The organism is Bradyrhizobium aeschynomenes, assembly GCF_013178945.1.
Classification (GTDB): Bacteria; Pseudomonadota; Alphaproteobacteria; order Rhizobiales; family Xanthobacteraceae; genus Bradyrhizobium; species Bradyrhizobium aeschynomenes.
The window spans coordinates 687,949-918,634 of sequence record NZ_JABFDM010000002.1; the positions used below are offsets into that span (position 1 = coordinate 687,949).

Annotated in this window: 201 protein-coding genes (2 of these 201 running past the window's edge); 83 read left to right on the forward strand and 118 right to left on the reverse strand. The window is 65.7% G+C overall.

The annotated features are described in order from the left end of the window. The 7 genes from HL666_RS07755 to ltnD form a co-directional block, all read right to left on the reverse strand. Positions 1-1,407, reverse strand: the 5' portion of a protein-coding gene (locus tag HL666_RS07755) for a methyl-accepting chemotaxis protein (protein WP_172180974.1). Its footprint begins 222 nt before the window's first position; only the first 1,407 of its 1,629 coding nucleotides appear in the window; it begins with the start codon at positions 1,405-1,407; its stop codon lies off the left edge, out of view. Positions 1,408-1,688: 281 nt separating this feature from the next. Continuing rightward, complete coding sequence (locus tag HL666_RS07760) at positions 1,689-3,395, reverse strand: methyl-accepting chemotaxis protein (protein WP_172112012.1); 1,707 nt, start codon at positions 3,393-3,395, stop codon at positions 1,689-1,691. Between the two features lie 233 nt (positions 3,396-3,628). Beyond that, positions 3,629-5,653 (reverse strand): methyl-accepting chemotaxis protein, encoded by a 2,025-nt coding sequence (locus HL666_RS07765; protein ID WP_172180700.1) that lies wholly within the window; start codon positions 5,651-5,653, stop codon positions 3,629-3,631. A 292-nt stretch (positions 5,654-5,945) separates the two neighbouring features. Next, on the reverse strand, positions 5,946-7,973 hold the full coding sequence (locus HL666_RS07770) for a methyl-accepting chemotaxis protein (RefSeq protein ID WP_172112010.1): 2,028 nt from the start codon (positions 7,971-7,973) through the stop codon (positions 5,946-5,948). A 271-nt stretch (positions 7,974-8,244) separates the two neighbouring features. Continuing rightward, complete coding sequence (gene otnK / locus HL666_RS07775) at positions 8,245-9,522, reverse strand: 3-oxo-tetronate kinase (protein WP_172180702.1); 1,278 nt, start codon at positions 9,520-9,522, stop codon at positions 8,245-8,247. Next, positions 9,519-10,301: a 2-oxo-tetronate isomerase gene (otnI, locus tag HL666_RS07780; protein WP_172180704.1), complete on the reverse strand. Its 783-nt coding sequence runs from the start codon at positions 10,299-10,301 to the stop codon at positions 9,519-9,521. The genes otnK and otnI overlap by 4 nt, the downstream gene beginning before the upstream one ends. Before the next feature lie 22 nt (positions 10,302-10,323). Beyond that, positions 10,324-11,238: an L-threonate dehydrogenase gene (gene ltnD, locus HL666_RS07785; protein ID WP_172180706.1), complete on the reverse strand. Its 915-nt coding sequence runs from the start codon at positions 11,236-11,238 to the stop codon at positions 10,324-10,326. Between the two features lie 128 nt (positions 11,239-11,366). Here ltnD and otnC point away from each other — a divergent pair, with 128 nt between their 5' ends. The 6 genes from otnC (at position 11,367) to HL666_RS07815 (ending at position 17,059) form a co-directional block, all read left to right on the forward strand. Next, positions 11,367-12,029, forward strand: coding sequence for a 3-oxo-tetronate 4-phosphate decarboxylase (otnC, locus tag HL666_RS07790; RefSeq protein WP_172180708.1), 663 nt, complete (start codon positions 11,367-11,369; stop codon positions 12,027-12,029). A 23-nt stretch (positions 12,030-12,052) separates the two neighbouring features. Next, positions 12,053-12,265 (forward strand): hypothetical protein, encoded by a 213-nt coding sequence (locus HL666_RS07795; protein WP_172112005.1) that lies wholly within the window; start codon positions 12,053-12,055, stop codon positions 12,263-12,265. Between the two features lie 500 nt (positions 12,266-12,765). After that, positions 12,766-13,800, forward strand: coding sequence for an ABC transporter ATP-binding protein (locus HL666_RS07800; protein ID WP_172180710.1), 1,035 nt, complete (start codon positions 12,766-12,768; stop codon positions 13,798-13,800). Between the two features lie 39 nt (positions 13,801-13,839). Beyond that, positions 13,840-15,129 carry an ABC transporter substrate-binding protein gene (locus HL666_RS07805; RefSeq protein WP_172112003.1) on the forward strand — a complete coding sequence of 430 codons (1,290 nt, stop codon included), beginning with the start codon at positions 13,840-13,842 and terminating at the stop codon, positions 15,127-15,129. A gap of 88 nt (positions 15,130-15,217) precedes the next feature. Beyond that, complete coding sequence (locus tag HL666_RS07810) at positions 15,218-16,153, forward strand: ABC transporter permease (RefSeq protein WP_172112002.1); 936 nt, start codon at positions 15,218-15,220, stop codon at positions 16,151-16,153. 3 nt (positions 16,154-16,156) lie between these two features. Further along, positions 16,157-17,059, forward strand: a complete 903-nt coding sequence (locus HL666_RS07815; protein WP_172180712.1) for an ABC transporter permease — start codon at positions 16,157-16,159, stop codon at positions 17,057-17,059. Between the two features lie 240 nt (positions 17,060-17,299). On the opposite strand, the gene HL666_RS07820 is transcribed toward HL666_RS07815, so the two are convergent. The 6 genes from HL666_RS07820 to HL666_RS07845 all read right to left on the reverse strand — a co-directional run bounded on the left by HL666_RS07820 (position 17,300) and on the right by HL666_RS07845 (position 22,928). Then, positions 17,300-18,004 (reverse strand): ABC transporter ATP-binding protein, encoded by a 705-nt coding sequence (locus HL666_RS07820; protein WP_172180714.1) that lies wholly within the window; start codon positions 18,002-18,004, stop codon positions 17,300-17,302. Then, a complete protein-coding gene (locus HL666_RS07825) occupies positions 17,988-18,719 on the reverse strand; it encodes an ABC transporter ATP-binding protein (protein ID WP_172111999.1) in 732 nt (243 codons plus the stop codon). The genes HL666_RS07820 and HL666_RS07825 overlap by 17 nt, the downstream gene beginning before the upstream one ends. Beyond that, complete coding sequence (locus tag HL666_RS07830) at positions 18,716-19,720, reverse strand: branched-chain amino acid ABC transporter permease (RefSeq protein WP_172111998.1); 1,005 nt, start codon at positions 19,718-19,720, stop codon at positions 18,716-18,718. Before HL666_RS07830 ends, HL666_RS07825 begins: the two co-directional genes overlap by 4 nt. After that, entirely contained in the window at positions 19,720-20,598 is an 879-nt protein-coding gene (locus tag HL666_RS07835) for a branched-chain amino acid ABC transporter permease (RefSeq protein ID WP_172111997.1), read from the reverse strand. Before HL666_RS07835 ends, HL666_RS07830 begins: the two co-directional genes overlap by 1 nt. Positions 20,599-20,791: 193 nt before the next feature. Beyond that, entirely contained in the window at positions 20,792-22,042 is a 1,251-nt protein-coding gene (locus tag HL666_RS07840) for an ABC transporter substrate-binding protein (protein WP_172180716.1), read from the reverse strand. Between the two features lie 67 nt (positions 22,043-22,109). Beyond that, a complete protein-coding gene (locus HL666_RS07845) occupies positions 22,110-22,928 on the reverse strand; it encodes a putative hydro-lyase (protein WP_172180718.1) in 819 nt (272 codons plus the stop codon). A 113-nt stretch (positions 22,929-23,041) separates the two neighbouring features. On the opposite strand from HL666_RS07845, the gene HL666_RS07850 reads away from it, so the two are divergent. From HL666_RS07850 to HL666_RS07860, 3 genes are all read left to right on the forward strand, one after another. Continuing rightward, entirely contained in the window at positions 23,042-24,004 is a 963-nt protein-coding gene (locus HL666_RS07850) for a LysR family transcriptional regulator (RefSeq protein ID WP_172111994.1), read from the forward strand. Next, the gene (locus HL666_RS07855; protein ID WP_172111993.1) at positions 24,001-25,251 is read left to right on the forward strand and encodes a Zn-dependent hydrolase; all 1,251 of its coding nucleotides are present in this window, start codon (positions 24,001-24,003) and stop codon (positions 25,249-25,251) included. The genes HL666_RS07850 and HL666_RS07855 overlap by 4 nt, the downstream gene beginning before the upstream one ends. 221 nt (positions 25,252-25,472) lie before the next feature. Continuing rightward, positions 25,473-26,384: an NAD(P)-dependent oxidoreductase gene (locus HL666_RS07860; protein ID WP_172180720.1), complete on the forward strand. Its 912-nt coding sequence runs from the start codon at positions 25,473-25,475 to the stop codon at positions 26,382-26,384. A 369-nt stretch (positions 26,385-26,753) separates the two neighbouring features. Here HL666_RS07860 and HL666_RS07865 read toward each other — a convergent pair whose 3' ends face one another. Together HL666_RS07865 and HL666_RS07870 are read right to left on the reverse strand one after the other, a co-directional pair. After that, positions 26,754-28,112, reverse strand: a complete 1,359-nt coding sequence (locus HL666_RS07865; RefSeq protein ID WP_172180722.1) for a HEAT repeat domain-containing protein — start codon at positions 28,110-28,112, stop codon at positions 26,754-26,756. Positions 28,113-28,202: 90 nt separating this feature from the next. After that, a complete protein-coding gene (locus HL666_RS07870) occupies positions 28,203-29,276 on the reverse strand; it encodes a tartrate dehydrogenase (protein ID WP_172180724.1) in 1,074 nt (357 codons plus the stop codon). A 172-nt stretch (positions 29,277-29,448) separates the two neighbouring features. On the opposite strand from HL666_RS07870, the gene HL666_RS07875 reads away from it, so the two are divergent. From HL666_RS07875 to HL666_RS07900, 6 genes are all read left to right on the forward strand, one after another. Then, positions 29,449-30,225 carry an SDR family oxidoreductase gene (locus tag HL666_RS07875; RefSeq protein ID WP_172180726.1) on the forward strand — a complete coding sequence of 259 codons (777 nt, stop codon included), beginning with the start codon at positions 29,449-29,451 and terminating at the stop codon, positions 30,223-30,225. A gap of 78 nt (positions 30,226-30,303) precedes the next feature. Beyond that, complete coding sequence (locus HL666_RS07880; RefSeq protein WP_172180728.1) at positions 30,304-31,728, forward strand: amidase; 1,425 nt, start codon at positions 30,304-30,306, stop codon at positions 31,726-31,728. Positions 31,729-31,914: 186 nt separating this feature from the next. Then, entirely contained in the window at positions 31,915-33,243 is a 1,329-nt protein-coding gene (locus HL666_RS07885; RefSeq protein WP_172180740.1) for an MFS transporter, read from the forward strand. 38 nt (positions 33,244-33,281) lie between these two features. Continuing rightward, entirely contained in the window at positions 33,282-33,944 is a 663-nt protein-coding gene (locus tag HL666_RS07890) for a sulfite oxidase-like oxidoreductase (protein ID WP_172180742.1), read from the forward strand. A 311-nt stretch (positions 33,945-34,255) separates the two neighbouring features. Then, a complete protein-coding gene (locus tag HL666_RS07895) occupies positions 34,256-34,621 on the forward strand; it encodes a hypothetical protein (RefSeq protein WP_172111985.1) in 366 nt (121 codons plus the stop codon). A 1,021-nt stretch (positions 34,622-35,642) separates the two neighbouring features. Then, entirely contained in the window at positions 35,643-36,860 is a 1,218-nt protein-coding gene (locus HL666_RS07900) for a bifunctional alpha/beta hydrolase/OsmC family protein (RefSeq protein ID WP_172111984.1), read from the forward strand. A gap of 88 nt (positions 36,861-36,948) precedes the next feature. Here the strand turns inward: HL666_RS07900 and HL666_RS07905 are convergent, their stop codons facing one another. Further along, positions 36,949-37,995 (reverse strand): YeeE/YedE family protein, encoded by a 1,047-nt coding sequence (locus tag HL666_RS07905; protein ID WP_172180976.1) that lies wholly within the window; start codon positions 37,993-37,995, stop codon positions 36,949-36,951. A 242-nt stretch (positions 37,996-38,237) separates the two neighbouring features. Between HL666_RS07905 and paaI the strand changes: the two genes are divergently transcribed. The 3 genes from paaI to HL666_RS34130 all read left to right on the forward strand — a co-directional run bounded on the left by paaI (position 38,238) and on the right by HL666_RS34130 (position 40,707). Next, the gene (gene paaI / locus HL666_RS07910) at positions 38,238-38,699 is read left to right on the forward strand and encodes a hydroxyphenylacetyl-CoA thioesterase PaaI (protein ID WP_172111983.1); all 462 of its coding nucleotides are present in this window, start codon (positions 38,238-38,240) and stop codon (positions 38,697-38,699) included. A 42-nt stretch (positions 38,700-38,741) separates the two neighbouring features. Next, positions 38,742-40,064: a phenylacetate--CoA ligase PaaK gene (paaK, locus tag HL666_RS07915; protein ID WP_172134168.1), complete on the forward strand. Its 1,323-nt coding sequence runs from the start codon at positions 38,742-38,744 to the stop codon at positions 40,062-40,064. A 148-nt stretch (positions 40,065-40,212) separates the two neighbouring features. Continuing rightward, positions 40,213-40,707, forward strand: a complete 495-nt coding sequence (locus tag HL666_RS34130) for a GIY-YIG nuclease family protein (RefSeq protein ID WP_246741484.1) — start codon at positions 40,213-40,215, stop codon at positions 40,705-40,707. Here the strand turns inward: HL666_RS34130 and paaE are convergent. The 8 genes from paaE to HL666_RS07960 form a co-directional block, all read right to left on the reverse strand. Beyond that, a complete protein-coding gene (gene paaE / locus HL666_RS07925; protein ID WP_172180744.1) occupies positions 40,692-41,771 on the reverse strand; it encodes a 1,2-phenylacetyl-CoA epoxidase subunit PaaE in 1,080 nt (359 codons plus the stop codon). The genes HL666_RS34130 and paaE overlap by 16 nt on opposite strands. A 102-nt stretch (positions 41,772-41,873) precedes the next feature. Beyond that, a complete protein-coding gene (paaD, locus tag HL666_RS07930; RefSeq protein ID WP_172180745.1) occupies positions 41,874-42,377 on the reverse strand; it encodes a 1,2-phenylacetyl-CoA epoxidase subunit PaaD in 504 nt (167 codons plus the stop codon). Further along, positions 42,371-43,147 (reverse strand): 1,2-phenylacetyl-CoA epoxidase subunit PaaC, encoded by a 777-nt coding sequence (gene paaC / locus HL666_RS07935; protein WP_172180747.1) that lies wholly within the window; start codon positions 43,145-43,147, stop codon positions 42,371-42,373. The genes paaD and paaC overlap by 7 nt, the downstream gene beginning before the upstream one ends. Positions 43,148-43,291: 144 nt before the next feature. After that, complete coding sequence (paaB, locus tag HL666_RS07940) at positions 43,292-43,579, reverse strand: 1,2-phenylacetyl-CoA epoxidase subunit PaaB (RefSeq protein ID WP_009025702.1); 288 nt, start codon at positions 43,577-43,579, stop codon at positions 43,292-43,294. 15 nt (positions 43,580-43,594) lie between these two features. Then, the gene (gene paaA / locus HL666_RS07945; RefSeq protein ID WP_172134163.1) at positions 43,595-44,584 is read right to left on the reverse strand and encodes a 1,2-phenylacetyl-CoA epoxidase subunit PaaA; all 990 of its coding nucleotides are present in this window, start codon (positions 44,582-44,584) and stop codon (positions 43,595-43,597) included. A 78-nt stretch (positions 44,585-44,662) separates the two neighbouring features. Beyond that, positions 44,663-45,544, reverse strand: a complete 882-nt coding sequence (paaX, locus tag HL666_RS07950; RefSeq protein WP_172180748.1) for a phenylacetic acid degradation operon negative regulatory protein PaaX — start codon at positions 45,542-45,544, stop codon at positions 44,663-44,665. A gap of 93 nt (positions 45,545-45,637) precedes the next feature. Beyond that, entirely contained in the window at positions 45,638-46,114 is a 477-nt protein-coding gene (locus HL666_RS07955) for a phasin (protein WP_172134161.1), read from the reverse strand. 148 nt (positions 46,115-46,262) lie between these two features. Continuing rightward, a complete protein-coding gene (locus HL666_RS07960; protein ID WP_172180750.1) occupies positions 46,263-47,069 on the reverse strand; it encodes a hypothetical protein in 807 nt (268 codons plus the stop codon). A gap of 146 nt (positions 47,070-47,215) precedes the next feature. Between HL666_RS07960 and HL666_RS07965 the strand changes: the two genes are divergently transcribed. Then, positions 47,216-48,136, forward strand: coding sequence for an alpha/beta fold hydrolase (locus HL666_RS07965; protein WP_172180751.1), 921 nt, complete (start codon positions 47,216-47,218; stop codon positions 48,134-48,136). 134 nt (positions 48,137-48,270) lie between these two features. Here the strand turns inward: HL666_RS07965 and HL666_RS07970 are convergent, their stop codons facing one another. Together HL666_RS07970 and HL666_RS07975 are read right to left on the reverse strand one after the other, a co-directional pair. After that, a complete protein-coding gene (locus HL666_RS07970; RefSeq protein ID WP_172180753.1) occupies positions 48,271-49,275 on the reverse strand; it encodes an alpha/beta fold hydrolase in 1,005 nt (334 codons plus the stop codon). A 134-nt stretch (positions 49,276-49,409) separates the two neighbouring features. Next, positions 49,410-49,670, reverse strand: a complete 261-nt coding sequence (locus HL666_RS07975) for a DUF6489 family protein (RefSeq protein WP_172111972.1) — start codon at positions 49,668-49,670, stop codon at positions 49,410-49,412. A 541-nt stretch (positions 49,671-50,211) separates the two neighbouring features. Here HL666_RS07975 and HL666_RS07980 point away from each other — a divergent pair. From HL666_RS07980 to HL666_RS08025, 10 genes are all read left to right on the forward strand, one after another. After that, positions 50,212-51,810, forward strand: coding sequence for an ABC transporter substrate-binding protein (locus HL666_RS07980; protein ID WP_172111971.1), 1,599 nt, complete (start codon positions 50,212-50,214; stop codon positions 51,808-51,810). A 108-nt stretch (positions 51,811-51,918) separates the two neighbouring features. Further along, positions 51,919-52,899, forward strand: coding sequence for an ABC transporter permease (locus HL666_RS07985; RefSeq protein ID WP_172111970.1), 981 nt, complete (start codon positions 51,919-51,921; stop codon positions 52,897-52,899). 2 nt (positions 52,900-52,901) lie between these two features. Beyond that, positions 52,902-53,870, forward strand: a complete 969-nt coding sequence (locus HL666_RS07990; RefSeq protein WP_172134158.1) for an ABC transporter permease — start codon at positions 52,902-52,904, stop codon at positions 53,868-53,870. Positions 53,871-53,901: 31 nt separating this feature from the next. Beyond that, positions 53,902-54,885: an ABC transporter ATP-binding protein gene (locus HL666_RS07995; protein WP_172111968.1), complete on the forward strand. Its 984-nt coding sequence runs from the start codon at positions 53,902-53,904 to the stop codon at positions 54,883-54,885. Further along, entirely contained in the window at positions 54,882-55,889 is a 1,008-nt protein-coding gene (locus HL666_RS08000; protein ID WP_172111967.1) for an ABC transporter ATP-binding protein, read from the forward strand. The genes HL666_RS07995 and HL666_RS08000 overlap by 4 nt, the downstream gene beginning before the upstream one ends. A 139-nt stretch (positions 55,890-56,028) precedes the next feature. Continuing rightward, complete coding sequence (locus HL666_RS08005) at positions 56,029-57,831, forward strand: gamma-glutamyltransferase family protein (protein ID WP_172180755.1); 1,803 nt, start codon at positions 56,029-56,031, stop codon at positions 57,829-57,831. 9 nt (positions 57,832-57,840) lie between these two features. Beyond that, positions 57,841-58,551, forward strand: coding sequence for a DUF1028 domain-containing protein (locus HL666_RS08010; RefSeq protein ID WP_172180757.1), 711 nt, complete (start codon positions 57,841-57,843; stop codon positions 58,549-58,551). A 127-nt stretch (positions 58,552-58,678) separates the two neighbouring features. Then, positions 58,679-60,151, forward strand: coding sequence for an ABC transporter substrate-binding protein (locus HL666_RS08015; RefSeq protein WP_172180759.1), 1,473 nt, complete (start codon positions 58,679-58,681; stop codon positions 60,149-60,151). Between the two features lie 223 nt (positions 60,152-60,374). Beyond that, positions 60,375-61,316, forward strand: a complete 942-nt coding sequence (locus tag HL666_RS08020; protein WP_172111963.1) for an ABC transporter permease — start codon at positions 60,375-60,377, stop codon at positions 61,314-61,316. 1 nt (position 61,317) lies between these two features. After that, positions 61,318-62,208 carry an ABC transporter permease gene (locus tag HL666_RS08025; RefSeq protein ID WP_172180760.1) on the forward strand — a complete coding sequence of 297 codons (891 nt, stop codon included), beginning with the start codon at positions 61,318-61,320 and terminating at the stop codon, positions 62,206-62,208. A gap of 231 nt (positions 62,209-62,439) precedes the next feature. Here the strand turns inward: HL666_RS08025 and HL666_RS08030 are convergent, their stop codons facing one another. From HL666_RS08030 to HL666_RS08040, 3 genes are all read right to left on the reverse strand, one after another. Then, positions 62,440-65,538: a MexW/MexI family multidrug efflux RND transporter permease subunit gene (locus HL666_RS08030; protein ID WP_172134154.1), complete on the reverse strand. Its 3,099-nt coding sequence runs from the start codon at positions 65,536-65,538 to the stop codon at positions 62,440-62,442. Positions 65,539-65,622: 84 nt separating this feature from the next. Then, positions 65,623-66,813, reverse strand: coding sequence for an efflux RND transporter periplasmic adaptor subunit (locus tag HL666_RS08035; RefSeq protein WP_172111960.1), 1,191 nt, complete (start codon positions 66,811-66,813; stop codon positions 65,623-65,625). Position 66,814: 1 nt separating this feature from the next. After that, positions 66,815-67,501 carry a TetR/AcrR family transcriptional regulator gene (locus HL666_RS08040; RefSeq protein WP_172134231.1) on the reverse strand — a complete coding sequence of 229 codons (687 nt, stop codon included), beginning with the start codon at positions 67,499-67,501 and terminating at the stop codon, positions 66,815-66,817. A 270-nt stretch (positions 67,502-67,771) separates the two neighbouring features. Between HL666_RS08040 and HL666_RS08045 the strand changes: the two genes are divergently transcribed. After that, positions 67,772-68,992, forward strand: coding sequence for a cytochrome P450 (locus HL666_RS08045; RefSeq protein ID WP_172134152.1), 1,221 nt, complete (start codon positions 67,772-67,774; stop codon positions 68,990-68,992). Positions 68,993-70,133: 1,141 nt separating this feature from the next. Here HL666_RS08045 and HL666_RS08050 read toward each other — a convergent pair. The 3 genes from HL666_RS08050 to HL666_RS08060 form a co-directional block, all read right to left on the reverse strand. Beyond that, positions 70,134-71,075: an NAD(P)H-binding protein gene (locus tag HL666_RS08050; protein ID WP_172134230.1), complete on the reverse strand. Its 942-nt coding sequence runs from the start codon at positions 71,073-71,075 to the stop codon at positions 70,134-70,136. A gap of 490 nt (positions 71,076-71,565) precedes the next feature. Further along, positions 71,566-72,414 (reverse strand): VOC family protein, encoded by an 849-nt coding sequence (locus tag HL666_RS08055; RefSeq protein WP_172180762.1) that lies wholly within the window; start codon positions 72,412-72,414, stop codon positions 71,566-71,568. After that, positions 72,411-73,670 carry a Glu/Leu/Phe/Val family dehydrogenase gene (locus tag HL666_RS08060; RefSeq protein WP_172180764.1) on the reverse strand — a complete coding sequence of 420 codons (1,260 nt, stop codon included), beginning with the start codon at positions 73,668-73,670 and terminating at the stop codon, positions 72,411-72,413. The genes HL666_RS08055 and HL666_RS08060 overlap by 4 nt, the downstream gene beginning before the upstream one ends. Before the next feature lie 203 nt (positions 73,671-73,873). Here HL666_RS08060 and HL666_RS08065 point away from each other — a divergent pair, with 203 nt between their 5' ends. Both HL666_RS08065 and HL666_RS08070 read left to right on the forward strand, forming a co-directional pair. Further along, entirely contained in the window at positions 73,874-74,767 is an 894-nt protein-coding gene (locus HL666_RS08065) for a sugar kinase (RefSeq protein WP_172134149.1), read from the forward strand. A gap of 22 nt (positions 74,768-74,789) precedes the next feature. Further along, positions 74,790-75,698, forward strand: coding sequence for a ribokinase (locus HL666_RS08070; protein ID WP_172111955.1), 909 nt, complete (start codon positions 74,790-74,792; stop codon positions 75,696-75,698). On the opposite strand, the gene HL666_RS08075 is transcribed toward HL666_RS08070, so the two are convergent. Continuing rightward, positions 75,695-76,930: an NAD(P)/FAD-dependent oxidoreductase gene (locus HL666_RS08075; protein WP_172111954.1), complete on the reverse strand. Its 1,236-nt coding sequence runs from the start codon at positions 76,928-76,930 to the stop codon at positions 75,695-75,697. The two genes, HL666_RS08070 and HL666_RS08075, sit on opposite strands and share 4 nt — an antisense overlap. Before the next feature lie 150 nt (positions 76,931-77,080). On the opposite strand from HL666_RS08075, the gene HL666_RS08080 reads away from it, so the two are divergent. Continuing rightward, positions 77,081-77,866: an enoyl-CoA hydratase/isomerase family protein gene (locus HL666_RS08080; RefSeq protein ID WP_172134147.1), complete on the forward strand. Its 786-nt coding sequence runs from the start codon at positions 77,081-77,083 to the stop codon at positions 77,864-77,866. A gap of 8 nt (positions 77,867-77,874) precedes the next feature. Here the strand turns inward: HL666_RS08080 and HL666_RS08085 are convergent, their stop codons facing one another. Both HL666_RS08085 and HL666_RS08090 read right to left on the reverse strand, forming a co-directional pair. Further along, positions 77,875-79,581 (reverse strand): IlvD/Edd family dehydratase, encoded by a 1,707-nt coding sequence (locus HL666_RS08085; protein WP_172180766.1) that lies wholly within the window; start codon positions 79,579-79,581, stop codon positions 77,875-77,877. Positions 79,582-79,662: 81 nt separating this feature from the next. Then, positions 79,663-80,481: an NAD-dependent epimerase/dehydratase family protein gene (locus HL666_RS08090; protein WP_172180768.1), complete on the reverse strand. Its 819-nt coding sequence runs from the start codon at positions 80,479-80,481 to the stop codon at positions 79,663-79,665. 89 nt (positions 80,482-80,570) lie between these two features. Here HL666_RS08090 and HL666_RS08095 point away from each other — a divergent pair, with 89 nt between their 5' ends. Further along, complete coding sequence (locus tag HL666_RS08095; protein ID WP_172180770.1) at positions 80,571-81,539, forward strand: SMP-30/gluconolactonase/LRE family protein; 969 nt, start codon at positions 80,571-80,573, stop codon at positions 81,537-81,539. A gap of 130 nt (positions 81,540-81,669) precedes the next feature. Here HL666_RS08095 and HL666_RS08100 read toward each other — a convergent pair whose 3' ends face one another. Further along, positions 81,670-83,100 (reverse strand): aldehyde dehydrogenase family protein, encoded by a 1,431-nt coding sequence (locus tag HL666_RS08100; RefSeq protein WP_172180772.1) that lies wholly within the window; start codon positions 83,098-83,100, stop codon positions 81,670-81,672. A 489-nt stretch (positions 83,101-83,589) separates the two neighbouring features. Further along, on the reverse strand, positions 83,590-85,974 hold the full coding sequence (locus HL666_RS08105) for a thiamine pyrophosphate-binding protein (RefSeq protein ID WP_172180774.1): 2,385 nt from the start codon (positions 85,972-85,974) through the stop codon (positions 83,590-83,592). 143 nt (positions 85,975-86,117) lie between these two features. Between HL666_RS08105 and HL666_RS08110 the strand changes: the two genes are divergently transcribed. The 3 genes from HL666_RS08110 to HL666_RS08120 all read left to right on the forward strand — a co-directional run bounded on the left by HL666_RS08110 (position 86,118) and on the right by HL666_RS08120 (position 90,516). Beyond that, on the forward strand, positions 86,118-86,579 hold the full coding sequence (locus HL666_RS08110) for an Lrp/AsnC family transcriptional regulator (RefSeq protein WP_172111947.1): 462 nt from the start codon (positions 86,118-86,120) through the stop codon (positions 86,577-86,579). Between the two features lie 1,519 nt (positions 86,580-88,098). Beyond that, complete coding sequence (locus HL666_RS08115; protein ID WP_172111946.1) at positions 88,099-89,202, forward strand: ferredoxin family protein; 1,104 nt, start codon at positions 88,099-88,101, stop codon at positions 89,200-89,202. A 54-nt stretch (positions 89,203-89,256) separates the two neighbouring features. After that, positions 89,257-90,516 (forward strand): 2Fe-2S iron-sulfur cluster-binding protein, encoded by a 1,260-nt coding sequence (locus HL666_RS08120; protein WP_172180776.1) that lies wholly within the window; start codon positions 89,257-89,259, stop codon positions 90,514-90,516. A 204-nt stretch (positions 90,517-90,720) separates the two neighbouring features. Here HL666_RS08120 and HL666_RS08125 read toward each other — a convergent pair whose 3' ends face one another. The 10 genes from HL666_RS08125 to HL666_RS08170 form a co-directional block, all read right to left on the reverse strand. Then, entirely contained in the window at positions 90,721-91,893 is a 1,173-nt protein-coding gene (locus HL666_RS08125; protein WP_172180778.1) for a fumarylacetoacetate hydrolase family protein, read from the reverse strand. Between the two features lie 114 nt (positions 91,894-92,007). Then, positions 92,008-92,961 carry a DMT family transporter gene (locus HL666_RS08130; protein WP_172180978.1) on the reverse strand — a complete coding sequence of 318 codons (954 nt, stop codon included), beginning with the start codon at positions 92,959-92,961 and terminating at the stop codon, positions 92,008-92,010. A 194-nt stretch (positions 92,962-93,155) separates the two neighbouring features. Next, entirely contained in the window at positions 93,156-93,995 is an 840-nt protein-coding gene (locus HL666_RS08135; protein ID WP_172180780.1) for an aldo/keto reductase, read from the reverse strand. 131 nt (positions 93,996-94,126) lie between these two features. Further along, positions 94,127-96,820, reverse strand: coding sequence for a nitrate reductase (locus HL666_RS08140; protein ID WP_172111942.1), 2,694 nt, complete (start codon positions 96,818-96,820; stop codon positions 94,127-94,129). 17 nt (positions 96,821-96,837) lie between these two features. Beyond that, positions 96,838-98,052: an NAD(P)/FAD-dependent oxidoreductase gene (locus HL666_RS08145; RefSeq protein WP_172111941.1), complete on the reverse strand. Its 1,215-nt coding sequence runs from the start codon at positions 98,050-98,052 to the stop codon at positions 96,838-96,840. Between the two features lie 5 nt (positions 98,053-98,057). Further along, positions 98,058-98,483, reverse strand: a complete 426-nt coding sequence (locus HL666_RS08150; RefSeq protein ID WP_172111940.1) for a globin family protein — start codon at positions 98,481-98,483, stop codon at positions 98,058-98,060. Positions 98,484-98,567: 84 nt separating this feature from the next. Continuing rightward, on the reverse strand, positions 98,568-99,362 hold the full coding sequence (locus HL666_RS08155; RefSeq protein ID WP_172112162.1) for an ABC transporter ATP-binding protein: 795 nt from the start codon (positions 99,360-99,362) through the stop codon (positions 98,568-98,570). Positions 99,363-99,372: 10 nt separating this feature from the next. Continuing rightward, positions 99,373-100,284 carry a nitrate ABC transporter permease gene (gene ntrB / locus HL666_RS08160; RefSeq protein ID WP_172111939.1) on the reverse strand — a complete coding sequence of 304 codons (912 nt, stop codon included), beginning with the start codon at positions 100,282-100,284 and terminating at the stop codon, positions 99,373-99,375. A 64-nt stretch (positions 100,285-100,348) separates the two neighbouring features. Then, a complete protein-coding gene (locus HL666_RS08165; RefSeq protein ID WP_172111938.1) occupies positions 100,349-101,665 on the reverse strand; it encodes a CmpA/NrtA family ABC transporter substrate-binding protein in 1,317 nt (438 codons plus the stop codon). Between the two features lie 330 nt (positions 101,666-101,995). Further along, positions 101,996-102,916: an intradiol ring-cleavage dioxygenase gene (locus HL666_RS08170; RefSeq protein WP_172111937.1), complete on the reverse strand. Its 921-nt coding sequence runs from the start codon at positions 102,914-102,916 to the stop codon at positions 101,996-101,998. A 148-nt stretch (positions 102,917-103,064) separates the two neighbouring features. On the opposite strand from HL666_RS08170, the gene HL666_RS08175 reads away from it, so the two are divergent. After that, positions 103,065-104,339 carry a serine hydrolase domain-containing protein gene (locus tag HL666_RS08175; protein ID WP_172111936.1) on the forward strand — a complete coding sequence of 425 codons (1,275 nt, stop codon included), beginning with the start codon at positions 103,065-103,067 and terminating at the stop codon, positions 104,337-104,339. A gap of 243 nt (positions 104,340-104,582) precedes the next feature. After that, positions 104,583-106,097 carry a sensor histidine kinase gene (locus HL666_RS08180; RefSeq protein WP_172111935.1) on the forward strand — a complete coding sequence of 505 codons (1,515 nt, stop codon included), beginning with the start codon at positions 104,583-104,585 and terminating at the stop codon, positions 106,095-106,097. Positions 106,098-106,101: 4 nt separating this feature from the next. Here HL666_RS08180 and HL666_RS08185 read toward each other — a convergent pair whose 3' ends face one another. After that, the gene (locus tag HL666_RS08185; RefSeq protein ID WP_172111934.1) at positions 106,102-106,836 is read right to left on the reverse strand and encodes a cytochrome c biogenesis CcdA family protein; all 735 of its coding nucleotides are present in this window, start codon (positions 106,834-106,836) and stop codon (positions 106,102-106,104) included. 346 nt (positions 106,837-107,182) lie between these two features. Beyond that, positions 107,183-107,428: a hypothetical protein gene (locus HL666_RS08190; protein ID WP_172112161.1), complete on the reverse strand. Its 246-nt coding sequence runs from the start codon at positions 107,426-107,428 to the stop codon at positions 107,183-107,185. A gap of 520 nt (positions 107,429-107,948) precedes the next feature. Here HL666_RS08190 and HL666_RS08195 point away from each other — a divergent pair. From HL666_RS08195 to HL666_RS08205, 3 genes are all read left to right on the forward strand, one after another. Next, complete coding sequence (locus HL666_RS08195) at positions 107,949-109,178, forward strand: LysR family transcriptional regulator (RefSeq protein ID WP_172111933.1); 1,230 nt, start codon at positions 107,949-107,951, stop codon at positions 109,176-109,178. Positions 109,179-109,185: 7 nt separating this feature from the next. Continuing rightward, on the forward strand, positions 109,186-109,581 hold the full coding sequence (locus HL666_RS08200; RefSeq protein ID WP_006611929.1) for a helix-turn-helix domain-containing protein: 396 nt from the start codon (positions 109,186-109,188) through the stop codon (positions 109,579-109,581). Between the two features lie 355 nt (positions 109,582-109,936). Further along, positions 109,937-110,755: an enoyl-CoA hydratase gene (locus HL666_RS08205; protein ID WP_172134125.1), complete on the forward strand. Its 819-nt coding sequence runs from the start codon at positions 109,937-109,939 to the stop codon at positions 110,753-110,755. On the opposite strand, the gene HL666_RS08210 is transcribed toward HL666_RS08205, so the two are convergent. The 3 genes from HL666_RS08210 to HL666_RS08220 all read right to left on the reverse strand — a co-directional run bounded on the left by HL666_RS08210 (position 110,752) and on the right by HL666_RS08220 (position 114,315). Continuing rightward, entirely contained in the window at positions 110,752-111,831 is a 1,080-nt protein-coding gene (locus tag HL666_RS08210; protein WP_172180782.1) for an isocitrate/isopropylmalate dehydrogenase family protein, read from the reverse strand. The two genes, HL666_RS08205 and HL666_RS08210, sit on opposite strands and share 4 nt — an antisense overlap. Positions 111,832-111,961: 130 nt before the next feature. After that, entirely contained in the window at positions 111,962-113,029 is a 1,068-nt protein-coding gene (locus HL666_RS08215) for an alcohol dehydrogenase (RefSeq protein WP_172134123.1), read from the reverse strand. Between the two features lie 218 nt (positions 113,030-113,247). Further along, on the reverse strand, positions 113,248-114,315 hold the full coding sequence (locus HL666_RS08220) for a CaiB/BaiF CoA transferase family protein (RefSeq protein ID WP_246741503.1): 1,068 nt from the start codon (positions 114,313-114,315) through the stop codon (positions 113,248-113,250). A 344-nt stretch (positions 114,316-114,659) separates the two neighbouring features. Here HL666_RS08220 and glgA point away from each other — a divergent pair, with 344 nt between their 5' ends. Continuing rightward, positions 114,660-116,075 (forward strand): glycogen synthase GlgA, encoded by a 1,416-nt coding sequence (glgA, locus tag HL666_RS08225; RefSeq protein ID WP_172111929.1) that lies wholly within the window; start codon positions 114,660-114,662, stop codon positions 116,073-116,075. A 150-nt stretch (positions 116,076-116,225) separates the two neighbouring features. On the opposite strand, the gene HL666_RS08230 is transcribed toward glgA, so the two are convergent. From HL666_RS08230 to HL666_RS08240, 3 genes are all read right to left on the reverse strand, one after another. Next, positions 116,226-118,349, reverse strand: a complete 2,124-nt coding sequence (locus tag HL666_RS08230) for a methyl-accepting chemotaxis protein (RefSeq protein ID WP_172180784.1) — start codon at positions 118,347-118,349, stop codon at positions 116,226-116,228. A 243-nt stretch (positions 118,350-118,592) separates the two neighbouring features. Next, entirely contained in the window at positions 118,593-119,747 is a 1,155-nt protein-coding gene (locus HL666_RS08235) for a patatin-like phospholipase family protein (RefSeq protein ID WP_172180786.1), read from the reverse strand. Positions 119,748-119,816: 69 nt separating this feature from the next. Further along, entirely contained in the window at positions 119,817-120,638 is an 822-nt protein-coding gene (locus tag HL666_RS08240; RefSeq protein ID WP_172180788.1) for a 3-hydroxybutyrate dehydrogenase, read from the reverse strand. A gap of 184 nt (positions 120,639-120,822) precedes the next feature. Here HL666_RS08240 and HL666_RS08245 point away from each other — a divergent pair, with 184 nt between their 5' ends. Then, positions 120,823-121,725: a LysR family transcriptional regulator gene (locus tag HL666_RS08245; protein ID WP_172180790.1), complete on the forward strand. Its 903-nt coding sequence runs from the start codon at positions 120,823-120,825 to the stop codon at positions 121,723-121,725. 18 nt (positions 121,726-121,743) lie between these two features. On the opposite strand, the gene HL666_RS08250 is transcribed toward HL666_RS08245, so the two are convergent. Together HL666_RS08250 and HL666_RS08255 are read right to left on the reverse strand one after the other, a co-directional pair. Further along, positions 121,744-122,454 (reverse strand): peroxiredoxin-like family protein, encoded by a 711-nt coding sequence (locus HL666_RS08250; RefSeq protein ID WP_172180792.1) that lies wholly within the window; start codon positions 122,452-122,454, stop codon positions 121,744-121,746. Between the two features lie 84 nt (positions 122,455-122,538). Then, complete coding sequence (locus HL666_RS08255) at positions 122,539-122,820, reverse strand: hypothetical protein (RefSeq protein ID WP_172111923.1); 282 nt, start codon at positions 122,818-122,820, stop codon at positions 122,539-122,541. A 239-nt stretch (positions 122,821-123,059) separates the two neighbouring features. Between HL666_RS08255 and HL666_RS08260 the strand changes: the two genes are divergently transcribed. Then, positions 123,060-123,551: a cupin domain-containing protein gene (locus HL666_RS08260; protein WP_246741485.1), complete on the forward strand. Its 492-nt coding sequence runs from the start codon at positions 123,060-123,062 to the stop codon at positions 123,549-123,551. A gap of 93 nt (positions 123,552-123,644) precedes the next feature. Further along, entirely contained in the window at positions 123,645-124,874 is a 1,230-nt protein-coding gene (locus HL666_RS08265) for an MFS transporter (protein ID WP_172180794.1), read from the forward strand. On the opposite strand, the gene ccoS is transcribed toward HL666_RS08265, so the two are convergent. From ccoS to HL666_RS08315, 10 genes are all read right to left on the reverse strand, one after another. Further along, positions 124,844-125,026: a cbb3-type cytochrome oxidase assembly protein CcoS gene (gene ccoS / locus HL666_RS08270; protein WP_172111921.1), complete on the reverse strand. Its 183-nt coding sequence runs from the start codon at positions 125,024-125,026 to the stop codon at positions 124,844-124,846. The genes HL666_RS08265 and ccoS overlap by 31 nt on opposite strands. Then, positions 125,017-127,218, reverse strand: coding sequence for a cation-translocating P-type ATPase (locus HL666_RS08275; protein ID WP_172180796.1), 2,202 nt, complete (start codon positions 127,216-127,218; stop codon positions 125,017-125,019). Before HL666_RS08275 ends, ccoS begins: the two co-directional genes overlap by 10 nt. Positions 127,219-127,232: 14 nt before the next feature. After that, positions 127,233-127,733: a FixH family protein gene (locus HL666_RS08280; RefSeq protein WP_172180798.1), complete on the reverse strand. Its 501-nt coding sequence runs from the start codon at positions 127,731-127,733 to the stop codon at positions 127,233-127,235. Between the two features lie 21 nt (positions 127,734-127,754). Next, a complete protein-coding gene (gene ccoG / locus HL666_RS08285) occupies positions 127,755-129,236 on the reverse strand; it encodes a cytochrome c oxidase accessory protein CcoG (protein WP_172180800.1) in 1,482 nt (493 codons plus the stop codon). 99 nt (positions 129,237-129,335) lie between these two features. Further along, positions 129,336-130,208, reverse strand: a complete 873-nt coding sequence (gene ccoP, locus HL666_RS08290; RefSeq protein WP_172111917.1) for a cytochrome-c oxidase, cbb3-type subunit III — start codon at positions 130,206-130,208, stop codon at positions 129,336-129,338. Between the two features lie 6 nt (positions 130,209-130,214). Beyond that, entirely contained in the window at positions 130,215-130,379 is a 165-nt protein-coding gene (locus tag HL666_RS08295) for a CcoQ/FixQ family Cbb3-type cytochrome c oxidase assembly chaperone (protein WP_015668233.1), read from the reverse strand. An 18-nt stretch (positions 130,380-130,397) separates the two neighbouring features. Then, on the reverse strand, positions 130,398-131,132 hold the full coding sequence (ccoO, locus tag HL666_RS08300) for a cytochrome-c oxidase, cbb3-type subunit II (protein ID WP_172134115.1): 735 nt from the start codon (positions 131,130-131,132) through the stop codon (positions 130,398-130,400). A gap of 11 nt (positions 131,133-131,143) precedes the next feature. Then, on the reverse strand, positions 131,144-132,790 hold the full coding sequence (gene ccoN, locus HL666_RS08305) for a cytochrome-c oxidase, cbb3-type subunit I (RefSeq protein ID WP_172111915.1): 1,647 nt from the start codon (positions 132,788-132,790) through the stop codon (positions 131,144-131,146). Between the two features lie 222 nt (positions 132,791-133,012). Continuing rightward, positions 133,013-133,438 carry a CBS domain-containing protein gene (locus tag HL666_RS08310; RefSeq protein WP_009027195.1) on the reverse strand — a complete coding sequence of 142 codons (426 nt, stop codon included), beginning with the start codon at positions 133,436-133,438 and terminating at the stop codon, positions 133,013-133,015. Positions 133,439-133,474: 36 nt separating this feature from the next. Further along, positions 133,475-134,308, reverse strand: coding sequence for a universal stress protein (locus tag HL666_RS08315; protein WP_172134114.1), 834 nt, complete (start codon positions 134,306-134,308; stop codon positions 133,475-133,477). A 329-nt stretch (positions 134,309-134,637) separates the two neighbouring features. Here HL666_RS08315 and fixL point away from each other — a divergent pair, with 329 nt between their 5' ends. The 4 genes from fixL (at position 134,638) to HL666_RS08335 (ending at position 138,023) form a co-directional block, all read left to right on the forward strand. After that, complete coding sequence (fixL, locus tag HL666_RS08320; RefSeq protein ID WP_311975709.1) at positions 134,638-136,113, forward strand: sensor protein FixL; 1,476 nt, start codon at positions 134,638-134,640, stop codon at positions 136,111-136,113. Next, the gene (gene fixJ / locus HL666_RS08325) at positions 136,106-136,723 is read left to right on the forward strand and encodes a response regulator FixJ (protein WP_172112158.1); all 618 of its coding nucleotides are present in this window, start codon (positions 136,106-136,108) and stop codon (positions 136,721-136,723) included. The genes fixL and fixJ overlap by 8 nt, the downstream gene beginning before the upstream one ends. A gap of 77 nt (positions 136,724-136,800) precedes the next feature. Next, positions 136,801-137,205 carry a response regulator gene (locus HL666_RS08330; protein ID WP_172111912.1) on the forward strand — a complete coding sequence of 135 codons (405 nt, stop codon included), beginning with the start codon at positions 136,801-136,803 and terminating at the stop codon, positions 137,203-137,205. Positions 137,206-137,315: 110 nt separating this feature from the next. Further along, complete coding sequence (locus tag HL666_RS08335) at positions 137,316-138,023, forward strand: helix-turn-helix domain-containing protein (RefSeq protein ID WP_172112157.1); 708 nt, start codon at positions 137,316-137,318, stop codon at positions 138,021-138,023. Between the two features lie 15 nt (positions 138,024-138,038). Here HL666_RS08335 and HL666_RS08340 read toward each other — a convergent pair whose 3' ends face one another. The 4 genes from HL666_RS08340 to HL666_RS08355 form a co-directional block, all read right to left on the reverse strand. Beyond that, on the reverse strand, positions 138,039-139,361 hold the full coding sequence (locus HL666_RS08340) for an MFS transporter (RefSeq protein ID WP_172111911.1): 1,323 nt from the start codon (positions 139,359-139,361) through the stop codon (positions 138,039-138,041). A gap of 95 nt (positions 139,362-139,456) precedes the next feature. Then, entirely contained in the window at positions 139,457-139,954 is a 498-nt protein-coding gene (locus HL666_RS08345; protein WP_172111910.1) for a PRC-barrel domain-containing protein, read from the reverse strand. Then, complete coding sequence (locus HL666_RS08350; protein ID WP_172111909.1) at positions 139,951-142,152, reverse strand: amylo-alpha-1,6-glucosidase; 2,202 nt, start codon at positions 142,150-142,152, stop codon at positions 139,951-139,953. Before HL666_RS08350 ends, HL666_RS08345 begins: the two co-directional genes overlap by 4 nt. Before the next feature lie 40 nt (positions 142,153-142,192). Next, complete coding sequence (locus HL666_RS08355; RefSeq protein ID WP_172111908.1) at positions 142,193-143,956, reverse strand: ABC transporter ATP-binding protein; 1,764 nt, start codon at positions 143,954-143,956, stop codon at positions 142,193-142,195. Positions 143,957-144,242: 286 nt separating this feature from the next. On the opposite strand from HL666_RS08355, the gene HL666_RS08360 reads away from it, so the two are divergent. Then, entirely contained in the window at positions 144,243-145,313 is a 1,071-nt protein-coding gene (locus HL666_RS08360; protein ID WP_172134111.1) for a glycosyltransferase family 4 protein, read from the forward strand. A gap of 52 nt (positions 145,314-145,365) precedes the next feature. Here HL666_RS08360 and HL666_RS08365 read toward each other — a convergent pair whose 3' ends face one another. The 5 genes from HL666_RS08365 to bioB all read right to left on the reverse strand — a co-directional run bounded on the left by HL666_RS08365 (position 145,366) and on the right by bioB (position 151,570). Continuing rightward, on the reverse strand, positions 145,366-147,309 hold the full coding sequence (locus tag HL666_RS08365) for an alkyl/aryl-sulfatase (RefSeq protein WP_172180802.1): 1,944 nt from the start codon (positions 147,307-147,309) through the stop codon (positions 145,366-145,368). 88 nt (positions 147,310-147,397) lie between these two features. Further along, the gene (locus tag HL666_RS08370) at positions 147,398-148,660 is read right to left on the reverse strand and encodes an adenosylmethionine--8-amino-7-oxononanoate transaminase (RefSeq protein WP_172111905.1); all 1,263 of its coding nucleotides are present in this window, start codon (positions 148,658-148,660) and stop codon (positions 147,398-147,400) included. Further along, complete coding sequence (gene bioD / locus HL666_RS08375; RefSeq protein WP_172111904.1) at positions 148,657-149,289, reverse strand: dethiobiotin synthase; 633 nt, start codon at positions 149,287-149,289, stop codon at positions 148,657-148,659. The genes HL666_RS08370 and bioD overlap by 4 nt, the downstream gene beginning before the upstream one ends. After that, positions 149,271-150,428, reverse strand: a complete 1,158-nt coding sequence (locus HL666_RS08380; RefSeq protein ID WP_376698583.1) for an 8-amino-7-oxononanoate synthase — start codon at positions 150,426-150,428, stop codon at positions 149,271-149,273. The genes bioD and HL666_RS08380 overlap by 19 nt, the downstream gene beginning before the upstream one ends. 92 nt (positions 150,429-150,520) lie before the next feature. Continuing rightward, positions 150,521-151,570 (reverse strand): biotin synthase BioB, encoded by a 1,050-nt coding sequence (gene bioB / locus HL666_RS08385; RefSeq protein ID WP_172111902.1) that lies wholly within the window; start codon positions 151,568-151,570, stop codon positions 150,521-150,523. Positions 151,571-151,687: 117 nt separating this feature from the next. Here bioB and HL666_RS08390 point away from each other — a divergent pair, with 117 nt between their 5' ends. Then, entirely contained in the window at positions 151,688-152,323 is a 636-nt protein-coding gene (locus tag HL666_RS08390; RefSeq protein ID WP_172180806.1) for a GntR family transcriptional regulator, read from the forward strand. A gap of 183 nt (positions 152,324-152,506) precedes the next feature. Here the strand turns inward: HL666_RS08390 and HL666_RS08395 are convergent, their stop codons facing one another. Continuing rightward, positions 152,507-153,577: an NAD-dependent epimerase/dehydratase family protein gene (locus HL666_RS08395; RefSeq protein WP_172180808.1), complete on the reverse strand. Its 1,071-nt coding sequence runs from the start codon at positions 153,575-153,577 to the stop codon at positions 152,507-152,509. A gap of 18 nt (positions 153,578-153,595) precedes the next feature. Here HL666_RS08395 and HL666_RS08400 point away from each other — a divergent pair, with 18 nt between their 5' ends. Further along, on the forward strand, positions 153,596-154,327 hold the full coding sequence (locus HL666_RS08400; protein ID WP_246740039.1) for a TetR/AcrR family transcriptional regulator: 732 nt from the start codon (positions 153,596-153,598) through the stop codon (positions 154,325-154,327). 364 nt (positions 154,328-154,691) lie between these two features. Here the strand turns inward: HL666_RS08400 and HL666_RS08405 are convergent, their stop codons facing one another. Further along, positions 154,692-155,273 (reverse strand): DUF1349 domain-containing protein, encoded by a 582-nt coding sequence (locus HL666_RS08405; RefSeq protein ID WP_172180810.1) that lies wholly within the window; start codon positions 155,271-155,273, stop codon positions 154,692-154,694. Positions 155,274-155,677: 404 nt separating this feature from the next. On the opposite strand from HL666_RS08405, the gene HL666_RS08410 reads away from it, so the two are divergent. Further along, positions 155,678-156,391, forward strand: a complete 714-nt coding sequence (locus HL666_RS08410; RefSeq protein ID WP_172180812.1) for a hypothetical protein — start codon at positions 155,678-155,680, stop codon at positions 156,389-156,391. A 199-nt stretch (positions 156,392-156,590) separates the two neighbouring features. On the opposite strand, the gene HL666_RS08415 is transcribed toward HL666_RS08410, so the two are convergent. Beyond that, entirely contained in the window at positions 156,591-157,034 is a 444-nt protein-coding gene (locus tag HL666_RS08415) for a CBS domain-containing protein (RefSeq protein ID WP_172111897.1), read from the reverse strand. Between the two features lie 494 nt (positions 157,035-157,528). On the opposite strand from HL666_RS08415, the gene HL666_RS08420 reads away from it, so the two are divergent. From HL666_RS08420 to soxA, 8 genes are all read left to right on the forward strand, one after another. Next, entirely contained in the window at positions 157,529-158,926 is a 1,398-nt protein-coding gene (locus HL666_RS08420; RefSeq protein ID WP_172180814.1) for an MFS transporter, read from the forward strand. A 140-nt stretch (positions 158,927-159,066) separates the two neighbouring features. Further along, a complete protein-coding gene (locus HL666_RS08425; RefSeq protein WP_172180816.1) occupies positions 159,067-159,516 on the forward strand; it encodes a (2Fe-2S)-binding protein in 450 nt (149 codons plus the stop codon). Between the two features lie 10 nt (positions 159,517-159,526). Next, positions 159,527-161,710 carry a xanthine dehydrogenase family protein molybdopterin-binding subunit gene (locus HL666_RS08430; RefSeq protein ID WP_172180818.1) on the forward strand — a complete coding sequence of 728 codons (2,184 nt, stop codon included), beginning with the start codon at positions 159,527-159,529 and terminating at the stop codon, positions 161,708-161,710. A 54-nt stretch (positions 161,711-161,764) separates the two neighbouring features. Beyond that, complete coding sequence (locus tag HL666_RS08435; protein ID WP_172111893.1) at positions 161,765-163,042, forward strand: NAD(P)/FAD-dependent oxidoreductase; 1,278 nt, start codon at positions 161,765-161,767, stop codon at positions 163,040-163,042. 13 nt (positions 163,043-163,055) lie between these two features. Then, positions 163,056-163,472 carry a sulfur oxidation c-type cytochrome SoxX gene (soxX, locus tag HL666_RS08440; protein WP_172112155.1) on the forward strand — a complete coding sequence of 139 codons (417 nt, stop codon included), beginning with the start codon at positions 163,056-163,058 and terminating at the stop codon, positions 163,470-163,472. A 6-nt stretch (positions 163,473-163,478) separates the two neighbouring features. Next, on the forward strand, positions 163,479-163,961 hold the full coding sequence (locus HL666_RS08445) for a SoxY-related AACIE arm protein (protein WP_172111892.1): 483 nt from the start codon (positions 163,479-163,481) through the stop codon (positions 163,959-163,961). Continuing rightward, positions 163,961-164,281 carry a thiosulfate oxidation carrier complex protein SoxZ gene (gene soxZ, locus HL666_RS08450; protein ID WP_172111891.1) on the forward strand — a complete coding sequence of 107 codons (321 nt, stop codon included), beginning with the start codon at positions 163,961-163,963 and terminating at the stop codon, positions 164,279-164,281. Before HL666_RS08445 ends, soxZ begins: the two co-directional genes overlap by 1 nt. Further along, positions 164,278-165,054 carry a sulfur oxidation c-type cytochrome SoxA gene (gene soxA / locus HL666_RS08455; protein ID WP_172111890.1) on the forward strand — a complete coding sequence of 259 codons (777 nt, stop codon included), beginning with the start codon at positions 164,278-164,280 and terminating at the stop codon, positions 165,052-165,054. Before soxZ ends, soxA begins: the two co-directional genes overlap by 4 nt. A 354-nt stretch (positions 165,055-165,408) precedes the next feature. Here the strand turns inward: soxA and HL666_RS08460 are convergent, their stop codons facing one another. Then, entirely contained in the window at positions 165,409-166,368 is a 960-nt protein-coding gene (locus tag HL666_RS08460; RefSeq protein WP_172111889.1) for a LysR family transcriptional regulator, read from the reverse strand. Between the two features lie 99 nt (positions 166,369-166,467). Between HL666_RS08460 and HL666_RS08465 the strand changes: the two genes are divergently transcribed. The 3 genes from HL666_RS08465 (at position 166,468) to HL666_RS08475 (ending at position 168,028) form a co-directional block, all read left to right on the forward strand. Beyond that, positions 166,468-166,899 carry a DoxX family protein gene (locus HL666_RS08465; protein ID WP_172111888.1) on the forward strand — a complete coding sequence of 144 codons (432 nt, stop codon included), beginning with the start codon at positions 166,468-166,470 and terminating at the stop codon, positions 166,897-166,899. A gap of 63 nt (positions 166,900-166,962) precedes the next feature. Further along, positions 166,963-167,430 (forward strand): DsrE family protein, encoded by a 468-nt coding sequence (locus HL666_RS08470; RefSeq protein WP_172180820.1) that lies wholly within the window; start codon positions 166,963-166,965, stop codon positions 167,428-167,430. Continuing rightward, on the forward strand, positions 167,423-168,028 hold the full coding sequence (locus HL666_RS08475) for a TlpA disulfide reductase family protein (protein WP_172180822.1): 606 nt from the start codon (positions 167,423-167,425) through the stop codon (positions 168,026-168,028). Before HL666_RS08470 ends, HL666_RS08475 begins: the two co-directional genes overlap by 8 nt. A gap of 54 nt (positions 168,029-168,082) precedes the next feature. On the opposite strand, the gene HL666_RS08480 is transcribed toward HL666_RS08475, so the two are convergent. The 3 genes from HL666_RS08480 to HL666_RS08490 all read right to left on the reverse strand — a co-directional run bounded on the left by HL666_RS08480 (position 168,083) and on the right by HL666_RS08490 (position 172,760). After that, a complete protein-coding gene (locus HL666_RS08480; RefSeq protein WP_172111885.1) occupies positions 168,083-169,738 on the reverse strand; it encodes a regulator in 1,656 nt (551 codons plus the stop codon). A gap of 75 nt (positions 169,739-169,813) precedes the next feature. Then, on the reverse strand, positions 169,814-170,500 hold the full coding sequence (locus HL666_RS08485; protein ID WP_172180824.1) for a cysteine hydrolase family protein: 687 nt from the start codon (positions 170,498-170,500) through the stop codon (positions 169,814-169,816). A 1,225-nt stretch (positions 170,501-171,725) separates the two neighbouring features. Next, positions 171,726-172,760, reverse strand: coding sequence for a S1C family serine protease (locus HL666_RS08490; RefSeq protein WP_172111883.1), 1,035 nt, complete (start codon positions 172,758-172,760; stop codon positions 171,726-171,728). 152 nt (positions 172,761-172,912) lie between these two features. Here HL666_RS08490 and HL666_RS08495 point away from each other — a divergent pair, with 152 nt between their 5' ends. Next, positions 172,913-173,680 carry a thermonuclease family protein gene (locus tag HL666_RS08495; RefSeq protein ID WP_246739202.1) on the forward strand — a complete coding sequence of 256 codons (768 nt, stop codon included), beginning with the start codon at positions 172,913-172,915 and terminating at the stop codon, positions 173,678-173,680. Between the two features lie 200 nt (positions 173,681-173,880). Here the strand turns inward: HL666_RS08495 and cyoD are convergent, their stop codons facing one another. The 6 genes from cyoD to HL666_RS08525 form a co-directional block, all read right to left on the reverse strand. After that, positions 173,881-174,273 carry a cytochrome o ubiquinol oxidase subunit IV gene (cyoD, locus tag HL666_RS08500; protein WP_172180826.1) on the reverse strand — a complete coding sequence of 131 codons (393 nt, stop codon included), beginning with the start codon at positions 174,271-174,273 and terminating at the stop codon, positions 173,881-173,883. Next, positions 174,270-174,911 (reverse strand): cytochrome (ubi)quinol oxidase subunit III, encoded by a 642-nt coding sequence (locus tag HL666_RS08505; protein WP_172180827.1) that lies wholly within the window; start codon positions 174,909-174,911, stop codon positions 174,270-174,272. Before HL666_RS08505 ends, cyoD begins: the two co-directional genes overlap by 4 nt. 24 nt (positions 174,912-174,935) lie before the next feature. After that, the gene (locus tag HL666_RS08510) at positions 174,936-175,769 is read right to left on the reverse strand and encodes a cytochrome ubiquinol oxidase subunit II family protein (RefSeq protein WP_172180829.1); all 834 of its coding nucleotides are present in this window, start codon (positions 175,767-175,769) and stop codon (positions 174,936-174,938) included. 66 nt (positions 175,770-175,835) lie between these two features. Next, entirely contained in the window at positions 175,836-177,155 is a 1,320-nt protein-coding gene (locus tag HL666_RS08515) for a PQQ-dependent sugar dehydrogenase (RefSeq protein WP_376698581.1), read from the reverse strand. An 84-nt stretch (positions 177,156-177,239) separates the two neighbouring features. Next, positions 177,240-179,027: a chloride channel protein gene (locus tag HL666_RS08520; protein ID WP_172180831.1), complete on the reverse strand. Its 1,788-nt coding sequence runs from the start codon at positions 179,025-179,027 to the stop codon at positions 177,240-177,242. Positions 179,028-179,289: 262 nt separating this feature from the next. Then, on the reverse strand, positions 179,290-180,522 hold the full coding sequence (locus HL666_RS08525; protein ID WP_172180833.1) for an acetyl-CoA C-acetyltransferase: 1,233 nt from the start codon (positions 180,520-180,522) through the stop codon (positions 179,290-179,292). 585 nt (positions 180,523-181,107) lie between these two features. Between HL666_RS08525 and HL666_RS08530 the strand changes: the two genes are divergently transcribed. The 3 genes from HL666_RS08530 (at position 181,108) to HL666_RS08540 (ending at position 184,601) form a co-directional block, all read left to right on the forward strand. Beyond that, the gene (locus HL666_RS08530; protein WP_172180835.1) at positions 181,108-182,076 is read left to right on the forward strand and encodes an amidohydrolase family protein; all 969 of its coding nucleotides are present in this window, start codon (positions 181,108-181,110) and stop codon (positions 182,074-182,076) included. Between the two features lie 46 nt (positions 182,077-182,122). Then, positions 182,123-183,436, forward strand: coding sequence for a C4-dicarboxylate transporter DctA (gene dctA / locus HL666_RS08535; RefSeq protein WP_172180837.1), 1,314 nt, complete (start codon positions 182,123-182,125; stop codon positions 183,434-183,436). A gap of 247 nt (positions 183,437-183,683) precedes the next feature. Further along, positions 183,684-184,601, forward strand: coding sequence for a PepSY domain-containing protein (locus tag HL666_RS08540; RefSeq protein WP_172180838.1), 918 nt, complete (start codon positions 183,684-183,686; stop codon positions 184,599-184,601). On the opposite strand, the gene HL666_RS08545 is transcribed toward HL666_RS08540, so the two are convergent. Next, on the reverse strand, positions 184,602-185,330 hold the full coding sequence (locus tag HL666_RS08545; protein WP_172180840.1) for a TetR/AcrR family transcriptional regulator: 729 nt from the start codon (positions 185,328-185,330) through the stop codon (positions 184,602-184,604). 84 nt (positions 185,331-185,414) lie between these two features. Between HL666_RS08545 and HL666_RS08550 the strand changes: the two genes are divergently transcribed. From HL666_RS08550 to HL666_RS08570, 5 genes are all read left to right on the forward strand, one after another. Then, on the forward strand, positions 185,415-186,995 hold the full coding sequence (locus HL666_RS08550) for an efflux transporter outer membrane subunit (RefSeq protein ID WP_172180842.1): 1,581 nt from the start codon (positions 185,415-185,417) through the stop codon (positions 186,993-186,995). Then, positions 186,995-188,110 (forward strand): efflux RND transporter periplasmic adaptor subunit, encoded by a 1,116-nt coding sequence (locus HL666_RS08555; RefSeq protein WP_246739201.1) that lies wholly within the window; start codon positions 186,995-186,997, stop codon positions 188,108-188,110. Before HL666_RS08550 ends, HL666_RS08555 begins: the two co-directional genes overlap by 1 nt. 26 nt (positions 188,111-188,136) lie before the next feature. Then, a complete protein-coding gene (locus HL666_RS08560) occupies positions 188,137-191,214 on the forward strand; it encodes an efflux RND transporter permease subunit (RefSeq protein WP_172180844.1) in 3,078 nt (1,025 codons plus the stop codon). A 113-nt stretch (positions 191,215-191,327) separates the two neighbouring features. Continuing rightward, positions 191,328-192,020 carry a PadR family transcriptional regulator gene (locus HL666_RS08565; RefSeq protein ID WP_172134085.1) on the forward strand — a complete coding sequence of 231 codons (693 nt, stop codon included), beginning with the start codon at positions 191,328-191,330 and terminating at the stop codon, positions 192,018-192,020. 27 nt (positions 192,021-192,047) lie between these two features. Continuing rightward, positions 192,048-192,350 carry a DUF3861 domain-containing protein gene (locus HL666_RS08570; protein ID WP_172180845.1) on the forward strand — a complete coding sequence of 101 codons (303 nt, stop codon included), beginning with the start codon at positions 192,048-192,050 and terminating at the stop codon, positions 192,348-192,350. Positions 192,351-192,703: 353 nt separating this feature from the next. On the opposite strand, the gene HL666_RS08575 is transcribed toward HL666_RS08570, so the two are convergent. Next, a complete protein-coding gene (locus HL666_RS08575; protein WP_172180847.1) occupies positions 192,704-193,540 on the reverse strand; it encodes a class III extradiol dioxygenase family protein in 837 nt (278 codons plus the stop codon). Between the two features lie 5 nt (positions 193,541-193,545). Then, positions 193,546-193,899 carry a protocatechuate 4,5-dioxygenase subunit alpha gene (locus tag HL666_RS08580; protein WP_172180848.1) on the reverse strand — a complete coding sequence of 118 codons (354 nt, stop codon included), beginning with the start codon at positions 193,897-193,899 and terminating at the stop codon, positions 193,546-193,548. Positions 193,900-194,021: 122 nt separating this feature from the next. Between HL666_RS08580 and HL666_RS08585 the strand changes: the two genes are divergently transcribed. Then, complete coding sequence (locus HL666_RS08585; RefSeq protein WP_172180850.1) at positions 194,022-194,954, forward strand: LysR family transcriptional regulator; 933 nt, start codon at positions 194,022-194,024, stop codon at positions 194,952-194,954. 15 nt (positions 194,955-194,969) lie between these two features. Here the strand turns inward: HL666_RS08585 and HL666_RS08590 are convergent, their stop codons facing one another. The 3 genes from HL666_RS08590 to HL666_RS08600 are packed head-to-tail and all read right to left on the reverse strand — an operon-like array spanning position 194,970 to position 197,415. Then, on the reverse strand, positions 194,970-195,356 hold the full coding sequence (locus tag HL666_RS08590; protein ID WP_172180852.1) for a VOC family protein: 387 nt from the start codon (positions 195,354-195,356) through the stop codon (positions 194,970-194,972). A gap of 60 nt (positions 195,357-195,416) precedes the next feature. After that, positions 195,417-196,703 carry a flavin monoamine oxidase family protein gene (locus HL666_RS08595; protein ID WP_172180854.1) on the reverse strand — a complete coding sequence of 429 codons (1,287 nt, stop codon included), beginning with the start codon at positions 196,701-196,703 and terminating at the stop codon, positions 195,417-195,419. Further along, on the reverse strand, positions 196,696-197,415 hold the full coding sequence (locus HL666_RS08600; RefSeq protein WP_172180856.1) for a dihydrofolate reductase family protein: 720 nt from the start codon (positions 197,413-197,415) through the stop codon (positions 196,696-196,698). The genes HL666_RS08595 and HL666_RS08600 overlap by 8 nt, the downstream gene beginning before the upstream one ends. Before the next feature lie 365 nt (positions 197,416-197,780). Between HL666_RS08600 and HL666_RS08605 the strand changes: the two genes are divergently transcribed. After that, a complete protein-coding gene (locus HL666_RS08605) occupies positions 197,781-199,313 on the forward strand; it encodes a serine aminopeptidase domain-containing protein (protein ID WP_172180857.1) in 1,533 nt (510 codons plus the stop codon). Positions 199,314-199,364: 51 nt separating this feature from the next. On the opposite strand, the gene HL666_RS08610 is transcribed toward HL666_RS08605, so the two are convergent. After that, on the reverse strand, positions 199,365-199,565 hold the full coding sequence (locus HL666_RS08610) for a hypothetical protein (RefSeq protein WP_172180859.1): 201 nt from the start codon (positions 199,563-199,565) through the stop codon (positions 199,365-199,367). 141 nt (positions 199,566-199,706) lie between these two features. Next, entirely contained in the window at positions 199,707-201,308 is a 1,602-nt protein-coding gene (locus HL666_RS08615; protein ID WP_246741487.1) for a GMC family oxidoreductase, read from the reverse strand. A 61-nt stretch (positions 201,309-201,369) separates the two neighbouring features. Here HL666_RS08615 and HL666_RS08620 point away from each other — a divergent pair, with 61 nt between their 5' ends. Further along, complete coding sequence (locus tag HL666_RS08620) at positions 201,370-202,689, forward strand: excisionase family DNA-binding protein (protein WP_246741488.1); 1,320 nt, start codon at positions 201,370-201,372, stop codon at positions 202,687-202,689. Positions 202,690-202,825: 136 nt separating this feature from the next. Next, positions 202,826-203,179 (forward strand): DUF2200 domain-containing protein, encoded by a 354-nt coding sequence (locus HL666_RS08625; protein ID WP_172180861.1) that lies wholly within the window; start codon positions 202,826-202,828, stop codon positions 203,177-203,179. A 19-nt stretch (positions 203,180-203,198) separates the two neighbouring features. Here the strand turns inward: HL666_RS08625 and HL666_RS08630 are convergent, their stop codons facing one another. Further along, positions 203,199-204,113, reverse strand: coding sequence for a PaaI family thioesterase (locus tag HL666_RS08630; protein WP_172180862.1), 915 nt, complete (start codon positions 204,111-204,113; stop codon positions 203,199-203,201). 321 nt (positions 204,114-204,434) lie between these two features. Between HL666_RS08630 and HL666_RS08635 the strand changes: the two genes are divergently transcribed. Next, positions 204,435-205,112, forward strand: a complete 678-nt coding sequence (locus HL666_RS08635) for a hypothetical protein (protein WP_172111834.1) — start codon at positions 204,435-204,437, stop codon at positions 205,110-205,112. A gap of 63 nt (positions 205,113-205,175) precedes the next feature. On the opposite strand, the gene HL666_RS08640 is transcribed toward HL666_RS08635, so the two are convergent. Continuing rightward, positions 205,176-206,720 (reverse strand): L,D-transpeptidase, encoded by a 1,545-nt coding sequence (locus tag HL666_RS08640; RefSeq protein ID WP_172180864.1) that lies wholly within the window; start codon positions 206,718-206,720, stop codon positions 205,176-205,178. A 359-nt stretch (positions 206,721-207,079) separates the two neighbouring features. Beyond that, complete coding sequence (locus HL666_RS08645; protein WP_172111832.1) at positions 207,080-208,522, reverse strand: pyridoxal phosphate-dependent decarboxylase family protein; 1,443 nt, start codon at positions 208,520-208,522, stop codon at positions 207,080-207,082. 74 nt (positions 208,523-208,596) lie between these two features. Here HL666_RS08645 and HL666_RS08650 point away from each other — a divergent pair, with 74 nt between their 5' ends. Together HL666_RS08650 and HL666_RS08655 are read left to right on the forward strand one after the other, a co-directional pair. After that, positions 208,597-209,277: an ArsR/SmtB family transcription factor gene (locus HL666_RS08650; RefSeq protein WP_172180866.1), complete on the forward strand. Its 681-nt coding sequence runs from the start codon at positions 208,597-208,599 to the stop codon at positions 209,275-209,277. A 131-nt stretch (positions 209,278-209,408) separates the two neighbouring features. Beyond that, positions 209,409-210,077 carry an alpha/beta hydrolase gene (locus tag HL666_RS08655; RefSeq protein WP_376698582.1) on the forward strand — a complete coding sequence of 223 codons (669 nt, stop codon included), beginning with the start codon at positions 209,409-209,411 and terminating at the stop codon, positions 210,075-210,077. On the opposite strand, the gene HL666_RS08660 is transcribed toward HL666_RS08655, so the two are convergent. The 10 genes from HL666_RS08660 to HL666_RS08705 form a co-directional block, all read right to left on the reverse strand. Next, positions 210,031-210,903 carry a bifunctional helix-turn-helix transcriptional regulator/GNAT family N-acetyltransferase gene (locus HL666_RS08660; protein WP_172180870.1) on the reverse strand — a complete coding sequence of 291 codons (873 nt, stop codon included), beginning with the start codon at positions 210,901-210,903 and terminating at the stop codon, positions 210,031-210,033. The two genes, HL666_RS08655 and HL666_RS08660, sit on opposite strands and share 47 nt — an antisense overlap. Before the next feature lie 130 nt (positions 210,904-211,033). Further along, positions 211,034-211,969 (reverse strand): sugar-binding protein, encoded by a 936-nt coding sequence (locus HL666_RS08665; protein WP_172111829.1) that lies wholly within the window; start codon positions 211,967-211,969, stop codon positions 211,034-211,036. Between the two features lie 86 nt (positions 211,970-212,055). Further along, positions 212,056-213,153, reverse strand: coding sequence for an ABC transporter permease (locus HL666_RS08670; protein ID WP_172111828.1), 1,098 nt, complete (start codon positions 213,151-213,153; stop codon positions 212,056-212,058). Beyond that, complete coding sequence (locus tag HL666_RS08675; protein WP_172111827.1) at positions 213,153-213,908, reverse strand: ATP-binding cassette domain-containing protein; 756 nt, start codon at positions 213,906-213,908, stop codon at positions 213,153-213,155. The genes HL666_RS08670 and HL666_RS08675 overlap by 1 nt, the downstream gene beginning before the upstream one ends. Positions 213,909-213,951: 43 nt before the next feature. Then, positions 213,952-215,274: a xylose isomerase gene (gene xylA, locus HL666_RS08680; protein ID WP_172111826.1), complete on the reverse strand. Its 1,323-nt coding sequence runs from the start codon at positions 215,272-215,274 to the stop codon at positions 213,952-213,954. Next, on the reverse strand, positions 215,271-216,728 hold the full coding sequence (gene xylB, locus HL666_RS08685; protein ID WP_172180872.1) for a xylulokinase: 1,458 nt from the start codon (positions 216,726-216,728) through the stop codon (positions 215,271-215,273). Before xylB ends, xylA begins: the two co-directional genes overlap by 4 nt. Before the next feature lie 115 nt (positions 216,729-216,843). Then, entirely contained in the window at positions 216,844-217,872 is a 1,029-nt protein-coding gene (locus tag HL666_RS08690) for a LacI family DNA-binding transcriptional regulator (RefSeq protein WP_172111824.1), read from the reverse strand. A 117-nt stretch (positions 217,873-217,989) separates the two neighbouring features. Continuing rightward, positions 217,990-218,322 carry a PAN domain-containing protein gene (locus tag HL666_RS08695; RefSeq protein ID WP_172180874.1) on the reverse strand — a complete coding sequence of 111 codons (333 nt, stop codon included), beginning with the start codon at positions 218,320-218,322 and terminating at the stop codon, positions 217,990-217,992. 324 nt (positions 218,323-218,646) lie between these two features. Beyond that, entirely contained in the window at positions 218,647-219,819 is a 1,173-nt protein-coding gene (gene pobA / locus HL666_RS08700) for a 4-hydroxybenzoate 3-monooxygenase (protein ID WP_172111822.1), read from the reverse strand. Positions 219,820-219,981: 162 nt separating this feature from the next. Continuing rightward, positions 219,982-220,902 (reverse strand): helix-turn-helix domain-containing protein, encoded by a 921-nt coding sequence (locus HL666_RS08705; RefSeq protein ID WP_172180876.1) that lies wholly within the window; start codon positions 220,900-220,902, stop codon positions 219,982-219,984. A 135-nt stretch (positions 220,903-221,037) separates the two neighbouring features. Between HL666_RS08705 and HL666_RS08710 the strand changes: the two genes are divergently transcribed. Continuing rightward, on the forward strand, positions 221,038-222,201 hold the full coding sequence (locus HL666_RS08710) for a cytochrome P450 (RefSeq protein WP_172180878.1): 1,164 nt from the start codon (positions 221,038-221,040) through the stop codon (positions 222,199-222,201). A 342-nt stretch (positions 222,202-222,543) separates the two neighbouring features. Here the strand turns inward: HL666_RS08710 and HL666_RS08715 are convergent, their stop codons facing one another. Further along, positions 222,544-223,662, reverse strand: a complete 1,119-nt coding sequence (locus tag HL666_RS08715) for an NADH:flavin oxidoreductase (protein ID WP_172180879.1) — start codon at positions 223,660-223,662, stop codon at positions 222,544-222,546. 103 nt (positions 223,663-223,765) lie between these two features. Here HL666_RS08715 and HL666_RS08720 point away from each other — a divergent pair, with 103 nt between their 5' ends. Continuing rightward, complete coding sequence (locus HL666_RS08720) at positions 223,766-224,167, forward strand: winged helix-turn-helix transcriptional regulator (protein ID WP_172180881.1); 402 nt, start codon at positions 223,766-223,768, stop codon at positions 224,165-224,167. An 89-nt stretch (positions 224,168-224,256) separates the two neighbouring features. Here the strand turns inward: HL666_RS08720 and HL666_RS08725 are convergent, their stop codons facing one another. The 7 genes from HL666_RS08725 to HL666_RS08755 form a co-directional block, all read right to left on the reverse strand. Further along, positions 224,257-225,234, reverse strand: coding sequence for an MBL fold metallo-hydrolase (locus HL666_RS08725; RefSeq protein WP_246741489.1), 978 nt, complete (start codon positions 225,232-225,234; stop codon positions 224,257-224,259). 56 nt (positions 225,235-225,290) lie between these two features. After that, positions 225,291-226,787, reverse strand: a complete 1,497-nt coding sequence (locus HL666_RS08730; protein WP_172111817.1) for an AMP nucleosidase — start codon at positions 226,785-226,787, stop codon at positions 225,291-225,293. Positions 226,788-226,916: 129 nt separating this feature from the next. Continuing rightward, positions 226,917-227,876: a Gfo/Idh/MocA family oxidoreductase gene (locus HL666_RS08735; RefSeq protein WP_172111816.1), complete on the reverse strand. Its 960-nt coding sequence runs from the start codon at positions 227,874-227,876 to the stop codon at positions 226,917-226,919. Beyond that, positions 227,877-228,740, reverse strand: coding sequence for a class III extradiol dioxygenase subunit beta (locus tag HL666_RS08740; protein ID WP_172111815.1), 864 nt, complete (start codon positions 228,738-228,740; stop codon positions 227,877-227,879). Beyond that, the gene (gene ligA, locus HL666_RS08745; protein ID WP_172134070.1) at positions 228,741-229,130 is read right to left on the reverse strand and encodes a protocatechuate 4,5-dioxygenase subunit alpha; all 390 of its coding nucleotides are present in this window, start codon (positions 229,128-229,130) and stop codon (positions 228,741-228,743) included. Between the two features lie 13 nt (positions 229,131-229,143). Then, a complete protein-coding gene (locus tag HL666_RS08750; protein ID WP_172180883.1) occupies positions 229,144-230,058 on the reverse strand; it encodes an amidohydrolase family protein in 915 nt (304 codons plus the stop codon). 8 nt (positions 230,059-230,066) lie between these two features. Then, positions 230,067-230,686, reverse strand: the 3' portion of a protein-coding gene (locus HL666_RS08755; RefSeq protein ID WP_172180885.1) for an NAD(P)-dependent oxidoreductase. The gene runs 304 nt beyond the window's last position; only the last 620 of its 924 coding nucleotides appear in the window; its start codon lies off the right edge, out of view — the gene reads right to left on this strand; it ends in the stop codon at positions 230,067-230,069.

A 230,686-nucleotide genomic window follows, 5' to 3' on the forward strand; every position in this document is an offset into this window, starting at 1 on the left:
GACGGCAGCGGCAATCGTCGAAGCGATCTCCGACAGCCGCTCGATGGTGCCCGAAATCTCCTTGATGGCGCCGACCGATTCCTGGGTCGCACTCTGGATGCCGGAGATCTGCTGACCGATCTCGCCGGTCGCCTTCGAGGTCTGCTCGGCCAGCGCCTTGACCTCGGTGGCGACCACCGCAAAGCCACGGCCAGCCTCACCGGCGCGCGCCGCCTCGATGGTGGCGTTGAGCGCCAGCAGATTGGTCTGGCCCGCGATGGTGTTGATGAGCTCGACCACGTCGCCGATCCGCGCGGCGGCCTTGGACAGTTCGCTCACCTGCTCATTGGTCCGGCGTGCCTGGCTGACGGCTTCGCCCGCCATGCGCGCCGATTCCTGCACCTGACGGCTGATCTCGGTCACCGACGACGACAGTTCCTCGGTCGCGGAGGCGACCGACTGCACGTTGCTCGAGGCGAGCTCCGAGGCCGAGCTCACGGTCGTGGTCAGCTCCTGCGCGCGATCGGCGGAGCGGCTCAGCATATTGGCCGAGGTCTCCAGCCGTCCCGATGCGCTGGAGACGGCATTGACGATGTCGCCGACGGTCTGCTCGAAGCGCCCGGCAAGATCCATCATGTCGCGGCGGCGATTCTCGGCCTGACGTCGCTCCGTCTCCTTCTGCTCGGCTTCGAGCGCCTGGACCCGGATCGCGTTGTCCTTGAAGATCTGCACGGCTTTCGCCATGTCGCCGACTTCGTCGCGGCGATCGGAATAGGGAATCATGACGCTGAGATCGTTGGCGGCGAGACGTCCCATCGCGGCGGTCATGCTGGTGATACCGCGCGTGACCGTGCCGTTGAGGACGAATAGCGCGATCACCGCGATCGCGGCCATGACGATGCCGCCGGTGACGATCGCCGTCCGCGACGAGGCCAGGGCCGCGTCGGCGGCATCAGCGCGCGCCTGCAGCAGGGACGCTTCGGCGTCGATGACCTCCTTCACCAGCCCGCGCAGACCGTCCATGTACTTCTTGCCGGCGCCGGAGGCCTCGAGGTTACGTGCCTCGGCCACCATCTGCGGATTGCGCATCAGCGCGATCTCTTTTTCAGCCACGTCCTGGCGCCAGGCGGCCGCCGCCTTCTCGATCTGCTCGAAGCGGCGCTGCTGAGCCGGATTGTCGGACGTCAAGCGCTTCACTTCAGCCAGCGCCTTCTTGAAGGCCGCATCCGAATTCTTGTAGGGCTCGAGGAAGTTGTCGGTTCCGCCGACCAGGAAGCCGCGCACGCCGGTCTCGGCATCGACCATCGCGGAGACGAGCGCCTTCGTCTGATCGATCACCTGATAGGTATGAACCGTCCATTGATTGTTCTGGGCCAGCGTGGACAGGTTCTGCCATGTGATCATGCTGGCGATCACGGACACGACCATCGTCATCAGGAAGGCGGCGGCAAGCTTGCGCGACGTCTTCATGTTCAGCAGAAGCGAGAGCATGCGAATCCTCTAAGGAGTTGGGGTCCCCCCGCAGCAGGCAGAAGGCGACTTGACATGGCGTGACGACAATTCCCCATGACAATTAAAGCAGGCGTTAACAATTGTGGCAGTAGATCCACGGGTATCGGCGCGACCGCTCCTCGGGAAACCATCGGCGCATAAAAAGGGCGCGTCTTTCCGGCCACGCCCTGATCTCGTCGAGAGCTTGCGCGCCGCAATCAGGCCGCGCGCACCGTATCGAGGAATCGAACGACCTCGAGCTTGAGCCGGTTGCTGTCGCCCGACAGCATCTGCGCCGCCGAGAGCACCTGGGACGACGCCGAGCCGGTCTCGCTGGCGCCGCGCTGGACCTCGGCGATATTGGACGACACCTGCTGGGTGCCGATCGACGCCTGCTGGATATTGCGCGAGATCTCCTGCGTCGCCGCGCCCTGCTCCTCGACGGCGGCGGCGATGGCCGACGAGATCTCCGACAGCTTCTCGATGGTGCCGGAAATCTCGCGGATGGCGCCGACCGATTCCTGTGTCGCCGACTGGATGCTGCCGATCTGCTGGCCGATCTCGCCGGTGGCCTTGGCGGTCTGCTCCGCCAGTGCCTTCACCTCGGAAGCGACCACGGCGAAGCCGCGGCCGGCCTCGCCGGCCCGCGCGGCCTCGATCGTGGCGTTGAGCGCCAGCAGGTTGGTCTGGCCGGCGATGGTGTTGATGAGCTCGACGACGTCGCCGATGCGCGTCGCCGCCTTCGACAGCTCACCGACGCGCTCGTTGGTCCGTCGCGCCTGATCGACCGCCTCGCTCGCCATGCGCGCGGACTCCTGGACCTGGCGGCTGATCTCGGTGACTGAGGAGGCCATCTCCTCGGTGGCCGAGGCGACCGACTGCACGTTGGTCGAGGCCTCCTCGGAGGCGGCGGCCACGGTGGTGGCGAGCGTCTGCGAGCGGCTCGCGGTCGAGGTGAGCGTCGTCGCCGACGCTTCCAGCTCGGTCGACGCCGACGATACGGTGTGGACGATCTCGCCCACGGCGGACTCGAAACCGTCGGCCATCCTGTGCATCTCGGCGCGACGCTTCTCGGCCACCAGCTTGTCCATCGCGATCTTGGCCTCGGCCTCCTGCTGCGCCTTCTCGGCCAGCATCACCTTGATGCCATTGACGGCCTGCGCCGTTTCACCGATCTCATCGCCGCGTCCTTCACCGGAGATCGCGACATCCTCGCCCTTCGCCATCCGCTGCAATGCGGCGACCAGCGCGCGCATCGGCTTGGCAATGCCGTACTGGCCGATGACGAAACCAAGCGACAGACCGAGCACGATGCCGAATGCAGCGACGATCACCAGCATGCGCGAGGTCTGCTCATATTGCTGCTCGGCCTCGACGGCGAGGTGCTCGACGCGAGCGTTGAGCCGGTCGGCGACCTGCTTGACCTTGGCCTGGAGCTTCTCGGCAGCGCCGCGGCTCTTCATCGCGGCATCGCGCATGCGCTCGGTCTGCTCGCTGAGCTGGATCTCCTTGGCGGCGCCGATGATCCGGAACGTGTCGTCGATGTCCTTTTCGTATTCCGCATAGGCGGCCCGTACGTCGGGCAGCATCGCACGCGCCTGCTCGTCATTGGTCTTCGAGACTTCGGCAAGATGTTCGGCGAACAGCTTGCGCTGCTCCTCGACGACCTTCAGTGCGGCCTCGCGGTTCTCCGCATGAGGATCGAGCGCGGCACGGAATTCAGCACGGTTCAGCGCGATCACGTTCTGGTTCGCACGCGCGGCATTCAGCGCCCGATCGGCCGCGACGGCCATCTTGCTTGCATCCTCGGCGACCAGATGCAGCGCTCCGATGGCGATCCAGCCGATGGTGGCGGCTACGGCGGCCATCAGCAGGACGATCGCGAGGATCTTGGTGAGTACGCGAAAACGCGAGAGAAACGACATCTATAACCTCGAACGACAGCCGAAATGACGGGTAGACGAGGCTGTTGCGATTCAGAGGAAGCAACAGGCAAGTCTCCCGCATCAGCATTGATGGTGGATCGAATCAGCCTCACGCGCTTCGTTCGAATGAATCCTTAATTTTACGTGCCGTAGGTTTCCGGCCGGGCAATCGCGGATGAAATGAACGCGCGGCCCGCCGGACCGCGCGTTCTGAGACCACGATGTGAACGGTGCTACGCCGCGCGCACCGTCTGCAGGAAGCGGCTGACCTCCAGCTTGAGGCGGTTGCTGTCCGTCGACAGGGTCTGAGCGGCCGACAGCAGCTGCGAGGACGCCGAGCCGGTCTCGCTGGCGCCGCGCTGAACCTCGGTGATGTTGGACGAGACCTGCTGCGTGCCCTGCGCGGCCTGCTGGACGTTGCGCGAGATCTCCTGGGTGGCAGCGCCCTGCTCCTCCACGGCGGCGGCGATCGTCGACGAGATCTCCGAGAGCCGCTCGATCGTGCCGGAGATCGCCTTGATGGCGCTGACCGACTCCTGGGTTGCCGCCTGGATGCCCGCGATCTGCTGGCCGATCTCGCCGGTCGCCTTGGAAGTCTGCTCGGCCAGCGCCTTGACCTCGGTGGCGACGACGGCAAAGCCCTTGCCGGCTTCGCCGGCGCGCGCCGCCTCGATGGTGGCGTTGAGCGCCAGCAGGTTGGTCTGGCCGGCAATGGTGTTGATCAGCTCGACGACGTCGCCGATGCGGGCAGCGGCCTTCGACAGCTCGCTGACCTTGTCATTGGTGATGCGCGCCTGATCGACGGCACCGCTCGCCATGCGTGCCGACTCCTGCACCTGGCGGCTGATTTCGGTCACCGACGACGACAGCTCCTCGGTGGCGGAGGCGACCGACTGGACGTTGGTCGTCGCCTGCTCGGAGGCCGCGGCAACGGTCACGGCCATCTGCTGCGAGCGTTCGGCGGTCGAGGTCAGCGAGCCCGCCGAGGCTTCCAATTCGGTCGAGGCCGACGAGACGGTCTCGATGATCTGTCCGACCGAGCGCTCGAACGAGTCGGCGAGCTCGCGCATGTCGCGCCTGCGCTGCTCGGCGGCGATCGCATCCGCCTGCGCCTTCTGCTCGGCCTCGGCGCGCGCCTTCGCCTCGGCGTTCTCGCGAATGATCACGACGTTCTTGGCCATGTCGCCGACCTCGTCGCCGCGGCTTGCGCCGGGCACCTTGATATCGAGATCGCCGGAGGCCATGCGGCCCAGCGCACCGTTCAGCGCAACGATCGGGCGGGAGATGCCCATGAAGCCGAACGCCACGGAGCCGGCCAGCACGAGGACGAGCACGACCGAGAGCGCGAAGTTGACCTTCGTCGCACTCGCCGTCGCGGCCTCAGCGTTGTCCTTGGCTTCCTTCGAAAGCTTGTCAGCTGCCTGGACAGCTTCGGCCATTAGCTTGCTGGCCTGATCAGCTGCGGGAAGCATGCGTTCGGTGAGCAGCTTCGTCTTGGCCTCCTCGAGGGAGGCCGCCTTGGTCGAGGACGCGATATAGGTCTTGAGGTCTCCACGCAGCTTCTCGATATCAGTCTTCGCCGCCTGCGGCACCCGCGCCATGATCTGGACGAAGCTCTGGTCAAGCTCCTTGGCCCGGGCAATCATGGTTTCCTTCGATCTCACGTCTCCGGTCGCCAGATAGCGCCACGCATGGGTGCGGATCCCGGTGCCCGCGGCGTTGAGCTCATGCAGATCGCGCTCGAGCGCGGTGGCGTCCGCCGTCTCCTTCAGCGCCGGCAGCTTGATCAGGTGATCGAACTGCTTGGTCCAGTCGGCGGCCTCCGTGTCGCGCAGCGCGTTCGTCGCCAGGAGTTCCTTCTGCATCCGGACGATCTCCTCGGCGCCGTTCTTGTAGTCGGCCGTCAGCGCGAGAATCTTGCCGAAGCGCTCCTTGCTGGCGGGACGGACCGCCGTGTTCTGCGCGTTCTCGAGGCTCGACTTCACGCGTGCCTCGATCTGATGCTCGTCGGCAAGAAGCTTGTCGACCTCGGCCACGCTTCGCGCCAGCCGCACGCCGCGATTGGCGAGTTGAAGGCTGCGCAGGTCGGCGTCCGCAGTCAGCGTCAGCCCGCGGATCACCACTTGGCGATCGGACGCCTTGGTGGCCTCGTCGACAGCGCTCTGCGACATCTGCTGGTTGACGAGAGCTGCGACCGCCAGCAGCATGCCGATCAAGCCGGCGAGGCCCAGCTTGTAGCCGATACGATTGAGTTTCATGTCTCCGCTTCCGGGTGAGGCGCTGCAAAGTCCGATCGCTGGGAAACGCCGCGCCAATTTGCAAGAATTCAGACGTGCAAATTGGAACTCGCGCGTAGGGGAACCCTTAACGGACTGCACCGGAGATCTACGGGAGTTCATCAGCGGCGCTGCGGCAGATTGACGCGAATGACGTAGAACTACGCACCTTCGGAGGCTGCGCACCCCGCAAAGGTGAAAGGCCGGAGCGTTACCGCTCCGGCCTTTTGTTTACGTCTTGGACCAGTACTCGCCCGTTGCCCCGCCTGCTTTGCTACGCCGCCCGCACCGAGCCGAGGAAGCTCGCGACCTCCTGCTTGAGACGGCTGCTGTCGCCGGACAGCGCCTGCGCCGCGGCGAGCACCTGCGCCGACGCCGAGCCGGTCGCGGCCGCGCCGCGCTCGACATCGATGATGTTGGCGGAGACCTGCTGCGTGCCATGCGCGGCTTGCTGGACGTTGCGCGAGATTTCCTGCGTCGCCGCGCCCTGCTCCTCCACTGCGGCAGCGATCGCCGACGAGATCTCCGACAGCTTCTCGATCGTGGCAGAGATCTCCTTGATGGCGCCGACGGATTCCTGGGTCGCGACCTGAATGCTGGAGATCTGCTGGCCGATTTCGCCGGTGGCCTTCGCGGTCTGCTCCGCCAGCGCCTTGACCTCGGAGGCGACCACCGCGAAGCCGCGGCCGGCGTCACCGGCGCGCGCCGCCTCGATGGTGGCGTTGAGCGCCAGCAGGTTGGTCTGACCGGCAATGGTGTTGATCAGCTCGACCACGTCGCCGATCCGCGTCGCGGCCTTGGACAGCTCGCTGACGCGGCCGGTCGTGGTGCGGGCCTGGCCCACGGCATCGTTGGCGATGCGCGCGGATTCCTGCACCTGGCGGCTGATCTCGGTGACCGACGAGGCCATCTGTTCGGTCGCGGACGCCACCGACTGAACGTTCGTGGTGGCCTCCTCGGAGGCGGAGGCAACCGCCGTGGTCAAGCCTTGCGAGCGCTCGGCCGCCTGGGTGAGCGTTGTCGCGGACTGCTCGAGCTGGCTCGATGCCGACGAGACGGTGTTGACGATCTCGCCGACCGCCGCTTCGAACTGCTCGGCGAGCCGCTGCATGTCGGCCTTGCGCTGGCGCGCGGCGGTCGCATCCTGCGCATTCTTCGTCTCCGCTTCGGCGCGCGCCTTGTCCTCGGCATTGCTCTGGATCACGGTCACGGTCTTGGCAACGTCGCCGATCTCGTCGCCGCGCGATGCGCCGGGGATGGCGATGTCGAGCCGACCCCGCGCCATCTCGCCGAGCGCGGCATTGAGACGCGTCAACGGCCGGGCGATGCCGAAGAACGAGAACACGACCGATGAGATCACCGAGGCGAGAACGGCCAGTCCGACGATCAGCGTGATGCGGCTGGCCTGCGCCGCCACCTCGTTGGCATCGTAGCGGGCGCTGGCGTTGCGCGCGCGGGCATCCTGGATCGATGCGGTCATCAGCTCGCCGGCCTCGCCGAGATATATGAGCGTGCGGTCGCGCAGCAGCGCCTCCTTGATGCCCTCGGTCTTGACCACCTCGTCGTTGGCGGCGACGAACTCGGATGCGATGCCGTTGAGCCGGGTGATCGCGGCCTGAATCTCGCGGTCGTCGGCGAGCATGCGCGCATCGGTGAGCGAGCTCTTCAGCACCGGCACGGTCTGCTTGACCAGCGTGATCGTCGAGGCGTCGCCGGTCACGCCGAAGCGCCACGCCTGCGATCGCACATAGTTCAGCTTGGCGTCGGCGGCATGAAGCTGGCGCTCGACGCGCTCGCGGAAGGCGAGGTTCGGCAGCGTCGGCGAGCTCAGCACCGCCTGCAGCCCCTTGGTCCATTCGTTGGAGACGGCGCTGCGCTTGTCGATCTGCAGCAGCAGCGTCTTCTGCGCCTGCGCCAGCTCGACCGCGCCCGAGGCATAGCTCGTCATCAGCTCCTTGAGCCGGGTCAGGCGGGTGCGGTTCTCACTGGTCGTGACATTGGCGAGCGCGCCGTCGATATCGGTGACCATGGCGGTCGAGAATTGCTGAATGTCGCCGGCCGCCTTCTCGGCGTCGGCCGGCAGCCGCGCCAGCCGCGCCGAGCGGCCCGCAAGCTGGCTTTGTTGCATGTTGATGCTCGCCGACATCACGCTTTCGACCACGCGCCGCGCGCGCTCGGCCTGCTCATTCGCCCGGTTGACCGCCGTCTCTGCGATCATCTGATTTGCGATCATGCCGATGGCCAGAGTTGCGCCGATGGCGCCAGCGAGCCCGAGTTTGTAGCCGATCCGATTCAGTTTCATTGCCCCACCCACAGATGGACGCGTCACGCGACGCTCCGTATCGGCGGTATACAGGTGAGGTCCCTAGAGACCGTTAATTTACGGGAGTCGACGTGCATTACACGCGAAAAACTTCTGCTTTATCTGTGTGCGTGACGGCGCTTATGGCGGCACGGTCATGCCTTCCGGCAGTTCGCCGGCTCACAAACTATGCAGATGATGAAATCAGGCTCCAGGCCGTGCAGGGCGTTCCAATATCCGGCACGCCCTGATGCAGTCGGCCGATGCGCTGCTACCGCATCAGCCCCAGCGCATCGGCAAAGAACTGCGGGCCGCCGAAATTGCCCGACTTAAGCGCCAGCAGCATATCCCCCGCCCCGGCGCCGATCGCGCGCAGCACCGGCACGCCGGCCGCAATCTCCGGCCCGACCAGGAAGCCGGGGATCTTCAGCCGGTCGACCACCGCGCCGGAGGTCTCACCGCCCGCGACGATCAGTCGCCTCACGCCGGCGCCGATCAGTCCTTCCGCCAGATCGGCCATCGCCTGCTCGATGGCGTGTCCCGCGGCGTCGCGGCCGTGCTTGGCCTGCAGTGCGCTGACCTGATCCGGCGTGGCGCTGGAGGCGATCAGCACCGGCCCCTTGCCGATGCGTTCACGTGCCCAGGCGAGCGCCCGCCGCGTCTCGTCGGGTCCGGCGATGAGGCCCGCCGCATCGAGATGCAGCACCGGCATGATGGTCTCGGCCTGCGCAATCTGCTGCAAGGTCGCCTGCGAGCAGCTGCCGGCGAGACACGCCGCCATGCCGCCGACCGGCGCATCCTCATGCTCGGCGAGGCCGTGCGACCGCACGTGACCGGCTTCGACCAGCGCCCGCGCCAGGCCGAGCCCGATGCCGGAGGCGCCGACGGAGACGCGGTTGTTCAGAGCGGCTGCGCCGATCGCCGTCAGATCGGCATCGAACACGGCGTCGACGATGGCAGCGCCAATGCCCTGCCCCGCCAGCTCGGCCAGCCGATGGCCGATCGCCTCGGGGCCGTGCACCACGATTGCGAGATCGACCAGCCCGACCTTCCTTTGGCTCTGCCGCGCCAGCACCCGCACCAGATTCGCATCGTGCATCGGGTTGAGCGGATGGTCCTTGAGCGGGCTTTCGTTGAGCGGCACGGCGCCGACGAAAAGGTTGCCCTGGTAGACCGTCCGCCTGGTCTCCGGGAAGGCCGGGGTCACCAGGACGATGCCGTCACCGGCATCGCCGGCGAGCGCATCCATGACCGGGCCGATATTGCCGGCGTCGGTGGAGTCGAACGTCGAGCAGATCTTGAACAGCACGTGCCGGGCGCCGCGCCCGCGCAGCCATGTATCCGCCTCGCGCGAGCGGGCCACGGCAAGAGAGGCCTCGATCGAACGGCTCTTGAGCGACACCACGACCGCATCGACCTCCGGCAGCGCGAGATCGGCGGCTGGCACGCCGATCGTCTGCACCGTGCGCAGGCCGGCGCGGGTCAGCGTGTTGGCGAGATCGGAGGCGCCGGTGTAGTCGTCGGCGATGCAGCCGAGCTTCAGGGTCACGGCTTCACTCCCTTGTAGGGCGCGAACCAGCCGAGCCCGTCCTCGGTGCGGCCGCGCGGATTGTACTCGCAGCCGACGAAGCCGCCATAGCCGAGCCGCTCAAGCTCATCGAACAGGAACGGATAGTTCAGCTCCTCGCCGTCGGGCTCGTTGCGCGAGGGAATGCTGGCGATCTGGATGTGGCCCGTGATGTCCATCATCTCGCGCAGCCGCATCGTGACGTCGCCATGGATGATCTGGCAGTGATAGATGTCGAACTGCAGCTTGAGATTTGGAATCTTCAGCTCGCGGATCAGATCGCGGGCGAAGCCGAAATCGTTGAGGAAATAGCCGGGCACGTTGCGCGGATTGATGGGCTCGATCACGACGTCGAGGCCATGGGGCGCGAAGAACTCCGCCGCCCACGCCACCGACTTGTAATAGGCCTCGACCGCCTTCGCATCGCTGCGCTCCGCGATCCCCGCCATCATGTGCAGCCGCTTCACGCCCGTCGCCTTGGCATAAGGCAGCGCGGTCTCGAGGCTCGCCTTGAGATCGTCGAAACGCTCGGGAAGCGCCGCAAAGCCCTTCTCGCCGGCATCCCAATTGCCCGGCGGCAGATTGAACAGCGCCTGGGTCAGGCCGTTGTCGCGCAGCCGCTTGCCGACCTCCTCGGCCGGGTGGTCATAGGGAAACAGGAATTCCACCGCGGTGAAGCCGGCCTTCGCGGCGGCCGCGAAGCGATCGAGGAACGGATGCTCGGTGAACATCATCGAGAGATTGGCGGCGAACTTGGGCATGGTTGGAGACTCGTCGACTTTGTTAATTGGAGGCGCCCGGCAGCTTGGTGCCGGTGACCTGCGCATACATCCGGGCGACCGACGCATCGTCGTCGCGGCCCATGCCGGCGGCCGATGTCATCAGGAACATCTGCAGCGCGGCGGCCGAGACCGGCACCGGGAAGCGGTAATTGCGCGCCATGTCCTGGATGATGCCGAGGTCCTTGACGAAGATCTCCACCGCGCTGCGCGGCGTGTAGTCGCCGTCGAGCACGTGCGGCATGCGGTTCTCGAACATCCAGGAATTGCCGGCCGAGGCGGTGATGACCTCATAGACCTTCCTGATATCCAGCCCCTGCTTCGCGGCGAAAGCGATGGCCTCGCTGGCGGCGGCGATGTGCACGCCGGCGAGCAGCTGGTTGATCATCTTGAACGCGGCGCCCTGCCCCGCGGCATCACCGAGCTCGTAGAGCTTGGCCGCCATAGCATCGAGCGCGGGCCGCGCCTTGGCGAAGGCGGCCGGGCTGCCGGAGGCCAGGATCGTCAGCTCGCCCTGCGCAGCGCGCTGCGCACCGCCGGAGATCGGCGCATCAAGATAATGCCGCCCCGTCGCTTCGAGCTGCTTGGCGAGACGCCGTGCGATGTCGGGGTCCATGGTCGCGGAGGAGACGAACACGGTCTCCTTCGGCATCGTCTCGGCGGCGCCGCCGGGGCCAAACAGGACGGCTTCCGTCTGCGCCGCATTGACGACGACGCTGACCACGATGTCGGCGCCTCGGGCCGCCTCGGCCGGACTGCTCGCCCCCTTGCCGCCATCGGCCACGAACCGCGCCACCGCCTCCGCCGAGACATCGCAACCGGTCACCGCGAAGCCGGCGCGCTTGAGCGAGGTCGCCATGCCAAATCCCATCGAGCCGAGCCCGATCACGGCGACGTTCAATTGCGATGGCGACGACATGCGGCAAATCCCTGAAGCGTTTCCTGGTGATGTCCGGTTGGCCCGGACTGGACCTTGGGTAACACGGCTTGGCCGGGTTGCCAAAGCGTGAGACAAAGCGGCACGACAGCGACGATGAGGATAGACGCGTGGCGGACACTGCGATTCGCGAGGCCATCTGCCGGTTCGGCCGCTCGCTGTTCGAGCGCGGGCTGACGCCCGGCTCCTCCGGCAATATCAGCGTGCGGCTGGAGGACGGCGGCTGGCTGGTGACGCCGACCAACGCTTCGCTCGGCTTCCTCGATCCTGCCCGGCTGTCGCGACTCGATGCCTCGGGCCGACTGGTGTCGGGCGATGCCCCGACCAAGGAGGTGCCGCTGCACACCGCGCTGTACCAGACGCGCGATGCGGCACGCGCCGTGGTGCATCTGCACTCGACCCATTCGGTCGCGATCTCGATGCTGCCGGAGATCGACCCCCGCGCCGCCTTGCCACCGCTGACACCTTATTATTTGATGCGCTGCGGGCAGACGGCGCTGGTGCCGTATCATCGCCCGGGCGATCCGGCCGTGGCCGACGCCATCAAGGGCCTCGCCGGCAAATACGCCTCGGTGCTGCTGGCCAATCACGGTCCCGTCGTCTCCGGCGATACGCTGGAGGCTGCCGTGTTCGCGATGGAAGAGCTCGAAGAGACCGCAAGGCTCTATCTGCTGCTACGCGGACTCAACCCGCGCCATCTGTCGCCGCAGCAGGTCGCCGACCTCGTCAAGGTGTTCGGCCTCAGTCTGCCCGAACACGCCGATCATCCCTGATCGCAGCGGTCCCGTGGAAGCGCATGCAGTACCCTGCACCATCGCCCGCCGAGATCGAAGCCGCCACCCGCGTGCTGTTCGACGAGGCAAGGTTCTATCGCTGGTTTCCGATCACGACCGAGTCCTATGAGATCTTCGCCGAGTCCGACCGGGTCGGCGCCGCCGAATTGCGCGGCATTGCCGAGCGCATGCTGATGGCCGCTTCCTCGGCCAAGCTGCAGGCCCGGTTGCGATAGCCGCGGCGCCTGCGCCGCCATGTCGCTCGCTGGACTGCCTTGCCTACCGATCGCTTTAATGCCTAATATTCAGGCAGAATTTGGCTGCGCAGGCCATCAGCGGCCGCTCGATCGATAGGCAAGCACAGGCAGATGCGGCTCACGCGCGCGACCGGTCCTTCTACTATCGATTGCAGCGACGCCGCCTCGACACGCCTGACGTACAGACAGGACGAGCAAAGTGCCTCCACAGCGCCGTGGTTGCAGCCGTTTTCCCTGGTCGTTGCAGCGCACGAACGTGATCGTGGCCGAAGCCGACGCCGCGCACGTGCTCGTTGCATACCCATCGCGTCCCGCGCGCGCTGTTTGTGCACGGCGCCCCGGCAACGCCGATCCTTGGCATATCCGTTGCAGACACCACGCAGGTCGGGAGCCGGGCACCCGACCGTGCGGTCCCGGACTCCTGCCCGGTTGTCGCGAATGATTCGAGAAGACTTGGTCCGGACAGGGTTGGAGGGCGGATGGCGGCGGGCGCGAGCTTGGAACTGGTGAAGGTGACGAAGATGTACGGTCACGTCACCGCCGTCGACGCAATCGACCTGCGCATTCCCGCAGGCTCCTATTGCTGCCTGCTCGGCCCATCAGGCTGCGGCAAGACCTCGACCTTGCGCATGATCGCCGGACACGAGTCCGCGACCTCGGGCGACATCATCGTCGGCGCGAAGAACGTCACCGAGCTGCCGCCTGCGGGCCGCGGCACTGCGATGATGTTCCAGTCCTACGCGCTGTTTCCGCATCTTTCCGTGATCGACAACGTCGCCTTCGCGCTGAAGATGAAAGGCGTCTCGAAACCCGAGCGCCACGCACGGGCGCGCGAGCTGCTCGAGCTGGTGGACATGCAGAGCTATGCCGGCCGCCTGCCGGCGCAGCTGTCCGGCGGCCAGCAGCAGCGCGTGGCGCTGGCGCGCGCACTGATCACCTCGCCGCAGATTCTGCTGCTCGACGAGCCCTTGTCGGCGCTCGATCCGTTCCTGCGCCTGCGGATGCGCGCCGAGCTGAAGCGGTTGCAGCGCGAACTCGGCCTGACCTTCATCCACGTCACCCATGGCCAGGACGAGGCGATGGCGCTGTCCGACCTCGTGGTGCTGATGAATGGCGGGCGCATCGAGCAGCAGGGCAGCCCGCGCGAGATCTTCAACCATCCGCGCACCGAGTTCGCCGCCCGCTTCATCGGCGGCCACAACGTCATCCCGCTGAACGGCGACACCTTCGCGGTGCGCGTCGACCGCGTCCAGCTGAAGGCGCCGAATGTTGCGATCGACGGGCCGGCAGTGCCGGGCACGATCAGCAAGATCGAATATCAGGGCACGTACGTGCTGGTGGCAGTCGCGACCGATGGCGGCCCCGAGATTTCGGCTCAGCTCAGCGACGACCAGTTCGATGCCGAGACGCACGTGATCGGCGAGCGCGTCGTCGTCACCTGGAATCCAGCCTACGCCGACACTCTGACGCCCCGCCCTGCCGCAGCCGCGCCCGCTGCGGAGCTGGTCGCCTGATTTTGTTTGCTCGTTGTTTCTTTCCTCAAGGAGATGATCATGACTGATCGATCGAAGAAGACCCCTATCAGCCGCCGCTCGCTGCTCAAGGGCGCGGCCGGCGTCGCCGGTCTCGCCGGCACGGGCACGCTGCTCAGCGCGCCCTACGTCCACGCCGCCGACCCGAAGGTGCTGCGCTATCTCGGCACTGCCGTGAACGAGGGCGACGAGATCGCCAAGAAGTGCCTCGCCGACACCGGCATCAAGATCGAATACATCACCGCGACGACTGATGACGTCACAAAGCGCGTCATCACCCAGCCGAACTCGTTCGACGTGCTCGACACCGAATATTTCTCGCTGAAGAAGCTGGTGCCGTCGGGCAACATCTTTCCGCTCGATGCGCGCAAGATCAAGGAGTTCAACAACATCACGCCCGTGTTCACCAAGGGCGAACTGCCGAACGGCAAGAAGATCGGCGGCCAGGGCACCGCGCCGTGGAAGGTGCTGTATCTCGACGGCCCGAACTCCAAGACCTTCTCGGCGACCCCGACCGAATACGTCACGCTGATTCCGACGGTCTACAACGCCGACACGCTCGGCATCCGCCCCGACCTGATCAAGCGCCCGATCTCGTCCTGGGCCGAGTTGCTCAATCCCGAATTCAAGGGCAAGGCCTCGATCCTCAACATCCCCTCGATCGGGATCATGGACGCCGCCCTCGTCGTCGAGGCGACCGGCCAGTACAAATATGCCGACAAGGGCAACATGACCAAGGCCGAGATCGACCTGACCATGAAGGTGCTGACCGAGGCCAAGAAGGCCGGTCAGTTCCGCGCGTTCTGGAAGGACTTCAACGAGTCGGTCAACCTGATGGCCTCGGGCGAGACCGTGATCCAGTCGATGTGGTCGCCGGCCGTCACCAAGGTGCGCTCGATGGGCATTCCCTGCGTGTTCCAGCCGCTGAAGGAAGGCTATCGCTCGTGGGCGTCGGGCTTCTGCGTCTCGAAGGCGGTGGGCGGCAGCCCGAAGCTCGACTGGGCCTATGAGTTCGTCAACTGGTACCTGTCCGGCTGGGCCGGCGCCTATCTCAACCGCCAGGGCTACTACTCGGCGGTGCTCTCCACCGCCAAGGCCAACATGACCGAGGACGAGTGGGGCTACTGGATGGAGGGCAAGCCGGCCAAGGCCGACATCAAGGCCCCGGACGGCACCCTGATGGAGAAGGCCGGTGCCGTGCGCGACGGCGGCTCCTACGACGACCGCATGGGCGGCGTGGTCTGCTGGAACGCGGTCATGGACGAGAACGACTACATGGTCCGCAAGTGGAACGAGTTCATCGCAGCTTGATCTGATCAGCCATGCTGCCGCGCCCATGCTGTCATGGGCGCGGCAGACATTTCCAGCGCCCAGCATCCGCATCGACAGGTTTTCGCCCGTGGCCGTGACGATCGACAATTCGCCCGACACCATAGCTCCGGCGGACAGCGGCTTGCGCAGGCTCGCCATGCGCTCGATCGCCTGGCTTCAAGCCGGCCCGATGATGCTGGTGTTCGCGCTGTTCTTCCTGCTGCCGCTGGTGCTCGTCGTCATCGTCAGCGTCTGGGATTATAACGAATATGAGATGATTCCGGCGCTCAGCTTCCGCGGCTATACGGACACGTTCGAGGGTTGCGTCGCCAATCTGCCCGAGCTGTGCACGATCCTGAAGACCTATCTGAAGACGCTGAAGCTGTGCCTGCTCACCTGGGGCCTGACGCTCCTGATCGGCTTCTGGGTCGCCTATTTCCTCGCCTTCCACGTGCGCAGCAAGACCTGGCAGATCGTTCTGTCGCTGTTGTGCACGATCCCGTTCTGGACCTCCAATGTGATCCGCATGATCGCCTGGATCCCGCTGCTCGGCCGCAACGGCCTCGTCAACCAGGGGCTCGTCGGCGCAGGATTCGTCAACAAGCCGATCGAATGGCTGCTGTTCTCGGAATTTTCCGTGGTGCTGGCGCTGGTGCACCTGTTCACCTTCTTCATGGTGGTGCCGATCTTCAATTCGATGATCCGCATCGACAAGCGCCTGATCGAGGCGGCCTATGATGCCGGCGCCTCCGGCTGGCAGACGCTGGTCAACATCGTCATCCCCCTGTCGAAGCCCGGCATCGTGATCGGCTCGATCTTCGTCATCACCATCGTGATGGGCGATTTCGTCACCATCGGCGTGATGGGCGGCCAGCAGATCGCCTCCGCCGGCAAGATCATCGAGGCGCGCCTGTCGGCGCTGCAGTTCCCGGCTGCCGCGGCGAACGCCGTGATCCTGCTCGGCATCACCATCATCATCATCTCCGCGCTGACGCGGATCGTCGACGTGCGCAAGGAGCTCTGAGAGATGGGAGACAAGCGCCCCCGCTCCTTCTACATCCTCGCGCTGTTCTTCACGGCCTATGTGCTGTTCCTGTACGGCCCGATGATCGCGATCTACATCCTGTCGTTCCAGGGCCCCGACGGCGGCCTGACGTTTCCGATGAACGGCGTATCGCTGACCTGGTTCGGCAAGGTGTTTTCCGGCGGCGGCATCGTCGACATCGGCGCCGCCTTCAAGCGCTCGCTGGCGCTCGGCCTCGTCGTGATGGTGATCACCGTGGTGCTGTCCGTCGCCGCCGGCATGGCGTTCCGCAAGCCGTTCCGCGGCGCCTCGGTGCTGTTCTACACGGCCATCGCCAGCCTGATCATGCCGTCGATCATCACCTCGCTCGGCATCGCGCTGGAGTTCCGCCTGATCGACGACTTCATCAACAAGCATGCCGCCGATTACGGCCTGGGCTGGCTGGCTGAGGGCCATACCACCGCGATGGGCCTGTTCACCTCGGGCTTAGGGGCACATCTCACCTGGACGCTGCCGTTCGGCCTTCTGATCATGTTCGCGATCTTCAACCGCTTCGACGGTCGGCTCGAAGAAGCCGCCCGCGACCTCGGCGCCACCCCCTGGCAGACCTTCCGCCACGTCGTGCTGCCGATCATCCTGCCCTCGGTGGTCGGCATCGGCCTGTTCGGCTTCACGCTGTCCTGGGACGAGCTCGCCCGCTCCAGCCAGGCCATCGGCTCGGTGAACACGCTGCCGCTGGAATTGCAGGGGCTGACGACGACGGTGACCAAGCCGGACATCTACGCGCTGGGCACACTGACCTCGGCGGTGTCGTTCGTGGTGATCTTCGCCGCGTTGTCCGTGATCCTGGTGCTGCAGGCCCGCCAGCGCCGGCAGGGATCTGATGCGGGCAAGGGGATGGTTTAGGGGGCGGCCGTAGCTCGGCGTCGCGATCGCAAGGCGCGCCACGCGAAAGTAATCTAGATTTGTTGCTTGGCTGGCATTCCTGGATTGCTTCGCTGCGCTCGCAATGACGGTTGTGGTTGGCACCGAACGTTCCTCATACTCCATCATCGCGAGCGCAGCGAAGCGATCCAGGAGCCGAAGAAAAGACCCTGGATCGCGTTGCTACGACGACGCCGAAAGCGGCAGCGCAGTCCGATCCGACTACAGCCCCAGATACGCCTTCCGCACATCCTTGTTGCCGCTGATCTCCGACGCGGTGCCCTGCATCAGCACGCGGCCGGTCTGCAGGATGTACGCCCGGTCGGCAATCTCCAGACACTCGGCCATGCGCTGCTCGACGATGAGCACGGTCATGCCGGCGTCGCGGATGCGCTTGACGGCCTGGAAGATCTCGTCGACCAGTTTCGGCATGATGCCCTGCGACGGCTCGTCGAGCATCAGCAGCCGCGGCCGGGTCATCAGCGCGCGGCCGATCGCCAGCATCTGCTGCTCGCCGCCCGACAGCGTCTCCGCGCGCTGATCCATCCGCTCGGACAGCCGCGGGAACAGCTTGAAGACGAAGTCGAGCGGCTCCTCGCGGTTGGCCTCGCCGCGATAGAGATAGCTGCCGAGGCGCAGATTGTCGCGCACCGCGAGCCGCGGGAACAGCCGCCGGTTCTCCGGCACATAAGCGATGCCCTTGGCCGTGATCAGATGCTGCGCCATGCCGTCGATGCGGTTGCCATCGAAGGTGACGCTGCCGGCGCGCGGCCGCTCGGCACCGGCGATCGACTTCAGCAATGTCGACTTGCCCGCGCCATTGGCGCCGGCGACGCAGACGATCTCGCCCTGCTCGACGTCGATCGAGACGTTCGAGATGGCAACGAGGCCCTGATAGGCGGTGGTGACGTCACGCACCGACAGCATGGCGGTCTCCCAGATAGGCGGAAATGACTTTGGGATCGCGGACGACGTCCGTGGGCTTGCCTTCGATCAGCACCTTGCCGAGATCGAGCACGATGGCGCGGTCGACCAGCGGCATCACGATCTCCATGACGTGCTCCACCATCAGCACCGTGATGCCGGTGTCGCGCACGCGTCGGACGAGCTCCACGCCCTTCTGCGATTCGACCGGCGTAAGCCCCGTCAGCACCTCGTCGAGCAGCAGGAGCTTCGGCTCGGTCGCAAGCGCCCGCGCCACTTCGAGCCGCCGCTTCTCCGACGGCACGAGATCGCTGGCCAGCACGTCGGCCCGAGCGCCGAGGCCGCAGAACTCCAGCACCTCGTGCGCCTTGCGCCTGGCGTCGCGCATGTGGGTGGTGCGCACCAGGGAGCCGACGATGACGTTCTCGATCACCGTCATGGTCTCGAAGCTCTTCACCACCTGGAAGGTGCGGCCGATGCCGCGCTGGCAGCGCTCGGCTGCCGGCAGCGCCGTGACGTCCTCGCCGTCGAAGATGATCTGGCCTTCGGTCGGCTTGAACGCGCCAGCGATCAGGTTGAACAAGGTCGACTTGCCGGCGCCGTTCGGACCGATCAGGCCGACGATCTCGCCGCGCCCGACCTTGATCGAGACATCGGAGTTGGCCGTCAGTCCCGAGAAGCGCTGGGTGATGTTGCGGGTTTCCAACAGAGCCGTCATGACGCCACCGCCTCTCTGACCTGGTTGGCCGCCGGCTTGGGCTTGCGGGAGAACAGGCTGACCAGGCCTTGCGGCCGCGCCAGCGATATTGCGATGATCAGGCCGCCATAGACGATCAGATCGACGCCGCGGCCGGAGCCGCCGATATAAGAGCGGGTCAGCTCGGTGAGCGGGATCAGGATCGCCGCGCCAAGCAGCGGTCCCCAGAGGGTGCCGATGCCGCCCAGCACGGCCGGAAGCGCCATCAGCAGCGAGAACTGAAATCCCATCACGCTTTCGGGGTCGATGTAGCTGACGAACTGCGCATAGAAGCTGCCGCCGATCGCGACCAGGAAGGCCGACACGGCTGCGGCACCCATCTTGGAGTTGAACACGTCGACGCCCAGGCTCTCGGCCGCGATCGGATTGTCCTTCACCGCGCGCCACCAGTAACCCCACTTCGAATCTTCCAGCCACCAGGTGACGAACCAGGCGACGCAGGCGAGCGCCAGCGCGAAGTAGAAGTATGGCAGCTTGGAGCGCGTGAACTGGAACGTCACCCAGGAGTCGCGTCGCACCGGGATATCGATGCCGAGCGCAGCGCCGGCCCAGTCCCAATTGTGGAACAGCAGTAGCGTGATCTCGGCGATGACGATGGTGGCGATCACGAAGTAATGGCCGCCGAGGCGGAAGCAGGGATAGCCGAGCGCCATCGCGATGATGGCGGACAGCACGCCGCCGGAGAGCATGCCGAACCACGGCAGCACACCGAACTTGGTGAACAGGATCGCGGTCGTGTAGGCCCCGAGGCCGAAATAGAGCGCATGCCCGAGCGAGATCTGGCCGCAATAGCCGGACAGGATGTTCCAGCTCTGCGACAGCGCCCCATACATCAGGGTCAGCACCATGATGTTCTGGACGTAGACGTCCTTGACGAACATCGGCACGACGGCTGCGATGGCCGTGAGGAAGGCGGCGACGACGAGGTCGCGCCGGCGACGTTGGATGAATGCCTTGTCCATCAGATCGATCCGAACAGGCCGCGCGGGCGGACGAAAACAACGAGGAGGTAGACGCCGTAGATGCCGACGGTCTTCAGCGACGGCGGCAGGATCAGCGTGGTGATGGCCTCGACGAGGCCGACCACGATGCCGCCGGCAAAGGCCCCGAACACGCTGCCGAAGCCGCCGAGCGCCACCGTTACATAGGCGATGGTCGCGAACGAGGCGCCGACGTCCGGAAACACGTAGAAGAAGATCGCCATGACGGCACCGGCAAGGCCGACCAGCGCCGCACCGAGGCCCCAGCCGAGCGCGAACACCTTGTTCTTGTCGATGCCGACCAGCGCCACCGCGCCGGCATCCTCGCGCGTCGCCTCCAGCGCCCGGCCGAAATCGGTGCGGTGGATGAAGAAATACAGCCCTGCGAAGGCAGCGATCGCGATCAGCGCGCCGATCAGTTGCGGCTGCGGCAGATAGATGCCGGCAATCGAGATCGTCTTGCCGCCCAGCCAGGAGTGCGGAATGCTGCGATAGTCCGGCGTGAAGAAGTACTGCGCGACGCCGCGCATCAGCACTGCGAGGCCGAAGGTGGAGAAGATCTGCACCATGCCGGTATTGGCCTTGGCCCTGACCGCAAATCTCACGATCAGGAGATAGACCACCGCCCCGAATATGAACAATGCGGCGGCGACCAGTGGCGCCGACAACAGCGGATCGAGCGCGAAGAACGCGAACAGGAAGAAGGTCGCGTACATCGCGATCATCAGGAACTCGCCATGCGCGAAGTTCACGACGTCCATCAGGCCGAAGATGAGCGCCAGCCCCACGGCGATGAGGCCGTAGAGCAGGCCCATCAACAGGCCGCTGGCCAGGCTTTGTATGATTGTTTCTGCTGTCACAGACTTTGCCCCCACTCTCGATGTGACACGGGATGTCGTCCTGGCGAAAGCCGGGATCCATAAACACGACTGTTCTACGTGGCAGGACGACGACCAATCGTCGTCCAACCACGGCCTCGGAGTATGGGCCCCGGATCGATGACGCCACGCGCTCGCGCGCGTCGCGGCTCGTCCGGGACGACGCCGGAGATGCTTACTTCACCGGCATCGGCCAGATGGCGTCGGCGACGGCAGCCTGGGTCGGGAAGATGGTCACGAACTTGCCGCCGACATATTGCAGCAGCACCGGATCGGCGTCGTTGTTCTGGCCGCTCTCGTCGAACTTCACGCGCTTCCACGGCATGATGGTCTGGGCGCCCGGCATGTCGGTCGCGGCCAGCGCGTCGCGGATCTTCTCGCCGTCGACGGACTTGGCGCGGTTGATGGCATCGGCCATCACGATCAGGCCCATGAACTGGCGCGATGAGAAGTCGTTGAGGTCCTTGCCCGACTTGGCCTTGAACATGTCGTTGATCTTGCCGACCATCGGCCGCTTGGCGGCGAGGTCGAGCGAGAACGAGCCGCGCGAGATCACGCCTTCGAGCTTGTCGCCGACGGCGTCATACAGCGCCTTCTCGGAGAAGCCGGCGTCCTGCGCCACGATCGCATTCGGCTTGTAGCCGAGTTCGGCCATGGTCTTGACCAGCAGGATACCGTCCGTGGTGTAGCTCGACGGCATCAGAACGTCGGCATTGGCGGCCTTGAGCTGCTGCACCTCGGCCGACAGCGACGGCGAGTTGGCGCGGTACTTGATGTCGGCGACGACCTTGTAGCCGCGCTCATTGGCGAGCTTGAGCTGGGCATTGCCGGAATCGGTGCCGAAGATGGTGTCCTCGTGGAACAGCGCCAGGGTCTCGATCTTGGTGCCCTTCTTCTTCATCGCATCGAAGAAGTCGAACATCGCCGCCGAGAACATCTCGTCATGCGGCGCGGCGCGGAAATAATACTTCAGGCCGCGGCGATGCAGGCTCGGCGAGGAGTTGTCGGCCGACAGATACGGGATCTGGTAGCGTTCGCAGGTCTGGCTGGCAGTGACGGCCACGGCGCTCTGATAGGAGCCGATGATGGCCGACACCTTCTCCTGGGTGATCAGGCGCTCGGCCTCTGCGCGGCCCTTCTGCGGGTCGGCCTGGTGGTCGGCGAACACGAGCTTGAGCTTGGCGCCGCCGAGGCCCGGCAGGCCCTCGGTACGGGCAAGCGGCAGGTCGTAGTCATATTTGCCGTTGATGATCTCGGCGGCGGTTTCGAACGCGCGCTGTGCGTCGACGCCGATCTGGGCGCTGGCGCCCGAGAACGGATAGATGATGCCGATCTTCACTTCCGAGGCCTGGGCGCGGGCGGCGATCGGGCCGAGCGCGGCGGCGGCAGTGGCTCCAAGCAGGACGTTACGGCGTGTGATGGTCATTGCGAGATCCTCTGGGGTAAACGACTGAGAGCGATAAGGCAGAAAACTCCGAGCGGTCCGGCGACGCTCAGAGGACGGCGAGGTCCTTGTTCTTGAGATCGGTGATCAGCATCAGCCCCGGCGCGTGGGTGATGGCAAAGGGCAGCCTGGCTGCGGCGATGACCGCCTGCGGCGTCACACCACAGGCCCAGAACACCGGGATTTCGTCGGCGGCGACCGGCACGGGATCGCCATAGTCGGGCTTGTTGATGTCGGCAATGCCGATCTGGTCGGGATGGCCGAGATGCACCGGCGCGCCGTGCACGGCGGGAAAGCGCGTCGTAATCTGCACCGCGCGAATGGCCTGCGCCGGCTTGAACGGGCGCATCGATACCACCATGGGACCCGCGAACGGCCCGGATGGCGTGCAGGCGATCTTGGTGCGGTACATCGGCACGCGGCAACCCTGCTCGATGTGGCGGATCGGCAGACCATCGGCCATCAGCGCCTCTTCAAACGAGAACGAGCAGCCGAGCACGAAGGTGACGAGATCGTCGCGCCAGTGCGACAGGAGATCCGTCGGCTCCTCGACCATCTCGCCGTCGCGCCAGACGCGATAGCGCGGCACATCGGTGCGGATGTCCAGATCGGCGCCGAGCGCCGGGATATGCGGATTGCCCGGATCGGACATGCCGATGATCGGGCACGGTTTGGGATTGAGCTGGCAGAAGCGGTGGAAGGCGCCGGCGTATGCCTCGGGCAGGATCGCCAGGTTGCCCTGGACGAAGCCGTTGGCGACGCCCGCCGTGCTCCAGCCTTTGCCGGATCGATAGTCCAGCCGCGCCTGATGGCTGGGGAGAAGCTCGGCCGCGGCGGCCGGTTGCTGCAGTGCCACAGAAACAGTCATGTGAGCCATTTGCCTAATATCTCGACAAACTCACTGAATATCAGCCATGCTATAAAGTCTAATCTTCATTTTTAATCAGGATCGATAAATCAAATTGATCCGAGGCGGGCACGATGTTGGATTTCCGTTCCATCGAGACGTTCCTCTGGGTGGTGAAGCTCGGCAGCTTCCGGGGCGCGGCGCAGCGCCTCAACACCACCCAGCCAGCCATCTCCCAGCGCATCGCGCAGCTCGAGCGCGAGCTCGGCGTCAAGCTGCTCAACCGCGACCATCGCGTTGCGTCGCCCACGGCGAGCGGCCGGCAGATGCTGGTCTATGCGGAAAAGCTGATCGGCCTGCGCGCGGAGATGCTGGCCGAAGTCGGCGACCGCTCGGCGATGCGTGGCGTGCTCAGGCTCGGCGTCGCCGAGACCATCGTGCACGACTGGCTGCCGCGGCTGATCAAGAGCGTCAACGAGAGCCATCCAAACCTGTCGCTGGAGATCGAGGTCGACGTCACGCCGAACCTGCACGCGCGCCTGCTCGCGCAGGAGATCGAGCTCGCCTTCGCGCTGGGATCGCCGACCGAGTCGGGCATCCGTAGCCGCGTGCTGTGCGACTATCCGATCAGCTTTCTCGCAAGCCCGGCCCTCGGCTTTGGTGACGGCGTGGTGACCGCGGAGCAGATGGCGCGGTTTCCGATCATCACCTTCCCGCGCAAGACCCAGCCCTATGACAACGTGCGCTCGCTGTTCAATCGGCCGCATCTGCCGCCGATGCGGCTGCACGCCAGCGCCTCGCTCGCGACCGTGATCCACATGGCGATCGAAGGGCTTGGTGTCGCCGTCATTCCCGCGGCGATCGTCGCCAACGAGCTTGCGACCGGCCGCCTGCAGGAGCTCAAGACGGATTTGCGGATTCCGCCGCTGACCTTCACCGCAAGCTGGCTGTCGTCGCCCGAAATGGTCGCGATCGAGCGCGTCGCCGAGCTCGCAGCCCGGACGGCGCAGACGGCCAGCCATCCCTCGGCATCGGTTGACGCCGCCGTCGCGGCGCGCGATGGACAGGATGCCGGAGTACAGGGAATTCAAGCATGAGCCGCGCCGTCACCAATCTGCAGATCGATTCCGCCCGCCTCTGGGACAGCATCCACGAGACCGCCAAATTCGGCGCCACGCCGAAGGGCGGTGTGCGGCGGCTCACCCTGAGCCAGGAGGACAAGCAGGTCCGCGACTGGTTCCGCAAGGCCTGCGAGGACGCCGGGCTCGAGGTTCACATCGATGCGCTCGGCTCGATGTTCGCGCTCCGCAAGGGCCGCGACATGTCGAAGCCCCCGGTTGGGCTCGGCTCGCATCTCGACACCCAGCCGACGGGCGGCAAGTTCGACGGCATTCTAGGGACGCTCGGCGCGCTCGAGGTGATCCGCACGTTGAATGACGCCGGCATCGAGACCGACGCGCCGCTGTGCATCGTCAACTGGACCAACGAGGAAGGCTCGCGCTTCGCCCCGGCGATGATGGCGTCCGCGGCTTACGTCGGCGACTTCACCGTCGAGGACATTCTGTCGCGCAAGGACGCGTCGGGCACCACGGTCGGCGCGGCGCTGGACGAGATCGGCTATCGCGGCGCGACCGCGGTCGGCACGCAGAAATTCTCGGGCTTCGTCGAGCTGCATATCGAGCAGGGCCCGATCCTGGAGGCCGAGAACAAGACCATCGGCGTGGTCGATCACGGCCAGGGCGTGTTCTGGTACGACGGCAAGATCACGGGCTTCGAGAGCCACGCCGGCTCGACGCCGATGCCGCTGCGCCGCGACGCGCTGCTGACGCTGTCGGAGTTCGCGCTGACCCTGGAGCAGATCGCGCTCAAGCTCGGACCGAATGCGGTGGCGACCATCGGCGAGGCCGTGATCGCCAATCCCTCGCGCAACGTCATTCCCGGCGAGATCGCTTTCACCATCGACTGCCGCAGCGCCAATGCCGACACGCTGGAGGCGCTCGATGCCAGCCTGCGTGCGGCTGCGGGCGAGATTTCGAAGAAGCGCCGCGTCGAGATCGCGATCGACCAGGTCTGGCGCAAGCCGCCGACGCATTTCGACCCCAAGCTGGTCGACGCCGTCGAGCGCGCCGCCGGCACGCTCGGCTATGCGCACCGGCGCATCACGTCAGGTGCCGGCCACGACGCCTGCAATCTCAACACGATCATGCCGGCAGCGATGGTGTTCGTGCCCTGCAAGGACGGCATCAGCCACAACGAGCTGGAGGATGCGACGCAGTCCGACTGCGCGGCCGGCACCAACGTGCTGCTGCACACGGTGCTGTCGCTGGCCGGCGTGGCGTCGTGACGGGCTGACGCTTCTGGCCGCATTCTTTGCGGCCTCATCCTTCGAGACGCCGCTGCGTGGCTCCTCAGGATGAGGGGAGAGTGTGCGGTGAAACAGTTTCCCCTCATGGTGAGGAGCGCCGAAGGCGCGTCTCGAACCATGAGGCCCGAGACGCTTCAGGCTAAACCACATTCAATCGCCCTGCCCCGCATGGTCCAATAGGGGCTCATCAGGAGGTTTCCGTGCGCGGAGTTTTCATCGACGCCAACGACTCGCTTGCCGAGATCTTCGAGCGGCAGCGCAAATCCGGGGATCCCGAGATGCGCGTGCATCTCGATCCCGACATCAAGCCGGAGGACTGGCCGGCCATCCTCGACGGCGCCGAGATCGGCGTGGTCGATCACACTGCCCTGCCGACCGAGGTCGCCAGGCAGTGCAAGGGCCTCAAGCACGTCGTCTTCCTCGGCACCGGCGCGCGCAGCTACATGAATCCGGAGGAACTCGCCGACCTCGGCATCACCGTGCATCTGATCAAGGGTTATGGCGACACCGCCGTGGCGGAAGCCGCCGTCGCGCTGATGTGGGCCTCGGCCCGCGGCATCGCGCAGATGGACCGCGAGATGCGCGCCGGCAACTGGCTGCGCGACGACGGCATGCAATTGACCGGCAAGACGCTCGGCCTGATCGGCTTCGGCGGCATCGCCGCCGAGGTCGCGCGCATCGCATCCGGCAGCGGCATGACGGTGATCGCCTGGAACCGGTCGCCGAAGAGCCATCCGGGAGTGAACTTCGTCGAACTCGACACGCTGCTCAAAGAGAGCCACGTCGTCTCGCTGCATCTCCTCCTCAACGACGAGACCCGCGGCTTCCTGTCGCGCGAGCGCATCGCGCAGATGCGCAAGGGCGTGATCTTCGTCAACACCGCCCGCGCTGCCATCGTCGACGAGGTCGCGATGATCGATGCCTTGCGCAGCGGTCAGATCCGCCACGCCGGCCTCGACGTGTTCAACACCGAGCCCCTGCCGGGAGATCACGTGCTGACGACGATCCCCAACGTCACGCTGTCGGCGCATTCGGCGTTTCGCACGCCCGAAGCGAGCGAGAATTTGATCCACGCCGCGTGGGAACACTGCCGCCGGGTGGCCAAGAAGTAGTTGTTGACGGTAGGGTGGGCAAAGCGGCCGCCACCAGGCGGCAGCGTGCCCACCATCGATCAGCACAGTCTGAAGCGAGCCGGTGGGCACTGCGCCACCGCGATCTCATGTGAGGATGCAGCGAGGCTGCCCCTTTGCCCACCCTACGGCTCCCTCCTGCGTGATCGCGAGCGAAAGGACTTGTCCGCCATAGCGCAACGGGCGACGGCGGAAGCCATCCAGAGTCCCGCGACGCCCTGGATTGCTTCGTCGCTGTTCCCCTCGCAATGACGTTGTTGCCCAACCTGCCACCACTGTCATCGCACCGAACGCGATCGCCGCGCCTGCCACGATCTCACCGCACGCTTCGATATTGAGATGGCCGCGGGATCAGCCGCGGCTGACCTTGAGACCGGAAGCCGCGAGCTGAGCGGCGACATGATCTTCAGCGGCCGCACCGATGGAAATCGCCGCCTTCGCGCCGGGATCGATCGGGAGGCCGAGCCTGGTTTCAAGTTCAACGAGGCCGTCGTGGTGCCCGACAATGACACAAGCGTTCTGGTCACCGCTGAAAAGATTGGCGAACCGCTCCGGCCGATCCGCCGCGGCCAGCGCCGTATTGAGGCCGTTCAGCACCGCCGACAGGTCTGTCCAATCACCCATGAATTGCGGAGAGAAGCGCGCGGGCTGCCGGGCGACCTGGCAAGCCACCTCACGGCACGCCTCGCCGTCCATCTGCAGCGCGATGTCCGTGATCGTCACGCGCGGCCCGCCGATACGTGCCAGCTCTTGCAACAACGCCTCATAGTCGGGCACAGGGTCCCACTCGGTGTCAAAGATGTAGATCGCGCGCAAGCGCTGCAGCAATGTCGTGACGGCCTTATATCCGTTGCCACCGTTCAAAGCCTTCTGCATCTTGTTGATGACGGCCGGCTTGATCAGCTTGCGACGGTCCTCGGCCACGACGCCGCCGGTGATCAGCCTCTCGATGAGGGCGCCAGCGTCCAACTCGGCGATCGTGACCCGGACCGTGAAGGCGGTCCATGGATCGAACCGGTCGAGGTGCCTCGCGAGGATCGGGGTCGTCGCCTGACCAAGCGAGATCAGAGCTTGCGCCGCCGCAGATGGAGCCCAGCCATTCTGACTGTCGGTCAGCGTGCGCTCCAGTGCGGCAATCACCTCGGGCGTCGCAGCGCGCCGACCGAGCCGGGCAATGGCCAAAGCGACGGCGTGTGCAACAGACGTATCGTCGATCAGTTCGAGCAGAATTCCCAGCGTTTCCGTTCCACGCAGGCCAACGAGACGATCGAGAGCGTAGCCACGGACCCATCCTTCCAGTTTCGAGCGCGCGACACGCTCGAGGAAATCGGCCTCCCAGGACGGAGCCGCCGCCCTCAGCGTGTCGAGCATGCGCCGGACGTCGTTGGCGGTGCCGTTGTCCGTCTTGTGCAGCGCTGTCGCGATCTCATCGCGCATGAGGATGGCGATGGCATCGCGCTGGGTAGCATCGGCCTCCTGCTCCGCGAACTGTTGCATTGCATAGATCGCCGATGACCGCCGCCGATCGAAGAGGCTGGTCTTGCTGCCTCTGCGGAAAGCCCTTTGCATGTCCGCCAAGGTCTTCAACCCCTGCGGCCCTGGGGAGTGCTGCCATTCGATGTAGAAGGCGTATCCCCAGAAGCCCAGCAGGGCCGCGCAGAACAGGAAAAATGAGCCCCAGACCAGGATCGCGGCCGTCCACGTCGTCATTGCCCAGTCGTCCCGATCTCGACGTGTCTCGCTTCTATGGCCATGACTCCGGCGCCAAGCTTCGACCGTTGGTCGGGACGACTTTATCGACTAATCCACCATGTCCGCAACGGCCTTGCCGCACGCCTCGGTATCCGCATTTCCGCCCAGATCCCGCGTCCGCAACGTCCGCTCGCCCAGCGTGCGCTCGATCGCGCCGACGATCGACTGCGCCGCGGTCTTCTCGCCGAGATGCTCCAGCATCATCGCGCCCGACCAGATCATGCCGATCGGGTTGGCGATCCCCTGCCCGGCGATATCGGGCGCGGAGCCGTGGACCGGCTCGAACACCGACGGGAAATTGCGCTCCGGATTGATGTTGCCCGAGGGCGCGATGCCGATGGTGCCGGTGCAGGCTGGGCCGAGATCGGACAGGATGTCGCCGAACAAGTTGGAGCCGACGACGACGTCGAACCAGTCCGGATGCAGCACGAAATTCGCGGTGAGGATGTCGATGTGGTACTTGTCCCACTTCACGCCCGGATAATTCTTCGCCATCGCCTCGACGCGCTCATCCCAATACGGCATCGTGATCGAGATGCCGTTCGACTTGGTCGCCGAGGTCAGGTGCTTCTTCGGCCGCGATTGCGCCAGCTCGAAGGCGAATTTCAAGATGCGGTCGACGCCGGTGCGCGTCATCACCGTCTGCTGGGTGACGAACTCGCGGTCGGTGTCCGGGAACATGCGGCCGCCCACCGAGGAGTACTCTCCTTCGGTGTTCTCGCGCACCACCCAGAAATCGATGTCGCCGGGCTTGCGCCCGGCCAGCGGCGACGGCACGCCCGGCATCAATCGCACGGGGCGCAGATTGACGTATTGATCGAACTCGCGGCGAAACTTGATCAGCGAGCCCCACAGCGAGACGTGGTCGGCGATCTTGGCCGGCCAGCCGACGGCGCCGAAATAGATCGCGTCATGGCTGCCGATCTGCGTCTTCCAGTCGTCCGGCATCATCTGGCCGTGCTTCTCGTAGTAGTCGTAGCTCGAGAAGTCGAAATGATCGAACTGCACGGCTACGCCGTGCTTCTTGGCGGCCGCCTCGATCACGCGCAGCCCCTCGGGCATGACCTCCTTGCCGATGCCGTCACCGGGAATGACTGCGATACGATAGGGCTTCTTGCTCATCGAGCGGATCCTTGCGGGTTGCGCCGGTTGGCCCGGCTGAATTTGTCGATCGCCTGAATGGACCAAACCAGGGGCAAGCGCAACGCTGCGGTGCGGGATTGACCGCATGGCTGACGCGCAAGACAATCGCACAAGACAATCCGGTCTCCTCCAGAATTCAGCGAGAGCCTCCATGGACCTTCATCTGCGCGGCAAGCGCGTTCTCATCACCGGCGCCTCCAAGGGCATCGGCGCCGCGGCAACCGAGGCGTTTGCCGAGGAGGGCTGCCATGTCCGGCTCGCCGCGCGCAGCGCCGACCGGCTGTCGGCGCTGGTCGAGCAGCTCCGCTCGAAGCACCAGATCGATGCGGCCGCGCATGTGGTGGACCTGCGCAAGTCCGAGGACGTGACCCGACTGGCCCAGGAGGCCAGCGACATCGACATCCTCGTCAACAATGCCGGCGACATTCCGGGCGGCCCGATCGACAAGATCGACGAGGCGACCTGGCGGCATGCCTGGGACCTGAAGGTGTTCGGCTTCATCAACCTGGCTCGGCTGGTCTACGCGCAAATGAAGGCGCGCGGCTCGGGCGTGATCATCAACGACATCGGCGCGGCCGGCGAAAAGTTCGACGCCAACTATATCTGCGGCAGCGCCGGCAACGCGGCGCTGATGGCCTTCACCCGCGCGCTCGGCTCCAAGAGCCTCGCCGACAACATCCGCGTCGTCGGCATCAATCCCGGGCCGGTCGGCACCGATCGCCATGTCACCCTGCTGAAGACCCGCGCCCAACAGCAATTCGGCGACGAGAGCCGCTACACGGAATTCCAGAAGGGCCTGCCGCTCGGCCGTCCCGCGCATCCACGGGAGATCGCGGACCTGATGGCGTTCCTGGCATCCGACCGCGCCGGCTACACGTCTGGCGTGATCTATACCGTCGATGGCGGCATCAGCGCAGGGTGGGGTTGATCGCCGCGACCTTCCCACCTCGCCGCAAACGTGATCTACAACGTCGCGCCGGACGCTTGCCATCAGGAGAACCGCACTTTGGCCGACCAGGGATTGATCCGTGAGACCGCCTGCACCGTCGTCGACAAGTTGAAGGCCGGCGAGGTCACCCCGCTCGATTGCCTCGATGCGCTGGAAACGCGCATTTCAGCCGTCGACGACAAGGTCAATGCGCTGCCGACCTTGTGCTTCGATCGCGCGCGCGACCACGCCAAGGCGCTGATGCAGAAGCCGGCCGGCGAACGCGGCGTGCTCGCCGGGTTGCCTGTCCCGATCAAGGATCTCACTGATGTCGCGGGCGTGCTGACGACGCAGGGCTCGCCGATCTTCAAGGACCGGATTCCGGAACGCTCCGATCTCATGGTCGAGCATCTCGAAAGCAATGGCGGCGTGATCTACGCCAAGTCGAACACGCCGGAGTTCGGCGCCGGCGCCAACACCTTCAACGAGGTATTCGGCGCCACGCGCAATCCCTGGGACACGTCCCGCTCCGCGGCCGGCTCCTCCGGCGGCGCAGCGGTGGCGCTCGCCACCGGCATGGCCTGGCTGGCGCACGGCTCCGACATGGGCGGCTCGCTGCGCAATCCCGCGAGTTTCTGCGGCATCGTCGGCCTGCGCCCGAGCTTCGGCCGCGTCGCGCATACGCCAGCGGTCGCCGTCGACCGCAACCTCGGCGTCCAGGGCCCGATGGCCCGCAATGTCGAGGACCTCGCGCTGCTGCTCGACGCGATGAGCGGTGAGCACGCCGCCGACCCGATCTCGCTGCCATCGCCCGCGACCTCGTTCCTGGCCGCGGCTCGCTCCGGCAAGAAGCCGGTGCGCGTCGCCTATTCGCCCGATCTCGGCATCACGCCGGTCGATCCCGAGGTGATTGCAGTGACCCGCAAGGCGGCGCAGCGCTTCGCCGAGCTGGGCGTCATCGTCGAGGAGGCGCATCCTGATTTCAGCGAGGCGCACGAATGCTTCCATGTGCTGCGCGCGCTGGACTTCGCGATGAGCAAGCAGGAGCTGCTGCGCACCAAGCGCGAGCAGTTGAAGCCGGAAGTGATCTGGAACATCGAGGAAGGACTGAAGCTCTCGGTCGCGCAGATCGCGCGCGCCGAGGCGCAGCGCGTGGCGATCACCGCGCGCGCGGTGACGTTCTTCGAGACCTATGACCTGCTGCTGGCGCCGGCGACCATCGTGCCGCCCTTCCCGATCGAGAACCGCTACGTCGCCGAATGCGCCGGGCACAAATTCGACAACTACGTGCAGTGGCTCGGCATCGTCTATGCGATCACGCTGGCCTGCTGCCCGGCCCTGTCGCTGCCCTGCGGCTTCACGGCATCGGGGCTTCCGGTGGGGCTGCAGGTGATCGCGCGGCCGCGCGCTGACGCCAAGCTGCTCGCCGGCGCCAAGGTGCTGGAGGACATCCTCGGCATAGCCAGCTCGACCCCGATCGATCCGCGCGCCCCGAAAAGCTGATCTGATCAGGGGCCTCATGGTTCGAGACGCCCGTCTTCTGGCGGGCTCCATCAGGGGCGGCAGTTCTGCTTTGATTTGCGCCGAGTTCCATGCGCTGAACATGGGACCCATGTCCGTTATCGGCTGTTGGCAATTCGGGCGGCTGCCGTAGAAGGGCCGCAAACCACGCTTGCCCGGAGACCGGATATGACAGACCAGGCGATCGAGCCTGCCGTAGAGCCCGCTACGACGTTCAGCGACGTCGAGCGGCGCATCAAGGCCATCCTGATCGGCTCCGCCGGCAATCTGGTCGAATGGTACGACTTCTACGCCTACACGGCATTCGCCTTGTACTTCGCGCCGGCGTTCTTCCCGTCGAAGGACCCCGTCGTCGAGCAGCTCAACGCGGCCGTGGTGTTCGCCGCGACCTTCCTGATGCGCCCGCTCGGCGGCTGGCTGTTCGGCTACCTTGCCGACCAATATGGCCGCAGGCTGTCGCTGACGGTCTCCGTGCTCTGCATGTGCTTCGGCTCGCTGATCATCGCGGTGACGCCGACCTACGCCACCATCGGCATCGCCGCGCCGATCATCCTGGCGCTCGCCCGCGTCATCGAAGGCCTCAGTCTCGGCGGCGAATACGGCGCCAGCGCCACCTATCTCTCGGAGGTCGCCGACGCCAAGCATCGCGGCTTCTATTCCAGCTTCCAATACGTCACCCTGATCGGCGGCCAGCTCACCGCGATCGTCGTGCTGCTGCTGCTGCTGCAGAAGGTGTTTCTGACCACCGAGGAGCTCAAGGCCTGGGGCTGGCGCATTCCCTTCTTCATCGGCGCCTGCCTTGCGATCTTCGTCGCGGTGATGCGGCGCAATCTGCACGAGACCGAGGCGTTCGTGGAAGCCAAGAAGAAGGCGGGCTCGTCGAGCTCGATGGCCGCTCTGTTCAGATATCCGCGCGAGCTGCTGCTGGTCGTCGGCCTCACGGCGGGCGGTACCGCCGCATTCTACACCTTCACGACCTACATGCAGACTTTCGTGAAGCTGTCGGTCGGCCTCACCGAGGACCAGACCACGATGGTGATCTTCGGCTCGCTGCTGTTCGCCTGCGTGCTGCAGCCGCTGTACGGCGCGATCTCCGACCGGATCGGCCGCAAGCCGCTCCTGATCTTCTTCGGCATCGCCGGCACCCTGTCGACGATCCCGATCCTGACCGCGCTCAAGGCCACCAAGGAGCCGTTCACCGCCTTCCTGCTGATCTGCGGCGCCTGGATCTTCACGGCCGGTTACACCTCGATCAACGCGGTGGTGAAGGCGGAGCTGTTCCCGACCAACATCCGCGCGCTCGGCGTCGGCCTGCCCTATGCGATCACGGTCTCGCTGTTCGGCGGCACTGCGCCCGCGATCGCGCTGTACTTCAAGAGCATCGGGCACGAAACCTGGTTCTACTATTACCTCTCCGGCGTGATCTTCCTCTCGCTGCTCATCTATGCGACCATGCGCGACACCAAGCATGCGTCCGCCATGCACAGGCATGAATGAGCGCGTGAATGAGCCGCACGAATTGACGAGGTGCCGACATGGCAGACGAGTCCGGGCTGCCGCCCGAGAGCAAGCTGACCCGCAGCAAGGAGCGCTGGGCGCGCGAAGGCAAATTCCTGACCGGCCGCATCGTCAGGCCGGAGGACCAGCGCCTGCCGCCGGGCCAGCATCTGACCCGCGACTGGCCAGTGCTCGATCTCGGCCTGACGCCGTCGATCACATCCGAGCGCTGGCGGCTCGACGTCTATGGTGCGGTCGAAAATCCACTGTTCTGGGATTTCGCGGCCTTCCGCGCCCAGGAGCAGCGCCAGTTCGTCTCCGACATTCATTGCGTCACGACATGGTCGCGCTACGACAATCAATGGGAAGGTCTCGCCACGCGCGACCTGCTCGCCGCCTGCCGGCCGCGCGGCACCGCCGACTTCGTCGTGCTGCATTCCTATGACGGCTACACCACCAACCTGACGCTCGAGGATTTCGCCGCCGAGGACGCGCTGCTCGCGCACAGCTGGTCCGGCGCGCCGATCACCGGGGAGCATGGCGGCCCGGTGCGCGTCGTGGTGCCGCATCTGTATTTCTGGAAGAGCGCGAAATGGCTGAAGGCGATCGAGTTTCTCGACGCCGACAAGCCCGGCTATTGGGAGGTCCGCGGCTATCACAACCGCGGCGATCCCTGGGCCGAGCAACGCTATTCGGAGTGATGGGCCTAACCGACTCGTAGGGTGGCACGTGTAGCTTTGCCCGCCCTACTCGCCGAATCGCTGCTAACATTCCAGAGCGGCTGCGCGATACAGCGCCCTCTCCCCTTGTGGGAGAGGGCATCTCCGGCCTATCCAATCACTCGATTGGGTGAGGGGTCTCTCTCCACGAATACCTTGCTCGCGGCATACCCCTCACCCAACCGAGCCCGCAGCACTTTCCTACATGCCCTCTCCCACAAGGGGAGAGGGCGCAGTCATGACCAGCAGGCTGACGATCTGATCGTCATATCCGAACGTGCCAGAGACGCAGCATGGAGTTCACCTCAGAGACCGGCAAGATCCCCAAGGGCTATGGGTACCTGCTCAAGCCTTCCGTCATCCTCGCCGCGCTGACCGCACAGGATCTCGGCGGCATTCGCATTCATCTCGTCCGCAGCCACGGCCGGCGCCTGTTCGATGCGCGCTACAGGCCGCCGGACGGCGACATTCCCTATGAGCGTCTCAACATCAAGGTCGGCACCGCGCACGAGCGCGACCTGCCCCCGCTTCGCCGTCAGGCGAAGGAGGAAGGCCTTCCGACGCTGGTGCAATGGATTTCCGATCTCGTCGCGCAGGATCTGCCGACGGCGATCCGGAACGGCGAACAGGTCATCGAGCTGATCCCTCAACGGGAGTGATCGTGGCGTGACTGGTGAGACCGATCGCGGGTCCGGGCTGATCGCTGTGCAATCGCCAATAAGCCAACCTCGTAACGAGCGAGATTGCCAATTAGTCACTCCGTCATGCCCGGGCTTGTCCCGGGTATCCACGTCGTTCCCAGGGTGCCGAACGACGTGGATGGCCGGGACACGCCCGGCCATGACGATGAGGAGACAGGTGAGCGCAAAACTCCGATCGTGGATAACCAGCGCCCGGGCGGTGTTGCCGCCATCGACAAACCTAGCATCCCAAAACATTCCCTCTTGACGATTTCTGAAAATCGTGATTTACTCTCCGCCATCCCGCCTCGTTGCAGAGGGACGGATCGCGATCGTCACGGACGTGGAGCGCGGGATGCGGTGGGCGCGACGGGTCGCAGCGTGGGTCTCCATGCGGACGAACGGTCCGGCGCGCACGGCGAAATCGTGTGGTCTTGACGCCGCGGCGCTGGCGTCAAATCGCGGTGCTGTTGACGCGCATCGCGGTGACGGGGGCAAGACAGCCGTTCCCCGGAGAGAGCACGTATAAGCCGTTCCAACCATTGCGCAGGGAAGGCCGGGATGTCCTTTGGCCGAACCTGTGGTACCTGCCGCCTGCATTTTTTTCCGCAGGCGGGCCATGGGGGCGGCAGGCTCCCGACCTTCCCTGCGCCCTCTCGCTTGTGAGAGGCGCGACGATCCGCACAACTCGGGCCCGTAGAGGCCGCGAGATGGCATCTTCATATCTGAAGTTGATGCAGATGCAGCACGAGATCGTTACTGAACTGACGTCCTCGCGTGATTGCCGAGCCCCTGGATCGCTTCACTGCGCTCGCGATGACGGAGCGTGTAGAGCATCCGCTGCCCGCCACGACCGTCATTGCGAGCGCAAGCGAAGCAATCCAGGGGCAGCGCGAAAGGTGCCGATCGTTTCCGGGCACCGACACATGCAGGCCCGATCTGCTATATGGCAATGTGAGGCGTCATCGCCGCAAGCGGGCAAAACGAGGGGGAACACATCATGCCAACCGAACGTTTCCAGTTTGAAGGCGCAGGCGGCGATCAATTGTCGGCGGCGCTCGACCTGCCCGACAGCGCGCCGCGGGCGTATGCGCTGTTCGCGCATTGCTTCTCCTGCGGCAAGGACACCCACGCAGCGAGGCGCATCGCGATGGCGCTCACGGCGCATGGCATCGCGGTGCTGCGGTTCGACTTCACCGGCCTCGGCTCCAGCGAGGGCGACTTCGCGAATACCACGTTCTCCTCCAACGTCGCCGACCTCATCCGTGCCGCCGATCATCTGCGTGAGACACGACAGGCGCCGGCCATCCTCATCGGCCACAGCCTCGGCGGCGCCGCGGTGCTGGCGGCGGCCGGCGACATCCCGGATGCGAAGGCCGTGGTGACGATCGCTGCCCCTTCCGATCCGGCCCATGTCACGGACATGTTCAAGGACAGCCTCGAGGCGATCCGCCGCGACGGCTCGGCCGAGGTCTCGCTGGCGGGTCGTCCGTTCCGCATCAGCAGTTCGTTCCTCGACGACGTCGCCGAGCAGCGATTGCTCGACAAGGTCAAGCATCTGCACAAGGCGCTCTTGGTGATGCATTCGCCCGTCGACGACACCGTGGGCATCGACAATGCGACCCACATCTTCGTCGCGGCCAGGCATCCGAAGAGCTTCATCTCGCTGGACCATGCCGATCATCTCATCAGCAGCAGGCTGGATGCCGCCTATATCGCCGAGGTGATCGCGAGCTGGGCCGGCCGCTACGTCGCACCCGCGGCCGTCGAGCCCGCGGCCACGGATGGTCCGCGCGATGTCGTCGTGCGCGAGACCCGCTCCAGCAAGCTGCAGCAGAGCATCGCGCTCGGACCGCATCGCTTGACGGCCGACGAGCCGCTGTCGGTCGGCGGCCAGGACACCGGCCCCGGCCCCTACGATTTGCTGCTCGCCGCGCTCGGCGCCTGCACCTCGATGACGATGCGGCTCTATGCCGACCGCAAAGCGCTGCCGCTCGATCGGCTCACCGTGACTCTGCGCCATAGCAAGATCCATGCGGAGGATTGCGCAGAGTGCGAGACCAAGGTCGGCCTGATCGATCAGCTCGAGCGCGAGATCCACATGGACGGCGCGCTCGATCAGGAGCAGCGCAAGAAGCTGATGGAGATCGCCGACAAATGCCCGGTGCACCGGACCCTGACATCGGAGATCCGCATCGTCACGCGCGCGGCGGAGTGACCTCATTCACTCCGTCCCAACCACCGTCATTCCGGGGCAACGCCGCAGGCCTTGAAGCCGGAATGACGGTCGTTGTGACACAATGAGACTAATGCGCCGGCTGTGGCTCGATCTTCAACGGCCGCACGCGCAGCGCGCCGCGCAAGCCCAACGCGGTGCCAACGAAAATTCCCGCGATCGCCACGAACGATGGCAGCGCCAGGGTCGACAGTCCCGTCAGCCCCTGCCCGACCGAGCAGCCTAGCGCCATGACGCCGCCGATCCCCATCAGCGCGGCACCGCCGGCCGAGCGCAGCATATGATGCGGCGAGTGGAAGCCTTCGAGCTTGAAGCGGCGCGTGACCACGGCGGCCACGAGGCTGCCGGCCAGCACGCCGGCCACCGTGGCGATGCCGAAGCTCACCGTCGAACCGGTCGAGAGCATCACATATTGCAAGGCATCGGCGATCGGAGCGACGAAGGTCAACGAGGCCACCGGCACCGGGTTGAAATCGTCAGCGCCAAGATACCCGGTCGCGAACCAGCCCGCAGCGATCAGCAGGCCGACAATGAGACCGGCGAGCATCTGCCCCGGCGCGCGCCGGAATGGCGCATGCGCGAAGGAAAAGACGATCAGCAGGCCGCCGAGCGCGAGCGCCGGCAGCAGCCGCGCCGGCGCACCGTGCAGCCCACCGACCGAGAGCAGCGCGGGGAGCGACGTCGCCGTTGCCGTTGTCTGGGACGTCTGCATCAGCGCGATACGCAGCGGCGCGATCAGGCCCTTCAAGGTCATCTCGGCCGCGACCGCCAGCACGATCACCACGACGAAGGAGCGCAGATTGCCGCAGCCAAGCAGCACAAGCGCGCGCGAGCCGCAGCCATTCGCCAGCACCATGCCGTAGCCGAACAGGACGCCGCCGGCGAACATCAGCGGCACCGAGAAGGCCGGCTGCAGATAGATCGACTTGCCGAGATCGACAGCGCCATTGGCTGCAAGCAACTGCGTGGCGATGACTGCCGTCCCCATCGCCAGGGCGTAGGTCCGGACCAGACGGCCGTCGCCATCGGCCCACCAGCCGCGCAGGCTGCTCATCATGCAGAAGCCGCTGAGCAGACCGACGGCGCCATACAACAGGCCAATTCCAAGACCGGCCATGATGGCCACATCAGCAGCTTCCGGCACGCGCGGGAGTCCTTCTGGTTGCGGAAAGGAGGCGGCGGCACGCGGGCTGCGCAAGCATCGCTTTCGCTTGACGCGCGCGGAATATTCGCCACGATATCGCGCTTAACTAGTTCAGAATGCTTGTTCCAACAAGCATCAGCGGGAGAGAACGCCGTGGTTTCACCAGCGCATCCTCATGCGCCGATTCTGGCCGGTGCGCGGCCGGAGGCCCGCCCATGAGCGGAGCGGCGCCACTCTCTCCCGACGCCCTCGCCCGGGCCTGCGCCGACGCGATGTGGCAGGACGATCGCGCCAGCCAGGGGCTGGGCATGCAGATCATCGAGATCGGTCCGGGCCGCGCGACCCTGCGGATGACGATTCAGCCGCACATGGTCAACGGCCATGGCATCGCCCATGGCGGCTTCATCTTCACGCTGGCCGATTCCGCCTTCGCATTCGCCTGCAACTCCCACAACGACCGCACCGTGGCGGCCCAGGGCAGCATCAGCTTCATCCGGCCGGGCAAGCTCGGCGATGTCCTGACCGCCCGTGCGCACGAAGTGTCGCGCAGCGGGCGCTCCGGCATCTACGACGTTCGCGTCACCGTGGAAGACACCGTGATCGCCGAGTTTCGCGGCCATTCCCGCAGCATCGGCGGCACACTGGTCCCGGGCGGCGCGCCCGAGGCCGCACGCTGACCCATTCCTTGCCACCGCCGCTCCGCCGGAGGACCTGACCCCATGACCAAGCTTCAATCGGCCGGCGCTTACGTGCCCGAGATGGACGACACCGAGCGCGCCTCGCGCGACCAGATCATGACGCTGCAGACCCAACGCCTCGCCTGGTCGCTGAAGCACGCCTATGACAACGTCGCCCATTACCGCCAGGCGTTCGACAAGGCCGGCGTTCATCCGTCAGACTTCCGCGAGCTCGCCGACCTCGCCAAGTTTCCGTTCACGGTGAAGACCGACCTGCGCGACAACTACCCGTTCAACATGTTCGCCGTGCCGCGCGAGCAACTGGTTCGGGTCCACGCCTCCTCGGGCACGACCGGCAAGCCGATCGTCGTCGGCTACACCAAAAACGATATCGCGACATGGTCGGCCGTGATGGCGCGCTCGATCCGTGCCGCCGGCGGCCGCGGCGGCATGATCATCCACAATGCGTATGGCTATGGCCTGTTCACCGGCGGCCTCGGCGTCCATTACGGCGCCGAGGAGCTCGGCTGTACCGTGGTGCCGATCTCCGGCGGCATGACCGAGCGGCAGGTGCAGCTGATCAACGATTTCCGCCCCGACATCATCACGGTGACGCCGAGCTACATGCTGGCGATCCTCGACGAGTTCAAGCGCCAGGGCCTCGATCCCCGGCAGAGCTCGCTGAAGATCGGCATCTTTGGCGCCGAGCCCTGGACCAATGCGATGCGCGCCGAGATCGAGGACGCGTTTGCGATGGACGCCACCGACATTTACGGCCTGTCCGAGGTGATCGGCCCCGGCGTGGCGCAGGAGTGCCTCGAAACGAAGGACGGCCTGCACATCTGGGAGGATCATTTCTACCCGGAGATCGTCGATCCCGACACCGGCCGCGTGCTGCCCGACGGCGAGATGGGCGAACTGGTGTTCACCTCGCTGACCAAGGAGGCCTTCCCCGTCATCCGCTACCGCACCCGCGATCTGACGCGGCTGCTGCCGGGCACCGCGCGGCCGGGCATGCGGCGCATGGAGAAGGTCACCGGCCGCTCCGACGACATGATCATCCTGCGCGGCGTCAACCTGTTCCCGTCGCAGATCGAGGAGATCCTGCTGACCACCGAATGGTGCGGCGGCCATTTCATGCTGGAATTGACGCGCGAAGGCCGCATGGACGAGCTGACGATCTACGCGGAGTCGCGCCCCGAGCATTGGGATGAGAGCGGGCTCGGCGAGCATGCGGAGAGGATCTCGATCCACATCAAGAACACCATCGGCGTGACAGCGAAGGTGAAGGCCGTGCCGCCCGACACGCTGGAACGTTCGGCCGGCAAGGCCAAGCGGATCAAGGATCGGAGGCCGGCGGGATGATGCATCCTAGCTTTGCCATCTCACCCCTCATGGTGAGGAGCGCCGCAGGCGCGTCTCGAACCATGAGGCCACAGTGCAGGCCTCGCCCTTCGAGACCCCCGCCTGCGGCGGGCTGCTCAGAGTGAGGGTCGACAGTACGAGAAGTCTGATGACCGAAGGAGCGTATCTCTACATCGTCCTCTGCGCCGACGGCCGCCTCTATATCGGAACGACCAGAACGTCGCTGGAACTACGGGTGGCCCAGCACAATGACGGGACCTTCGGCGGCTACACGCTGACCCGTCGTCCCGTCAGATTGGTCTACGCGCAATGGTTCGAGCGGATCACGGACGCCATCGAAAGCGAACGCCGGTTGAAAAAGTGGAGCCGCGCCAAGAAAGACGCGCTTATACGGCGATCTCGACGGCCTACGGGCTCTCTCGGCACGGAGAACGACTTTCAAGTGAAAACCTTCGCCGCGTCCAAACGGAGTTCAAAGCCCCAAGTCCGAGCAACGCCCCATCTCCTCATGGTGAGGAGCGCCGCAAGGCGCGTCTCGAACCATGAGGCCACAGCACGGGCCTCGCCCTTCGAGACGCCCGCCTGCGGCGGGCTCCTCAGGGTGAGGGTCGAGAGCGGAGCGTGCCCTCACATATGGTCGTAGTCCACCACCACCCGCTCCGTCACCGGCTTCGCCTGGCAGGTCAGCACGAAGCCGGCCTGCAATTCCCATGGCTCGAGCGAGTAGTTCAGGTCCATCTCGGCCTTGCCCTCGACCAGCTTGGCACGGCAGGTGGAGCACATGCCGCCCTTGCAGGCGAACGGCAGGTCGACACCGGCGCGGAGCGCGGCGTCGAGGATGGCTTCGCCCTCGGCGACCGGCACCTCGCGGCGCTTGCCGTCGATGATCAGGGCGGCGATCGCCTTCGGCGGAGCGGAGTCAGGAACGACCATCTTCGGCCGCGGCCTGCCGCCGGCCCCGGAGACGAAGCGCTCGATGTGGACGCGGTCGTCGGGGATGCCGAGGGCGCGGCAGGCGGACTCGATGTCCTCGCTCATCCCCATCGGGCCGCAGATGAAGACGTGATCGACACTCTCGGCCGGCACCAGCGAGCGCAGCAGCATGCGCACCTTCTCGCCGTCGAGCCGGCCGTGCAGGATCGGCAGATCCTGCTCCTCGCCGGAGATGACGTGGAACACCGAGAAGCGCTCGAGAAAGCGGTCCTTCAGCTCCTCGAGTTGCTCGCGAAACAGCATTCCGCCAGTGGTGCGGTTGCCGTAGAACAGGAAGAACCGGCTGTTCGGCTCGCGCGCCAGCACGGCCTTCACGATCGACAGGATCGGCGTGATGCCCGAGCCGGCCGCAAAGCCGACATGGGTCCGCGCCGTCGCAGGATCCAGCGCCACGCCGAAACGTCCGGTCGGTGTCATCACTTCAATCTCGTCACCGCGCTTCAACTCGTCGGTGACGAAGCTGGAGAAGGCGCCGCCATCGACGCGCTTCACGGCAATGCGGATCTCGTCGTCATCGGGACCGGAGCAGATCGAATAGGAGCGCCGGACCTCCTCGCCGCCGAGCATGGTCTTGAGCGTGAGATATTGTCCCGGTGCGAACAGATAGTCCGCCGCCAGTTCGCTCGGAATGGCAAACGTCAAGGACACCGCATCCGGCGCCTCGCGGCGCAGGTCACGGACGGCGAGACGGTGGAATCGTGGCGTTGTCGACATCGAACCTATCCCCGCATCATTGCGGGCGCAGCGAAGCAATCCAGGGCTATGGGCGGGACCCTGGATTGCTTCGCTGCGCTCGCAATGACGGATGTGGCTGCATCAGTGGCACTTGAAATAGTCGAACGGCTCGCGGCACGATTTGCAGCGCCACAACGCCTTGCACGAGGTCGAGCCGAATTCGGCAAGCTGCTCGGTGTCGGCCAAGCCGCATTGCGGGCAAGCGACCTCGGCGACGCCGAACAGCGCGCGCCGTCCGCTCGACGGCTGCGGCGGCGCGATGCCGTAGTCGCGCAGCTTGCGACGCCCTTCCTCGCTCATCCAGTCGGTGGTCCAGGCCGGCGACAACACGGTGCGAACCCTGGCCCCGCAAAACCCGGCGCGCTCCAGCGCGAGCTCGATCTCCAGCGCGATCATGTTCATGGCGGGACAGCCGGAATAGGTCGGCGTGATCGCGACCTCGACGCGGTCGCCGACCACCTCGACCTCGCGCAGCACGCCGAGATCATCGATCGTCAGCACCGGGATTTCCGGATCGGCGACCGACGCCGCCGCGTCCCAGGCACGCTGGCGCAACTCGGCCGGGCTGGTGTCGGCGACTACCACGTCGCACCGGGGAAGCTGCGCTGCATGTATTGCAGCTCGCTGAGGAGATGGCCGAGATGCTCGCTGTGCCGCCCGTCGCGGCCGCCCTGCTGCATCCAGTCGTTCTCGGGCAGCACGAGCGTTGCCTCGCGCGCGACATGCGAGACGATCGACAGCCATTCCGGCAACAGCATCGTCGGGTCGGTCGCGATGCCGGCATCGATCAGGCCACGCTCGGAGCCGTCGACGCTGAACATCTCGCCGGTATACGCCCAGAGATCGTCGACCGCGGCCTGCGCACGGCGGTGGCTCTCGTCGGTGCCGTCACCGAGCCGGATCACCCATTCGCTGGCATGGCGCAGATGATAGGCGCATTCCTTCTCCGACTTGGCCGCGATCGCCGCGAGCGTCGCATCGGTGGAGCCCATCATGCCGCGCCAATACAGATCGGCGAACGCCGCGTAGAACAGCTGCCGCACCATCGTGTGTGCGAAATCGCCGTTGGGACGCTCGACAAGAAGCAGGTTGCGGTACTGCCTGACGTCGCGGAGATAAGCGAGCTTGTCCTCGTCATGGCCGCGGCCCTCGACCTTCGCCGCGTAGCCGTAGAGCTCGCGCGCCTGGCCGATCAGGTCGAGCGCCATGTTGGACAGCGCCATGTCCTCTTCGAGCATGGGCGCGTGGCCGCACCATTCCGACAGGCGATGGCCGAGGATCAGCGCATCATCGGCACGGCGCAAGGTGTACAGCACCAGCGGCGTTTCGGAGACGGTGATCGAGGGAGCGGTCATGACGTTTCGCCTCTGAAGCCACGCATTCGACCTCATCCTGAGGAGCCCGCCGCAGGCGGGCGTCTCGAAGGATGGGCCATAAGCGATACCGGGCCTCATGGTTCGAGACGGCGCTACGCGCCTCCTCACCATGAGGAGTTGCACCTACATATGCCCGACTTCTTCCGGCACTTCATAGAACGTCGGGTGACGATAGATCTTCGATTCCGCCGGCTCGAACATCATGCCCTTGTCGGCGGGATCGGAGGCGGTAATCGCGCTCGACGGCACCACCCAGATCGACAGGCCTTCTCCGCGGCGGGTGTAGAGGTCGCGCGCGGCCTGCAGCGCCATGGTGGCGTCGGGCGCATGCAGCGAGCCGCAATGCTTGTGCGCGAGCCCGTTGCGGCTGCGGATGAAGACCTCCCACAACGGCGTGTTCGGCGTCGCCATCTCGCTCTCTCCCTGCTATTCGGCGGCTTGCGCCATCTGGCGCCGCGCGCGCTTCTCGGCGTAAGCGGCCGCCGCCTCGCGCACCCAGGCGCCGTCGGCATGCGCCTTGCGGCGCGCCGACAGCCGATCGCGATTGCACGGGCCGTTGCCGGCCAGCACCTGCTTGAACTCGTTCCAGTCGATCGGGCCGTGTCGCCAATGGCCCTGCGCGTCCTGCGTCATCTCGGGATCAGGCATCGTCAGCCCGAGATACTGCGCCTGCGGCACGGTGGCATCGATGAACTTCTGCCGCAGCTCGTCATTCGAGAAGCGCTTGATCTTCCACTTGGTCGACGCATCGCTGTGCTGGCTGGCCTGATCGGGCGGGCCGAACATCATCAGCACGGGCCACCACCAGCGGTTCAGCGCATCCTGCGCCATCGCCTTCTGCTCGGCCGTGCCGCGGCACAGCGTGAGCATGATCTCGTAGCCCTGGCGCTGATGGAACGACTCTTCCTTGCAGACGCGGATCATTGCCCGGGCATAGGGACCGTAGGAGCAGCGGCACAATGGGATCTGGTTCATGATCGCGGCGCCATCGACCAGCCAGCCGATCACGCCGATGTCCGCCCAGGTCAGGGTCGGATAGTTGAAGATCGAGGAGTACTTGGCCTTGCCGGCCAACATCGCGTCAACCAGTTCCTCGCGCGAGGCGCCGAGCGTCTCGGCAGCGGCGTAAAGATAGAGGCCATGGCCGCATTCGTCCTGAACCTTGGCGAGCAGCGCCGCCTTGCGGCGCAGGCTCGGCGCGCGCGTGATCCAGTTGCCCTCGGGCAGCATGCCGACGATTTCGGAATGGGCGTGCTGGGAAATCTGCCGGACCAGCGTCTTGCGATAGGCCGCCGGCATCCAGTCGTTCGGCTCGATGCGCTCCTCGGCATCGACGCGGGCCTGAAAGCGCGAGGCGCGCACGGCGTCCTCGGCGAGGCTGCCCTCCTCGGGCGAATTAAGCGCCTGCGTGTACATGCGGCGGCGTCCTCCCAGGACTTGGTTGCCGCCAACATATTACAAAATTCGAGCGATGCAATCAAATTCCGTAATATATCAGCCCGCCTCGTCCTCGTCGGCGAACCGCCGCATCAGCGCCGCATCGGCTGCCGGCAGCGGTCCCTCCTCGTTGGTCGCATGCGCATCGAGCCAGCGCTCGGCACCGGGCAGCAGCAATCGATAGATCTCGCCGCACAGCGTCCTCGCCTGCCGCCCCGGCCAGTTCCCGGGCAATAGCTCGGCCGGCAGCAGCGGATCGCGCAGCACGATTCGCCGGTAATGATGGATGAGCAGGATCCGGGCCGTGAAGGCTTGGCCGTCGGTCAGCGCTTCGCCGCGTTCGATGCTGGCCTTGAGCGGCGCGAAGGAGGCGGTGAACTTGCGGTAGGCCTCAGCCGTTCGCTCCAGCGCCCAGCTCTCGGCGACCAGCCGCCGCGCCATATCCGAGCCGGCGGAGGCCTGCAGGCGGATTGCTCCCTCCACCGCATCTGGCGAGGCAATGCTCGTGAGCGCCACGAACACGCCGGGCAGCGGACTGCCGAAGCCGGCATCGCGCAGCGCCGTCCGCGCCTGCTCGCGGTCATCGGTGCCGCCGATCAGCACCAGCTCGAAGCTGCCGTTCCACTCGGTGGGCAGCGACTCGTAGATGTGCCGGGTGGCGCCGGCAAAGGTCTGCTCGCCGCGCCTCGTCAGGCGATAGAAGCTGTTGCGACCGCTCCTGGTGCGCTCGAACCAGCCCTCCGCGGTCAGCCGCGACATCGCCGTGCGCACCACGCTGCCGTCGATCGCGAGGCCCTCGAAGAAGGCCAGCAAGCTCCCCAGCCAGACGCTGCCGCCGCGCGGCACGATGGCGTCGCCGAACACCGTGATGATCAGCGACCCCGTGCGCGAGGGCTCGCTCTTGAGCTGGCTGACGATGCGGGACAGCGGCTGGTGCATGATCCCCGCTTTATCCGGTTTCGCCCGATCACAAAAGAAAAGGCCCGCGTGACGCGGGCCTTGAAGATCGATCGACTGATGCTGTTGACGCGATCAGGCGGTCTTGTTGTAGGCCTTGGCCATGTTTTCCTGGGCGACCTTGGCCCCCTCGGTGACGAGCTTGCCGACATACTCGCTGGTCGACTTCGCACGGGCCACCAGGGCCTCGCCGCGGGCACGGGCCAGTTCGCCCTGGATCGCAACGGCTTCGCTGATCGACTTGGCGGACGCGAGCTTGTCCAGGCCATCGAAGAACGCCTCGGTGTCCTGATACAGCGCCTGCTGGATGTTGCGGCTGATCTTGCCAGCCTCGGTCACGCCGTCGAACACGGCGGTCTCGATCGCCGAGGTCACCTTCTCGGAGCCGGCGAGGGCCTCCGCAGCGCGCTCCTTGGCGGTGGACGCGGTCTTCTTGACGAACTCCCGCGCGGAGTCCGGCACTTCCATCGTCTGCAGGTTCTTGAGCGCGTCCGTCATCGGCGCAAAGGCATCCTTGACGGTGTCGAACACATTGTTGGTCTCGGTGGTCATGGTCGTCTCCATCCTCGTCTGAGCTATGGGCTCGCTTCTCCGTTCCTGAGAAACCGGAGTAACTCACCTATACCAGCAATCATGGTGCATCGCAATATAATTGTGCAATGCACCATTGCGGGAGGATGCGGTGAAATCGAATGGAACCTCAACCGCCCGAGGGCACGTCGTTGGCCTGCCGAGGACTGCCTTGAGCCCCGCCACCATGTTTTTTGTTCCGGGATTTTCCATGCCTGTGCGGCTCAACAGCCGGGGTAGCGGCCTGGACAGTCTGGGGCTCGGCCTGGACGGGCTGGGACGACTTGCCCAGCGAATCGAGCATCTCTCTGATTTCGCTGAGCTGTGCCTCGATCGCTGTCGCCGGCGCGGGATCCGGCGTCTGCGACGCTTTGAGAATCTGCTCGAGCAGTGCCTTGATCTCGCTCAGTTGCGGCGTGAGATCCGGCGCCGGCTTCGGCTCCGGTTGCGGACGCTTGGACGCGGCCACAAGCTCATCGAGCAAGGTCTTGATCTGATTGAGATCCGGCCTGAAGTCGACGGGCACAGGCGGCGGCAGTTTGGAACCGACGACAAGGCCGTCCAGCAAGCCCTTGATCTCGTTCAACTGCGAGGCGAGATCGGCGGAGGCCTGCGGCATCGGCTGCGAGACCTGCGTAGAGGCCAGCAGCTGCTTCAGCAGCGTCTGCGTCTCCGCAAGTTCGCCTTCGATGCAACCGAGCCGCTCGTTCAGGGCGGTGAGCTGACCACGGCTCGGCACGTTCATGCCGGCGAAGTAGTTTTCCATCAGATCGGCCATGGGCTTGTGTCCGTTTCCAGAAGCAGTTGCGGGATCGTCGGGGGATGGACGGGAGGTCACGCCCATCGGGCGGAGCCGCGTAAGCGCGCTGAAGTTCTTCTGCATCTCACTGACCATCTGCTGCCAGAATGCGATCGGATCACCGGATTTGTTCACCATCGGCACGCTCCTTCAGACCCATGCGAGACTCAAACACAACCTGTCATAGCACGCCTTCGCTGCATTGCGGCAGACCTTGCAGTCTGCTTCTCTCAGGCAACAGAACCGTGCCATAGAGGGTTCCTCGGGCTCGAGAGAGGGATCACGTGTCAGCCACCGCTCATCAGCCGCCGCAGATCGCGCGCGCCAACGGTATCGACATCTGCTACGAGACGTTCGGTGATCCCGCGGCGCCTCCGCTGCTGCTGATCATGGGCTTGGGCGGCCAGATGGTCATCTGGTACGACGAATTCTGCGAGCAGCTCGCAAACCGCGGCTTGCGCGTGATCCGCTTCGACAACCGCGACGTCGGCCAATCCAGCAAGCTGCATGGCGGACGCCGTCTTACCCCGTTCGAACTGCTCAAGCTGCGCTTCTTCAACATCCCGGTCGCCGCGCCCTACAAGCTGCTCGACATGGCCAAGGACACGGTCGGGTTGATGGACGCGCTCGACATCAAGTCGGCGCATCTGGTCGGCGCCTCCATGGGCGGCATGATCGCCCAGGAGATCGCGATCAGCTTCCCGCATCGCGTGCGCTCGCTGACCTCGATCATGTCGACCACCGGCAACCCGCGGCTTCCGCCGCCGACCCGCGAGGTCGCGATGCTGCTGATGGCGCCGCCGCCCAAGACGAAGGACGAGTACATCAGGCGCTTCCTCAGGACCTGGAAGGTGCTGCGTGCCGGCTCATTCCCGGAGGACGAGGCGCGCGACGTGGCGCTGGCCGAGCGCTGTTTCGCCCGCGGCCCCAGCCCCGCCGGCGTCGGCCGCCAGTTGCGCGCGATCCTCGCCTCCGGCAGCCGCAAGCCGCGGCTGCACAGCGTCACGGCGCCTACGCTCGTGATCCACGGCAAGGTCGATCCGCTGGTGCATCACGCGGCGGGGACCGACACCGCCGAGTCGATCCCGAACGCCAGGCTGCTGATGCTCGACAACATGGGCCATGCCATCCCGACCCCGACCTGGCCTGTGATCATCGACGCGATCGCGGAGCACGCGCATGGCGCGAATGCGCAGGCGGCGTAAAACGGCAGCTGAGATCCATTGCCGCCGCTCGGCAACGAGCTGTCATCCCGGCGAACGCCGGGATCCATAACCACCGCCTTCGTGGTTGCGATGCGTTGTGGCTCCAGCCCACTGGACCGAAAGCGCCGCGCGCCCTACCCGAACCTCCGCCGCCGCCATTCGATCAGCTTCGCGCTGACCTCCGCCGGCTGCTCCTGCTGCGTCCAATGGCCGCTGTCCCGAACGAGGTATTTCTCCAGGTCGGGAACCAGCTTCTCCATGCCGTCGGCGGCCGAGGGCGGCAGCACGGCATCGTTCTCCGCCATGATCATCAGCGACGGCACACGCACGGTATGGTCGAGCCCCTCCGAGCGCTGCCAGTTGCGGGTCATGTTGCGATACCAGTTGATGCCGCCGGTGAAACCGGTGCGCGCGAAGGTGTCGACGAACACCTGCTTCTCCGCATCCGACAGGATCCGCTGCCGAGCATCCTTGGCGGCGTCATAGGCCACGATCATCTGCGGGAACGCCAGGTTGAGCGAGGGCGACGCCGCGATCCCACCGGCCGGCGGCTCGGTCGACGGCGCATCGTTGCGCGGCAGCGGCTTGCGCATGAAGGCGTCGAAGGTCTGCTCCACCCGCGATCCGAAGATGCGATCGGGCTCACGCGCGGGGTCCTGGAACTGCACGATGTACATCGTGTCGCCGAAGCGCTTGCGCATGATGGCGATCGGATCGGCAGGCGCACGCGGCAGATGCGGCGTGTTGATGCCGACCACGCCGGCGACACGATCGAGATGACGCAGCGGCATCTGCCAGACGACGAACCCGCCCCAGTCATGGCCGACGAAGATCGCCTTGTCGATTCTGAGGTGATCCAGCAGGCCGACGAGGTCGCCGGTGAGATGCTCGAGATCATAGGCCTCGACCGGCTCCGGCCGGTCGCTGGCCCCGTAGCCGCGCTGGTCCGGCGCGATGACGCGGATGCCGGCCTCCGCAAGCGCCTTCATCTGATGCCGCCACGAGAAGGCCAGTTCCGGCCAGCCGTGGCAGAGGATCATGGGCGGCCGGTCGGTTGCGGGACCGGCCTCGTAGTACCCCATGCGAATGCCGTTGGTCATCGCAAACTGCAGCGGCGGCATCCCAGCCGGATCGGTCATGCGTCCTCCCTGAAGCTGCTGCGCCGGCCTTTGCTGGCCGGTCGCGGGGCCTCGGTCTGGAGCAGGCTCCAGGCCGGACGTGCAGGCGTCTCGCTGCTCTGTTGGTTCCGCGCAGCGAAATCGATCGGCCGTGATCAGGCCGATTTCTTGTCGCTCGAGCGGCTGCCGCCCAGGCCGGTCATGGTCAGCATCAGGTCCTGGAAGCGCTCGGCCAGGCGGGGATCGAAGGTGAACCAGCTCTGCATGATCGCTTCAGGGGTCAGCTTGTCGATATTGCTGGTCATCTGATGCTGAAGCCGGTCCATCACCGCGGCCTGCATCGGGCCGACGTCGGGAAGTCCGAAAAACTGCCGCGCCTCGAGCGGTGTGCAATCGATCTCGATGTTGACTTTCATGTCCGCTCCGCGCTGTTCGAACCATTCCCCGCCGCCTCCAGCAGGATGCCGCTCAGATGGGACACCTTCCGGGACTCTCGGCGGATAGCGGCACAGTATCACCGCTTGCCGCCCTCTCTAGCAAGCGGCGCGTTGCTGCAGGTGCGCAATTCCCGGGACATGGGCAATTCCGGCCCGGGACGGCCGAATGCGACGGTCGACTGCCGCGTGCGCTGCACATCCAGGGCTCGGGGACTAACCATATCGTTTAGGCTTAAACAAACTGCACTTGTGTGCCGCCGTCGAACTCTGGCAACATCGTCAGATCGACGTGCCGCGGGTCCTCCAGCGCACCGCCAAGCCGAAGCCTTCGAACGGCCAAGGCTTCGGGATCAGTCATTCCGGCGCGGCATCAAACTTGCAAGCACATCGCTCGGCGTCCTGTTGCTTCTTGAAGTTCGTGCAAGAGGCGCCTCTGACATCACGAACTTCGAAGCAAGGCCGGCCGGATCAAATCGCGCCTGCCGAGAAAACAAGCGTCAAACGCGGAGAATTTGAACATATGTCGGGACGCAAATCCCTGCTCATCGCGGCGGCCGTCGCATTCGTCGGCCTTGCCGGGCTGCCGGCCTCGGCCCAGACCCTGCGCTACGCCAACCAGGGCACCCTGAAGTCGCTCGATCCCTACACCTTCAAGGAATCGACCACGATTGCGCACCATGCCCACATCTATGAAGGACTGACCGCCCGCGACAAGGACCTCAAGATCATCCCCGCGCTGGCTGAAAGCTGGGAGACGCCCGAGCCGACTCGCTGGCGCTTCCATCTGCGCAAGGGCGTCAAGTTCCACAATGGCGAACCCTTCACCGCCGACGACGTGATCTTCTCCGCCGAACGCGTCCGCGCCACCGGCTCGAACTTCCTGTCGAACGTTCCACCCGACGCGAAATTCATCAAGGTCGACGACTACACCGTCGACGTGAAGCTCGATGCGCCCAATCCCATCCTGATTTCGCAGTGGGATACGTGGTTCATCATGAGCAAGAAGTGGTGCGAGGACAACAACTCGATCGCGCCGACGCCGGTCTCGGCAACCACGCCGAGCTTCGCCTCGCTGCACGAGAACGGCACCGGTCCCTTCATGATCGAGAGCCATCAGCCGGGCGTGAAGACCGTGTTCAAGGTCAATCCGAACTGGTGGGGCAAGCCGGAGCATAACCTCAAGGAGATCGTGTTCACGACCATCTCGTCCGACGCGACGCGCGTCGCTGCGCTGTTGTCCGGCGAGGTCGACATCATCGAGCCGGTTCCGGTGCAGGACATCGGCCGCGTCGATTCCAGCCCGAACGCGCAGGTGCTCAAGGGGCCCGAGCTGCGCACCATCTTCCTCGGCATGGATGAGACCCGCGACGAGCTGCTGTACTCGAACGTGAAGGGCAAGAATCCGTTCAAGGACATCCGCGTCCGCGAGGCGTTCTACAAGGCCATCGACGTCGAGCTGATCAAGACCCGCGTCATGCGTGGTCTGTCGACGCCGTCGGCGTTGATGATCGCGCCCCAGCTCTATGCACTGTCGAAGGACTTCACCCGGCCGAAATATGATCCGGACGCCGCCAAGAAGCTCTTGACCGAGGCCGGCTATCCCGACGGCTTCGAGGTCGGCATGGACTGCCCGAACGATCGCTACGTCAACGACGCCGCGATCTGCCAGGCCGTCGTCGGCATGCTCGCCCGCATCGGCGTCAAGGTGAACCTGAACGCGCAGCCGAAGGCGCAATACTTCGCCAAGGTGCTGAAGCCCGGCGGCTACAACACCTCGTTCTTCCTGCTCGGCTGGACCCCCTCCTCGATGGACGCGCACAACGTGATGCACGACATCATGGGCTGCCGCGAGGACCCCAAGGACCCGACCCGCGGTGAAGCCAATCTCGGCAACTACTGCAACAAGGAGTTCGATGCGCTGACCGACAAGGTGCTGGTCGAGACCGACACCGCCAAGCGCAATCAGCTGATCAAGCAGGCGTTCGAGATCGGCATCAAGGATTACGGCTACATTCCGCTGCACCAGCAGGCCGTGGCCTGGGGCGTGTCGAAGAAGGTCAAGATCCCGCTGCGCGCCGACAACGCCGTGCTGATGTTCTGGGCCAACAAGACCGAGTAGTTCGGCAGACGACCAGGAGTCCCGGAAAGCAGAACTGCTTTTCGGGACTTTTCATTTTCCGCGGCAGGTGCTACCCGCCGCGCGATCGAGAGGGACTGAAAGGACCAGATGCTCGCCTTCACGCTTCGCCGAGCAATTCAGGCCATCGGCGTCATGATCGCCGTCGGGATCATCGCGTTCGCCATGTTCCGCTTCGCCGGCGACCCGGTCAGCCAGCTCGTGGCGATCGACGCATCGTCTGCGGAACGCGCCCAGATCCGCCAGTCCCTCGGTCTCGACGATCCCTTCATCGTCCAGTTCGGGCGCTATCTGTTCGATGCCGCGCAGTTCAAGTTCGGCGTCTCCTACCAGTTCCGCCAGCCCGTGTCGGATCTCCTCAAGGAACGCATGCCCGCGACGCTGGAGCTCGCGGTCTGCGCCACGATCCTCGCGCTGTTCTTCGGCATCATCATGGGCGTGTTCTCGGCGCTGCGCCGCGACTCCTTGATGGCGAAACTGTTCCAGATGGTGTCGCTGATCGGCATCTCCTTGCCGACCTTCCTGATCGGCATCCTCCTGATCTATCTGTTCTCGGTGACGCTCGGCTGGCTCCCGTCGTTCGGCCGTGGCGACGTCGTGAAACTCGGCTGGTGGTCGACCGGCCTGCTGACGCTCTCCGGCTGGAAGGCGCTGATCATGCCCTCGATCACGCTCGGCCTGTTCCAGATGACGCTGATCATGCGGCTCGTCCGCGCCGAGATGCTCGAGGTGCTGCGCACCGACTACATCCGGTTCGCCCGCGCCCGCGGGCTGACCACCCGCGCGATCCATTTCGGCCACGCCCTGCGCAACACCCTGGTGCCGGTCATCACCGTGGTCGGCCTGCAGTTCGGCTCGGTCATCGCCTTCTCCATCATCACCGAGCAGGTGTTCCAATGGCCGGGCATGGGCCTCCTGTTCGTGCAGGCGGTGCAGAACGTCGACATCCCGATCATGGCGGCCTATCTGATTATGGTGTCGCTGATCTTCGTCACCATCAATCTCGTGGTTGATATCCTCTACACCGTGGTCGATCCGCGCCTGCGCGCGACCATCAGCCGTCCGGCCTGATCATGAGCGACGCAGCCCTGCCCCACCCCGCTCCCGTCGATGCGCCACGCGCAGCCCCCGATGGCTGGCTCAAGCGCGCGCTGGCCAGCGACCTGTTCTATTCGTTCCGCCGGTCGAGGCTCACGGTGGTCGCGGCCGTCATCACGCTGCTGTTCTTCCTGCTCGCGATCTTCGCGCCGCTGCTGTCGCCGCAGAACCCGTTCGATCCGGCGCAGTTGCAGCTCCTGAACTCGCGGATCTCGCCGCTGTGGACCGCCGACGGCCAGAGCCCGTTCCTGCTCGGCACCGACGAGCAGGGCCGCGACGTGCTCTCCGCGATCCTCTACGGCCTGCGCATCTCGCTGATCGTCGGCATCCTCGGCGTGCTGTTCTCCGGTGCCCTCGGCATCGCGCTCGGCCTGATCGCCGGCTATTTCGGCGGCCGCGTCGATACCGTGATCATGCGCATCGCCGACGTCCAGCTCACCTTCCCGCCGATCCTGATCGCGCTTTTGGTCAACGGCATCGCCAAGTCGGTCTCCGGCAATCGCCTGGACTGGCTGAGCATGCTGATCGTTCTGGTGCTGGCCATTGGCCTGTCGTTCTGGGTGCAATACGCCCGCACGGTTCGCAGCTCCGTGATGGTCGAGAAGAACAAGGACTACGTCGCCGCCGCCCAACTGATCGGCCTGCCCGCGCCCGTGATCATGCTGCGCCACGTGCTGCCCAACACGACCGGTCCGGTGCTGGTCATCGCCACCATCAACTTGGCGCTCGCCATCATCACCGAGGCCACCTTGTCGTTCCTCGGTTCAGGCATGCCGGAGACGATGCCGTCGCTCGGAACCCTGATCCGCATCGGCAACAACTATCTGTTCGCCGGCGAATGGTGGATCGTCGCCTTCCCCGGCATCGCACTGGCCGGGCTGATCCTCGCGATCAACCTGCTTGGCGACTGGCTGCGCGACGCGCTCAACCCGAAACTGCGATGATCCTGCTCCTGCGTATGAAGGTCTCAACCTCATGACCGCCCCCGTTCTGTCCGTGCGCAACCTGCAGGTCGAGTTCGAGACAAGGCGCGGCACCTTGCGCGCGATCGACGGCGTCTCCTACGACATCGCCAAGGGCGAGGTGCTCGGCGTGGTCGGCGAATCCGGCGCCGGCAAGTCGGTCACGGGCCTTGCCGTGATCGGCCTGATCGACCGCCCCGGCCGCATTTCCGGCGGCGAGATCCTGCTGTCTGGCCTTCGCATCGACAACCTCCCGCCGGAGGAGATGCGCAAGGTGCGCGGCAAGCGCATCGGCATGATCTTCCAGGATCCGCTGACCTCGCTCAATCCGCTGTATCGCGTCGGCGACCAGATCATCGAGACCATCAAGACCCATACCAACCTCACCGACCAACAGGCGCGCAAGCGCGCCATCGACCTGCTCGCCGAGGTCGGCATATCGGCACCCGAGAAGCGCATCGACGGCTATCCGCACGAATTCTCCGGCGGCATGCGCCAGCGCGTCGTGATCGCGCTCGCGCTGTGCGCCGAGCCCGAGCTGATCATCGCCGACGAGCCGACCACCGCGCTCGACGTCTCCGTGCAGGCGCAGATCATCTCGCTGATCAAGCGGCTCGGCCGCGACCATGGCACCGCCGTGATGCTGGTAACCCACGACATGGGCGTGATCGCCGAGACCTGCGACCGTGTCGCGGTGATGTATGCCGGCCGCGTTGCCGAGATCGGCCCGGTTCAGGAGGTGATCAAGAACCCGCTGCATCCCTACGCCAAGGGCCTGATGGGCGCGATCCCGACGCTCGCGGGCGAGGACAAGCGGCTGGTGCAGATCCCCGGCTCGATGCCGCGGCTGTCGGCGATCCCACCGGGCTGCTCGTTCAATCCGCGCTGCAGCGCCGTCTTCGACCGCTGCCGCATCGACCGGCCGGAGCCGCTGCGCCAGGGCACGCAGGCGGTCGCCTGCCATCTGTATGATCGCGCGACGGAGACCGCGGCATGAGCGATTTCGTCGAGGTCAAGGATCTCCGCCGGGTGTTCGACGTCTCGAAACCCTGGCTCAACCGCGTGATCGAACGCCAGCCTCAGGAATTCCTGAAGGCGGTCGACGGCGTCAGCTTCGGCATCCGGAAGGGCGAGACCTTCGCGCTGGTCGGCGAGTCCGGCTCCGGCAAGACGACGGTCGCGCGCATGGTGGTCGGACTGCTGGCGCCGACCTCCGGCGAGGTCATCATCGACGGCGTGTCGATGAGCGAAGCACGTCAGGCGCAGGCGCGGCGCAAGCTGCGCCGGCGCATTCAGATGGTGTTCCAGGATCCCTATGCCAGCCTCAATCCGCGCTTCCGCGTCGAGTCCATCATTGCCGAGCCGATCCGCGCCTTCAACGTGATCGAGGGCGAGCGCCAGATCAAGGACCGCGTCGGCGAGCTCCTGACGCTGGTCGGCCTGCATCCGGATGACGGCCAGAAATTCCCTCACGAATTTTCCGGCGGCCAGCGCCAGCGCATCGCGATCGCGCGCGCACTCGCCTCGGAGGCCGACTTCATCGTCTGCGACGAGCCGACCTCGGCTCTCGACGTGTCCGTGCAGGCGCAGATCCTCAACCTGATGCGCGACCTGCAGGACAAGTTCGGTCTGACCTATCTGTTCATCAGCCACAATCTCGCGGTCGTCCGCCACATGGCGAGCCGCATCGGCGTGATGTATCTCGGCCGCATCGTCGAGATTGCGGAAGGGCGTCAGCTCTTCAACGATCCGCGCATGCCCTACACCAAGATGCTGCTCGGCGCGGTGCCGGACCTGTCGATGTCCGGCCGCCAGCGCATTCCGGTGAAGGGCGAGATCCCCAACCCGATCAATCCGCCGTCGGGCTGCACCTTCAACCCGCGCTGTCCGCTGGCGTTCGATCTGTGCCGGCAACAGTCACCGGAACTAATCGGCGGCGTCGCGTGCCACGCAGTGAACCAGCCGGCCGCAACGGCCGTTCCGACGGCATCGGTGGCGTGAAGCGACACGACGGAACTCAAATGGGTCGTCATTGCGAGGAGCGAAGCGACGAAGCAATCCAGGGGCGTCATCCTGGGCCCTGGATTGCTTCGCTATCGCTCGCAATGACGGCGACTAACTGCACAGATCAAAGGGCGCCATGAGCTTCATCAATCCCGATCCCTTCACGACCCGCCCCGAGATCGACGGCACCTTCGGCGTCGTCACCTCGACGCACTGGCTCGCGACCGCTGTCGGCATGGCGATGCTGGAGCGCGGCGGCAATGCCTTCGATGCCGGCGTCGCAGCCGCCTTCACCCTGCAGGTGGTCGAGCCGCATCTCAACGGCCCCGGCGGCGACGTGCCGATCATCCTGCATGACGTGAAGCGCGGACGCACCGAGGTGATCTGCGGCCAGGGCCCTGCGCCGGCAGGCGCGACCATCGCGCACTACAAGCGCGAAGGCCTCGACATGGTGCCCGGCACCGGACTGCTCGCGGCTTGCGTCCCCGGCACCTTCGAGTCCTGGATGCTGTTGTTGCGGGACTACGGCACGATGCGGCTGCGCGACGTGCTGGAGCCGGCGATTTCCTACGCCCGCGACGGCTATCCACTGGTCGAGCGCGTCTCGGCCACGATCCAGACCGTCGAACAGCTGTTCAAGACCCATTGGCCGACCTCGGCCGCGCTCTATCTGCCGAATGGCGAGGTGCCGCGGCCGGGCACGCTGTTCACCAACCCAAAGCTGGCAGAGACCTACGCCCGCATCCTGAGCGAAGGCGAAAGCGCCGGGGCGAATCGTGACGCACAGATCGAGCGTGCGCGAAAAGCCTGGTCGCAGGGCTTCGTCGCCGAGGCGATCGACCGCTTCTGCCGGACACAGGAGGTGATGGACGTCTCCGGATCGCGCCACAAGGGCGTGCTGACCGCCGACGACATGGCGCGCTGGCAGCCGACCATCGAGGCACCGCTCACCTACGACTACGGCCGCTACACCGTGTGCAAGGCCGGCGTCTGGAGCCAGGGCCCGGTGCTGCTGCAGCAGCTCGCTTTGCTCAAGGGCTTTGCGCTCGACGGCCTCGATCCGACCGGCCCCGACTTCATCCATTGGCAGATCGAAGCCGCGAAGCTCGCTTTCGCCGATCGCGAAGCGTTCTACGGTGATCCGAACTTCGCCGACATCCCGATCGAGACGCTGCTGTCGGACGCTTATAACAACGAGCGCCGCAAGCTGATCTCGGACAAGGCCTCGCTGGAACTGCGCCCCGGCACGCTCGACGGCTACGGCGCCGAGGTGAAGCTGCGCGAGGCGAAAGGCGACCGCGAGGCCGTCGGCGCGATGGGCTCGGGCGAGCCGACCGTGGGCCGCTTCGGCGAAGTGCGTGGCGACACCGTGCATTTCGACATCATCGACACCCACGGCAACATGATCTCGGCCACGCCCTCGGGCGGCTGGCTGCAATCCTCGCCCGTGATTCCCGAGCTCGGCTTTTGCCTAGGGACTCGCGCGCAGATGTTCTGGCTCGAAGAGAATCATCCGGCGGCGCTGGTGCCGGGCAAGCGGCCGCGCACCACACTGTCGCCGACGATGGCGCTGCGCGACGGCGAACCTTACGTCGCATGGGGCTCGCCCGGCGGCGATCAGCAGGACCAGTGGAACACGCAATTCTTCCTGCGCCACGTCCATGCCGGCATGAACCTGCAGGAGTCGATCGACGCCCCCGCCTGGCACTCCGAGCACTTCCCGATCTCGTTCTGGCCGCGCACCGCACGCCCCGGCGTGCTCGTGGTCGAGAACCGCGTGCCCAAGGCGACCGTCGAAGAGCTGCGCCGCCGCGGCCATGTCGTCGAGGTTGGCCCCGACTGGTCGGAGGGCCGCCTCACGGCAGCTTCGCGCGTCGGCCGCCGCCGCCGTGCCGCCGCCAATCCCCGGGGCATGCAGGGCTACGCCGCGGGACGCTGAGGGCCGACGATGACATGGTCGATCATTGCCAAGGACGATACCACCGGCCGGATCGGCATCGCTGTCGCCACGCGTTTCTTCGCCGTCGGCGCACGCGTGCCGTTCATCGTCGCCGGTCGCGGCGGCATCGCCACGCAGGCGCTGGTCAATCCCTACTACGGCATCGACGGCGCGACGCTGCTGCGCGATGGCCGCCACCCGCGCGAGATCGTGCAGCTCCTCACAGCAGCCGATCCCGGCCGCGAAAGCCGGCAGGTTCACATCCTCGATCTCAACGGCCAGATCGCGGCGCATACCGGCCGCGACTGCATCGACTGGTGCGGCCATCTCGAAGGCCAGGGGTTTTCGATCGCCGGCAACATGCTGGCCGGCCCGCAGGTGCTGAACGAGACTGCCAACGCCTTCCTCGCCAACAGCGCCCTGCCCTTCGCGCAGCGCCTGATCGCGGCGATGAGGGCCGGCGAGGCCGCCGGCGGCGACAAGCGGGGCAAGCAGTCGGCTGCACTGCTGATCCATGGAAAGGACGAATGGTCCGAGCTCGACCTGCGCGTCGACGACCATGCCGATCCGCTGGCCGAGCTCGAACGGCTGGAGAGCGTGAGCCGCAGGCATTGGGCGGTATTCCGGCAGTTCATGCCGACACGCGACAATCCGGCTGGGATCACCGACCGCGCCGTCATTGATGACGGCCTCGCGGCGGCGCTCAAGTCCCCAACATGAGCGGCCGGAAGGACTGCATCTGACCGGGGTTGGTATGGATAGTGCAACGACGCAGGCTGCTGCATTTACGAGGGGACTTCGGATGCTGAGGAAGAACTGGTGCTTGGCCGCTCTCGCGGCTGTTCTCATGACCTCTTGCGGGACACTCGCGCAGGCACAGACCACGTTGCGCATCGGGCTCGCCGAGGATCCCGATGTTCTCGATCCCACCATGGCCCGCACCTATGTCGGCCGCATCGTGTTCGCCGCGACCTGCGACAAGCTGTTCGACATCGACGACAAGCTCAACATCGTGCCGCAACTGGCGCTGTCGCACGAGACCTCGGCGGACGGCAAGGAGGTCACGATCAAGCTGCGGCCGGGCGTGAAGTTCCACGACGGCGAACCGTTCGACGCCGAGGCCGCGAAGTTCTCGATCGACCGTCACCTGACCTTCCCCGGCTCGTTCCGCAAGCCGGAGCTCGCCTCGGTCGATCACGTCGACGTCGTCGATCCCTTGACCATCAAGCTCGTCCTGAAGGCGCCATTCTCGCCGCTGATTGCGCAGCTCACCGACCGCGCGGGCATGATGGTGTCGCCGAAAGCCGCCAAGGAGGCCGGCGACAAGTTCGGCCTGCGTCCGGTCTGCGCCGGTCCCTACAAATTCGTCGAGCGCGTCCAGCAGGACCGCATCGTATTCGAGAAGTTCGCCGACTACTGGAACAAGGACAACGTCTTCATCGACAAGATCGTCTATCAGCCGATCGTCGACGCCACGGTGCGGCTGGCAAACCTGAAGTCCGGCGGGCTCGATCTGATCGAGCGCGTGCTCGCCACCGACATCAAGGACGTGCGCGCCGACTCCAAGCTCGCGCTGTCGACGGCGATCGAGCTCGGTTATCAGGGCATCACGCTCAACATCGGCAAGGACAAGGCCAAGGGCCCGCTCAGCCAATCGGCCAAGGTGCGCCAAGCGCTGGATCTGTCGATCGACCGCGAGGCGCTCAATCAGGTGGTCTTCAACGGCGAGTTCATGCCGGGCAACCAGTGGGTCAATCCCTCGCATCCCTACTATCAGAAAGCGTTCCCGATGCGCGCGCGCGACGTCGAGAAGGCCAAGGCGTTGCTGAAGGAAGCCGGCGTCACGCCGCCGGTCGCGGTCGATTTCATGGTACCGAAGGGCGCCGAGACCGAAGCGGTCGCCCAGGTGGTGCAGTCGATGGCCGCCGAGGCCGGCTTCGACATGAAGATCCGCGTGACCGAGTTCGCGACCTCGCTGAAGCAGGCCGAGGCCGGCGACTATCAGGCCTACATGCTATCGTGGAGCGGCCGCATCGATCCGGACGGCAACTCCTACGTCTTCATGAAGAAGAACGCGCCGCAGAACTACAGCGTCTGGGAGAATGCGGAGGCCGACAAGGCGCTCGACGACGCCCGCCTCGTCACCGACATGGCGCAGCGCAAGGCGCTGTACGAGAAGCTCGCCAAGCTCGAGATCGAGGAGGAGCCGATCCTCTATCTCTACCACCGCCGCATCCTGATCGCGCACACCAAGAAGCTCGAGGGCTACAAGCAGATGCCGGACGGCCTGGTGCGTCTGATCGGGCTGAAGCTGAAGTGAGCGGTCGGTTGGCCTCTGCCTATTGGGACGCGATGCCGGCGCCCCGCCCACGCTGCGCTCCCTCCCCCCTTGTGGGGGAGGGGTGGGGAGAGGGGTGCCACACACTCCGATCTCCCGTGGGGTACCCCCCTCCCTGTCCCTCCCCCACAAGGGGGGAGGGAACGCTGGGGGCGCGACCGATTGCTCGTCGTGAGCATGCTCCTTGGCGCGCGAGGTCCTGACCATGCTGACCTTCCTCGCCCGCCGCCTGTCCCAGATCATCCCGACCTTGATCTTCGTCTCGATCCTCATCTTCTCGCTGCAGCAACTCTTGCCCGGTGACCCTGCCCTCGTCATGGCCGGCGAGGAGCGCGATCCCGCCGTGATCGAGCAGATCCGCAAGCAGTATCGCCTCGACCAGCCGCTGCCCATCCAGTACGGCTACTGGATCAAGGGCGTGCTGTCCGGCGATTTCGGCGAGTCCTTGCGCATCAAGATGCCCGTACGCGATCTCATCGTGCAGAAGCTGCCGGTGACCTTGCAGCTCGCCTCGATGGCCATCGTGATCGCGTTCCTGATCGGCATTCCCGCCGGCATCGTCTCCGCCGTGAAGCGCGGCACGGGCTGGGACTACGCCGCCAACCTGTTCGCACTGTGGGGCATCTCGACGCCGAACTTCTGGCTCGGCATCATGCTGATCTTCGTGTTCTCGATCCAGCTCGGCTGGCTGCCCGCCTCGGGCTATGTCTCGCTGGCGGAGGACTGGCGCGCCAGCCTTGCCGCCACCATCATGCCGGCTTTCGTGCTCGGCAACGCCATCGCCGCGATCCTGATGCGCCACACCCGAAGCGCCATGCTGCAGGTGCTGAGTAGCGACTATATTCGCACCGCGCGCGCCAAGGGCATTTCCGAGCGCCAGGTCATCCTGCGCCACGCGCTGCGCAACGCCCTGACGCCGGTGATCACGCTCGGCGCGCTGGAGCTCGGCACGCTGTTATCAGGTGCCGTGTTGACCGAGCAGATCTTCTCCATCCCGGGCTTCGGCAAGCTGATCGTCGACGCCGTGTTCAACCGCGACTACGCCGTCGTGCAGGGCGTCGTGCTGGTCACCGCCACCGTCTACATCATGCTCAACCTGATCGCCGATCTCGCTTATGTCCTCGTCAATCCGCGCCTGAGAAGCTGACATGGCCGAGACCACGCTGTCATCACCAGGCATCCGCACTCTTGCCCCGCTCGAGCGGCCGATCCAGCGTGCCTGGCGCAGCCTGGTGAAGCGGCGGGGCGCCATGGTCGGGCTCGGCCTGATCACGGCCTTCATCCTGCTCGCCGTGCTCGCGCCTCTCGTGGCGCCCTACGATCCCATCAAAACGAGCTGGGCTTTTGTCCGCAAAGCTCCGTCGGCGGCACATTGGTTCGGTACCGACGATCTCGGCCGCGATGTGCTCGCCCGCGTCATCTACGGCGCGCGCGCCTCGCTGCTGGCCGGCGCGATCTCGGTCGTGATCGCGCTGTCGATCGGCGTGCCCATCGGCATGATCGCGGGCTATCGCGGCGGCGTCATCGACGCCCTGATCAGCCGCATCACCGACGCGATGCTGGCCTGCCCGTTCCTGATCCTGGCGATCGCGCTCGCCGCATTCCTCGGACCGAGCCTCGGCAACGCGATGATCGCGATCGGCATCTCGGCAACGCCGATCTTCGTGCGGTTGACCCGCGGCGAGGTGCTGAGCGTCAAGGTCGAGGAATATGTCGAGGCCGCGCGCAGCGTCGGCGATACCGACCTGCAGATCGCGGTCCGGCACATCCTGCCGAACATCATGCCGGCGCTCTTGGTGCAGGCGACCTTGTCGGTCGCCGCCGCCATCATCGCCGAGGCCGCGCTGTCGTTCCTGGGGCTCGGCCAGCAGCCGCCGGCGCCGTCCTGGGGCAGCATGCTCAATGCCGCCCAGCGCTTCCTCACCAATGCCCCCTGGATGGCGATCTGGCCGGGGCTCGCGATCTTCCTGGTCGTGCTCTCGCTCAACCTGCTGGGCGACGGCCTGCGCGACGCGCTGGATCCGCAGCAGGAAGAGTAAGGCAACGCCGGCGCTTCACCCTCCGCCGTCGTCCCGGCCTCCGAGCCGGGACCCATAACCACCGGCCGCTGTTTGAGGCAGGCGCGGAGTGAACCTCTCGCGCAATAACGACCGCCGGTGGTTATGGGTCCCGGCGTTCGCCGGGACGACATTGGGGACGTTGAGAGACCCGTCAAAACAAAGCGGCGGCTGCGAAAGCAGCCGCCGTTGATGTTCAAAACACAGAGGTCGTCACGTCGCCTTGAGTGCGTGGTCCGTCTCGGCGTCGAACTGGGCGATCTCCTTGGCGCGCTGCGATTTCGCGGCGGCCTGGTGGTTGGTGGCGATGACGGTGTAGACCGCCGGCAGCACGAACAGCGTGAACAGCGTGCCGATCGACATGCCGGCGACGACGACGAGGCCGATCGAGAAGCGGCTGGCGGCGCCGGCGCCCGAGGCGGTCAGCAGCGGGATCAGGCCGGTCACCATCGCCGCCGTCGTCATCAGGATCGGCCGCAGGCGGATGCGCGCCGAGGTCTCGATCGCCCTGCGGCGATCCATCCCTTCGTTCAGCTGCAGCTCGTTGGCGAACTCCACCATCAGGATGCCGTGCTTGGTGATCAGGCCGACCAGGGTCAGGAGGCCGACCTGGGTGTAGATGTTCATCGTCGCCAGACCGAAGAACAGCGGGATCAGCGCGCCGACGATCGCCATGGGCACGCTGATCATGATGACCAGCGGGTCACGCAGGCTCTCGAACTGCGCGGCCAGCACCAGGAAGATGATGATCAGCGCGAAGCCGAAGGTGATGGCGAGCTGATTGCCTTCCTGGACGTATTGGCGCGCATCGGCGAGATAATCGTGGCTGAATCCCGACGGCAGGTTCTTGGCCTGCTTCTCCAGGAAGTCGACCGCCTGGCCGACCGTGACGCCCGGCATCGGCACCGCCGAGAAGGTCGCCGAGTTGAGCTGGTTGAAATGCGTCAGCGAGTTCGGGTCGGTGGCGGTCTCGATGTTGACCACGGTCGACAGCGGCACCTGCTGGCCGGTGGCGGACGCGACATAGTAGCCCGAGAGCGCTTCCGGCGACAGCCGCTTGTCGCGCGGTACCTGCGGGATTACCTGATAGGAGCGGCCCTCGAGGTTGAAGCGGTTGATGTAGTTGCCGCCGAGCAGCACCGCGAGCGTATTGCCGATCGACTGCATGGTGATGCCGAGATCGCTCGCCTTGCTGCGGTTGATCCAGACCTTGACCACCGGCTGGTTGAATTCGAGGTCGCTGTCGGAGACGATGAACATGCCGCTCTTGCGCGCGGAGTCCTTCAGCTTGGCCATCTGCTCATAGACGGCCTGGAAGCCGCTGGTCGAGCTGATCACCATCTGCACCGGCAGGCCGCCGGGGCCGCCCGGCAACGCCGGCAGGTTGAAGGCGAAGGCGTTGATGCCCTCGATCTTTGACAGCTCCGCCTGCACCAGCGGCTTCAGCTTGATCGAGGAGCGCGTGCGCTCGTCCCACGGCTTGAGCAGCATGCCGGCAAAGCCACCCTGCGGACCGTTGATGCCGTTCAGCACGAAGCGCAAGTCGGTCTCGGGGAACTTCGCGAACGCCTTGTCGAGCTTGTCGGTGTAGAAGTTGATATAGTCGATGTTGGCGTATTTCGGCGCCTTGGTGATCGAGAACACGATGCCCTGATCCTCCTCCGGCGCCAGCTCTTTGGCGGTGTGCATGTAGAGGAAGCCGACCAGGCCGAGGATCGTCAGCGCGAACAGCGCGGTCACCGGCCGGTAGTCGAGCGAGCGGTCGAGCTGGCGGCCGTACCAGTTCGTCATCGAACCGAACACGCGGTTGACGAGGCGCGCGAAGCGGCCCTCATCGGCGCTCTTCAGCAGCACCGAGCACATCATCGGCGACAGCGTCAGCGCGATGACGCCGGACACGATGACCGAGCCCGCAAGCGTGAAGGCGAATTCGCGGAACAGCGAGCCGGTGAGGCCGCCGAGGAAACCGATCGGCGCGTACACGGCGGCGAGCGTGATCGTCATCGAGATGACCGGGCCGACGATCTCGCGCGCGCCCTGCAGCGCCGCCTGGACCGGCGCCTTGCCCTCCTCCAGATGGCGGTGGATGTTCTCCACCACCACGATGGCGTCGTCGACGACGAGGCCGATCGCCAGCACCATGGCCAGCAGCGTCAGCAGATTGATGCTGAAGCCGAGCGCCAGCATCATCGTGCAGACGCCGATCAGCGACAGCGGGATCGTCACCACCGGAATGATGACCGAGCGCAGCGACGCCAGGAACAGGAAGATGACGACGATGACGATCAGCACCGCTTCGCCGAGCGTATGCTCGACCTCGTCGATCGACGACTGGATGAACTTGGTGGAGTCGTAGGCCACCTTCATCTTCATCGACGGCGGCAGGTTGCGCTCGAGATCGGGAAACAGCGCGCGCACGCCCTTGACGATGTTGAGCGGGTTGCCCTGCGGCGTCGCGTCGACGCCGATGAAGATCGCGCGCTCGCCGCTGAAGGCGACGCTGGCATCCGTGCTCTGCGCCGCGAGCTCGACGGTGGCGACGTCCTCCATGCGGACGAAGCCGCCGTCCTTGGCCTTGACGATCATCCGCTTGAACTGGTTGACGTCGGTCAGGCCGGTATTGGTCGTCACGTTGGAGACGATGAAATAGCCCTTGGCCTGTCCGGCCGCGGACTGGAAGTTGTTGGCGGCGATCGCCTGCGCCACGTCGGTCGGCGACACGTTGCGGCCGGCCATTTTCTCGGGATTCAGCCAGATCCGCATCGCGAAGGTCTGGCCGCCGAGGATGTTCGCCGCGGCGACGCCGTCGACGGTCGACAGCACCGGCTGCACGACGCGCGTGAGATAGTCCGAGATCGCCGAGCCCGACAGCTCCTCGCTGGAGAAGCCGAGATACATCACCGACGTCGTCTGGCCCGTCGTCTTGGTGACGATCGGATCGTTGGATTCCTTCGGGATGAGGTAACGGACCGAGTTGACCTTGGCGAGCACCTCGGTGAGCGCCTGGTTCGGATCGAAATTGAGCTTGATGAAGACCTGGATGGTGCTGGTGCCCTGCACCGAGGACGAGGTGATGTAGTCGACGCCCTCGGCGGAGGCGACCGCCTGCTCCAGCGGCGTGGTGATGAAGCCCTGGATCAGGTCCGCGGAGGCGCCGGGATAGACGGTCGTGACGTTGACGACCGTGTTCGACAGCTTCGGATATTGCCGGATCGGCAGCTCGAACGCGGCGCGCAGGCCGAGCAGCAGGATGAGCAGGCTGACGACGACCGACAGCACCGGGCGCTTGATGAAGATATCGGTGAAACGCATCGCGGCAATCTCGTCAGCAGGAGGCGGGTGAGGTGCGAACCGGCCGCCTCGTGGCGGCGGCCCGGCATTGGCTCGGAGGCTCGCTCAGTAGCGCGGCGGCTTCGCCGGCACCGGAGGCGGCGGATCGGTGGAGATCGCAACCGCAGCGCCGGACTGGATCTTGAGCTGGCCGACGGCGACGACACGGTCGCCCTCCTTCAGGCCTTTCAGGATCACCGCGCGGCCATTGATGCGATCGCCGGTCTGCACGTAGATCCGGTCGGCCGTCAGCGCGGTCTTGCCGTCGTCGGTCTTCTTCTCGTTGATCACGAACACCGAGTCGCCATAGAGCGTGTAGTCGACGGCGGTCTCCGGCACCGTCAGCACCGGCGGCTTGTCCGGCAGCACCACGGTGGCGGTGGCGAACATGCCCGGCTTCAGGATGCGCTCGGGATTGGCGATCGTCGCCTGCACGCGAATGTTGCGGGTGTCGGTCGCGATCTGCGGCTCGATTGTCGTGATCTTGCCTTCGAAGGTCCGGCCCGGATAGGCATCGACGCCGATGCGGACGGTCTGGCCGACCTTGAGCTGGCCACTATCCTTCTCGGTCACGGTGAAGTTGACCCACAGCTGCGACAGGTCGGTCAGCGACACGATCTGCGTGCCGGCCGACAAATACTGGCCGACCTCGACCTTGCGGACGCCGAGATCGCCGTCGAACGGCGCGCGCACCAGCTTCTGCGCGATCAGCGCCTCGGTCTTGGCGACGCCGGCCTGCGCCTGGTCGTAGGCGGCCTGGGCCTGGTCGACGGTCGCCTGCGGCCCGAACTGGCGCGACGCCAGCTGCTTGGCGCGGTCGAGCGAGAGTTGCGCCACGGTCACCTGAGCCTTGTAGTTGGCGAGATCGCCCTGGTCCGGCGCATCATAGAGCTGCACCAGCGGCGCACCCTGCTTCACGGTGGTACCCGGGGTGAACATGATCTCGGTGATGCGGCCGCTGACGTCCGAGGTGACGTTGACCTGGTGCACGGCGGCGAGATCGCCGACCGCCGTCAGCAGGTTCGGCACGGTCTCCGAGCCCGCGGTCGCGATCGTGACGTTGATCGGCGGCGGCTTCATGTTGGCGAAGAACTGCGCGATCATCTTGTCGCGGAACATGTTGAACCACACGAAGCCGCCCACCAGCGCCGCGAGCAGGCTGCCCACGACGATGAACCACAGCACCGGGCGGGTGCGCTTGCGCGGCTTGTCGTCGAGCGGCTTTCCAGAAAGCTTGGGTTCCGTCGCAATGTTCATGTCATGCACTTTCTGCCGTCGCCGGCCGGGCCGGAGGTTGCGACAATTCGTGGTCGAGATAGCACGCGATCGCTGCGTCGGTCAGTCCGATGCCGCGCAGGATAAACTGGCTGAGCTGGCGCTCCAGGCTTTCAGCGGTTCCATAAGCCAGACACGGGATCGAGGGAAGCCGGGTCAAGGCCGCCATCAATACGGTGTGATGCGCAAACCAGAACAGGTCGCGGGGCGCCGCCGCCGATTGCAAGGCATCACCAGCCGCGACGGCGCTTTCCAGGGAGTTAACGAATTTGGCGCCGATCAGATCATCGATCTTCACATAGAGCAGCCGCGCAAACTCGCCATCGTCGAGATGGCTCGACGCCATCAGCCGCAACCGCTGCTCTTCCTCGTCGTTGGGGCCGTCAGCGATGCTGAGAAAATGCCGGACCATCCCGGCCATCATCCTGACCAGTGTGGCGGTGGAAGGTTCCTGTCCGAGCAGCAGCTCGAAATCCGGATCGGCCTCGCATTGCTCGGTGAGGATCTCGGCATAGAGCGCGGCCTTCGACGGGAAATGCTTGAACAGCAACGCTTCCGAGATGGCCGCCGCGGCCGCGACGCTCTTGGTGGTGGTGCCCGCATAGCCATGACGCGCGAAGCAGCGCTTGGCTGCACCGAGGATCAGCTGCCTTCGGAGATCGCTTGTCATGCGCAAACTGGACATCGCCCGTGAGTAAATACTCACTTGATTGATGTCAAGAAATATGCCGCGTCGCAGCAGGGTTCGGCGGTCAAGTCCCTGAAATTGCAGGAGAGAAAACGACAGCGCCGAAGGCAATTCTATACCTCTACAACAAGGCGGATCTGCGGCACGCCCCGGTGGTGGAGATGCGGGCTCACACCGCCCGGCGGATTTTCTTCCGCGCCCGGCCGTGCGACGGTCGCAGCAACAAACCAGAATCGGCCGGGAGGACCAGGGATGACCGACGACACGGCGCTCGCCGCCAGCTTCGACCTCGAGAGCCTGACGCCGGAGTTCTACGCCGACCCCTACCCGACCTATCGCGCGCTGCGCCAGCATGCCCCGGTCAAGCGGATGCGCAGCGGCTCCTACTTTCTCACCCGTTATGACGACCTCGTCACCGCCTACAAGGTGACGAAGACGTTCTCGTCGGACAAGACGCGCGAGTTCGCGCCGAAATACGGCGACTCACTGCTGTACGAGCACCACACCACGAGCCTCGTCTTCAACGATCCGCCGGCGCATACGCGCGTGCGCCGCCTGATCATGGGTGCGCTGTCGCCGCGCGCCATCGCCGAGATGGAGCCGGCGCTGATCACGCTGGTCGACGGGCTGCTGGACCGGATCGCCGCGAAGGATCACTTCGAGCTGATCGATGATTTCGCTGCGGCGATCCCCATCGAGGTGATCGGCAATCTGCTCGGCGTGCCGCATGAGGAACGCGGACCCTTGCGCGACTGGTCGCTCGCCATCCTCGGCGCCCTGGAGCCGGTGTTGACGCCGGAGCAGTTTGCCCGCGGCAACCAGGCCGTCGGCGACATGCTGGCCTATCTGGAAACCCTGGTGGCCCGCCGGCGCGCGGCTCCCGGCAATCCCGAGCGCGACGTGCTGACGCGGCTGATCCAGGGCGAGGCCGATGGCGAGCGGCTGAGCGCGAAGGAGCTGCTGCACAACTGCATCTTCCTGCTCAATGCAGGACACGAGACCACGACCAATCTGATCGGCAACGGCCTGGTGCTGCTGTGCCAGCATCCGGCCGAGCGCAGGAAGCTGATCGAGACCCCCGTTTTGATCCGCACCGCCGTCGAGGAGATCCTGCGCTATGAAAGCTCCAACCAGCTCGGCAACCGCATGACGACCGAGCCGGTCGAACTCGGCGGCGTTGGCCTGGAAGCAGGCACGTCCATCACCCTGTGCATCGGCGCCGCCAATCGCGACCCCGCCCAGTTCGACGATCCCGAGCGCTTCGACATCACCCGCCCCGCCAACCGCCACCTCGCCTTCGCCACCGGCGCGCACCAATGCGCGGGGATGGCGTTGGCACGGCTGGAAGGCGCGGTGGCGATCGCGCGGTTTGTCAGCCGGTTTCCGAACTATCAGCTCGCGGGCGAGCCGGTGCGTGGCGGGCGAGTGCGGTTTCGGGGGTTTGCGAGCGTGCCGTGTGTCGTTGAGGGGTAAGGAAGATCGCAGTAGCTCCCCGAATGCGCTCGGTCCCGAGCCGATATCGCCAGCCATTCGGATCGGCGTCATTCCGGGGCGCGCGCAGCGCGAGCCCGGAATCCATAACCACAGGATGCCGTGTGAGGCATGCACGGAGTTGCCAGCTCGCCTGACGACATCGCTCCGTGGCTATGGATTCCGGGCTCATTCGCGCTGTTCCAAAATGGCTACGCCATTTTGCGCGCGAATGCCCCGGAATGACGAACTCTCTAAGAACTTCGCTGCGGCGAATTGCAGAACACGATCCCTCACCTGCACCGCCGTGTTGGGCCATTCGACGTGCGCCAAAACAGATTGTTCAGGAACCAGCTCAAGGACATCACCCTTCCAGTCCGTCCAGCTGCAAAAAATTACTTTCTTTTTTCCAGAAATTATGATTGTATATCCCGATCCCGTCTCACATGAGGGGCGCTTCGCGGTCGTCACGAACGTCGAGGCGGGATGCGGTGGGCGTGTCGGTGCTGCGGCGTGGGTTTCCACCCGGACGAACGGCAGCGATGCGCACGGTCAAGTCGCGTGGTCCTGACACCCCGACGCTGGTGTCCAGTGCAATGCGCGCAAGCGCATTGTCGCGATACGGTGGCCAGAAAGCCCGGAGCACCGGGGAGAACGCGAAGCAGCCGTCAAAACCATCGCGCGGGGAATGCCGGGTGTTCTCGGCTGAACCTGTGGTACCTGCCGCCTGCATTTTTTTCCGCAGGCGGGCCATGGGTGCGGCCAGCGCCCGGCATTCCCCGTGCCCTCTTCTCGAAGAGGGCAGGACCAAGAGCAAAGCTCGGACGCGAAAGCGCGCCGCGAGATAGTGACCGCATGTTCATCTCACCGTCATTGCGAGCGACGCGAAGCAATCCAGGACCGCGCCCGCGACTCTGGATTGCTTCGTCGCGGAGCCTGTCATCGGGCCGCGCGTTGCGCGGACCCATTGGCTCCTCGCAATGACGATGCACTTGATGAAGCCGCACAGAGACGAGTTGTTAAGTGACTCGTCATGCCCGGGCTTGACCCGGGCATCCATCCTCCTCGCGAAGATGGATGGATGGCCGGGTCAAGCCCGGCCATGACGACGGAGAGGATCGTGCTCAACATAGCGCCGATGACATCAAAACACCGCATGGTCGCCGCGCTCCGCCTCGGCATCGCCGCGGATCAGCTTGGCGTAGTAGTCGAACAGCGTCTCCGAGCCTGTCGACGGCGTCGCATCCGCGTCGTAGCGGCCGGTGGCGGGGTCGAGCACCAGCATCGACTCGGTCGCGTAGTAGCGGCCGATGCGGGCGAGTTCCGCCTTGTCGGCGAGCGACGGAACGATGCGCCTGGCGACATCGAGCCCGCCGATGATGACGTCGAGGAGCGCCACCGGAACGCGCCGGATGTGCGGCTTGCGTCCGAGCAGCGCGAACAGATGCTCGGCCTGTTCGATCGGGGTGATGGCGGGCCCGGGGCCGCCGATCGGCAGAACCTTGTTCCAGCGGCTCTCATCATCGAGACAGCCGGCGAGATAGTCGCCGAGATCGGCGTCACTGACCGGCTTGCACGCAGTCAGGCGGCCGTCGCCGAACACGAGATAGGGCCGGCCCTGTTTGACACGCGCGACCTGCCCCGACAGCGACTTGAAGAACGCGGTGGGGCGGACGATCGAATAGGTCAGGCCTGCCGCCATCAGCCTCGCTTCGAACGCCAGCTTGGCCTTCTGGAACGCCAGCAGCGGCTTCTGCACGCAGATCGCCGACAACAGCACGAAATGCGTGACGCCGGCCTGACGTGCCGCGTCCAGCACGTTCACATGAGCATGATAGTCGATCGCTTGGGCGTCCCGGGGAACTCCGGTCCGCGACGCCATGCAGGACACGACGGCGCCGAATTGCTCGCCGCGAAAACCATCGCGCGCGACCGAGACGGGATCGGTGACATCGCCGGTCCTGACGGTCGCGCCCGGGATCGTCATGGCGTCGCTGCGCGAGCGGACGAAGCAGACCGCGTCGTGCCCGCGCGCGAGAATGGCGCGCACCGTGGCGCGGCCGATCGTCCCCGTCGCGCCGAGCATGAAGACACGGCGCGGATGGAACACGGCGGCGGAACGGGTTGGCGAAATCATCAGCGGCAACTGCGCTTCGAGAACTGCGCCGATCTATATCACATGCCGCGAGCCGGGGATGCTGCTGGCGGGACGAACTCCATAAGCACACTACCGATGGCCAATATGCGGACCCGATCCCCGCTGTCTCCCTCTCCATGCACACGCCTCTCGGCGTGTTCATGGTCTGGGCGCAGGACCCCCCCTTGGGTGGCAGATCCTCATGGTGAGGAGCGCTGCGCCGATCAAACCAATGCCAGACAAGATCATCATACGCAGCGCGTCTCGAACCATGAGGCCGGTGGCCTCGCCCTTCGAGACGACCGCCTGCGGCGGTCTCCTCAGGGTGAGGGTTGATGGCTGCGGCGTGCGGAGTAGAGCATGGTCAATCGAACTCGATACGACAGCGCCTGAACGCGCATCAGGGCAGGCTCGCACGCTGCTGCCGCACCGAACCGCCTCACTCCGCCGCCTGCGGCGTCTTCTCCAGAATCAGCGTGTGGATGCCGCAGGAGCCGCTGTACAGGCTCATCACCCGCGTACCCGGCTTGCGGCCCGCCCTCGGCTCGGAGACCTGCAGCCCGGCGGCAAGCAGTCTGGCGCGGGTCGCTTCGATGTCGGCGACGCGCCAGCTCAGGCCCCACAGCTTGTCGTTGGCCTTGTCGTTGCCGGCGACCGGCCGCTTCACCACCTCGATGATCAGGTCGCCGCAGCGGAAGAACATCAGCTGGCCCCATTCCTGATGGCTGCGGTCGAGCGCCATGTCCAGGCCGAGCCGCGCGCCATAGAGCGCGGCGGCACGCTCGGGGTCCTCGGTCGAGACCACGATGTGGTCGAGGCCGAGCACCGCGGAGTCCGCGGTCTTCTCCGACGGCGGCCGCGGCTGGCTGAGTTCCAGGAAGAACATGCGCACGCCACGCGTCAGATCCGTCATCGCGCGGGTGCGCTTCCAGTGCAGCGTCTGGCCCAAGATGCGGTCGGTGTTGTCGACCTCGGCAACCGGATCCGGCTTCAGCGCCACGCGCTCCAGCCGCCGATGCATCTTGCCGATATCATTGGTGGCGAAGCAGATGCTGGCGAGGCCCTCGCCCCAGATCTTGATGACGTTGCGGATGCGGTCGGCGGCGGGGCTCTGTCCCGCCGGCGCCATCAGCTCGAGGCTCATATTGTCCAGCGTGAACAGCACGCGGTCGGCGCCCTCGCCCGAATTGTGCCAGGACGGCTTGCGCGCCAGCAGCGTCTCGAACGCGGCGCTGCCGGCCTTGATGTCCTCGAGCAGGATGACGACGTGGTCGAGACCGGTGATCACGGAAACAGCCCTCGCGTGTTCTTGGCGTTGCGCACCTTCTCGACGCCGATCGCCATCGCCGCAGTCCGGTGCGGGACGTCGTCGGCCTTGGCCCGGTTCACCATCTTCTCGAAGGCGCGGTCGAGGATCTGGTACTCGCGTCGCATCACCTCCTCCTCCTCCCAGAACAGCTGCTGCAGATCCTGCACCCATTCGAAGTAGCTGACGATGACGCCGCCGGAATTGCAGAGGATGTCGGGAATGAGGAAGATCTCCTTGCGGCGCTGGTCGAGCACCAGATCGGCATCCGGCGTGGTCGGGCCGTTGGCGGCCTCGGCAATGACGCGGCATTTCAGGTTCGCCGCCACCTTGGCGTCGATCACGCGCTCCACAGCCGCCGGCACCAGGATGTCGCAAGCCAGCGTCAGGATCTCCTTCGGGTCGAACGCGAGCTCGGTGGAGAAGCCGGCGATGCTGCCGTGCTTGCTCGCATGCGCCATTAGCTGGGGGATATCAAGGCCGCGCGGGTCGTGGAGCGCACCGGTATGATCGCTGACCGCAATCACCTTCATGCCCATCTGGTGGAAGCCGAGCGCGGCATAGGAGCCGACATTGCCGAACCCCTGCACCACGACGGTGGATTTGGCGGGATCGATGCCGAGCACGTCCATCACCCGGCGGGAGACGTGGGCGACACCGCGCCCCGTCGCCTCGCGGCGGCCGAGCGTACCGCCGGAGAACACCGGCTTGCCGGTGACGATCTCGGTCACGGTCTGGCCCTGATACATGGAGTACGTATCCATGAACCACGCCATGACCTGCTCGTTGGTGCCCATATCCGGGGCCATCACGTCGGTGTGCGGGCCGACGAACGGGATCATCTCCTGCATGTAGCGGCGGGACAGGGATTCGAGCTCACGCTTCGACAGCTTGGACAGGTCGACATTGACGCCGCCCTTGGCACCGCCATAGGGCAGACCGACCAGCGCGCATTTCCAGCTCATCCAGATCGCGAGTGCCGCAACCTCGCCGATGTCGACGGTCGGCGCAAAGCGGGTGCCGCCCTTGGTCGGCCCCATGGTCAGGAGATGCTGGACGCGATACCCCTCATAGACGGCAATGGTGCCGTCGTCCTTGTGGATCGGACACGAGACGGTGATCGCGCGCTTGGGAAGCAGCAGCCGGTCGCGCTCGTCGGCTGGGATGCCAAGATGGTCGGCAATCACGTTGAACTGATTGGTCGCCATCTCGAACACCGGACCCGCATAGACCGTCATCTTCCACTCCCGAATCTGCTTCTGCAGGCCGGCAACCATAGCGCGACCCGTGCGCCGGTGGCAGGGGGCCGGCGGTTGCAAGGGGCCGATCTCAACCACCATGGTGACGATTTGACGAAGAATTTCAGCGTTGATCCGCCTTAACCGCTTGCTAATCTGCGGCGCCGGGGCCGCGATCACCCCTTAGTGAGACAGAAATGCCCATGCAGGCCCTTTTCATCGGACAAACCTACATCGACGTTACGTTCATCACCGACCATATGCCGACCGGAGACGAGAAGCACGTCGCCTCCGACTACGCCGTGTCGTTCGGCGGCAATGCGGTGACTGCGGCATTTTGCTGCGCCAAGCTGGGCATCGTGCCGGACCTGATCGCCACGATTGCGAATGACTGGCTAGGGCGGATGTTCCAGGACATGACCGCGAAGTACGGCATCTCCGTACATCCACGGAAGGTCAACGCCTCCTCGCTGTCCTTCATCATGCCGAAGGACGGCAAGCGCGCCATCGTGCGCTGCCGCGACGATGCCCACATTCACCCATTCCCGCTGCTCAATCTCGGCAATTGCCGGGCGCTCCACGTCGATGGCCATCAGCCCGACGCCGCCCTGCACTATGCCAAGCTGTGCCGCGAGGCCGGCATCCTCACATCCCTCGACGGCGGCGGCCTGCGCACCAACACGCATGAGCTGCTCGAATATATCGACGTCGCGATCGTTGCCGAGCGTCTGTGCGAGCAGATGGACCTCACACCGGAGAAGATGCTCGACTACCTCAAGGGCCGCGGCTGCCGCATTGGCGGCGTCACCCAGGGCGAGAAAGGCCTGCTATGGTACGACGAGCTCGGCGCCGTGCACACGCTGCCCGCCTACCCGATCCCGCGCGAGCGCGTCATCGACACCAACGGCGCCGGCGACGTGTTCCACGGCGCCTATGTGTATTCGTATCTCGCCAACCCGGCGAAGGGCTGGAAGGAGCATTTCGAGTTCGCCCGCGCGGCCTCGACGTTCAAGATCCAGAAGCTCGGCAACGAGGCCGGCCTGCCGACGCTCGCCGACATCGAGCTTGTCAGGCAGGAATTCGAGGCCCGCGTCTAGCGGCTGATCAGGGAGAAGACCGATGGGGCGCGTGGTCGTCGCCGGCAGCATCAACATGGATGTCGTGGCGACGGCCGAGCGCCATCCCCGCATTGGCGAGACCGTTGCGGGACAGTCTGTGATGTACTTCCCCGGCGGCAAGGGTGCCAACCAGGCCGTGTCCGCGGCCAAGCTCGGTACGCCGACAGCGCTGATCGGCCGGCTCGGTCGTGACGCCTTCGGCGAGCAGCTGCGGGCGTTTCTCGCCGGCCAGGGCATCGATCTCTCGGCGGTGAAGGACAGCGCGAGCGCATCGACCGGCACGGCGATCATCACGCTGGCGAATGCCGACAACACGATCGTCGTGATTCCGGGCGCGAATGCGGAGGTCTCGGCAGACGATGTGGCTCAGGTGGCATTGGCAGCGGGCGACGTCGCGGTGAGCCAGTTCGAGATCCCGCAAGCCACGATCGCCTCGTTCTTCCAGCGTGCCAAGGCAGCGGGCGCCACCACGATCCTCAACCCTGCCCCGGCCAGCGCATTCGACGGCGCGCTTTTCGCGCTGGTCGACGTGCTCGTGCTTAATGAGACCGAGCTCGGCTTCCTGGCTGGTGTCGATCTCGGCGACGCGCCCTCACCGCAGCAGGTGACGGAAGCCGTGAAGGCCCTGATACCTCGCCGAGACCAGACGATCTGCGTCACGCTCGGCGCGCGCGGCGCGATCGCCGTGTGTCGCGGCGACGGCAGGCTGGTCGAAGGCCGCGCGGTGAAGGCGGTCGACACCACCGGCGCCGGCGACTGCTTCGTCGGCGCGCTGGCGGCGCGGCTCTCGCAGGGCGGAGCGATCGCGGATGCGATCGCCTACGCCAACGTTGCGGCGTCCATCTCCGTGCAGCGGATGGGCGCCGGCCCCTCGATGCCCACGGCGGAGGAGGTCCGCGCGCTGCTCTAGGCGAGAGCGCTCTTCAGGTCGAAGCTCGGATCGGCAGCCTTGGCCGCATCGATCGTGCCGCCCGCAGCCAGCAGCTTGCGGCCGAACATGTGGTCGCCGGCGCGGTTGACGGATTCGATGCCGACCAGCCGGCCCTCCTTGTAACAGAATGCGGAGAATGCCTTTTGCGCCGGATCCCCGCGCAGCACGACCTGATCATAGCCCGTGGTGAGCCCCGCAATCTGCAGCTTGTCGTTGGCCTGGTCGCTCCAGAACCACGGCTGGCCGTCATACGGCTTGACGTCGCCCGTCAGCCGCGCAGCGACGCAGCGGGCGTGATCGGTGGCGTTCTGCACCGACTCCAGCCGCAAGGTGCCACCGAAGCGCTGACTGGCAAACAGCGCGCAGTCGCCGATGGCAGAGATATGCGGATCGCTGGTCAGCAGATACTCGTCGACCACGATGCCCGCGGCGACCTGCAGTCCGGCGTCCGCGGCGAGCTCGACATTCGGCAGCACCCCGACGCCGACTACGATGAGATCAGCCGGGAGATGCCGGCCGTCGCTGAGGCTGACACCGGTGACCTTGCTGCCATCGGCCTCGATGCTGGTCGCCTGCACGCCGAGATGGATGCGCACGCCGGCATCGGCATGCTGCTTTTGGAAGTAGTCGGAGATCTCCGCAGTGACAGCCCTCGCCATCACGCGCGCCCCGAGCTCGAGCACATCGACCTCGAGGCCCTTGATGCGCGCAGTCGCCGCGAATTCCAGCCCGATGAAGCCGGCGCCGATCACGACGGCGCGCTTGGCATCGCCGAGCAAGCCGCGCAACGCTTCGCTGTCGTCGAGGATGCGCAGATAGCGCACAGCGGGAAGGTTGGCGTTGGGGATGTCGAGCAGCCGGTTGCGCGCACCGGTGGCGAGCACGAGGTGGCCGTAGTCGAGCGTCCTGCCGGAGGCGAGCAGCACCCTGCGCTGGTCGCGCTGAACCGAGACGACACGGTCGTAGACGAGGTCGATGGCCTGATCGGCATAGAACTTCTGCGGCCGGAACATCAACGTCTCGGGACCACCGGTGCCCTTGAGATACGCCTTCGACAGCGGCGGACGCTGGTACGGCAGATGCGGCTCGTCATTGATCAAATGGATGGGATCGGCAAAGCCTGCCTGACGCAGCGAGGTGGCGAGCTGAAAGCCCGCATGCCCCGCGCCTACGATCACCACCGGTCCCTTCGTCACTGCACCCTGCCCCATTTCGTTCGTATCCCGTGTTTGCGCGCCTTGTCTGCTGCGGGTTTACCTCCCGTCATGCCAGCGGAACCGGGTTGTCGCAGACTTCCCCGGCATTGTCACCGGGCCGCTGTGCGCCTTAAATGCGGCAGCAACGAAAGATGGGAGGACCGAATGTCGGACGCAGCCGCGGAACCCGCTCGCCTGAGCATCGATGGGCCGATCGCGACCATCACGCTCGACCGCCCGGCCGCGTTCAACGCCATCAACCTCGCCATCGCCAAGCGGCTGGAGCAGCTCGCGGCACAGGTCGAAGCCGAACCGGGCATCCGGGTGCTCGTCCTCAAGGGCGAGGGCCGCGCCTTCTGCGCCGGCGGCGACCTGCAGACGATCGGCGCCGCGGCCGAGGCCGACACCATCACGCCGATTGTGAGCGAGCTCCTGCATCACTACCACGCCTTCATCGCCAGCCTGCGCCGCATGCCGAAGATCGTGCTCGCGAGCGTCCACGGCTCGGCCGCCGGCGCCGGCATGTCGCTCGCCTTCGCAGCCGACCTCTGCATCGCCGCCGAGGAAGCGCGCTTCACGCCGGCCTATGCCAAGCTCGGCGTTTCGCCCGATGGCGGCGGAACGGTGGGCGTCGTCGCCACCGCCGGTGTCCGACGCGCGCTGCAAATCTTCCTGGCGGAAGACAGCTTTACGGCCACGCAAGCCTACGAATGGGGCTTGGTTGCCAAGGTCGTGCCAAGCGCCGAGCTGGCTGCGGCCACCGAGGCGCTGGCGCAGCGATTGGCGCAGAACATGCCGGAGGGGATCGCGGCGACCAAGGCGCTGATCCATCGGGCGCCGACCAGCTCGGTCGGGGACCAGCTCGCCGCCGAGCGCGATGCGATCATCAACTGCATGCACACCGACGAATTCCGCGCCGCCGTGAAGCGGTTTACCAGCAAAGGAAAGTAGGACTGCGCTCACCCCTTCCCCTTCCTGCGCATGAAATCGAAATCGCAGCCGTCATCGGCCTGCAGGATCGTTTCATGAAACAGATGCGCGTATCCGCGGTCAGCCCAGTCGGGTGTGGCGGCTGGCTTCATCGCAGCGCGCCGCCGCTCAAGTTCGGCGTCGTCGACCAGCAGATCGATGCTGCGCTTGGCGACATCGAGCCGGATCATATCGCCGGTCCGCACCAGCGCCAGCGGACCGCCGACGGCCGACTCCGGCGTGATGTGCAGCACGATGGTGCCGAACGCCGTGCCGCTCATCCGCGCATCGGAAATCCGCACCATGTCCTTGGTGCCGCCCCGCGCAAGCTTCTTCGGGATCGGCAGATAACCCGCCTCCGGCATGCCCGGCGCGCCTTTGGGTCCCGCGTTGCGCAGCACCAGGACGTCATCCGCCGAGACGTCGAGCTCGGGATCATCGACCCGCAAGGTCATGTCCTCGACCGACTCGAACACCACCGCGCGGCCGGTGTGCTGCAGCAGCTTCGAGCTCGCAGCGGAATGCTTGATGACCGCGCCACGCGGCGCAAGGTTGCCCCTGAGCACCGCAAGGCCACCTTCCGGCTTGATCGCATCGCCCCGCAAGCGGATCACGTCCTGACCCGGCACGTCCTCGGCGTCGGCCACGATGTCGCGCAGCGACTGGCCGGTGATCGAGCGGCAATCGAGGTCGATGAGATCGCCGAGCTGCTGCATCAGCTTCGGCACGCCGCCGGCATGATGGAAGTGCTCCATGTAGTGATCGCCGGACGGCTTGAGGTCGACCAGCACCGGCACCTCGCGGCCGATGCGGTCGAACGCATCGAGGTCGATGGTGTGCGGCGTACGGCCCGCAATCGCGGTGAGATGCACGAGGCCGTTGGTCGAACCGCCGATCGCCTGCAGCACCACCTGCGCATTCTTGAAGGCGGCGGGTGTCAGCAGCTCACTTGGCTTCGGCCCCTTCGCCTTGGCCATCTCGGCAGCCACCCGGCCACTGGCCTCGGCCGAACGGAAGCGTTCGGCATGCGGCGCCGGGATCGTGGCGCTCATCGGCAAGGACAGGCCGAGCGCCTCGGTGATGCAGGCCATCGTCGAGGCCGTGCCCATCACCATGCAGGTGCCGACCGACGGTGCGAGCCGGCCGTTGACCGCCTCGATCTCGCTGTCGTCCATCTCGCCGGCGCGATACTTGGCCCACAGCCGGCGGCAATCGGTGCAGGCGCCGAGCACCTCGCCCTTGTGATGCCCGACGACCATCGGGCCGACCGGAATGACCACCGTCGGCAGATCGGCCGACACGGCTGCCATGATCTGCGCCGGAAGTGTCTTGTCGCAGCCGCCGATGACGACCACGGCATCCATCGGCTGAGCGCGGATCATCTCCTCGGTTTCCATCGCCATCAGGTTGCGCAGATACATCGAGGTCGGATGCGCAAAACTCTCGGCGATCGAGATGGTCGGGAACACGAACGGCATCGCGCCGGACAGCATGACGCCGCGCTTCACCGCTTCCAGGATCTGCGGCACGTTGCCGTGGCAGGGATTGTAGTCGCTGTAGGTGTTGGTGATGCCGACGATCGGACGATCGAGCGCATCATCCGAATAGCCGGCGGCCTTGATGAAGGCCTTGCGCAGGAACAGCGAGAAGCCAGCATCGCCGTAAGCGGTCAGTCCCTTGCGCAGGCCATCTGTCATGTCAGTCTCTTCGTTTCTGTTTCTTGTTATCTGTCGTTCTCAATCCGAGGCGCGTTTGCGCCCCGGATTGACGATGTCTTATCAACCCCAGTCGATGATCCGGCTGGTGTCGCCGTCGAACTCCGTGGTGCAGAACGCGCCGCCCTGGAAATAGTCCCCAATCGGATCGGCGGGCAGCTTGGCCTGTTCGGCCATGGCGTGCTCGCGGAAATTCTCGGCGCGGCCGGTCGGGCGATAGCCGAGATCATAGGCGCGCTGGTTGTCCCACCAGGCGCGCTCGTTGAGCGAGGCTCCGTAGAGTACCTCGAAATGGATATCGGGATGCTCCAGGCCGATGCGGCAGAGCTGGACGAGATCCTCCGGCTTCAACCAGATCGACAGCCGGCGCTTGTCGAGCGGCTTCTCGCCGAAATTGCCGATGCGCAGACACGTTACCTTCAGCCCGTGCTTGTCGGCATAAAGCGAGCCCACCGCCTCGCCGAACACCTTGCTCACGCCATAGCGGCCATCAGGGCGCGGCTGCACGTCATTGTCGATCTTGCGATGGCGCGGATAGAAGCCGACCGCATGGTTCGACGACGCGAACACCACGCGCTTCACACCCTTGCGGCGCGCCGCCTCGAACAAATTGTAGCCGCCGATGATGTTGGCCTGCAGGATGTCGTTCCACGGCCCTTCGACCGAATAGCCGCCGAAATGGATGATGCCGTCGACGCCATCGCACAGCGCCTCGACCTGGGCGAGGTCGGCAAGATCGGCCGCCTTGAAGGTCTCCTGGCTGGAGAGATCGGCCGGCGGTTTGATGTCGCTGAGCAGAAGGTCCGGATAGATCGGCGGCAGCAGCTTCCGCAAGGAAGTGCCGATTCCACCGCTCGCGCCGGTCATCAAGATACGTGGCATTTCATCCCTCGTGTTGGGTCCGCAGGTTTGCGGTCGTGACAAGCCGATGATAGCAGAGATCGCCAGGGCACAATAACGGGACCAACCAAATGTCCGACGGAAACGCTCACACGCAGGGCTGGCGCCCTGCCACCTTCTATCCCGATCCGGCGATCCAGGCGCTCGACCCGCGCTTCGAGAAATACTGGCTCAAGCTGTCGGCCGTGGAACGCCTCGCGACGGGCCTGCGCTGGGCCGAGGGACCGGTGTGGTTCGGCGACGGGCGCTACCTTCTTTGCAGCGACATTCCCAACCAGCGCATCCTCAAATGGGAGGAGGAAACCGGCGCGGTCTCGGTGTTCCGCAAGCCGTCCAACTTCGCCAATGGCAACACCAGGGACCGCCAGGGCCGGCTCGTCACCTGCGAGCACGGCGGACGCCGGGTCACGCGGACCGAGTATGACGGGTCCATCACGGTGCTGATGGACTCCTTCGATGGCAAGCGGCTGAACTCGCCGAACGACGTCGTCGTGAAATCCGACGGCTCGATCTGGTTCACCGATCCGACCTTCGGCCTGCTCGGCAATTACGAGGGCTACAAGGCCGAGCCGGAGATCGACGCTAACGTTTATCGCATCGACGACACCACCGGCCAGGCGAGCATCGTCGCCGAGGGCGTGCTGGGGCCGAACGGGCTGTGCTTCTCGCCCGATGAATCCATCCTCTACGTCGTCGAATCCCGTGGGCAACCGACGCGCAAGATCCTCGCCTATGACGTCTCCGCCGACGGGACGAAGCTCACCAACAAGCGCGTCCACATCGATGCCGGTCCCGGCACGCCGGACGGGATGCGCTGCGACGTCGACGGCAATCTCTGGTGCGGCTGGGGCATGGGCTCGCCCGAGCTCGACGGCGTCATGGTGTTCGCACCGGACGGCGCGCCGATCGGACGCATCGCCCTGCCCGAGCGCTGCGCCAATGTCTGTTTCGGCGGCCTCAAGCGCAACCGCCTGTTCATGGCCGCCAGCCAGTCGATCTACGCGCTCTATGTGAATACGCAGGGCGCGCTGGGCGGGTAATCGGCCGTCATTGCGAGGAGCCCCCGGGTCTCGCCTCTGGCGAGCCCGAGGACAGGCTCCACGACGAAGCAATCCAGACTTCCTTCCGGGCCCTGGATTGCTTCGCTGCGCTCGCAATGACGGAGACCCATCAAGCCGCGTTGTAGCCCGCGACGGCCTTGACCTCGAGATACTCCTCGAGACCGAACCGACCCCATTCGCGGCCGTTGCCGGACTGCTTGTAGCCCCCGAACGGCGCGGTGCGGTCGTTCGGGACGCCCTGCAGGTTGACGTTGCCGGCGCGGATCTTGCGGCCGACCTCGCGGGCCTTCTCTATCGTCGGCGCGGTGACGTAGCCGGCGAGACCATAGGGCGTGTCGTTGGCGATCTTCACCGCCTCGTTCTCATCCTGAGCGCCAATGATCACCAGCACCGGCCCGAAGATCTCCTCGCGCGAGATCGTCATCTCCGGCTTGACGTCGGCGAAGATCGTCGGCCGCACGTAGAAGCCCTTGTTGACGCCCTCGGGCAGGCCCGGACCGCCGGCGACGAGGGTCGCTCCCTCCTCGATGCCCTTGTTGATGAGGGCCTGGATCTTGTCCCACTGGCCGCGATTGACCACCGGGCCGATCGTGGTGCCCTCGCCGCGGGGATCGCCGGCCTTGGTCTTGTCGGCGACGCCCTTGGCGATCGCGGCCACTTCCTTCATCCGCGCAGCCGGCACGATCATGCGGGACGGCGCGTTGCAGGACTGGCCCGAATTGTTGAACATGTGCATGACGCCGCCGATCACCGCCTTGTTCAGGTCGGAGCCCTCCAGGATCACGTTCGGCGACTTGCCGCCAAGCTCCTGGCTGACGCGCTTGACGGTCGGCGCGGCGCGCTTGGCGACGTCGATGCCGGCGCGGGTCGAGCCGGTGAACGAGATCATGTCGATGTCCGGATGCTCGCTCATCGCAGCGCCGACCTCCGGCCCCAGGCCGTTGATCAGGTTGAACACGCCCTTCGGCACGCCGGCTTCATGCAGGATCTCGGCGAAGATCAGCGCCGAGGTCGGGGTGAACTCCGACGGCTTCAGGATCATGGTGCAGCCGGCGGCGAGCGCCGGCGCGACCTTGCAGGCGATCTGGTTGAGCGGCCAATTCCACGGCGTGATCATGCCGACCACACCGACCGGCTCGCGCACCACCACCGACGACGGCAACGTCTCCTCGAACTCGTACTTCTTCAAAACGTCGAGCGTCGACATCAGATGGCCGAGGCCGGCGCCGGCCTGCAGCTTCTCCGCCATCGGCAGCGGCGCGCCCATCTCGTCGGAGACGGCGGCGCCGATCTCCTTCATGCGGCCCTTGTAGATCGTGATGATCTTCTCGAGCAGGGCGACGCGCTCCTCGCGGCTTGTCTGCGAAAAGGTCTCGAAGGCGCGCTTGGCGGCGGCGACGGCCTTGTCGACATCGGCCTTGGAGCCCAGCGCAACCTCGTACATCGCCTCTTCGGTCGCGGGATTGACGACCGGAGTGGACTTCTTGACGACCGGATCGACCCAGGCGCCGTCGATGTAGAATTGCAGGCGATTGACCATCGGAAAACCTCTTCAGGTGGAAGCATATGGGGGAGCGGCTGCGCGCGGACCGGCATCCTGGCACGCGCGATCCGCGGGATGAACCCGCCACATGCGGGGACCGGGGTTGCGTCCCGCGGATATAGGAGCAAGGCCGCGACCGGCGCAAGCCAACCGGCCTGCGTTTCGTCGCCGCTCCATTTTGCGCCGCAGCAAGCGCGGCTCCCCTGTTTCGCCTCCGGCCGGCCATCATTCCGGATGGCAGAATTTCCAGCTCGAAGATTCATTTCCGAGATGTGAACTGCTTCACATCGCCGTCCGATCGCCGTGGCTAGTCTCCTCGTCATAGACATGACGGCATCTCGAAAGGACGCCGGACACCATTTCAGAACCGATACTTTCGCCAGTTCTTATTGCGTAGTCTTTCAGCACGTAGACATTTGATCCAAGTTGCGACGCCGTCTCCTTCACCCAGGTGAGGGGGACGGCGTCCTCGTTTTCGGCCCGCCCTCACACCGCCATCTTGCGATGCCTCACCGGTGCGCCGGTGAGGCTCTCGGCGGCGTCGATGATCGCGTTCGCGTCCATGCCGTTGTGGCGATAGAGATCGTCGATCGTGCCGGTCTGGCCGAACTTCTCCACCCCCAACGCCTCGACGCGGTGGCCGCGCACCGAGCCGAGCCAGCCGAGCGTCGCCGGATGGCCGTCGATGACGGTGACGATGCCGCAATCGCGCGGCAGCGGCGCGAGCATCTGCTCGATATGGCTGAGATGCGACACGCCACGGCGATGCCGGCGCAGGCTGCGCGCCGCGGTCCAGCCGGCATGCAGGCGGTCGGCCGAGGTGATCGCGAGCAGGCCGACATCGCGGCGGGATTCGCCGATCAGCCCGGTGGCCTCGATCGCTTCCGGCGCAACCGTCCCCGTATAGGCGATGATCACCTCCGCGTTTGGTCCCGGCTTGCGCAGCCAATAGGCGCCGGCGGCGATGTCCGCTTCCATCTCCGGCGTCATGATGCGCTGCGGCTGGTCGACCGGGCGGGTCGACAGCCGCAGGTACACCGAACCGCCCTCGCCCGGCTCACGCTGCATATGGGCAAAGCCCCATTTCATGATCGCGGCAAGCTCGTCGACGAAAGCCGGCTCGAACGACGACAGCCCGTCCTGCGCCATGCCGATCAGCGGCGTCGCGATCGACTGGTGCGCGCCGCCCTCCGGCGCGAGCGTGACGCCCGACGGTGTCGCGACCACCATGAAACGGGCATCCTGATAGCAGGCGTAGTTCAGCGCATCGAGGCCGCGTTCGATGAAGGGATCGTACAGCGTGACGATCGGCAGCAGTCGCGCGCCGTTGATGGAATGCGACAGGCCGAGCGCCGAGGCCATGATGAACAGGTTCATCTCGGCAATGCCGAGCTCGATGTGCTGGCCCTTCGGCGACGCCGCCCAGTTGAAGGTCGAGGGGATCTTCTCGCTGCGGAACAGATCGGCCTTTTCGGCATGCGCGAACAGGCCGCGGCGGTTGACCCAGGCGCCGAGATTGGTCGACACGGTGACGTCCGGCGAGGACGTCACGATGCGTGAGGCCATCGCGGTCTCGCTGCGCGCGAGGTCGTTGAGGATCAGGCCAAAACCCTGCTGCGTCGACATCTGCGCCGCCGCGGTGAAAGTCAGCCGCTCCGGCACGTCGAACACGGCATCGTCGAGCCGGCGGCCGTCGCGGTTGAACGGCACGGATTTGAGGAACGCCTCCAAGGTCGCCGCGTCCTGCGTCAGGCCCTCGAATTTGTCCCACTCATGGCCCGGGCGGATGTTCTGCTGCGCGCGCCAGGTCTCCATCTGCGCGACCGTCATCAGGCCGGCGTGATTGTCCTTGTGGCCCTGGAACGGCAGGCCGACACCCTTGATGGTGTAGGCGATGAAGCAGACCGGGCGGTCGTGGTCGATGGACTCGAACGCCTCCAGCATGCTTGCCATGTCGTGGCCGCCGAGATTCGACATCAGCGCCAGCAGCTCGTCGTCGCTGCGCTTGTCGAGCAGCCGCGTCACGTCGCCCTGGTCGCCGATCTCATCCTGAATGTGCTTGCGGAAGGCCGCGCCGCCCTGGAAGCACAGCGCCGCGTACAGCGCGTTCGGGCAATTGTCGATCCAGCGGCGCAGCGCCTCGCCGCCCGGCTCGGCGAAGGCCTCGCGCATCAGCCGGCCGTATTTGACGATCACCACGTCCCAGCCGAAATTACGGAACATGGTCTCGAACTTCTCCCAAAGACCCTCGCGCACGACGGCATCCAGGCTCTGGCGGTTGTAGTCGACGATCCACCAGGTGTTGCGCAGGCCGTGCTTCCAGCCCTCCGCCAGCGCCTCGAAGATGTTGCCCTCGTCCATCTCGGCGTCGCCGACCAGCGCAATCATGCGGCCCTCGCGACGATCCTTCATCCAGCCATGCGCCTTGACGTAGTCCTGCACCAGCGAGGAGAACAGCGTCTGCGCGACGCCGAGGCCGACCGAGCCGGTGGAGAAGTCGACGTCGTCGACGTCCTTGGTGCGCGACGGATAGGACTGCGCGCCCTTGAAGCCGCGGAAATTCTCCAGCTTCTCGCGCGTCTGGCGGCCGAACAGATATTGGATGGCGTGGAACACCGGGCTCGCATGCGGCTTGACCGCGACGCGGTCCTCGGGGCGCAACACTGAGAAGTACAGCGCCGACATGATGGTGGCGAGCGAGGCCGAGGAGGCCTGATGGCCGCCGACCTTCAGGCCGTCGGTGTTCGGCCGGATGTGGTTCGCATGGTGGATGGTCCAGGACGACAGCCACAGCGCCTTGCGGGTCAGCGCGTTCAGGATGGCGAGACGGTCTGACGATGCGGATGCTGTCGATGCGGATGGCCTGGCCATGGCGCGCTGCTCCCAGGGGTGTTCGGGTGGATTCGTTGACTCTAATCCCGGCAGGCCGGCCATAATTCTCAATTTTTCGCGCACGGACGGTCAGTGTTGGGATAATTTCCCATCAGAACGATCTTTTCCGGGACGATATCCCAATGCCCGACCTCGACGCCATCGACCGCAAGATCCTCGGCCACCTCCAGTCCGACGGACGCATCACCATGCAGGAGCTCGCCGACAAGGTCGGCCTGTCGGTCTCGCCCTGCCACCGCCGCGTCAAGCTCCTGGAGGAGCGCGGCGTCATCACTCGCTATCTCGCGACCGTCGACCAGAAGGCGCTCGGGCTGCACGTCTCGGTCTTCATCTCGATCAAGCTGGCGCGGCAGAAGGAGGAGGATCTGAAGCGCTTCGAAAAGGCGATCTCGGCGTGGCCCGAGGTGCTCGAGTGCTATCTGATGACCGGTAACCGCGACTATCTGCTGCGCGTGGTCGCAGCCGATCTGTCGTCGTATGAGGCGTTCCTGAAGACCAAGCTGACGCGGCTCGACGGCATCGCGTCGATCGAAAGTAGCTTTGCGCTGAGCCAGGTGAAGTACTCGATCGCGCTGCCGGTGTGAGCCGGGTCCTATCCACGACCTCCGCTGTCGTCCCGGCGAACGCCGGGACCCATACGCCGCGGCGGGTGGGATGGAGAAAGACTGGGGCGGCATCGTGCGTAACAACGTCTCCCTGGGGCTATGGGTCCCGGATCGGCGCGTGCTGCGCACGCTTGTCCGGGACGACAGCGGAGAGCCAAGCGAGAGTTTCGGCCATCTCTAGCGCTCGGCCATGAGAGACCTCGCATGAACCCCTGTCTCTTCGCCGTCATTCCGGGGCGCGCGGAGCGCGAGCCCGGAATCCATAACCACGATCGGGAGTATGGATTCCGGGCCCGCGCCGCTGCGCGTCGCGTCCCGGAATGACGACCTTTGTCGTGTCAACGGAATTGCCACAAGCATCTGGGGGACCATACGAGGCAGGTCATTGAACACGCCTCATCACCACATGCATTCGCCGTCCCGCGACGCGTTGCGTCCGGGTGGTTGAATGATCTCGTCGCCCTCGATAACGAAGGGCGCAGGGAAGGCCGGGCGCTGGCCGCGCCCGTGGCCCGCCTGCGGAGAAAATGCAGGCGGCAGGTACCACAGGTCTGGCCGAACACGCCCGGCCCTCCCTGCGCGATGGTTTTGACGGCTGCTTCGCAGTCTCCCCGGTGCGCCGGGCTTTCTGGCCACCGTTGCCTGCGCGGCGCGTGAGCGCCGGCACAAGCGTGACACCAGCGTCGGGGTGTCAGGACCGTGCGACTTGACCGTGCGCGCCGGATCGTTCGTCCACGCGGCACCAGCCACGCTGCGATCCGACACGCCCACCGCATTCCGCTGCCGACGTCCATGACGACCGCGATACGTCCCCTCCGACGCAACGGAACGAGCGGGAGCATAATGCCGATTTTACGAAATCGCCAAGCGGTTTATTTTTCAGCGGAGGGCTGGACAGGATTTTCGCAGGCGATCTGATTTGCCCGACGAGCAGTCGCAAGGTCACATCGCGCGACGGATGCGTTTGCAACGCCGATCGGCTCCGGTTCCTTGTACCCCGGATGAGCAGCAGCCGAGCCCGAAGGGCGAAGGCGAACGCGATATCCGAGGTCTCACGAGGTGCGGGTGCGAACCCGGATGTCGCTTCGCTCATCCGGGCCACGCGCCGCGATCGCGCCTGCGATCTGTCACAGCCAAGGCCGTCATTGATCCAGATCAAACGCCTCGCCAAAACATCTCCCGCCCCCGATCAAATCCTTGATGTTCCTCGGTTTGATCCAGATCAAACGGCCGCAACCCAACCGCAGCATGGCCCAGACACGTCCATATTGGCCGTCAAAAAGCGCCACATCTCGCCGTCAGATTCTGCGGCACAGCATGCGCTGATGACGCGAACTAACAGGCACGGCGGACCAACACGTCCGGCCCGACGTCGTCACACCAGCGCGCCCGTACAGAGAAACCAGCGTCCTGGAAAGCAATGCGAAACAACAGCGCTCAACGTTCGGCTCAACACGATTATGCTTCGTACCAACGACAGACCCGGCCGCTCACCCATGTGGCCGTGAACGTGGCTCCTGCCCGATATCAGCCGGCCGCGCAGCCCGGCAGCCGCAGCACGGGGCGCGGCGAGCGGCGGTTCTGGCTGACGATGCAGACGGTGATGCTGGTCGTCGGCGTTCTGCTGGTGAATCTCCTGCTGTTCTTTCCCGCGCTCGGCATCGCCTTGATGTGGAATCTGCTGATTCCGGTCGCGCCGGCGCTGGTGACGATCTCGCCCGGGCTGTGGCGCAACATCTGTCCGATGGCGACCTTCCATCTGCTGCCGAACAAGATGGGGATCTCGCAGAACATCCGGATGCCGGAATGGGGCGCGGCGACGCTCGCGGTGATCAGCGTGACGCTTCTCTTCATCGTGGTGCCGATGCGACGCATCGGACTCAATGTCGACGGCCCGCTGACGGCGGTCATGCTGCTGTCGGCTGCGTTCATGGCGTTCGCGATGGGCTCGGTGTTCGAGATGCGCTCGGGCTGGTGCACCTCGCTGTGCCCGATCCATCCGGTCGAGCGGCTCTACGGCACCAACCCGGCGCTGACCTTCAAGAACGCCCGCTGCAACATCTGCGAGGCCTGCAGCAATCCCTGCCCCGACTCGACACCGGAGCTCACGCCGACCGCGGGCGTGCCGACGAAGGTCCAGCAGTTCCTCGGCAGCTTCCTGATCGGCAGCTTTCCGGGCTTCGTGTGGGGCTGGTTCCAGGTGCCGGACTATCCGCCGCAGCAGGTCGGCAGCGCCGAGATCATCACGGCCTATGTCTGGCCGTTCGGTGCGGCCATCATCAGCTACGTCGTGTTCAGGATCGGCGAGCATCTGCTGCGCTACAAGCCCGCGACCCGCACCCGGATGCATCGCATCTTCGCGGCGACCGCGATCAGCACCTATTATTGGTACCGCCTGCCGGGCCCGGCCTCGCTGCTGCCGGACTGGTTTCCGCTGGTCTCGCATCTCGTCACGACGCCGTTCTTCTTCTGGTTCCTGGTGCTGCGCTCGCCGAAGGTGAGCTGGCTGAAGCGGCCGGTGATGGCGTCGAACTACTGGTCGAGCCGGTTCGAGAGCACGACCAACAAGAACCTGATCCGCGTCTCACCCGGCAAGGCGTGATCGCGCGGCACAAGCCCCAACACAGTCATCGCGTATTCGATCGAGGAGTTGATCATGTCGAACTTCAGGACCGTCACCGTCAAAGGCCGCCAGTTCCGCGTCCGCGCGGGTGACGTGCTGCTCGATGGGGCGCTCGCCAACGGCGTCGAGATTCCGTTCGACTGCCGCGCCGGCACCTGCGGCACCTGCATGGTCCACGTCTCCAAGGGCCAGACGGTGTGCGGCGAGACCCATACGCAAGGCATGATCTACGCGTGCCAGGCGCGCGTGGTGTCAGATCTCGACGTCGAGATGGAGGACGTGCCCGAGATCGACATCAGCAAGGCGCGGCTCGTCGGCCTGCGCGAGGTCGCGCCCGACATCATGGAGCTGATGATCGCGCCGGAGAAAAGCATCAGCTATCTGCCGGGGCAGTACTTCAAGTTCACCTTCAACGGCTATCCGGCGCGCGCCTATAGTCCGACGGCGTCGTTCGACGGCCGCATCGGCGGCCGCGTCATCCATCTCAACATCAAGCGCGTGCGCGGCGGACGCGTGACGACGGCGCTCGGCAGCGGCATCCGTCCCGGGCATCGGCTGCGCATCCAGGGGCCGTATGGTCATGCCTTCCTGCGCCCCGGCGGGACCGGCCGGCTGATCCTCGTCGGCAGCGGCACCGGCTTTGCGCCGATCTGGGCGATCGCGGCGATGGCGCTACGCGAGCAGCGGAGCCGGCCGATGGTCATCATCGCCGGCGCCAAAAAGCTGCCGCAGCTCTACATGACGCCGATCCTGGCGCAGTTGGCGCGACTGCCGAACGTCACGATCATTCCGACCGTGGAGGAAGGCCCGATCAACCATCCCTCGATCCGCACCGGGCGCATCGAGCCGCATATGCCGACGCTGACTGCCTCCGACGTGGTCTATGCCTGCGGCTCGCCGCGCATGGTGAGCGCGCTCGCCGGCATGGTGGAGAAGGCCGGCGCGACGTTCTACGCCGATCCGTTCGACCCGGCCCCGCCGGAAGCGCCGTCAGGCCTGATCGGCCGCATCAAGACGCTGGTGGCACGGCGCGCGCCGGAGCCGGAGCCCAGCCGCGACAGCGGCAAGGGCCGCGAGCCCTCGGTCGATCCGTTCGAGCGCGCGCTGTCGCTGGTGCCCAAGGATCCGATCGAGGACGATCTCGCCCCGCGCCGCCCCGAACCGCGCCGCAGCACGGCCGCCGAACGCGACCACGCGCTGTCGCTGGTCCGCGAGCGCGCGCTCGGCGAGCAGGCCTCATTGCAGGAGCGCCCGCGGCGCGCTGCGGGGCAGATGGCGTCAGGGCATGTGTGAGGGGCGACAGCGGAAACTCCAATCTCGCCGTCACTCCGGGGCGCTCGCAAAGCGAGCGAGCCCGGAGTCCATAGCCACGAACCGAAGTTGTGACGTACGACGATAACTCAGGCTGTCCGACTCACGACCGACACGGCGTATGGATTCCGGGCTCGCGCTGTCGCGCGCCCCGGAATGACAATGGGGGTGTGGAGACCGCGTGCCTCAGATCAGCTTCCGCCGTGCCAAGCTGCGCATCAACGCCCCAACGCCGAACGTCCACGGCTCGCATTCGTCGCTGTTGCGCATGCGGTTGACGAGGCGGCCGAGCTGGGGCGCTGAAATCGTGACGATGTCGTCGCGCTTGTGGGTAAAACCCTGCCCCGGCGCATCGCGGTCCTTCACCGGTGCGAACATGGTGCCGAGGAACAGCGCGAAGCCGTCGGGATATTGATGCACGGCGCCGATGGTCTGAGAAACGAGATCGGTCGGATCGCGGCTGATCTTGCTGATGGAGGAATGGCCGTCGAGCACGAAGCCGTCGCTGCCGGTCACGTTCAGCGCGACGTCCATCTTGCGCACATCATCCAGCGTGAAGCTCTTGTCGAACAGGCGCAGCAGCGGGCCGATGGCGCAGGAGGCGTTGTTGTCCTTGGCCTTGGACAGCAGCAGCGCCGAGCGGCCCTCGAAGTCGCGCAGATTGACGTCGTTGCCGAGCGTGGCGCCGACGATGGCGCCGCGGCTCGAGACCACCAGCACGACCTCCGGCTCCGGATTGTTCCAGGTCGATTTCGGATGCAGCCCGGCATCCATGCCGGTGCCGACCGACGACAAGGTCGGCGCCTTGGTGAAGACCTCGGCGTCGGGGCCGATGCCGACCTCGAGATACTGGCTCCAGGCGTTCTGCTCGATCAGCACCTGCTTGAGGTGCATCGCCTGTTCCGAGCCCGGCTTGAGCTTGGAGAAATCGTCGCCGACCAGGCGCACCACCTCTGTCCGGATCGCCTCGGCGGAGGCCGGATTGCCGCGGGCGCGCTCCTCGATCACGCGCTCCAGCATCGAGATCGCGAAGGTGACGCCGGCGGCCTTCAGCACCTGCAGATCGACCGGCGCCAGCAGCCATGGCTTGGCGGGATCGCGGCGATCGGGCGACGTGTTGGCGAGGATGGCGGCGAGATCGCCGATGCGCTCGCCCTTCATCGCTCGCAGCGCCGCGGCCGGATCATCCTGCTCGCAGAGGGCGCTGACGGTGGGGAAAGCCGAGGTCACGTCGAACACGCCGTCGTCGCGCACGGCCACCACCGCCGGGCCATCGACGTCAGGTCGCCAGATGCGGCCGACCAGCGTTCCGCTGGCGCCGTCGTCCGGCAGGACGGATTCGGGCGTGAGATCGATCATGGCTGCATGCTCCCCTGTTGTTCTTGTTGCTCAGCGCACCCGTAGCATCGGCGGGCGCAGGCTCCAAGCCACACAGTCTCATTTCGGGGAGGAGGCCGGGCGACCGAGCGCCGCTCAGGGATTGGGCGAGCTTTCGCCGGCGACCTGCAGCAGTTGCGAGCGGCGGACGCGCTCGCGATGGGCGGTGTAGAGGCCGCTGGAGACGATGAAGGCGGCGCCGACGATGGTCCAGACGTCCGGCAGCTCGCCGAACACCAGGAAGCCGAGGATGCTGACCCACAGCAGCTGGGTGTAGGAGAACGGCGCCAGCACCGAGGCATCGGCATAGCGGAAGGCAAGCACGACGATCCACTGCCCCATGGTCGAGGCGACGCCGACCAGCACGCCGAAGGCGATGTCCTGCCAGGACGGCGTGACCCACACGAACGGCACCATCATCGAGAGCAGGCAGACGCCGGCGATCGACGAATAGGTCATGATGGTGATCGCGTGCTCGCGCCCGCTCATCATACGCGTCATGATCAACGTGCAGGCCCAGGCGAAGGCCGAGACGATGGGGAACAACGCGGCGAGATGGAATGCGCCGGTGCCGGGCCTCAGGATGATCAGCACCCCGCACAGGCCGACGGCGGTGGCGATCCAGCGGCGCAGTCCGACCTTCTCGCTGAGGAAGACGATCGACAGCGCGGTGACGAACAGCGGCGCGACGAAGCCCGTCGCCGAGGCCTCGGCGATCGGCAGATAGCGTAAACCCGTGATGAACATCAGCGACGAGCCGAGCAGCGCGATGCCGCGCAACAGCTGGAACTTGAGCTGCTCCGTTCGCATCGCAAACAGCGGCGAGCCCGGAATCATCGCCGGTACCATGATCAGCGAGAAGATGACGAAGCGGATCCAGGTGATCTCGATCGAGGGCAAGGTCTTGGAGAGATATTTCGCGGTGACGTCGGAGGTGCCGAGGAACACGGTCGACAGCAGGATCAGCGCGATGCCGCGGAATGGCCGGTCGGCGCGCGCGGGCGCGCGCTTGCGCTCCGGCTGCGGCTTGTCCTGCAACGTCGTCGGCACGTCGTCGAGCCGCGCGGCGGCAGCCGCGCTGGGTGGCGGGGTCACGGTCGAACTCGGAATTGGAATGCGAAACGAATCGGTGAGTGGCGACAAAACGCCAATCACGGCTCGCCGACAACCCGTCGAAAGCGGGCAGCACTTATGCGTTGCTCACGCGCCGGTAGCAAATATCCGTAATACTCCGTGATGCTGCGCTACAGCATCGGCAGGCCGCGCGGCTTCGGCCCGCGCGGGAAGGCGCGATCGATCGCGGCGATCTCGGCGGCGGTCAGCGCGATATCGCCGGCGGCGGCATTCTCCTCCGCATGCTCCGGCCGCGACGCCTTGGGGATCGCCAGCAGCGAGGACGCACGGGTGAGGAAGGCGAGCGCGACCTGGCGCGGCGTGGCCTTGTGCTGCTGGGCGATCCGCTGCAAGACTTCGCCGCCAGGACTGCGCGCCTCCGGGAAGTCATCGTGGCCGAACGGCGAATAGGCGACCACGGCGACGCCGTGCTGACCGCACCAGGGAATGACCGCGTGCTCGATGGCCCGCTCCTGCAGATGGTACAGCACCTGATTGCAGGCGATCTTGCCCTCGCCCGCGACGTCAAGCAGCTCGTCGAGATCGTCGACGTCGAAATTGCTGACGCCCCAGGACGCGATCTTGCCGGCGGCCTTGAGCTCCTCGAACGCGGCGACGGTCTCCTCCAGCGGATAGGAGCCCGGCCAATGCAGCAGATAACAGTCGAGCCGGTCCGTCTTGAGGCGCTTCAGCGAGCGTTCGCAGGCGGTGATCGTGCCGTTGCGCGAGGCGTTGCTGGGCAGCACCTTCGACACCAGAAACACCTCGTCGCGGCGGCCGGCAATCGCCTCGGCGATGACCAGTTCGGCGTCGCCATACATCTCGGCGGTGTCGATGTGGCTCATGCCGCGGTCCAGGCCGCGCTGCAACGTGGTGACGGCCCGTTTGCGGTCGGCATGGTCGAGATACCAGGTGCCCTGCCCGATCACGGACACACTCGCACCGCCGGTTCCGAATGTCTTGTGCTTCATGGCGGCCAGCTTAGAGGATGGCGGCGGTGGCGTCGATTGGCCACCGCCGTCATTGCGAGCGCAGCGAAGCAATCCAGGGTGGTGGGCGGGACTCTGGATTGCTTCGCTTCGCTCGCAATGACGTTGTTGAACTAGCTCGCCACTCTGACGGATGCCTCGGCCTGCGGCGGCACCTGCGCGATCAGCCGCTTCATCTCGGGGATGCACGAGCCGCAATTGGTGCCGGCCTTGAGCTGCGCGCCGATCGCGGCCGGCGTGCGCGCACCGGCCGCGATCGCCTCGCAGATGGTGTCGCGGCCGACGCCGAAGCATGCGCAGACGATCGGGCCGCCACCGGTGCCATCGGCCGCGCGGCCGGACAACAGCATGCGGCGCTGCTCCTCGTCGAGACGATCGGCGGCGAACATCGTCTTCACGACGTTCCAGTCGCCGGCATCATGACCGGGGCCGACGAACAGGCACGTCTCGATGCGATCATCGGTGAAGGACGCCGCGCGATAGACGCCGCCGCCGACATCCATGTAGTCGGCGACGTCCTCGGTGGCGTGCGCCTTCAGCCAGGCCGGCCAGCGCGAGAGGTCGCCATTGTCGGCGAACAGATAGCCGAAGCCGCCCGGCACCGTGGCGCGCACCCACCACAGATTGGACGGCAGCGGAACCTCGTGACGTGCGAGGATGAAACCGCGGAACACATACTCGTAGGGGCTGATCGCGGCCGGCGTCGCCTTGGCCTCGGGCTGGCCGGAGAACGGATCGGTGTGCGACGCGACCAGCGCGCCGACGCGGCCATGCGAGGCGTTGGTCGCATTCCAGTGGATCGGCGCGAACAGCATGCCGCGCTGCTGGCGCTCGCTGACGACGACCTTGAGGATGCACTGGCCGTGCTCGGTTGCGACCTTGGCGAAGCCGTCATGCATCAGGCCGTAGCGCAGCGCGTCGTCCGGATTCACCTCGACGAACGGCTCCGGCAGATGCGCCCCCAGACGCGGGCTGAGGCCCGTGCGCGTCATCGTGTGCCATTGGTCGCGGATGCGCCCGGTGTTGAGGCGCAAGGGACGCGCGGCGGTGGTCTCGCCGCGCAGCGCCGGCACCTCGGGCGCGACGAAGCGCGCCTTGCGGTCGTTGGTGTAGAAGGCGCCGTCGGCGAAGAAGCGCGGTGACGGCGGCCTCCCCGCAGGCGCGGGCCACTGCACCGGGGCCATCGTGTCATATTCGTCGTCCGACAGCGTCGCCAGCGCGCCGATGTCGAAGTCGCGGCTGCCGTCGTTCTCGAACGCCGACAGCGCAGCATGCTCGCGAAACACGTCGGCCGCGGAATTGTAGTTGAAGGCGGAGGCGAAGCCGAGCCGCTTGCCGACCTCGCTGAGGATCCACCAATCCGGCATGGCCTCACCGGCCGGTGGAAGAAACGCGCGCTGGCGCGAGATGCGGCGCTCGGAGTTGGTGACGGTGCCCGACTTCTCGCCCCAGGCCTGCGCCGGCAGCAGCACATGGGCGCCGACATCCACGGTGTCGTTGGAGCGGACATTCTCGGAGACGACGAACAGCTCGAGCTTCTTCAGCGCGGCACGCACCAGATCGGCATCCGGAAGCGACACCGCGGGATTGGTGCCGATCACCCACAGCGCCTTGATCCGGCCGCGCGCGATCGCCTCGAACATCTGCACCGCCTTCAGCCCTTCATGGGTAGCGATGTTGGACGCCTTCCAGAAGCGTCTGACACGATCCGTGTCCGGCGGCGTGAAACCCATGTGGGCGGCGAGCTGATTGGCGAGACCGCCGACCTCGCGCCCGCCCATCGCATTCGGCTGGCCCGTCAGCGAGAACGGCCCCATGCCGGGCTTGCCGATGCGCGCACTGGCAAGGTGGCAGTTGAGGATCGCGTTGACCTTGTCGGTGCCTTGCGCCGACTGGTTGACACCCTGCGAATACAGCGTGACGACCTTCGATGTATCGCGGAACAGCTTGAAGAAGGCCGCGACGTCGGCCTCCGACAGGCCGGTCGCGAGCGCGGTGGCGCTGGCGCTGCCGGCGAGGCTGCGGGCGCGCGCAAGCGCGTCGTCGAAGCCCAGCGTGTGGCGCGCGATGTAGTCGCGATCGAGCGCGCCGGCGTCGGCGAGATGCACCAGCAGGCCGGAGAACAGCGCCGCGTCGGTGCCCGGCTTGAGCCCCAGGAACAGGTCCGCTTCCTCAGCCGTGTCGGTGCGGCGCGGGTCGACGACGACGAATTTGGCGCCCCGTCCCTGCTTGTTGGCGAGCATGCGCTGGTACAGCACCGGGTGGCACCAGGCGGCATTGCTGCCGACGAACACCAAGAGATCGGCCTGGTCGAGGTCCTCATAGGTTCCGGGCACGGTGTCGGCGCCGAAGCCGCGGCGGTGGCCGGCGACCGAGGAGGCCATGCACAGCCGCGAATTGGTATCGACATTCGCCGAGCCGAGAAAGCCCTTCATCAGCTTGTTGGCGACGTAATAGTCCTCGGTCAGCATCTGGCCGGAGAGATAGAACGCCACCGCATCCTCGCCGTCGCGGGCGACGATGTGCTTCATGCGGCTCGCGACATGGTCGAGCGCATCGCTCCAGGCGACGCGCTCCATGCCACCCTTGCAGCGGATCATCGGATGCAGCAGGCGGTTGTCCAGCCCGAGCGTCTCGCCGAGCGCCGAGCCCTTGGAGCAGAGCCGGCCGAGATTGGCCGGATGCACGGGATCACCTGAAACGGCGGCGCCGCCGTTGCCGTCGGGCGTGGCCAGCACGCCGCAACCGACACCACAATAGGGACAGGCCGTGCGCACCGTGCGCAGCTTGGGATCGACATTGGTCATCGTCGTGCGGGCCCCCCTCACGCAGCCTTCGGCCGCGTCCCCACGCGGCCGAACATCATCGCCGTCCGGATCGACGCGATCGGCTCGCGATTGCGGATCAGGTCGCGATACCACAAGGCGTCCTGTGTCTCGCCAATCAGCACGGCGCCAGTGAGGCGCCCCTGCGCGATGACGAGCTTCTTGTAGATGCCGCGCCTCACGTCATTGAGCACGATCGACTCGCTGCCCTCGGCTCCGATGAAATCGCCGGCCGAAAACACCGAGACGCCCGACACTTTCAGGTTGGTCGACACGACGCTGCCGCCATAGGCTGCCTTGCGCCCGGCCAGATGGCGCGCCAGAGTCCGCGCCTGCTCGTAAGCCGGCTCGACCAGCCCATAGCAGGTGCCGCGATGCTCGGCGCATTCGCCGAGCGCGAAGATGCCGGGCGCCGATGTCTGCATGGCGTCGTCGACCACGATGCCGCGGTTGACGGCAAGCCCCGCCTCCTTGGCGAGCGCGACATTGGGCTTGATGCCGGCGGCGAAGATCACGGCGTCGGCGGCGATGCGCCGTCCATCGGCGAGTTCGACACCGTCGACGCAGCCATCGCCATGAATGGCCGCGGTGCTGGCATTGAGCAGCACCTCGATGCCCTTGCGCGCCACCAGCGCCTTGAGCAGCGCGGCGGCCGGCGCATCGAGCTGCCGCTCCATCAGCCGGTCCATCAGATGCAGCAACGTGACCCTGGCGCCGGCGCGCGCCAGGCCGTAGGCCGCTTCCAGCCCGAGCAGCCCGCCGCCGACGACCACGACGCGCTTCTTCCGCGCCGCGAGCGCCAGCAGCACGTCGGTGTCGCGGCTGTCGCGGAACGTGTGCACGCCGCGCAGATCGGCCCCCGGCACAGGGAGCCTCAACGGCAGCGAGCCGGTGGCCAGGACCAGGCGCGAGAACGCCACGTTCTCGTCGTTCTCGATTCGAAGCTCGCGGCGGCCGACATCGATGCCGGTGACCCGCGCACCATATTTCAAGGTCACGCCGCGCTCGCGCCACCAGGCGGCCGGCTTGAGCTCGATCTCGTGCGACGCCGCCTCGCCGGCCAGAACCGATGACAGCAGCACACGGTTATAGGCGAGCCGCGGCTCCTCGCCGATGACGGCGATGGCGTAGCGGCCGAGCGCCGTCTGCGACAGCTCCTCGACCAGCTTTGCAGCGGCCATGCCGTTGCCGACGATGACGAGCGGTTCACTCAACGCCTCTACTCCGCCGCCTGCGCCTTGCCGTAGGCTTCGGCAATCATGTAGCTCGAGAGCGTGCCGTAGGCAGCGGTCCATGCCGCGGCGACCTCGGGATTCCACGCTGCGCCCAGCCCCTTCTCGAGCGTCCACAACAGGGCGGAGCCGACCACCGGATAGTGCTCGGGCCTGGCACCATAGTCCACATGGCGCTTGGCCAGTGCGCTCGCGGCCGGCAGGATCGCAGGCAAGTCGGACAATCCATTCACGACGACGTTGAGCGTCGCCATCAGCTTCTTGCGCTGCTCGGTGAGATCGTCGGGAAACATCACGCGCACCTGCGGCGCGACCTCGAACAGGCGGTTGTAGAAGATGGTTGCGGCCTGCTCCGAGATCGGCGCGACCTTGGCGAAGCTGTCCTGAACGAGCGTGATCTGAGACGGAGTCATGACGAAATCCTTCGATGCAACAATCGGGCCTCGTTGGTCGCCTGGTGAAGGACGGCGGTTCGATCCGCCGTCCGTCGCCGCTCGTTACGCCGCCTCGACGAAACGATGCCGCTCGTAGAGGAACTCCAGCACACGCTGGCGGCATTTGACGTAGGTCGGGTTGGTCGCCAGCTCGAGCCGCTTGCGCGGACGCGGCAGCGCGACCTCGAGCACCTCGCCGATATGCGCACTCGGGCCGTTGGTCATCATCACGATGCGGTCCGACAGCAGCACGGCCTCATCGACGTCGTGGGTGATCATCAGGATGGTGTTGCCGAGCTTCTGATGCAGAGCCATCACCGAGTCCTGCAGATGCGCGCGGGTCAGCGCATCGAGCGCGCCGAACGGCTCGTCGAGCAGCAGCACCTTCGGCTCCATGGCTAGCGCCCGCGCAATGCCGACGCGCTGCTTCATGCCGCCGGAGATCTCGCTCGGGCGCTTGTCCTTGGCGTGAGCCATCTGCACCAGGTTGAGATTATGCAAGGTCCAGGCGTCGCGCTCGGCGCGGGTCTTGGACCTGCTGAACACCTTGTCGACGCCGAGACGCACGTTCTCATAGACCGTGAGCCAGGGCAGCAGGCTGTGGTTCTGGAACACCACGGCGCGGTCGGGTCCCGGCGAGTTGACCTCGCGCTCCTCCAGCAGCACGCCGCCGGTCGTGGCCGTGGTGAGGCCGGCGACGATGTTGAGCATCGTCGACTTGCCGCAGCCGGAGTGGCCGATGATCGAGACGTATTCGCCCTTTTCGATCGTCAGGTTGATGTCCTTCAACACCTCGGTGGTCGCGGCGCCGCGGGTGAAGGTCTTGTCGACGTGATCGAGCTTCAGATAGGCCATGATATTGCCCCTTTCAGTTCGGCGCGGTGCCGCGAGTGACGACCTTGCCGACCACCGCGATCAGGCGGTCGAGCACGAAGCCGATGATGCCCACATAGAGCAGCGCCAGGATGATCTCGCTGATGTGCGAGGAATTCCACGCGTCCCAGATGAAGAAGCCGATGCCGACACCGCCGATCAGCATCTCGGCCGCGACGATGGCGAGCCAGGACAGGCCGATGCCGATGCGCAGGCCGGTGAAGATGTAGGGCGCGGCCGCCGGGATCATGATCTTGGCGAAGAATTCCAGCGGATTGAGCTGCACCACCGCAGCGACGTTGCGATAGTCCTGCGGAATGTTGCGGATGCCGACCGCGGTGTTGATGATGATCGGCCAGATCGAGGTGATGAAGATCACGAAAATCGCCGACGGCTGGCCGTCGCGGAACGCCGCCAGCGACAGCGGCAGCCAGGCGAGCGGCGGGATCGTGCGCAGCACCTGAAAGATCGGATCGAGACCTCGCATCGCCCAGACCGACTGGCCAACGAGCGTGCCAAGCGCAACGCCGACGATTGCCGCGAGCGAATAGCCGAGCGCGACGCGCTGGAGGCTTGCCGAGATGTGCCAGAACAATCCCTTGTCGATACCGCCATTGTCGAAGAACGGATCGAAGATCAGATCGCGGGTGTCGTTGAACACACGCGAGGGCGGCGGCAACGCCGATCCCGACCGGCGGCACAACAGCTCCCAGATCAAGAGGAACAGCGCCAGCACGATCAGCGGCGGCACGATGCGCACCGCGGCCTCACGAGCCAACTTCACATAGCGTTCGGCGCGCGGCGGCTGCCTCGGATTCATCGACACGATGGACGCGGAGACGACCGGTGCGGACAGGGGTGATACGATCTTGGGAGCGCTATCATTGGTCAACGCTGGCATGGACATCGGAAGCCTTTTCTCCGTGCAATGAGAGGGGCCGCGCGATTGCTCGCGCGGCAACAGGTCCTGATCAGGCGTCGACACGCTTGATCGACAACGACTTCAGATAGGCGGCGGGGTCTTCCGGATCGAACACCTTGCCGTCGAAGAAGGTTTCCTTGCCACGGGAAGTCGAGGTCGGAATGTCGGAGGCGGCAACGCCGAGCTCCTTGGCGGCCTCGCGCCACATGTCCTCGCGGTTGACTTTGGCGATCAGCGACTTGGCATCGAAGCCGGCCTCGTACTTGCCCCAGCGGATGTCCTCGGTGATGAACCAGAGATCGTGGCTCTGATACGGATAGGACGCCTGGTCCTTCCAGAAGCGCATCTGCTGCGGGCTGTTCTCGACGACGCGCCCGGTACCGTAATCGAACTTGCCCTTCATGCGGTCGGCGACGTCCTCGACGGGAACGTTGATCCACTGCCGCTTGGCGCAGATCGCCGCGACCTCGTCGCGGTTCTCCATCTTTTCGCAGTACTGCTGAGCCTCCATCACCGCCATCAGCAGCGCCTTGGCCGCACGCGGGTATTTGTCGACATAGGCGGCACGGAGCGCGAAGGACTTTTCCGGATGCTTGTCCCAGAGCTCGCCAGTGGTCAGCGCCGTATAGCCGATCTGCTGGTGGATCAGCTGCAGATTCCACGGCTCACAGACGCAGAAGCAATCCATGGTGCCGACCTTCATGTTGGCGACCATCTGCGCAGGCGGCACCACGATGGTTTCGATATCCTTGTCCGGGTCGATGCCGCCGGCCGCGAGCCAATAGCGGATCCACAAATCGTGCGTGCCGCCCGGGAAGGTCATCGCGGCCTTGATCGCCTTGCCGGAGGCCTTCTTCTTTTCGAGAGCGACCTTGAACGGCGCGGTGTCGAGACCGACCTTGAGGTCCGCATATTCCTTGCCGACCGAGATGCACTGGCCATTCAGGTTGAGACGGGCCAGGATGTACATCGGAGTCGGCTGGTTATTCTGAGTGACCTTGCCGGACGAGATCAGATAGGGCATCGGCGTCAGAATGTGCGCGCCGTCGATGCCGTTGCCCTCGGAGCCGAGCACGAGATTGTCGCGCGTGGTGCCCCACGAAGCCTGCTTCTGCACCTCGACATCGGGCATGCCGTACTTGGCGAAAATGCCCTTCTCCTTCGCCACGAACAGCGGCGATGCATCGGTCAGTGCAATGAAGCCGAGCTTCGCGGCCTTCACCTCTGGACCAGCCCCCTCGGCGAAAGCGCCTGCGGGAAAATTGAGCTTTGCGGCCGCGAGCAGCGCTGCGGTACCGGCACCGGCCTTCAGGAGCTGACGACGGCTGAGGCCATTGCGGCGGGCAGGATGGGCGGTCTTCGTCATGAGTGCGGTCGTCCTTCGTGTGAAAAGCGCTCGATGGGTTGAAAGGATCATCCGGCTCGCAGCGCATCACTGCGCACGTGGAGGCGCGTTCCGAGGGGAGCCTCGGAGGGGCAGCGTCACGTTTCGGATGGGGGTTTGCGCGGACGGCATCGATGGCGTCAGAGCCATCTATTCAAGCTTCATGCCAAGGGCAGCACACCCCGGAAGCCATTGATATCAAATGAGATGACGCGGTCGGTGAGGACGATAGAGGTCCTGTTCATCGCCCGCAAAATTTGCGATTCGCCCACTTCCTGTGCGTTGCACAAGAAGTGGGCGACGCCAGCTGTCCTATTCTGCCGCAGCGTCGATGGGCTTCGCCAGCATCGGCCTCGGGGCTGTCCCCGCGCCCGGCTTCATGCGGAATTCGTAGCTCATCAGGTGCCACGGCGCCGCCGCGAGCTTGCCGTCCGGCATCACGGGATCGGTGCGCTGATCGACCTTGGCGATCAGCTCGTCCTTCACGCCGAACACCACGTCGCTGTCGAGATAGGCATCGCCGCCGATGAACACATGGGTGATCAGCGGCTCATAGCCTTCGGCATCGACCAGGAAGTGCACATGGGCCGGGCGCATCGGATGGCGCCCGGTGCTCACGATCATCTGCCCCACCGGACCGTCGGTCGGGATCGGATAGCTGCAGGGCAGAATGGTGCGGAAGAAGAAGCGGCCGTCAGCATCGGCAATGAAACGCGCGCGCGACGATGGCCCGTCCGACGCGTAAGACGGCCGCTGCGAATCGTAGAAGCCCTCGTCATCGGCGTGCCAGACGTCGACCGCAGCGCCCGGCAGCGGCGCGCCCGACAGATCCGTCACCCGCGCCTGCACGAACATCTTCTCACCCTTTAGGTCGGAGGAAATATCGGTGCCGTGGGGCGTGACCTTGTGCTCGCCGACATAGAACGGGCCGAGCACGGTGGTCTCCGTGGCCCCTGCCCTGTCACGATGGTTGATGGCATCGACCAGCATCGAGACGCCAAGCACATCGGACAACAGGATGAACTCCTGCCGGCTCGGAGTGCAGGTCTGGCCGGTGCGGGTGAGAAAGTCGATCGCCGCGGCCCATTCGTCGAAACTGAGATTCGTGCGCCGCACATAGTCGTGCAGCGACTTCACTAATTCCTGAAGCAGGAATTTCGTGCGCGCATCCGGCGTCTGCGCGAAGCTTGCGACGACGGCCTCGGTGAGCTCGGCCTCGTTGAATTGAGTCATTGGCAGTCCTCCCGGTGGCCGAGGCTACACGAGGCCGCCGGGCCCTGCCATTGGAAGCGGGGCGATTTTCCGCTATCACCCGTGTCTGCCGCCCTGCGCAGCCCTCACGCGCGAGGCCACGAAAATCCAACGACAGCGGAGATGCCCGATGCTCGCCCCGACCCCCGCCTCGCCCGACACCGTCGGCATGTCGAAAGCCGCGCTCGATCGCATCGATGCTCATCTGAAGCAGCGCTATGTCGATGCCGGCCGCTTCCCCGGCACCCAGCTGATGGTCTATCGCCGCGGCAAGATCGTGCACAACAGCTCGCTCGGCTATGCCGATGTCGAGCGCAAGGTGCCGGTCACGGACGACACGATCTACCGCATCTACTCGATGACCAAGCCGATCACATCGGTTGCCTTCATGATGCTGGTCGAGGAAGGCAAGGTCGCACTCGACGAGCCGGTCGCCAAATACATCCCCGAATGGAAGAATCTCGGCGTGTTCGTCGCCGGCACGGCGCCGGCCTTCATCAGCCGGCCGCCGGCGCGGCCGATGCTGATCGTCGACCTGCTGCGCCACACCTCCGGTCTGACCTACGGCTTCCAGCAGCGCTCGAATGTCGACGCCGCCTATCGCGACGCCAAGATCGGCGCGGTCGAGAAGGCCGGCACGCTGCAGTCGATGATCGACGATCTGGCGAAAATTCCATTGGAGTTCTCGCCGGGGGAAGCCTGGAACTACTCGGTCTCGACCGACGTGGTCGGCTATCTCGTCGGCAAGATCGCCGACAAGCCGTTCGAGCATTTCCTGAAGGAGCGCATCTTCGACCCGCTGGGGATGGCCGACACCGACTTCCACGTCCCCGCCGCCAAGGCCCATCGGCTCGCCGCATGCTACTCGGCCGATCCCGCCGGGACGCTGTCGTTCCACGCCGCCGATCGCAAGGGCGGCCTGACCCTGCAGGACGATCCGACAACCAGCTCGTTCCTCAGCCCGCCCGATTTCATCTCCGGCGGCGGCGGCCTGTGCGCGACCACGGCGGACTATCTGACCTTCTGCCGCGCCCTGATCAATGGCGGCGAGCTCGGCGGCGTCAGGCTGCTCGGGCCGAAGACGCTGAAGCTGATGGCATCGAACCATCTGCCCGGCGGCGTCGACTTGCCGGCGCTGTCGCGATCGATGTTCGCGGAAGCAGCCTATAACGGCATCGGCTTCGGCCTCGGCTTCTCGGTGACGATGGATCCGGCGAAGACGCTGATCGCGGGCAGCGCCGGCGAATATGCCTGGGGCGGCGCAGCGTCCACCGCATTCTGGATCGATCCGGCCGAGGAGCTGATCACGATCTTCATGACCCAGGTGCTGCCGTCGAGCGCCTATCCGATCCGGCGCGAGTTGCGCACGATGGTGTATGCGGCGATCACCGAGAGCAATCTGTAGCGGCATCGCTGTGGCGCGAAAGCCGCTTGCGGAACCGAGGAATCACGGCGCGTTGATCTTGGCGGGCGGAGGCCGCGCTCCTATGCTGACAGGGATGTGAACGGCCACAACCGCAAGACGATTGCGGTTATCGCCCTTGCAGCCCGATAACCGCTAGTCGCACACGATCACCGCCGTGCCCATTCACCTTGTCATCCTTCCCGACGCAGCACGACGATCGAGAACGCCATCCACGGAGCATCCGTGCCGAAGCTGACACTGCCGGTCCGGCTTGCTCTTCTGGTCGCGGGGACCACGCTGCCGCTCATCCTGTTTGCGAGCGGGATCGTGTTTCACAACTACATGCAGGACCGCAGCGATGCGCGGCAGCGCGTGCTCGAGACGGTGCGCAGCATCCGCCTGACGCTCGATGCCGAAATGCAGCGCATGACCGGCGGCATCCAGGTCCTGGCGCTCACCGACGCGCTGACCACCGGCGATTTCGAGCGTTTCCGCCCGATCGCGATGGGCTTTCTCGAACAATACGGCAAGGACGGCACGATCGTCGTTGCCGATCGCGAGGGTCACCAGCTGTTCTCATCCGCCACGACGGATACGGCTCACCTGCCGTTGCGTAGCAATCGCGAGATCACCGAGCGTGTGTTCGAGACCCGGCAGCCGCAATATTCGGACCTCTTCTACGGTGTGGTGAAGAAGAGCCTGATCGTAACGGTCGAGGTGCCGGTGTTTCGCAACGGCGAGGTCGTCTACGACATCTCCTTCAGCCCGCCGATCGCGATGTTCCAGACCATTCTGGACAAGCAGCGGCCGAACGCGGACTGGACGCTGTCGCTGCTCGACCGCAAGGCCACCGTGTTCGCACGCGTGCCCAATCTGGCCGAGACATTCGGCAAGCAGGCCACGCCCTCGGTCATGGATCGCATGATGAGCGAGCACGAGGCGACGCTGTCGAGCGTCTCGCTCGAAGGTCAGCCGCTGCTGTCGAGCTTCACCCATTCGTCCCTCACCGGCTGGATCATCGGCGCCGGCATCAGCGAGACCTCGCTGGTCGCGCCGCTGTGGCGCAACCTCGCCATCACCAGCCTGCTCGGCGGCATCATGCTGGCGATCGGGCTGGCCTTCGCGGTGCGGATGGCGACGACGATCGCACGCGCCGAGATGCTGCACGACCTGCTGATCGAGGAGCTCAACCATCGCGTCAAGAACACGCTGGCGATCCTGCAGGCCATTGCAGTTCAGACCTTCCGCAGCGCCAGCCGCCATGAGCGCGAGAAGTTCGAGGGCCGGCTCGGCGCGCTCGCCGAGGCGCACAATCTCCTGAGCAAGGAGAAATGGCAGGGCTCCGAGCTGGAGGACGTGATCGGCCGCGTGCTCAAGCCGTACCGGCTGAACACCCCCGAGCGCATCCGGATCTCCGGCCCGAAGGTCGCGCTGTCGCCGCGGCTCGCCGTCGTGCTGTCGATGATCGTGCACGAGATCGCGACCAACGCCGCCAAATATGGCGCGCTGTCGAACGACACCGGCACGGTCGATCTGTCCTGGGAATTCAATCAGCCGGACGCGGCCAAGAAGCTGCCCGGCCGCCTGCGGCTGGTGTGGCGGGAGACCGGCGGCCCCGTCGTCTCGGCACCGATCCAGCGCGGCTTCGGCTCGCGCCTGATCGAGCGCAGCGCCCGTGATCAGCTCGGCGGCGAGGCCACCGTCGACTTCCTGCCGCCGGGCGTGGTCTACACGATCAGTTGCAAGCTCGACGATTGAAGCCTCAGCCGAACCTCTGCAGCGCCGGGAAGGTCTCGAGCAGCCAGATGCTGAAGGTCGACACCGCGCCGGTGAGGAAGCCGATGCCGGTTGCGACCATCAGCACGCCCATGGCGCGCTCGACGTTGACGAGATGGCCGCGCATCCGCATGAACAGCGCCGAGAACTGCTCGATCATGAAGGCCGCGACCAGGAAGGGAATGCCGAGCCCGGCGGAGTAGACCGCCAGCAGCCCGGCGCCCTTGGCGACCGTCGTCTCCGCGGCGGCAATCGACAGGATCGCGGCCAGGATCGGACCGATGCACGGCGTCCAGCCGAAGGCGAAGGCAAGCCCCATGACATAGGCGCCCCACAGGCCGACCGGCTTCGGGATCGGCAGCCGCCCCTCGCGCATCAGGAACGCGATCCGCGTCAGGCCGAGGAAGTGCAGGCCCATCACGATGATGACGATGCCGGCGAGGATCGAGAGCTGCTCCGACCAGGCCCGGATGAGACCGCCGATCAGAGAGGCGCTGGCGCCGAGCATCACGAACACGGTGGAGAAGCCGAGCACGAACAGCGCCGCCGAGATCATCACCGCGCGACGTGACGCCGACGGCGGCTCCTCGCTCTCGATATGCTCGATCGTGGCACCGGTGAGATACACCAGGTAGGGCGGAACCAGCGGCAGCACGCAGGGCGAAAGGAAACTGACCAGGCCAGCGATGAACGCCGCCGGAATCGATACGTTCTGGATCATGCTAATCCCGCGATACGCCCCATCAGCGGCGTCCTGACGCCGGGGGCACGACGCTTCATGCCGCCGATACGGGGAATACGCAACAGAGGTGCCGAAGTTGCGACCGCAAGCGGCCGCCCCTTCCCGGGCGCCAGATATCTGTCTCTAGATTCGCGAGAGGTTCGCGAGGCTCCCGACGCCGAGATTGCCGGCCCTGAGAATCGGTTGATGGCAGCTCATCAACCCTTCCCGATGCAGCCGGTATCGGCATTCCGGGCAAGGCGCGCCGCCCGGAGCGCGCGTCTTATCGTCATCACGACATATCACAAATGCGCTAAATGCACCTTTGTGCACATAGCGAACCGTGCTATTTGACGACTCGAAGCAAGGGTTGGCGACGCTGGCCCGGCTGAAGCTTCGGGTCACGCAGCTTGTCGGGATTGTCGGACTGGACCATCTCATCGCAGAGCGACTTCAGGTCGTCCTCGCTCAGGCGGTTCAGCTTCATACGCAGGTCGAGGATGGCGACCGAAATCAACTGCGCCGATTCGCGATTGCCGGTCGCAACAAGCGTCGCACGGCACTGCTCCAGGGACGCGAGCACTGCAAGCATTTGGTCGTCTGAATTGGCCACGGGCGTCGTTCCGTTCTAGCGTGCGACGAGAGGGAGCCGAGCAAGTCCCGACTCGCGGATGGCTTTCCAATACGTCATCTGTTGCCCTCCTGCGCGCTTTCCGTGCTCCACTTGCGCCCCCGCGCCCGAAGCTATGGTCAGCCCGCCGACGTCCCGGCACGATACGTGCGAGAACGCGTGATCAAACATCGGTATTCGATGAGTCAGCGCCACCATCCGTTCATCAAGATAGCATGACCTATGGTCATCTTCGAATACCATTTCATTGCGGTCGACGCAAAAACCATCGATGTTCGTTTCGACTCGCGCTAAGCGTGTCCTTGGCATACAACGTGAGTACCTCCGCGCGCCTGCGGACGGTAAGCCCGTGCTGCGAAGGATGGAAGCCGAAGGACTCATATCGAACGTCAACGTCTCGATGTCTCAACCAATGCATGGCACGGAATGCGCCATGTCCCGTAGTTTAGCGGAATCACTCTAGCAGGCGGAGAAAGCTTGTATGCGCGTTGCGGCGGAACGGGGCGTTCCTCAGAAGGAACGCCAGGAGGTATCTGCCTCCCAGGCGACCCTGGCGCCCGCTGTGCAGGGCGAGCCCTCGGCTGCGCCGGGCGCGAGTGGTGATCCGGTCCGTGAGGGTGGTGACGACGTCGCCGTGCCTGGCTCAGCGCTCGGCAAGGCTGCCGCCCGCCCCGCCGGCCGTGCCGCTCCCGCCAAGGCAGCCGCCAGCAAATCAGCGCTGGCCAATCTCACCGACTGGGATGCGGCACGCATCTTTCTCGAGGTCGTCAGGGCCGGCAGCTTCCGCTCGGCTGCGGAGCGACTGACACTCTCGATCAATGCCGTGCGCCGGCGCATCGATGATTTCGAGCGACAGATCGGCGCGACGCTGTTCACGCGCGACGTTCACGGCGCCCGCCTGACCGATGAAGGTGCGCTGGTCGTGTCGGCAGTCGAGCGCATGGAAGCAGCCTCGTTCGAACTGTTGCGCGCCGGCGATGGCCTCGCCAGCGCAGCGTCCGGCGAGGTCCGCGTCGCCGTGACGGAAGGCCTCGGGACGTTCTGGCTGGCGCCGCGGCTCGTCGAGTTCCAGCAGAGCTTCCCCAACGTGATGGTGGATCTGTACTGCGCGATGCGATCAGCCGACGTGTCGCGCCACGAGGCGGACGTCGCCATCCATCTGTCGCGGCCGGCGGCGCTCGACGTCAAGCTGGTCCGGCTCGGCCGCATGCACCTGATGTGCTTTGCGAGCGAGAAGTATCTCGAAGCCTATGGGGTGCCCAAGTCGATCGAGGAGCTGGTGAAGCATCGCCTGGTTCTGCAGGTGGCCGACGAGGCCGCGGCCAATGCCGCCTTCGCCACGATCTTTCCCGGCTATGAGCAGCGCGACCTGATCGCGATGACCACCAATGTCTCCAGCGCCAATTATTGGGCCGTGGCCCACGGCGCCGGGATCGGCGTATTCCCAACCTATGCGAGCGCTTTGGGCGGGAAAATAATACCACTCGAGATTGATCTGAAGTGGTCCTACGACATCTGGCTGTCATACCACGCCACCACCGGACGCATCCCTAGGGTGCGCCACATGATCGACTGGCTGGTGGAGGCTTTTAACCCTGGCAAATACCCGTGGTTTAAAGACGAATTCATTCATCCCCAGCAACTTAAAACAGTATATATGGGTGAACCCCTGACCCATCTATTCGGGGGATTTCCGACGGAAGGACGGTAAAATCAGTATGAACAAATCAGCGGCAAAGAAGATGAAGCAGCGCAGCGCCGGCAAGCCCGACATCGAGCTTGGCAAGCGCATTCGCCTGCGGCGTGTGGAGCAGAAGATCTCCCAGGCGGAGCTCGGCGAAAAGCTCGGCGTGAGCTTCCAGCAGGTCCAGAAGTACGAGAAGGGCGTCAACCGTGTCGGCGCTGCGCGTCTGCAGCAGATCGCCACCGCGCTGGACGTGCCCGTGACGTTCTTCTACGACGGCGACAACAAGGCCCGGGAAGTCGAGAGCCTGCTGTTCCTGGACAGCGCTTTCAGCCTGCGGTTGCTGCGCGCCTACAGCAAGATCAAGGACCAGACGGTGCAACGTCAGCTGGTGTCCCTGATGGAGTCGATCGCTGCGAACGAGGAATAGGCCGTCTGACAGGCCTCCTCGTGATGGGTATGGGCCATCTTCGCTCGAGGGCGCAACTTGGGGGCGCCAGGCGCGTCAGCCAACTCGGGCGAGTTCACGGCTTCGGACCAGCTTCGGCCCTAGGGCCGATCGATCGGCGCGGCCGGTTGTCCGGCTGCTCTCGTCCGCCCAGCGATGGCTGCGCGGCCTGAGATCTCGTCACTCTCATCTGCCTATCCTGCCTACTCTGCCGTCATAGGAAGTGGCGGCATGCCGGGGTTTCGCCTGGCGCGGCTCTCGGCTCCGATCCTGCGTTGACGGCCGACCGGATGCGATGAACGATGCGGGCGACCTGCCCCGCCGCCTCCGGATGTCCATGCCCGCGACCTCTGACTCACCCACCCCCTTCGCCGATGGCAAGATCCTGCTGACCGTCGATGATCGCATCGGAATCGTCACCTTCAACAACCCCGACAAGCGCAACGCGATGTCGCTGGAGATGTGGGAGGGGCTCGGTCAGGCACTGGTCGCCCTGCGCGACGATCCCGACATCCGCGTCGTGGTGCTGACCGGCGCGGGCGACAGGGCGTTCGTCTCCGGCGCCGACATCAGCCAGTTCGAGCAGAGCCGTCACAACGCCGAGGCCTCCGAGGCCTATGCCCGGAAGAGCACCGCGCAGCGGGCCCTGCTCGCAGACTATCCGAAGCCGACCATCGCCTGCATCCGCGGCTTCTGCCTGGGCGGCGGGCTGCAGATTGCGATGCTGACCGATATGCGGTTTGCGTCCGAGGACAGCCAGTTCGGCATTCCCGCCGCCCGGCTCGGCATCGCCTATGGCTATGACGGCCTCCGCAACCTGGTGTCGCTGGTCGGTCCGTCCCAGGCCCGGCTGCTGCTCTATACGGGCATGCGGATCGATGCCCGGGAGGCACTGCGGATCGGCCTCGTCGACCGGATGATGGGCACCGACGAACTGCTGCCGGCCACGCTCGACATTGCCCGCACGATCGCAGGCAACGCCCCACTGGCGATCCAGGCCGCCAAGATCACCATCGCGGAAGTGCTGAAGGACGAGAGCCGCCGCGACATGGCCGCGATCAGGCGGATCGGCGACGCCTGCATGGACTCGGACGACTTCCGCGAAGGCCGCCGCGCCTTCATGGACAAGCGCAAGCCGGCCTTCAAGGGACGCTAGAGCGCCTCCAGCACCGCCCGGGTCACATCGGCCGTTCCGGCGTGGCCGCCGAACTCGAACGGCTTGAGGCCGGACGCATAGACTTCGTCGACGGCCTGCTCGATCCGCTGCGCGGCTTCGGCCGCGCCCTCGATCCCGTGGGTATCGGCCAGCCAGTCGAGCATCATCGCCGCCGACAGGATCATCGCGGTCGGGTTGGCCTTGCCCTGCCCCATGATGTCGGGCGCGGTGCCATGGCACGGCTGGAACACCGCGTAGCGGTCGCCGATGTCGGCCGACGGTGCCATGCCCATGCCGCCGACGAGACCGGCGGCGAGATCGGACAGGATGTCGCCGAACATGTTCTCGGTGACCAGCACGTCGAAATCCCAGGGACGCTTCACCAGCATGAGCGCGCAGGCATCGATGTAGAGCCGGTCGGTCTTCACGTCTGGATGAAGTTGAGCGACCTCGTCAAAGATCTTGCGGAAGTAGGCGAAGGCCTTGAAGACGTTGGCCTTGTCGACGCAGGCTAAAGTCCCGGAGCGGCCGCGCGCCTTGCGGCGGGCGGCAAGCTTGAAGGAGAAGTTGAACAGCCGCTCGGAGGTCTTGCGGGTGATCACGAGGGTCTCGCGCGCCTCTTCATGCGTCACCACACCTTTGCCCATCGAGGCGAACAGGCCTTCGGTGGACTCGCGGATCACCACGAAGTCGATGCCGCGCTCGGCGGCGCCGACGATCGGGCTCGGCACGCCCGGGATCAGCCGCGCCGGCCGCACGCCGGCATAAAGGTCGAAATGAAAGCGCAGCTCGATCTGCGGCGCGATCTCGGTGTTGTCGGGATAGCGCACCGACGGCAGCCCGCAGGCGCCGAGCAGAATGGCGTCGGCCCCCTCGCACAGCTTGATTGTGGACTCCGCGATCGAGACGCCGGTCGCAAGATAGTTGCCCGCGCCGGCCTGAGCCTCGGTGAAGCGCAACGAAAGTCCGGCCTTCGCCTCGACCTTCCGCAGCACTTCAAGCGCCGGCGCCATGACCTCCGGTCCGATGCCGTCGCCGGGGAGAACTGCGATGTGAAGTGAATTGGTGGAGGGCATGGGTTTCGTTCACGATCCGAGGGAGTTACGGCCGTCATTGCGAGCGAAGCGAAGCAATCCGGGGCCCAGGTTGAGACCCTGGATTGCCTCGTCGCTTCGCTCCTCGCAACGACGGATGTGAGAGCGACGGCTACGGCGTCAGCACCGCGCGGCCGACCAACTGACCTTTCTGCAGATCGTGCAGGGCATCGTTCGCCTTGGACAACGGCATCGGCGTGACCGGGATCGGGGCGATGTTCTTGGCGCGGACGAGGTCGAGCAGCTCCTTGGTCTCGCGGAGATTGCCGACATAGCTGCCCTGGATGGTGACCGCCTTGATCGGAATGAGCGGCAAGGCCCAGGGCGCGCCGCCGCCGAACAGGCCGACCATGACGAGCTTGCCGCCCTTGGTCAGGCAATCGAAGCCGAGCTGCGCGGTGGCGGCATTGCCGACCAGGTCGATCACGGCTCGGATCGGCTCGCCCGCTGCCTTGTTCAGCTGCTCCAGCGCGTCCGGCGCCTTGCCGTCGACCGCCGCTAGAGCGCCGGCCGCGAGCGCCGCCTCGCGCTTGCGCGCATCGATGTCGACGACGATCGCCCCCTTGCCGCCCATCGCCTTCAGCAGCGACAGCGCCATCAGGCCAAGGCCGCCGGCGCCGAAGATCACGATCGGCGTGTCGAAATCCTTCTCGACCTTCTTCAGCGCGCTATAGGTGGTGACGCCCGAGCAGGCGTAGGGCGCGGTCGTCACCGGATCGAGGCCCTTGAGATCGATCAGGTGGCGCGGATGGGGCACGGTCATGTGGTCAGCATAGCCGCCGTCGCAATAGACGCCGAGCGAAGCCGGCTTCAGGCACATGTTCTCGTCGCCGGCGAGGCATGTCGCGCATTTGCCGCAGCCGATCCAGGGATAGACCAGCGCGACGTCGCCGACCTTCAACCCGCCCTTCTCCGCTTCGGTCACGTCAGGGCCGAACGCGACGATCTCGCCGGCGCTCTCATGTCCCATCGTCCGCGGCAGCGACACGCCGCGATCCTTCAACGAGAGCGGCTTGCGGCCGTGCCCGAGATCATAGCCGCCTTCCCAGATGTGCAGATCGCTGTGGCAGACCCCGGCCGCCTTCACCTTGATCAGCACCTGCTTGCCGAACGGCTGCGGCGTCGGCTCGTCGACCTCGGTCAGCGGCGCGTTGAAATCGGTGACCTTGAAGCTCTTCATGCTCTCACTCCCGTGGTCCGGTCGGCGGCGGGACCGGACGCTGCAATGACGGGCGAGCGACGGCTGCACGCGGCAACGGCGTCGCGGCATCTCCTCCCGGCATGCGCGTCCGGCTGGTCCGGACTGTTCCTGCAATGCCATGACATTGGCCGGAAACGCGTGGAGCGGCAAGGCCGCCCGCCTCGCGCGCGATCATGGCTGCCCTGCAGCCTTTTGCCTCAGCGTTTGCCGCGGTCGCTGGCGCCCGCCTCCGCAAGGACTTCTGCGGTATGCTCGCCGAGGCTCGCAGCGCGCGGGCCTGCCGCGACCTTCGCCTCCGACATCCGGAACGGCAGGTTGACGACCCTGAAGCTGCCGGCGGCATCCGCGACATCGGCCAGCGCGCCGCGATGCGCGATCTGCGGATCGGCCAACGCCTCGGCGACGCTGCGATAGGCCGAACTCGGTACACCGCCTGCGTTCAATGCCTCCAGGCATTCCGCGACGCTGAGCCGGCCCGACCAGGCTTCAACGCCATCCATCAGTGCGCCCCAGTTTGCCCGCCGGTCGGAATATTTCGCAAACCTGGCATCATCGACCCATTCGGGATGGCCGATCACGGTCATCAGGTTCTGGAACGTCTTCTCGCTGGCGATGGCGATCATCACATAGCCGTCGCGACATGCCGCCGGACCGAAGGTCGGCCGCGACGGCTGTGCGACCGCAAATTGCGACCATTGGATCTCGTTCAAGGTCAGGCTCAGCATCGATTCCAGCATCGAGCAGTCGACATGCTGGCCGCGCCCGGTGCGCTCGCGCTGATACAACGCCGAGGCGATGGCGCCGAAGGCGTAGGTCCCGGTCACGACGTCGGCATGATAGATGCCGCAATAGTCGGGCCTCTCGCGCCCCGGCTGATAGGCGAGGTGCGCCATGTCGTATCCCGAGGCGGCATGGATCACCGGCGCATAGGCCGGGAGTTCCGCCGACGGGCCGGTCTGGCCGTAGCCCGAGATCGAGCAGTAAATCAGCCTTGGGTTGAGCGCGCTGAGCGCGGCGTAGTCCAGCCCGAGCCGCTGCATCACGCCCGGTCGAAAATTCTCGACCAGGATATCGGCGGCTGCGACCAGCCGACGCACGGCCTCGACGCCATCGCGCGACTTGAGATCGAGCACGACGCTCTTCTTGCCGACGTTGAGCTGACCGAAAGCGGTGGAGCAGCCATTCCGCATCGGCGGCCGGGTGCGCATGGTTTCACCTTCGGCTGACTCGATCTTGATCACGTCAGCCCCCATATCTGCAAGCATGCGTGCACAATGCGGGCCGGCAATGGTGGTCGAAAAATCCAGCACGCGCAGGCCGTCGAAGCATCCTGTCAAACGGCTCTCATCGTTCCCAACTAGACTCACAAGCGCAGCTCCCTGGTGGAGTTCTCTGTTTTTCCGCGTGCCGAAGCCGGCAGGGCCCGCTTCGTCTTCGCTGATTCACGAAGCGTAAGCCATCGGACGCGGCAGGCTGGGAGTCTAGATCGAACCATTCGATGTCGGAAGCGTTTGGCCTTTCGCCGCGATGCGGCGACGCTTTTCTTTAATGGCTGAATTTGGACCCTTTCTTGCATAGGACGAACATGGGGCTTGATCGAGGACATCTCTTGCGGGTTCTGTTCGTTACGACCGAAATGGACGATTTCGTCCGGGTGGGCGGACTGGCTGCCGTTTCGGCAGCACTTCCCAGAGCACTGCGCTCACATACCGACGTCAGGATCATGTTGCCCGGCTACCGGGACGTGATCGAGCAACTCACTCACATCGAGATCGTCGGCCAATGCGCGCCGCTGGCGGAGATGCCGGGCTGCGCGCTGGGACGATCATCGACGCGCGACGGCCTGCCGGTCTACGTCCTGCTCTGCGACGAGCTGTACGACCGGCCGGGCAACCCCTACGGCGACGAGAGCGGGAAGGACTGGCCGGACAACGATATCCGCTTCGGCCGGCTCGCCGCGGCGGCGGCCGAGCTCGCGGCGGGCACCCTGGACACGAACTGGGCAGCCGATCTGGTCCACGCCAACGACTGGCAGGCGGCGCTGGTGCCGGCCTATCTGGCATGGCGCGGGGTCGACGTGCCGTCGATCCTCACCATCCACAACCTCGCCTATCAGGGCCTGTTTCCGCGCGAGTCGCTGCGCCGGATCGGCGCACCGGAATCGTCGTTCCACATCGACGGGCTGGAGTTCTACGACAAGCTGTCGTTCCTGAAGGGCGGCCTGATCTATGCGTCGCACCTGACCACGGTCAGCTCGACCTACGCCCAGGAGATCACGACGTCGGAACTTGGCTGCGGCCTGGAAGGGCTGCTCCGCCAGCGCTCCAACGCGCATGAGCTCACCGGCATCCTCAACGGCATCGACGAGAGCTGGGATCCCCGCTACTGCCAGCAGCTGGCGCAGCCCTTCGCCGCCGGCGACTGGGAGGGCAAGAAGGCCAACGCGGACTACGTCCGAAAGCAGTTCGGGCTCGCGGTCTCGCGTGGCCCGATGTTCGGCATCGTCGCGCGGCTCGTGCATCAGAAGGGCATCGATCTGGTGCTGGAGGCAGCCGACGAGATCGTCGGCGCCGGCGGCCAGATCGTGGTGACCGGCACCGGCGAGCCGGCGATCGAGCGCGCGCTGATGGAGGCCCACCGCCGCCGCCCCGATGCGATCGGGGTCGCGATCGGCTTCAACGACGCCCAGGCGCGGCGTATCTTCGCCGGTAGCGACTTCACCCTGATGCCGTCGCGCTTCGAGCCGTGCGGCCTCAGCCAGATGTACGCCCAGCGCTTCGGCTCGCTGCCGATCGGGCACCAGACCGGCGGCCTCGCCGAGACCATCACCGACGGCGAGACCGGATTCCTGTTCCAGAAGCCATCCGCGGAGTCGTTCCTCGGCGGCGTCAAGCGCGCGTTCTCCGCGTTCACGAGTACGGAGAAACTGAACGCGATGCGGCTGTCGGCGATGGGACGCTCGTTCAGCTGGGACCTGTCGGCCGCCTGCTACAACGCGCTGTATCGGAAAATGCTCACGTCGTAGCGCGTGGCCCGGAACGAGTGCAGCGACAGCCGGGTTCATCTCCACATCTCGTGAGACCCCGGATATCGCTGCGCCCATCCGGGCTACGGTCAAACAACAAAAAGCCCGGACGACGTCCGGGCTTTTTCCTTTGGCGCCTGGAGGCTGAGCTCAGGCCGCGCGCACCGCTTCAAGGAAGTTTCCGACCTCGCGCTTGAGGCGATTGGAATCGCCGGCGAGCGATTTGGCCGATGACAGCACCTCGGCGGACGCCGAGCCGGTCTGCGCCGCGCCACGCTGCACGTCGGTGATGTTGGACGAGACCTGCTGGGTGCCGTGCGCGGCCTGCTGGACGTTGCGGGAGATTTCCTGCGTCGCGGCGCCCTGCTCCTCGACCGCGGCCGCAATGGCGGCGGCGATCTCGGCAAGACGCTCGATCGTCGAGCTGATCGCCTGGATCGCATTCACCGACTCCTGCGTCGCTGCCTGGACGCCGGAGATCTGCTGCGAGATCTCATCGGTGGCCTTGGCGGTCTGCTCGGCCAGCGCCTTCACCTCGGTCGCGACCACGGCGAAGCCGCGTCCGGCATCGCCGGCGCGCGCCGCCTCGATAGTGGCATTCAGCGCCAGCAGATTGGTCTGTCCGGCGATGCTGTTGATGAGCTCGACGACGTCGCCGATACGCGCCGCCGCCTGCGACAGGTCGGCGACCCGGCCGTTGGTCTGGCGCACCTGCTGCACGGCATCGCCGGCCATGCGGGCCGAGGCCTGCACCTGACGGCTGATCTCGTGCACCGAAGAGGATAGCTCCTCGGTCGCGGAGGCCACCGACTGAACGTTGGCGGAGGCTTCCTCCGAAGCAGCCGCCACCACGGTGCTCAGCTCCTTCGAGCGATTGGCCGTATCCGTCAGCGTATCGGCCGAGGTTTCGAGGCCGGAGGCTGCCGACGACACGGTGTTGACGATGTCGGCGATGGTGGCTTCGAAATTGCGCGTCAGCGTATCCAGCCGGCGGGCGCGATCGATCTGCGCCTGCGCGTCGCGTTGCGCGGCCTCGTCGGACTCCTTCTTGGCGATCAGGGCATCCTTGAAGATCTTCAGCGCGCGCGCCATCGCACCGATCTCGTCCTTGCGGGTGTCGTTCGGAATGTCGGCGCTCAGCTCGCCATTGGCGAGGCGCAGGGTCACTCCGGTCAGACCGACCAGCGGGCCGATGACGCCGCGCACGACGTTGAGGACTACGCCAACAGAGACGATGGCGACCAGAAGCAGGATGCCGAGGGCGCCGAACAGGCGCAGCCGCGCCGCCTCGATGGCCTGATCAACCGCCTGGTGCGCCGACTTCAGCGCCGCGTCGCGCAGCACGATCACGTTGTTCAGCATCGGCGTGGTCCAGCGGCCCCACTCCTCGGGGGTGACCGGCGAAGGTTGACCATCGCGCGCCGCGTTGACGATCTGACGATAGCGGCGCTCACCGTCGCCCATCAACGTCGAGCGGACATGTTCGAGCGCAGAGCTGACGTCCGGATTGTCACGCACGCTGCGCGCAGCGAGCTCCATCTGCTGCCACAGCAGGGTCACCTGCCCGCTCTGTTCGGTGACCTCGGCGAGGCGTGCCGGCGTCCAGTTCAGGTTCTGGATGAAGAAGCGAAGAACCGCAGAGCGCGCCCCGTTCACCGTCCGCATCGCCTGCGACAGTTGCGCCAACTGGCCCGACTGAAGCAGGTTCTCGACGTCGCCACCGACGCGCGACAGCTCGATTGCGGTCTCGTCGATCGAGGCATTCAGCGCTTGGGCGGCACGCCCGAGGCCATCGATCGTTGCCGCCTGGATGTTGGCCGGACGCTGCGCTGCAGGCAGCCCCACGGCGCCGCGAGCCGCGGACCGGACGCCGCGAAGGGTCTGCTCGGCAGCGTCGATGTTGCTGGTTGCCAATCCCGCCGCCTTGGCGGATGACTTGGCCTGGCTGAGCAGGTCGTCGGTGCTCGCGATGGTCTTGTCGAGCTTGGCGGCATCGTCGGCCGAGGCGGGCGCCGGAGCAGCGAGCAGATTCCAGATATTCCGTTCAAGCGGGATCTGGGCGTTCACCTTCATTACCAGCTCGAATGCGTCGAGCACGCGTCTCGCCTGCTCGCGCTTGACCAGATCTCCCCACCCGCTCCATGCGAGCACAAATGCAAAGGCCATCGCGAACAAACCGGTCAGCAAATTGCCGGCCAGGATCTTCCATTTGAGACTGACTACGCCGGCTTCCGACTGAAGTGTCTCGTTCTGCATTGTCGCGCGCTCAGACATGGCCATTCCCAATCAACACCGTTTCCGAGCGGTCACATTCGCGAGCAGGCGGCTCAGCTGCGCCAGCGCCCTCCGGCGACGTCCCACGCGGTCGGCAAATATGGATCGCGGCAATCGGCGCCGCCGCCTTAATGATTAAGAACGAACTACAACTAATCCCTTAAACCGAACGGATGCGAGCGGTATCGGGATGTAGGCCGATGGCACGATCGGATACGAATATGCGCTTGGAGCTGCGATCTGCTACTCGGCAGCCACCGCCGTCTCAAACGGCGGATCGTGCAGCACGACGCCGGACAGCGGGTCGAACTCGCCCGACCAGGGCATCCGATCCAGGACCGATTGAGTGTGCTGATAGCCCGCATCCCAACGCGCGGTGATGCCGCGCTCGGTGAAATCGATGTCCTTGGTATGACCCTCGCGCTCGAGCTGCGGTGCCAGAAGCCGGACGACGTGCATCCGTGTCTGACAGCCATAGCTGGCGAGATCGCGCACCGCCGGATCGTTGCGCGCCGACTCCGGAAGACGCGCGGCCAATTGGTTGATGACGTGGCGCAACCGGTGCGTCTGCTGCTGCCGCGCGATGTGGCTGGCAATCCGGCTCGAATACTGCACGTCCTTGTGGCGATTGAACACCTCGGCCATCGTCGTCGGCTCGGCTCCCTCGGGATTCCACAGGTGCACGGCGAAGATCAGCGAGTCCTTGCGCGGATTGTCGTCGAAGACGACCTCTGTCGGCGTGTTCGACAGAATGCCGCCGTCCCAATACAGCTCGCCATCGATGCGAACGGCGGGAAAGGCAGGAGGCAGCGCGCCGGAAGCGAGGATATGGCGCACATCGAGCGTGCCGTCGCGGCTGTCGAAATAGCGCATCCGGCTGGTCCGGACATGCGCGGCTCCGACGGTGAGGCGAAGCCCGCCTTCGTTCAACAAATCGAAGTCGACCAGCTCCTGAAGCGTCTCGCGCAGCGGCGTCGTCGAGTAGTAGCCGGCGTGCTCGGCCCCCAGCGGATAGGCCTCGCCGGCATGCGCCAGTGCGTTGGGACGGAAGAAGCCGGAAATTCCGTGCGTCACCGTGGTCCAGTAGGACAAGCGCTCGTTGAAATCCGGAAACGCCGTCCGCACCGTCCAGGCCGGCTTGCGGTGCATCCGCTTCCAGAACTCCCGCAACCGCGCCATGCGCTCCTGCACCGGACTGCCGGCGATCAGGGCGGCGTTGATGGCACCGATCGATGTCCCGATCACCCAATCCGGCTCGAGACCGGCTTCGTGCAGCGCCTGGTAGACACCGGCCTGATAAGATCCGAGCGCCCCGCCGCCCTGCAGGACGAGAACCACTTGGCCGGGCAGTCCGCTGCGATCGGTCGTCGTCCGCATGGTGTCGCTGATCTCGGTCATGTCTCGCCTCCTGCCTGCGCGATGTCTTGTTGTGCTTCGCAACGTCCGCGTGGTTGTTACGCCGCGGCGTTAATGCGCCGTCCAGCCACCGTCGACCGGCAGGGCGATACCGGTGATCGATGCTGCGGCCTCACTCGCCAAGAACACGCTGAGCGCGCCGATCTCCTCCACCGTCGCAAAGCGCTTGTTGGGCTGCTGCGCCAGCAGGACGTCGCGGATGACCTGATCGCGGGAGATGCCGTGCGCCCTCGCCTGCCCGTCGATCTGCGCCTCCACCAGCGGGGTGTAGACATAGCCCGGACAGATCGCGTTGCAGGTGATGCCGCCTTCGGCCGCCTCCAGCGCTGCGACCTTGGTCAGGCCGATGATGCCGTGCTTGGCTGCGACATAGGCCGCCTTGAACGGCGAGGCGACCAGCCCGTGCGCCGAGGCGACGTTGATGATGCGACCGAAGCCGTTCTGCCGCATCGCAGGCAGCGCCAGCCGGATCGTATGGAAGGCCGACGACAGGTTGATCGCCACAATGGCATTCCACTTGTCGACCGGAAACGCCTCGAGCGGCGCGACGTGCTGAATTCCGGCATTGTTGACCAGTACGTCGATGCGGCCGAACTCCTGCAAGACATCATCGATCATTTGCTCGATTGCCGCGGGCTGCATCATGTCGGCCGCCGCATAGAATGTCCGGACACCGAACTCGACGGCGATATCCGACCTGATCCGATCGATCTCCTCCGCCGCGCCGAACCCGTTCAGCACCACGTGTGCCCCCGCGCCGGCGAGCGCCCGCGCGATGCCGAGACCGATGCCGCTGGTGGAGCCTGTGATCACCGCCACCTTTCCCGACATCCGAAGTAACGAAGGCTCGGCTCTCATCGTATCTGCAACCATGGCTGTTCCTTCATCCGCGTCGAAGATTGCTCAATGTGGCGGTAATCTGCCGGTTCGACGCAATGAACGGAAATGCCGTTTGGCTCGCCAAACGATAGGGTCCTGCTATCGCATTCGATGATGCCAAGACGTGGTCTGTCAGGTTATGCACTCGGGACGGCGCCGGGTCGAACGGAGCACCTCAATGGAAATGCATCAAGTTCGGTATTTTCTTGCCGTTGCCAGGCTGCTGCACTTCACGCGCGCGGCCGAGGAATGCAACGTGACGCAGCCCTCGTTGACGCGGGCGATCAAGCAGCTGGAAGCGGAGCTCGGCGGAGATCTGTTCCGGCGGGAGCGGCCCGCCGCACAGCTGACAGAGCTCGGCCAGCGCATGCAACCGCTGCTCAAGCAGTGCTACGAGGCGGCTGTCGGCGCACGGACGCTGGCGTCGTCGTTCAAGAGCGGAGAGCTCGGAACGCTCAGGATCGCGCTGGCGGATTCGATCGACCTCGCCTTGCTGCTGCCGCTGCTCGATCAGTTGCAGCGCCAGTTCAACAAGCTCGAGCTCAGGCTTCTGCGCGGGAGCAGCCGGACGATCGCAGACCATCTGAAGAACGGGGAAGCAGAGCTCGGCATCGCGTCGGAGATCGACGAGACCTGGGACCGGCTCGACGTCTGGCCGCTGTTTACCGAGGACTTCGCACTCGTCACGAGCGAGCGTCACCGGCTCGCCGCTCAGGACAGGATCGGCATCGACGAACTCGGCGGCGAGGCCTTCCTGTCCCGCTGCTATTGCGAACATTCCGACAGGCTGCGCACGCTGATGCGGGACCGCGGCATCGATCTCGACCGAAGCCACGACATTCACTCCGAGCGCGACCTGATCGCGCTCGTCGAAGCCGACGTCGGCATCGGTGTCGTCCCGCAGACCACCGCGCTGCCGCCGACGCTGCATCGGGCCAGCGTCGATGGGCTCGATGCCCGCCGCACCGTGCATCTCTATGGCGTCGCCGGGCGTGAGCGCACCGCAGTGGCCTCGGCCGTCATGCGCATGCTGCGTGGCAGGAATTGGCGGGAATGGCTCGATCGTGAGGCTGATGCGTGAAATATCAACGCGGCCGGATCAGCCGGCTGCCTCGCGCAGCGCCGCAACGAGATCGTCGATCTCCATGCGCTTGCGGAAATCGGGATCGACGAAGCGCGCTGTCACGAGACCGTCGCGGCCGACAACGAAGGCCGCCGGGATCGGCAGGACCCAACTATCATTGCCGTGGAAGCTCGCCATGTCCTGGTGCGCCAGCAGATCCTGGATCTCGCGGCCGAGCCAGATTGCGAGATTCAGCGACAACGCATAGCCATTGTCGAGATCGGTCAGCACCGGAAAGGTGGCGCCCGAGTCCGTCTTGAACTGCTGCGTGAAGGCCTGCAGCTCCGGCATGATCGCGACGACGGCACCGCCGGCCGCCACGATGCGATCCTGCGCCTTGATCACGGCGCGGACGTTGAGCCGGCAATAGGGACACCAATGGCCGCGGAAGAACATCACGGCGACCGGGCCGCTGGCGATGCACGATGCCAGACTGACCAGCCGGCCGGCCTCGTCCGGCAGGACGAACGGCGGCATCGGCTGCCCCGGCCGCGGGGCATTCTCACCACCCCCATTCTCGTCGAGCCGGGCGACCAGGCGATCCACCGCCGAGGCATAGGCCGGGAAGATCTCGCGGCCCGCCGCAGCATAGGCCTCGAGCTGCTGGCGCAAGGTGCCCTGCATCTCCCTGCACTGCAGGAAGGCCTGCCTGAGCCGTTCGGCATCTGCGGGTGAAAGCGCGGTCATGAGCTGCTCCGGCACATCGGGAGATCGGCATGATAGGTTCGCGGGCAAGCCGCCCACAAGGGCGGCCTGCCGCTCCATCGACGCTCAGGGCCGGTAGAAATTTCCGGTCGGGTCGAGCGTGCCGGACGTGGAATAGAGCTGTCCGTTGCTCATGAAGAAAACGGTGTTGTTCGGCACCTTGGTGGCGTGGCGCATCATGGCGCGGTGATTGGCGTCGCCAGCAGCCATCGCCATCGTGCTGGTCTTGCCGGCGCTGTAGACATAGGCCATGCCGGGCATGAGATCAAAGCCGCCTTGCGCAATCGCCGCCGTGGCAGAGGCCGCGACCACGGCCGCAGCGATGAAGGTCCTGGACAAGCGGGTCATGGATATCTCCTCCTGATGAATGCTGTCGCCCGTGCGTCGGGCGTTCGCATTACAAGCGCGGCCTCGCCTGCTTGAGAAATGCCGTTGTCCAATCGCGAGGATAGCGCCCGCCTATCGATAGCGAGAACCTATCGCTTCCAGAGGCAGGATGCATTTCCGCAACGGGCGCTGCGCGTCGATGGTGGCGCGTCGCAAGGCCTGCTCGACGCGGGCCGCGGCTTCACCAGAGGAGACATGACATGTCCATGCAGATCGCAGCTCAACGCATCAGCCGCAGCGGCGCGGCCTTCGCCCTGACCATTGCAACGACTTTGTTGGCGGCGTCCGTCGCTCATGCCGGCGAATGTCCTGCGGACAAGATCAAGGCCGGCGCGCGCGAGATGGTGGACGTCAAGGCCGTTGGCGTCACCGACGTCACTCTCGGCGCGATCGACCTTGCCAAGCAGCCGGCGGCCATCAAGGATCGCGAGCTGCGCTTCCGCAAGCTCACCATCGCGCCCGGCGGCATCGTACCGTGGCACAGCCACGACGACCGCCCGGCCCTGATCTTCGTCCAGCAGGGCGAGATCATCGAATATGCCAGCAACTGTGCCGAGCCGATCCTGCACAAGGCCGGCGACATCAGGCCGGAGGTGTTCGGCACCTCGCATTGGTGGAAGAACGACGGCAAGGAGACCGTCATCCTCTATGTCGGCGACGTCCGCAAGGATCCGCACGATCACAACATGTAGGCACCGCGTCCGCCTGTCGCGTTCGGATCGCCGCCGGGCGAGCGCGCGATCCGGATGCGTCGGCGCTTCCCGTGACGAACTGCGAGAGATGACATGACGGACCTTTCGGCAGAGGCCGTGCCACGCACGGACGGTACCCATGCAAGGGCGGCGGCGTGGCGCTCTGCCGTGATCGGCTTCATCGCCTTCTTCAGCCTCGTCGATCTCTTCGCGGCCCAGGCGATGCTGCCGGCGCTGATCAAGCATTACCAGGTCAGTCCCGCCGCGATGGGCCTCGCGGTCAATGCCTGCACGCTCGGCATGGCGATCTCGAGCCTGGCGACCGGGCTGCTCAGCCCTCTGATCGACCGCCGAACCGGCATCGTCTGCAGCCTCGGCCTGCTCGCCATCTTCACGGCGCTGCTCGCGAGCGCGCCGGACCTCTCGATCTTCGCCGGCTTGCGCATCCTGCAGGGCCTTTGCATGGCCTCGGCCTTCGCGCTCACCTTGGCCTATCTCGGCGAGCAATGCAGCGACGGCGAGGCCGGCGGTGCCTTCGCGGCCTATATCACGGGAAACGTCGCGAGCAATCTGGTGGGCCGGCTGCTCTCGGCCAGCCTCACCAGCAAGCTCGGTCTCGAACCGACCTTCTACGTCTTCGCGGCGCTCAATCTCGTCGGCGCCGTGCTGGTCGGCGCCACGATGCGACGCGGCGAGATGATGATGGCAGGCAGGATGCCGCTGCGAAGCGCCGCAATCCTCGACCACTGGCGCAACCGCCGCCTGCGCGCGGCTTTCGGCCTCGGCTTCTGCGTCCTGTTCGCCTTCATCGGAGCCTTCACCTTCGTCAACTTCGTGCTGGTGCGGCCGCCGTTGTCGCTGGGCATGATGGAGATCGGGCTGGTCTATGTCGTGTTCCTGCCGTCGATCGGCACCACGCTGCTGGCGGGCCGGATCGCAGCGCGGACCGGCACGCGGCTCGCAATCTGGGGGTCTCTCGCCACTGCGGCGCTCGGCCTCGTCCTGATGCTGTCGTCACAGCTCGCCGCGGTGCTTGCGGGCATGGTTCTGGTCGGCGCCGGCACCTTCTTCGCGCAGGCGGTGGCCACCGGCTTCGTGGGACAAACGGCCGTGCATGATCGAGGCGTCGCCAGCGGGATCTATCTCGCCAGCTATTTCGCCGGCGGCATCGTCGGGACGGCCGTGCTCGGCCAGTTGTTCGATCGGTTCGGCTGGACGGCCTGCGTGGCGGGCATCGGCGCCGCGCTGGCATTGGCGGGATGGCTGGCGTTCCGACTGACGCCGCCGAACGTTCAGGACCGGCTCGGCGCCGCCGCAGGCTGAGCCGGCGGGGGCTCATCGTCGTCGGCGATCGCCCGCCAGGCTGCGCCTTCGAGGTCCTCATACTGACCGCTCTTCAGCGACCAGAGAAAGCCGACCAGGCCGGCAAGGCCGAGCGCAAGCGCAAGCGGAACGAGAATGATCATCACTTCCATGAGGAGGCCTCCCCGGCAACCTTGCGGGCGCGCAACGCGTTCAGCATGACGATGATCGACGAACCGGACATCGCCGCGGCGGCGATCAGGGGGGTGACGACGCCGCTGATCGCCAGGGGCACCGCGAGGACATTGTAGAGCACCGCGAGCCACAGATTCTGCCGCATCAGATGCAACGCCTTGCGCGCGTAGTCGACCGCGGCCAGTACCGGCGCCAGGGGACGGCCGAGGAAGACGAGATCGGCGGTGGCCTGGCTGAGATGCGCGGCCGAGATCGGCGACATCGAGACGTGCGCGGCGGCGAGCGACGGCGCATCGTTCATGCCGTCGCCGACCATCATCACCTTGACGCCTGCGCGCTTCAGCTCCTCGATGCGGGCGATCTTGTCGGCCGGCGTGACGCCGGCACGCCACTCGCCGATCCCGAGCGCCTTCGCCGCGGCGGCGACGGCGGCCTCGCGATCGCCGGAGAGGATCTCGACCTTGATGCCGCGGCGCTGCAGGCCGGCAACGATCTTCGCCGCGTCGGGACGCAGGCCCTGGCGCACGGAGAACAGGTATGTCTCGGTGCCGCGGCGGAAGGCGACGACGGAGGCTTCGGGATCGGCGCCGCCGCTCTGCGCGGCCAGCGCCTCGGCTGCGCAAAATGACGGACGGCCGAGCCTGATCTCAACGCCGTCCACGACAGCGCGGACGCCCTGCCCCGGCTCTTCGACTGCGCCCATCAGGGGCGACCTCGACTTCGCCGCTTGAGCGACGGCGGCCGCGACCGGATGATGGCTCGACAGCGCAAGCTGGCCGGCCACAGAGAAGACGTCGGCCGGAATGTCGGCGGCGTTGACGACCTCGAGCTCCGGCAGGGTCAAGGTGCCGGTCTTGTCGAAGATGACGTGCTCGGCCTCGGCGAGGCGCTCGATCGCATCGCCCGCATTGAGCAGCACGCCGGACTTGAACATTGCGCCCGACGCGACGGTCTGAACCGTGGGGATCGCAAGGCCGAGCGCGCATGGACAGGTAATGATCAGCACTGCGATGCCGGTGACGATCGCATCGTGCCAGCTCGCGCCCGCGAGCACCCAGCCGAGCACGGTGAGCGCAGCGGTCGCATGCACCACCGGCGCATAGAGCCGCGAGGCGCGGTCGGCGAGGCGCATGTAGCGCGAGCGGGCCTGCAGCGCGGTGTCGAGCAGGCGCGTGATCTCGGCGAGCAGGGTGCCCTCGGCTGCGGCCGACACGCGGACGCGCAAGGTGCCGGAGATGTTGAGCGAGCCGGCATAGACGGCCGTGCCCTGCTCCGCCGGCACGTACAGCGTCTCGCCGGTGATCAGGCTCTGGTCGATCTCGGAGCGGCCCTCGACCACGACGCCGTCGACGGCGCAGCGCTCGCCGGGACGCAGCAGCACCAGGTCGCCGGCACGGACGGCGGCGACCGGCACCTCGGAGATTTCATCCGCGCCGATGAACTTGGTCGCAGTCTCGGCCTTCAGCGCGGCGAGATTGCCGGCGACGGCGCGCGTCCGCCGCCGCATGTTCTGGTCGAGATAGCGGCCGACCAGCAGGAAGGTCAGCAGCATGATCGCGGCATCGAAATAAGCGTGCTCGGCGTGATGAAAGGTCTCGACGATGGACATTCCCAGCGCCAGGATCACCCCGATGCAAATCGGCACGTCCATGTTGACGTTGCCGGTCTTCAAGGCGCGCCAGGCCGAGCGGAAGAACGGCTGGCCGGCATAGGCGGCCGCCGGCAGGGCGATGAGCGCCGACAGCCAGTGGAAGAAGTCGCGCTGCTCCGGCAGCATGTCGCTGACGTTGCCGGACCACACCGGGATCGACAGCATCATCACGTTCATGGTCGCAAAGGCCGCGACACCGAGGCAACGCAGCAGGAAGCGCGACTCCTCGGCCTCGGTTGCTTCCGCGCTCGCCTTCTCGAACGGATAGGCCTTGTAGCCGAGTTCGGCGAGGCGATCGATGAACTTGGCCGGATCGAGCGTGCCCTGCTTCCATTCCAGCGCCACGCGCCTGTCAGTGAGATTGACCCGCGCCAAGGTCACGTCGGGCAGCGCCGACAGGCCGCGCTCGATCTTGGCCATGCAGCCGGCGCAGCTGACGCCCTCGACCGCGAGGTCGATGTGCTTCAAACCGGCACCGAGATCCTTGACGTAATGGGAGAAGTCACGCGTCGCATGCATGATCGGAAGCCCCTTCAGTTCAGCAGCACGCGGTTCTTCGACATGAACAGGCGGCGGCCGCTGGAATCGCCTTCCAGCACCAGATCCCACTGGCCGGGCGCGATCGCCTCCGCCGTGCCGCGATAGATGCCGATGCCGACCTCGGCGAGCGCGACCTCCTGATCGGCGCGCTTGTCGGCGGGCCGCTCCAGCCGGCCCTGGAAGGTCAGGCCCGACACGGGATTGCCGCTCGCGTCGCGCGCATTGACCTGCACGACCGCCGCGCCGCCGGCGCCGCGCTCGATATGTGCTTCGACCTGCCAACGCCGGGCATCCTGGGCGCGCGCCGCCGCGATCTCCTTTTCGTAGCCGAGGCTGGCGCTGTAGGCGCTGTCGACCTCGGTGCCCGGCAAGGTCGAGATCGCCAGCTTCATCATGACGACGTTGACGCCGATCACGATGCCGAAGAAGGCGACCAGCATTGCGAGCACCATGCGTCCGGTCAGCGGTGTGGATCTGTCGGAACGGCTGGCCATGGACGGGCTCCTCGGACTGTCTTAAGGGCTGACGAAATTGTCGGTGGCGGAGGCGACGACGCCGAGGCCGATATCGGTGATGTGGAACTTCACCGGGATCGACTTCTCCGGATTGCTCTCCTCCGGCGCGGTCACCAGGAGCCGCAGCTCCTCGGTCTGGTCGCGGCCGATCACGATCATCGGGCGATCGGGCGTGACGGAGTCGGCGCCGACGACGTGGACGGTCGAATTCACCGGGCCTTCGATGTCGATGGCGATGACGCGGTCGAAGCCGTGCTTGTTGAGGACGCGCACCGTATAGGCGTTGCGGATCGAACCATCGGACAGCTTGATCGCGATCGGGTTGCGATCGTGCAGCACGTTGACGTCGAGCAGCGAACGGGTCGCGAGCTTGTAGACCATGGCACCGCCGACCACCGCGATGATCGCGGCGTAAGCGACCGTGCGCGCGCGCACGAGCTTGTAGATCGGCGCCTTGCCTTCCTGCCGGCGGTGGATGTTGATGTCGTTGTCATAGCCGATCAGCCGCGTCGGCCGCCCGATCTTGGTCATGACCGTGTCGCAGGCGTCGATGCAGAGGCCGCACTGGATGCAGTCCATCTGCGCGCCGTCGCGGATGTCGATGCCGGTCGGGCACACCGCGACGCATTGCTTGCAGTCGATGCAATCGCCGGCCTGCTGGCCCAGCGCGCGCAGCTCGGCGGCCTTCTTGACCGACATGCGGCTCTCGCCACGGTCATAGCGATAGGTGACGTTGAGCGCCCATTCGTCGGTCAGCGCCGCCTGGATGCGCGGCCACGGGCACATGTAGACGCAGACCTGCTCGCGCATGAAGCCGGCGAGCGTGTAGGTCGTGGCAGTGAGGATCGCGATCCAGACATAGGCCAGCATCGGCCCCTGGAAGGTGACGAGCTCCCTCACCAGGGTCGGCGCATCGCTGAAATACAGCACCCATGCGCCACCGGTCCACCACGCGATCATCAGCCAGATCGAATGCTTGAGCACGAGCTCGGAGATTCGCTCCAGCCTCATCGGGTCGCTGGAGGCATCCTTCTTCATGCGCTCGCGGCGGTCGCCCTCGATCAGGCGCTCCACCGCGTAGAACAGGTCGGTCCACACCGTCTGCGGGCAGAGGTAACCGCACCAGATGCGGCCGCCGATCGCATTCATCAGGAACAGGCCGATGGCGGCGATGATCAGCAGGCCGGTAAAGTAGTAGACCTCCTGCGGCCACAGCTCGATGAAGAAGAAGTAAAATCGATGGTTCGGAAAGTCGATCAGCACCGCCTGGTCGGGCGCGCCAAGGCCGCGATTCCAGCGAACGAACGGCAGGAAGTAATAGACGCCGAGGCAGAAGCCCATCAGGCCCCATTTGATCCGGCGGAAGGTGCCCGAGACGCTCTGCGGATAGACCTTCTTGTGCGCGGCATACAGCGGACCGTAATCGTCCACCGGCTGCACCTCGTCACGCTTCAGGTCGTCGGGTTTTACCGTCTGGTTCATCGCTGGGGGGGCTTCTCGCAGTTGCGGCCGAAGGTATGCCCACCTCCGGCCGCTCAGTTGATCCAGCTCAATTGAAGGGAAAGTTCCGTTGGATTTCCGTTACTTTCCGCCGCCCAGCGAGTGGACATAGACCGCCATCGCCTTGATCGTGGTCGGGTCGAGACGGCCCTCCCAGGCCGGCATGACACCGGCGCGGCCATTGGTGATGGTCTCGATCAGGGTCGCCTCGTCCGAGCCGTAGAGCCAGATCTTGTCCGTGAGGTTCGGCGCGCCGAGCTCCGGATTGCCCTTGGCGTTGTCGCCATGGCATGCCGCACAATTCTCGGCGAAGATCTTGGCGCCGGCCTTGGCGTCATAGCCCGGCCGGGTCGAAAGCCCCGCCAGCTCGCGGACGTAGTTGGCGACCGTCACGATCTCGGCCGGCTTCAGGACACCGTCCTTGCCGAAGGCGAGCATCTGGCCCTCGCGGGTCTTCGGATGGCCCGAGCGGATGCCGTACAGCAGGGTCTGCTGGATCTGCTCCAGCGAGCCGCCCCACAGCCAGTCGTCGTCGTTCAGGTTCGGGAAGCCCTTGGCGCCCGCCGCACCCGTGCCGTGGCACGCGGCGCAGTTGTCACCGAACACCGTCTTGCCCTTGGCGCGGGCCAGACCCAGCATCGCCGGATCCTTCTCGATGTCGGCGAGCGAGGCGGTGGCGAGAGCCGCCATCTTGGCGCCGCGGATCTTCTCGAGGTTGGCGAGCTCGACCGCCACGTCCGCGCGGGACGAGTAGCCGAACAGGCCAGCCGTGTTGCTGGAGATGGTCGGCCAGGCCGGATACACGATCCAGTAGCCGATCGCCCAGACGATGGTGATGTAGAAGGTGATCACCCACCACCGCGGCAGCGGGGTGTTGAGCTCCTTGATGCCGTCCCAGGCATGGCCCGTCGTGGCGGTGCCGGAGACGCTGTCGACTTCGGTATGGTCAGCCATGTTGAATTACTCCTCGCGCAACGGCATGCTCGCCGCCTCGTCGAAAGCGGCCTTGTTGCGAGGCCAGAGGGCGTAGGTGACGATCGCGATGAAGATCGCGACGAAGATCGGGGTCCACAGCGTCGTCACGAGTGACGACGCGATGTTTTCGACTGCAATGATGGGCTTCATGATGCTCGCCTCTCGATCTCAGCGCAGATTGGCTTTTTCGTTGTAGATCTTGAAGTCCACCAGCGTGCCGAGCATCTGCAGATACGCGACCAGCGCATCCATTTCAGTCGGCGCACCCGCCTTGCCGTCGAAGTTGCGCACCACCGCCTTCGGATAGCGCTTGGTGAGCGCCTCGGCGCCGGCACCGTCCGGATCGACCTGGGCCTTGAGATCGGCGGCGGCGTTGGCGATCTGATCGTCGGTGTAGGGCACACCGACCGCGCGCAGCGTCTTCAGATGGTCCGCGACGTTGTTTGCGTCGAGCTCGTTCTCCTTCAGGAAAGGATAGCCGGGCATGATCGACTGCGGCACGATGGCGCGCGGGTTGGCCAGATGGGTGACGTGCCAATCGTCGGAATACTTGTTGCCGACGCGGGCGAGGTCGGGTCCCGTGCGCTTCGAGCCCCACTGGAACGGATGGTCGTACATGCTCTCCGCGGCGAGCGAGAAGTGGCCGTAGCGCTCCACTTCGTCACGCAGCGGACGCACCATCTGCGAGTGGCAGAGATAGCAGCCCTCGCGGACATAGATGTTGCGGCCGGCCAGCTCGAGCGGCGTGTAAGGACGCACGCCGTCGACCGCCTCGATCGTGCTCTTCAGGTAGAAGAGCGGAGTGATCTCGACGAGGCCGCCGATCGCGATCACCAGCAGGATGCCGATGACCAGGATGATCGAGTTCTTCTCGAAGACTTGGTGTCGTTGCCAGAATGACATGGTTGGATACCTCACTCCGCCGGCTGAAGAGCGACGGGCGACTGAACTTCTTCCTCACCGACACGGACCGTCATCCAGAGATTGTAGGCCATGATGAGTGAGCCGATCAGGAACAGCGCGCCACCGGCGGCACGGATGATGTAGAAGGGATGCATCGCCTCGACGGTCTCGATGAACGAGTATTCGAGGAAGCCGAGCGCCGTGTAGGACCGCCACATCAGACCCTGCAGGATGCCCGAGACCCACATCGCGGAGATGTAGAGCACGATGCCGAGCGTGGCCGTCCAGAAGTGCCAGTTCACGAGCTTGAGGCTGTAGAGACCCTTGCGGTTCCAGATCCAAGGCACCAGGCAGTACAGCGCGCCGAAGGACACGAAGCCGACCCAGCCGAGCGCACCGGAGTGCACGTGACCGATGGTCCAGTCGGTGTAGTGGCTGAGCGAGTTGACCACCTTGATCGACATCATCGGACCTTCGAAGGTCGACATGCCGTAGAAGGCGACCGACACGACCAGCATGCGCAGCACCGGGTCGGTCCGCAGCTTGTCCCACGCACCTGACAGGGTCATCAGGCCGTTGATCATGCCGCCCCAGGACGGCATCCACAGCATGATCGAGAAGGTCATGCCGAGAGTCTGCGTCCAGTCCGGCAGCGCCGTATAGTGCAGATGGTGCGGGCCGGCCCAGATGTAGAGGAAGATCAGCGCCCAGAAGTGGATGATCGACAGCCGATACGAGTAGATCGGACGCTCAGCCCGCTTCGGGATGAAGTAGTACATGATGGCCAGGAAGCCGGCGGTCAGGAAGAAGCCGACCGCGTTGTGGCCGTACCACCACTGGAACATCGCATCCTGCACGCCACCCCAGGCGATGTAGGACTTGGAGCCGAACAGCGAAACCGGCAGCGCCGGGTTGTTGCCGAGATGCAAGACGGCGATCGTAACGATGAAGGCCAGGTAGAACCAGTTCGCCACGAAGATGTGCGGCTCCTTGCGCTTGATGATCGTCACCAGGAAGACCAGCAGGTAGACCACCCAAACGATCGTCAGCCAAAGATCCGAGTACCATTCGGGCTCGGCGTATTCCTTGCCCTCGGTGACACCGAGCAGATAGCCCGTGCCCGCGATCAGGATGAAGAAGTTGTAGCCGATCACCACGAACCAGGGCGCGAGATCACCGGCGAGACGCACGCGGCAGGTCCGCTGCACGACGTAGAACGAGGTCGCCAGCAGCACGTTGCCGCCGAAGGCGAAGATCACCGCCGAGGTATGCAGCGGTCGCAGGCGGCCGAAGCTGGTCCATGGCAGGTCGAAGTTCAGCGCGGGCCAGGCCAGTTGCGAGGCGATGATGAGGCCGACCGTGAAGCCGGCGATGCCCCAGAACATCGCCATGAACGAGGCGAACTTGATCGGACCGAGATTGTAGTTCGGCCGACCATTGATCTCCTGCGGAGGCAGCTCGCGGCGCTCGAAGTAGCGATTGAGGATGAAGAAGACGGACGCCGCGCTGGCGGCAGCCGCGAGCGAGGCGTGGAACGCGAAGGCCGTATCCAGTGCCTTCGCCGCAGCGAAGACGCACAAGAAGGCGGTGACGGCGAACGTAAGCGATAAGCCACTTTCGCCGATGGTCATGGATTTTGTGGATGAGGACGCGCTCATGCGGAATCTCGCTGAAAGAACACGAGCCCAGCAACCACAATCGCTCACACGTGGAATTGATCGAAATCAACCTTGCGACCCGTTCGCCGCTAAAGAGCCGGGTGTTGCACGACGAAGCGCGGGCGCCATGCAAGCAAAGCAGATCGTCCCGCACGCAGAGGATGCGTACGGGACGATGTGATCTTAGACTTCCGTATCAGTTCCGGATCGAGGCGCCCGCCGTCAGTCCTTCGCCGCGGCCGCGAGCGCCCTCACGATGTCCTCGCGGGCGATGATGCCGACCAGACGGTTGTCGCCGTCGGTCACGGGAAGGCTGCGGATGCGGTGCTCGACCATCAGCTGCAGCACGCGCGTCAGCTTGGTGTCCGGCCTGACGTAGATGAACTCGGACGTCATCACGTCGGCGACCGTCCTGTTCATCAGGTCGCTGTAGCGCGGCAACATCTGGTTGGGCGTGAACGCAAAGCATTTCAGCACGTCGAACTTGGTGACGATGCCGATCACCTCGTCGTTCTCGACGACGGGGTAGGTGTTGAAATCGTCGCGGTCGAACATGTCGCCGAGCTCGCGAATCGTCGTCTCGCGGGTCACGGTCGTGATCGTCCGCGTCATGTAGCTGCCGGCGGTGTCCTCGAGAAATTTGTACAAGGCGGCAATCCTGTTCTCGGATGGAGCGGTTGAAATTCAGTGCGACAGCAGCACGCAGCGCTCGGTGCGCGTGACGAGATGCTCGGTGACGCCGCCGAGCACGAGCTCGCGGAATCGGGAATGGCCATAGGCGCCGGCGACGACCAGCCCGGCGGTGAGATCGGCGGCCACGGCGTCGAGCTTGGCGGCCACGTTGCGCCCCGTCCCCGGCTCCTCGACGCGGGCCGAGGCGGTGATCTTGTGATGGCCGAGCCAGGCGACCACGTCGTCGAGGCGCGCCTCGCAGGCATCATAGTCCGAGCTGTTCTCAAGGATCTCGACCACGACCACGTCGCTCGCCTTGGCGAGCAGCGGCAGCGCGTCCGTGACCGCCCGGCGCGCCTCCGGCGTCTCCTTCCAGGCCACCAGCACGGTCCCGAGATCGAGCCAGCCGACATTGTCGGGCACGACGAGCAGCGGCCGTCCGGCCTCCATCACCAGATCCTTGGGGCTGGCGATCGCAAACGCATCGGACATGCCGGGAGGCGCGCTCCCGGTGACGAGAATATCGGCCGCGCGCGCCTGGGCCAGGACATAGCGGGCGGGAAAATCCAGCCCGCTGCGCCAGCTCAGCGACGCGGCCCGCTCGCCGACGACCGAGCGAAACTGCTGCTCGAGCTCGGCCAGCCTGTTCTGAAGGGCGCCCTCACCCTGCTCGACCAGCTCCTGGGCCTGCTCGCCTGTGGTGAAATAGAGCGGGGGTGTGAATTCCGCGGCCGCAACGCCGATGATGCCGGCGTCGAACCGGGCCGCGAGATCGCCTGCGACCTGGAGACGGGCCTCATTGGGCTGGTTGAGCGCAAGGCTCACCATGACAGTCGCGAAAGTCATCCGTCTCTCCAAACAATGCTTCCATGCAGCTCTTAGAGGTGAAATCACCTACCGTGATGAGATAGATCAATGTGCTGCAGCGGAACCCGAACGGCAAGGGAGCGATGGAACCCGCCCAACATCGGAGAAAGCCTTGAATTGTCGAACCAAAGTTAAGTCGGCCGGGGTTGCAACGGCGCAATCTGGTATAGAATACCGCAGGGCTTCCTCGTCTTCCCTGGGCTGCTCACGGCAACTCTGCTCCTGACAACTCTGCTCCTGGCCATAACGGCGAATCGATCGAAAGCTTCCAAGTGCGCGGCGTCACCCAACCCTTTCCCGACGCATCCATCCGCCCCGAAGACTCCCACTCGCTGGGCTTCGGCGCATGGGATCTCGACCTCGCCTCGGGTGAATTCTACTGGTCCGTGACCACGCGGAAGCTGTTCGGAATCGCTGCCGACCAGCCGGTCACCTATGGCTCGTTCCTGTCGCTGCTGGCCGGTCAGGACCGCGCCCCTGTCGAAGCCGCGATCGAGCAGGCCCGCCACCAGGGCTCCGGGTTCGACATGTCGTTCAAGGTGCCGGGCGGCGGACACTGGATTCGCGTGCTCGCCGGCGTGGTCCCGGATGAGGATGGGCAGCCGCGGCACCTGCGCGGCATCGCCCTCGACATCGACCAGGAGAAGCGGCTGGAAGAGGCGTTGCGCCTGCGCGAGCAGCACTTCCGCTCGATCCTGGATACCGTGCCCGACGCGATGATCGTGATCGACGGCAACGGCACCATCCAGTTCTTCAGCGCCGCGGCCGAGCGGATGTTCGGCTTCACCGAGGAAGAGGCGGTCGGCCTCGACGTCAGCGAGCTGATGCCCGAGCCCGACCGCTCGCGCCACGCCGGCTACCTGCTCCGCTATCATGCCAGCCGCGAGCGACACATCATCGGCATCGGTCGGATCGTCACCGGACGCCGCCGCGACGGCTCGACATTTCCCATGCATCTGTCGATCGGCGAGATGCAGTCCGGCGGCAAGCCCTATTTCACCGGCTTCGCCCATGATCTCACCGAGCACCAGCAGACCCAGGCGCGCTTACGCGAATTGCAGTCGGAGCTGGTCCATGTCTCGCGCCTCAGCGCCATGGGCGAGATGGCATCTGCCCTGGCTCACGAGCTGAACCAGCCGCTCGCCGCCATCAGCAACTATATGAAGGGCTCGCGCCGGCTGCTCGCCGGCAGCAGCGATCCGAACACGCCCAAGATCGAGAGCGCGATGGACCGTGCCGCCGAGCAGGCGATTCGCGCCGGCCAGATCATCCGCCGGCTGCGCGATTTCGTCTCACGGGGCGAATCGGAAAAGCGGGTCGAGAGCCTGTCCAAGCTGATCGAGGAGGCTGGCGCGCTGGGCCTTGCCGGTGCCCGTGAGCAGAACGTGCAGTTACGATTCCAGCTCAATCCGGACGCCGATCTCGTGCTGGCCGACCGGGTCCAGATCCAGCAGGTGCTGGTGAACCTGTTCCGCAATGCGCTGGAGGCGATGTCACATGCGCCCCGGCGCGAGCTCGCCGCGACCAATCACAGGGTCAGCGACGACTTGATCGAGGTCGCCGTGTCCGATACCGGAACGGGATTCCACGACGACGTCATGCCCAACCTCTTCAAGACCTTCTTCACCACCAAGGATACCGGAATGGGAGTTGGGCTTTCGATCAGCCGCTCCATCATCGAGGCCCATGGCGGGCGCATGTGGGCCGAGAACAACGAGGCAGGCGGGGCGACATTCCGCTTCACCCTGCCGGCCGCCCCAACCAAGGTTGAGCATGATGGCTGAACAGGCCAAGGTCTATGTGATCGATGACGACGAGGCGATGCGGGACTCACTGAACTTCCTGCTCGATTCCTCCGGATTCAAGGTCACGCTGTTCGAGAATGCGCAAAGCTTCCTCGACCGGCTGCCGACGCTCGCCTTCGGCTGCGTCGTCTCGGACGTGCGGATGCCCGGCATCGACGGCATCGAGCTGCTCAAGCGCATGAAGGCTGCCGGCAGCAGCTTTCCGATTCTGGTGATGACCGGACATGGCGACGTGCCGCTCGCCGTCGAAGCCATGAAGCTCGGCGCGGTCGACTTCCTCGAGAAGCCGTTCGAGGACGAGCGCCTCGTCGCCATGATCGAGACGGCGATCCAGCAGGCCGGGCCGGCGGCGAAGAACGAATCGGTTACGCAGGACATTCTCGGTCGCATCGCCAGCCTGAGCCCGAGGGAGCGCCAGGTGATGGACGGCTTGATGGCCGGACTCTCCAACAAGCTGATCGCCCGCGAATACGACATCAGCCCGCGCACCATCGAGGTCTACAGGGCGAACGTGATGACCAAGATGGGAGCGAACAGCCTCTCCGAGCTGGTGCGTCTTGCGATGCGCGCGGGCGCGCTGAAGGATTGAGCTAGATCAAGCTGCCTTGACAGAATCGAGTGTTATGTTGTGCCTCGGTTCAACATCACATTCTCGCGGCACGTGCGATGTCGGCTCACATGAAACCCACGGTCTACGTAGCCGACGACGATGCCGACGTGCTCGGCTCGCTGCGCTTTCTGCTGGAAGCCGACGGCTTCGATGTCCGCACCTTTCGCAGCGGCACCGCGCTGCTGAAGGCCTCGGATCACGCCCTGGTCGACTGCTTCGTCGTCGACTACAAGATGCCCGAGCTCAACGGGGTTGAGCTCGCGGAACGGTTGCGCAAGCAGGGCGCGACGGCTCCGGTGGTGCTGATCACCGGCCATTACGACGATCGGCTGGCGGCCCGCGCCGCCGCGGTTGGGATCCAGGACTTTCTGCTCAAGCCGCTGCTGGACGACAATCTGGTGAAGCGGATTCGCAAGGCGATCGCAAACGACCACTCGGCTACCGCCCAGCGCGCCTCCTGACCACCCCGTTACGTAGATCTACGTAGGGGAACCCCCTTAAGATAACGGCCCAAATGTCCTTAACGGGAGCCGCCGTGTACCACATCGCCATCCGCCGCAAGGAGATGGTCATGCTCAATCAGTCGATTGCCAATTCGGTCGTCAGCACCAACGCCACCCACACCGTCCCCTCTCCTGCTGTCCCTTCTCCTGCCGCCAATCCGTTTGCCGAGATCACCGGCCATGCCGGGCTGATCGCCAGCGAGTTCTCCTACAAGAAGGACGAGGAGATCTATGGCGAGGACGAGCCGGCCGAGTACGTCTATCAGGTGATCTCCGGCGCCGTGCGCAGCTACAAGCTCTTGTCCGACGGCCGTCGCCAGATCGGCGCCTTCCATCTTCCCGGCGACGTGTTCGGCCTCGAATTCGGCTCGGTGCACCGTCTCGCCGCCGAGGCCATCATCGACACCACCGTGCGCCTGGTGAAGCGCCGCAGCCTCGAGCAGGCTGCCGGCACCGACGTCACCGTCGCCCGCAAGCTCTGGACCATGACGGCTCACGACCTCCGCCATGCCGAGGACCACATGCTGCTGCTGGGCCGCAAGACCGCGATGGAGCGCGTCGCGACCTTCCTGCTCGAGATGGACCGTCGCCTTGCCGTGGCCGGCATGATGGCGCTGCCGATGTGCCGCCGCGACATCGGCGACTATCTCGGCCTCACCCTGGAGACCGTCTCCCGCGCGCTGTCGCAGCTGCACAGCCAGGGCGTTCTCGGCTTCTCCGGCGCGCGCCAGATCGTGCTCCGCAACCGCCAGCGCCTGCGCAGCATGGACGCCTGAGGCGTCCCACCCGCATCAAGCCCTGATTTCGCGCTGCCCCGTCTCCGGCATCAGCAGCGCGATGAGCAAGAGACCCGCGAGCGCCACCCCCGACAACCCCATGAAGGCAGTGGCGCTGCCGAACCTGTCGCTGGCGAAGCCCGCCATGACGGTCGACAGTGAGGCGCCGATCCCGGTCGCCGTGCCGACGATCCCCTGAGCCAGATTGAAGTGGCCGCTGCCGAAGGCGACGTCGGCCACCGTCAACGGAATCATCACGGCGAAGACGGCGGCAGTGACCCCGTCGAAGATCTGCACGGCGACGAGCACGTAGGGGTCGTGAACCACCGCGAACAGCGCGCCACGAACGGTGAGCGCAGCAAACCCCAGCATCAGCAGCGGCCGCCTGCCCCATTGCTGCGCCACCGCGCCGACCGACGGCGAGGTCAGCGCCACGATGGCCTGCGGCACGACGATGCAGAAGGCGATCAGCATCGGCGCCCATTCGCTCGATTTCGTCGTCACCACGCCCGCCATCAGCGGCAGCATCGCCGCATTGGCAAGCTGCAGCAGGAACACGCCGAGCGCGAATACCAGCAGTGCACGCTGGCGCAGCAGGCCGAGCAGACCCGACAGCCGCGCCCCCTCGCTGTCCTCCTGCAGGGCATGGCCATGGGCGCGCGCAATGTCGATCTCACGCTCGCGGATGCGCGACAGCGCGATCAGCGTGGGAAAGGCGAGAATGAACGTCACGAGGAAAACCGCGCGGCTGGAGATGAGATAACCGCAGGTCCCCATGACCGCCGCCGCCACGCCACTGCCGAGCGAAGCGAAGCGCGCGTTGCGCCCCAGTCGCTCCGCCATGCCGCGCGGACCGACCAGTCCGAGGCTGATGGCGGCGATGGCCGGGCCCAGCACGCAGCTCGCCGCCGCATGCAAGGTTGCGGCGCCCGCGACCACGGGAAAAATCGGCCATACGGCGTAAGCCAGCGCACTGCAGCCGATGGCGGCGACGGCGAGACCGGCCACCCGCCGCTCCGACCTGGCCGCATCGATGATCGCGCCGCCTGGCATCTGCCCGATCAGTCCGACGATGCCGCCGATCGACAGCACCAGACCGATCTGGGCCTGCGTCCATTTCTGCGTCGTGAGGTACACTGCGATGAACGGTCCGAAGCCGGTCTGCACGTCGGCCAGGAAGAAGATGAACCAGTCGAGCCCGCGCAGGCTCTGCCGGGAGGGCACGGGTCTCGCCATCGTCCGGCCATGATCCTGCACGGCCTCACGCGCGCCAGCTTCCGCCGCGCGGTCGGGCCTAGGCTCCCGGTCAGGTGATCTGGACGGCCGTGTAATCGGCATGGTTTCACGTCTCAACTCATGAGGCTGGCGGGGCACAACGTCCCCGCCATGATCCGCTGCGCCGGCGCAGAGCGGACCTACTCACGCACATCAACTCAATGATCGAAATCCCAGGGGGACAGCTTGCCCGCTGCGCCAAGCACGACGACGGGCTTGTCCTCCTTGTATTCGGGCGCGGCCTTGACCTGCTCCTTGGTGAGGTCGAGGGTCACCCGGTCGCTCTTCTCGGCGATGTGCTTGAAATCGAGCGCGGTCCAGTCGACCACGATCTTGCGGCTGCCGACGCCGAGAAAGCCGCCGAAATCGATCACGGCGGCACGCACAGTGCCGGTGAGATCGACGATGACGTCGACGATGTGGCCCATGTCCTCGCCGTTCGAGCTGCGCACGTCGCGGCCCAGCACGCCATGCGCATCGCGGGCGCCGAGAATGGTCACCGAAGGCGGGGGTGCCGGCTCCTTGGCAGGCACAGCCGCATCCTTGGCGGGCGCCGTCGGCGCCTGTGCATGGCCATTCGTGGCGTTCCCCAGCAGCAGCCACAACACGGCGAACCCAACGGCGCGGCCGCGCCAATCCCGTTTCGGCCCCGTCATTGCGCCAGCACCAGCGAGACCTGGATCTGGCCGCGCCGCCGCAGCACCTCCATGGAGACATCCTCGCCATGGCGGCGGATGCGCAGGTCGATCGCCGAACTGCCGAGCCTGAGATCGCGCAGCACCACCCAGTCCAGGAACGCAGGCAGGCGCGGATTGCGCAGACGGATCTGGCCGCGCTCCGCGTCGAATTCGAGCCCGAGGGCTGCTTCGAGCAGGGTGAACGGCGTCGCGCTGGCCCAGGCCTGCGGCGCGCATGCCACCGGATAGAGCGTGGGACCACGGTGCTTCTCCCGCCGGAAGCCGCAGAACAGCTCCGGCAGCCGGCGCAGATCCATGTAGGACGCCGCTTCGAACAGGCCGCGGAACACCTGCTCGACGGCATGCTTGAGGCCATAGCGCGCCAGGCCGAGCGCGATCAGCGCATTGTCGTGCGGCCAGATCGAGCCGTCGTGATAGGACATCGGATTGTAGCGCGCCTCACCGCAGGCCACGGTGCGGATGCCCCAGCCGGAGAAGAAATGCGGCCGCAGCAGATCGGCGGCCAGCTTACGGGCGCGATCCTCGCGCACCATGCCGCTGAACAGCAGCTGCCCGGCATTGGAGGTGCGCACCCGGCACGGCTGCTTGGTGCCGTCGAGCGCGAGCGCATAGGTGTTGAGCTCCTCGCACCAGAAGGCATCCTCGAAGCGCTCGGCGAGCAGCGCAGCCTCGGCCTGGAGTCGGTCCGCCATGTCGGCTTTGCCGAGCCGCCGCGCGCAGCGCGCGGCCAGCTGCTTGCCGGCAAAAACGTAGCCCTGCACCTCCGCGAGCGCGATGTAGCCTTCGGCAAGGCGGCCGTCGGCGTGGAACACCGCGTCGTAGGAATCCTTCCAGCCTTGATTGGCGAGCCCCTGCTCGGACGCACGCTGATATTCGACGAAGCCGTCGCGATCGGGATCGCCCGGTCCGTCGATCCATTTCAGCGCCTGCTCGATCGCCGGCCACAGCTCCCGCAACGTGTCGATGTCGCCGGTACGCTCGATGTAGAGGCCCGCGAGCAGCACGAACAACGGCGTCGAATCGACGCTGCCGTAGTAGCAGGCGAACGGCACCTCGCGCAGCGCCGCCATCTCGCCGCCGCGCATCTCGTGCAGGATCTTGCCGGGCTCGGCGTCGGCGAGCGGGTCGGTCCGCTTCGCCTGATGGCGCGCGAGCCGCCGCAACACGCCGCGGGCGATGCGCGGATCGACCCACAGCATCTGCATCGCCGTGATCAGCCCGTCGCGCCCGAACGTCGTCGAGTACCAGGGAATGCCGGCATAGGGATATCGTCCCTCCGGCGTATCCGTCATCAGGATGTTGAGATCCGCCGCGGCCTGGCACAACACCTCGTTGAGGATGTCGTTCGACGTCTCGATGCTGGTCGCCCCCTGCGTGCAGCGGCGCATCTCGCGGCGGTGAGCGAGCAGACTGCGGAAGAAGCGGCCCGGCGGCTCACCGGTGCGGGCGTTGCATGTCACTGCAATGAACAGCGAGGTCGATTGCTGCGGGTCGAGCTCGAAGTGATAGGTTGCGACATCGATCGTGAGCCGGGACGGACGCGGGTCGAAATGCAGCGCCGTCGTGCGGATCGCGCCGTCGAGCCCGCGATAGTCGAGTATCACGTCCGACGGTCCCATTAGGCGGCCGGAGCCGCTGCCGCGCCGCGCCCGCACGGTTCCGCGCACCTCGAACAAATCGGCGAAGTCGTTGTCGAAGCTCAGCTTGAGATCGAAGCTGGCGCGGCGATCGCCGTGGTTCTGCAGGCCGATGCGCTGATAGGCCGTGCCGTGCCACAGGAAGATCGTGCGCACGATGTGCAGCATGTCCTTCGGCAGCACCAACCGGCCCTGCTCGTAGATGTCCGGGTTGGTCAGATCGATCGTCAGCGCCGAATTGTCATCGCGCAGGCTCGATCCGAGCAGCAGCGGCTGCACCTCGTCGAGCGTCAGCTCGAGCCGGGCGAGATAGCGCGTATCGGCATTGAACAGCCCGTCCGGCCCGCCCGCCGACGCGCCGATGTCGCCATGGCCGTCGAGCACGACGAAAGTATCGTCGTGCTTGAGCGAGCGCCTCGGACGCGCCGCGGGTCCCGTCATCGGAATGTAGAACGGCTGCTCCGCCGGCTCGTCCAGACCGGCCATCGATGTACGTGTGCTTGCGAGCTCGGCCGACATGTTGACCTCGTGCGATGTTGAAGCGCGGCGCCGCGAACGATCAGGCGGCGAACTTGGCGAGCCGGTCGATTTCCTGGGTGACCAGTTCCCGATACGGACCTTCGCCCTGCATGAGCCGGTCGGGCGCGCCATCCTCGATGATCGTGCCTGATTTGAGCACTACGACGCGATCAAAATTGCGCAAGGTCGCGAGGCGATGCGCGATCGCGATCACGGTACGGCCGCGCATCAGACGGCTCAGCGCTTCACGGATCGCCTCCTCGGACTCGCTGTCGAGCGCCGCAGTCGCCTCGTCGAGCAGCAGGATGGGCGCATCCTTGAGGAACGCGCGCGCGATCGCGATGCGCTGGCGCTGGCCGCCGGACAGCTTGACGCCGCGATCGCCGACCATGGTCTGCAATCCCTCGGGAAGCGTGTCGACGAAGTCGCAGCGCGCCGCGATGGCCGCCCGCAGCACCTCGTCATCAGTCGCGCTCGGCCGGCCGTAGCGGATGTTCTCCAGGATCGAGCGATGGAACAGCGAGATGTCCTGCGGCACCACCGAGATCGCCTCGCGCAGGCTCTGCTGCGTGACCTTGGCGATGTCCTGGCCGTCGATCGTGATCCGGCCGGCTTGCGGATCGTAGAACCGCTGCAACAGCGTGAACAGGCTCGACTTTCCGCCGCCGGATTGCCCGACAAGGCCGACGCGCTGGCCCGGTTGCAGGCGCAGCGAGAAGTTCTCGAACAGCTTGTGCCCACCGGGATAATGGAAGGTGATGTTGTGAAAGGCGATGGCGGCGCCGCTCTTGACCAGCGGCTCGGCCTCGGGGTGATCGCGCAGCTCGTGCGGCTGCAACAGGGTTGCGATGGCCTCGCTCATGCGCGCGACGTGCTGGGTCACGTCGACCAACGCCACGGCCAGATCGCGCGTCGCATTGAGGATGCACAGGCCGAGCGTGCAGACCAGAACGACATCGCCCGTCGTCGCTCCGCCCCTTTGCCACAACGAGATCGCCCACGCCATTAGCGCCACCGTCAGCACGATCGTCACCGTCGCGTGCAGGATCCGCAGCTTCTCAAGGTAGCGAAGGCTGCGCCCGCGCGCCTCCAGCTCCTTGTTGACGGTCGCATCGAACCGATCATGTTCGTGGCGCAGGCCGCAGAACGCGCGCACCAGCGGCATGTTCGAGATCACGTCGACCATCTCGCCATCGACCATCGCCGCCTTGTCGGCGAAATCATCATGCAGCGGCTTGCCGGCAGCGGCAAGCCGGAACATCGCCATGACCATCATGGCCGCAATGAACAGCAAGCCAACGGCCATGGGACCGCTGACGGTTCCAATCAGGCAGATCGCCGCCACCGTCGCAAGGCATGGCGGCAGCACGTTCCAGACGAACATGTTCTCCACCGTGAACACGGCATTCGACGTCGCCGTGATGCGGCTCGACAACATGCCCGGCAGGCGATCGCCGAAGTAGCTGGGAGAATGCCCCGTGAGATGACGGAATATGTCGCGACGCAGGTCGCCGGTCACGCCCACGAAGGTGAAGCTCGCGATCCAGCTCGCGACGCGCCACAGAATATTGTCCGCGGCGATCAGGGCGATCAGCAATGCAAAGGCCGACCACACGCTGCCGCTGCTGCGCACGCCTGCGGAGAGGCTATCGACAAGGAACTTGACGCCATATTGCGTGCCTACCGAACATGCAACGGCGCCGGCGACCGATGTTAGGATGATGAGGTGAGCTGCCTGACGTTTGCGCAGATAGCGTATCACGAAGGGGAAGGGCCGGTGCGCGTAGCCTGATAGATGATCCATGTCTGTCCCGTACGACTGTTGCAACACACCCGCTGCGGCGGGATGAACGGGGCTTGGTTTCTTCGGTTCCCCGGAGCACCGGCACAGCCGCCCTGCTGCATCTGCATGATGGTGTGCCGACCGGGTTCGAAGACGATGCGGGCATCAATGAGACGCACCGGAACACGTTGCGTCGAGTAAAGAGTGATCGCCGCACCGGAACTTCACCACTGCGACCACGTTCCCGCTGCGGCAGTGCCGGGCCGATTGGGGGCTTCATCCATGATCACGAACAGGAGACGGTGAGATGCGCATTGCGCAGGTTGCTCCATTGACGGAGGCCGTGCCTCCGAAGCTCTACGGCGGCACTGAGCGGGTCGTTCATTGGTTGACCGAGGAACTCGTGGCCCTCGGTCACGACGTCACGCTGTTCGCCAGCGGCGATTCGCAAACCTCGGCGAAGCTCTCTCCGACATGGCCCAAGGCACTACGCCTGGACGGATCCGTCAGAGACCCGAACGCGCTGCACATGGTGATGCTGGAAAGTGTCAGGCAGAAATGCGACGATGAAGAATTCGACATTCTGCACTTCCATCTCGACTACTACCCCTTTTCGCTGTTTCACCGGCAACCGACGCCGTTCCTGACCACGCTGCACGGCAGGCTCGATCTTCCCGAACATCAGCCGGTGTTCTCCATATTCAAGGATGTTCCCGTCATCTCGATCTCCGACGCGCAGCGCCGCCCGGTGCCGAATGCCAATTGGGTGCGCACCGTTCTGCATGGATTGCCCGAGCAACTGCTGATGCCCCAGCCGGTGACCCCGAGCTATCTCGCGGTGCTCGGCCGCATCGCGCCGGAGAAGGGCGTCGACCGCGCCATCAACATCGCGATGCGCTGTGGCATCCCGCTGAAGATCGCCGCCAAGGTGGATCGCGCCGACCAGGATTATTTCGATCAGCTGATCTCTCCGCTGATCCGGGGCAACCCGCTGGTCGAGTATATCGGCGAGATCGGCGACCACGAAAAACCGGAGTTCCTGTCTGGCGCGCTCGGGCTGTTGCTGCCGATCGCTTGGCCCGAGCCGTTCGGCCTGGTGATGATCGAATCGATGGCCTGCGGCACGCCGGTCATCGCCTACAACCGCGGCTCGGTTCCCGAGGTGATCGACGACGGCGTCACCGGCTTCGTCGTCGAGGACGAGCTCAGCGCCGTCGCCGCGGTGAGCCGCCTCCGCGATCTCAGCCGCGCCGGCGTGCGCGAGCGGTTTGAGCAGCGCTTCACCGCCCGGCGCATGGCGCTCGACTATCTCGCGGCCTATCGCCGTCTGATCGAGCGCGCCGAGCCGCGTATCCGGCTGGTCAGCAGCGCGGAATGATCGGCGTATGACGGAGGTCGGTGACCGGGCGAACCGACCTCCTTCTTCTTTCTCAAGTCACCTTCGCGCGCTTCGGCTCGACGATCTCGAACATCCGCGGAAACTCGTCCATGAGCGACATCAGTTCGGCGAGCCGCATCGGATTGCCCACGAAGCTGATCTTGCCGGCAGCGACGGCTTCCGGAAAGGTCGTCGCCTTGGCGATGATCTCGTCGAGCGTGGCGCGCGCCAGCGTGAAGCCGGCGTCAGCCGTGGAAGCCTGCACCCCCACGGCATAGGTCAGCGCACAGTTCTGCAAGGTGAGCATGAAGCGCTCGCCGGTGTCGGTGAAGGTCCAGTTCAGGACGATGTGCTTGCCCTCGGCCTTGGGTCCGTTCAGGCGCACGCCGAGCACATCCCATAATTGCTCGGTGCGCAGCGCGGCCAAGGTCTCGCGCGGCATGCCCGAGCGTGCCGGCACCTCCGGCATCCCGTGACGGAGCTCCTGCGCACCGAACAGATAGGCGTTGCGCCAGGTCGCGCTTTCAGCCGCATAGCCAAGCTGCTCCAGCGTATCGGCGAGCAGCGCACGAGCCTCGGCATTGTCGGGCTCGGCGAACACGAGATGAGAGACGACCTGCGCCACGAAGCGGAACTCGCCCTTCGCAAAGTCCTCGCGCGCCCGTGCCAGCAGAGGCTCCGCGCCGCCCATATAGGCGACGTACTTTCTGCCGGCCTCGACCGGCGGCAGCGGATCGAGATTGACCGGGTTGGCGTCGTACCAGCCGAGATATTTCTGATAGATCGCCTTCACATTGTGGCGGATGTGGCCGTAATAGCCGCGCGCGTGCCACGCGCCTTCGAGGCTTTTCGGCAGCGCGATCTGCTCGGCGATTTCATTTGCCGTGAGGCCGTGATTCATCAGCCGCAGGGTCTGGTCATGCGCGAACTTGTAGAGATCGCGCTGCTCACGGATCATGCCGTCGACGCGGCTGGCGCCCCAGACCGGCCAGTGGTGCTGGCCGCACATCACCTCGGCCTTGCCGCCCCATAATTGCAGGGCCTCGCCGAGATATTTCGACCACGCCAGCGCGTCGCGCACGTCGGCGCCACGAAACGGCAGCAGATTGTGGAAGTTGTGCGTGCAGTTCTCCGCGAGGTTCAACAGCTTGTAGCGCGGCACGAAGAAATGCATCTCCGCCGGCGCCTCGCTGTTCGGCGCCATCTGGAATTCGAAGCTGACGCCGTCGATGGTCCTGGTGTCGCCGGTCGCCATGATCAGATCATTTGGCCGCAGCAACGCCACGCCGCCTGCCGCCATGGTCTTGCCAAGCCCGCAATCCACATGCCCCTTGGGACCTTTCGCGAGCAGTGGCCCAAACTGATACTGCGCCCGGCGCAGCATCGCGGGACCTGCGATGATGTTCTCGGACACGGCGTGCTCGATGAACAGGTTGGGCGCGATCAGCGGCACGCGGCCGCTGGTCACGGCGTCCTCCTCCACCACCCCGCGGGCGCCGCCCCAATGATCGGTGTGGGTATGCGTGAACATCACGGCCATGACCGGCCTCGTGCCGCGATGCTGATAGTAGAGATTGAGCGCAGCGCGCGCCCCCTCGATCGAGGTCAGCGTGTCCACGACGATGACGCCGGTGCTGCCCTCGATCAAGGTCATGTTGGCGATGTCGAGCCCGCGCACCTGGTAGACGCCGGGGACCACCTCGAACAGGCCATGATGCATGTTCAGCTTCGCCTGCCGCCACAGACTGGGATTGACGGTCGGCGGCGCATCCTCGGCGTCGAGGAAGCCGTAGGGTTCGAGGCTCCAGACGCTGCGCCCCTGCGCCGTCGTGACCTTGGCCTGGTCGATGGTGCCGAGAAAGCCGCGCGCGGCATCGTCGAAATCGGCGGTGTCGTCGAACGGCAGCGTCTCCAGCGTCGCCTGCTGCGCCGCACTGACGGCCGGGCTGGCCTCCTTGGTCTCCTTGGCGCTGCCACCGCCGGCCGGTGCGTTCATGACTGCCTCCTCCCCGCAACGAACTTCGTTCGCACGATGCTAATGCGGGGACTCGTGAAGCGCAAATTGCGCCCGGCGGAACGACTCCTCAGAGCACGTGATCGACGGCCGCGTCGATTGCCGAATAGATCGTATCGAGATCATCCGGCGTGACGCAATATGGCGGCATCACGTAGATCGTGTGCCCGAGCGGCCGCAGCAGCACGTCGCTGTCACGGAAGAACGCCTGGAGCTTCGGCCCGACCTCGGCGAGATAGCCGGGCTCATCCGCATGCAGATCGAGCGCCGTGATGGTGCCGCACTGCCGGAGATCGGAGAAACGCTCATCGTAGCGGAAGCGCGCCAGGCAGCGCTGCTGAGCTGCCGCGACCGCGGCGACCCGGGCCGGCGTCTCAGGCTGGCGCCACAGCTCGAGATTGGCTGATGCCGCCGCGCACGCGATCGGATTGGCGGTGTAGGAGCTGGAATGGAAGAAGGTTCGTGCGCGATCGGCCGCGAGATGCGCCTCGAAGATGGCATCGTTGCAGAGCGTCACCGCGAGCGGCAGCGTGCCGCCGGTGAGACCCTTCGCGTAGCAGGCGATGTCGGGCGCGATGTCCGCCTGCGCGCAGGCGAACGGCGTCCCGGTGCGGCCCCAGCCGGTCATCACCTCGTCGGCGATGAACAGCACGCCGAACGCACGGCAGATCCGATGCATCTCGCGCAGCACGGCGGGCGGGTACATCAGCATGCCCCCGGCGCCGAGCACCAGCGGCTCGACGATGAAGGCTGCCGGACGATCCCGCGCGCAGATCGCGGCCAGCGCATCGAGCGTCGCCTGCTCGCGGCCCTGAGCCGGAAACGGCACGACCGCCACGTCGAACAGCAGTGGCTCATAGGCGGCGTTGAACACGCCGCGCGCGCCGACCGACATCGCGCCGATGGTGTCGCCGTGATAGGAATGCTGCATCACCACGATGCGCGTGCGCGGCGCGCCGATGTTCCTGAAATAGCCGAGCGCCATCTTCAGCGCGACCTCGACGCTGGTGGCCCCGGAGTCGGAGAAGAACACGTGCGCCAGGCCGGCTGGCGCAAGCTCCAGCAGGCCTGCGGCGACCCGCTCGGCCGGCTCGTGGGTATGCCCGGCGAAGATCACCTGATCCAGCCGTTCGGCCTGCGCCTGGATCGCGCGCACGATGTGCTGACAACAATGGCCATGCGTCACCACCCACCACGAGGCGATGGCGTCGATGATGCGCCGGCCGTCGGCCGCATGGAGATAGGCGCCCTCGCCGCGGACGATCGGCGTCATCTGCGGCTGCAGCGCGTGCTGTGTGAATGGATGCCAGATCGGTGAAGCCGCGCCTGTCATCGCTCGAAATCCATCCGCCGAAATTCGTCTCTGAAGGCCCGCTGCAGCGAAGAGCCGGTGAGCGGCGCGAGCCAGGGCAATCGGCCGAGACGCTTGACCGCGCCGAGACGGCAGATCGTCGCCTCGCCGTGGGGATTGGCGTCGCCGATGAAGGCCACGCCGAGCATGTCGATGCCGCGGCTGCGCAGCGCCGCCAATGACAGCAGCGAATGGTTGATGGTGCCCAGGCTGGTGCGTGCACACAGCACCACCGGGCACTGCCAGCGGGCGAAGACGTCGAGATACAGCGTGTCGTCGTCGAGCGGCACCATGACGCCGCCGGCGCCTTCGATCACGATCGGCACGTCGCCCAAGTCGGGCGGATCGAGGCGGAGCGGATCGATGCTGATCCCGTCGAGGCGCGCCGCCAGATGCGGCGAGGCCGGCGTGGCCAATCGGTAGCGTTCGGGGATCACACGGTCGTCGGCGAGCCCGGCGAGTTGCTGGACACGGCGCGAGTCCGTCGCCTCGGCAAGGCCAGCCTGTACAGGCTTCCAATAGCGGGCGCCGAGCAGCGCCGTCAGGCCGGCCGCGAACACGGTCTTGCCGATGCCGGTGTCGGTGCCCGTGACTACGATGCGCTGCGCCATCGCTGCTCTCCTTCGAGCTCGACCAGCGCGCCGAGCAGCGCCGCGATCGCGGCCTCGTCGACGTTCAAGGTCAGTGACAGCCTGAGACGCGCCGTCCCGGCGGGCACGGTGGGCGGCCGGATGCCGCGGATGTCGAAGCCGCGCTGCTGCAGGCCGCCGGCAAGAACCATCGCGCGCGCATTGTCGCCGACGATGTAGGGGATGATCTGAGAGGACGACAAGGTTCGGCCGAAGCGCGCGGCGATCTCGCGATGCGCGAACGCCACCAGTTGCGACAGCCTCTGCTGCCGCTCCGGCTCGTCCTGTAGAATCGCCAGCGCCTCCAAGACGGCCACCGCCATCAGCGGCGACGGCGCCGTGGCAAAGATGAAGGGACGGCAGCGGTTGATCAGCGTCTCGCGCAGCACGCGATGCGCCGTGACCAGCGCGCCCGCGGCGCCCAGCGCCTTGCCGCAGGTGTGCACGATGACCGTGTCGTCGCGGCCTTCGAACCGGGCGGCTAGGCCCCGCCCCTGCGGACCTAGCACGCCGGTCGCATGCGCCTCGTCGATCAACAGGAAGGCGTCGTGCCGTTCAGCCACCGCGATCAGATCGTCCAAGGGCGCGATGTCGCCATCCATGCTGTAGAGGCTTTCGACGACGATCCAGGGCCGGCCGATCCCACCGTCCCGGCGCCAGATCATGATCGCATCCTCGGCGGATTGCGGATCGTTGTGGGCGAACTGACAGATCTCGGCGCGACCTGCGCGCGCGCCCTCGTGGGTGCTGGCGTGGACGAGTGCGTCGAGCAGCAGCAGATCGTCACGTTGCGGCAGCGTCGTGAGTACGGCGAAATTGGCGACGTAACCAGAGCCGAAGAACAGTGCGCTGTCGGCGCCGAAGAACCGCGCCGCCTCCGCCTCGAGCCGTTCGTGCTCATCACAATTGCCGCGCAGCAGCCGCGAGCCACCGGCGCCGACCGGCGTCCCGGCATCCATGGCGGCCGCGATCGCGCGTCGAATGCGCGGTGCCCGGGCGAGACCGAGATAGTCGTTGGACGAGAAATCCAGACCCGACCTGGGCACGAGCCGTCGCAGCCGGTCATCGGCTGCGAGTGTCTGGAGACCGTCGGCATAGATCGCCAATCTGTTCGAAGGCATGGTCATCGCTGCACTCTCCTCGGTCGGTCGACGGCAAGGATCGGCACCACGCGGAAAGCCGCGCGCGTCGTGATGCTGATGAGATGTTCGGATCAGGCCGCGGGCGAAACGTCAGCGGCGTGGCCTTCGTCCCTGGTGCCGGCGCGCGCCGACAAGGACGATGTCATGCCGAGCAGCGCGAGCAGATCCGCGTCGCGCGCGGCCTGCGGATTGGCCGTGGTCAACAGCACGTCGCCGATGAAGATCGAGTTGGCGCCGGCCAGCAGGCACAGGGTCTGCAGCTCGTCGCTCATATACTGCCGGCCGGCGGACAGGCGCACCACGCTCCGCGGCATCATGATCCGCGCCACCGCGATCAGCCGCACCAGCGCGATTCCGTCGGGCCGCGCCGCCGTGTCGTTGACCGGCACGCCCTTGACCTCGTTCCACATGTTGATCGGCACGCTGTCCGGGTGCGCGGCGAGATTGGCGAGCAGCACCAGCATGCCGAGCCGGTCGTCCACCTCTTCGCCCATGCCGATGATGCCGCCGCAGCACGTTTTGATGCCGGCCTCGCGCACATGCGCCAGCGTGTCGATGCGGTCCTGCAGGGTGCGCGTGGTGATGATGCGGTCGTAGTACTCGGGCGAGGTATCGACGTTGTGGTTGTAGTAGTCGAGCCCGGCCTGCTTGAGCCGCTGCGCCTGCGGCGGCGTCAGCATGCCCAGGGTCACGCAGGTTTCCAGGCCGATATCCTTCACCGCGCTGACCATGTCGCAGACCTGGTCGAGATCACGGTCCTTCGGGCTGCGCCAGGCCGCGGCCATGCAGAAGCGCTCCGCGCCCGCGGCCTTCGCGCGCCGCGCGGTCGCGACGACGGCATCATGGTCCATCAGCCTGGTCGCCTTCAGCCCGGTGTCGTAATGCGCGCTCTGCGAGCAGTAGCCGCAATCCTCCGGGCAGCCGCCGGTCTTGATGCTGAGCAGGCTCGCCGTCTCCAGCCGGGTCGGATCGAAATGCCGGCGATGCGTGGACTGGGCGAGAAACATCAGGTCGGGAAACGGCAGACCGTACAGCGCCTCGGCCTCGTCCCTCGTCCAATCATGGCGGACGGTGTCGCCATGCTCGATCTGCTGCGACGACGAACGGCTCACCCCGGCCATGCCCACACTCCAAATTATAGATTTTCATAGATAATATCTATGAAATATCATCCTGTTCAGACCGTAGGATACCGCAGCTTCCCCCGCATCAGGTTTTTCAATAGATAATCTATCATCATGCAGGACGAAAACATCACCACCGCGCATCGCATCGCCGAAGCAATCACCGAACGCATCGTCAGCGGCGCCCTGCCCCCGGACGCGCCGCTGCGACAGGACCACATCGCGCGCGAATTCAACTCCAGCCACGTGCCGGTGCGCGAGGCGTTCCGGCAGCTCGAGGCGCTCTATCTCGTGGTCGCAGCGCCCCGGCGCGGCGTGCGGGTGGCGCCGCTCGATGCGAAGTCCACCAAGGAGATCGTCGAGATGCGCGTCGCGCTGGAGGTGATCGCGCTGCGTAACGCCGCACCGCGCTATACGCCGACGCATCTCGCCGCGATCGAGCTGGCGCTGATCGAGGCGGACAATGCCGAGACCATCCGGGAGTTCGAGACCGCCAACCGCGCCTTTCACCGCGCCCTGGTGATGCCTTGCGCGATGCCACGCCTGCTGGCGAGCCTCGAGGGTCTACGCCTCGCCAATTCGCGCCTCGTGCTGGCGATGGCCCGCAATGCCGGCTGGCGCCCGCGCAGCAACGGCGATCACCGCCTGATCCTGCAGGCCCTGCGCGACCGACAGATCGGCCATGCCTGCGAGCTGCTGACGCGGCACAACCAGACGATCGAACGGCTGGCAAGACCGGGCGGCGCGTAGCGCTGCACGCCGACTCGGACGGTTGGTCAGATCAGGGGCAGTTGACGCCCGGCCTGGTCAGGCTATCTGGCGGTCCTTGGTCGTAGGTGTTGATCTGTGCAAACGCGCACGTCGGCAGCGCGCTCGCGGCGCGGGCGGCAGGACGTCCGATGAGGGCGCGCCGAAAAGGGCCCGACAAGGTCGTCACGAGGCAACGCTCGTGCGGCGTTCGCCGTGTTGGGCATACGCACCAGCGAACTTCGGCTGAGTCTTCCGCATCGCGGACAGGCCTTCGTGCATCGTGATCTGCGGCGTGTAGCCCAACTCGGCTTGAGCCTTGCGGATGCTGATTGTGAACGGCTGGCCGATAAGGCGTAACATTTGCCGCGTAATCGGCGGTTCACCCTTGATTCGCAGCCTGCGCCACGCGACGCCCATGATGCCCGCCGCGATCCAGGCCATCCTGAACGAGATCGCCTTGTCCGGTGCAGTCACCTCGCGCGTTGCAAGCAGTGATGAAATGAAGCTTTTCAAAGTGCTCCGCTCGGCATCCGCGACGAAATAGGCGTGGCCGCCCCGACCCGCGTCTGCGGCGAGAAGCAGCGCATGACACAGATTGTCGACATGACAGCTCGACATGGCCTGTTCGCCGCCGGAGACCCACTGCCATCGGCCGGCACGGACCGTCTCCACCATGTGATCAAGGGTCGGCATCTCGCCGCCCCAAATGAATGGTGGCCGCAGTGCGAGTGTCTCCAGACCCGGCCTCGCGCCGTTGGCTGCAAGCAATACGCGCTCACCTTCGGCCTTCGATGATCCATAAGGCGAGAAAGCGCGCGTTTGCAGAGGAAGACTCTCGTCGACATCGAACATCGGTTCGGGATCGCCCATGACAACGGCCGCAGCACTCACTGCGACCACGCGGCGCACGCTGGTCGTCGCAGCCGCAGCGTTGACGACAGCGCGCGTCCCTTCGACGTTGACCGCATCGAAGACCGTCTGCTGCCCCCAAAGCTTGAAGTGCGCGGCCACGTGAAAAACGACCTCGCACCCGTCCATCGCCTTTCGCAGCGATTGTTCATCGTTGAGTTCGCCGGGGACGGGCCTTGCTCCGAGGCTCTTCACCTTCGCCTCGCTGTCCACGCTGCGGGCGAGTGCGCGCACCTGCCACCCCTCGCTGAGAAGACGCACGATCAGGCGAGTTCCGACGAAGCCTGATCCACCGGTGACAAGCGCGAGGCGCGGAGGGCGGGACGATGAAGCGGCAGCAGTCATGACGGACCTCTTCGGTTGATGCCCGATCCTGAGGTCCACCTGTTCAAAAGTCAACGAACATATTTCATATTTTGTTCGTTTGCCTATCTTGGGAACCGGCGTTATTGTCAAACGACCATGAAATCGAAGGCTTCCAACCCTACAACCCCTTCCCCTGATGACGAAAATTCGTTTCGGGCGCAGATCCTCGATGCGGCGCGCGACCAGGTGCGACGTCATGGCGAAGCCAAGACCAACGTTGTCGATGTCGCTCGGGCCATGGGCACGTCACACACGACGATCTATCGACACTTCCGCTCCAAGGCTGACCTCTTCGATGCCCTGGTCATCGAGGCCATGCGTGATGAGCAAGAAATGGCTACTCGCTTCGCGGAGGCTGAAGGACCTTTCGCAGAGCGGATAGAGGGCATGGTGCTGGCGCTGCACGCACGCAAGCGCGAGCGCTTCGTTGCAGATCCCGAAGTCTACGGACTGTACCGTCGCATCGTGGAGGAGAGGCCGGAGATCATCGCAGCCTATTCTCGGGCGATGACGTCGCTCATCGCCCGCATTCTTGCTGACGCGAAAAGACGCGGCGAAATCAAGGTTGACGATATTGATGCGGCAGCCGGTGTCGTACGAGATGCAGTCACTGTTTTCGTTCACCCCGCCCACGTCGCCGCTGCGGCTGCAGCCAATCTTCCGAGCGAGAGAATGGCTCGCAATGTCGTGCGAACGCTCTGTGCTGGTTTCCGCGCCGGACTTGATTGAAGGCGGTCAGGGTCGGCCGATGCCATGCGACGGATCGCATCCGCTTACGGTCTTCGACCTCTAGAGCTGGCGTCTGCTGCACAAGACACTCGTTGTTGCCCACCAGAGTCCACTGTGGGTCGTCAGCGAACGACGCGGGCCTTCGGGATCAGCATCCCCCCCCGGGGCCGCACAACCGCGATTCTGCAAAGCTGCTCGTCGTGTCTGCCGCTCATCGACCGGACATGGCGGAACACACCCGGACGTTCTCTGTCGTCGATGAACGGCCAACGTTGATGGCGTTCAACGCCGCCCATCGCTCATTCATCGGTCACGTCGTCGTCTCGCAGCTGGCTGCCTTCATAAAAGCGGACGTCCCGCCTTCTCATTCAAGATCATGAAGTTCCTTGCCAAGCGGCGGCGCCAGCCGGAAATCGGAAAAGACCACTTCGAGCCCGAATCTCTCCGGCGTGCAGGCCATAGGTCCAACGAGGTAAGAAGGGCTCTTGGCGAATGGCGCAAGCCGCATCAGGGGCCATATCTTTCCGTCATGCGATGACTGCAAACGAAGGACGCCATGCGCAACGGTGACACGCAGTCGAAAATCACTGGGGTCGTGCTCATAGGGGGCCGTCGCCCAGTCCGATTGCCCGTCCGTCAGGACGCTCGACAGCATGGCGCGACCGTCCGAAAACTCGATCCCAGCCTTTAGCCAGCGACGTTCATCTATGCGTACCATCATGCCCGCTTGATCGTAGAGCGCCTTGAAGTTGCCCCGGACGCGAAGTTCGGCCGTGAACGCATCTTCCGTCTGGAAAGCCAGGAAATGCCCGCTATCACGGATAAAGCCGTAATGAGTTTCGCGCCAAAAATCGGTGGCTCGGTCTGTTTCCAGCTCGAGGTAATTGTCCTTTTCCGACCATTTTCTCGGCTCGTTCAACCAAACGCCATCAGACTTGCCGAACATCCCTCAATTCTCCATCAGAATGCCGATACAACCTCCTGAGCCCAACTCGGTTAGACGCTCTCAGGTCCGCAACCGGTCAGAGGACTAAACCGCTCGCACCGTAGCGCACGACAGCTCGCAGCGACAGCAAGCGCATGATCATCCGAATCGAGAAGTCTCCGCGGCATATTGGTGGTGCAGCGAAAGGTTGATATCGTTGGCGAACGCGCAATCATTACGTCCGGTGAGCGATCCGCCTTGGCTCATATCGAATTCAAAGACCGGCGATCGTCGTGCGACGCGGCGCGGGCCTCTTCGGTGCTGTATTCACGGCCCATGGTCCGGCGCGCTATGCGAGGACCCGACCCGCCTGGCGGCACGCATTCCCGTTCGGGCGCTGCAACGGGTGACTTGAGAGACCACCGATGAAAGATTTTCCTCACGCTCTGCACCACGACCCCATCGCGCAAATCGGACCCGATCTGTTTTGTACGCGCGGCACGATCCCGATCAACCCGCTCGTGACCATTTCGCGCAACATGACGATCATCCGCCGCGGCAATGCGCTGACGCTCGTCAATTCCGTTCGCCTTGCTCCCGACGAACTGGCCAAGCTGGAGGCGCTCGGGCGGGTCGCGCATGTCTTGCGTCTTGGCGGCGCCCACGGACGCGACGACGCCTTTTACGTCGACCGCTACGGAGCGCGATTCTGGGCTCAACCGGGTGGGACCCGCTACACCACGCCGCAGATCGACGCGCCTTTGACCGATCTCGGCGAATTGCCGTTCGACGGCGCCCAACTGCTGATTTTCGCGCACGCGCGGATACCCGAGGCAGCTTTGCTACTTCGCGGTGGCGCCGGCGTGCTCGTGACCTGCGATGCGCTTCAGCACTACGGCGACTTTTCGAACAACAACCTGCCGGCACGGATCGCGATGCCGTTTCTCGGCTTCAAGCGCACGACCCTCATCGGCCCGCTTTGGCTCAAGGCGGCGACGCCTCATGGTGGCAGCCTCAAGACCGACTTCGAACGATTGCTCGATCATGATTTCGACGCGCTCTTTGCGGCCCACGGGACCTTCCTTCCCACCGGTGCAAAAGCCGCCGTCCGCGCCGCGATCGCGACGACATTCGGGTGATGTCCCGGCGATGCTCGGACGAGCCTTGCAGGCTGGGACCTCATTTCTTTCGTCTGCCAACCGATTGCTTAATTGATCAAGAGGCGCATTCCAGGCGGCAATAACTAACGGACGACCACTACGGAGCCTCGAGATCAAGGCTTTGATCGACTGCGATTCATAACGAGATATGCACCAGCGGCCGCACCACGTTCGTCTGTCAGCCCCCCGGGCCGTCCTTCATGATGTAGCCCATCAGGTCGTCGACATTGTGCTCCAGGTCCCGGATGATGTTCTTGACGACGTCGCCGATCGAGATCACGCCGACGACCTTGCCGGCGTTCAGCACCGGCAGATGGCGAAAGCCACGCTGCGACATCATCGCCATGCAACTGTCCAGCCGGTGGTCCGGCCTGACCGTCACCGGGTTGGCCGTCATCACCTGGCCGACCTGCGTCTGCTTCGCATCGAGCCCGGGCAGCAGCACCTTGATGGCGCAGTCGCCTTGGGTGACGATGCCGACCAGCACGTCGTCGTCGACAACAAGCACCGACCGGACCCGGCTGTCGCGCATCTTTTGCAAGGCTTCGACGACCATGTCGCGGGAGCGAACATGGACGAGGGGGCCACTTTTCTGGGCCAGAGCGTCTTTGACTGTACTCATTGATCTCCTCGTGGGCTCCCTGTTTTGTTCTGCCTTGATGGTCTGTTTGCAGCGGACGATAGTCGAAATAGATGGCCGCGTCAGCACCGTGACGATGCCGCGGGCGACGCCATGACCACGCGGACCGCGCTCTCCCCGCGTCGTTCCGGGCGCGCGGAGCTCGAGGCCGACGCAGTCGGCCGCAATCGCAGCGCGAGCCCGGAACCCGTACCCACAGGCCGTCGTATGGGGCACGCTGGCGGTGGGCGTCTCGCCACACACTGCTCCCTGTGGTTATGGATTCCGGGCTCATTCGCGCTGCTTCAAAACGGCTGCGCCGTTTTGCGCGCGAATGCCCCGGAATGACGGAGCAAGACGGGGTAGCTCCTGCAGCATCGGCCATCTCGCCTGCGCCCTCGCGCATAAGCCCATGCGCCCGTGACGGCTGGGGCCGCGGCCCGTGCCCGTGTACATGCTCATCGGAGACGCGCGCATCAAAGGCCCAAAAGGTCCCCATGTCCAACCGCCACCACGCTTCGAAGCTCGCCGGCGACGGCCCGGCCGATGGCCTGCCCGCGAGCCAGCGGCCCTGGGCGATCGCGGCGATCTTCACCGCGCTGTCGATGGCCTCGCTCGACGTCGCCATCGCCAACATCGCCCTGCCGTCGATCTCCAATGATCTCCACGTCTCGCCGGCCGAGGTGGTCTGGGTCGTCAACATCTACCAGATCGCCCTCGTCGCGACCCTGCTGCCGCTCGGCGCGCTCGGCGAGATCGTCGGCCACCAGCGGATCTATCTCGGCGGCCTGCTGCTGTTCACGCTGGCCTCGGTCGGCTGTGCGCTGGCGTGGTCGCTGCCGACATTGGTGATCGCCCGCGCGCTGCAGGGGCTCGGCGCCAGCGGCATCATGAGCGTCAACACCGCTTTGGTGCGCTACGTCTATCCCGGCAAGATGCTGGGCCGCGGGCTCGGCCACAACGCCCTGGTGGTCGGCATCTCCTTCACCTTCGGCCCGACGATCGCTTCCGCCATTCTCTCGCTCGGCTCGTGGCCCTGGCTGTTCGCGATCAACCTGCCGTTCGGCCTGATCGCGATCGCCATCGGCCTGAAGATGCTGCCATCAACGCCGCGCGCCGGTCACGACTTCGACTTTCTCGGCGCGGGCCTTGCCGCGCTCTGCCTCGGCCTGTTCATCACCGGCATCGGCAGCGCCGCGCATGGCGCGACGCCGGCGATGGTCGTGGCGGAACTCGTTGGCGCACTCGTGCTCGGCATCATCCTGACGCAACGCCAGGCCGATCATCCCGCGCCGATGCTGCCGATCGACCTGTTCCGCCGTGGCGTGTTCGCGCTGTCGGCGGCGACTGCGGTGTGCTCCTTCTCCGTCCAGGGCCTCGGCTTCGTGTCGCTGCCGTTCTATTTCGAGGACATATTGCAGCGCTCGCAGGTCGAGACCGGCTTCTTCATGACGCCGTGGCCGCTTGCGGTCACGATCATGGCCCCGATCGCCGGGCGGCTGTCGGATCGCTTTCCCGCCGGCCTGCTCGGCGGCATCGGCCTGGTGATGCTCGGAACCGGTATGGCGCTGCTCGCCACGCTGCCGGACAACCCGAGCATCCCGAACATCGTCTGGCGGATGCTGATCTGCGGCATCGGCTTCGGCTTCTTCCAGGCGCCGAATATGAAGGCCATCATGTCAAGCGCTCCGCCCCATCGCAGCGGCGGCGCCAGCGGCATCGTCGCGACCGCGCGGCTGACCGGCCAGACCACCGGCGCGGCGCTGGCTGCATTGTGTTTCAGCCTTGCGGGCCGTGAAGGCGCGACCCTTGCTCTGGCACTCGGCGCTGGCTTCGCGGCGCTCGGCAGCGTGATGAGTTTCCTGCGGCTGGCGGTGGCGCCACCGCGCGGCTGATGAGTTCGAGCAAACTACAACCCCGCCCCATCACAAATCTTCCGCGCCGCAAACGCATATTCTTGATTTGAAGGATTCCAACGTTCGCGCCACAGTGCGGTCCGCAGTTCAACTGGCGAGTTGAACGAAAGGGATCTGCGATGGCAAACCTGACGATTAACGGCAAAGTTTTCAATCTCGACGTCGAGCCGGACACGCCGCTGCTGTGGGCGATCCGCGAGAACGCCGGACTGACCGGCACCAAATATGGCTGCGGCATCGCACAATGCGGCGCCTGCACTGTGCATCTCGACGGCGCTGCCGTGCGCTCCTGCGGCGTCACCGTCTCCGAAGCGCAGGGCAAGCAGATCACGACCATCGAGGGGCTCGCCAGCGACAACGGCCTGCACAAGGTGCAGCAGGCCTGGCTCGAGAACGACGTGCCGCAATGCGGCTATTGCCAGAGCGGGATGATCATGGCCGTCGCCGCGCTGCTGAAGGATAATCCGAAGCCGAGCGACCAGGACATCAACGACGCCATCACCAACATCTGCCGCTGTGGAACCTTCGCGCAGGTGCGCGAGGCGATCCACATCGCGGCGAACGCCTGAGGGGGCCGGCATGAACCAGCATGTGACGCCGCGCCTCAACCGCCGCTCCTTCGTCATCGGCACCGCCGCGCTCGGCGGCGGCCTCGCTGTTGGCCTCGACATCCCGTTCGGCGGGCCGCAGGTGGTGCGCGCCGCCGATGGCTCGCCCGAGGTCAATGCCTGGGTCGTGATCCGGCCCGACGACACCGTGGTGATCCGCATCGCCCGCTCCGAGATGGGCCAGGGCTCGCTGACCGGCCTTGCGCAACTCGTCGCGGAAGAGCTCGCCTGCGACTGGAGCAAGGTGACGACCGAGTATCCGACACCCGGTCAGAACGTGGCGCGCAAGCGCGTCTGGGGCGATTTCTCCACCGGCGGCAGCCGCGGCATCCGATCGTCGCAGGACTATGTCCGCAAGGGCGGCGCCGCCGCGCGCATGATGCTGATTCAGGCCGCCGCCGACGAATGGAAAGTGCCGGCCGCGGAATGTACGGCGGCCAACAGCGTCATCACCCACAAGGCCTCGGGCAAGACCACGACCTACGGCAAGGTTGCGGAAGCCGCCGCGAAGCTTTCCCCGCCCGCCGACGTCAAGCTGAAGGACCCGAAGGACTGGACCCTGATCGGCAAGGGCGTGAAGCGGCTCGACACCGCCGACAAGGTGACCGGCGCGATGGTCTACGGCGCCGACATCAAGCTGCCGAACATGCTCAACGCCGCGATCAAGGATTGCCCGGTCACCGGCGGCAAGCTGAAGAGTTTCGACGAGGCCAAGATCGCCGGCATGAAGGGCGTCAAGAAGGTGGTCACCGTCGACGGCACGGCGGTCGCCGTGGTCGCCGACACCTGGTGGCACGCCAAGACGGCGCTCGATGCGCTGCCGATCGTGTGGGACGAAGGCCCGAACGCGAAGGTCTCGTCGGAGTCGATCGGCAAATGGCTGGCGGAAGGTTTGGAGTCCGGTCCGGCCTTCGTCGGCAACGAGAACGGCGACGCGAAGGCCGCGCTGGCTGGCGCGGTGAAGAAGGTCGAGGCGGTCTACAATTATCCCTATCAGAACCACGCCACGATGGAGCCGATGAACGCGACCGCGCTCTATACGGCCGATCGCTGCGAGGTGTGGTGCGGCACGCAGAACGGCGAGGCGGCGTTCGCCGCGGTGCTGGAAGCCTCAGGCCTGCCGGCCGACAAATGCGAGGTGCACAAGCTGATCCTCGGCGGCGGCTTCGGCCGGCGCGGCCAGACCGACTATGTCCGTCAGGCGGTGAAGATCGCGAAGGAAATGCCGGGCACGCCGATCAAGCTGCTGTGGTCGCGCGAGGAGGACATGACGCATGGCCGCTATCATCCGATCACGCAGTGCAAGCTGACCGGCGGCTTCGACGCCGACAACAACCTGACAGCCTTGCACATGCGCATCTCCGGCCAGTCGATCCTGTTCAGCCTGCGCCCCGATGCGCTGGTCAACGGCAAGGACCCCGCGACCTTCCAGGGGCTCGCGCCCTCGGGCGAGGCGACGATCGGCTATTCCGTGCCGAATCTGCTGATCGAGCATGCGATGCGCAACCCGCACATCAATCCGGGCTTCTGGCGCGGCGTCAACGTGAACCAGAACGCGATCTATCTCGAATGCTTCATGGACGAGCTCGCCAACGCCATCGGCCAGGACCCGCTGGAGTTCCGCCGCAAGCTGATGAGCAAGAATCCCAAGCATCTCGCCGTCCTCAACGCCGTCGCCGAGAAGATCGGCTGGGGCACGCCGGCGCCGGAGGGCGTCTATCGCGGCCTTGCGCAATTGCACGGCTATGGCAGCTATGTCGCGGGCGCAGCCGAGATCTCGGTGATCGACGGCACCAAGATCAAGGTCCACCGCATCGTCGCCTCGACCGATCCGGGCTACGTCGTCAACCCGGCGCAGGTCGAACGGCAGATCGCGGGCTCGTTCGTCTACGGCCTGTCGGCGCTCTTCTATGGCGGCTGTACGGTGAAGGACGGGCGGATCGAGCAGACCAATTTCGACAGCTACAACTCGATGCGCATCGCCGAGATGCCGAAGGTGGAATCGATCATGATCCCGAGCGGCGGCTTCTGGGGCGGTGTCGGCGAGCCGACCATCGGCGTGGCAGCTCCTGCCGTGCTGAACGCGTTCTTCGCCGCGACGGGGAAGCGCATCCGCTCGGTGCCGCTGCGCGACCAGAACATCACCTTCGCATGATCAGAAGGCGGCGGCCGTTGGGACCAATGGCTGCCGCCGTGCTATTCTGAAGACATGACATTCACCCGACCGCGCACGCGCAGAGAAGTCGGCGGCCTGATCGCGGCGAGCGTCGCGATGATCGCCGCCCCTGCCGTGCTGCGCGCGAAAATGGGCGCGTTCGTCGTCGTGATCGGCGGCGGCTTCGCCGGGACCAGTTGCGCCCGCGCGCTGAGCAAGGCCGATGAGAAATTCGACGTCGTGCTGGTCGAAGCCAACAAGACCTTCACCTCCTGCCCTCAGAGCAACGAGGTCATCGCCGGCCTGCGCGACATCGGCGCGCAGCAGTTCGGCTACGACCGGATCGTGGCCGACGGCGTGCGGGTGATGCTGCAAGCCGCGACCGCGATCGATGCGCCCGCGCACAAGGTAACGCTCGCCGATGGCACGACGCTGGACTATGACCGACTCGTACTCGCGCCGGGCATCGACATCGATTTCACGGCATTGCAAGGCTACGACGAGGCGGCCTCCGCTGTCATGCCGCACGCCTACAAGGCCGGCGAGCAGACCGTGCTGTTGCGCCAGAAGATCGAGGCGATGCCCGACGGCGGCACGGTGGCGATCGCAGTACCGGCCAATCCCTCGCGCTGCCCGCCTGCGCCGTACGAGCGCGCCAGCCTGATCGCGCATTATCTCAAGACCCACAAGCCGAAGTCGAAGGTTCTGATCCTCGACGCCAAGGACAGTTTCTCGCAACAGAAGCTGTTCGAGCAGGCGTGGCAACAGCTCTACCCGGGCATGATCGAGCGCATCGCGCTGTCGCAGGGCGGCCGCGTGACCGGCGTCGACGTCGGCACGCGCACCGTGATCACCGAATTCGGCAACTACAATCCTGACGTCGCCAACATCATCCCGCCGCAGAAGGCCGGCCGCATCGCTGTCATCGCCGGCGCTGTCGACCGCACCGGCTGGTGCCCGATCGACGCCGCGACCTTCGCCTCCAAGCTCGTCCCGGACGTCCATGTCATCGGCGATGCCTGTCTCGGCGGCGGCATTCCGAAATCGGCCGGCGCGGCGCAGGCGCAGGGCAAGGCCTGCGCGGCGGTGATCACGCGCGACCTAATCAGACGGCACGCGGAGCTGCCGCCACTGACCGGCGTGTGCTACAGCACCGTCGCGCCAGGCTACGCGTTCTCGCTGTCGGGCGTCTATCAGCCCAAGGGCGATCTGTTCGCCGAGGTGGAGGGCGGCAGGACCAGCCCGCTCGAAGCCCCGCGCAGCACGCGTGCGGCCGAAGCGGACGCTGCAACGGCCTGGTTCAAGGCGCTGACCCATGATGCGTTCGGCTAGCCGGCTCATGGCCATGCTCGTCGCCGCCCTGCCCGCATTCGTCGTCGCGCAGGATCTGAAGCCGTACACGATCAGCGGGGACGGCATCCCGGACTCCCTCACCGGTCAGCCCGGCGATGCCGCGCGCGGCCGTGCGCTGGTGCTGGCGCGCAGCTCGACCTGCATCCTCTGCCACTCCGGCCCATTTCCGGAGGCACGCTTCCAGGGCGATCTAGCGCCCAGCCTCGCCGGCGCAGGCAGCCGATCGACGATCCCGCAATTGCGGCTGCGCCTCGTCGATGCCTCCAGGCTCAATCCGGATACGATCATGCCGTCCTACTACCGCATCGACGGCCTGACCCGCGTCGGTTCCGCCTGGCGCGACAAGCCGATCCTGTCGGCCGAGCAGATCGAAGACATCGTCGCCTATCTCGCGAGCCTGCGCGAGTGAGACCATATGGACAGCATGTTCGAACCTCTCCACCTCTCGCGCCGCCACCTGCTGCAACTGGCCGGCACATTCGCGAGCGCGCTGCCGTTGATCACCGTGCGGCCGGCGCGGGCGACGCCGGCCATGCTCGCATCCGCCATCCGCAATGTCGTCGGCGAAGCGCATGTGCAGGCCGGCAAGGTCCGGCTCGACATCCCGCCGCTGGTCGAGAACGGCAACACCGTGCCGATGACGGTCAGCGTCGATCACCCGATGACGCCCGAGAGCTTCGTCAAGAGCATCCACGTCTTCAACGAGAAGAACCCGCAGCCGAACGTCGCGAACTTTTTCCTCGCGCCGAGCGCCGGCCGCGCCCAGGTCACGGCCCGCATCCGGCTCGCCGACACGCAGAAGGTGGTCGCCATCGCGAAGCTGTCCGACGGCTCGTTCTGGTCAGCGACCGTCGACGTCATCGTCACGCTCGCCGCCTGCACCGAGGAGATGCCGTGATGGCCGCTGCCCTCGTCAACGTGCCCGCCAAGGCCAGGCGCGGCGCCGTCATCGAGATCAAGACCTTGATGAGTCACGTCATGGAGCCGGGCTATCGCCATACCGCCGCGGGCGAGGTCGTGCCGCGCGACATCATCACCAGCTTCACCTGCAGGTTCAACGGCGCCGAAATCTTCCGCGCCGATCTCTATCCCGCCATCGCCGCCAATCCGTTCCTGTCGTTCTTCACCACCGCCAGCGAGAGCGGCAAGTTCGAATTCGAATGGATCGGCGACAACGGCTTCGTCGCCACCGCATCGGCGGCGATCACGGTCGAATGACGCCGCGCGCCCTCCTCGCCGTGGCTCTGCTCGGCGCAGCGCTGCCCGCGCTGGCCGGCGAGATCGCGACCGCCGACCGCCGCTCCGGTTACGACTTCATGTCGCCGGAGACCAAGGCGATGCAGGACGACGACACTGCCAATCCCGCGATGCTGTCGGTGCTCGACGGGGAGACGCTGTGGACGACAAAGGCCGGCGCCGCCAACAAATCCTGCAACGATTGCCATGGCGCGGTCGACGTCAGCATGAAGGGCGTCGCCGCGCGCTATCCCGCCTTCAATGCCGCCAGCGCCGCGCCGGTCGATCTCGGCCAGCGCGTCAATCTCTGCCGCGGGCAGCACCAGGAGGCGGAAGCCTTTGCGCCTGAGAGCCGCGAGCTGCTCGCGTTGACGGCGCTGATCGCCAGGCAGTCGCGCGGCATGCCGATCACCGCCGGCGGCGATCCGCGGCTGACGCCGTTCCTCGCGCGCGGCCGCGAGCTGTTCGTCCAGCGGCAGGGCCAGCTCAACCTCGCCTGCGCCAATTGCCACGACGACAATTGGGACAAGCATCTCGCGGGCTCGTCCATCACCCAGGGGCAACCGACCGGCTATCCGATCTATCGACTGGAGTGGCAGGGCATGGGCTCGCTGCAGCGCCGCCTGCGCGGCTGCATGACCGGCGTCCGCGCGCAGGCGTTCGACTTCGACGCGCCCGACATGATCGCGCTGGAGCTGTATCTGATGTCGCGCGCGCGGGGCATGACGATCGACGCCCCGGCGGTAAGGCCTTGAGCTAGTGCTTCTGAGCAGAAGCCGCTATCAGCGCGGGCGCTTCAACCTCTCCCCGCCCTTTGCGGGGAGAGGTCGGATTGCGCAGCAATCCGGGTGAGGGGCATGGCACATAAGTAGCTCAGAATGCGGCCCATCGGACGGGCACGTCGACTCCGCGCTGTTAGCGAAAGTACTACCTAGTATATGTTCCGTCTGGAACAGATCTCAGAATCTGCACCGCCCGTGCGGCTGCCCCTCACCCCGACCCTCTCCCCGTAAGAACGGGGAGAGGGAGCGCACCGGTTGCGCGGCGACAACTCCTATGGCAGGGGCAGTCATCAGCTCGGATCACCCGGACAAACATCCTCCCTCTCCTCACGCCCCCACGTTCCGCCTCTTCCTCCCGCCCGCCGCCGTCGCGTCGATCACCGGCGGCGGTCCCTCCGACGCCTGCTTCATCAGCGGATCGGCGGCGATGAAATCGATGAAGGTGCGGACCTTGGCGGAGAGATATTTGCGGCTGGGATAGACCGCCATCAGCGGCGCCTTGATCGTCAGCAGATCCGGCAGCACCGGTTCCAGCCGGCCGGCGGCGAGGTCGTCGGCCATCAGCCAACGGGGCAGCACCGCCATGCCCATGCCGGCGACGGCCGCGTGATGCAGCAGGGTCTCGTTGCCGCTGATCAGCACGTCCTTGAAGGTCAGCGCCACCTCGCCCTCGGGACCGGATACTGTGACCGTCCGCAGCGGATACAGCGCATATTTCAGCATCGCGTGGCCGTTGAGATCGGCCACCGATTTCGGCAGCCCTGCCGCGGCGAGATAACGCGGCGACGCCACGAGCTGCATCAGCACCGGAGCCAACGGCCGGGCGATCAGTCCATCTCCGGGTGTCGCCGAGACGCGCAGCGCGAGATCGAACCCCTCCTCGACCAGGTTCACCAGCCGGCCGCTGAGATCGAGATCGATCACGACGTCCGGGTAGCGCGCGCGGTAGGCCGCGAGCGTGCCGGCGAACAGCGCATTGGCGAACCACACCGGCGCGCTCACCTTCAAGGTGCCGCGCGGGATCACCGTCGCCTTGCTGACGACGGCCTCGGCCTCGTCGAGCTGATCCAGCATCGGACGCACCTGATCGAAATAGACCTGGCCGGCCTCGGTCAGGCCGACCCGCCGGCTGGTGCGGTTGAGCAGCCGCGTCGACAGCCGCTGCTCCAGCTGCATCACGTGCTTGGAGGCCATCGCCGGCGACAGGCTCAGGCGGTCGGCTGCGGCCGCGAAGCTCTTGAGCTCGGCGACCTGGCAGAATACCCGAATACTGACGAGCGTATCCATCATCAACCCAGAGGAAACAATGCTTCAACGGCAAGCATAATGATCAAACTGGACGAAATCATCAATGTCGGCCGCAGGATTCAATCTCGGAGACCCCTGATGTCCGCGACGACCACCAACGACCTTCCGCTACAGCCCTCGCTGGCGCTGCGCATCGGCCTGTGGATCGCACAGGCCCTGCTCTTTGCCCTGTTCGCCTTCGCCGGCGTGACAAAGCTGTTCACGCCAATTCCGGAGCTGGCGCAGATGATGCCGTGGACCGGCGATCATTCCGCGACCTTCGTCCGCATCATCGGCCTGATCGATCTGGCGGGCGGCCTCGGCATCCTGCTGCCGTCGCTGACCCGCATCATGCCGCGCCTGACCGTGCTGGCCGCCCTCGGCTGCGCCACCCTGCAGGTGTTCGCCTTCGTCTTCCATCTTTCGCGCGGTGAAGGCGCGGTGACGCCGCTGAACATCGTGCTGCTGGCGCTGTCGCTGTTCGTGCTATGGGGCCGCAACGGCAAGGCGCCGATCGCGCCGCGCGGCTGAGCCGACAACCGACGGCCCCGGCGAGGTCAGGGCCGTCCCTTGCTCGCGACACGGAGGAAGACCATGAGCGAATCTGTTGCACCAGTGTCGCGCCGCGGCTTCCTCGCTGGCGCGACGGCCCTCGGCGCTCCAGCCCCCGCCGTGCCGGCCGTCGCCCAGCCTCGCGCCGGCATCGTCATCCTGATCGACCGAAATGACCCGCATGTGATGGGCCACGCGATCAGCTATTCGGGCAATCTGTCGCGGCATTTCACCGGCAAGGGACAGGCTGTGCCGCCGATCGAGGTGGTCGCCAACGGCCTCGGCATTGACGTATTTCGCGCTGACAAATCCCCGCTCAAGGAGCCGCTCGCGGCGCTGCGCCAGATGATTCCGACCATCGTGTTCAGCATGTGCGCATCGTCGAAATCGATCGCGGAGAGCCGGGAAAACCTGACGATCCAGCTAATCGATGGCGCCCGGCTGGTGCCGTTCGGCATCGGACGGACGATCGAACTGCAAATGAAGGGCTGGGCCTACGTTCATGGCTGACGACGACGCCCTCCCAACGCGGCGCCGGTGGCTGCGGCAGAGCCTCGCGCTCGGCGCCGGCCTGCTGTTGCCGTGGTCCGTCCGCGCGCAGCAGCCGGATCCGCCGCGGCTCGATTCCGGCCGCAGCCAGTTCATTCTGGTGCGCCCGCGAAGGGCCGCGGCGCCGCTGCGGCTGCAGGACATGAGCGGCAAGGACGCCATGGTCGCGCCGAAGGAAGGGCATGTCACTCTCGTCAATTTCTGGGCCACCTGGTGCCCGGCCTGCAAGACCGATCTGCGGACCCTGGCCGCGCTCGAACGCAGCCCGCTACAGCGCCTCGACATCTGGACCATCTGCACCGACCGCCGCGACATCAGGAGCATCCGCCGCTACGCCCAGGAGATCGCGATGCCACGCGCCTCCTTTGCCGATCCGCATGCGCAGGCGACCAATCCGACCGATCCGGATGCTTCCGCCTTCGCACTGCCGGCGATGCCGATCACCTATCTGATCGGAACCGGCGGCCTGATCGAGGGCTACATCACCGGTGCGCCTGAGTGGCTGTCGCCGGCCGGGCAAGCGCTGCTGCGCTACTATCTCGACTGGCCCGCCGCCTGAGGCGCCGAGCCGGCGGTGAGCCCGCCGGCTCTGAACGCTATGACGAGTGCGCCGCTACTCCGCCGGCGCCGCATGCATGTCGGCGTGCGGCACGTAGCTCTCGGACATGCCGAGCCGCCCCAGCCAGAACAGCCCGCCCGCGACGACGACATAGGCCAGCGCCACCGCCGGCGTCACGCCGAAGCCGCCGCCGATGCCCACGGCCTCGCCATGCATGAAGCCGAAATAGGTCATGACGGCACCGGCGAGCGCAAAGGCCGCCGCCTTGGTGAAGTCGCGCTCGATGACGAACACGCCGATGGCGCCGAGCACGAGGCCTGCGAGGATCGAGCCGCCGCCCATCACCTCCAGCCCGTGATACAGCACGCCCTGCTGCGGCAGCGCCGCGATCGCCGCGGTCTTCACCGCATCGACCTTGTCCGCGGCGAGACCGCCGACCGCCTGCGCCGCCGTCACCGTGGAGGCCAGCATGGTGTCGATCTGCAGCTTGGCCCAGGCGGCGAGATGCGGCGTGAAGGCGAGCACGATCGCCGGCGCGTGCTTGACCGGCGTGGTCTGGAACGCCTGCGCGCCAATCAGCATGCCGATGTAGAGCAGGATCGGCGAGATCGCGACCACCGGCACCAGCGCCAGCAGCACCGAGATGATGCCGAGCCAGGACAGCACGATCACCATCAGGCCGGTCGCCGCCGAATAGCCGATGCGGCCGCCCATCGCCTTCCAGCCGGGATGGCCGATATAGACGGCGTTGATGAACGGGTTGCCCATCATGCAGCCGATCAGGCTGACGACGCCGTCGGCGGTCAGCACGCGCGTGGTCGGATATTCGTCGCCCGCGGCCTCCGCGCTCTCGACATTGTCCATCGCCTCGACGAGGTCGTAGATGCCGAACGGGATCGCGGTCACCAGGATGATGCCGAGATATTCGAAGCCGGAGAACACCGCGCCGAACGCCGGCAGCGGCACCGAGAAGCCGAAGCTCGCAAAGGCATCACCCACACCCTTGACGCTGAGACCGCCGAGCCCGAGGCCGAACAAATTGGAGCCCCAGGCGATGATCATGCCGACCGCGATCGCGACGAGGCCTGCCGGCAGACCCTTCGGATATTTCACGCCGCCGAACCAGCTGACGAGAATGATCGCAAAGCACACGAGGCCAATCTGCGGCGTCATGTACATCTCGAGCGCCGGCCGCATCGAGATGAAGGTGACGGAGACGCCGGCGAGCGTGCCGAGCAGCGCCGCCCGCGGCGTGATCTTGCGGATGTAGGGCGCGATGAAGCCGCCGATCATCAGGATGAAGCTCTGGAAGAACACCCAGACGAGGCCCGCCGACCAGCCCTTCAGCGGATCGCCGGTCTTGAGCGTGATCGGCAGCATGATCACGAAGGTGACGATGAACATGTGCGGCACGCTGACCCCCGAGGGCAGCGCGCAGACGTCGCTGCGTCCGGTCTTCTGTGCGAGCCGATAGGCGAGATAGGCGTAGTACAAGGTCGACAGGCACATCATCAGGCCGAGCGCCGGCAGGATGCGGCCGAACACCAGGCTGTCCGGCATCTTCAGCACGAAGCGCAGCAGCCCGGTGAGCACGAGCATGTTGACGAGGATGTTGGTGCCGAAACCGAAGAACGCGTTCCAGTCTCCGGGTGTCCAGAGCACCGGCTTGAAGTCTGCCTTGACCGAGCTTGCCGTCCCGCTTCCGCTCATCGCCTTGCTCCCCTGTTTGCCGTCAGCGACTACATGATCGAACTCGTTGGTCTCGACTCGTCTCTCAGCTCTTACTCAGCTCATGGCCTTCAGCACCGCGGCGGAGTCCGCGACCCAGCCGAAGATGCCGCCCTGCGCCTTGATCATCTTCAGGCCCATCTCATGGAATTCCGGGAAATAGGACGCGCAGCCGTCGGACATGACGACGCAGCGATAGCCGCGGTCATTGGCCTCGCGCACGGTGGTGTTGACGCAGACCTCGGTGGTGACGCCGCACACCAGCAGGTTCTCGATGCCGTGATGGTTGAGCACGTCGCCCATCTCGGTGGCGTAGAACGCGCCCTTCCCCGGCTTGTCGATCACGACCTCGCCGTCGATGGGATAGAGCGCGGGAATGATGTCGTGCCCGGCCTCGCCGCGGATGAGGATGCGTCCCATTGGTCCGGGATCGCCGATGCGCAGGGACGGCGCGCCGCGTTCGACCTTGGCCGGCGGCGCGTCGGAGAGATCCGGCTCGTGGCCTTCGCGCGTATGGATCACCAGCATGCCGGTGTTGCGCGCCGCTGCCAGCACATTGGCGATCGGCTGCACGGCGCGCGCCAGCTGCGACACGTCATTGCCCAGCGTCTCGCCGAACCCGCCGGGCTCCATGAAGTCGCGCTGCATGTCGATGATCACGAGCGCGGTCTTGGAGAGATCGAGCGTGATCGGCTCCGGTTCGGCGATGATCGTTGCGGTTGCCGATGCAGCTGGGTTCGCCATGTCGCCGCGTGCCTCCCCGCGAAAATGCGTCGCAAGAGACGAAGCAAGCGCTATGCCATTGTGTACAATTGGGCAGAGGGTGACGGCGGCCGCGAAGCAGTAACTAGTTCAATAGGTTGGTTCGATCGCCAAAGTTGCCCGCTTGCTGAGCAGGCGCATTCGACAGGAAACTCAGCCCATTTATTGGGCCGCCATCGCATGCAACGAACACCGAGATGCATCGCCGTCAGTCAAAGATGAGGCGGTGCGTTCATCCATGATTTCTGGATTGAGCCGGGTCCGGCGCCACAACAACGGTGTCATTCCGGGGCACCCGCAGGGGCGAGCCCGGAATCCATCGGGCCACTGGTCAAGCGGCGAGATGGATTCCGGGTTCGTGCTGCGCACGCCCCGGAATGACGGAGGATAGATCTTGCGATCGTCCTGCAGCGTCCTTGCGGGCAAGCAAACTCACCAGCAAGGCAGGCCCCTTCCACTGACAGTCGGCCTCTCCGTCAACCCGCATCGACTTCCGATAAAAATAATTTCCTTGCTATTTTTCTGAAATCATGATTATCTCCCCGCATCCCGCCTCAAGCAGATGGGGCGTTGCGCGCGATCGTCACGACACGCGAGGCGGGGATGCGGTGGCCGCGAGATATCGCAGCGTCCCTCGGCAGCGAGGGCGCGGACGAACGATCGCTCGCGGACGTGAAGTCGCAGCGTCCTGATACCCCGAAGCTGGTATCAACCTGGCACAATGCGAGCGCATGGGGTCGGGGATGGTGGCCAACAAGCCGGCGCACCAGGGAGACTGCGTATAAGCGTGAAACCCATCGCGCAGGGAATGCCGGTTGAGACGGCTTTGCCTGTGGTACCTGCCGCCTGCATTCTTTCCGCAGGCGGGCCATGGGTGAGGCCTTCACCCGGCATTCCCTGCGCCCTCTGCATGTTTGTGAGGGACGAACGAAGCGAACAACTCGGGCGTCATCAGCCGCGAGAACGAGATGCCATGCTCATCGCCGCTTGACCCGTATCGCCGCCAAAACCACCGCCGTCGTCCCGGACAAGCCGCGACGCGCGCCAGCGCGTCACGGCGCCGATCCGGGACCCATACTCCGCAGCAGATGTGTTGGGCAAAAAGACAATGACCAGACTGCCTCAAACCACTCTCTGGGGGTATGGGTCCCCGCTTTCGCGGGGACGACGACGGAGGTTGTGGCGACAGCTCTGGGTGCCGCAAAAACTAGGACGCCTGCCGTGCCGCCGGCTTGCGCTCCACCGGATGGATGTCGATGCCGCGCAGGCGGCCCAGCCGCAGCACGTCCATCGCCACCGTGCGGCCGATGCGGTCGCGGTCGAGCACGCGGATCAGGTCGTCGACGCCGTTGATGTCGACGCCGTCGAGCTTGATCACGACGTCGCCCGGCAGCAGGCCGGCGCGCGCCGCAGGGCCATCCGGCTCGATCTGCATCAGCAGCGCGCCCATCTTGTTGTCGACGCCGGCGAGCACGGCGTGACGCCGCGGCACCGGCGCGGTCTGGCCGGAGACGCCGATAAAGGCGCGGCGGACATAGCCGTGGCGGATGATCTCCGACAGCACGAACTGCGCGGTGTTGCTGGCGACCGCAAAGCAGATGCCCTGCGCGCCCTGGATGATGGCCGTGTTGATGCCGATCACCTCGGCGGCCGACGACACCAGCGCGCCGCCGGAATTGCCGGGGTTGAGCGCGGCATCGGTCTGGATGACGTCCTCGATCATCCGGCCCGACACCGAACGGATCGAGCGGCCCAGCGCGGAGACGACGCCTGCCGTGACGGTCGATTCGAAGCCCAGCGGATTGCCGATCGCGACCACCAGCTGGCCGCGCCGCAGGCTCTTGGAATTGCCAAGCGACGCGTAGCGCAGATCGCGCGCATGATTGGCGCGCAGCAGCGCGAGATCCGTGTCCGGATCGACGCCGAGCACCTGTGCATCGGTGACGATCCCCTCGACATCGCGCAGCCGGATGGCCTTGGAGGCGCCGACGACATGGCTGTTGGTCAGCACCAGTCCATCCGGCGAGATCACGATGCCCGAGCCGAGCCCGCCGCGCTCGGCGCGGGCGCCGGCTCTGGACCCGGTCTCGACGCGCACGACGGCAGGACCGACGCGCTCGGTGACGTCGATGACGGCGTTGGAATAGGCGTCGAGCAGCACCCGGTCATCGGCCGGGGCAACAGGAGACGTTTGCGCCGGCGACAGGGCGTCGCCGGCGACATCGGAGGTGAAATCCAGCATGATGTAATTCCTTCGTAACGTCAGATGGGTAGCTGGCCGCTCCAGTGCAAGACGGGGCACTTGTGCCGAACCCGGCGGCCCTTGGCGAGACTCATGCTCGATGTGATAGGACTTCAATCGGATATTTCATGATTGTGATTGCGGGAGGAACCATGCGGCTGCGAGACCGGCTGTTGTCGTTGTGCGGAGCCATCGTCATCGGGGCCGGCATGACCGGGGCCGCGCTGGCTGCGAGCGCCACGGTGCGCAGCGGCGATACGATCCAGCTCGGCGACATCGTGTATCGACTGGACGGCATCGATGCACCCGAGGTCGATCAGCTGTGCATCGACGACCGCGCCGATCCCTGGAGCTGCGGCGTCGAGGCGCGCGAGCAGCTCGGCAAGCTGATTGGCGGACGCTCGGTGCGCTGCGACGATCTCGGTCCGGACAAGCCGCTGAAGACCCGCAAGATCGGGCTCTGCACCATCGATGGCGACAAGGTCAGCCTGAACCAGCAGGTCGCGCGCGCGGGCTATGCCGTGAGCGCCGACCCGGGCACGAAATATCGCGCCAAGGACGATGTCACGGCGGCCAGGGAGGCATTGCGCGGCCTCTGGAAAGGCTGCTTCGTCGCGCCGGCCGAGTTCCGCACCGACAAGAAGGACGGCGCCCTGCTCGGCTCCGCCTGCCGCGCCGACCGCGACCGCGAGATCCGCGCCGTGCTGTTCCCGGATGCGCCGAGCGCGCCGCCCGGCTGCACCATCAAGGGCAAGTTCGCGGTACGCGCCCGCGTCACCGGCAATATCGGGATCTATCACTTGCAGGGTTGCCCGAGCTATCCCGCGACCACCGAGCCCGACCGCTGGTTCTGCTCCGAGGACGACGCCCGCGCCGCCGGCTTCCGCCGAGCCTTCAATTGCCGCGCGGCGAAAAAGTGATGAAGGCGCGCTGGCGCCGGGGCAATCGAAACCGTTCGTGCGGCCCCTGGATTGCTTCGCCGCGCTCGCAATGACGGCCGTGGCGGGCACCGAAAGCTCGACAAACTCCGTCATCGCGAGCGCAAGCGAAGCGATCCAGGAGCTCAGGAAAGACTTCGAGTGACCCTCCCCTCACCACGGGGCCGGAGGACAGCAGGATGTCAGTGCTGCATCTGCATCAGCTGATCCATCGGCATCATGTTGTGGTTGAGGTTCGCCATGATCCACAGCGAGCCGCCGACGACGAGCAGGACGATCAGCAGTCCGAAGGCGAGCGCCAGCACGTTGTTGGTGTTGTCCGGCCCTGTGGTGATGTGCAGGAAGAACACGAGGTGCACGCCCATCTGCGCGATCGCCAGCACGATCAGCGCCACCGGGATCGAGGGCTGCCAGACGAGGTTGGTCCCGGCGATGAAGAACGAGGTCGCCGTCAGCAGCACCGCAAGCCCGAGACCGGCGAGGTAGAACAGGATGCGCGAGCGCAGATCGCCATGCTGCTGCTCGCCGGGTGCGAGGTCGCCGCGATCGTCGAACTCCTGGGCATGGTCGCTCATGTCGCACTCCCGAGCAGATAGACCACGGAGAACACCGCGACCCAGATGATGTCGAGCGCATGCCAGAACAGCGCGAAGCACAGGATGCGGCGCTCGATGTCGGCGCGAAATCCCTTCGCCACGACCTGTGCCATCATGGTCAGCAGCCAGAGAATGCCGGCGGCCACATGCAGGCCGTGGCAGCCGACCAGGGTGAAGAACGCCGAGAGGAAGGCGCTGCGGCTCGGTCCGTCGCCCCGTCCGACCAGCTCCGCGAACTCGCGCACTTCCAGCAGCAGGAAGCCGGCGCCGAACAGTCCGGTGACGGCCATCGCGACCTGGAACCAGAGCCGGTTGTGCCGGTCGGCGGCGATGCTCGCCATGCCACAGGTGAAGCTCGACAGCAGCAGCAGGCCGGTCTCGAGCGCGACGTTCCCGATGTCGAACAGCTCGGCACCGCCTGGGCCGCCGGCCGTGGCGCCCGACAGCACTGCGAAGCTCGCGAAGAAGCACGAGAACATCACGATGTCGGACAGCAGGAAGATCCAGAAGCCGAATCCGGTCACGATCCGCTTCGGCGCCGGTCCGTCGTGCTCGGCGGCGCGCAGATGATGCGGATCGGCATAGGCAGTCGCCTGCGTGACGGTGGTCACCGACATCGGATCACTCCGGCTGCAAACAGATCAGCGGGCATGAGAGGCTGCACCTTCCGGTCGCGACTTGTTCTCGCTGAGCTGCGGTCCCGGCGCTGGCGGAATCTTCTGGCTGGCGATCTTGCCGAAAAGCTCGGGGTCGCCGAGCCGATAGACCTTCGGCATCTTCTCCACGGATTGCACTGCGAGCTGCGTGTAGCTCGCCTCGTCCAGCACCCGGTCGGTCTTGGCCGTATTGGCGGCCCAGTTGGAGAAGTCGGGCTGCGACACGACGTGAGTGTCGAACATCATGTCGGGAAAGCCGTCGCCGCTGAAATGCGAGGCGAGGCCCCTGTAGGTGCCGACATGATCGCCACGCAAGTTGAGCCGCGTCACCATGCCGTTCATGGTGTAGATCATGCCGCCGAGCTGCGGGATGAAGAACGCGGTCATGACGCTCCCCGAGGTGAGCTCGAAGCGCAGCGGCGCACCGATCGGCACCGTGAGACTGTTGACGGTCGCGATGCGCTGGTCGGGATAGATGAACAGCCACTTCCAGTCGAGCGAGACCGCCTGGATGCGGATCGGCAGCCCGGTGCCTTCGACCGGCTTGCCCGGATCGAGCTCGTGCGAGCCGATCCAGGCGACGCCGCCGAGCAGGATCACGGTGAGCGCCGGGATCGACCACACCACGAGTTCGACCGCGCCGGAATAGGCGAAGTCGGGCCGGTAGCGCGCCTTGCCGTTGGAGCTGCGGAACCAGTAGGCGAAGGCGAGGACGGCGATCGAGGTCGGGACGATGATCGCCAGCATGATGATGACGGAGTCGATCAGGATCGTCTGCTGCGCGGCGGCGACCGGTCCTTTCGGATCGAAGATGTTCATGCAGGCTTCCGGCGTTCAACCCCGCTCCTAACCGCCGTTGGATGCGGAGGTTCCTGCGCCGGAAGCTCAGCGGCTGACGCGCCAGATCGTGCCGTTGCCATCCTCGGAGATCAGCAGGCTGCCGTCGCGTGCCACGGTGACGCCGACCGGCCGGCCCCAAACCTCGCGGTCGTTGACAACGAAACCGGTGACGAAGTCCTCGTATTCGCCAGTCGGCACTCCGCCCTTCAGCCGGACGCGAATGACCTTGTAGCCGGTGCGCTTCGAGCGGTTCCAGGAGCCGTGCTCGGCCGCGAAGGCGTCGCCGCGATACTCCGGCGGGAACAGCGTGCCGTCATAGAAGGTCAGCCCGAGCGAAGCCGAATGGGGCTGCAGCAGCACGTCGGGGACCGTGATCTTGCCCTTGAGGTCCGGGCGCTCCCCGGCATGACGGGGGTCGGGGTTGTCGCCCATGTAGTACCATGGCCAGCCAAAGAAGCTGCCCTCGTTCACGCGCGTGACATAGTCCGGCACGAGATCGTCGCCGAGCCCGTCGCGCTCATTGGTCGAGCACCACGGCACGCCCGTCGCGGGCTGGATGGCGAGGCCGACGCAGTTGCGGATGCCGGTCGCGAACAGGCTCCGGTTCTTGCCGTCGGGATCGAAGGCCAGCACGCCGGAGCGGTCGCTCTCCCCGCCCCAGGCCGCGCCCAGCGGATGCGCCTTGATCCAGGCGGCCAGCCCGCCGGCCGGCTCGCCCAGATTTTCGCCGACATTGCCGGCGGAGCCGACCGAGACCAGCATGCGCTTGTCGTCCCGGGTGAACACGATATCGCGCGTGGAATGGCCGTAGCCGGCGGGCAGATCGGGGACGACCACCTGCAACGAACCGGACGCCTTCATGTCGCCGGCACGATAGGGAAAGCGCATGACGCGCTCGGTGCTGGCGACGTAGATCCATTGCGGATCGCGACTTGGATAGAAGGCGATGCCGAAGGGATGGCCGAGCCGGTCGGCGAAGATCTCGCTCGCAACCACCTTGCTGCCGTCCTCGCTCGGACGCAGCACGCGGACGCGGCCGGCCCGGGTCTCGGCGACGAAGATGTCGCCGTTCGGCGCCGTGCGGATGATGCGCGGCCCGCTCAGGCCGTCGGCGAACAGCGCAATCCTGAAGCCATCCGCAACCCTGGGAACGGCCGACGCCGGGCGCTGCACCACGCGCGAGACGTTGGCGGCCGAGGCTGTCGCACCGGGCTTGGGCAGGTCCTCGGGGCGGATCAGCCTGATGGTGCCGGGCATGTCGCTCTGCCAGCTGCCAAACGCGTCCCTGCCCTTGAGCACAGCAGGCTCGGCTGCAGCAGCGGTCGCGAGCACCGTGCCGAACATGGCCGCAATCATCCGTTTCATCATGCCGTCCTCGCGCGCCCCAAGCTGCCGGCAGCCTACCCTGGTCCCGGCCCGGAGATCACGTGTCGCGGCGATGTGACGCGATCACGACAGCGCGCCGAGCACGCCGCGCGTCGCCTGGTCGATCTCCTCGACATAGCGGCGGCGCGCGAACGACTCGGTCAGGAAGCCGATCACCTTGCGGCTGTTCTCCGACTCCAGGACCGCCAGCACCTCGGCGCCGGAATCGTCGAAGATCTTCATCGCCGTCTTGACGTTCATTTCGGGCAACAGCGCGACCTCGAAATATTTTGCGAGCTCGACCACCTGGATCTCGTCGGCGATGGAGTCCAATTCGCCGGAGAACAGATCGGGCAGCGACACCAGCCCGCAATAATCGTCGCTGTTGTTCACCACCACCACCGCCTGGCGCGTCCCCAGTGCGAACTCGCGACGGCAGGCGGCGATGCTCGTCGTGGTCGGCACCTTGGCGACGTCGGAGCGCATCAGACGCTCGACGGTGAGATTGCGCAGCCAGCCGACATCGTTGGCGCTGCGGATGGTCTCGCCGCGCAGATGCAGGCGCCAGGTCGAGAACGAGTGCCCGAACAGCACGCGGACGCACACCGAGGTCACGATGCAGGCGGCGAGCACCACGGCCGTGACGTCGACGCTGCGGGTCATCTCCAGCACCAGGAACGACATCGTCAGCGGCCCGCCGACGATGGCCACCCCCAGCGTGGCCATGCCCGTCAGCATCGCCACCATGGGATCGAGCGCGAGCCCGTGTCCTGCGAGCGCGAGCAGACCCGCGAACAGCTTGCCGAGCAGGCTGCCGATGAACAGCGATGCGAAGAACAAGCCGCCGCGGAAGCCCGAGGCCAGCGAGATCAGGCAGGCGGCGAGCTTCAGCACGATGATGGTGGCGATCATTCCGAGCGCCATCTCGCGATGCAGGTCGAGCAGCATCGCACCGTGCCCGGCCGCCAGGACCTGCGGCGTCACGATGGCCATGGCTCCGACGCATACCCCGCCGATCACCGGGCGCAGCCAGACCGGAATGCGGACGAACAGCCGCTCCACCGCGGGCGAGGCGCGCATCACCATGATGCCGATGCCGGCGACGACCAGCGCCAGCACGAACAGCGCGATGTATTGCTCGAAGCCGACGGCACCGACCTTCTGAATCTCGAGCGAGTACGGCGCGCCTGCAAGGTACTGCGAGGTCAGTGCGCCGGCCAGCGAGGCGGCCAGGATGGGAGCAGCGCTGCCGACCGAGTAGACGCCGACGATCAGCTCGCAGGCGTAGAACGCCCCGGTGATCGGCGCGCCGAACGCGGCTGCGATCGCCGCGGCCGCGCCGCAGCCGAGGATCAGACGGAGATCGTTGCGGCGAAGCGTGAGGTACTGTCCGAGCAGCGAGGCGACACCGGCGCCGATCTGGGTATAGCCGGCCTCCAGTCCCACCGAGGCGCCGGATCCGTTGGAGACCAGGGTCTGCCCGCTCACCACGATGCTGTCGCGCATCGACAGCCGTCCGCCGCGCAGCGCATTGGCTTCGACGGGGTCGACGGCAGGTGCGATCTTCCAGCGCCGCCGCAGCCACTCCATGAGGCCGAGCGCGAGGCCGCCGAGAGCCGGAGCGATCAGCGCAATCACCGGATTGACCCAGGCGTTGGCGCTGAGCCGAACGTCGATCGGGATGCCGTAGATGATCATATGGGCGAGCTGCGCGATCAGGCTCATCACCGTCACGATTCCGCCCGTCGTGACGCCGATCACCAGCGCCAGCGGTATCAGGTAGAACTCGTTGCTGCGCAGCAGTGCCCGCAGCCGCGTGACCAGCCGGTTCGAGGCCTTGCGATCGATGATATGCGACAGGGTCGAGAGCACGAGAGCCGTTTCTTCTAAGATGAGGCCTCTCGGTGGCAATAACCTGTCGCAACTAGCGGAACAAGCGCGAATTCCTTTCCAGTCGAAACGTGGTTGACCGGTCCGGAAAGTGGAACCGCCACGGCCCACCCAGGAGGAGCGAGACATCAACGGTGCCGAGCGGCGAAAGTCGCAAACTCCAGAATGTCAGCGCCCGCTGCGGAGCGGTCGCAGCGGGCGCACGGACTGCAAGATGAGATCAGGCAAGATGAGACCAGCCGGTTCACACCCGCTCGATGATGATCGCCGGGGCCATGCCGCCGGCCGCGCACATCGTGACCAGGCCGCGCTTGAGATCACGCCGCTCCAATTCGTCCAGCAAGGTGCCGATCAGGATCGAACCGGTGGCGCCGATCGGATGTCCCAGCGCGATCGAGCCGCCGTTCACATTGACCTTGGCGCGATCGAGCTTGAGATCACGGATGTACTTCTCGGCCACGACCGCGAACGCCTCGTTGATCTCGAACAGGTCGATGTCGTCCAGCGTGAGCCCGGCCTTGGCCAGCACCTTGCGGGTCGCCGGCACCGGCGCGTTCAGCATCAGCGTCGGGTCATCGCCCATATTGGCCATCGCCACGACGCGCGCGCGAGGCTTCAGGCCGTGCGCCTTGGCGTAGGATGGCGATGCCAGGAGGATCGCAGCCGAGCCGTCGACCACGCCGGAGGAATTGCCAGCGTGGTGCACGAACGCGATCTCGAGGCCGGGATAGCGCTGCAGGATCAGACCCCGATAGGTGGTGCCCTTGTCGTCGAGCGCATAATCGGCGACCGCCGGGAACGCCGGCTTCAGCCCGGCCAGCGCCTCGGCGGTGGTCTGCGGCCGCGGATACTCCTCGTGATCGAGCGCCAGGCTGCCGTCGTCGCGATGGACCGGCACCAGGCTCTTGTTGAAATGCCCGGCCTGGATCGCCGCCGCCGCACGCTTCTGGCTCTCCAGCCCGAGAGCGTCGACGTCGGCGCGGGTGATGCCTTCCATGGTGGCGATGGCATCGGCGCAGACGCCCTGATGCGACTGCGGATGCAGCGCGCGCAGATGCAGATTGCCGGCATCCATCATCAGCGGTCCCTCGCCGCGCCGGCCCTCCATCGACATCATCTCGCAGCCGCCGGCGATGACGAGATCCTCTTGGCCCGCCATGATCGAGCTTGCTGCGATGTTGACGCTGGTGATGCCGGAGCCGCAGAAGCGGTCGAGCGTGACGCCGGAGGCGCGGATGTCGTAGCCGGCATCGAGTGCCGACATGCGGCCGAGGTCGCCGCTCTGCGGCCCGCGCTGCGACGAGCAGCCCCAGATGATGTCGTCGACATCGGCGGTGTTGATGCCGGTCCGGTCGGCCAGCGCGCGCAGCACGGTGGCGCCGAGGTGCTGGGGATGCAGCCCGGCGAGCGCGCCCTTGCCCGCCTTGCCGATGCCGCGCGGGGTCCTGCAAGCGTCGATGATGAGCGCGTCGACCATGGTGTTTCCTTTGCCCGATGTTGCCGTTGGTTTGGCCGCCGCACAGCGCCGGCACGACGGCCTTTGTGATCGCATAGCATTGCGCGTGCGGTCCCCACAACGCCGCTTCAAGCTGCCGGCGCATGACCAGAACGCACACCATGGCGTTGATGCAACTTGCCTTTCCGCCGCGCGAACAATCCAGCGGCGCTGCGCGATGGAAGCCCGTTCTGGCAGATTGGTCGAAGCGCCGCCTGCGCTCGCGCGCATGCGCTGCAATGCACCTCGAGCCGCCGTGCCCGCCGCCTCGCCAATCTGGCTACAGAGCATTGTCCAACCAAGAGAACTGACCGTTCGCCCAATGCTTCTTGTCATGCTCCGAAGGCTGCCAGATCTTCGCGCCTGGAACGGATCGGATCAACGTGATCGGCCGCTGCAAACACCGACGCCATAAGGCGCCGGATCGGGAGGACGCCATGATCACGACGTCACGTTGCAAGGCTGCCTGATCTCTAAGCGGCAGCGCGAAGATAGTGAACACGAAAGCGGCCGGCAGCAGGCGACGTCTGCCCGTGACGTCGATGATTTCTGGGGAAGGACACTGCAATGTTGCGACGAGATCTGCTGGCCACCATGGCCGGACTGGGTACGGCCACCGTGCTCGGCACGGTCCCCGCGCCACTTGCTGCCGAGGAGGCCAAGATCCCCACCATTGCGGGCCCCGATCCTGCCACCAAAACCCCGAGCTTCAAGGCGCCGCCGGGCAGCGTCGACACCCACACCCACATCTTCGGGCCGGCATCGACCTACCCGTTCTCGCCGACCCGTCCCTACACCCCGCCCGACGCGTCGCTGGAGATGTTCCGAGCGCTGCATGCGAAGATTGGGGTCGAGCGCGCGGTCATCGTCAATGCTACGGTCCACGGCACCGACAATCGCGTCGTCACCGACGCGATTGCGCAGAGCAACGGCAATTACAAGGGCGTCGCCAACATCAAAGCGGCGATGTCGGACGCCGACCTTGCAGCGCTCGGCAAGGCCGGCATCTGCGCCTGTCGGTTTGCCTTCCTGCGCCGGCTCGGCGGGGTTGGTGACATGAAGGTGTTTCGCACGCTGGTCGACCGTGTCGCGGCGATCGGCTGGCATGTCGACATCTACCTCGAGGCCGGCACGATCCAGGAGTTCGTGCCGATCCTGAAGGCGCTGCCGGTGACGTATGTGATCGACCACATGGGTACGATCAGCGCCGCGAAAGGCATCGACGACGCGGAGTTCAAGGCGCTGCTCGACCTGCAGGCCGGCGACGACAGGTGCTGGGTCAAGATCACCGGTCCGGAGCGCGCTTCCGCCGGTGCGCCGTTCCACGACGCCGTGCCGTTCGCCCGGAAGCTGATCGACAACGCGCCGGATCGCGTCATCTGGGGCACCGACTGGCCGCACCCGAACGTCAAGATCATGCCCAATGACGGTGATCTGGTCGATCTGATCCCGCTGTACGCCCCGGACGCCGCCGTTCAGCGAAAGCTGCTTGTCAGCAATCCCGAACGGCTGTTCAAGTTCGAGCCCAGGAGCTGAGTCACAACCGGCTCGAGCTTCAAGCCCCTCATCGACAGGACCGATCATGACTGCCACGACCCTCGCCGCCGACAGCAAAGCAGGCAGCCGCCGCGCCTGGTGGAAGGAGCTGTGGGTCCAGGTCATGATCGCGATGGCTGCGGGCATCGTGCTCGGCGCGGTGAAGCCGGATCTCGGCGCGCAGATGCAGCCGCTCGGCGATGCCTTCATCAAGGCGATCCGGATGCTGATCGCGCCGATCATCTTCTGCACGGTGGTGAACGGCATCGCCCACATGGCGGACATGGCCAAGGTGGGCCGCGTCGCGATCAAGGCGCTGGTCTATTTCGAGGTGATCACGACGCTCGCGCTGATCATCGGACTCGCCGCAGTCAATCTCTTCCAGCCCGGCGCCGGGATGAACATCGACCCGGCCACGATCAACTCCGCGGTCATCGAGCCCTACGTCAAGCAGACCGCGGCCGTCGGCCTGGTGCCGTTCCTGCTCAACATCATCCCGCAAACCTTCGTAGGCGCGTTCGCGGAGGGCAACATCCTGCAGGTGCTGTTCATCTCGGTCATGTCAGGCTTTGCGTTGATCTGGCTCGGTGATCGCGCCAAACCGGTGACCGACGTGATCGAGGTCGCCGGACAGATGATCTTCGGCGTGGTCAGGATCGTGATGTGGGCAGCGCCGCTCGGCGCCTTCGGCGCCATTGCGTTTACCGTCGGCAAGTTCGGCATCGGCTCGCTGGCGAAGCTCGGCCTGCTGCTCGGCAGCTTCTATCTGACCTGCCTGATCTTCATCGCCGGGGTGCTCGGTCCCATCGCCGCCTTCACCGGCTTCAGCCTCTGGAAGCTGATCCGCTACCTCCGCGACGAGGTGCTGGTCTGCATCGCGACCACGTCGTCCGAGACGGTCTTGCCGCGGATGCTGGCCAAGATGGAGGCCGCAGGCTGTGAGCGCAGCATCGTCGGGCTGGTGATCCCGACCGGCTATTCGTTCAATCTGGACGGCACCTGCCTCTACCTCGCCACTGCCGCGGTCTTCCTGGCGCAGGCCACCAACACCCAGTTGGACATCGGTCATCAGATCGGGCTGCTGCTGATCCTGCTGGTGACATCCAAAGGTGCGGCGGGCATCGCCGGCGCCGCCTTCGTCGTGCTGGCCGCAACGCTCGCGGCCACCGGCACCATCCCCGTCGCCAGCGTCGCGCTGGTGCTCGGCATTCATCGCCTGATGTCGCAGGGGCTGACGCCGACCAACCTGATCGGCAACGCAGTGGCGACCATCGTGATCGCACGGTGGGAGAACGCGCTGGATACGACGCGCCTGAAGCAGGTGCTCGATGGCGACGAGACGGCAATTGTTGCAAATTGAAATCATCGGCGCGGGCACGACTCCGCTCTTGCCGCATTGACGCCGGTCAAATGGCGCATGACCTAAAATTAATAGTTCTGTTCTTCGTTCGACCGGCACGCTCAGCTAATAAGTAGCGGCGAAGCGGCGGATGCAGATTGCACCGCCGCTCGGCGAGAAACGATCGGACATGGTCAATGAGCGCACGCCCGGGGACAACAGTCCCGACGCATCACGCCGTGTGCCGGACGATCATTCGGAGACGATCATGAACAAACAGCTGCTGCTCAAACTTCACCGCTGGATCAGCCTGGCCTTCGCGCTACCGCTGCTCGTGATCATCGTCACCGGCCTGATCCTCTCCTTCGAACCGATCGCCCAGGTCGCGGCAGTGAAGCCCGGCAGTGTCGATCCGGCGCGCGTCGTCGCGCTGATCAAGCAATATGATCCGGAAGGCAAGGCACGTGGCATCTCCATCAATCCGGCGACGCAGCATCTGACCCTGCAGGGTCGGCCCGGCACCGAGCTCGACATGACCACCGGAGCGGTGGCAGACAAGCCCGTCACGGGAAGCGTGTTTCAGTGGGCCCGCATGACGCATGAGCACCTGATCGGGATCGAGGGCCTCACGACGATCTCCACCATCGGCATGATCGTCATCATGATCATCGGCATCCTGATGGGGCTGCCGCGGCTGCGCAACACGCTCTCCGGCTGGCACAAGGGCGCGGCGTGGTTCACCCTGCCGCTGATCCTGCTGAGCCCGCTGACCGGGCTCCTGCTCGATCCCAGCAACAGCTTCTTCAGCACGCCGCCGGCGGCGACCAAGCGCGTCACCTTGCCGGATGCGGTGAGCATCGTCGCGAAGGATCATGATCTCGCGACCGTCAACATGATCGGCAATCGCGGCGGGCGGATGTTGGCGCGGATCATCGAAGGTGACGAGTTGCGCGCGTACGCCGTGGCCGCGGACGGCCTCTCTGCGCTGCCGCGCAACTGGGTGCGGCTGCTGCACGAAGGCAATTGGTCACTGATCGGCAGTGCCGCCAACGTGCTGATCTCGGTCGTGCTGCTCACGCTGCTGATCACCGGCGTGCTGATCTGGACGCAGCGCCGGCTGCGGCGGCCGAAGCGGACGAGAGACACATCGGCCAAGCCGGCCGTCGCGTCATCCGCGATCTCCTGATCACGGCCGCCGGACGGGAGTCCCAAGCGGACGTCGCGCGGCGGAGGTCGAGACGGCGCCCGTCCGCCGCTTTGGTCCCGCTCCTGTCCGTCCATAGGCCGCGATGAACACCTTGATTCCGCCCTCGATCTGGGCGCGGTACACGGCCTCGCTCGGCGCCTTCATGGACAGCGCCCATGTCAGCGGCAGCCGGCCCTGGATCAAGGTGAGGAATTGCATGGCGGCGAGCCTGGCATTGGGGACATCGATCAGCCCCTGCGCCTCCGCCGCGCGCAGAAATGCCGCGACCTCCGCCTCGCAGCGGTCCGGCCCCGCTGTCATGAACGCTTCGGCAATCGCCGGATAACGCGAGGCGCAGGACATCACGAGCCGGTGCATCGCCAGCCCCCGGCCGTCGAGAAACATCGCCAGGAAGCGGCGTGCGATCTGGCGCAGGTCGCGCTCGAGGTCGATGGGCCGCCCGTCCCGGATCCACAGCTGCTCACCCATGCTTCGGCAATCCGCCTCGACCAAAGCGAGCAGCAGCGCGTCCTTGTCGGCGAAATGACCGTAGACCGTCGCCTTCGACACGCCGGCATGGCGCGCGATCGCATCCACGCTGGTGGTGTCGAAGCCGCCCGCCATGAACAGCGTCCGCGCGCTCGCGAGAATCTGCGCGTGCTTGCGCTCCGTGCGCGCAGAGCCTGCGACTGCAGGTGATGGCGCTGCATGCGAAGAAGATGTGACCATGCTTCTCCCTATCATCAACGTGACTTGACTCAAGCCTGACACGCGCCGCATGTTCCCTCAAGAAGAACGAAACGGTTTAGTTTTATGAAGAATCATGTCCGGATGTTTCAGGTCTTGCGGGGGCCTATCCTGAGACGTGGCGCAGCTTCTGCGCCGCTCGGCGTCGTCGGCTGTAGTGTGCTGCTTGCATCCTGCGCCATGGGGCCCGACTTCATGCCCCCCGATGCGCCGGCCGCGACCGGCTACGTCGCCGAGCGGCGCCTCGCAGCAACGGCGAGCGCCACCACGCCCGGCGGCAATGCGCAGAGCTTCGCTCCCGGAAGCGACCTGCCCGGCACATGGTGGGCGCTGTTTCATTCCCGGCAGATCAACGCCTTCGTCGAGGAGGCGATTCGCAACCACCCGGATGTCGAGGCCGCTCAGTTCGCGCTGCGCGCCGCACGCGAGAATGCGCTCTCGCAACAGGGCGCGCTGTTTCCGCAAGTCAGCGCGAGCGGATCGGCCGAGCGCACGCAGGCGTCCAGCACGCAGCAGGGGCAATGGCCCGGCCAGACCTCGCTCTACACGCTCTACGGTGCCTCGGTGAGCGTCAGCTATGCGCTTGATTTATGGGGCGGGACGCGACGCCAGGTCGAGGCGCTGCAGGCGCAGGCCGACTACCAGGCATTCAAGATGGAGGCGACCTATCTGGCGCTGACCGCCAATGTCGTCACGGCTGTAATCACCGACGCCTCGCTGCGCGACCAGATCGCGGCGACGGAAGAGATCATCAAGGCCGAGACCGATCAGCTCGGCCGCATCCAGCGTCAGTTCGATGTCGGCGCCATCTCCAAATCCGACGTGCTGTCCCAGGAGGCGACCCTGGCGCAGGCCAAGGCCACCTTGGCGCCGCTGCAGAAGCAGCTGGCGCAGCAGCGCAACCAGCTGATGGCCTATCTCGGCCGGCTGCCGAACCAGGACCGCGGCGAGCACGTGACGTTGGCGGAGCTGAAGCTGCCGCGCAAGCTGCCGGTGTCGCTGCCCTCCTCGCTCGTACGTCAACGTCCGGACATAAGGCAGGCCGAGGCGACCTTGCACCAGGCCACCGCAACGGTCGGCGTCGGCATTGCCAATCTGCTGCCGCAGCTGACCTTGTCGGGCAGCTACGGCGCGAGCGGATCGGAACGGCTGTTCTCGCCGACGACGATCGTGTGGGACGCAGCCTCCAGCGTCAGCCAGAAGCTGATCGACGGCGGCGCGCTCTATCACACCAAGGAGGCCAATGTCGCGACATTCGAGCAGGACCTATCGCTGTACAAGAGCACGGTCATCACTGCGTTCCAGAACGTCTCCGATTCGCTGCGCGCCATCCAGTACGACGCCGAGGCCTTGAAGGCGCAGGCGGCCGCCGAGAAGGCCACCGCCGACAGCCTCGCCATGGCGATCGAGCAGTTCAAGAGCGGAGCCGTGCCCTACGCCAACGTCATCACCGCGCAGCAATCCTATCTCAACGCGCGCGTCTCCCGCATCAAGTCGCAAGCCACGCGCTTTACCGACACCGCGGCCTTGTTCCAGGCGCTCGGCGGCGGCTGGTGGAATCGCCAGGACGAAACCCCGGCCGCGCTGCCGCGTGCCAATCCCGGCTATTTCGCCGGCCCCAATCGCACGACCCAGGAAGCAATGTAATGAAAAAGCGCATGACGATCATGCTCGCCGCGATGGCCGTTCTGTTCGGCGGTCTCTACGGCTTTCAGACCTTCAAGGGCATCATGATCGCCAAGGCCATCGGCGCCATGGCGAACCCGCCGCAGACGGTTTCGACAGTGGTCGCGCAGAGCGCACCCTGGCGCACCGGCCTCACCGCAATCGGCTCGCTGCGCGCCGTCAACGGCGCCGATCTGGCGCTGCAGGCCGCAGGCATCGTTCAGAGCATCCAGTTCAACTCCGGCGACACGGTCGAAGCGGGCCAGCAATTGCTGCAGCTCGTTGCGACCGATGACGTCGCCAAGCTGCAGTCACTGCAGGCAACGGCGGAGAACTATGCCATCGTCGTCAAGCGCGACGAGGAGCAGATCAAGTTCAATGCGGTGAGCCAGGCGACCCTCGACACCGACCGCGCCAATCTGAAGAACGCGCAGGCCCTGGTGGCGCAGCAGAAGGCGATCGTCGAGCAGAAGACGTTGAAGGCCCCCTTCGCTGGCCGGCTCGGAATCCGCGCCGTCGATCTCGGCCAGTTCCTCAGTGCTGGCACGTCAATCGTGACGTTGCAGAGTCTCGATCCGATCTTCGTCGACTTCTATCTGCCGCAGCAATCGCTCGCCGACATCCGCATCGGCCAGAACGTCGACGTCGTCGTCGATGCGTTTCCCGGCGAACGCTTCACCGGGCAGATCTCGGCGATCAACGCCAAGGTCGATTCCTCGAGCCGCAACGTTCAGGTCCGCGCCACCCTGCACAACGAGTCCGCGCGGCTGCTGCCGGGCATGTTCGCCAAGGTCGAGATCGCGATCGGCAAGCCCGAGCAGCTCGTCAACGTTCCGTTGACGGCCGTTGTCAGCAATCCCTATGGCGACCTCGTCTACGTCGTCGACGATCTCAAGGACGGTCAGGGCAAGGCGCGGCAGATGTTCGTCAAGAGCAAGCCGGCAAAGGGCGACCGGATCGCGATCACCGACGGCGTCAAGCCGGGCGAGACGGTGGTGATCGCGGGGCAGATCAAGCTGCGCAACGGCAGCCCGGTCAAGGTCGACAATTCGCACGTGCCGGTCGCCGAAGCCGCGCCTGATGTCGTCGATCAATAGACCCGTCCAGCCCTGAGCCATCATCCATGCGATTCACAGACATCTTCATCCGCCGGCCGGTGCTGGCGCTCGTGGTCAGCGCGCTGATCCTCGTGCTCGGCCTGCGCTCGATGACGACGCTCGCGATCCTGCAATACCCACGAACGCAGAACGCGATCGTCACGGTGAGCACAGCGTATGCCGGCGCCGACAGCGACATCATCGCCGGCTTCATCACGACGCCGCTGGAGAACGCGATCGCCCAGGCCAACGGCATCGACTACATGACCTCGACCAGCGTCACCGGCAGCAGCACGATCACGGTAAACCTGCGGCTCAACTACGATTCCGGCAAGGCGATGACCGAGATCAACGCCAAGGTGAACTCGGTGCTGAACCAGCTGCCGACCGGCACGCAGCAGCCGACCCTGACCTTGAAGGTCGGCCAGACCATCGATGCGATGTATATCGGCTTCGCCAGCGACGTGCTGGCGCCGAACCAGATCACCGATTATCTCACGCGCGTGGTGCAGCCGAAGCTGCAGGCCGTGTCCGGCGTGCAGACGGCAGAGCTGCTCGGCGCCAAGAAATTCGCGCTGCGCGCCTGGCTCGATCCCGACAAGCTCGCCGCCTACGGCCTGACAGCGACCGACGTCTCGACGGCGCTGTCGGGCAACGACTACATCTCCGGGCTCGGAACGACGAAGGGCCGCCTGGTGCAGGTCGACCTCGCGGCGGCCACCAATCTCCACTCGCTGGAGCAATACCGCAACCTCGTCGTCAAGCAGGTCAACGGCGCCATCATCCGCTTGCGCGATGTCGCGAACGTCACGCTCGGCAACGACGATTACGACAGCGCAACGCGCTTCAACGGCCGCACCGCGGTCTATGTCGGCATCCAGGTGGCGCCGACCGCCAATCTGCTCGACGTCATCAACGGCGTGAAAGCCGTCTATCCGGAGCTCCAACGCCAGCTTCCAAACGGCATCAGCAGCGAGATCCTGTACGACTCCACCGACTTCGTAAACTCGTCGATCGAGGAGGTGATCCATACGCTTGTCGAGGCCATCGGCATCGTGATCGTCGTCGTATTCATGTTCCTGGGGTCGTGGCGCTCGGTGCTGATCCCGGTGATCGCGATTCCACTGTCGCTCATCGGCACCTTCGGCCTGATGCTGCTGATGGGCTTCTCGATCAACCTGCTGACCCTGCTCGCGCTGGTGCTCGCGATCGGCCTCGTCGTCGACGACGCCATCATCGTCGTCGAGGCGGTCCATCGCTTGATCGACGAGGGCGTCTCGCCGGTCGAGGCCGCGATCCAGTCGGCGCGGGCACTGGCGAGCCCGATCATCGCGATGACCGTCGTGCTGATCGCGGTTTATGTGCCCGTCGGCTTCCAGGGTGGCCTGACCGGCGCGCTGTTCACCGAGTTCGCCTTCACCCTGGCCGGCGCCGTCACGGTCTCGGCGGTGATCGCACTGACGCTGTCGCCGATGAACTGCGCCTGGCTGTTGCGGCGGACCGAGCGCGAGTCGACGACGCTGGAAGCGCGGCTGGTCCGCGCCATCGACCACGTGCTCGAGCGGCTCGCACACGGCTACCGCCGCTCGCTCGAAAGCGTGTTCACGACCAAACCGGTGGTCGTCGTGTTCGCGCTCCTGCTGCTGGCCATGATCCCCTGGCTCTATGTCAGTTCGACCAGCGAGCTCGCGCCGGACGAGGACCAGGGCATCGTGCTGTCGCTGACCAACTCGGCGCCTTCGGCCACGCTCGAGCAGCGCGAGTTCTACGGCCAGCAGCTGTTCGGCCTGATCTCGCAGCGTCCGGAGACCCGCACCGTGTTCCAGATCGACACCCCGACGCAGGCGATCGGCGGCTGGGTCCTGAAGCCCTGGGATCAGCGCAAGGCGACGACCAAGACCCTGCAGCCGGAATTCCAGCAGATGCTGAACGGCATCGCCGGCGCCCGCTCGGTCGCGTTCCAGCCGGCACCGCTGCCGGGCAGCAACGGCCTGCCGATCCAGTTCGTGATCGGCACCACCGGATCGTTCTCCGAGCTCAACGAGGTGTCGCGCGAATTCATGAACAAGGCCCTGGCGAGCGGCAAGTTCATCTTCCTCGACACCGACCTGAAGATCGACAAGCCGCAGACGACCGTCGTGTTCGATCGCGACAAGGCCGGCGATCTCGGCCTCAAGATGAGCGATCTCGGCGGCGCGCTGGCGACGATGCTGGGCGGCAACTATCTGGATTATTTCAGCCTGGAGGGACGCTCCTACAAGGTGATCCCTCAGGTCCGGCAGAACGACCGGCTGACCGACAACCAGCTGCTCGACTACTCGATCCGCACCAGCGGCAATGCCATGGTGCCGCTCTCGACGGTGGCCCGGCTCGAGCACAAGACGATCCCCGAGTCGCTCAACCACTTCCAGCAGATCAACGCCGCGACGATCTCCGGCGTGGCGATGCCCGGCGTGGCGATGGGCGATGCGCTCGCCGCGTTGAAGGAGATCGCGACCTCGCTGCCATCGGGTTATTCGATCGATTATGGCGGCGCCTCGCGGCAGCTGGAGAAGGAATCCGGCGGCTTCGTCATCACCTTCGTGTTCGCGCTGATCATCATCTTCCTGGCGCTCGCCGCGCTGTTCAACAGCTTCGTCGACCCGATCATCATCCTCGTCTCGGTGCCGATGTCGCTGGCCGGCGCGCTGATCTTCATCAGCCTCGGCATCGGCGGCGCCAGCATCAACATCTACACCCAGGTCGGCCTGGTCACCCTGATGGGCCTCGTCAGCAAGCACGGCATCCTGATGGTCGAGGTCGCCAACGAGCTGCGCGAACAGGGCAAGGATCGCACCGAGGCGATCATCGAGGCCGCCACGGTCCGCCTGCGGCCGATCCTGATGACGACGGCGGCGATGGTGCTCGGCGTGATCCCGCTGATCACTGCGAGCGGCGCCGGCGCGGTGTCGCGCTTCAACATGGGGCTCGTGATCGCGACCGGGCTCGCCATCGGCACCCTGTTCACGCTGTTCGTGGTCCCCGTCGCTTATGCGCTGATCGCCCATCGCGGCGCGGGGCACGAGGCGGCGGCACATGGCGGAGAGGCGCCGGCCGTGCCTTGAAAATCTAGTAAGATCAGAGTGTTGATGGCTGAGCCAGGGAGTCACATCGATCAGCATTGACAAACGATACAGCGAAACGATATATCGTTCGTACGAAACGGAGATCATATCGTATGAGACATCATCATTGGACATTCGACCGCTCGCGCTGCGATGACGACCGCCAGGAGCGCGGCTGGGGCCATCGTGGACGTCACCATGGGCATCACGGCTTCGACGAGGCTTCCGACGAGATCCGCATGGGCGGGCGCGGCGGCGGCTTCGGTCCGCGCGGACCAGGCCTGTTCGAACGTGGTCGCCGCGGCGGCCGCGAGGAATTCGGGCGTGGCGGCGGCGGCCGTGTCTTCGGTCCCGGTGACCTGCGTAGCCTGCTGCTGTGGTTGATCGGCGAGAAGCCACGCCATGGCTATGAGCTGATCAAGGCGGTCGAAGAGCTCGTCGGCGGCGCCTATTCGCCGAGCCCCGGCTCGGTCTACCCGATCCTCAGCCTGCTCGAGGACATGGGCCAGATCGAAGCCGCTTCGGCCGAGGGCGGCAAGAAGCTGTTCGCGATCACCGAGGCTGGCCGCCAGGCTCTCAAGGATGACGCTGCGGCCATCGACGGCCTGCTCAGCCGCCTGCGCATCCTGGCTCGTTCGATGGGCGGCATGCGTCCCTCTGAACAGGTGATGCAAGCGGTTCAGACGCTGAAGATGGCGCTCAAGATGCACCGGCGCGGCTGGAGCGACGAGGAGTCGAAGCGCGTCAGCAGCATCCTCACCCGCGCCATCGCCGAGATTGAGGGCGACGACGACGCCGCGACCTGACACTCAGACACTGAAAGGAGCATCGACATGCCCCACGCCTACGCCATCGAGGTGACCGACATCGACCCGCGCCGCGACGGCGCCGTCGGTCCGAGCTACGACTTCACCTTCACCAGCCACGACGATCTCAACGAGATCGTCGCCCGCGTCCAGCGCCGCGGCTTGTTCGACCACAATGAGAGCAAGGCCTTCGTCACCGGTCTCAAACTGCTCGGCGGCGTGATGCTCAACCACCGCGGCGAGCCGCTGTTCGCCGAGTTCGGCCCGGCGTTCAAGGAGTTCATGACCAAGCTGAAGTCAGGCGCGAAGGCGCGGGAGGCGGAGGTATAAGATTCCCGATCTGTGAGCACGAAGTAAGCCGCACCGACGGTGTGCCCCCTCTCCCCGTTCTTTACGGGGAGAGGGTCGGGGTGAGGGGCAGCCACACGGGTGGTGTCCGTCGAAGCAAGGCAACTGACACCAACGTCCCTTGATAGCTTCCGCGGTATGGGTCCCGGCTCAAGGCCGGGACGACACCGGTGATGTGGGGCGCGGTTGTGCCAACCCCATCGGTGATGTGGCCCGCGATCGAGCCAACCCACCGCCGTCGTCCCGGCCTTGAGCCGGGAGCCATACCCCGTGATGTCTGTTGTCGGAACGGATGTGAGTCATCGCATCCCGACCAACGAGATTGACGACGCCCCCTACGCCGGCTCCAGCACCATCAACCCCGTCGCCGTATTCGAGATCGGGATGTGGTAGTTGGAATGCTCCTTGCGCACCTTCTCCGGCAGGGTGCCGCGCGCGACCATCCAGTTCAGCAGCTCGACGCCCTGCGTGCCCGACAGCTCGACCAGCTCGGTGGTCGAGTACTTGGTGGCCCAGGCGGGATCATCGACCATGCTGGCCATGAACTTCTCGTCGAAATCCTTGTTGATGAAGCCGGCGCGCTCGCCGTCGAGCTGATGCGACAGGCCGCCGGTGCCCATCACGACCACGCGCTCGTCCTTCGGCCAGGATTCAATCGCCCGCGCCAGCGCCTGGCCGAGCTTGTAGCAGCGCGCGGCCGACGGCAGCGGCGCCTGCACGGTGTTGACGACCACGGGCACGACCCGCACCGGCCATTTCTGATCCGGCCAGCACAGCGCCATCGGCAAAGTGAAGGCGTGGTCGACCGTCATCTCCTGGCAGGTCACGAGATCGAAATCCTCCTTCACCAGATGCTCGATCAGGTGCCAGGACAATTCGCTGTCGCCCTTGAACGGCGCGGTCTGCGGGATGCCCCAGCCCTCGTCCGCGTTGCTGTAGCTGTCGGCGGCGCCGACGGCGAAAGTCGGCATCTTGTCAAGGAAGAAGTTCAGGCCGTGGTCGTTGTACACGAGCACGACGACATCCGGCTTCACCTTGGCGAGCCATTCGCGCACATGCGGAAAGCCATCGAAGAACGGCTTCCAATACGGATCCTGCTGCAGGCCCTTGGCGATCGCGCCGCCGATGGCGGGCACATGAGAGGTGGTAATTGCGCCTACGATCTTTGCCATGATGATTACCCCCGTGCCGCCAGAAGCTTGGCCTTGAACTGGTCCTTGGTGAGCCCGGTCTGCTGCGCGCCGATGTCCTGCATGTCGAGCCCGAAGATGCCGGCGAATTTGGCGAGGTAGTAGGCGTTGCCGCCAGCCTCGATCAGCTGCAGCACGTTGCGGTTCCTGATCGCCTCGCGCTGCTGCGCATTGAGGCCGAATTTCGCGCAATAGCCGTCCTCGTCGGCGACGAACGCCTTGCGGTTGGCGGCATCGTTGAACGAGTAGCACATCTTGTTGAGCGCATAGCCCTTGCGGGCCTGCTCGCCATCGAAGATGACGGTGCCGGGCACGGGCTGCCGGGCCGATGTGGCGGACATTGTAACCTCCCTGAAAGCGTTCTGACCGGCCGCGTTTGATCTGGATCAAACGCGGCGCGTTCCATGCCCGCCAGTATCGCCCGAAGACACCGACGATAAAGGCCGCCCGCCCGATCTGATCCATGAGCCAATTCGATCATTTGGACCTCGACGGCCATCTGCTGCAGCTGCTGCTCGCCGTGACCGAGGAGGGCTCGGTGACGCGCGCCGCTCACCGGCTCGGCGTGACGCAATCGGCGGTCAGCCATCTGCTCGACAAACTGCGCGCCATCACCGGCGATCCGCTGTTCGTCAAATCCGGCCGCGGCATCGTGCCGACGGCGCATGCACAGCTGCTCGCGCTCCGCGCCCGTGCCCTGCTCGACGACCTCCGGAGCTTCTCGCACGCCGCTGCTTTCGAGCCGGCCAAGATATCCGCGCAGGTAACGATCGCCGCCAACGACCTGCAGCGCGACCTGCTGCTACCCTCCCTGCTCCGCTATGCGCGGGCGCAAGCCCCCGGCCTCAGCCTGCGCGTGATCCCTTCGGGCGCGCCGACGCCGGAGATGCTGCGCGAGGAGCACTGCCAGCTGATCATCACGCCGCGCCCGCCCGAGGGCAGCGACTTCCTGCAGAAGCGGCTGTTCGAGGACAGCTACCGCGTGTTCTACGATTCCAGCCAGCGCGAGCCGCCGCAGAGCCTGGAGGACTATCTCGCCAGCGACCACGTCACGGTGGTCTACGAGCCGCGCCGCCGGCTAGACATCGACGAGGTGCTCGCCGAGCGCGGCATCGTCAGGCGATTCGTGGCGCAGGTGCCGGGCTTCGGCGGCATCGGCCCGTTCCTGCGCGGCAGCCGCGGGATCGCGACTTTGCCGAGCCTGCTGCGCGCCTACATGCTGCGCGGGCTGAGCGTCGCGCCCGTGCCTGTCCCCTGCCCGGCGATGCCGATGTACATGGTCTGGCATCTGCGCCACCACGACGACCCGATGCATCGCTGGCTGCGCCAGCAGCTCGAGATCGTGGTCGCGCCGAGCCTTGCCGCCGCCGCCGAGCACATGCCTGTAACGGTGTAGTCCGTCCGAAGCAGATCAGTCCGGCGTGTGGCAGACCGCCTCGACATTGTTGCCGTCGGCATCGCGCACGAAGGCGCCGTAATAGTCCTTGTGATAATGCGGCCGCAACCCCGGCGCGCCATTGTCACGGCCGCCCGCCGCGATCGCCGCCCGATAGAACGCGTCCACCGTGGCGCGATCCTTGGCGTGGAAGGCGACATGGGTCGAGGTCGCGGCCGTCCCGCCGGTGCCGATCCAGAAGTCCGGCCGGCCCTCACCGAAGCCGGCGTGCTCGCCATGACCTCCGGTCTGTTCGTTGGTGATCTCCATCATGAGCACATAGCCGAGCGGCGCCAGCGCGGCGGTGTAAAACGCCTTGGCGCGCGCGAAATCGGAAACGGGAAAGCCGACGTGGTCGAGCATGACGATCCTTTCCTGTGGTGACCCGCACGATGATAAGACCGCGTCTTTGCGATCGCAACGTCATGCAGGATCATTGCGCAAGATGCGGCGCGCCGTGGCAAGCCCGCTCGCCAGCGCCGCCTCGACCGTGCCCATGTCGCGGCCGCGATACAGCGCCTCGCCCGAGATCAGCACCGGCCCACCCTCCCAGCGCGTCAGCACATCCTGCGCATCGCGCGTTGCCAGCGTCGCGTAGGAATAGGCGCCGCGCGCAAACGGGTCCTTCGCCCAGTCGAACGCATGCGCCGCGACCAGCGCGGGCCCGAGAACGGTCACGGGTTTGGCGAAGATGTCGCCGAGCGCCGCCAGTCCCGCTTCGATCAGCGTCGTCTCGTCGAGCGCGGCGAAGTCGTGCGTCGGCGGTCCGGCGAGCCAGCCAGTCAGCACCGCATGATCGTTCGGGTGCTGCGTCCACCACACCGGCACCGCGGCGTCGGACAGCATGAACAGCATGTCCGAGAGATCGGGGGCCGGCATCGCCGTCCACCAGCGGCGCTCGAACCGCAGCAGCAGCTTGATGACGTTGCCGAAGCCGATGTCCGCTGCTGCCGCGACCTGACCTTGCATGGCCGCCGGAAGCGCGATGGTCTGCAGCAAGGGCAACGGCACGGTCAGAATGACGACGTCGCCGCGATGCGTGCGGCCATCGGCGCAGCGCACGATCGCGCCCTCCGCCGCACCCTCGATCGCCGTCACGATTGACTGAAACGCAATTCTGACGCCACGCGCGCGGCACTCCGCCACAAGATGATCCAGCAGCACACCATAGCCGCCGACGATGCGCGCCTGCCCGCCGTGATCGCCGCCCATCCACTCCTCGCGCAGCGCGAACACGCTCGCCAGATCCGGATCGGCGGCATCATAGCCCTGCACCATCCCGAGCACGGACTCGCGCAAGGCGGCGAACTCCGCACCGGCGAAATGCTTCTCGAGCAGCATCGTGACGGTGATGTCCTCGTCGAGCGTTGCCAGCACCTCGTGCAGCCGGCCGATCTGCCGATCGGCAGGATCGTTGCGCGAGAGCACGCCGTTCTCGACATGCCATCGCTCGCCTTCGATCGGCTGCGCCGACAGTCCGGCCTCGGCCAGCAGCTGATAGGTGACCGGCGCCTCGCCATGGATGAACTCGGCGCCCGCATCCGCCCTGTATCCGAACACGCTCTCTGCAAGCGGATGGATACGGCCGCCGCAGCGCTCGCGCGCCTCCAGCAGAGTCACCTTGCGCCCGGCGCGTGAAAGCTCGCGCGCGGCCATCAGGCCCGCGGCCCCGGCGCCGACGATGATGATGTGATCTCGTCTCTCAACCATGACTGGCCTGGGCCGGCGCCGCCGGGCCGTTCGTGATCTTGTAGCGCAGCCACAGCGCGCCGCCCTCCAGCGCCGTCGTGTTTTCCAGCGTCATCGCCGTGATCGGCGCGCGCTGACCGGTCTCGCTCTCCGGCGAGTCGAACACGCTCGGCGCGCCCTTGGCGCCATCGATGGCAGGACAGAGCACGAGATTGAACTCGTCGACCAGGCCTGCGCGCAGGAACGCGCCGTTGGCGCCGCCACCACCTTCGAGCAGCAGGCGCTTCACCCCGAGTTCGCGCGCAACGATGTCGAGCACCAACGCGAGATCGAGCTGCCTCTCGCCGGCAAAGACGTATGATACGCCCTCGCTGCGCAGCCCCGCGAGATGCGCGTCCGAGACGGCTTCGCTGAGCACCACCACGATCGGATCGCCGCCGATGTCGGCGCGACCCCAGCAGATCTTGCCACTTGCATCGAGCACGATTCCATAGGCCTTGGCGTCGCGCCGGACGATCCAGTTCTCGCGCGGGAAACGCTCGCTCGTCGTCGCCGGATAGGCCGTGCCCTTGGCGAATTCCTGGCCAGTGACGCGGCCGATCAGCCAGGCATCGCCGTCGAGCTGGTCGTGCACCTGCTCGAACACATCGCCGGAGCTCTTCGGGCGCCAGCGGCTCGGCAGGATCCGGCCATCGAGGCTCGAAGCCATCAGGCAGATCACCTCCGGTTTCATGCATCCGTCCTTTCGTCGCTGCGCGGGCTCACCGAACAGGTCTCCCGCGGCCTTGTCAACGAAGCGACGCGCGTTTCGTTCGACCACGGCGAGCCACGTCGAAGGCGGCCGCGAAGCCCGGCGCTGTCGCCACGCCCATCCCTGCGCTGGCAGGGCTATCGCATTTGATGTCGAAGTGTTGCGCTCGCCTGCCTCCACGGCGTCATGGCCGGGCTTGTCCCGGCCATCCACGTCGTCCAGCATGCTGAGAACGACGTGGATGCCCGGGACGAAGCCCGGGCATGACGATGTGGAAACGGTTTCGCGAAAAACTCAGATTGCGATAGCCCTGCCTGCGCTAGGGTCGAGCGGAATCGGAGCGTGTCATGACAAGCGAAATTCCGCCGCGCAGACGCATCGCCATCGGGATGCGCGGGGTGGCCCTGCTGGCCGCCGCGCTCGCCGGCCTCGCCTGCTGCGTCGCCGGGATCTGGCAGCTCGAAGCCGCCCGCGCCGGCGTGACGATCACATCGCTGCAGGCCGGCACGACCCCGATGACCGTCTATCGCCGCGACGGCGCCGCGGCCGCGCCGGTGGTCGTGATCGCGCATGGCTTCGCGGGCTCGCGCCAGTTCATGGAGGCCTATGCGCTGACCCTGGCGCATGCCGGTTATCTCGCGGTCTCGTTCGATTTCGAGGGCCATGGCCGCAATCCCGTGGCGATGTCGGGCGACGTCACGCGCGTCGACGGCACCACGCGGAGGCTGATGAGCGAGATCGGCCGGGTCACCGACGCCGCGTTGTCCCTGCCCGGCGCGGATGGCCGGGTCGCCCTGCTCGGGCACTCGATGGCCTCCGACATCATCGTGCGCCAGGCGCTGGCCGATCCGCGCATTGCCGCGACGGTGGCGATCTCGATGTTCTCCGAAGCCGCCACGGCAAGCGCGCCGCGCAACCTTCTGATCATCACGGGTGAGTGGGAGACGTCCCTGCGCCAGGACGCGTTGCGCAACCTCAGGCTCGCGGATTCCGCCGCGCAAGAAGGCGATACTGTCGGCGATCCCGCCGGCAGCGGCGGCCGCCGCGCCGTGGTGGCGCCGGGGGTCGAGCATGTCAGCGTGCTGTATTCGACGACAGGACTACGCGAGGCGCGCGACTGGCTCGACCGGGTGTTCGGCCGCAGCAGCAGCGGCCCGGTGGCCGCGACCGGCGGCGCGATCGCGCTGCTGCTCGCCGGCATCGTACTGCTGGCCTGGCCGCTGGCCGAGCTGCTGCCGAAGGGCGAGGCGCCACCGCCGACAATTCCGCTGCGCAGCCTTGCGATTGCCACGCTGGTGCCCGCGGTGGTGACGCCGATCGTTCTGAGATTCGTCGAGACGCGCTTCCTGCCGGTGCTGGTCGCCGACTATCTCGCGGTGCATCTGTTCGCCTATGGCGCGCTGTCGCTCCTGCTGCTGCACCTGCGCGGTGTGCGCTTCGGCCGCCTGGCCTGGCTCGCGGCGCTGGCGCTGGCCGCCTATGGCATTGCCATCTTCGGCGGCGCGCTCGACCGCTACGTCGCCTCCTTCATGCCGATCGCGGCGCGCGTGCCGATCATCGCCGCGATCGCCATCGGCGCGGTGCCCTACATGCTCGCCGACAGCATCGCCAACCAGGGCGGCCACGCCGCGCTGTGGCGCACGGCGTGGATTCGCGCCGCATTCCTGGCCTCGCTCGGCGGCGCCGTCGCGCTCGATTTCAAGCGGCTGTTCTTCCTGCTGATCATCATCCCGGTCATCGTGCTGTTCTTCATCGTGTTCGGGCTGATCGGCGGCTCTGTCGGCCGCAGAACCTGCTCGCCGCTCGCTGAAGGCATCGGCCTCGGCCTGATCCTGGCGTGGTCGCTCGGAGTCTCGTTCCCGATGTTCCTGCCGGGCTAGCGCGCGACGAGCCCGCGGTGCTGGGCACGGACATCGAGCATCGCAATCCCCTCAGATGAGAACCAGCACCGTCCGCCTCGGCGCGCCTGAGGACAGCGGCACCGTCCCGCCATCGAGCAGGCGAACATCCTCGCGCGCGGTCACGCTGTCGCGCGCCTTGAGCTTCGCGGCGCGCCGCCGAAGATACAGCGCAACGCGCAGGTCCAGCCAGATCCGGACATGCAGGACAAGCAGGGTCAACTCGTTTGTCATCTCAAAAATCTCTTCGCAATGTCTGTCCGTGTTGGACGTGAGCGCGCTCCTGCAACCCGGCGGGACCGGGTTGCGCGGCACAAAGCGCCGGGAAAAATAGACGGCCGGCCCGTCGCGGCGTGACGGGCCGGCCGTGCGGGACTAATTCACGCCATGCGCCGACTTGATCATGTCGGCGGCGCGCTCGCCGATGACGACGCACGGCGCCATCGTGTTGCCGCTGGTGATCTCCGGCATGATCGACGCATCAGCGATGCGCAGCCTGTCGATGCCATAGACCTTCAGCCTGCCATCCACGACCGACATCACATCGTGCCCCATCTTGGCCGTACACGACTGGTGCCAATACGTGACTGCAGCGTTGCGCACGAAGCACTCCATCGCCGCCGCATCACGCTTGCCCGGAAGGGCTTCGCGCTTGACGAGTCGGTTGAAGGCCGGGTCGGCGCCCAACGCGCGACACAGCTCGATATTGGCGTGAGCCGCGGCAAGGTCATCCGGATGCGACAGCGTGTTCGCCGCGATGCGGATCGGATCGTCAGGATTTGGCCCCGACAGATGCAGCGCGCCGCGGCTCTTTGGATGCGCGAGGCCCGCGAACATGGTCCAACCATGCTCCGGAACGTCCGGCCCCATCGTCTCCGCGCTGACCACCGGAAACTCGACCTGACAATGGAACATGTCGGGACAGGCCAGGGCCGCATCGCTCTTCCAGTACAGCGTCGCTTCCGAGCCGCCGTGACCGACCTCCTGCGGCTCGCGATATTCGAAGACGCAGGCGAACGCGATGTGGTCCTGGTGATTGCGGCCGACGCCCGGCAGATGCTGAATCACTGGAATGCCGTGACGCCGGAGTTCGTCCTCCGGACCGATGCCGGATTGCATCAGAACCTTCGGCGTGTGGATGGCGCCGAGGGAAAGCACGACTTCGCGGTCCGCCATAAACCGACAGCGGTTCGACCCGTGCATTGCTTCCACGCCGACGACGGTGCTGCCGTCCAGGATCAGCCGCGTGACCATCGTGTCCGTCAGGACCGTGAGGTTGGGCTGCCCGAGACGCGGATGCACATAGGACCGGTAGATCGACGAGCGCCGTCCATCCTTGATGATCAGATCGTTGATGGCCGCGCCGCCGCGGCCCTCCATCATGGCGCCGTTCGGACTGTCGAACGCCGGCAGTCCCAGCGATTGCGCAGCCTCGATCAACGTCCGCGCGATCGGCTGCGGATGGGCCGCGGGCCCCACATGAACCGGCCCGCTGGTGCCGCGGCGGCGCGGGTCGGGCGTGCCCTGCCAGCTTTCGATGCGGCGATAGATCTCCAGCACGGACTCATAGCCCCACGCCGGATCCCGCGCCTCCGCGGCGAAGCGCTCCCAATCATTGCGATGGCCGCGGGCCCACACCATCACGTTGATGCTCGAGCCGCCGCCCAGCACCTTGCCCATGTTGAGCGGGATGGAGCGTCCGTTCAGATGCGGATTGGGCTCGGCCTTGAAGTTCCAGTCGCGCGCCGAGCCCAGATTGAGCGGCCACTGCGCCGGGGTCATGACCTCAGGAACGTCATCGCTGCCGCCCGCCTCGAGCAGGAGCACGCGGACCGCCGGGTCTTCAGCCAGCCGTGCGGCCACGACCGAACCGGACGATCCGGCGCCGCAGACGATGAAATCGTATCGCCCTGAACCGTCTTCAGGCCTCGCCGTGGTGTTCCGCAGCGGATCGTGGTCGTGGATATCGGTCGCCATTCTGTACTCCCTCTCCGTTTGAAGTGGATTCAACACATCCCCAGCGTGCATTCGCGGCCAGATGACACCTGGTTTCGGTATCCCTATGCCACGCTGCGGGATTGCTTGTATCAAATTTATCAATTATAGCAATAATATCAAATATAATAGTTTTGTGATCGAAATGACGCGCTTGCGATTGAACCCAGGCGGCTCTGGCGCGATCCAGGCGGGAGCACGGATCGTTCACGAGGGGCTGCAAACCAATTGGCCAGCCGATACGGTGCAGCCCATGGACAAGGACGTTTTGACGACATCCGAGGCAGCGAAGCTGCTGGGGATCTCCGTGCGCACGGCGCAATTGCTGATCGAGGGCGGCACGCTGACCTCCTGGAAGACGCCGGGAGGGCACCGCCGCGTCTACCGCACCGAGGTCGAAGCGCTCATCGCCCGCACCAGGCCCGCCCCTGTCCTGGAGTCCTCGCTCGTCATCGTCGTGTGCTCGCCGGACCGTCGGGCGATCTACGAAGCGATGCTGGCGGCCGTGCCGGAATGCACCGTCGCGATCCATGAGGATGCCCACACGGCAGCCTTCGTCATTGGCTCACGGCTGCCGGCCGCTGTCATCGTCGACCTCGACGGCGACCATTCCGACCGGCTGGCCTTCCTAAAGCAGATCGATGGGAATCCGGCATTCGGCTCGATTGCCGTGTTTGCATCGGCAAGCGCGGACGTGATGGCGAGCGGCGATCTCGCCGCCTTGCGGCGCGTGACGGTGACCTCTCCCGACCAACTGGCGGCTGCGTTGCATCGCCTGTTGCGGGACAAGGAGGCGCCGCATGACATCATCGTGGATGGCGCGCCCTTCCCGCTCGCATCCAACGAAGGCCGGCGTCTCACCGCGCTGAAGCGCTCGGGCCTGGTCGACACGGCGCCGGAGGACGCCTTCGATCGCCTGACCTGGCTTGCGAGCCGCAGCCTCGGCACGCCGATCGCGCTGTTGACGATGCTCACCAACGACCGCCAGTGGTTCAAGTCGCGCGTCGGGCTGAAGATGACGGAGACGCCGCGAAGCTGGTCGTTCTGCAACCACACCATCCTGCAGAAGGGTGTCTTCGCCGTGAGCGACCTGGCCCACGAGCCCCCGTTCGACACCAATCCCGCCGTAGCGGGCGCCCCGCATTTCCGCTTCTATGCGGGCGCTCCCGTCACCGATCCGGACGGCTTCGCCGTGGGCGCGCTGTGCGTCATCGACTACGAACCGCGCAGGCTCGACGCCGAGCAGGAAAAGACGCTGCTCGCTCTGGCCGCGCTGGCGTCAGACGAGATCCGGCTGCGCGCCACCGACCGGCAATTGCGCTGGGCCTTGGACTCGCTCGACCGGCAGCACGAACGATCCTGACGACGGGCAGCCGCTTGCGCGCGGTTTGCGCGACAACGCTCGCCCCGGCCGCTCCCAGTCCTGTCTTTCCGCCCAGCGCAGGATGACGTGTACGAACGGAGCTGCTCGATGATATGAATTTCGGAGAGGAGCTGTCATGGCGAAACACCGCATCTATACGATGAGCTTCGCGAGCGTGTATCCGCTCTATGTCGCCAAGAGCGAGAAGAAGGGACGCACCAAAGCGGAGGTCGATCAGATCATCGGCTGGTTGACGGGGTACGACCAGAAGGCGCTCGAGGCCCAGCTGCACCGACAGACCGATTTCGAGACCTTCTTCGCGCAGGCGCCCGCGATGAATCCCGCGCGGTCCCTGATCAAGGGCACGGTCTGCGGCGTCCGCGTCGAGGAGATCGAGGAGCCGACGATGCGGGAGATCCGTTACCTGGACAAGCTGATCGATGAGCTGGCGAGGGGCAAGGCCATCGACAAGATCCTGCGCAAGCCCTGATCGCGCCGCTGCCCCCGGGTCAGTCCTGTTCCTCCCCGGGCGCCTGCCGCAGCATGAAATGGCCGAAGGCGGTGGCGATCGGCTTGGCGGCATCGTCCTGCCAGGCCCGGGCCTCGAACGCGACGACGCGTCGGCCCTGCTTGACGATCGAGGCGGAGGCGATGCTGTCGAGCGCACGGCCCGAACGCAGGTAGTTGATGGTGAGGCCGATCGGCTTCGGCGGGGACACGCCGAGTTCGCGCATGACGGTGACAATCGCGGCCGTCTCCAGAAACGCACCGGTCATGCCGCCATGAATGGCGGGAAGCACGGGATTGCCGATGATCTGGCGCGAGAACGGCATCACCAGGGTGTCGTTCTCGCCGAGCCGAATGCCGAGACAGCGCGCAAACGGACTGGTGGCAAACAGCCCCGTGGCATCGTCGGGGGCTTCGAGCGGCGGCGGTGCCCCGGTGAAGGCCGGGCGATCGGTCAGCATGTTGGTGCGGTTGGCGCCGATCATGAAGCAGGCCGTCGCGGTCGCAACCGGATCGCTCTCCTCCTCCTGAAAGGCTGTGGCACGCACGAAGGCGATCGAGCGGGTGACGCGGTAGCACACCGCATGCGCCTTGATGTCGACGCCGGGAGCCGCCGGCTTCTGATAGTCGATGCGCAGGTCGAGCGTGGCGATCGCCCGGCTGCCGTCGAGCGCGAGCTGCACGGCCATGCCGCAGCTCTCGTCGAGCATCGCGGTGACGACGCCGCCGTGGATCACGCCGGTGTCGCTGTCGCCGACGAACACCTCGCGATAGGGCAACGTCGACCAGGCCTCGCCTGAGGCGAAGCGGTCCATACGCAGCCCGCTGATATGGCCATAGACCGATCGGCGATGCCGGATCGCTTCGGCGAGTTCATCGAAAGCAGGTGTTGCCGTGGTGGTCGGAGTGTCGGACATCGTCGAGATGTAACGCATGATCGGGACGGCGCGCGAGGTATTTTCCGGACCCTCGCCGTGTGGGAGCCTCCGTGGTCCGTCCGCGTCATGATCGTGCAGTGAGACCCGCTCATCTTCGGCCACATGACGCGACACAACTTTCGGATGCGACCTGCGCCCACGGCATCTGCGATGCGCATGTCCTTGTAGTTGCGCAACGACGCCATATGCGCGCCCCCGCAAATCTACGTACTTCAAATCGCGAGCGAGCACGGCGCGCTTAGAACATTGGCAACCTTAATATGGTCATAATGGTCTCAACCGAATCCCGGAGACCTGTCGATGCACAAATCCCCCAAGACGCCGGACGTCCCGCCGAAGAGCGGCACGGCCTCTCTGCGTATCATCATGAGCCTGGCGCTCGCAGCCAGCGCCGGCGTGATCTGGTGGAGCGGCGGCGGGGCCAACAGCTTCTCGTTGGCAGGCAACGGATCGCCTTCGCTGGAGACACGCGTCGCCGCGTTGACGTCCGAGCTCACCCAGCTCAAGGCGGAAACCGCCCGGCTGCGCGACCGCCAGAACGATGCGTCCGGCGAGCTGATCCAGCTTCGCGCCAGCCTCACCAGCACCGAGACCGGCCTCGCGACGCTGCGCACCGCAGCCGACGAGACCGAGGCGCGACGCCGCGACACGGCCGATAAGATCGAGCAGGATCTCGCGCTGCTGAAGCGGCAGGCCATCCGCCTGCGCGCCGCGCAGGAGGACACCTCGACCGAGCTGAGCGGGTTGCGCGCAGCCGCGGCGACCAGCGAGATGGGCATCGAGCAGCTCCGGACGAGCACAAGCGAGATTCGTCAGCAGGTCGCCCGCATCGAGACGGCTCGCGAGGCGACGAGCTCGATCAGCCGCATGCACAAGCATCGCGTCCGGCGCGTTGCGCGCACGGCCGGGACCGAGCCGCAGCAGGTTCAGCCGTTCATGATGCAATGGCCGGGCGTGGTGCCGGCGGGCCGGAACTGAGCGCCGTCCTGATCGAACGACCTGACCGCGCGCCTGTCGCGCGGTCTACAGATTGCCCCGTCGCTACCACCAGCTCGGCTGCACCGGCCGGTAGTAGGTCGGAGGCGCCCCGCGCCTGCGCTGCGGCGCCACGGGCTGGCCGTCCCAGCTGCGCTGGAAGAAGTTGCCGAACCCATCATCATATTCATCGCCGCTGGCAATGACATCGGCGTTGGTGGTGGGCCGGCGCGTGACGAAGCCGCCTTGCGGCTGGTTGCTCAAGACGGCGACAAATTCGGTGCGGTAGTTGGTCTCGCTCGACAGCGGCTCGTCCGAGACGATGATCGAGGAGCGCGCCACCGCGGTGGGGGCGATCCGGGCCAGCACGTCCTTCGGAATGGTGATGCGATCGAGGGCGTCCTTGGCGTCGTCGCCGTCGTCGATCGTCACCGCCGTCCAGCGCAGCCCCGCGCCATTCTGCCCCACCGCCGTGAATATATGGGTCCCGATGGGCCGGTCGGGATCGCGGATCGTGACCGGCGACTCCAGCGAGGTATCGAAGACCTCGCCGCCGCCGTCGCGCGCGGGCTTGTGCGTGTTGCGCCTGACATAGAGCATCTGCGTCGAGCGGCTGATGTAGACCGACACCGGCTCGGTCGCGAGCTTCGCCTCCTCGGCCGTCTTGGCGGTTTCGGTCTTCTTCGCAGCGGCCGCCTTGGCCGCGTCCTTCGTCGTCGCGGCCACAGCGAGCTTGGCAACGGCGTCCGATTTGGCGGCCTCGAACTGCGCCGCCGCGTCAGCGGCCTTGGTCGCGGCCTTCTGCTGCGCGTCCTCGGCTTGCGCCCTGGCCTGATCGGTCTTTGCGGCGGCCAATTTCTTGTCGGCGAATTTCAACTCGGCCTCGCTGCGCGCCTTGGCCTGCTCCAGCTTGCGCAAGGAGGCCTTCAGCGACTTCGCATCGCGCTCGGCGGCGGCGGCAGCCGCCTTGGCTTCGTCGGCGATCCTGGCGGCGTCCTCGGCCTCGCGGCCGAGCGCGGCCGCTCGCGAGGGGGCTCCCGTGAGCGCCTCGGCAGTCGGTGCGAACAAGGCCGGATGCGAGAATTCGACCGGCGCGACGTCGCCGGGCGCAATGATCACCCGCATGCCGATATAGGTCCTGTCGAACAGTTTCTCGGCGAAGCCGTAGGGCATGCGGACGCAGCCATGCGAGGCGGCGTAGCCGGGCAGCGGTCCGCCATGCAGCGCGACGCCGTTCCAGGTGATGCGCTGCATGTTCGGCATCCAGGCATCGTCATACAGCGTCGAGCGGTGGTCCTTGTCCTTCTCCAGCACGGCGAACACGCCGGCCGGCGTCTCGCGGCCGGCGACCCCGGTGGACACCGGCGCCCGCCAGATCCACCCCTCCGCGTCGTAAAAGGTGACCTTCTGCGCCTTGATCGACACGATCGCCATGATCGGATCGCCATGCGCCCGCGGCGCCGTGGCTTCGGTCACGGGTGCGGGGCGCGCCTGCCGGGCGTAAGCCTCCCCCGAAAAAGTCAAGGCGACCAGCGCCGCGAGAGTCATTAAGGCCGGTCCTCGGCGACGCATCGCTGCAAGGTTCCGAGCCGCCGTGGATCGTATCGCCATGCCCTGTCCCGATTCCATGCTGTTCCGCCGCGAGGCTTCGCGCGGCGCACTTCGAATTCTATACGCTCAATCATGTCTTCGGGTTAAGTGAGGCGAAGGACCGCCCTGGAGTTACAACGCTTCCAACTCGCCACAATTGCGTCCGCCCGGGGCAGGAAATTGGCCTCAAGGCCATCTTATCTCTCGCCGTCTCAACTCGCGAAGCCCGCGCTGTAGCATCCAAGCACCACTCCGGTTGCCCCTCGCTTAACGCCGAGAAGGCAGCCGAGGTCCGTTGCGGGGCGGAGATGTCTGCCGAAGCAGTGCGAAACGGGTTTGAGCTCTTCATCTGATGGGCGACGCGCTCAGATCTCACCGAATCAACCGTTGTCCAGCCTTGTCTCGCGCGCCAAGAGATCGTCGAGCACGTGCCGGGCTGCGGCAACCGCGCGATCGACGGCAGCCGTATCGGTTTGCCAGTTGCAGACGGACACCCGCATGCAGCGTCGCCCTCGCCATGTCGTGCCGCCGAAGAAGGCCTCTCCCGTGGCACAGATTTGGGCAATCACGAGGTCCGTTCGCCGATCGTGATCAGCCTCCGTCGCATCGGGGCGCGGGTCCAGAAACCGAACAAGGCCCTGGTTGATCGTGGGCTCGAACGCGACAGCGGCACCAGGTAGGCTTCCGATCCGAGTGACCAGCGCATGCGCGTGCGCGCAGCTGCGGTTTACGAGATCGGCGACGCCGTCGCGGCCGAGTTGGCGGAGTGCGGCATAGGTCGGCACGGCGCGACCGCGTCGCGACCATTCCGGATTCCAGTCGATCTGGTCGCGCGCACCATCGACATACATCGTATAGCTGGTGCGATGAGAAAACGCGCCGCGGTGAGCCTGCGGATCAGCAACGAAGGCGTAGCCGCAATCGAACGGCGTATTGAGCCATTTGTGCCCATCGTTGGTCCAGGAATCCGCCAGCTCGACGCCGCGTAGCAAATGCCTGTAACGCGGACTCGCTGCCGCCCACAAGCCGAACGCTCCGTCCACGTGCACCCATGCACCATGCTCATGAGCGATGGGGACCAGTTCGGCAAAAGGGTCACAAGCCCCGATGTTGAGATCACCCGCCTGCAGGATCACGATGGTCGGCTGTGCCGCTTCACTGAGGGCCTGGTGGAGTGCCGACGGATCGAGCTGACCCGCATGGCTGCATGGCAGCGATCGCACCGAGTTCTTTCCGAGCCCGAGAATCCGCAACGCCCGTTCGATAGAACCGTGACGCTCGCTACTGGTGACGACGCGGATCGCCGGAGCGCCGAACAGTCCCTTCTCCTCGACATCCCACCCTGCCCGCACCAGCAGACGATGGCGTGCGGCGCCGAGACAGGTCACATGCGCCATTTGCGTGCCGGAAACGAAGGCGAAGCTGGCGGTCGCGGGCAGGCCGAACAGGCGCTTCAGCCACTCGCCGGCAATTTCCTCGATGACCGCCTCGGCGGGGCCGCACGCGTGGATCGCCGCGTTCTGGTCCCAGGCCGAGACCAGCCAATCCGCCGCAAGAGCCGCTGGCAGCGTTCCTCCAATGACCCAGCCGAAGAAGCGCGCACTCGTGCTACCGAGAATGCCGCCCTCGACGTCGCGGACCAACTCGTCGAGCACCTGCTCGGAAGGAAGCCCCTCGTCGGGCAGCGGTCCCCCCAACCGCTGCCGCAGCGCATCCAGCGTGGCAAAGGCACCGACCGGACGGAGGTCCGCTTCACGAAGGTACTTCACCGCGTGCCTGAATGCGTATTCGAGGGGCGCAGTCCACTGGTCATGCCTGGTCATCTGTCCATCTCTTGCTCTGGCCGGCGGCCTTATAGGCGTTGAAACAAGGACGATGCTTCGCTATCGGTCAAACCATGAAGGACGGCCCTCATATCGCTGCCATCGCCGCGCTCATCGGCGACCCAGCCCGCGCCAACATTCTTTCCGCTCTGATGGACGGGCGCGCCCTCACGATCAGCGAGCTCGCGCGTTCAGCTAATGTCGGGCTTCCCACCGCCAGTACGCACATCAGCAAGCTCGAAGCAGCGGGCCTCCTCCTCTCGATCAAGCAAGGACGTCATCGTTATGTCCGTCTTTCCGGTGAGGACGTCGTCCACACACTAGAGACACTGATGTTGCTCGCTGCCCGCACCGGGCATCGGCGGGTCCGCACCGGCCCCCGCGACCCGGCACTGCGCGAGGCGCGCGTGTGCTATGATCACCTCGCCGGCGCACGCGGCGTGCAGATGTTCGAAAGCATGGTGCAGAGCCGACTGTTGGAATGCGGCGGCGGCCACGTTAGATTGACGAGCGCTGGGCGACGCTTCGCGCAGCGGTTCGGCATCGACCTTGGTGAACATCAGACCAAGGACAGCGTGACCTGCGTCAGTTGTCTCGACTGGAGCGAACGGCGCGACCATCTCGCCGGCCGGCTTGGCTGTGCCTGCCTATCGCGGATATTCGCACTGAAGTGGGCGCGGCGCGACAAGGACAGCCGTGCCGTACTCTTCAGCGCAAACGGACTGCGTGAATTCAACCGCCTATTTCCGATCTGACTCGCATCCGATCGCGCTCCGGGGACGAAAGTATGCCAGTCGAATTTGTTCTCGTCGCGGGTCCAATGGTCAGGGCATCCAGCTGGAAGCCGACGGCCGACCGACTACGCGCAGCTGGATGCGTAGTACAGGTGCCCGATATCCTCGCCCAATGCGCTGTTCCACCCGCCTGGAGCGACTGGACTCGACATCTTCTCGATCAGATCACGCCGTCTGAAGAGCTGATCCTGGTCGGGCACAGCTCGGCGAGCGCGCTCGTCGCCGACCTCGCAACGAGGTTGCCGGCACGGGCGATCATCATTTTCGACGGCGACATCCCGCCGCCAGAGGGGCGCGCCGGACCTGTTCGGCCTGCCCTTCACGATTTCATCCGAAGCATCGCTGCATCCGACGGAACACTGCCGGTCTGGTCCCGCTGGTTCTCACGGCATCCCGATCGTGCCGCAATCATTGGACTGGATCATCTTGCCCTCGATCCTGTCGCCCTTGCGGAATTCGAGATTGGACTACCACGGATGACGATCGGTTGGTTCAATGACGTCATCCATCTGGCGCCGTGGCATCATGTCCCGGCTGGTTATGTTCAGACGTCCCCCATATACGACCACGCCAGCGCAGAGGCGCGAAGGCGTGCTTGGCCTGTGGTGAGGCTGCGCGGAACTCATCTGCATCCCACCCTGAATCCGACCGAGTCCGCGAATGCGATCCTATCACTCGGGCGAGAACTCGAGGTGGCAAGCAGCGGCTCTGGGATTAAAGCCGCTTCTCGAAAAACAGATCCGGATAGGGATCGTCGTTGAAGCGTTCGATCTCGGTCCAGCCGGTCTTGCGATAGAGCTGCTGGGCCTCCGCCAACGCGCTGTTGGTGTCGAGCCGCAGCCTCGTGATGGACAGCCTTCGCGCGGCGTTCTCGGCCGCGTCCATCAACCGCCGGCCGAGGCCGAGGCCGCGGGCGGCGGGAGCGGCCCAGAGCCGCTTGATCTCGGCATCGTCGCGGCCGGTGCCCTTCAGCCCGACGCAGCCGAGCGGCAGGCCATCGGACAGCGCGACGAAGAACGCGCCGCGCGGAGCCATCATGTCCAATGCGTCGGGATCGCGCGACAGCGCCACGTCGTAGCCGCGCGAGAAGCGGCGTGACAGCTCGGCGTAATATTCGTTCAGACAATAGCGGGCCGATTCACCACGCGGATCGACCTCCTCGATGGCGATGCGGTCGCGGCCGAGCGCGGCGGCAACCATGTCCATGGCGGCCAGCAAGGTGTCCGGCTGACCGTGGCGCGCGATCATCGACTGCGCCTGTGCGTTGGAGAGCGTCTCATAGGCCTCGAACTCGCGGCGACCGGCGGCGGTGAGCTTGGCGATGCGGCGGCGCGCATCGTCGGAATGCGGTTTCGTCGTGACCAGCCCCTCCTCCTCGAGGCTGCGCAACAACCGGCTCATCAGGCCGGAGTCGAGCGCGAGATAGTCGCGCAGATCGGCGACGTCGCTGCGGCCGTGGCCGATGGCGTTGAGCACGCGCGCCGCGCCGAGCGGCCGGCCGCGGCCGAGAAACGAGGTGTCGAGCGCGCCGACTTCCGAGGTAACGGCGCGGTTGAAGCGGCGGACGCGGGCGACGGGGTCGAGCATGATATCTGACTTATGTCAGATAATTCGCCATGTCAATGCGAGCCGGGCCTGCCCCAGACAAAAAGGGCGGCCCGGCCGCCGGCCGAAGCCGGTTGCCGGACCGCCAGGTTTTCCCCGGGAGGAACTGCGATTAGTTTAGAAGCTTCGCGACGTTGTCCTTGGTCACGAGATCGAGGCCGGTGTAGATCACGTCCGGCACCTTCTCGCCCTTCTTGATCGCGAGCAGCGTGTCCATCGACTTCTCGCCCATCTCGAACGGCCGCTGGCCGGTCAGCGCGTTGGAATAGCCGTCGCGCAGCAGCTCGAGCTGCATCTTCAGCGTATCGGCGACGACGAGCGTCAGCTTGCCAGCGTCGATGTCCTTCTTGTTCTTGTTGACGAAGGCCTTGTAGCCTTCAGGTGCGAACATCGGCCAGCCGCCGATCGGCACGATGGCGCCGAGGTCCGGCGTCGCGGTGCGGAGGTCAGCCATCTGCTGGACGGCCAGCGCCGGATCGTCGTTGCAGAAGGTCGGCGAGCCCGCGACTTCCGTCCACTTCGAGCCCTTCAGCGCCTCACGCACGCCGTCGACGCGCTCGGCGAGATTCTTGGCGCCCGGACCGCCGGAGACCACGGCATATTTGCCGCCGTCAGGCCGGAGCTCGCGCAGCTGCTTGCCGAGCGCGAGGCCAAAATCCTTGTTGTTGGTGCCGATATAAGCGAGGCGCTTGGAGCCCGGCGCGTCCGCGTCGAAGGTGATGACGGGGATGCCGGCGGCGGTCGCCGCGTCGATCGACTTGGTCATCGCCGCGACGTCGGCCACCGAGATGGCGAGGCCGTCGACCTTCTGAGTGATGAAGTCCTGGATGATCTGCGCCTGCGTCGCCGGCTCGTGCTCGACCGGGCCCTTGTAGATGCACTCGACATTGCCGAGCTCCTTGGCGCGCTTCAGGCAGCCGTCGCGCGCGACGTCGAAGAACGGGTTGTTCATCGCCTTCGGCACGATGGCGAAGCGATATTTGGTCTCGGCCTGCGCCGGTCCCATCAGGATCGCGAGCGATGCGACCGCATACAGCAACTTTCTCATGGCTTCCCTCCTCCATGTCTATCCGTGATGATTGTCTGTGCCGGGCGCGGATAGACCTGAACAGTCACATCCCGGCCAGTATTCCGTCACAGCAATCGCGCACGGATCCGATCGACCAGCACGGCCGCGATGATGATCACGCCGACCAGCGTCTGCTGCCAGTAGGAGTTGACCTGCGCCAGCACGAGGCCGTTGCGGATCACCTCCAGCAGCACGCAGCCGACGATGGCGCCGAGCGGGCCGCCGATGCCGCCGGCCAGATTGGCGCCGCCGATCACGGCCGCCGCGATCACGTTCAGCTCGTAGGACGTCGCCATGTTGGCGGGCGCGGAGCCCAGCCAGCCGGAGATGATGATGCCCTGCAAGCCGGCGGCGAGCGCGCCGACCACATAGACCTCGATCTTGACGCGCGGCACCGACACGCCCGTCAGCTCAGCCGCCTTCTCGTTGCCGCCGATCGCGAAGACGTGGCGGCCGAACGCGGTGTGATGCAGCACCAGCGCCATCACCAGCGCCAGCAGGATCAGATAGATGAACGGGGCCGGCACGCCGTACACGTCGCCTTGCGTCAGCGCATAGAAGTAGTCGGCATCGGGACCGCCGGGGAAGCTGCCCTTGCCGTTGGAGACGACGTAGCCGAGACCACGCACGATCGAGAGCATGCCGAGCGTGGTCACGAACGGCGACAGCCCGAGCAGCGCCACGCAGGCGCCGTTGATGAGACCCACCACCAGCGAGACCGCGAGCCCCGCGAGCACCGAGACGATCAGGATCAGCCCCGGCACGTTGGCGACCACCGTCTTGCCGTCGGCGGCCAGATGCACGAACAGCGACGACAGCGGCATCCCAGGGGTCGACAGCGATGTCATCACCATCGAGGTGATCATCGCCGCGAAGCACATCAGCGATCCCACCGAGAGATCGATGCCGCCGGTGATGATCACGAAGGTGATGCCGAGCGTGGCGATCGCGATGAACGAGAAGTTTTTTGCAACGTTCTGCAGATTGCCCTGGGTCAGGAAGTACGGGCTCGCGAAGCTCATGATGACGATAAGCGCGATCAGCGCCAAGGTGACGTAGGCGGTCTGCGAGGCGAACACGCCGCGGTGCCACCACCTGCTGGCGCCGACATTGGTGAAGGTGACCTCGGGGCTCGCAGCGCTCGTTTCGGATGGAACGGACATCACGCCGCCTCCTTTGCGCCGGTGATCAGCGCGGTGACTTCCTCGGGGCTGGTCTCGGCGACCGGCTTGTCGGCCTTCTTCTCGCCGCGCCGCATCACCACGACGCGATCGCACACCGCGAAGATGTCGGGCATGCGGTGCGAGATCAGGATCACGGCGATGCCCTGCTCCTTGAGCCGATGGATCAGGCTCAGCACCTGCTCGACCTGGCGCACCGAGATCGCTGCGGTCGGCTCGTCCATCATCACCAACTTGGCGTTGGACAGCCGCGTGCGTGCGATCGCCACCGCCTGGCGCTGGCCGCCCGACATGTCCTTGACGAGATCATGCGGCCGCGTCTCCGAGCGCAGCTCGCGAAACAATTCCAGCGCACGCGCCTCCATGCCCTTGTGGTCGAGCAGCACGAGGGGTCCGAAATTGCGCTTCAGCTCGCGGCCGAGAAACACGTTGGCGGCGGCGGTGAGATTGTTGGCGAGCGCGAGGTCCTGATAGACGACCTCGATGCCGACGCTGCGCGAATCCATCGGGCGATGGAAATGCACCTCGCGGCCTCCGAAATGAATCGTGCCCTGGCTCGGCGGAAAGTTGCCCGCGATGATGCGCACCAGCGTCGACTTGCCGGCGCCGTTGTCGCCCATCAAACCGACGACCTCGCCGGGACGAATGGTGAGATCGACCCCGTGCAGCGCGCGGATCGCGCCGAACTGCTTGCCGAGCCCCTTCAGTTCGAGCACCGGCAGCGCGGCTGCGGCCATGGCAGTTGTTCCGGTCTGGCTCGTCGACGTACCCAGGCTGTGGTCAGACATAACGGTTCACCACGCTTTCGAGATATTCCTGCCGGCCGGATCGCGGCTGCGGATCGAGGCCGGTACTGACGGCGCGGTCGGCGAGCTCGGCGAGCGAACGGCGGCCGGCAACGATCGCCTGCCCCTCCTCGCCGTCCCAGCCGGCATAACGTTGAGCGAGCGGCGCGGTCAGCGCGCTGTCGGTGAGCATCTCATCCGCGGCGATCAGCGCACGGGCGCAGGCGTCCATCGAGCCGACATGGGCGTGCAGGAGATCGTCCGGATCGATCGACTGCCGGCGGATCTTCGCATCGAAGTTCAGGCCGCCCGTGGTGAAGCCGCCGGCCTTGAGCATATCATGAAACACTAGCGCCAGCTCCGGCACGTTCATCGCGAACTGGTCGGTGTCCCAGCCCAGCAGATCGTCGCCACGGTTGATGTCGAGGGAGCCGAACACGCCGAGCGCCTGCGCCAGCGCGATCTCGTGCTGGAACGAATGGCCGGCCAGGATGGCGTGGTTCTGCTCGATGTTGAGCTTGACGTCGTCGAGCAGATCGTACCGCTTCAGGAAGCCGTAGCAGGTGGCGACGTCGAAATCATATTGATGCTTGGTCGGCTCCTTCGGCTTCGGCTCGATCAAGAGTGGGCCCTTGAAGCCGATCTTGTGCTTGTGCTCGACGACCATCGAGACGAAGCGGCCGAGCTGATCGAGCTCGCGCTTCATGTCGGTGTTGAGCAGGGTCTCATAGCCCTCGCGGCCGCCCCACAGCACGTAGTTGGCGCCGCCCAGCCGATGCGTCACCTCGAGCGCGGCGCGCACCTGGCCCGCCGCATAGGTGAAGACATCGGGATCGGGATTGGTCGCGGCGCCCGCCATATAGCGGCGATGCGAGAACAAATTGGCCGTGCCCCACAAGAGGCGGACCTTGGCCGAGGCCATCTTCTGCTCGAACAGGTCGCCGATCGCATTGAGATTGGCGACCGACTCCTTCAGCGTCGCGCCCTCCGGCGCGGCATCGACATCATGGAAGGTGAAGAACGGCACGTCGAGCAGGCGGAACAATTCGAACGCGACATCGGCCTTGGCGCGCGCCATGGCGAGTGCATCGTCGCCGTGCTGCCACGGCCTCAGGAACGTCTCGCCGCCGAACGGATCGCTGCCCGGCCAGCAGAACGAATGCCAGTAGCAAACGGCGAAGCGCAGATGGTCCTCCATGCGCTTGCCCCTGATGACACGGTCCTTGTCGTACCAGCGGAACGACAGCGGGCTGCGTGACGCCGGGCCGCCATAAGTGACGGTCGCGCCGGTCTGGAAGAAGGGAGCCTGGACGTTCACGAGATGCACTCCTTGAGAGCAGGATAGAGCTTGCGCCAACGCACATAGGCGTCGTCGTAGGCGGCGCGCTGCGCGGCGCGGGGTTCGAAGCTCTGCAGCCGCCGCGGCTTACGGCAGACATCGGCCGGCGCCGCGCCGGTCGCCGCGAGACGGCCGAGCCTGGAAGCGCCGATGGCGGCGCCGACCTCGCCTTCCTCGACGCGGTGCACGGTGACACCGAGCACGTCGGCCATGATCTGCGCCCACAGCAGAGAGCGCGAGCCGCCGCCGACGAGATCGAGCGCGGCGATCGGCTGATCGCTGCGGCCGAGCGCGGCGAGCATATCGCGGGAGGCAAACGCCACGCCTTCCAGCACGGCCTGCACCAGATCGCCGCGATCGGCGGCGCTGCGCAGGCCGACCAGGGCGCCGGCGGCATGCGCATCATTGTGCGGCGTGCGCTCGCCGTCGAGATAGGGCAGGAACTGCACCGGGCTCGGCCGCGCGACCCTCGTGCCGAGCGGCGCCAGCAGCGTGGCCTCCGGCGTATCGAGAATGCGCGCCAGCCACGACAGCGAGGCCGCGGCCGACAGCATCACGCCCATCTGATGCCAGAGGCCGCCGAGCGCATGGCAGAAGGCGTGCACGGCAGCTTCCGGCGCCGGCGCGAACCGGTCGGTGACGCGGAACAGCACGCCCGAGGTTCCGAGCGACAGGAACGCGTCCCCCGGCGTGATCGCGCCGAGCCCGATCGCGCTGGCGGCGTTGTCGCCGGCGCCGCCCGCGATCACGACATCAGCGCCCATGCCCCAGCGCTGCGTCAGCTCGCGCGACAGCACCGCGCTCCTCTCATTGCCCTCGACCAGCCGCGGCATGTGACCGAGATCGAGGCCGGTCGCCGCGAGCAGCGTCTGCGACCAGCGCCGCGCGCCGACATCGAGCCACAGGGTGCCGGCCGCATCCGACATGTCCTCGGCCATCTCGCCGGACAGCCGATAGCGCACATAGGCTTTCGGCAGCAGCACCTTCGCGACTTCAGCGAATATCTCAGGCTCGTGCTTCGCCACCCAGACGAGCTTCGGCGCGGTGAAGCCGGGCATCGCGAGATTGCCGGCGATCGCATGCAGCTCCGGACAGCGGCGTTCGAGCTCGGCACATTCGGCCTGCGAGCGGCCGTCGTTCCACAGGATGGCGGGGCGCAGCGGCCGGCCGTCGCGGCCGAGCAGAGTGGCGCCATGCATCTGGCCGGACAGGCCGATGCCGCGCACCGCGGCCGTCTCGCGCGGATGGGTGCGGGCAAGATCGTCGACCGCGCCAAAGACAGCCTCGACCCAGTGATCGGGATCCTGCTCGGACCACAGCGGCTGCGGGTGCGACAGCGACAGCGGACGCGCAGCGCTGGCGACAAGCACCCCCGCCTCGTCCTCCAGCACGGCCTTCACGCCGGATGTGCCGACATCCAGTCCGAGAAACACTGTTCACTCCTCCCACACGGGCCTTCGGTCATCCGCGATCTGCGTCGCTTCGGGACTGGGCCCACTCTCATTTTGCTGCCTGGTCAGCCGACCGCGCGAACCGCGGCCGTCCGGCTCACGGCAGATTGTCCCGCATCACGATGTCGATGCGGATTGCTTCCTGCTCGCTCAGGAGCGGCTCGCCGCGCGCCAGCGCCAGCAGCACGCGCACCGCCGAGCGAGCCTCGTGTCCCGGATTCTGCGAGATGACGGCGTCCATCACGCCATTCAGCAGCAGCTTGCGCGTCACCGCCGTGACGTCGTGGCCGACGAACACGACGTCGTCGGCGCGACCGGATTCGGTCAGCGCCTTGGCCACGCCCGCGGTGCCGGCTCCGACGTTATAGAGGCCGACGATGTCGCTGGTCTCGGCCAGCAGCCTGCGCATGAGGTGTTCTGAGCGGTCGTCTACATCGTGGCCCTCAGCCACGGGCAAAACCTGGAGTTGCCGATATTCGGACGTCATCACCTGCGTGAAGCCGAAGATCCGCTCGGCATGGTCGCGCAGCCCCTGCGAGCCGGCGACGATCGCCACGCGCCCGGAGCGGCCGCCGATGAAGCGGCCGACCAGCCCCGCGGCGGTGCGTCCGGCCGCGATGTTGTCGACGCCGACATAGTGATGCCGTCGCGAGGACGGCACGTCCGACACCAGGGTCACGACTTTGGCACCGGATTCGACGAGATCGTTGATGGCGGCGCGAACGTTGGGATGGTCGAGCGCGACCACGGCGACGCCGTCGACGCGGCCGACGAGATCCTCGAGCTTGCCGGCCAGCACCGCTGAATCAAACACATCGGTGGTGACGACATCGACCGTCAGCCGGCGCGCGGCCATCCAGTTCGCGAGCTCGCCGAGATGTGCCTCGATCTGCTGCATGAACAGGTTGGCGCCTTCGGGCATGACGAACGCAAAACGCCTTGAGCGCGCGCGGGCCAGCTCGGAGGCTGCGGCATGCGGCTGGAACGAACTGCGCGCCATGGCGTCCCTGACGCGCCGCACCGTGTCCGGGCGGACGCCCGGCCGGTTGTGCAGGACGCGATCGACCGTGGCGAGACTGACGCCCGCCTGCCGCGCAATGTCCCGCAATGTCAGCGGTGCGTTCATGCTCCTCCCCTTCGGGTTGAGGAACTTAGCGTGATTTTTGAGGTGCGCAACTCATTTCTGAGGTGCGGCGCTCTCGGCCGCCAGGCTCGGCATGGACGAAACGGCTGCGAGGCGCCCCTAATCGATCCGCTGGCCGCCGGAAACTCCGGAAATGCAGCAAGGATTGGCCCGCGCCCGCGGCACTACGCGCTTGAGCCAGCAGCGCGCCGGCGGCCGCTGCAGCCCGTGCCAGAACGCCGGCGCCTTGACGTAGGTCCAGGCGCGGCACCGCGGCATTTCCCAGGTGCAGGTCTGACGGCAGGCCTGGGCGTCGTCGAAGGTGTCGAAGCTGCGGTAATCGCCGCCGGGACGGTCGATGTCGGTGGCGTAGAAGTCGTGCGCCGTCGCGGGCGCGGCAAGCGCCGAGACGAGTACGACCGCGGACACGACGATCAGGTGACGAAGATGCATGGCAGCCTCCTGTCAACTTGGACGATCAATAGAAGCGGCGCGCCGGGTTTTGTCAAACCCGCCCTGCTCCGCGCACGGCACACCCGCTGCTCCGGCCAATTCAGGACATCAGGCGGCCATCAGAAATTTCCGTTTTCCAGAATATTTTGCATTCGCTGACACACTCCGCGGCGAGTATGAAGGGCAAAAGTCCAATGGCCGGCCTGCCTCAAACCGCTCCCTGGGGGTATGGGTCCCGGCTCAAGGCCGGGATGACAGCAGAGTTTGCTGAGGCGCTGTGCCCTCATCAACGTTCGCCGGCAAGCCACACCGCTCCGAGGTCACCTAGAACGGCAGCCCGACATAGTTCTCCGCCAAGGACCGCTGCGCGGCCTCGGACGAGAACAGATATTCGAACTCCGTATCCTGCAGCTTGTCCTCATAGGGCAGCCGATCGGGGAAGCGATGCAGCAGGGTCGTCATCCACCAGGAGAAGCGCTGCGCCTTCCAGATGCGCGCCAGTGCCCGCTGCGAGTAGCCGTCGATGCCGGTATCGTCGCCCTTTTTGTAGTGATCGAGCAGCGCATGATAGAGATAGTAGATGTCGGACGCCGCCGAGTTCAGCCCGCGTGCGCCGGTCGGCGGCACGATGTGGGCGGCGTCGCCGGCGAGGAACAGCCGGCCGTAGCGCATCGGCTCGGCGACGAAGCTGCGCAGCGGCGCGATGCTCTTCTCGATCGACGGGCCGGTGATGAGCTTGGCTGCAATCTCCTCAGGCAGGCGGCGCTTCAGCTCCTCCCAGAACGCGTCGTCGCTCCAATCCTCGACGTTGTCGGTCAGCGGGACCTGGACGTAATAGCGGCTCAGCACCTGGGAGCGCAGCGAGCACAGCGCGAAACCGCGCTCATGCTTGGCGTAGATCAGTTCCGGCGAGACCGGCTTGGTGCGCGAGAGCACGCCGAGCCAGCCGAACGGATAGACCCGCTCATATTCCTTGATCTTGTCCTGCGGGATCGACTTGCGGCTGACGCCGTGAAAACCGTCGGCGCCGATGATGTAGTCGCAGTCGACGCGAATGATCTCGTCGCCGCTGCGATAGGTCACGTAAGGCTTGTCGGAGGCGATGTCGTGCGGGGTAACGTCCTGCGCATTGTGCACGACCTTGCCGCCGAGCTTGTCGCGGGCCTCGTAGAGATCGCGCGTCAGCTCGGTCTGGCCGTACACCATCACCGAGTTGCCGCCGGAATATTTGTGCAGGTCGACGCGATCGAGCTTGCCGTCATGGGCGATGTAGAAGCCGTGATGGATTTCGCCCTCGCGGTCCATCCGCTCGCCGCACTGCGCCTCGCGCATCAGCTTGGCGAAGCCGTGCTCGAGCACGCCGGCGCGGATGCGCGACAGCACGTAGTCGCGGCTGGATTTTTCCAGGATGATCGTATCGATGCCCTGCAGATGCAGCAGCTGCGACAGCATCAGGCCGGACGGACCGCCGCCGATGATGCAGACTTGGACTTTCATGGGCATCTTCTCCCGGATTCGCGACAACAGGCTTTTTGGGTTTGCTTGTCAGTTGCGGATTCTACCAAGGAATGCGCGGCGTCACTTGGATGGACGCTGCATTCTCTTGCACTTTTCCGACATCACGGCGGAACAGTTCGGCGGTACCCCAATCCCGTCGGATCAGCCGCGGCCACCGGCGACCTCGTCGCCAACGCCCATCGCGCGGCGATAGTCGCGCGGGCTGGCACCGGTGTGACGCTTGAAGAAGCGGCAGAAATAGGCCGGGTCCCTGAAGCCGAGCTCGAATGCCAGCTTCGACACCGGCGCTGCAATATAGGTGAGCCGGCGGCAGGCCTCGCGGGCGAGCCGCGCATGCACGATGTCGAGCGCAGACTGTCCGGTCTCCGCCCGCGTCAGCCGGTTCAGCCGCTCCGGCGTCATGCCGAGCTCGTCGGCATAGCGCGCCACCGACCAGTGATCGCGATGATGCGCCTCGACCAGCACGATGAAGCGCGTGAACAGCGCGGCGTGCCCGCTGCCGCGTCGCGCGCCCTGCGATTGCCGCGCGCTCTGTTGCGCCAGCCGCCACACGATCGAGCGCCCGAGCCAATGCGGCACCGGCGATGCTGCGGAATCGGCGGCAGCGAACTCATCGGCAAGATCGACGAACAGCGCGGCGATCCGGCCGGTGGCCACCGCCTGCGGCTCGAGATGCAGGATTTGCGGCGTTGCAAACAAATCGCGCAGCGCCTCGCCGGTGGCCGGCACGTCGCCTTCCACCACCGCGCGCGGATTGAAGGTGAGCACGAAGCCGTCGGTGTCGCGCGAGAAGCGGAAGGCGTGGACCACACCGGGCGGGATGATGACGGCGACCGGGCCGGTGCAGCGCTCGCGGCGTTCGTCCAAGGCGATCTCGGCAGGACCGGCGGCGACCCAGAGGATCTGGTGCAGGCCCTGATGCGTGTGCGCCTCGATCTCCCAGCGATACAGTCTGCTGCGCACCTGGATCGGCTCGATGTGCAGCATGTCCGGCTGCGCGGCGAAGGCTTCGCCGTACAGTGCGAAGGCGGGAATCGACGGCTTGGTGCGAAAGCGTGGCATGCGCGGCAGCTAAGCCGGAATGTCGGAAAAGTACAAGTCTTGACCGGCGTTCGTGTCTTACGCCGCGGCCGGAGCGCGATTAGGATCGCGAAAAGAACAACAACGACCACACTCAATGGAGAGGAGGCCCGAAAGATGTTCACGTTCGACCCGTATTCGCCTGCGGTCGATGCCGACCCGTTCCCGTTCTACAAGACCTTGCGCGACGAGCACCCCTGCTTCTGGAGCCCGCAGGCGCAGGTCTGGATCCTGTCGCGCTATGCGGATGTCGCGGCGGCCGGCACCAACTGGCAGACCTATTCCTCGGCCAAGGGCAACCTGATGACCGAGCTACCGAACCGCGCCGGGGCGACGCTCGGCACCACCGATCCGCCGCGTCACGACCGGCTGCGCGGTCTCGTGCAGCACGCCTTCATGAAGCGCAACCTGGAGAGCCTGTCGGGTCCGATCCGCGACATCGCCCGCGCCAGCGCCGAGGCGCTGCGCGGCCAGGAGCGCTTCGACTTCATCGAGGCATTCTCCTCGAAGTTCACCGTGCGTGTGCTGTTCGCAGCGCTCGGCCTGCCGCTCGGCGACGAGCAGACGGTGCGCGACAAGGCCGTGCTGATGGTGCAGAGCGATCCGGTCAGCCGCGCCAAGGGCCCGCAGCACATCGCCGCCTACACCTGGATGCAGGACTATGCGGCATCAGTTATCGCCGAGCGCCGCGCGCGGCCGCAGAACGACCTGATCTCGCATTTCAGCATGGCCGAGATCGATGGCGACAAGCTCGACGAGCGCGAGGTGCTGCTGACGACGACCACCCTGATCATGGCCGGCATCGAGTCGCTCGGCGGCTTCATGAGCATGCTGGCGTACAACCTCGCCGACCACACCGACGCGCGCCGCGCCGTCGTGGCCAATCCCGATCTGCTGGCGGACGCGGTGGAAGAGTCGCTCCGCTTCAACACCTCGGCGCAGCGCTTCCGCCGCTGCCTGCAGAAGGATCTCACCCTGCACGGCCAGACCATGCGCGAAGGCGACTTCGTCTGCCTTGCCTACGGCTCCGCCAACCGCGACGAGCGGCAGTTTCCCAATCCCGATGTCTACGACATCACGCGGAAACCGCGCGGCCATCTCGGCTTCGGCGGCGGCGTGCATGCGTGCTTGGGTTCGGCCATCGCCCGCATGGCGATCAAGATCGCATTCGACGAATTCCACAAGGTCGTCCCGGAATATCGCCGCACGCAGGAGCAGTTGCCCTGGATGCCGTCGTCCACGTTCCGCAGCCCGCTATATCTGGAGCTGACGGTGCATTAGTTGCGACAGCGGTCGGAGAAGCCCGACGACCGTTATTTCGTCTCCGCATCTACAAAGTCTCGCCCACGACAGAGGACGAGACGCAAGAAATAGAGCACGAGAGAGAGAGAGAAAAAAAGAATTGCGCGGCGAAGACAGTGCACCCTCTCCCCTTGTGGGAGAGGGTGCACCGCATGAGCGCAGCGAATGCGAGCCGGGTGCCTCCGATGCTTCGCATCTCCGGCACCCTCTCCCACAAGGGGAGAGGGTACACCGAGTACTTGGCTATGGACCGACTTAACTAACAGCAATCAGGGTTGTAGGAGACGCCGACAGGCCCGTATGACCGAGCCCATCAGCAGCTCACACCAGCGCGCCCAGGTCCGCGGCATTGAAGCCCTTCAGGCCCGCCTTGTCGCCGGCCTTGATCTTCGCAACCCAGTCGGCATCGCTGATCAGCGCGCGGCCGACGGCGATGAGGTCGAACTCGTCCTTGGCCATGCGCTCGAGCAGCGCATCGAGATCAGCTGAGCTCGACGGCTTGCCGGCAAAGGCCGAGAAGAATTCGTCGGACAGGCCCACCGAGCCGACGCTGATGGACGCCGCCCCCGTGATCTTCTTCGCCCAACCGGCGAAGTTGAGCCCCTTCTCGCCATCGATCTCCGGAAACTCCGGCTCCCAGAAGCGGCGCTGCGAGCAGTGCAGGATGTCGACGCCGGCATCGACCAGCGGCTGCAGCCAGTCGCCCATCAGCGCCGGCGTCTCGGCGAGGCGCGTCGCGTAGTCCTGCTGCTTCCACTGGCTGACGCGCAGGATGATGGGGAAGTCCGGACCGACCGCCTTGCGGATCGCCGCAACGATCTCGCCGGCGAAGCGCGAACGCTCCTTGATGGTCGGACCGCCATAGCGATCGTCGCGCATGTTGGTGCCGGACCAGAAGAACTCATCCACCAGATAGCCGTGCGCGCCATGGATCTCGACGGTGTCGAAGCCCGTGCGCTTGGCATCGGCGGCGGCCTGCGCGAATGCCGCGACGGTGTCGGCGATGTCGGTCTCGGTCATCGTGTTGCCGCGCGGCTTCCCCGGCGCGACCAGGCCCGACGGGCTCTCGACCGGCGCATCGGGCTCCCAGCGGCTCATGCCCTTGGTCGAGCCGGTGTGCCAGATCTGCGGTGCGATGCGGCCGCCGGCGGCGTGCACGGCGCTCGCCACGCTCTGCCAGCCCGCCAGCGCGGCCTCGCCGTGGAAGAAAGGAATCTGAGGCTCGTTGCGCGAGGCCGGACGGTTGATCACCGTGCCCTCGGTCAGGATCAGCCCCACGCCGCCTTCGGCGCGGCGGCGGTAATAAGCAGCGTTGGCCTCGCCGGGAATGCCGTTCGGCGCGGCGTTTCGCGTCATCGGCGCCATGACGATGCGGTTCTTCAGCTCCAGCGACTTCAGGCGAAATGGACGAAACAGCACGCTGGTATCGAGATCGGACATTCAGAAGGCTCCATTGCGTTCGGAACCGCTCCAGTATACTTCGTAAACCTGGAGTCAATCAGGCACCCGAAGTCGCTCAGGTATACCCGAGGAAACCGCCATCGTGACCGTTGCGTCGACGTCCGAGACCGCCCCGCTCCGCTGCAAGCCGCAGCACTTCTCGTCGGAATGCCCGAGCCGGGTTCTGATCGACCAGATCGCCGACAAATGGTCGATGATGGTGCTGGCGGTGCTCGACGGCGGCCCGCTACGTTTCAACGCGATCAAGAAGCAGCTCGAGGGCGTGACCCAGAAGGCGCTGACGCAATGCCTGCGCCGGCTCGAGCGCAATGGCCTGGTCGCGCGCGAGGTGATCGCGGGGTCACCGATCGCCGTCCAATACGAGATCACGCCGCTCGGCCGCACACTCCAGCCACCATTCCGCGCGCTCTATGCCTGGACCATTGCCAAGATGCCCGAGGTCGAGCAGGCGCGTCAGGCGTTCGATCAGCGCTGGGCGCGCTGATCTCGGACGGCGGTGCCTGCCGGGCGCCCTGGCGGCTATTGAGGAACCAGCGGCACCGGAGCCGACCTCAGCGTGTTGACGCCAGCAGCCTACGGGTCGGAACGCAGCGGCTGGATCGGCTGATTCTTGGCATCCGCTCCCTGCACATCGTCTCCGATCGTAAACGAATCGAGGTCGTGACCGACCACGAACGGGCCGCGATACGTCGTTTTCGTACGCGCGATCAGCATGTCCTCGGGAACGTCCTGCACGGGCTTCAACGTCGCGAAGACAATGTGCGAGTAGACGGCAAGCTTCGGGCCGGCGATCGAGAAGATCTTGCCCGCCTCCTCGGGCGAGGAGTGGTGCGCTTCAATTTCGCGATAGGACGGATAGCTCTTCGACAGCTCCGGCTCGATCACGGCAACCTCGTGAATGAGGAGATCGGCGCCTTTGGCCGCATTGGCGATCCGCTCGTCGTATTTGGTATCGCCGGAGAGCACCACCTTCTTGCCGTCATACTCGATCACGTAGCCGAAGGATGGCTTGATCTTCTCGCCGTGATTGACCTCGATCGCCGTCACCTTGACGCCGTTCTTGTCGTAGACCGGTCCCGGCTCGATATCCTTGGCTGCGAAAGCGACGCCCTCCGGAGGGAGATGTTCGTCATCCTCGCGAATCCGAATGTCCTCGGCAAACGCCTTGGTCAGATTCTCGGTCATCGCCACCGTCCCCTTGGGACCGAAGACGATCATGGGAGCCTTGCGCGATGCCCAGGGCGTTCCGATCCATCCGCTCAGCCACATGTCAGGCAGCCCGACGAGATGATCGGAGTGCAGATGGGTGATGAAGTGCGCGGTGATGGCGCCGAGAGCGACGCGCTTCTGAAACAGCCGGATCGTCGAGCCGCGGCCAAAGTCGAACAGCAGCTTTTCAGGACCGGCCTCGATCAGTGTCGACGCGCTGAAGCTGCTCACGCGCGGCGTCGGCGTTCCCGTTCCGAGCAATGTGACCTTCATCGTGTCGGCACTCGCAGCCTGTCCGGACACGAGCATGGCGACCGTCAAGAGTGTCGGCCCGATCCGCATTGTCTCTCTCCCTTTTCTTGTTGGTCTTGTTGTTCGTTGTCTTGGCCAAGTCCAAGCTACTGAAACGCGACCTCGGCGAAGCTGCGCAGCTTGCGCGAATGCAGCCGCTCGGATTCCTGGTGCTTCAACAGCTCCAGCGCCTTGAGGCCGATCTGGAGATGCTGGCCGACGCGCTGGCGGTAGAAGTCGCTGGCCATGCCGGCGAGCTTGATCTCGCCATGCAGCGGCTTGTCGGAGACGCAGAGCAAGGTGCCGTAGGGCACCCGGAAGCGATAGCCGTTGGCGGCGATCGCGGCCGATTCCATGTCGAGCGCAACCGCGCGCGATTGCGACAGGCGCCGGATCACCGCGGGGCCGGATATCTCCCAATTGCGGTTGTCGACGCTGGCCACCGTTCCGGTGCGCATGACCCGCTTCAGCTCGAAGCCGGAATAGCCGGTGACGGCTTCAACGGCTTCTTCGAGAGCGACCTGCACCTCGGCCAGCGCAGGGATCGGCACCCACGGCGGCAGTTCCTGGTCGAGCACATGATCCTCGCGGACATAGCCATGCGCAAGCACATAGTCGCCGAGCCGCTGGGTGTTGCGCAGGCCCGCGCAGTGCCCCACCATCAGCCAGGCATGCGGACGGAGCACCGCGATGTGGTCGGTGACGTTCCGCGCATTCGACGGGCCGGTGCCGATGTTGATCAGGGTGATGCCCTGGTGCCCAGGCTCGACCAGATGCAGCGCCGGCATCTGCGGCGTGCGCGCCGGCGCCGCGCCGGTGGTGCCGCCGCCAAGTCGGGCATTGCGCGTGATGACGTTGCCCGGCTCGACAAAAGCTTCAGCGTCGCCCAGCCCGGCCGCCAGCTGCTGACGGCCCCAATCCGCGAATGCGTCGACATAGAACTGGTAGTTCGTGAAGATCACGAAGTTCTGGAAGTGATCGGGGTCGGTCCCCGTATAGTGATAGAGTCGGCGCAGCGAGTAGTCGACGCGCGCCGCGCGAAACAGCGATAGCGGCTCCGGCATGCCGGGCTTCAGCTCGAGCGTGCCGTCGGCGATGGCGTCGTCCATGGTCGCGAGATCAGGGGCATCGAATACGTCGCGCAGCGAGCGCGTCACCAGCGGGCTTTCGTGATGCGGAAGCGCCGTCTCGATGTTGATGTCGCGCCGGTACGCGAAATGCACCGGGATCGGCTCGGCGGACTCGCCGATCTCGACCGGCACGCCGTGGTTCTCGATCAGCAGGCGGATCTGCTCGGTCAGATACGAGCGGAACAAGTCCGGCCGCGTGACGCTGGTCTCGTGCACGCCGGGCCCCGCGACGAAGCCATAGGCGAGACGCGAGTCGAGCCGCGCGTGACTTGCGGTGGTCAGCCGCACGAAGGGATAGGTGGCGCGGATCCGCGTCGCCGGCACGACGCCGTTGGCATAGGCCTCGAAATGGCCGCGCAGGAAAGCGGTATTGCGCTCGTAGATCTCCTCGAGCCGGGCCACCGCGGCCGCTGCGTCTTTGAAGCTTTCGGTCGGGAATGGTTGCGGCGATTGAACGGTCAAAGGCGGCCTCATCTTTCGGAAGCCGATGGTAAGCGAAGCTGCCGTTCCCGCGCAACGCCTGCCGGCGCATTGTCCAGCCGCCGCCGGAGGTCCCCTCCCCGCGCCGATGCGCGCAAGGAGGGAATTGCCTCAGCCCTTCACTCAGCCCTTGGCGAGCTGCTCGTCGAGGTCGTGCAGCACCTGGTAGCAGGGCAGCACCTGAGCGACGGACGCATTCGGCTCGCGGCCCTCGCGGATCGCGGCGAAGAACTCGCGGTCCTGCAGCTCGATTCCGTTCATGGAGACATCGACCTTGGAGACGTCGATCTTCTCTTCCTTGCCGTTCACCAGATCGTCGTAGCGGGCGATATAAGTGCCGGTGTCGCCGATGTAGCGGAAGAAGGTGCCGAGCGGGCCGTCATTGTTGAACGACAGCGACAAGGTGCAGATCGCGCCATTGGCGGCCTTGAGCTGGATCGACATGTCCATGGCGATGCCGAGATTCGGATGGATCGGTCCCTGGATCGCATTGGCCTTCACGATCGGCGAGCCGGCCTGATAGGCGAACAGGTCGACGGTGTGGGCGGCATGGTGCCACAAGAGATGATCCGTCCAGCTGCGCGGCTGACCCAGCGCATTCATGTTGGTGCGGCGGAAGAAGTAGGTCTGCACATCCATCTGCTGGATGTGGAACTCGCCGGCCTTGATCTTCTTGTGCACGAACTGGTGGCTGGGGTTGAAGCGGCGCGTGTGGCCGCACATCGCGACCAGCTTGGTCTCCTTCTGCAGCTCGACCACCTGCTGCGCGTCCTTCAGCGAGTCCGCCAGCGGAATCTCGACCTGGACGTGCTTGCCGGCCTTGAGGCAGTCGATCGCCTGCGCCGCATGCATCTGCGTAGGGGTGCAGAGGATGACCGCGTCGACCTCCGGCAGCTTCAGGCTGTCGGAAAGCTCGGTCGAGACGTGCTTGATGCCGTATTTGTCGGCGACTTCCTTGGTCTGGTCGAAGCGGCGGCCGACCAGCGACACCACCTCGACATCGGCGATGTTCTTGATGCCGTCGAGGTGCTTGATGCCGAAGGCGCCGGCGCCGGCGAGCGCGACCTTGATCGTCTTGGCCATTTAGTTGTTCTCCAGGATCAGATGGCCGACCGCCGTGTTGCTGGCCGGCACATGGTAGAAGCGGTGGCGCACGGTCGGCGCGCTGCCCTTCTTGGTCTCGTTGACGTCGCTCATGGCGCCGCGCGCGATCAGCCACATCACGAGCTCGATGCCCTCGCTGCCGGCTTCGCGGACGTAGTCGATATGCGGCACCTTGGACAGGCCTTCCGGATCGTTGATCAGCTTGTCCAGGAAGGCATTGTCCCATTCGCGGTTGATCAGGCCCGCGCGCGGACCCTGAAGCTGATGACTCATGCCGCCGGTGCCCCAGATCTGCACGTTGAGCGGCTCGTCATAGCTCTCGATCGCCTTGCGGATCGCCTTGCCCAGCATGAAGCAGCGGCGGCCGGACGGCACCGGATACTGCACGACGTTGACGGCGAACGGGATCACCGGGCACGGCCATGCATCGACCTGGCCGAAGATCAGGCTGAGCGGCACGGTGAGGCCGTGATCGACGTCCATCTTGTTGACGATGGTGAGGTCGAAATCATCCTGGATCACCGACTGCGCGATATGCGCGGCGAGCTTCGGATGCCCGATCACCTTGGGCACCGGGCGCGGACCCCAGCCCTCGTCGGCCGGCTGATATTCGGCCGCGGTGCCGATCGCGAAGGTGGGAATCATGTCGAGGCTGAAGGCGGTCGCGTGGTCGTTGAAGACCAGGAACACGACGTCCGGCTTCTGCTCCTTCTCCCACTGCTTGGCGAAGTCGTAGCCGGCGAACACCGGCTTCCAATAGTCCTCGCCGGTCTTGCCGAGGTCGAGGGCGGCACCGATCGCAGGGACGTGCGAGGTGAAGACGCTTGCGGAGATTTTTGCCATTTACTTCTTCTCCCCGGTGTAGCGGTTGCCCTCGACCGAGCGGCCACCCTTGATCATCATCTCTCGGTATTGGTCTTCGGTCATGCCGGTCATGCTGCCGGCCATCTGCTGAAAGCTCTTGCCGTCGGTCGCGCCGATCTTGGCAAGAAAGTAGATGTTGCCGCCGAGCGAGATGCAGCGGTTGAGGTCGCGGTCGAGCACGGCCTGCTTCTGCTCCTCGGTCATCGGCCATTCATCGAGATAAGCGCGCTCATTGGCCTTGAAGCGGGCGCGGTTCTCCGCCTTCATCAGCGACATGCAGAACTGGTTGAGGTGATAGCCCATCCGCGACATGTCCGCGTCGAAGATGGTCGTGCCGGGAACGTCGGTATAGGGTTTGTCGAGCGACATCGCTTGCCTCCTCTTAGGATTCTTCGGGCCAGTACAGCCGCATCGGATTGTCGACCAGGAGCTTGCGCTGCAGTTCCTCGGTGACGGCGATATGGGGAATGAAATCGACCAGCAGCCCGTCGTCCGGCATGTGGTCCTTCAGGTTCGGATGCGGCCAGTCGGTGCCCCACAGCACGCGATCCGGGAAGGTCTCGACGATGCGCTTCGCGAACGGCACCACGTCGCGATAGGCGTTCTGCTCGCCGTTCAAGGCCCGCGGGCCGGCGACCGACAGCCGCTCCGGGCAGCTCACCTTGGACCAGACGTTGTCGTGCTCGCGCATGAACTTCACGAACAGCTCGAACTCCGGACCATCGACCGGCTTGGTGACGTCGGGACGGCCCATGTGGTCGACGACGACGGTGGTCGGCAGGGACGTGAAGAAGTCCCACAACTCAGGCAGATCAACGGCTTCGAAATAGATCACGACGTGCCAGCCGAGCTTGTTGATACGGTTGGCAATCTCGATCAACTCGTCCTTGGGCGTGAAGTCGACCAGGCGCTTGACGAAGTTGAAGCGGACGCCGCGCACGCCGGCGTCATGCATGGCCTGCAGCTCGGCATCGCTGACGCTGCGCTTGACGGTGGCGACGCCGCGGGCCTTGCCGTTGGAATGCACGAGCGCATCGACCATGGCCCGGTTGTCGGCGCCGTGACAGGTCGCCTGCACCACGACGTTGCGGGCGAAGCCGAGATGGTCGCGCAGTGCGTAAAGCTGATGCTTGGACGCGTCGCAGGGGGTGTATTTGCGTTCGGGCGCATAGGGAAATTGGGCGCCGGGGCCGAACACGTGGCAATGCGCATCGACGCTGCCGGCCGGCACCTTGAAGCGCGGCTTCGACGGGCCGTCGTACCAGTCGAGCCATCCCGGGGTCTTCTGGAACTCCATGAGGTTCCCTACTCCTTGGACTTGATCTTGTTGATGATACGATCGGCCTCGGTGCGCCAGTCCGGGCTGCGCGCGAATTCCTTCGTGCCGCGCTCGCCGAACAGGCCGTCATCGGCGAGATCGGCGACCCAGGCCTGGCGTTCCGCGGTGCCTTCCGCCGACCACGGCGTCAGCCCGATGTCGCGCACGGTCTCGGCGACCTCCCTCACCTCCTCGGCGCGGCGGCGGCCATGCTCGATCACCCGCTGGAAGAAATAGGCGCCCTGCTTCTCCCAGTCGATGCCGGGGAAGGTCTCCTTCAGCGAGGCCAGCACCGCATCCTCCACGCCATAGGCGCGCGCGGTGGTGAAGCTCTCGATCACCATCGCCTCGAGACCCTTGATCATGATGCTACGGCACATCTTGGTCGCCGAGGCCACGCCGAGCTTGTCGCTGGCGGGCTTGGCGGCAAAGCCGAGATCGTTGAGCAGCGGCGCCAGCTCGCGCGCACCCGCGCCTCCAAGCAGCAGCGGCACCTTGATGCGATAGGGCGGCACCGAGGTCATGACCGCGCCCTCGACATAGCGCCCGCCGGCGCCGTCGATCAGCGCGGCGGCGCGCTGCTTGGCGCCGGGCGAGGCCGAGTTGA

Coding starts and splice junctions, on each gene's coding strand:
- HL666_RS07760 (WP_172112012.1), bottom strand. CDS start 3,395: ATGTCGTTTCTCTCGCGTTTTCGCGTACTCACCAAGATCCTCGCGATC.
- HL666_RS07765 (WP_172180700.1), bottom strand. CDS start 5,653: ATGAAACTCAATCGTATCGGCTACAAGCTGGGCCTCGCCGGCTTGATC.
- HL666_RS07770 (WP_172112010.1), bottom strand. CDS start 7,973: ATGAAACTGAATCGGATCGGCTACAAACTCGGGCTCGCTGGCGCCATC.
- otnI (WP_172180704.1), bottom strand. CDS start 10,301: ATGCCCAAGTTCGCCGCCAATCTCTCGATGATGTTCACCGAGCATCCG.
- ltnD (WP_172180706.1), bottom strand. CDS start 11,238: ATGTCGTCGCCATCGCAATTGAACGTCGCCGTGATCGGGCTCGGCTCG.
- HL666_RS07795 (WP_172112005.1), top strand. CDS start 12,053: ATGCAGTACCCTGCACCATCGCCCGCCGAGATCGAAGCCGCCACCCGC.
- HL666_RS07800 (WP_172180710.1), top strand. CDS start 12,766: ATGGCGGCGGGCGCGAGCTTGGAACTGGTGAAGGTGACGAAGATGTAC.
- HL666_RS07805 (WP_172112003.1), top strand. CDS start 13,840: ATGACTGATCGATCGAAGAAGACCCCTATCAGCCGCCGCTCGCTGCTC.
- HL666_RS07815 (WP_172180712.1), top strand. CDS start 16,157: ATGGGAGACAAGCGCCCCCGCTCCTTCTACATCCTCGCGCTGTTCTTC.
- HL666_RS07820 (WP_172180714.1), bottom strand. CDS start 18,004: ATGCTGTCGGTGCGTGACGTCACCACCGCCTATCAGGGCCTCGTTGCC.
- HL666_RS07825 (WP_172111999.1), bottom strand. CDS start 18,719: ATGACGGCTCTGTTGGAAACCCGCAACATCACCCAGCGCTTCTCGGGA.
- HL666_RS07830 (WP_172111998.1), bottom strand. CDS start 19,720: ATGGACAAGGCATTCATCCAACGTCGCCGGCGCGACCTCGTCGTCGCC.
- HL666_RS07840 (WP_172180716.1), bottom strand. CDS start 22,042: ATGACCATCACACGCCGTAACGTCCTGCTTGGAGCCACTGCCGCCGCC.
- HL666_RS07845 (WP_172180718.1), bottom strand. CDS start 22,928: ATGACTGTTTCTGTGGCACTGCAGCAACCGGCCGCCGCGGCCGAGCTT.
- HL666_RS07850 (WP_172111994.1), top strand. CDS start 23,042: ATGTTGGATTTCCGTTCCATCGAGACGTTCCTCTGGGTGGTGAAGCTC.
- HL666_RS07855 (WP_172111993.1), top strand. CDS start 24,001: ATGAGCCGCGCCGTCACCAATCTGCAGATCGATTCCGCCCGCCTCTGG.
- HL666_RS07865 (WP_172180722.1), bottom strand. CDS start 28,112: ATGACGACGTGGACGGCCGCGATCCTGGTCTGGGGCTCATTTTTCCTG.
- HL666_RS07870 (WP_172180724.1), bottom strand. CDS start 29,276: ATGAGCAAGAAGCCCTATCGTATCGCAGTCATTCCCGGTGACGGCATC.
- HL666_RS07875 (WP_172180726.1), top strand. CDS start 29,449: ATGGACCTTCATCTGCGCGGCAAGCGCGTTCTCATCACCGGCGCCTCC.
- HL666_RS07885 (WP_172180740.1), top strand. CDS start 31,915: ATGACAGACCAGGCGATCGAGCCTGCCGTAGAGCCCGCTACGACGTTC.
- HL666_RS07890 (WP_172180742.1), top strand. CDS start 33,282: ATGGCAGACGAGTCCGGGCTGCCGCCCGAGAGCAAGCTGACCCGCAGC.
- HL666_RS07895 (WP_172111985.1), top strand. CDS start 34,256: ATGGAGTTCACCTCAGAGACCGGCAAGATCCCCAAGGGCTATGGGTAC.
- HL666_RS07900 (WP_172111984.1), top strand. CDS start 35,643: ATGCCAACCGAACGTTTCCAGTTTGAAGGCGCAGGCGGCGATCAATTG.
- HL666_RS07905 (WP_172180976.1), bottom strand. CDS start 37,995: ATGGCCGGTCTTGGAATTGGCCTGTTGTATGGCGCCGTCGGTCTGCTC.
- paaI (WP_172111983.1), top strand. CDS start 38,238: ATGAGCGGAGCGGCGCCACTCTCTCCCGACGCCCTCGCCCGGGCCTGC.
- paaK (WP_172134168.1), top strand. CDS start 38,742: ATGACCAAGCTTCAATCGGCCGGCGCTTACGTGCCCGAGATGGACGAC.
- HL666_RS34130 (WP_246741484.1), top strand. CDS start 40,213: ATGACCGAAGGAGCGTATCTCTACATCGTCCTCTGCGCCGACGGCCGC.
- paaE (WP_172180744.1), bottom strand. CDS start 41,771: ATGTCGACAACGCCACGATTCCACCGTCTCGCCGTCCGTGACCTGCGC.
- paaC (WP_172180747.1), bottom strand. CDS start 43,147: ATGACCGCTCCCTCGATCACCGTCTCCGAAACGCCGCTGGTGCTGTAC.
- paaB (WP_009025702.1), bottom strand. CDS start 43,579: ATGGCGACGCCGAACACGCCGTTGTGGGAGGTCTTCATCCGCAGCCGC.
- paaA (WP_172134163.1), bottom strand. CDS start 44,584: ATGTACACGCAGGCGCTTAATTCGCCCGAGGAGGGCAGCCTCGCCGAG.
- paaX (WP_172180748.1), bottom strand. CDS start 45,544: ATGCACCAGCCGCTGTCCCGCATCGTCAGCCAGCTCAAGAGCGAGCCC.
- HL666_RS07955 (WP_172134161.1), bottom strand. CDS start 46,114: ATGACCACCGAGACCAACAATGTGTTCGACACCGTCAAGGATGCCTTT.
- HL666_RS07960 (WP_172180750.1), bottom strand. CDS start 47,069: ATGGTGAACAAATCCGGTGATCCGATCGCATTCTGGCAGCAGATGGTC.
- HL666_RS07970 (WP_172180753.1), bottom strand. CDS start 49,275: ATGACCGATCCGGCTGGGATGCCGCCGCTGCAGTTTGCGATGACCAAC.
- HL666_RS07975 (WP_172111972.1), bottom strand. CDS start 49,670: ATGAAAGTCAACATCGAGATCGATTGCACACCGCTCGAGGCGCGGCAG.
- HL666_RS07980 (WP_172111971.1), top strand. CDS start 50,212: ATGTCGGGACGCAAATCCCTGCTCATCGCGGCGGCCGTCGCATTCGTC.
- HL666_RS07985 (WP_172111970.1), top strand. CDS start 51,919: ATGCTCGCCTTCACGCTTCGCCGAGCAATTCAGGCCATCGGCGTCATG.
- HL666_RS07990 (WP_172134158.1), top strand. CDS start 52,902: ATGAGCGACGCAGCCCTGCCCCACCCCGCTCCCGTCGATGCGCCACGC.
- HL666_RS07995 (WP_172111968.1), top strand. CDS start 53,902: ATGACCGCCCCCGTTCTGTCCGTGCGCAACCTGCAGGTCGAGTTCGAG.
- HL666_RS08000 (WP_172111967.1), top strand. CDS start 54,882: ATGAGCGATTTCGTCGAGGTCAAGGATCTCCGCCGGGTGTTCGACGTC.
- HL666_RS08005 (WP_172180755.1), top strand. CDS start 56,029: ATGAGCTTCATCAATCCCGATCCCTTCACGACCCGCCCCGAGATCGAC.
- HL666_RS08010 (WP_172180757.1), top strand. CDS start 57,841: ATGACATGGTCGATCATTGCCAAGGACGATACCACCGGCCGGATCGGC.
- HL666_RS08015 (WP_172180759.1), top strand. CDS start 58,679: ATGACCTCTTGCGGGACACTCGCGCAGGCACAGACCACGTTGCGCATC.
- HL666_RS08020 (WP_172111963.1), top strand. CDS start 60,375: ATGCTGACCTTCCTCGCCCGCCGCCTGTCCCAGATCATCCCGACCTTG.
- HL666_RS08025 (WP_172180760.1), top strand. CDS start 61,318: ATGGCCGAGACCACGCTGTCATCACCAGGCATCCGCACTCTTGCCCCG.
- HL666_RS08030 (WP_172134154.1), bottom strand. CDS start 65,538: ATGCGTTTCACCGATATCTTCATCAAGCGCCCGGTGCTGTCGGTCGTC.
- HL666_RS08035 (WP_172111960.1), bottom strand. CDS start 66,813: ATGAACATTGCGACGGAACCCAAGCTTTCTGGAAAGCCGCTCGACGAC.
- HL666_RS08040 (WP_172134231.1), bottom strand. CDS start 67,501: ATGACAAGCGATCTCCGAAGGCAGCTGATCCTCGGTGCAGCCAAGCGC.
- HL666_RS08045 (WP_172134152.1), top strand. CDS start 67,772: ATGACCGACGACACGGCGCTCGCCGCCAGCTTCGACCTCGAGAGCCTG.
- HL666_RS08050 (WP_172134230.1), bottom strand. CDS start 71,075: ATGCTCGGCGCGACGGGGACGATCGGCCGCGCCACGGTGCGCGCCATT.
- HL666_RS08060 (WP_172180764.1), bottom strand. CDS start 73,670: ATGACGGTCTATGCGGGTCCGGTGTTCGAGATGGCGACCAATCAGTTC.
- HL666_RS08065 (WP_172134149.1), top strand. CDS start 73,874: ATGCAGGCCCTTTTCATCGGACAAACCTACATCGACGTTACGTTCATC.
- HL666_RS08070 (WP_172111955.1), top strand. CDS start 74,790: ATGGGGCGCGTGGTCGTCGCCGGCAGCATCAACATGGATGTCGTGGCG.
- HL666_RS08075 (WP_172111954.1), bottom strand. CDS start 76,930: ATGGGGCAGGGTGCAGTGACGAAGGGACCGGTGGTGATCGTAGGCGCG.
- HL666_RS08080 (WP_172134147.1), top strand. CDS start 77,081: ATGTCGGACGCAGCCGCGGAACCCGCTCGCCTGAGCATCGATGGGCCG.
- HL666_RS08085 (WP_172180766.1), bottom strand. CDS start 79,581: ATGACAGATGGCCTGCGCAAGGGACTGACCGCTTACGGCGATGCTGGC.
- HL666_RS08090 (WP_172180768.1), bottom strand. CDS start 80,481: ATGCCACGTATCTTGATGACCGGCGCGAGCGGTGGAATCGGCACTTCC.
- HL666_RS08095 (WP_172180770.1), top strand. CDS start 80,571: ATGTCCGACGGAAACGCTCACACGCAGGGCTGGCGCCCTGCCACCTTC.
- HL666_RS08100 (WP_172180772.1), bottom strand. CDS start 83,100: ATGGTCAATCGCCTGCAATTCTACATCGACGGCGCCTGGGTCGATCCG.
- HL666_RS08105 (WP_172180774.1), bottom strand. CDS start 85,974: ATGGCCAGGCCATCCGCATCGACAGCATCCGCATCGTCAGACCGTCTC.
- HL666_RS08110 (WP_172111947.1), top strand. CDS start 86,118: ATGCCCGACCTCGACGCCATCGACCGCAAGATCCTCGGCCACCTCCAG.
- HL666_RS08120 (WP_172180776.1), top strand. CDS start 89,257: ATGTCGAACTTCAGGACCGTCACCGTCAAAGGCCGCCAGTTCCGCGTC.
- HL666_RS08125 (WP_172180778.1), bottom strand. CDS start 91,893: ATGATCGATCTCACGCCCGAATCCGTCCTGCCGGACGACGGCGCCAGC.
- HL666_RS08135 (WP_172180780.1), bottom strand. CDS start 93,995: ATGAAGCACAAGACATTCGGAACCGGCGGTGCGAGTGTGTCCGTGATC.
- HL666_RS08140 (WP_172111942.1), bottom strand. CDS start 96,820: ATGACCAATGTCGATCCCAAGCTGCGCACGGTGCGCACGGCCTGTCCC.
- HL666_RS08150 (WP_172111940.1), bottom strand. CDS start 98,483: ATGACTCCGTCTCAGATCACGCTCGTTCAGGACAGCTTCGCCAAGGTC.
- ntrB (WP_172111939.1), bottom strand. CDS start 100,284: ATGTCCATGCCAGCGTTGACCAATGATAGCGCTCCCAAGATCGTATCA.
- HL666_RS08165 (WP_172111938.1), bottom strand. CDS start 101,665: ATGACGAAGACCGCCCATCCTGCCCGCCGCAATGGCCTCAGCCGTCGT.
- HL666_RS08170 (WP_172111937.1), bottom strand. CDS start 102,916: ATGACTCAATTCAACGAGGCCGAGCTCACCGAGGCCGTCGTCGCAAGC.
- HL666_RS08175 (WP_172111936.1), top strand. CDS start 103,065: ATGCTCGCCCCGACCCCCGCCTCGCCCGACACCGTCGGCATGTCGAAA.
- HL666_RS08185 (WP_172111934.1), bottom strand. CDS start 106,836: ATGATCCAGAACGTATCGATTCCGGCGGCGTTCATCGCTGGCCTGGTC.
- HL666_RS08190 (WP_172112161.1), bottom strand. CDS start 107,428: ATGCTTGCAGTGCTCGCGTCCCTGGAGCAGTGCCGTGCGACGCTTGTT.
- HL666_RS08195 (WP_172111933.1), top strand. CDS start 107,949: ATGCGCGTTGCGGCGGAACGGGGCGTTCCTCAGAAGGAACGCCAGGAG.
- HL666_RS08200 (WP_006611929.1), top strand. CDS start 109,186: ATGAACAAATCAGCGGCAAAGAAGATGAAGCAGCGCAGCGCCGGCAAG.
- HL666_RS08205 (WP_172134125.1), top strand. CDS start 109,937: ATGCCCGCGACCTCTGACTCACCCACCCCCTTCGCCGATGGCAAGATC.
- HL666_RS08210 (WP_172180782.1), bottom strand. CDS start 111,831: ATGCCCTCCACCAATTCACTTCACATCGCAGTTCTCCCCGGCGACGGC.
- HL666_RS08215 (WP_172134123.1), bottom strand. CDS start 113,029: ATGAAGAGCTTCAAGGTCACCGATTTCAACGCGCCGCTGACCGAGGTC.
- HL666_RS08220 (WP_246741503.1), bottom strand. CDS start 114,315: ATGCTTGCAGATATGGGGGCTGACGTGATCAAGATCGAGTCAGCCGAA.
- HL666_RS08230 (WP_172180784.1), bottom strand. CDS start 118,349: ATGTCTGAGCGCGCGACAATGCAGAACGAGACACTTCAGTCGGAAGCC.
- HL666_RS08235 (WP_172180786.1), bottom strand. CDS start 119,747: ATGACCGAGATCAGCGACACCATGCGGACGACGACCGATCGCAGCGGA.
- HL666_RS08240 (WP_172180788.1), bottom strand. CDS start 120,638: ATGGTTGCAGATACGATGAGAGCCGAGCCTTCGTTACTTCGGATGTCG.
- HL666_RS08245 (WP_172180790.1), top strand. CDS start 120,823: ATGGAAATGCATCAAGTTCGGTATTTTCTTGCCGTTGCCAGGCTGCTG.
- HL666_RS08250 (WP_172180792.1), bottom strand. CDS start 122,454: ATGACCGCGCTTTCACCCGCAGATGCCGAACGGCTCAGGCAGGCCTTC.
- HL666_RS08255 (WP_172111923.1), bottom strand. CDS start 122,820: ATGACCCGCTTGTCCAGGACCTTCATCGCTGCGGCCGTGGTCGCGGCC.
- HL666_RS08260 (WP_246741485.1), top strand. CDS start 123,060: ATGTCCATGCAGATCGCAGCTCAACGCATCAGCCGCAGCGGCGCGGCC.
- HL666_RS08265 (WP_172180794.1), top strand. CDS start 123,645: ATGACGGACCTTTCGGCAGAGGCCGTGCCACGCACGGACGGTACCCAT.
- ccoS (WP_172111921.1), bottom strand. CDS start 125,026: ATGGAAGTGATGATCATTCTCGTTCCGCTTGCGCTTGCGCTCGGCCTT.
- HL666_RS08275 (WP_172180796.1), bottom strand. CDS start 127,218: ATGCATGCGACGCGTGACTTCTCCCATTACGTCAAGGATCTCGGTGCC.
- HL666_RS08280 (WP_172180798.1), bottom strand. CDS start 127,733: ATGGCCAGCCGTTCCGACAGATCCACACCGCTGACCGGACGCATGGTG.
- ccoG (WP_172180800.1), bottom strand. CDS start 129,236: ATGAACCAGACGGTAAAACCCGACGACCTGAAGCGTGACGAGGTGCAG.
- ccoP (WP_172111917.1), bottom strand. CDS start 130,208: ATGGCTGACCATACCGAAGTCGACAGCGTCTCCGGCACCGCCACGACG.
- HL666_RS08295 (WP_015668233.1), bottom strand. CDS start 130,379: ATGAAGCCCATCATTGCAGTCGAAAACATCGCGTCGTCACTCGTGACG.
- ccoO (WP_172134115.1), bottom strand. CDS start 131,132: ATGTCATTCTGGCAACGACACCAAGTCTTCGAGAAGAACTCGATCATC.
- ccoN (WP_172111915.1), bottom strand. CDS start 132,790: ATGAGCGCGTCCTCATCCACAAAATCCATGACCATCGGCGAAAGTGGC.
- HL666_RS08315 (WP_172134114.1), bottom strand. CDS start 134,308: ATGACTTTCGCGACTGTCATGGTGAGCCTTGCGCTCAACCAGCCCAAT.
- fixJ (WP_172112158.1), top strand. CDS start 136,106: ATGGCTGAACAGGCCAAGGTCTATGTGATCGATGACGACGAGGCGATG.
- HL666_RS08330 (WP_172111912.1), top strand. CDS start 136,801: ATGTCGGCTCACATGAAACCCACGGTCTACGTAGCCGACGACGATGCC.
- HL666_RS08335 (WP_172112157.1), top strand. CDS start 137,316: ATGCTCAATCAGTCGATTGCCAATTCGGTCGTCAGCACCAACGCCACC.
- HL666_RS08340 (WP_172111911.1), bottom strand. CDS start 139,361: ATGCCGATTACACGGCCGTCCAGATCACCTGACCGGGAGCCTAGGCCC.
- HL666_RS08345 (WP_172111910.1), bottom strand. CDS start 139,954: ATGACGGGGCCGAAACGGGATTGGCGCGGCCGCGCCGTTGGGTTCGCC.
- HL666_RS08350 (WP_172111909.1), bottom strand. CDS start 142,152: ATGTCGGCCGAGCTCGCAAGCACACGTACATCGATGGCCGGTCTGGAC.
- HL666_RS08355 (WP_172111908.1), bottom strand. CDS start 143,956: ATGGATCATCTATCAGGCTACGCGCACCGGCCCTTCCCCTTCGTGATA.
- HL666_RS08360 (WP_172134111.1), top strand. CDS start 144,243: ATGCGCATTGCGCAGGTTGCTCCATTGACGGAGGCCGTGCCTCCGAAG.
- HL666_RS08365 (WP_172180802.1), bottom strand. CDS start 147,309: ATGAACGCACCGGCCGGCGGTGGCAGCGCCAAGGAGACCAAGGAGGCC.
- HL666_RS08370 (WP_172111905.1), bottom strand. CDS start 148,660: ATGACAGGCGCGGCTTCACCGATCTGGCATCCATTCACACAGCACGCG.
- bioD (WP_172111904.1), bottom strand. CDS start 149,289: ATGGCGCAGCGCATCGTAGTCACGGGCACCGACACCGGCATCGGCAAG.
- HL666_RS08380 (WP_376698583.1), bottom strand. CDS start 150,428: ATGCCTTCGAACAGATTGGCGATCTATGCCGACGGTCTCCAGACACTC.
- bioB (WP_172111902.1), bottom strand. CDS start 151,570: ATGGCCGGGGTGAGCCGTTCGTCGTCGCAGCAGATCGAGCATGGCGAC.
- HL666_RS08390 (WP_172180806.1), top strand. CDS start 151,688: ATGCAGGACGAAAACATCACCACCGCGCATCGCATCGCCGAAGCAATC.
- HL666_RS08395 (WP_172180808.1), bottom strand. CDS start 153,577: ATGACTGCTGCCGCTTCATCGTCCCGCCCTCCGCGCCTCGCGCTTGTC.
- HL666_RS08400 (WP_246740039.1), top strand. CDS start 153,596: ATGCCCGATCCTGAGGTCCACCTGTTCAAAAGTCAACGAACATATTTC.
- HL666_RS08405 (WP_172180810.1), bottom strand. CDS start 155,273: ATGTTCGGCAAGTCTGATGGCGTTTGGTTGAACGAGCCGAGAAAATGG.
- HL666_RS08410 (WP_172180812.1), top strand. CDS start 155,678: ATGAAAGATTTTCCTCACGCTCTGCACCACGACCCCATCGCGCAAATC.
- HL666_RS08415 (WP_172111897.1), bottom strand. CDS start 157,034: ATGAGTACAGTCAAAGACGCTCTGGCCCAGAAAAGTGGCCCCCTCGTC.
- HL666_RS08420 (WP_172180814.1), top strand. CDS start 157,529: ATGTCCAACCGCCACCACGCTTCGAAGCTCGCCGGCGACGGCCCGGCC.
- HL666_RS08425 (WP_172180816.1), top strand. CDS start 159,067: ATGGCAAACCTGACGATTAACGGCAAAGTTTTCAATCTCGACGTCGAG.
- HL666_RS08430 (WP_172180818.1), top strand. CDS start 159,527: ATGAACCAGCATGTGACGCCGCGCCTCAACCGCCGCTCCTTCGTCATC.
- HL666_RS08435 (WP_172111893.1), top strand. CDS start 161,765: ATGACATTCACCCGACCGCGCACGCGCAGAGAAGTCGGCGGCCTGATC.
- soxX (WP_172112155.1), top strand. CDS start 163,056: ATGCTCGTCGCCGCCCTGCCCGCATTCGTCGTCGCGCAGGATCTGAAG.
- HL666_RS08445 (WP_172111892.1), top strand. CDS start 163,479: ATGGACAGCATGTTCGAACCTCTCCACCTCTCGCGCCGCCACCTGCTG.
- soxZ (WP_172111891.1), top strand. CDS start 163,961: ATGGCCGCTGCCCTCGTCAACGTGCCCGCCAAGGCCAGGCGCGGCGCC.
- soxA (WP_172111890.1), top strand. CDS start 164,278: ATGACGCCGCGCGCCCTCCTCGCCGTGGCTCTGCTCGGCGCAGCGCTG.
- HL666_RS08460 (WP_172111889.1), bottom strand. CDS start 166,368: ATGGATACGCTCGTCAGTATTCGGGTATTCTGCCAGGTCGCCGAGCTC.
- HL666_RS08465 (WP_172111888.1), top strand. CDS start 166,468: ATGTCCGCGACGACCACCAACGACCTTCCGCTACAGCCCTCGCTGGCG.
- HL666_RS08470 (WP_172180820.1), top strand. CDS start 166,963: ATGAGCGAATCTGTTGCACCAGTGTCGCGCCGCGGCTTCCTCGCTGGC.
- HL666_RS08475 (WP_172180822.1), top strand. CDS start 167,423: ATGGCTGACGACGACGCCCTCCCAACGCGGCGCCGGTGGCTGCGGCAG.
- HL666_RS08480 (WP_172111885.1), bottom strand. CDS start 169,738: ATGAGCGGAAGCGGGACGGCAAGCTCGGTCAAGGCAGACTTCAAGCCG.
- HL666_RS08485 (WP_172180824.1), bottom strand. CDS start 170,500: ATGGCGAACCCAGCTGCATCGGCAACCGCAACGATCATCGCCGAACCG.
- HL666_RS08490 (WP_172111883.1), bottom strand. CDS start 172,760: ATGCTGGATTTCACCTCCGATGTCGCCGGCGACGCCCTGTCGCCGGCG.
- HL666_RS08495 (WP_246739202.1), top strand. CDS start 172,913: ATGCGGCTGCGAGACCGGCTGTTGTCGTTGTGCGGAGCCATCGTCATC.
- cyoD (WP_172180826.1), bottom strand. CDS start 174,273: ATGAGCGACCATGCCCAGGAGTTCGACGATCGCGGCGACCTCGCACCC.
- HL666_RS08505 (WP_172180827.1), bottom strand. CDS start 174,911: ATGTCGGTGACCACCGTCACGCAGGCGACTGCCTATGCCGATCCGCAT.
- HL666_RS08510 (WP_172180829.1), bottom strand. CDS start 175,769: ATGAACATCTTCGATCCGAAAGGACCGGTCGCCGCCGCGCAGCAGACG.
- HL666_RS08515 (WP_376698581.1), bottom strand. CDS start 177,155: ATGAAACGGATGATTGCGGCCATGTTCGGCACGGTGCTCGCGACCGCT.
- HL666_RS08525 (WP_172180833.1), bottom strand. CDS start 180,522: ATGGTCGACGCGCTCATCATCGACGCTTGCAGGACCCCGCGCGGCATC.
- HL666_RS08530 (WP_172180835.1), top strand. CDS start 181,108: ATGTTGCGACGAGATCTGCTGGCCACCATGGCCGGACTGGGTACGGCC.
- dctA (WP_172180837.1), top strand. CDS start 182,123: ATGACTGCCACGACCCTCGCCGCCGACAGCAAAGCAGGCAGCCGCCGC.
- HL666_RS08540 (WP_172180838.1), top strand. CDS start 183,684: ATGAACAAACAGCTGCTGCTCAAACTTCACCGCTGGATCAGCCTGGCC.
- HL666_RS08545 (WP_172180840.1), bottom strand. CDS start 185,330: ATGGTCACATCTTCTTCGCATGCAGCGCCATCACCTGCAGTCGCAGGC.
- HL666_RS08550 (WP_172180842.1), top strand. CDS start 185,415: ATGAAGAATCATGTCCGGATGTTTCAGGTCTTGCGGGGGCCTATCCTG.
- HL666_RS08555 (WP_246739201.1), top strand. CDS start 186,995: ATGAAAAAGCGCATGACGATCATGCTCGCCGCGATGGCCGTTCTGTTC.
- HL666_RS08560 (WP_172180844.1), top strand. CDS start 188,137: ATGCGATTCACAGACATCTTCATCCGCCGGCCGGTGCTGGCGCTCGTG.
- HL666_RS08565 (WP_172134085.1), top strand. CDS start 191,328: ATGAGACATCATCATTGGACATTCGACCGCTCGCGCTGCGATGACGAC.
- HL666_RS08570 (WP_172180845.1), top strand. CDS start 192,048: ATGCCCCACGCCTACGCCATCGAGGTGACCGACATCGACCCGCGCCGC.
- HL666_RS08575 (WP_172180847.1), bottom strand. CDS start 193,540: ATGGCAAAGATCGTAGGCGCAATTACCACCTCTCATGTGCCCGCCATC.
- HL666_RS08580 (WP_172180848.1), bottom strand. CDS start 193,899: ATGTCCGCCACATCGGCCCGGCAGCCCGTGCCCGGCACCGTCATCTTC.
- HL666_RS08585 (WP_172180850.1), top strand. CDS start 194,022: ATGAGCCAATTCGATCATTTGGACCTCGACGGCCATCTGCTGCAGCTG.
- HL666_RS08590 (WP_172180852.1), bottom strand. CDS start 195,356: ATGCTCGACCACGTCGGCTTTCCCGTTTCCGATTTCGCGCGCGCCAAG.
- HL666_RS08595 (WP_172180854.1), bottom strand. CDS start 196,703: ATGGTTGAGAGACGAGATCACATCATCATCGTCGGCGCCGGGGCCGCG.
- HL666_RS08600 (WP_172180856.1), bottom strand. CDS start 197,415: ATGAAACCGGAGGTGATCTGCCTGATGGCTTCGAGCCTCGATGGCCGG.
- HL666_RS08605 (WP_172180857.1), top strand. CDS start 197,781: ATGACAAGCGAAATTCCGCCGCGCAGACGCATCGCCATCGGGATGCGC.
- HL666_RS08610 (WP_172180859.1), bottom strand. CDS start 199,565: ATGACAAACGAGTTGACCCTGCTTGTCCTGCATGTCCGGATCTGGCTG.
- HL666_RS08615 (WP_246741487.1), bottom strand. CDS start 201,308: ATGGCGACCGATATCCACGACCACGATCCGCTGCGGAACACCACGGCG.
- HL666_RS08620 (WP_246741488.1), top strand. CDS start 201,370: ATGACACCTGGTTTCGGTATCCCTATGCCACGCTGCGGGATTGCTTGT.
- HL666_RS08625 (WP_172180861.1), top strand. CDS start 202,826: ATGGCGAAACACCGCATCTATACGATGAGCTTCGCGAGCGTGTATCCG.
- HL666_RS08630 (WP_172180862.1), bottom strand. CDS start 204,113: ATGTCCGACACTCCGACCACCACGGCAACACCTGCTTTCGATGAACTC.
- HL666_RS08635 (WP_172111834.1), top strand. CDS start 204,435: ATGCACAAATCCCCCAAGACGCCGGACGTCCCGCCGAAGAGCGGCACG.
- HL666_RS08640 (WP_172180864.1), bottom strand. CDS start 206,720: ATGGCGATACGATCCACGGCGGCTCGGAACCTTGCAGCGATGCGTCGC.
- HL666_RS08645 (WP_172111832.1), bottom strand. CDS start 208,522: ATGACCAGGCATGACCAGTGGACTGCGCCCCTCGAATACGCATTCAGG.
- HL666_RS08650 (WP_172180866.1), top strand. CDS start 208,597: ATGAAGGACGGCCCTCATATCGCTGCCATCGCCGCGCTCATCGGCGAC.
- HL666_RS08660 (WP_172180870.1), bottom strand. CDS start 210,903: ATGCTCGACCCCGTCGCCCGCGTCCGCCGCTTCAACCGCGCCGTTACC.
- HL666_RS08665 (WP_172111829.1), bottom strand. CDS start 211,969: ATGAGAAAGTTGCTGTATGCGGTCGCATCGCTCGCGATCCTGATGGGA.
- HL666_RS08670 (WP_172111828.1), bottom strand. CDS start 213,153: ATGTCCGTTCCATCCGAAACGAGCGCTGCGAGCCCCGAGGTCACCTTC.
- HL666_RS08675 (WP_172111827.1), bottom strand. CDS start 213,908: ATGGCCGCAGCCGCGCTGCCGGTGCTCGAACTGAAGGGGCTCGGCAAG.
- HL666_RS08690 (WP_172111824.1), bottom strand. CDS start 217,872: ATGAACGCACCGCTGACATTGCGGGACATTGCGCGGCAGGCGGGCGTC.
- HL666_RS08695 (WP_172180874.1), bottom strand. CDS start 218,322: ATGCATCTTCGTCACCTGATCGTCGTGTCCGCGGTCGTACTCGTCTCG.
- pobA (WP_172111822.1), bottom strand. CDS start 219,819: ATGAAAGTCCAAGTCTGCATCATCGGCGGCGGTCCGTCCGGCCTGATG.
- HL666_RS08705 (WP_172180876.1), bottom strand. CDS start 220,902: ATGCCACGCTTTCGCACCAAGCCGTCGATTCCCGCCTTCGCACTGTAC.
- HL666_RS08710 (WP_172180878.1), top strand. CDS start 221,038: ATGTTCACGTTCGACCCGTATTCGCCTGCGGTCGATGCCGACCCGTTC.
- HL666_RS08715 (WP_172180879.1), bottom strand. CDS start 223,662: ATGTCCGATCTCGATACCAGCGTGCTGTTTCGTCCATTTCGCCTGAAG.
- HL666_RS08725 (WP_246741489.1), bottom strand. CDS start 225,234: ATGCGGATCGGGCCGACACTCTTGACGGTCGCCATGCTCGTGTCCGGA.
- HL666_RS08730 (WP_172111817.1), bottom strand. CDS start 226,787: ATGAGGCCGCCTTTGACCGTTCAATCGCCGCAACCATTCCCGACCGAA.
- HL666_RS08735 (WP_172111816.1), bottom strand. CDS start 227,876: ATGGCCAAGACGATCAAGGTCGCGCTCGCCGGCGCCGGCGCCTTCGGC.
- HL666_RS08740 (WP_172111815.1), bottom strand. CDS start 228,740: ATGGCAAAAATCTCCGCAAGCGTCTTCACCTCGCACGTCCCTGCGATC.
- ligA (WP_172134070.1), bottom strand. CDS start 229,130: ATGTCGCTCGACAAACCCTATACCGACGTTCCCGGCACGACCATCTTC.
- HL666_RS08750 (WP_172180883.1), bottom strand. CDS start 230,058: ATGGAGTTCCAGAAGACCCCGGGATGGCTCGACTGGTACGACGGCCCG.